General features: G+C 40.5%; 234 protein-coding genes, 6 pseudogenes, 3 riboswitches and 1 other annotated feature. Of the genes and pseudogenes, 80 read left to right on the top strand and 160 right to left on the bottom strand.

The window, feature by feature from the left end; genetic code table 11:
- Positions 1–248: 248 nt before the first annotated feature.
- The 5 genes from ileS to KFZ56_RS17575 all read right to left on the bottom strand — a co-directional run bounded on the left by ileS (position 249) and on the right by KFZ56_RS17575 (position 10,559).
- A complete protein-coding gene (gene ileS, locus KFZ56_RS17555) occupies positions 249–3,347 on the bottom strand; it encodes an isoleucine--tRNA ligase (RefSeq protein ID WP_222643390.1) in 3,099 nt (1,032 codons plus the stop codon).
- A gap of 53 nt (positions 3,348–3,400) precedes the next feature.
- Positions 3,401–3,653, bottom strand: a binding site (T-box leader).
- 68 nt (positions 3,654–3,721) lie between these two features.
- Positions 3,722–4,723: a PDDEXK family nuclease gene (locus KFZ56_RS17560; protein ID WP_222643391.1), complete on the bottom strand. Its 1,002-nt coding sequence runs from the start codon at positions 4,721–4,723 to the stop codon at positions 3,722–3,724.
- Between the two features lie 455 nt (positions 4,724–5,178).
- Positions 5,179–6,588 carry an MDR family MFS transporter gene (locus tag KFZ56_RS17565; protein ID WP_222643392.1) on the bottom strand — a complete coding sequence of 470 codons (1,410 nt, stop codon included), beginning with the start codon at positions 6,586–6,588 and terminating at the stop codon, positions 5,179–5,181.
- Between the two features lie 410 nt (positions 6,589–6,998).
- Positions 6,999–8,411 (bottom strand): MDR family MFS transporter, encoded by a 1,413-nt coding sequence (locus KFZ56_RS17570; protein WP_222643393.1) that lies wholly within the window; start codon positions 8,409–8,411, stop codon positions 6,999–7,001.
- A gap of 909 nt (positions 8,412–9,320) precedes the next feature.
- Positions 9,321–10,559, bottom strand: a complete 1,239-nt coding sequence (locus KFZ56_RS17575; RefSeq protein WP_222643394.1) for an aminopeptidase — start codon at positions 10,557–10,559, stop codon at positions 9,321–9,323.
- Between the two features lie 237 nt (positions 10,560–10,796).
- Here KFZ56_RS17575 and KFZ56_RS17580 point away from each other — a divergent pair, with 237 nt between their 5' ends.
- A complete protein-coding gene (locus tag KFZ56_RS17580; protein WP_222643395.1) occupies positions 10,797–11,126 on the top strand; it encodes a winged helix-turn-helix transcriptional regulator in 330 nt (109 codons plus the stop codon).
- Between the two features lie 136 nt (positions 11,127–11,262).
- Here KFZ56_RS17580 and KFZ56_RS17585 read toward each other — a convergent pair whose 3' ends face one another.
- The 3 genes from KFZ56_RS17585 to KFZ56_RS17595 all read right to left on the bottom strand — a co-directional run bounded on the left by KFZ56_RS17585 (position 11,263) and on the right by KFZ56_RS17595 (position 15,114).
- A complete protein-coding gene (locus KFZ56_RS17585) occupies positions 11,263–11,487 on the bottom strand; it encodes a hypothetical protein (protein WP_222643396.1) in 225 nt (74 codons plus the stop codon).
- Positions 11,488–11,721: 234 nt separating this feature from the next.
- Positions 11,722–13,173 (bottom strand): 6-phospho-beta-glucosidase BglA, encoded by a 1,452-nt coding sequence (gene bglA / locus KFZ56_RS17590; RefSeq protein WP_222643397.1) that lies wholly within the window; start codon positions 13,171–13,173, stop codon positions 11,722–11,724.
- Positions 13,174–13,191: 18 nt separating this feature from the next.
- Positions 13,192–15,114 carry a beta-glucoside-specific PTS transporter subunit IIABC gene (locus tag KFZ56_RS17595; protein WP_222643398.1) on the bottom strand — a complete coding sequence of 641 codons (1,923 nt, stop codon included), beginning with the start codon at positions 15,112–15,114 and terminating at the stop codon, positions 13,192–13,194.
- Positions 15,115–15,407: 293 nt separating this feature from the next.
- Here KFZ56_RS17595 and KFZ56_RS17600 point away from each other — a divergent pair, with 293 nt between their 5' ends.
- On the top strand, positions 15,408–16,112 hold the full coding sequence (locus KFZ56_RS17600) for a GntR family transcriptional regulator (protein ID WP_222643400.1): 705 nt from the start codon (positions 15,408–15,410) through the stop codon (positions 16,110–16,112).
- A gap of 165 nt (positions 16,113–16,277) precedes the next feature.
- Here KFZ56_RS17600 and KFZ56_RS17605 read toward each other — a convergent pair whose 3' ends face one another.
- Positions 16,278–16,754, bottom strand: a complete 477-nt coding sequence (locus KFZ56_RS17605) for a DinB family protein (protein ID WP_222643402.1) — start codon at positions 16,752–16,754, stop codon at positions 16,278–16,280.
- An 89-nt stretch (positions 16,755–16,843) separates the two neighbouring features.
- Here KFZ56_RS17605 and KFZ56_RS17610 point away from each other — a divergent pair, with 89 nt between their 5' ends.
- The gene (locus KFZ56_RS17610) at positions 16,844–17,542 is read left to right on the top strand and encodes an ArsR/SmtB family transcription factor (RefSeq protein WP_222643404.1); all 699 of its coding nucleotides are present in this window, start codon (positions 16,844–16,846) and stop codon (positions 17,540–17,542) included.
- A gap of 155 nt (positions 17,543–17,697) precedes the next feature.
- Here KFZ56_RS17610 and KFZ56_RS17615 read toward each other — a convergent pair whose 3' ends face one another.
- From KFZ56_RS17615 to cls, 18 genes and pseudogenes are all read right to left on the bottom strand, one after another.
- Entirely contained in the window at positions 17,698–18,141 is a 444-nt protein-coding gene (locus tag KFZ56_RS17615) for a GNAT family N-acetyltransferase (RefSeq protein WP_222643405.1), read from the bottom strand.
- Between the two features lie 247 nt (positions 18,142–18,388).
- Positions 18,389–18,727 (bottom strand): hypothetical protein, encoded by a 339-nt coding sequence (locus KFZ56_RS17620; RefSeq protein ID WP_222643406.1) that lies wholly within the window; start codon positions 18,725–18,727, stop codon positions 18,389–18,391.
- 175 nt (positions 18,728–18,902) lie between these two features.
- Positions 18,903–19,370, bottom strand: coding sequence for a GNAT family N-acetyltransferase (locus KFZ56_RS17625; RefSeq protein WP_222643407.1), 468 nt, complete (start codon positions 19,368–19,370; stop codon positions 18,903–18,905).
- 44 nt (positions 19,371–19,414) lie between these two features.
- On the bottom strand, positions 19,415–19,672 hold the full coding sequence (locus KFZ56_RS17630) for a hypothetical protein (protein ID WP_255585203.1): 258 nt from the start codon (positions 19,670–19,672) through the stop codon (positions 19,415–19,417).
- A 121-nt stretch (positions 19,673–19,793) separates the two neighbouring features.
- On the bottom strand, positions 19,794–19,988 hold the full coding sequence (locus tag KFZ56_RS19920; RefSeq protein ID WP_309228358.1) for a hypothetical protein: 195 nt from the start codon (positions 19,986–19,988) through the stop codon (positions 19,794–19,796).
- A gap of 68 nt (positions 19,989–20,056) precedes the next feature.
- Complete coding sequence (locus KFZ56_RS17635) at positions 20,057–20,281, bottom strand: hypothetical protein (protein ID WP_222643408.1); 225 nt, start codon at positions 20,279–20,281, stop codon at positions 20,057–20,059.
- 130 nt (positions 20,282–20,411) lie between these two features.
- Positions 20,412–20,711: a hypothetical protein gene (locus KFZ56_RS17640; RefSeq protein ID WP_222643409.1), complete on the bottom strand. Its 300-nt coding sequence runs from the start codon at positions 20,709–20,711 to the stop codon at positions 20,412–20,414.
- Between the two features lie 97 nt (positions 20,712–20,808).
- Positions 20,809–21,405: a DJ-1/PfpI family protein gene (locus tag KFZ56_RS17645; RefSeq protein WP_222643410.1), complete on the bottom strand. Its 597-nt coding sequence runs from the start codon at positions 21,403–21,405 to the stop codon at positions 20,809–20,811.
- Positions 21,406–21,700: 295 nt separating this feature from the next.
- Positions 21,701–22,255, bottom strand: a complete 555-nt coding sequence (locus KFZ56_RS17650; RefSeq protein ID WP_222643411.1) for an MOSC domain-containing protein — start codon at positions 22,253–22,255, stop codon at positions 21,701–21,703.
- A 71-nt stretch (positions 22,256–22,326) separates the two neighbouring features.
- Positions 22,327–22,447: pseudogene (locus KFZ56_RS19740) on the bottom strand (GNAT family N-acetyltransferase); the annotation flags it as partial.
- A gap of 524 nt (positions 22,448–22,971) precedes the next feature.
- Positions 22,972–24,513, bottom strand: a complete 1,542-nt coding sequence (gene mqo / locus KFZ56_RS17655) for a malate dehydrogenase (quinone) (RefSeq protein ID WP_309228359.1) — start codon at positions 24,511–24,513, stop codon at positions 22,972–22,974.
- 210 nt (positions 24,514–24,723) lie between these two features.
- Positions 24,724–24,933 (bottom strand): hypothetical protein, encoded by a 210-nt coding sequence (locus KFZ56_RS17660; protein WP_222643414.1) that lies wholly within the window; start codon positions 24,931–24,933, stop codon positions 24,724–24,726.
- A 213-nt stretch (positions 24,934–25,146) separates the two neighbouring features.
- A complete protein-coding gene (locus tag KFZ56_RS17665) occupies positions 25,147–25,353 on the bottom strand; it encodes a hypothetical protein (RefSeq protein WP_222643416.1) in 207 nt (68 codons plus the stop codon).
- Positions 25,354–25,446: 93 nt separating this feature from the next.
- Positions 25,447–25,620, bottom strand: a complete 174-nt coding sequence (locus KFZ56_RS17670; RefSeq protein ID WP_222643418.1) for a hypothetical protein — start codon at positions 25,618–25,620, stop codon at positions 25,447–25,449.
- A complete protein-coding gene (locus KFZ56_RS17675; RefSeq protein WP_222643420.1) occupies positions 25,595–26,812 on the bottom strand; it encodes an MFS transporter in 1,218 nt (405 codons plus the stop codon). The genes KFZ56_RS17670 and KFZ56_RS17675 overlap by 26 nt, the downstream gene beginning before the upstream one ends.
- A 475-nt stretch (positions 26,813–27,287) precedes the next feature.
- Complete coding sequence (locus tag KFZ56_RS17680) at positions 27,288–27,509, bottom strand: hypothetical protein (protein WP_222643422.1); 222 nt, start codon at positions 27,507–27,509, stop codon at positions 27,288–27,290.
- A gap of 300 nt (positions 27,510–27,809) precedes the next feature.
- Positions 27,810–28,325, bottom strand: a complete 516-nt coding sequence (locus tag KFZ56_RS17685; protein WP_222643424.1) for an acyl-CoA thioesterase — start codon at positions 28,323–28,325, stop codon at positions 27,810–27,812.
- Between the two features lie 39 nt (positions 28,326–28,364).
- Positions 28,365–29,807, bottom strand: coding sequence for a cardiolipin synthase (gene cls, locus KFZ56_RS17690; protein WP_222643426.1), 1,443 nt, complete (start codon positions 29,805–29,807; stop codon positions 28,365–28,367).
- A 233-nt stretch (positions 29,808–30,040) separates the two neighbouring features.
- On the opposite strand from cls, the gene rarD reads away from it, so the two are divergent.
- The 4 genes from rarD to KFZ56_RS17710 all read left to right on the top strand — a co-directional run bounded on the left by rarD (position 30,041) and on the right by KFZ56_RS17710 (position 35,106).
- A complete protein-coding gene (gene rarD, locus KFZ56_RS17695; protein WP_222643428.1) occupies positions 30,041–30,949 on the top strand; it encodes an EamA family transporter RarD in 909 nt (302 codons plus the stop codon).
- A gap of 158 nt (positions 30,950–31,107) precedes the next feature.
- A riboswitch (SAM riboswitch) is annotated at positions 31,108–31,223 on the top strand.
- Positions 31,224–31,341: 118 nt separating this feature from the next.
- Positions 31,342–33,066, top strand: coding sequence for a PLP-dependent aspartate aminotransferase family protein (locus KFZ56_RS17700; RefSeq protein ID WP_222643430.1), 1,725 nt, complete (start codon positions 31,342–31,344; stop codon positions 33,064–33,066).
- Positions 33,067–33,556: 490 nt separating this feature from the next.
- Complete coding sequence (locus tag KFZ56_RS17705; RefSeq protein ID WP_222643431.1) at positions 33,557–34,462, top strand: SGNH/GDSL hydrolase family protein; 906 nt, start codon at positions 33,557–33,559, stop codon at positions 34,460–34,462.
- Between the two features lie 5 nt (positions 34,463–34,467).
- The gene (locus KFZ56_RS17710) at positions 34,468–35,106 is read left to right on the top strand and encodes a YpmS family protein (protein ID WP_222643432.1); all 639 of its coding nucleotides are present in this window, start codon (positions 34,468–34,470) and stop codon (positions 35,104–35,106) included.
- A gap of 104 nt (positions 35,107–35,210) precedes the next feature.
- Here KFZ56_RS17710 and KFZ56_RS17715 read toward each other — a convergent pair whose 3' ends face one another.
- Positions 35,211–35,831 (bottom strand): hypothetical protein, encoded by a 621-nt coding sequence (locus tag KFZ56_RS17715; protein ID WP_222643433.1) that lies wholly within the window; start codon positions 35,829–35,831, stop codon positions 35,211–35,213.
- Between the two features lie 421 nt (positions 35,832–36,252).
- Between KFZ56_RS17715 and KFZ56_RS17720 the strand changes: the two genes are divergently transcribed.
- Positions 36,253–37,872 carry an ABC-F family ATP-binding cassette domain-containing protein gene (locus KFZ56_RS17720; protein WP_222643434.1) on the top strand — a complete coding sequence of 540 codons (1,620 nt, stop codon included), beginning with the start codon at positions 36,253–36,255 and terminating at the stop codon, positions 37,870–37,872.
- Positions 37,873–38,126: 254 nt separating this feature from the next.
- Here KFZ56_RS17720 and KFZ56_RS17725 read toward each other — a convergent pair whose 3' ends face one another.
- Together KFZ56_RS17725 and KFZ56_RS17730 are read right to left on the bottom strand one after the other, a co-directional pair.
- On the bottom strand, positions 38,127–38,963 hold the full coding sequence (locus KFZ56_RS17725) for an alpha/beta fold hydrolase (RefSeq protein WP_222643435.1): 837 nt from the start codon (positions 38,961–38,963) through the stop codon (positions 38,127–38,129).
- Between the two features lie 267 nt (positions 38,964–39,230).
- A complete protein-coding gene (locus tag KFZ56_RS17730; protein WP_222643437.1) occupies positions 39,231–40,916 on the bottom strand; it encodes a 5'-nucleotidase, lipoprotein e(P4) family in 1,686 nt (561 codons plus the stop codon).
- A 749-nt stretch (positions 40,917–41,665) separates the two neighbouring features.
- Between KFZ56_RS17730 and KFZ56_RS17735 the strand changes: the two genes are divergently transcribed.
- A complete protein-coding gene (locus KFZ56_RS17735; RefSeq protein ID WP_309228325.1) occupies positions 41,666–42,877 on the top strand; it encodes an MFS transporter in 1,212 nt (403 codons plus the stop codon).
- 140 nt (positions 42,878–43,017) lie between these two features.
- A complete protein-coding gene (gene cax, locus KFZ56_RS17740; protein WP_222643439.1) occupies positions 43,018–44,085 on the top strand; it encodes a calcium/proton exchanger in 1,068 nt (355 codons plus the stop codon).
- A gap of 398 nt (positions 44,086–44,483) precedes the next feature.
- Here the strand turns inward: cax and KFZ56_RS17745 are convergent, their stop codons facing one another.
- Positions 44,484–45,428: an NAD-dependent epimerase/dehydratase family protein gene (locus KFZ56_RS17745; RefSeq protein ID WP_222643440.1), complete on the bottom strand. Its 945-nt coding sequence runs from the start codon at positions 45,426–45,428 to the stop codon at positions 44,484–44,486.
- Between the two features lie 31 nt (positions 45,429–45,459).
- Positions 45,460–46,650: a glycine C-acetyltransferase gene (locus tag KFZ56_RS17750; protein WP_222643441.1), complete on the bottom strand. Its 1,191-nt coding sequence runs from the start codon at positions 46,648–46,650 to the stop codon at positions 45,460–45,462.
- Between the two features lie 211 nt (positions 46,651–46,861).
- On the opposite strand from KFZ56_RS17750, the gene KFZ56_RS19745 reads away from it, so the two are divergent.
- The gene (locus tag KFZ56_RS19745) at positions 46,862–46,993 is read left to right on the top strand and encodes a hypothetical protein (RefSeq protein ID WP_255585206.1); all 132 of its coding nucleotides are present in this window, start codon (positions 46,862–46,864) and stop codon (positions 46,991–46,993) included.
- Between the two features lie 94 nt (positions 46,994–47,087).
- Here the strand turns inward: KFZ56_RS19745 and KFZ56_RS17755 are convergent, their stop codons facing one another.
- The 4 genes and pseudogenes from KFZ56_RS17755 to KFZ56_RS17770 form a co-directional block, all read right to left on the bottom strand.
- Complete coding sequence (locus KFZ56_RS17755) at positions 47,088–47,927, bottom strand: 3D domain-containing protein (protein WP_222643442.1); 840 nt, start codon at positions 47,925–47,927, stop codon at positions 47,088–47,090.
- Positions 47,928–48,385: 458 nt separating this feature from the next.
- Positions 48,386–49,519, bottom strand: a pseudogene (tnpB, locus tag KFZ56_RS17760) (IS200/IS605 family element RNA-guided endonuclease TnpB).
- Positions 49,520–49,529: 10 nt separating this feature from the next.
- Positions 49,530–49,718, bottom strand: a pseudogene (locus KFZ56_RS17765) (transposase); the annotation flags it as partial.
- A gap of 331 nt (positions 49,719–50,049) precedes the next feature.
- Positions 50,050–50,925 (bottom strand): DUF1002 domain-containing protein, encoded by an 876-nt coding sequence (locus tag KFZ56_RS17770; RefSeq protein ID WP_222643443.1) that lies wholly within the window; start codon positions 50,923–50,925, stop codon positions 50,050–50,052.
- 263 nt (positions 50,926–51,188) lie between these two features.
- On the opposite strand from KFZ56_RS17770, the pseudogene KFZ56_RS17775 reads away from it, so the two are divergent.
- Both KFZ56_RS17775 and KFZ56_RS17780 read left to right on the top strand, forming a co-directional pair.
- Positions 51,189–52,404 (top strand): annotated as a pseudogene (locus tag KFZ56_RS17775) (MFS transporter).
- Between the two features lie 120 nt (positions 52,405–52,524).
- Entirely contained in the window at positions 52,525–52,770 is a 246-nt protein-coding gene (locus tag KFZ56_RS17780; RefSeq protein ID WP_222643444.1) for a YuzB family protein, read from the top strand.
- Positions 52,771–52,857: 87 nt separating this feature from the next.
- Here KFZ56_RS17780 and KFZ56_RS17785 read toward each other — a convergent pair whose 3' ends face one another.
- From KFZ56_RS17785 to KFZ56_RS17805, 5 genes and pseudogenes are all read right to left on the bottom strand, one after another.
- On the bottom strand, positions 52,858–53,238 hold the full coding sequence (locus KFZ56_RS17785; protein WP_222643446.1) for a RidA family protein: 381 nt from the start codon (positions 53,236–53,238) through the stop codon (positions 52,858–52,860).
- A gap of 39 nt (positions 53,239–53,277) precedes the next feature.
- Positions 53,278–53,886, bottom strand: coding sequence for a lysozyme family protein (locus KFZ56_RS17790; protein WP_222643448.1), 609 nt, complete (start codon positions 53,884–53,886; stop codon positions 53,278–53,280).
- Positions 53,887–54,000: 114 nt separating this feature from the next.
- Positions 54,001–55,352 (bottom strand): annotated as a pseudogene (locus KFZ56_RS17795) (MATE family efflux transporter).
- A gap of 42 nt (positions 55,353–55,394) precedes the next feature.
- Positions 55,395–55,670 (bottom strand): nitronate monooxygenase, encoded by a 276-nt coding sequence (locus KFZ56_RS17800; protein WP_222643449.1) that lies wholly within the window; start codon positions 55,668–55,670, stop codon positions 55,395–55,397.
- A 94-nt stretch (positions 55,671–55,764) separates the two neighbouring features.
- Positions 55,765–57,396, bottom strand: coding sequence for a glutathione ABC transporter substrate-binding protein (locus KFZ56_RS17805; RefSeq protein ID WP_222643451.1), 1,632 nt, complete (start codon positions 57,394–57,396; stop codon positions 55,765–55,767).
- A 292-nt stretch (positions 57,397–57,688) separates the two neighbouring features.
- Between KFZ56_RS17805 and KFZ56_RS17810 the strand changes: the two genes are divergently transcribed.
- From KFZ56_RS17810 to KFZ56_RS17825, 4 genes are read left to right on the top strand one after another with little or no spacing between them, the layout of a single operon-like run.
- Positions 57,689–58,594, top strand: coding sequence for an ABC transporter permease (locus KFZ56_RS17810; protein ID WP_222643453.1), 906 nt, complete (start codon positions 57,689–57,691; stop codon positions 58,592–58,594).
- Positions 58,595–58,607: 13 nt separating this feature from the next.
- Positions 58,608–59,564 carry an ABC transporter permease gene (locus tag KFZ56_RS17815; protein WP_222643456.1) on the top strand — a complete coding sequence of 319 codons (957 nt, stop codon included), beginning with the start codon at positions 58,608–58,610 and terminating at the stop codon, positions 59,562–59,564.
- 40 nt (positions 59,565–59,604) lie between these two features.
- Positions 59,605–60,651: an ABC transporter ATP-binding protein gene (locus tag KFZ56_RS17820; RefSeq protein ID WP_222643458.1), complete on the top strand. Its 1,047-nt coding sequence runs from the start codon at positions 59,605–59,607 to the stop codon at positions 60,649–60,651.
- On the top strand, positions 60,617–61,627 hold the full coding sequence (locus KFZ56_RS17825) for an ABC transporter ATP-binding protein (protein WP_222643460.1): 1,011 nt from the start codon (positions 60,617–60,619) through the stop codon (positions 61,625–61,627). Before KFZ56_RS17820 ends, KFZ56_RS17825 begins: the two co-directional genes overlap by 35 nt.
- An 82-nt stretch (positions 61,628–61,709) precedes the next feature.
- On the opposite strand, the gene KFZ56_RS17830 is transcribed toward KFZ56_RS17825, so the two are convergent.
- The 3 genes from KFZ56_RS17830 to KFZ56_RS17840 all read right to left on the bottom strand — a co-directional run bounded on the left by KFZ56_RS17830 (position 61,710) and on the right by KFZ56_RS17840 (position 65,383).
- Entirely contained in the window at positions 61,710–63,713 is a 2,004-nt protein-coding gene (locus tag KFZ56_RS17830; protein WP_222643462.1) for a TRAP transporter permease, read from the bottom strand.
- Entirely contained in the window at positions 63,697–64,251 is a 555-nt protein-coding gene (locus KFZ56_RS17835) for a DUF1850 domain-containing protein (protein WP_222643464.1), read from the bottom strand. The genes KFZ56_RS17830 and KFZ56_RS17835 overlap by 17 nt, the downstream gene beginning before the upstream one ends.
- A 139-nt stretch (positions 64,252–64,390) precedes the next feature.
- Positions 64,391–65,383 carry a TAXI family TRAP transporter solute-binding subunit gene (locus KFZ56_RS17840; RefSeq protein ID WP_222643465.1) on the bottom strand — a complete coding sequence of 331 codons (993 nt, stop codon included), beginning with the start codon at positions 65,381–65,383 and terminating at the stop codon, positions 64,391–64,393.
- A gap of 290 nt (positions 65,384–65,673) precedes the next feature.
- On the opposite strand from KFZ56_RS17840, the gene KFZ56_RS17845 reads away from it, so the two are divergent.
- Positions 65,674–66,951 carry a hypothetical protein gene (locus tag KFZ56_RS17845; RefSeq protein ID WP_222643466.1) on the top strand — a complete coding sequence of 426 codons (1,278 nt, stop codon included), beginning with the start codon at positions 65,674–65,676 and terminating at the stop codon, positions 66,949–66,951.
- Between the two features lie 89 nt (positions 66,952–67,040).
- Here the strand turns inward: KFZ56_RS17845 and KFZ56_RS17850 are convergent, their stop codons facing one another.
- From KFZ56_RS17850 to KFZ56_RS17870, 5 genes are all read right to left on the bottom strand, one after another.
- Positions 67,041–70,214, bottom strand: a complete 3,174-nt coding sequence (locus KFZ56_RS17850; protein WP_222643468.1) for a DEAD/DEAH box helicase — start codon at positions 70,212–70,214, stop codon at positions 67,041–67,043.
- 134 nt (positions 70,215–70,348) lie between these two features.
- Positions 70,349–71,542, bottom strand: a complete 1,194-nt coding sequence (locus tag KFZ56_RS17855) for an MFS transporter (protein WP_222643470.1) — start codon at positions 71,540–71,542, stop codon at positions 70,349–70,351.
- Positions 71,543–71,678: 136 nt separating this feature from the next.
- The gene (locus KFZ56_RS17860; protein WP_222643471.1) at positions 71,679–71,861 is read right to left on the bottom strand and encodes a hypothetical protein; all 183 of its coding nucleotides are present in this window, start codon (positions 71,859–71,861) and stop codon (positions 71,679–71,681) included.
- Between the two features lie 95 nt (positions 71,862–71,956).
- Complete coding sequence (locus KFZ56_RS17865) at positions 71,957–72,652, bottom strand: sulfite exporter TauE/SafE family protein (protein ID WP_222644046.1); 696 nt, start codon at positions 72,650–72,652, stop codon at positions 71,957–71,959.
- A 98-nt stretch (positions 72,653–72,750) separates the two neighbouring features.
- Positions 72,751–73,359 carry a superoxide dismutase family protein gene (locus KFZ56_RS17870; RefSeq protein WP_222643472.1) on the bottom strand — a complete coding sequence of 203 codons (609 nt, stop codon included), beginning with the start codon at positions 73,357–73,359 and terminating at the stop codon, positions 72,751–72,753.
- Between the two features lie 267 nt (positions 73,360–73,626).
- On the opposite strand from KFZ56_RS17870, the gene KFZ56_RS17875 reads away from it, so the two are divergent.
- Positions 73,627–74,142, top strand: a complete 516-nt coding sequence (locus KFZ56_RS17875; RefSeq protein WP_222643473.1) for a ClbS/DfsB family four-helix bundle protein — start codon at positions 73,627–73,629, stop codon at positions 74,140–74,142.
- A gap of 454 nt (positions 74,143–74,596) precedes the next feature.
- Positions 74,597–75,280: a hypothetical protein gene (locus KFZ56_RS17880; RefSeq protein ID WP_222643474.1), complete on the top strand. Its 684-nt coding sequence runs from the start codon at positions 74,597–74,599 to the stop codon at positions 75,278–75,280.
- Positions 75,281–75,513: 233 nt separating this feature from the next.
- On the opposite strand, the gene KFZ56_RS17885 is transcribed toward KFZ56_RS17880, so the two are convergent.
- From KFZ56_RS17885 to KFZ56_RS17910, 6 genes are all read right to left on the bottom strand, one after another.
- The gene (locus tag KFZ56_RS17885; RefSeq protein ID WP_222643475.1) at positions 75,514–76,080 is read right to left on the bottom strand and encodes a DUF4256 domain-containing protein; all 567 of its coding nucleotides are present in this window, start codon (positions 76,078–76,080) and stop codon (positions 75,514–75,516) included.
- 241 nt (positions 76,081–76,321) lie between these two features.
- Positions 76,322–76,858 carry a GNAT family N-acetyltransferase gene (locus KFZ56_RS17890; protein WP_222643476.1) on the bottom strand — a complete coding sequence of 179 codons (537 nt, stop codon included), beginning with the start codon at positions 76,856–76,858 and terminating at the stop codon, positions 76,322–76,324.
- An 81-nt stretch (positions 76,859–76,939) separates the two neighbouring features.
- Positions 76,940–77,605: a class I SAM-dependent methyltransferase gene (locus tag KFZ56_RS17895; protein ID WP_222643478.1), complete on the bottom strand. Its 666-nt coding sequence runs from the start codon at positions 77,603–77,605 to the stop codon at positions 76,940–76,942.
- Positions 77,606–77,686: 81 nt separating this feature from the next.
- Complete coding sequence (locus KFZ56_RS17900; RefSeq protein WP_222643486.1) at positions 77,687–78,187, bottom strand: GNAT family N-acetyltransferase; 501 nt, start codon at positions 78,185–78,187, stop codon at positions 77,687–77,689.
- A 23-nt stretch (positions 78,188–78,210) separates the two neighbouring features.
- A complete protein-coding gene (locus KFZ56_RS17905; RefSeq protein ID WP_222643488.1) occupies positions 78,211–78,732 on the bottom strand; it encodes a GrpB family protein in 522 nt (173 codons plus the stop codon).
- A 117-nt stretch (positions 78,733–78,849) separates the two neighbouring features.
- Entirely contained in the window at positions 78,850–79,500 is a 651-nt protein-coding gene (locus tag KFZ56_RS17910) for a uridine kinase family protein (protein WP_222643490.1), read from the bottom strand.
- 217 nt (positions 79,501–79,717) lie between these two features.
- Between KFZ56_RS17910 and KFZ56_RS17915 the strand changes: the two genes are divergently transcribed.
- The 3 genes from KFZ56_RS17915 (at position 79,718) to KFZ56_RS17925 (ending at position 82,388) form a co-directional block, all read left to right on the top strand.
- A complete protein-coding gene (locus tag KFZ56_RS17915) occupies positions 79,718–80,146 on the top strand; it encodes a MarR family winged helix-turn-helix transcriptional regulator (RefSeq protein ID WP_309228326.1) in 429 nt (142 codons plus the stop codon).
- An 11-nt stretch (positions 80,147–80,157) separates the two neighbouring features.
- On the top strand, positions 80,158–81,387 hold the full coding sequence (locus KFZ56_RS17920; protein WP_222643492.1) for an MFS transporter: 1,230 nt from the start codon (positions 80,158–80,160) through the stop codon (positions 81,385–81,387).
- 221 nt (positions 81,388–81,608) lie between these two features.
- Positions 81,609–82,388 (top strand): class I SAM-dependent methyltransferase, encoded by a 780-nt coding sequence (locus KFZ56_RS17925; protein ID WP_222643494.1) that lies wholly within the window; start codon positions 81,609–81,611, stop codon positions 82,386–82,388.
- Positions 82,389–82,437: 49 nt separating this feature from the next.
- Here KFZ56_RS17925 and KFZ56_RS17930 read toward each other — a convergent pair whose 3' ends face one another.
- Genes KFZ56_RS17930 through KFZ56_RS17935 form a run of 3 tightly spaced genes read right to left on the bottom strand, consistent with a single transcriptional unit; the run spans position 82,438 to position 83,689 of the window.
- Complete coding sequence (locus tag KFZ56_RS17930; RefSeq protein WP_222644048.1) at positions 82,438–82,896, bottom strand: hypothetical protein; 459 nt, start codon at positions 82,894–82,896, stop codon at positions 82,438–82,440.
- A gap of 5 nt (positions 82,897–82,901) precedes the next feature.
- The gene (locus tag KFZ56_RS19925; protein WP_309228327.1) at positions 82,902–83,096 is read right to left on the bottom strand and encodes a hypothetical protein; all 195 of its coding nucleotides are present in this window, start codon (positions 83,094–83,096) and stop codon (positions 82,902–82,904) included.
- Positions 83,097–83,104: 8 nt separating this feature from the next.
- Positions 83,105–83,689 (bottom strand): hypothetical protein, encoded by a 585-nt coding sequence (locus tag KFZ56_RS17935; RefSeq protein ID WP_309228328.1) that lies wholly within the window; start codon positions 83,687–83,689, stop codon positions 83,105–83,107.
- Positions 83,690–84,099: 410 nt separating this feature from the next.
- Here KFZ56_RS17935 and KFZ56_RS17940 point away from each other — a divergent pair, with 410 nt between their 5' ends.
- Positions 84,100–84,303 (top strand): helix-turn-helix transcriptional regulator, encoded by a 204-nt coding sequence (locus KFZ56_RS17940; RefSeq protein WP_222643495.1) that lies wholly within the window; start codon positions 84,100–84,102, stop codon positions 84,301–84,303.
- Positions 84,304–84,978 (top strand): DUF3169 family protein, encoded by a 675-nt coding sequence (locus KFZ56_RS17945; RefSeq protein WP_222643496.1) that lies wholly within the window; start codon positions 84,304–84,306, stop codon positions 84,976–84,978.
- Positions 84,979–85,088: 110 nt separating this feature from the next.
- Here the strand turns inward: KFZ56_RS17945 and KFZ56_RS17950 are convergent, their stop codons facing one another.
- Both KFZ56_RS17950 and KFZ56_RS17955 read right to left on the bottom strand, forming a co-directional pair.
- Positions 85,089–85,262, bottom strand: a complete 174-nt coding sequence (locus tag KFZ56_RS17950) for an asparagine synthase (protein WP_222643497.1) — start codon at positions 85,260–85,262, stop codon at positions 85,089–85,091.
- 77 nt (positions 85,263–85,339) lie between these two features.
- On the bottom strand, positions 85,340–85,750 hold the full coding sequence (locus KFZ56_RS17955; RefSeq protein ID WP_255585215.1) for a DUF378 domain-containing protein: 411 nt from the start codon (positions 85,748–85,750) through the stop codon (positions 85,340–85,342).
- A gap of 151 nt (positions 85,751–85,901) precedes the next feature.
- Between KFZ56_RS17955 and KFZ56_RS17960 the strand changes: the two genes are divergently transcribed.
- On the top strand, positions 85,902–86,828 hold the full coding sequence (locus tag KFZ56_RS17960; RefSeq protein ID WP_222643498.1) for an AEC family transporter: 927 nt from the start codon (positions 85,902–85,904) through the stop codon (positions 86,826–86,828).
- Positions 86,829–87,066: 238 nt separating this feature from the next.
- Here the strand turns inward: KFZ56_RS17960 and KFZ56_RS17965 are convergent, their stop codons facing one another.
- Complete coding sequence (locus KFZ56_RS17965) at positions 87,067–87,585, bottom strand: DoxX family protein (protein ID WP_222643499.1); 519 nt, start codon at positions 87,583–87,585, stop codon at positions 87,067–87,069.
- Positions 87,586–87,871: 286 nt separating this feature from the next.
- Between KFZ56_RS17965 and KFZ56_RS17970 the strand changes: the two genes are divergently transcribed.
- The 7 genes from KFZ56_RS17970 (at position 87,872) to KFZ56_RS18000 (ending at position 92,865) form a co-directional block, all read left to right on the top strand.
- Entirely contained in the window at positions 87,872–88,594 is a 723-nt protein-coding gene (locus KFZ56_RS17970) for a DUF485 domain-containing protein (protein WP_222643500.1), read from the top strand.
- A 77-nt stretch (positions 88,595–88,671) separates the two neighbouring features.
- Positions 88,672–88,851, top strand: coding sequence for a hypothetical protein (locus KFZ56_RS17975; RefSeq protein WP_222643502.1), 180 nt, complete (start codon positions 88,672–88,674; stop codon positions 88,849–88,851).
- Positions 88,852–88,996: 145 nt separating this feature from the next.
- Positions 88,997–89,389 carry a GntR family transcriptional regulator gene (locus KFZ56_RS17980; protein WP_222643504.1) on the top strand — a complete coding sequence of 131 codons (393 nt, stop codon included), beginning with the start codon at positions 88,997–88,999 and terminating at the stop codon, positions 89,387–89,389.
- A 3-nt stretch (positions 89,390–89,392) separates the two neighbouring features.
- Complete coding sequence (locus KFZ56_RS17985) at positions 89,393–90,247, top strand: ATP-binding cassette domain-containing protein (RefSeq protein ID WP_222643506.1); 855 nt, start codon at positions 89,393–89,395, stop codon at positions 90,245–90,247.
- Between the two features lie 19 nt (positions 90,248–90,266).
- The gene (locus tag KFZ56_RS17990; protein WP_222643507.1) at positions 90,267–91,199 is read left to right on the top strand and encodes an ABC transporter ATP-binding protein; all 933 of its coding nucleotides are present in this window, start codon (positions 90,267–90,269) and stop codon (positions 91,197–91,199) included.
- Complete coding sequence (locus KFZ56_RS17995) at positions 91,192–92,436, top strand: ABC transporter permease (RefSeq protein WP_222644050.1); 1,245 nt, start codon at positions 91,192–91,194, stop codon at positions 92,434–92,436. Before KFZ56_RS17990 ends, KFZ56_RS17995 begins: the two co-directional genes overlap by 8 nt.
- 162 nt (positions 92,437–92,598) lie before the next feature.
- Positions 92,599–92,865, top strand: coding sequence for a PepSY domain-containing protein (locus KFZ56_RS18000; protein WP_222643509.1), 267 nt, complete (start codon positions 92,599–92,601; stop codon positions 92,863–92,865).
- Between the two features lie 99 nt (positions 92,866–92,964).
- Here KFZ56_RS18000 and KFZ56_RS18005 read toward each other — a convergent pair whose 3' ends face one another.
- Entirely contained in the window at positions 92,965–93,150 is a 186-nt protein-coding gene (locus tag KFZ56_RS18005) for a hypothetical protein (protein ID WP_222643510.1), read from the bottom strand.
- Between the two features lie 348 nt (positions 93,151–93,498).
- A riboswitch (Lysine riboswitch) is annotated at positions 93,499–93,670 on the top strand.
- A 204-nt stretch (positions 93,671–93,874) separates the two neighbouring features.
- Here KFZ56_RS18005 and KFZ56_RS18010 point away from each other — a divergent pair.
- The 3 genes from KFZ56_RS18010 (at position 93,875) to KFZ56_RS18020 (ending at position 98,438) form a co-directional block, all read left to right on the top strand.
- Positions 93,875–95,464, top strand: a complete 1,590-nt coding sequence (locus KFZ56_RS18010; RefSeq protein ID WP_222643512.1) for an amidohydrolase — start codon at positions 93,875–93,877, stop codon at positions 95,462–95,464.
- A 67-nt stretch (positions 95,465–95,531) separates the two neighbouring features.
- Positions 95,532–97,001, top strand: a complete 1,470-nt coding sequence (locus KFZ56_RS18015; protein WP_222643514.1) for an alanine/glycine:cation symporter family protein — start codon at positions 95,532–95,534, stop codon at positions 96,999–97,001.
- 324 nt (positions 97,002–97,325) lie between these two features.
- Positions 97,326–98,438, top strand: a complete 1,113-nt coding sequence (locus tag KFZ56_RS18020) for an N-acetylmuramoyl-L-alanine amidase family protein (RefSeq protein ID WP_222643516.1) — start codon at positions 97,326–97,328, stop codon at positions 98,436–98,438.
- Positions 98,439–98,487: 49 nt separating this feature from the next.
- Here KFZ56_RS18020 and KFZ56_RS18025 read toward each other — a convergent pair whose 3' ends face one another.
- The 14 genes from KFZ56_RS18025 to KFZ56_RS18090 all read right to left on the bottom strand — a co-directional run bounded on the left by KFZ56_RS18025 (position 98,488) and on the right by KFZ56_RS18090 (position 109,147).
- A complete protein-coding gene (locus KFZ56_RS18025; RefSeq protein ID WP_222643519.1) occupies positions 98,488–98,670 on the bottom strand; it encodes a hypothetical protein in 183 nt (60 codons plus the stop codon).
- Positions 98,671–98,950: 280 nt separating this feature from the next.
- Positions 98,951–99,721 carry a class I SAM-dependent DNA methyltransferase gene (locus KFZ56_RS18030; protein WP_222643521.1) on the bottom strand — a complete coding sequence of 257 codons (771 nt, stop codon included), beginning with the start codon at positions 99,719–99,721 and terminating at the stop codon, positions 98,951–98,953.
- Between the two features lie 42 nt (positions 99,722–99,763).
- Positions 99,764–100,981 (bottom strand): MFS transporter, encoded by a 1,218-nt coding sequence (locus KFZ56_RS18035; RefSeq protein WP_222643523.1) that lies wholly within the window; start codon positions 100,979–100,981, stop codon positions 99,764–99,766.
- 176 nt (positions 100,982–101,157) lie between these two features.
- Positions 101,158–101,769, bottom strand: a complete 612-nt coding sequence (locus tag KFZ56_RS18040; RefSeq protein WP_222644051.1) for an alpha/beta hydrolase — start codon at positions 101,767–101,769, stop codon at positions 101,158–101,160.
- Positions 101,770–101,798: 29 nt separating this feature from the next.
- Positions 101,799–102,782 carry a ring-cleaving dioxygenase gene (locus KFZ56_RS18045; RefSeq protein ID WP_222643524.1) on the bottom strand — a complete coding sequence of 328 codons (984 nt, stop codon included), beginning with the start codon at positions 102,780–102,782 and terminating at the stop codon, positions 101,799–101,801.
- Positions 102,783–103,455: 673 nt separating this feature from the next.
- Positions 103,456–103,806, bottom strand: coding sequence for a hypothetical protein (locus KFZ56_RS18050; RefSeq protein ID WP_222644052.1), 351 nt, complete (start codon positions 103,804–103,806; stop codon positions 103,456–103,458).
- A gap of 307 nt (positions 103,807–104,113) precedes the next feature.
- Positions 104,114–104,395 carry a YesK family protein gene (locus KFZ56_RS18055; protein WP_222643525.1) on the bottom strand — a complete coding sequence of 94 codons (282 nt, stop codon included), beginning with the start codon at positions 104,393–104,395 and terminating at the stop codon, positions 104,114–104,116.
- Between the two features lie 15 nt (positions 104,396–104,410).
- Positions 104,411–105,430, bottom strand: coding sequence for a TolB family protein (locus KFZ56_RS18060; RefSeq protein WP_222643526.1), 1,020 nt, complete (start codon positions 105,428–105,430; stop codon positions 104,411–104,413).
- A gap of 2 nt (positions 105,431–105,432) precedes the next feature.
- Positions 105,433–106,308 (bottom strand): permease prefix domain 1-containing protein, encoded by an 876-nt coding sequence (locus tag KFZ56_RS18065; RefSeq protein ID WP_222643528.1) that lies wholly within the window; start codon positions 106,306–106,308, stop codon positions 105,433–105,435.
- The gene (locus KFZ56_RS18070; RefSeq protein ID WP_222643529.1) at positions 106,305–106,628 is read right to left on the bottom strand and encodes a PadR family transcriptional regulator; all 324 of its coding nucleotides are present in this window, start codon (positions 106,626–106,628) and stop codon (positions 106,305–106,307) included. The genes KFZ56_RS18065 and KFZ56_RS18070 overlap by 4 nt, the downstream gene beginning before the upstream one ends.
- 319 nt (positions 106,629–106,947) lie before the next feature.
- Complete coding sequence (locus KFZ56_RS18075) at positions 106,948–107,622, bottom strand: DUF1129 family protein (RefSeq protein ID WP_222643532.1); 675 nt, start codon at positions 107,620–107,622, stop codon at positions 106,948–106,950.
- Between the two features lies 1 nt (position 107,623).
- The gene (locus KFZ56_RS18080; RefSeq protein WP_222643534.1) at positions 107,624–107,947 is read right to left on the bottom strand and encodes a PadR family transcriptional regulator; all 324 of its coding nucleotides are present in this window, start codon (positions 107,945–107,947) and stop codon (positions 107,624–107,626) included.
- Between the two features lie 165 nt (positions 107,948–108,112).
- Positions 108,113–108,865, bottom strand: a complete 753-nt coding sequence (locus tag KFZ56_RS18085; protein WP_222643535.1) for a class I SAM-dependent methyltransferase — start codon at positions 108,863–108,865, stop codon at positions 108,113–108,115.
- A 9-nt stretch (positions 108,866–108,874) separates the two neighbouring features.
- The gene (locus tag KFZ56_RS18090; protein ID WP_222643537.1) at positions 108,875–109,147 is read right to left on the bottom strand and encodes a MerR family transcriptional regulator; all 273 of its coding nucleotides are present in this window, start codon (positions 109,145–109,147) and stop codon (positions 108,875–108,877) included.
- Between the two features lie 632 nt (positions 109,148–109,779).
- Here KFZ56_RS18090 and KFZ56_RS18095 point away from each other — a divergent pair.
- Entirely contained in the window at positions 109,780–110,916 is a 1,137-nt protein-coding gene (locus KFZ56_RS18095) for a M20 family metallopeptidase (protein ID WP_222643539.1), read from the top strand.
- Positions 110,917–111,457: 541 nt separating this feature from the next.
- On the opposite strand, the gene KFZ56_RS18100 is transcribed toward KFZ56_RS18095, so the two are convergent.
- From KFZ56_RS18100 to gltC, 4 genes are all read right to left on the bottom strand, one after another.
- The gene (locus KFZ56_RS18100) at positions 111,458–112,501 is read right to left on the bottom strand and encodes a ribonucleotide-diphosphate reductase subunit beta (protein WP_222643541.1); all 1,044 of its coding nucleotides are present in this window, start codon (positions 112,499–112,501) and stop codon (positions 111,458–111,460) included.
- Positions 112,482–112,916 (bottom strand): flavodoxin, encoded by a 435-nt coding sequence (locus KFZ56_RS18105; protein ID WP_222643543.1) that lies wholly within the window; start codon positions 112,914–112,916, stop codon positions 112,482–112,484. Before KFZ56_RS18105 ends, KFZ56_RS18100 begins: the two co-directional genes overlap by 20 nt.
- Positions 112,913–115,147 carry a ribonucleoside-diphosphate reductase subunit alpha gene (locus tag KFZ56_RS18110; protein WP_222643544.1) on the bottom strand — a complete coding sequence of 745 codons (2,235 nt, stop codon included), beginning with the start codon at positions 115,145–115,147 and terminating at the stop codon, positions 112,913–112,915. Before KFZ56_RS18110 ends, KFZ56_RS18105 begins: the two co-directional genes overlap by 4 nt.
- A 379-nt stretch (positions 115,148–115,526) precedes the next feature.
- Positions 115,527–116,432: a glutamate biosynthesis transcriptional regulator GltC gene (gltC, locus tag KFZ56_RS18115; protein ID WP_222643545.1), complete on the bottom strand. Its 906-nt coding sequence runs from the start codon at positions 116,430–116,432 to the stop codon at positions 115,527–115,529.
- A 163-nt stretch (positions 116,433–116,595) separates the two neighbouring features.
- Here gltC and gdhA point away from each other — a divergent pair, with 163 nt between their 5' ends.
- The gene (gdhA, locus tag KFZ56_RS18120) at positions 116,596–117,984 is read left to right on the top strand and encodes an NADP-specific glutamate dehydrogenase (RefSeq protein WP_222643546.1); all 1,389 of its coding nucleotides are present in this window, start codon (positions 116,596–116,598) and stop codon (positions 117,982–117,984) included.
- Between the two features lie 264 nt (positions 117,985–118,248).
- Positions 118,249–118,479, top strand: a complete 231-nt coding sequence (locus tag KFZ56_RS18125) for a hypothetical protein (RefSeq protein WP_222643547.1) — start codon at positions 118,249–118,251, stop codon at positions 118,477–118,479.
- Between the two features lie 43 nt (positions 118,480–118,522).
- On the opposite strand, the gene KFZ56_RS18130 is transcribed toward KFZ56_RS18125, so the two are convergent.
- The 3 genes from KFZ56_RS18130 to KFZ56_RS18140 are packed head-to-tail and all read right to left on the bottom strand — an operon-like array spanning position 118,523 to position 120,884.
- Positions 118,523–118,999 carry a thioesterase family protein gene (locus KFZ56_RS18130; protein WP_222643548.1) on the bottom strand — a complete coding sequence of 159 codons (477 nt, stop codon included), beginning with the start codon at positions 118,997–118,999 and terminating at the stop codon, positions 118,523–118,525.
- A gap of 15 nt (positions 119,000–119,014) precedes the next feature.
- The gene (locus KFZ56_RS18135) at positions 119,015–119,989 is read right to left on the bottom strand and encodes a 3-hydroxyacyl-CoA dehydrogenase NAD-binding domain-containing protein (RefSeq protein ID WP_222643553.1); all 975 of its coding nucleotides are present in this window, start codon (positions 119,987–119,989) and stop codon (positions 119,015–119,017) included.
- Position 119,990: 1 nt separating this feature from the next.
- Positions 119,991–120,884: a beta-keto acid cleavage family enzyme gene (locus KFZ56_RS18140; RefSeq protein WP_222643554.1), complete on the bottom strand. Its 894-nt coding sequence runs from the start codon at positions 120,882–120,884 to the stop codon at positions 119,991–119,993.
- A gap of 274 nt (positions 120,885–121,158) precedes the next feature.
- On the opposite strand from KFZ56_RS18140, the gene KFZ56_RS18145 reads away from it, so the two are divergent.
- Complete coding sequence (locus KFZ56_RS18145; RefSeq protein WP_222643555.1) at positions 121,159–122,748, top strand: BCCT family transporter; 1,590 nt, start codon at positions 121,159–121,161, stop codon at positions 122,746–122,748.
- Positions 122,749–123,419: 671 nt separating this feature from the next.
- On the opposite strand, the gene KFZ56_RS18150 is transcribed toward KFZ56_RS18145, so the two are convergent.
- The 4 genes from KFZ56_RS18150 to KFZ56_RS18165 form a co-directional block, all read right to left on the bottom strand.
- On the bottom strand, positions 123,420–124,061 hold the full coding sequence (locus KFZ56_RS18150; protein ID WP_222643556.1) for a DUF421 domain-containing protein: 642 nt from the start codon (positions 124,059–124,061) through the stop codon (positions 123,420–123,422).
- A gap of 123 nt (positions 124,062–124,184) precedes the next feature.
- Positions 124,185–125,678: a Mur ligase family protein gene (locus tag KFZ56_RS18155; RefSeq protein WP_222643557.1), complete on the bottom strand. Its 1,494-nt coding sequence runs from the start codon at positions 125,676–125,678 to the stop codon at positions 124,185–124,187.
- A 343-nt stretch (positions 125,679–126,021) separates the two neighbouring features.
- Positions 126,022–127,755 (bottom strand): serine hydrolase domain-containing protein, encoded by a 1,734-nt coding sequence (locus tag KFZ56_RS18160; RefSeq protein WP_222643559.1) that lies wholly within the window; start codon positions 127,753–127,755, stop codon positions 126,022–126,024.
- A gap of 99 nt (positions 127,756–127,854) precedes the next feature.
- Positions 127,855–128,730, bottom strand: a complete 876-nt coding sequence (locus KFZ56_RS18165) for a glycine betaine ABC transporter substrate-binding protein (protein WP_222643560.1) — start codon at positions 128,728–128,730, stop codon at positions 127,855–127,857.
- A gap of 408 nt (positions 128,731–129,138) precedes the next feature.
- Here KFZ56_RS18165 and KFZ56_RS18170 point away from each other — a divergent pair, with 408 nt between their 5' ends.
- The gene (locus tag KFZ56_RS18170; protein ID WP_222643561.1) at positions 129,139–129,735 is read left to right on the top strand and encodes a GbsR/MarR family transcriptional regulator; all 597 of its coding nucleotides are present in this window, start codon (positions 129,139–129,141) and stop codon (positions 129,733–129,735) included.
- Positions 129,736–129,966: 231 nt separating this feature from the next.
- On the opposite strand, the gene KFZ56_RS18175 is transcribed toward KFZ56_RS18170, so the two are convergent.
- From KFZ56_RS18175 to KFZ56_RS18195, 5 genes are all read right to left on the bottom strand, one after another.
- Complete coding sequence (locus KFZ56_RS18175) at positions 129,967–130,512, bottom strand: hypothetical protein (RefSeq protein WP_222643562.1); 546 nt, start codon at positions 130,510–130,512, stop codon at positions 129,967–129,969.
- A 9-nt stretch (positions 130,513–130,521) separates the two neighbouring features.
- The gene (locus KFZ56_RS18180) at positions 130,522–131,709 is read right to left on the bottom strand and encodes a ParM/StbA family protein (RefSeq protein WP_222643563.1); all 1,188 of its coding nucleotides are present in this window, start codon (positions 131,707–131,709) and stop codon (positions 130,522–130,524) included.
- Positions 131,710–131,993: 284 nt separating this feature from the next.
- On the bottom strand, positions 131,994–134,042 hold the full coding sequence (locus KFZ56_RS18185) for a catalase (protein ID WP_222643565.1): 2,049 nt from the start codon (positions 134,040–134,042) through the stop codon (positions 131,994–131,996).
- Positions 134,043–134,160: 118 nt separating this feature from the next.
- Positions 134,161–135,669, bottom strand: a complete 1,509-nt coding sequence (locus tag KFZ56_RS18190) for a PH domain-containing protein (protein ID WP_255585224.1) — start codon at positions 135,667–135,669, stop codon at positions 134,161–134,163.
- On the bottom strand, positions 135,666–136,160 hold the full coding sequence (locus KFZ56_RS18195; protein ID WP_222643567.1) for a PH domain-containing protein: 495 nt from the start codon (positions 136,158–136,160) through the stop codon (positions 135,666–135,668). The genes KFZ56_RS18190 and KFZ56_RS18195 overlap by 4 nt, the downstream gene beginning before the upstream one ends.
- Before the next feature lie 460 nt (positions 136,161–136,620).
- Between KFZ56_RS18195 and KFZ56_RS18200 the strand changes: the two genes are divergently transcribed.
- The 6 genes from KFZ56_RS18200 (at position 136,621) to KFZ56_RS18225 (ending at position 139,931) form a co-directional block, all read left to right on the top strand.
- Positions 136,621–137,193, top strand: a complete 573-nt coding sequence (locus tag KFZ56_RS18200; protein ID WP_222643568.1) for a DUF2975 domain-containing protein — start codon at positions 136,621–136,623, stop codon at positions 137,191–137,193.
- Positions 137,194–137,214: 21 nt separating this feature from the next.
- Positions 137,215–137,433: a helix-turn-helix domain-containing protein gene (locus tag KFZ56_RS18205; RefSeq protein WP_222643570.1), complete on the top strand. Its 219-nt coding sequence runs from the start codon at positions 137,215–137,217 to the stop codon at positions 137,431–137,433.
- Positions 137,434–137,609: 176 nt separating this feature from the next.
- Complete coding sequence (locus tag KFZ56_RS18210; protein ID WP_222643572.1) at positions 137,610–138,362, top strand: helix-turn-helix domain-containing protein; 753 nt, start codon at positions 137,610–137,612, stop codon at positions 138,360–138,362.
- On the top strand, positions 138,359–138,811 hold the full coding sequence (locus tag KFZ56_RS18215; RefSeq protein WP_222643574.1) for a hypothetical protein: 453 nt from the start codon (positions 138,359–138,361) through the stop codon (positions 138,809–138,811). Before KFZ56_RS18210 ends, KFZ56_RS18215 begins: the two co-directional genes overlap by 4 nt.
- 497 nt (positions 138,812–139,308) lie before the next feature.
- Positions 139,309–139,518: a helix-turn-helix transcriptional regulator gene (locus tag KFZ56_RS18220; protein ID WP_222643576.1), complete on the top strand. Its 210-nt coding sequence runs from the start codon at positions 139,309–139,311 to the stop codon at positions 139,516–139,518.
- Positions 139,515–139,931: a hypothetical protein gene (locus KFZ56_RS18225; protein WP_222643578.1), complete on the top strand. Its 417-nt coding sequence runs from the start codon at positions 139,515–139,517 to the stop codon at positions 139,929–139,931. Before KFZ56_RS18220 ends, KFZ56_RS18225 begins: the two co-directional genes overlap by 4 nt.
- A gap of 65 nt (positions 139,932–139,996) precedes the next feature.
- Here the strand turns inward: KFZ56_RS18225 and KFZ56_RS18230 are convergent, their stop codons facing one another.
- Complete coding sequence (locus KFZ56_RS18230) at positions 139,997–141,589, bottom strand: BCCT family transporter (protein ID WP_222643579.1); 1,593 nt, start codon at positions 141,587–141,589, stop codon at positions 139,997–139,999.
- A 254-nt stretch (positions 141,590–141,843) separates the two neighbouring features.
- Positions 141,844–142,911 (bottom strand): dual-specificity RNA methyltransferase RlmN, encoded by a 1,068-nt coding sequence (rlmN, locus tag KFZ56_RS18235; RefSeq protein ID WP_222643580.1) that lies wholly within the window; start codon positions 142,909–142,911, stop codon positions 141,844–141,846.
- Positions 142,912–143,362: 451 nt separating this feature from the next.
- Here rlmN and KFZ56_RS18240 point away from each other — a divergent pair, with 451 nt between their 5' ends.
- The gene (locus KFZ56_RS18240; protein WP_222643582.1) at positions 143,363–144,379 is read left to right on the top strand and encodes an LLM class flavin-dependent oxidoreductase; all 1,017 of its coding nucleotides are present in this window, start codon (positions 143,363–143,365) and stop codon (positions 144,377–144,379) included.
- Between the two features lie 57 nt (positions 144,380–144,436).
- On the opposite strand, the gene KFZ56_RS18245 is transcribed toward KFZ56_RS18240, so the two are convergent.
- The 3 genes from KFZ56_RS18245 to KFZ56_RS18255 form a co-directional block, all read right to left on the bottom strand.
- A complete protein-coding gene (locus tag KFZ56_RS18245) occupies positions 144,437–145,225 on the bottom strand; it encodes an ion transporter (protein ID WP_222643585.1) in 789 nt (262 codons plus the stop codon).
- Positions 145,226–145,506: 281 nt separating this feature from the next.
- Entirely contained in the window at positions 145,507–146,118 is a 612-nt protein-coding gene (wrbA, locus tag KFZ56_RS18250) for an NAD(P)H:quinone oxidoreductase (protein WP_222643588.1), read from the bottom strand.
- A gap of 222 nt (positions 146,119–146,340) precedes the next feature.
- Positions 146,341–146,781 (bottom strand): small multi-drug export protein, encoded by a 441-nt coding sequence (locus tag KFZ56_RS18255; protein ID WP_222643590.1) that lies wholly within the window; start codon positions 146,779–146,781, stop codon positions 146,341–146,343.
- Between the two features lie 194 nt (positions 146,782–146,975).
- Here KFZ56_RS18255 and KFZ56_RS18260 point away from each other — a divergent pair, with 194 nt between their 5' ends.
- Positions 146,976–147,887: a nuclease-related domain-containing protein gene (locus tag KFZ56_RS18260; RefSeq protein ID WP_222643591.1), complete on the top strand. Its 912-nt coding sequence runs from the start codon at positions 146,976–146,978 to the stop codon at positions 147,885–147,887.
- 70 nt (positions 147,888–147,957) lie between these two features.
- On the opposite strand, the gene KFZ56_RS18265 is transcribed toward KFZ56_RS18260, so the two are convergent.
- From KFZ56_RS18265 to KFZ56_RS18300, 8 genes are all read right to left on the bottom strand, one after another.
- The gene (locus tag KFZ56_RS18265) at positions 147,958–148,227 is read right to left on the bottom strand and encodes a hypothetical protein (RefSeq protein WP_222643592.1); all 270 of its coding nucleotides are present in this window, start codon (positions 148,225–148,227) and stop codon (positions 147,958–147,960) included.
- A 91-nt stretch (positions 148,228–148,318) separates the two neighbouring features.
- Positions 148,319–148,720 (bottom strand): Na+/H+ antiporter subunit G, encoded by a 402-nt coding sequence (locus tag KFZ56_RS18270; protein WP_304956698.1) that lies wholly within the window; start codon positions 148,718–148,720, stop codon positions 148,319–148,321.
- 55 nt (positions 148,721–148,775) lie between these two features.
- The gene (locus KFZ56_RS18275) at positions 148,776–149,060 is read right to left on the bottom strand and encodes a Na(+)/H(+) antiporter subunit F1 (RefSeq protein WP_222643593.1); all 285 of its coding nucleotides are present in this window, start codon (positions 149,058–149,060) and stop codon (positions 148,776–148,778) included.
- Complete coding sequence (locus tag KFZ56_RS18280) at positions 149,060–149,542, bottom strand: Na+/H+ antiporter subunit E (protein ID WP_222643594.1); 483 nt, start codon at positions 149,540–149,542, stop codon at positions 149,060–149,062. Before KFZ56_RS18280 ends, KFZ56_RS18275 begins: the two co-directional genes overlap by 1 nt.
- 22 nt (positions 149,543–149,564) lie before the next feature.
- Positions 149,565–151,043: a Na+/H+ antiporter subunit D gene (locus KFZ56_RS18285; RefSeq protein WP_222643595.1), complete on the bottom strand. Its 1,479-nt coding sequence runs from the start codon at positions 151,041–151,043 to the stop codon at positions 149,565–149,567.
- The gene (locus tag KFZ56_RS18290; RefSeq protein ID WP_222643596.1) at positions 151,036–151,374 is read right to left on the bottom strand and encodes a Na(+)/H(+) antiporter subunit C; all 339 of its coding nucleotides are present in this window, start codon (positions 151,372–151,374) and stop codon (positions 151,036–151,038) included. The genes KFZ56_RS18285 and KFZ56_RS18290 overlap by 8 nt, the downstream gene beginning before the upstream one ends.
- Before the next feature lie 3 nt (positions 151,375–151,377).
- On the bottom strand, positions 151,378–151,800 hold the full coding sequence (locus KFZ56_RS18295; RefSeq protein ID WP_222643599.1) for a Na(+)/H(+) antiporter subunit B: 423 nt from the start codon (positions 151,798–151,800) through the stop codon (positions 151,378–151,380).
- Entirely contained in the window at positions 151,787–154,192 is a 2,406-nt protein-coding gene (locus tag KFZ56_RS18300; protein ID WP_222643600.1) for a Na+/H+ antiporter subunit A, read from the bottom strand. Before KFZ56_RS18300 ends, KFZ56_RS18295 begins: the two co-directional genes overlap by 14 nt.
- 532 nt (positions 154,193–154,724) lie before the next feature.
- Here KFZ56_RS18300 and KFZ56_RS18305 point away from each other — a divergent pair.
- Positions 154,725–155,411 (top strand): universal stress protein, encoded by a 687-nt coding sequence (locus KFZ56_RS18305; protein ID WP_222643603.1) that lies wholly within the window; start codon positions 154,725–154,727, stop codon positions 155,409–155,411.
- Positions 155,412–155,455: 44 nt separating this feature from the next.
- On the opposite strand, the gene KFZ56_RS18310 is transcribed toward KFZ56_RS18305, so the two are convergent.
- From KFZ56_RS18310 to KFZ56_RS18330, 5 genes and pseudogenes are all read right to left on the bottom strand, one after another.
- Positions 155,456–156,244, bottom strand: coding sequence for a carbon-nitrogen family hydrolase (locus tag KFZ56_RS18310; RefSeq protein WP_222643609.1), 789 nt, complete (start codon positions 156,242–156,244; stop codon positions 155,456–155,458).
- 103 nt (positions 156,245–156,347) lie between these two features.
- Positions 156,348–157,567: pseudogene (locus tag KFZ56_RS18315) on the bottom strand (MFS transporter).
- A gap of 37 nt (positions 157,568–157,604) precedes the next feature.
- Positions 157,605–158,648 (bottom strand): ArsR/SmtB family transcription factor, encoded by a 1,044-nt coding sequence (locus KFZ56_RS18320; RefSeq protein ID WP_222643611.1) that lies wholly within the window; start codon positions 158,646–158,648, stop codon positions 157,605–157,607.
- A gap of 131 nt (positions 158,649–158,779) precedes the next feature.
- Complete coding sequence (locus KFZ56_RS18325; protein WP_222643612.1) at positions 158,780–159,223, bottom strand: YrvL family regulatory protein; 444 nt, start codon at positions 159,221–159,223, stop codon at positions 158,780–158,782.
- Between the two features lie 40 nt (positions 159,224–159,263).
- Positions 159,264–159,722, bottom strand: a complete 459-nt coding sequence (locus KFZ56_RS18330) for an ASCH domain-containing protein (RefSeq protein ID WP_222643614.1) — start codon at positions 159,720–159,722, stop codon at positions 159,264–159,266.
- Positions 159,723–159,977: 255 nt separating this feature from the next.
- Here KFZ56_RS18330 and KFZ56_RS18335 point away from each other — a divergent pair, with 255 nt between their 5' ends.
- Positions 159,978–160,376 (top strand): hypothetical protein, encoded by a 399-nt coding sequence (locus KFZ56_RS18335; protein WP_222643616.1) that lies wholly within the window; start codon positions 159,978–159,980, stop codon positions 160,374–160,376.
- A 123-nt stretch (positions 160,377–160,499) separates the two neighbouring features.
- On the top strand, positions 160,500–160,919 hold the full coding sequence (locus tag KFZ56_RS18340) for a hypothetical protein (RefSeq protein WP_222643618.1): 420 nt from the start codon (positions 160,500–160,502) through the stop codon (positions 160,917–160,919).
- 44 nt (positions 160,920–160,963) lie between these two features.
- On the opposite strand, the gene KFZ56_RS18345 is transcribed toward KFZ56_RS18340, so the two are convergent.
- On the bottom strand, positions 160,964–161,899 hold the full coding sequence (locus tag KFZ56_RS18345) for a substrate-binding domain-containing protein (protein WP_222643620.1): 936 nt from the start codon (positions 161,897–161,899) through the stop codon (positions 160,964–160,966).
- 332 nt (positions 161,900–162,231) lie between these two features.
- Between KFZ56_RS18345 and modA the strand changes: the two genes are divergently transcribed.
- Together modA and modB are read left to right on the top strand one after the other, a co-directional pair.
- The gene (modA, locus tag KFZ56_RS18350; protein ID WP_222643621.1) at positions 162,232–163,041 is read left to right on the top strand and encodes a molybdate ABC transporter substrate-binding protein; all 810 of its coding nucleotides are present in this window, start codon (positions 162,232–162,234) and stop codon (positions 163,039–163,041) included.
- On the top strand, positions 163,022–163,690 hold the full coding sequence (modB, locus tag KFZ56_RS18355) for a molybdate ABC transporter permease subunit (protein ID WP_222643623.1): 669 nt from the start codon (positions 163,022–163,024) through the stop codon (positions 163,688–163,690). The genes modA and modB overlap by 20 nt, the downstream gene beginning before the upstream one ends.
- A 568-nt stretch (positions 163,691–164,258) precedes the next feature.
- Here the strand turns inward: modB and KFZ56_RS18360 are convergent.
- The 3 genes from KFZ56_RS18360 to KFZ56_RS18370 form a co-directional block, all read right to left on the bottom strand.
- The gene (locus KFZ56_RS18360) at positions 164,259–164,411 is read right to left on the bottom strand and encodes a hypothetical protein (RefSeq protein WP_222643625.1); all 153 of its coding nucleotides are present in this window, start codon (positions 164,409–164,411) and stop codon (positions 164,259–164,261) included.
- 15 nt (positions 164,412–164,426) lie between these two features.
- Positions 164,427–164,765 carry a hypothetical protein gene (locus tag KFZ56_RS18365; protein WP_255585226.1) on the bottom strand — a complete coding sequence of 113 codons (339 nt, stop codon included), beginning with the start codon at positions 164,763–164,765 and terminating at the stop codon, positions 164,427–164,429.
- Between the two features lie 464 nt (positions 164,766–165,229).
- Positions 165,230–165,394, bottom strand: coding sequence for a hypothetical protein (locus tag KFZ56_RS18370; RefSeq protein WP_222643626.1), 165 nt, complete (start codon positions 165,392–165,394; stop codon positions 165,230–165,232).
- A gap of 258 nt (positions 165,395–165,652) precedes the next feature.
- Between KFZ56_RS18370 and KFZ56_RS18375 the strand changes: the two genes are divergently transcribed.
- Entirely contained in the window at positions 165,653–166,714 is a 1,062-nt protein-coding gene (locus KFZ56_RS18375; RefSeq protein ID WP_222643627.1) for an NAD(P)/FAD-dependent oxidoreductase, read from the top strand.
- A gap of 296 nt (positions 166,715–167,010) precedes the next feature.
- On the opposite strand, the gene KFZ56_RS18380 is transcribed toward KFZ56_RS18375, so the two are convergent.
- From KFZ56_RS18380 to KFZ56_RS18425, 10 genes are all read right to left on the bottom strand, one after another.
- Positions 167,011–167,703, bottom strand: coding sequence for a hypothetical protein (locus tag KFZ56_RS18380; RefSeq protein ID WP_222643628.1), 693 nt, complete (start codon positions 167,701–167,703; stop codon positions 167,011–167,013).
- Positions 167,704–167,856: 153 nt separating this feature from the next.
- On the bottom strand, positions 167,857–168,606 hold the full coding sequence (locus tag KFZ56_RS18385) for a class I SAM-dependent methyltransferase (protein ID WP_222643629.1): 750 nt from the start codon (positions 168,604–168,606) through the stop codon (positions 167,857–167,859).
- Between the two features lie 140 nt (positions 168,607–168,746).
- Positions 168,747–169,658, bottom strand: a complete 912-nt coding sequence (locus KFZ56_RS18390; RefSeq protein WP_222643630.1) for a CPBP family intramembrane glutamic endopeptidase — start codon at positions 169,656–169,658, stop codon at positions 168,747–168,749.
- Positions 169,659–169,893: 235 nt separating this feature from the next.
- The gene (prpF, locus tag KFZ56_RS18395; RefSeq protein ID WP_222643634.1) at positions 169,894–171,060 is read right to left on the bottom strand and encodes a 2-methylaconitate cis-trans isomerase PrpF; all 1,167 of its coding nucleotides are present in this window, start codon (positions 171,058–171,060) and stop codon (positions 169,894–169,896) included.
- Positions 171,061–171,146: 86 nt separating this feature from the next.
- On the bottom strand, positions 171,147–171,713 hold the full coding sequence (locus tag KFZ56_RS18400; protein WP_222643636.1) for a nucleotidyltransferase family protein: 567 nt from the start codon (positions 171,711–171,713) through the stop codon (positions 171,147–171,149).
- A 161-nt stretch (positions 171,714–171,874) separates the two neighbouring features.
- Positions 171,875–172,024 (bottom strand): hypothetical protein, encoded by a 150-nt coding sequence (locus KFZ56_RS18405; RefSeq protein ID WP_222643637.1) that lies wholly within the window; start codon positions 172,022–172,024, stop codon positions 171,875–171,877.
- Between the two features lie 180 nt (positions 172,025–172,204).
- Positions 172,205–172,804: a response regulator transcription factor gene (locus tag KFZ56_RS18410; RefSeq protein WP_222643638.1), complete on the bottom strand. Its 600-nt coding sequence runs from the start codon at positions 172,802–172,804 to the stop codon at positions 172,205–172,207.
- On the bottom strand, positions 172,801–173,940 hold the full coding sequence (locus KFZ56_RS18415; protein WP_222643639.1) for a sensor histidine kinase: 1,140 nt from the start codon (positions 173,938–173,940) through the stop codon (positions 172,801–172,803). Before KFZ56_RS18415 ends, KFZ56_RS18410 begins: the two co-directional genes overlap by 4 nt.
- A 133-nt stretch (positions 173,941–174,073) precedes the next feature.
- Complete coding sequence (gene desA / locus KFZ56_RS18420) at positions 174,074–175,126, bottom strand: Delta(5) desaturase DesA (RefSeq protein WP_222643640.1); 1,053 nt, start codon at positions 175,124–175,126, stop codon at positions 174,074–174,076.
- A 177-nt stretch (positions 175,127–175,303) separates the two neighbouring features.
- Complete coding sequence (locus KFZ56_RS18425; RefSeq protein ID WP_222643642.1) at positions 175,304–176,437, bottom strand: MFS transporter; 1,134 nt, start codon at positions 176,435–176,437, stop codon at positions 175,304–175,306.
- Between the two features lie 218 nt (positions 176,438–176,655).
- Here KFZ56_RS18425 and KFZ56_RS18430 point away from each other — a divergent pair, with 218 nt between their 5' ends.
- The 4 genes from KFZ56_RS18430 to pstB all read left to right on the top strand — a co-directional run bounded on the left by KFZ56_RS18430 (position 176,656) and on the right by pstB (position 180,383).
- On the top strand, positions 176,656–177,624 hold the full coding sequence (locus KFZ56_RS18430; RefSeq protein WP_222643643.1) for a PstS family phosphate ABC transporter substrate-binding protein: 969 nt from the start codon (positions 176,656–176,658) through the stop codon (positions 177,622–177,624).
- A gap of 73 nt (positions 177,625–177,697) precedes the next feature.
- Positions 177,698–178,645 carry a phosphate ABC transporter permease subunit PstC gene (pstC, locus tag KFZ56_RS18435; RefSeq protein WP_222643644.1) on the top strand — a complete coding sequence of 316 codons (948 nt, stop codon included), beginning with the start codon at positions 177,698–177,700 and terminating at the stop codon, positions 178,643–178,645.
- Position 178,646: 1 nt separating this feature from the next.
- Positions 178,647–179,531: a phosphate ABC transporter permease PstA gene (gene pstA, locus KFZ56_RS18440; RefSeq protein ID WP_222643645.1), complete on the top strand. Its 885-nt coding sequence runs from the start codon at positions 178,647–178,649 to the stop codon at positions 179,529–179,531.
- Between the two features lie 27 nt (positions 179,532–179,558).
- Positions 179,559–180,383 carry a phosphate ABC transporter ATP-binding protein PstB gene (pstB, locus tag KFZ56_RS18445; RefSeq protein WP_222643647.1) on the top strand — a complete coding sequence of 275 codons (825 nt, stop codon included), beginning with the start codon at positions 179,559–179,561 and terminating at the stop codon, positions 180,381–180,383.
- A gap of 102 nt (positions 180,384–180,485) precedes the next feature.
- Here pstB and aroD read toward each other — a convergent pair whose 3' ends face one another.
- The 3 genes from aroD to KFZ56_RS18460 all read right to left on the bottom strand — a co-directional run bounded on the left by aroD (position 180,486) and on the right by KFZ56_RS18460 (position 183,202).
- Positions 180,486–181,241: a type I 3-dehydroquinate dehydratase gene (aroD, locus tag KFZ56_RS18450; protein WP_222643649.1), complete on the bottom strand. Its 756-nt coding sequence runs from the start codon at positions 181,239–181,241 to the stop codon at positions 180,486–180,488.
- Between the two features lie 165 nt (positions 181,242–181,406).
- Positions 181,407–182,561 (bottom strand): toxic anion resistance protein, encoded by a 1,155-nt coding sequence (locus KFZ56_RS18455; protein WP_222643650.1) that lies wholly within the window; start codon positions 182,559–182,561, stop codon positions 181,407–181,409.
- On the bottom strand, positions 182,558–183,202 hold the full coding sequence (locus KFZ56_RS18460; protein ID WP_222643651.1) for a 5-bromo-4-chloroindolyl phosphate hydrolysis family protein: 645 nt from the start codon (positions 183,200–183,202) through the stop codon (positions 182,558–182,560). The genes KFZ56_RS18455 and KFZ56_RS18460 overlap by 4 nt, the downstream gene beginning before the upstream one ends.
- Before the next feature lie 291 nt (positions 183,203–183,493).
- On the opposite strand from KFZ56_RS18460, the gene KFZ56_RS18465 reads away from it, so the two are divergent.
- Together KFZ56_RS18465 and KFZ56_RS18470 are read left to right on the top strand one after the other, a co-directional pair.
- A complete protein-coding gene (locus tag KFZ56_RS18465; RefSeq protein ID WP_222643652.1) occupies positions 183,494–184,474 on the top strand; it encodes an NAD(P)H-quinone oxidoreductase in 981 nt (326 codons plus the stop codon).
- 59 nt (positions 184,475–184,533) lie between these two features.
- Positions 184,534–185,163 carry an NUDIX hydrolase gene (locus KFZ56_RS18470; RefSeq protein WP_222643653.1) on the top strand — a complete coding sequence of 210 codons (630 nt, stop codon included), beginning with the start codon at positions 184,534–184,536 and terminating at the stop codon, positions 185,161–185,163.
- 127 nt (positions 185,164–185,290) lie between these two features.
- Here KFZ56_RS18470 and KFZ56_RS18475 read toward each other — a convergent pair whose 3' ends face one another.
- Entirely contained in the window at positions 185,291–185,626 is a 336-nt protein-coding gene (locus KFZ56_RS18475; protein WP_222643654.1) for an MGMT family protein, read from the bottom strand.
- A gap of 230 nt (positions 185,627–185,856) precedes the next feature.
- Between KFZ56_RS18475 and KFZ56_RS18480 the strand changes: the two genes are divergently transcribed.
- Positions 185,857–187,305 (top strand): potassium/proton antiporter, encoded by a 1,449-nt coding sequence (locus KFZ56_RS18480; RefSeq protein WP_375540708.1) that lies wholly within the window; start codon positions 185,857–185,859, stop codon positions 187,303–187,305.
- Between the two features lie 22 nt (positions 187,306–187,327).
- On the opposite strand, the gene KFZ56_RS18485 is transcribed toward KFZ56_RS18480, so the two are convergent.
- The gene (locus tag KFZ56_RS18485) at positions 187,328–188,572 is read right to left on the bottom strand and encodes a winged helix-turn-helix domain-containing protein (RefSeq protein WP_222643657.1); all 1,245 of its coding nucleotides are present in this window, start codon (positions 188,570–188,572) and stop codon (positions 187,328–187,330) included.
- Positions 188,573–188,797: 225 nt separating this feature from the next.
- On the opposite strand from KFZ56_RS18485, the gene KFZ56_RS18490 reads away from it, so the two are divergent.
- From KFZ56_RS18490 to KFZ56_RS18500, 3 genes are all read left to right on the top strand, one after another.
- Positions 188,798–190,030, top strand: a complete 1,233-nt coding sequence (locus KFZ56_RS18490) for a DUF418 domain-containing protein (protein WP_222643658.1) — start codon at positions 188,798–188,800, stop codon at positions 190,028–190,030.
- Positions 190,031–190,497: 467 nt separating this feature from the next.
- A complete protein-coding gene (locus KFZ56_RS18495; RefSeq protein WP_222643659.1) occupies positions 190,498–190,941 on the top strand; it encodes an Hsp20/alpha crystallin family protein in 444 nt (147 codons plus the stop codon).
- 238 nt (positions 190,942–191,179) lie between these two features.
- Positions 191,180–191,740, top strand: coding sequence for a YusW family protein (locus KFZ56_RS18500; protein WP_222643661.1), 561 nt, complete (start codon positions 191,180–191,182; stop codon positions 191,738–191,740).
- Between the two features lie 105 nt (positions 191,741–191,845).
- On the opposite strand, the gene KFZ56_RS18505 is transcribed toward KFZ56_RS18500, so the two are convergent.
- The gene (locus tag KFZ56_RS18505) at positions 191,846–192,256 is read right to left on the bottom strand and encodes a GNAT family N-acetyltransferase (RefSeq protein WP_222643663.1); all 411 of its coding nucleotides are present in this window, start codon (positions 192,254–192,256) and stop codon (positions 191,846–191,848) included.
- Between the two features lie 317 nt (positions 192,257–192,573).
- On the opposite strand from KFZ56_RS18505, the gene KFZ56_RS18510 reads away from it, so the two are divergent.
- Positions 192,574–193,335 carry a transposase gene (locus tag KFZ56_RS18510; RefSeq protein WP_222643665.1) on the top strand — a complete coding sequence of 254 codons (762 nt, stop codon included), beginning with the start codon at positions 192,574–192,576 and terminating at the stop codon, positions 193,333–193,335.
- 89 nt (positions 193,336–193,424) lie between these two features.
- Here the strand turns inward: KFZ56_RS18510 and KFZ56_RS18515 are convergent, their stop codons facing one another.
- From KFZ56_RS18515 to KFZ56_RS18530, 4 genes are read right to left on the bottom strand one after another with little or no spacing between them, the layout of a single operon-like run.
- Positions 193,425–193,922 carry a PadR family transcriptional regulator gene (locus KFZ56_RS18515; protein ID WP_222643667.1) on the bottom strand — a complete coding sequence of 166 codons (498 nt, stop codon included), beginning with the start codon at positions 193,920–193,922 and terminating at the stop codon, positions 193,425–193,427.
- Positions 193,923–193,934: 12 nt separating this feature from the next.
- Entirely contained in the window at positions 193,935–196,400 is a 2,466-nt protein-coding gene (locus tag KFZ56_RS18520; protein WP_222643669.1) for an ABC transporter permease, read from the bottom strand.
- Positions 196,369–197,082 (bottom strand): ABC transporter ATP-binding protein, encoded by a 714-nt coding sequence (locus KFZ56_RS18525; RefSeq protein WP_222643671.1) that lies wholly within the window; start codon positions 197,080–197,082, stop codon positions 196,369–196,371. Before KFZ56_RS18525 ends, KFZ56_RS18520 begins: the two co-directional genes overlap by 32 nt.
- A 5-nt stretch (positions 197,083–197,087) precedes the next feature.
- A complete protein-coding gene (locus tag KFZ56_RS18530) occupies positions 197,088–197,744 on the bottom strand; it encodes a hypothetical protein (protein ID WP_309228331.1) in 657 nt (218 codons plus the stop codon).
- Between the two features lie 339 nt (positions 197,745–198,083).
- On the opposite strand from KFZ56_RS18530, the gene KFZ56_RS18535 reads away from it, so the two are divergent.
- Together KFZ56_RS18535 and KFZ56_RS18540 are read left to right on the top strand one after the other, a co-directional pair.
- The gene (locus KFZ56_RS18535; RefSeq protein WP_222643672.1) at positions 198,084–198,884 is read left to right on the top strand and encodes an N-acetylmuramoyl-L-alanine amidase; all 801 of its coding nucleotides are present in this window, start codon (positions 198,084–198,086) and stop codon (positions 198,882–198,884) included.
- A 105-nt stretch (positions 198,885–198,989) separates the two neighbouring features.
- Complete coding sequence (locus KFZ56_RS18540; RefSeq protein ID WP_222643673.1) at positions 198,990–199,430, top strand: DUF2512 family protein; 441 nt, start codon at positions 198,990–198,992, stop codon at positions 199,428–199,430.
- 56 nt (positions 199,431–199,486) lie between these two features.
- Here KFZ56_RS18540 and KFZ56_RS18545 read toward each other — a convergent pair whose 3' ends face one another.
- From KFZ56_RS18545 to KFZ56_RS18560, 4 genes are all read right to left on the bottom strand, one after another.
- Entirely contained in the window at positions 199,487–200,176 is a 690-nt protein-coding gene (locus tag KFZ56_RS18545) for an LrgB family protein (RefSeq protein WP_222643674.1), read from the bottom strand.
- Positions 200,169–200,564 carry a CidA/LrgA family protein gene (locus KFZ56_RS18550; RefSeq protein ID WP_222643675.1) on the bottom strand — a complete coding sequence of 132 codons (396 nt, stop codon included), beginning with the start codon at positions 200,562–200,564 and terminating at the stop codon, positions 200,169–200,171. The genes KFZ56_RS18545 and KFZ56_RS18550 overlap by 8 nt, the downstream gene beginning before the upstream one ends.
- Before the next feature lie 276 nt (positions 200,565–200,840).
- A complete protein-coding gene (locus KFZ56_RS18555) occupies positions 200,841–201,299 on the bottom strand; it encodes a hypothetical protein (RefSeq protein ID WP_222644057.1) in 459 nt (152 codons plus the stop codon).
- A 10-nt stretch (positions 201,300–201,309) separates the two neighbouring features.
- Positions 201,310–202,092, bottom strand: a complete 783-nt coding sequence (locus KFZ56_RS18560; RefSeq protein ID WP_222643676.1) for a DUF5683 domain-containing protein — start codon at positions 202,090–202,092, stop codon at positions 201,310–201,312.
- Positions 202,093–202,308: 216 nt separating this feature from the next.
- Here KFZ56_RS18560 and KFZ56_RS18565 point away from each other — a divergent pair, with 216 nt between their 5' ends.
- Positions 202,309–202,827: a CBO0543 family protein gene (locus KFZ56_RS18565; protein WP_222643677.1), complete on the top strand. Its 519-nt coding sequence runs from the start codon at positions 202,309–202,311 to the stop codon at positions 202,825–202,827.
- A gap of 65 nt (positions 202,828–202,892) precedes the next feature.
- Here the strand turns inward: KFZ56_RS18565 and metA are convergent, their stop codons facing one another.
- The 10 genes from metA to KFZ56_RS18615 form a co-directional block, all read right to left on the bottom strand.
- Positions 202,893–203,801 (bottom strand): homoserine O-acetyltransferase MetA, encoded by a 909-nt coding sequence (gene metA, locus KFZ56_RS18570; protein WP_222643678.1) that lies wholly within the window; start codon positions 203,799–203,801, stop codon positions 202,893–202,895.
- 73 nt (positions 203,802–203,874) lie between these two features.
- On the bottom strand, positions 203,875–204,987 hold the full coding sequence (locus KFZ56_RS18575; RefSeq protein ID WP_222643679.1) for a 5-methyltetrahydropteroyltriglutamate--homocysteine S-methyltransferase: 1,113 nt from the start codon (positions 204,985–204,987) through the stop codon (positions 203,875–203,877).
- A 65-nt stretch (positions 204,988–205,052) separates the two neighbouring features.
- A riboswitch (SAM riboswitch) is annotated at positions 205,053–205,158 on the bottom strand.
- 105 nt (positions 205,159–205,263) lie between these two features.
- Positions 205,264–205,785, bottom strand: a complete 522-nt coding sequence (locus tag KFZ56_RS18580; RefSeq protein WP_222643681.1) for a D-glycero-alpha-D-manno-heptose-1,7-bisphosphate 7-phosphatase — start codon at positions 205,783–205,785, stop codon at positions 205,264–205,266.
- A 68-nt stretch (positions 205,786–205,853) separates the two neighbouring features.
- Entirely contained in the window at positions 205,854–206,276 is a 423-nt protein-coding gene (locus KFZ56_RS18585; protein ID WP_222643683.1) for a pyridoxamine 5'-phosphate oxidase family protein, read from the bottom strand.
- 165 nt (positions 206,277–206,441) lie between these two features.
- The gene (locus KFZ56_RS18590; RefSeq protein WP_222643684.1) at positions 206,442–206,651 is read right to left on the bottom strand and encodes a hypothetical protein; all 210 of its coding nucleotides are present in this window, start codon (positions 206,649–206,651) and stop codon (positions 206,442–206,444) included.
- A gap of 81 nt (positions 206,652–206,732) precedes the next feature.
- Positions 206,733–207,074: a hypothetical protein gene (locus KFZ56_RS18595; RefSeq protein WP_222643685.1), complete on the bottom strand. Its 342-nt coding sequence runs from the start codon at positions 207,072–207,074 to the stop codon at positions 206,733–206,735.
- A 103-nt stretch (positions 207,075–207,177) separates the two neighbouring features.
- On the bottom strand, positions 207,178–207,528 hold the full coding sequence (locus KFZ56_RS18600) for a helix-turn-helix domain-containing protein (RefSeq protein WP_222643686.1): 351 nt from the start codon (positions 207,526–207,528) through the stop codon (positions 207,178–207,180).
- Between the two features lie 160 nt (positions 207,529–207,688).
- Entirely contained in the window at positions 207,689–208,243 is a 555-nt protein-coding gene (locus tag KFZ56_RS18605; protein ID WP_222643688.1) for an O-acetyl-ADP-ribose deacetylase, read from the bottom strand.
- A gap of 110 nt (positions 208,244–208,353) precedes the next feature.
- The gene (locus tag KFZ56_RS18610) at positions 208,354–210,606 is read right to left on the bottom strand and encodes a YhgE/Pip domain-containing protein (protein WP_222643699.1); all 2,253 of its coding nucleotides are present in this window, start codon (positions 210,604–210,606) and stop codon (positions 208,354–208,356) included.
- Positions 210,607–210,753: 147 nt separating this feature from the next.
- Positions 210,754–211,668, bottom strand: a complete 915-nt coding sequence (locus tag KFZ56_RS18615; RefSeq protein WP_222643700.1) for a ketopantoate reductase family protein — start codon at positions 211,666–211,668, stop codon at positions 210,754–210,756.
- Between the two features lie 352 nt (positions 211,669–212,020).
- Between KFZ56_RS18615 and KFZ56_RS18620 the strand changes: the two genes are divergently transcribed.
- Entirely contained in the window at positions 212,021–212,266 is a 246-nt protein-coding gene (locus KFZ56_RS18620) for a TM2 domain-containing protein (protein WP_222643701.1), read from the top strand.
- A 58-nt stretch (positions 212,267–212,324) separates the two neighbouring features.
- On the opposite strand, the gene KFZ56_RS18625 is transcribed toward KFZ56_RS18620, so the two are convergent.
- The 4 genes from KFZ56_RS18625 to KFZ56_RS18640 form a co-directional block, all read right to left on the bottom strand.
- On the bottom strand, positions 212,325–212,966 hold the full coding sequence (locus KFZ56_RS18625; protein WP_222643703.1) for an endonuclease III domain-containing protein: 642 nt from the start codon (positions 212,964–212,966) through the stop codon (positions 212,325–212,327).
- Complete coding sequence (locus KFZ56_RS18630) at positions 212,966–213,475, bottom strand: methylated-DNA--[protein]-cysteine S-methyltransferase (RefSeq protein WP_222643705.1); 510 nt, start codon at positions 213,473–213,475, stop codon at positions 212,966–212,968. Before KFZ56_RS18630 ends, KFZ56_RS18625 begins: the two co-directional genes overlap by 1 nt.
- A 196-nt stretch (positions 213,476–213,671) precedes the next feature.
- Complete coding sequence (locus KFZ56_RS18635; protein ID WP_222643706.1) at positions 213,672–214,538, bottom strand: Cof-type HAD-IIB family hydrolase; 867 nt, start codon at positions 214,536–214,538, stop codon at positions 213,672–213,674.
- A gap of 94 nt (positions 214,539–214,632) precedes the next feature.
- Positions 214,633–215,187 (bottom strand): NADPH-dependent FMN reductase, encoded by a 555-nt coding sequence (locus tag KFZ56_RS18640; protein ID WP_222643707.1) that lies wholly within the window; start codon positions 215,185–215,187, stop codon positions 214,633–214,635.
- A gap of 236 nt (positions 215,188–215,423) precedes the next feature.
- Between KFZ56_RS18640 and KFZ56_RS18645 the strand changes: the two genes are divergently transcribed.
- Genes KFZ56_RS18645 through KFZ56_RS18655 form a run of 3 tightly spaced genes read left to right on the top strand, consistent with a single transcriptional unit; the run spans position 215,424 to position 217,562 of the window.
- Positions 215,424–216,116 (top strand): DUF1538 domain-containing protein, encoded by a 693-nt coding sequence (locus tag KFZ56_RS18645; RefSeq protein ID WP_222643708.1) that lies wholly within the window; start codon positions 215,424–215,426, stop codon positions 216,114–216,116.
- On the top strand, positions 216,113–216,883 hold the full coding sequence (locus KFZ56_RS18650; RefSeq protein ID WP_222643710.1) for a DUF1538 domain-containing protein: 771 nt from the start codon (positions 216,113–216,115) through the stop codon (positions 216,881–216,883). The genes KFZ56_RS18645 and KFZ56_RS18650 overlap by 4 nt, the downstream gene beginning before the upstream one ends.
- Entirely contained in the window at positions 216,837–217,562 is a 726-nt protein-coding gene (locus KFZ56_RS18655; protein ID WP_222643712.1) for a P-II family nitrogen regulator, read from the top strand. The genes KFZ56_RS18650 and KFZ56_RS18655 overlap by 47 nt, the downstream gene beginning before the upstream one ends.
- 90 nt (positions 217,563–217,652) lie before the next feature.
- Here KFZ56_RS18655 and KFZ56_RS18660 read toward each other — a convergent pair whose 3' ends face one another.
- The 3 genes from KFZ56_RS18660 to KFZ56_RS18670 form a co-directional block, all read right to left on the bottom strand.
- Complete coding sequence (locus KFZ56_RS18660; RefSeq protein ID WP_222643714.1) at positions 217,653–217,940, bottom strand: hypothetical protein; 288 nt, start codon at positions 217,938–217,940, stop codon at positions 217,653–217,655.
- Positions 217,941–218,006: 66 nt separating this feature from the next.
- Positions 218,007–218,417, bottom strand: a complete 411-nt coding sequence (spx, locus tag KFZ56_RS18665; protein WP_222643716.1) for a transcriptional regulator Spx — start codon at positions 218,415–218,417, stop codon at positions 218,007–218,009.
- A gap of 40 nt (positions 218,418–218,457) precedes the next feature.
- Positions 218,458–219,069 carry a TetR/AcrR family transcriptional regulator gene (locus KFZ56_RS18670; RefSeq protein WP_222643717.1) on the bottom strand — a complete coding sequence of 204 codons (612 nt, stop codon included), beginning with the start codon at positions 219,067–219,069 and terminating at the stop codon, positions 218,458–218,460.
- A gap of 224 nt (positions 219,070–219,293) precedes the next feature.
- Here KFZ56_RS18670 and KFZ56_RS18675 point away from each other — a divergent pair, with 224 nt between their 5' ends.
- The gene (locus KFZ56_RS18675) at positions 219,294–219,998 is read left to right on the top strand and encodes an NAD-dependent protein deacylase (protein WP_222643719.1); all 705 of its coding nucleotides are present in this window, start codon (positions 219,294–219,296) and stop codon (positions 219,996–219,998) included.
- 4 nt (positions 219,999–220,002) lie between these two features.
- On the opposite strand, the gene KFZ56_RS18680 is transcribed toward KFZ56_RS18675, so the two are convergent.
- The 3 genes from KFZ56_RS18680 to KFZ56_RS18690 all read right to left on the bottom strand — a co-directional run bounded on the left by KFZ56_RS18680 (position 220,003) and on the right by KFZ56_RS18690 (position 223,642).
- Positions 220,003–220,812, bottom strand: a complete 810-nt coding sequence (locus KFZ56_RS18680) for a glycosyltransferase family 8 protein (protein ID WP_222643720.1) — start codon at positions 220,810–220,812, stop codon at positions 220,003–220,005.
- A 22-nt stretch (positions 220,813–220,834) separates the two neighbouring features.
- On the bottom strand, positions 220,835–222,067 hold the full coding sequence (locus KFZ56_RS18685; RefSeq protein ID WP_222643721.1) for a hemolysin family protein: 1,233 nt from the start codon (positions 222,065–222,067) through the stop codon (positions 220,835–220,837).
- A 276-nt stretch (positions 222,068–222,343) separates the two neighbouring features.
- Entirely contained in the window at positions 222,344–223,642 is a 1,299-nt protein-coding gene (locus tag KFZ56_RS18690; protein ID WP_375540685.1) for an arsenic transporter, read from the bottom strand.
- A gap of 286 nt (positions 223,643–223,928) precedes the next feature.
- Here KFZ56_RS18690 and KFZ56_RS18695 point away from each other — a divergent pair, with 286 nt between their 5' ends.
- Positions 223,929–224,126 (top strand): H-type small acid-soluble spore protein, encoded by a 198-nt coding sequence (locus KFZ56_RS18695; protein ID WP_222643723.1) that lies wholly within the window; start codon positions 223,929–223,931, stop codon positions 224,124–224,126.
- A gap of 91 nt (positions 224,127–224,217) precedes the next feature.
- Here the strand turns inward: KFZ56_RS18695 and KFZ56_RS18700 are convergent, their stop codons facing one another.
- Positions 224,218–225,180 carry an L-lactate dehydrogenase gene (locus KFZ56_RS18700; RefSeq protein WP_222643724.1) on the bottom strand — a complete coding sequence of 321 codons (963 nt, stop codon included), beginning with the start codon at positions 225,178–225,180 and terminating at the stop codon, positions 224,218–224,220.
- Between the two features lie 181 nt (positions 225,181–225,361).
- Positions 225,362–226,078 (bottom strand): hypothetical protein, encoded by a 717-nt coding sequence (locus KFZ56_RS18705; protein ID WP_222643725.1) that lies wholly within the window; start codon positions 226,076–226,078, stop codon positions 225,362–225,364.
- A gap of 176 nt (positions 226,079–226,254) precedes the next feature.
- On the opposite strand from KFZ56_RS18705, the gene KFZ56_RS18710 reads away from it, so the two are divergent.
- The 5 genes from KFZ56_RS18710 to KFZ56_RS18730 all read left to right on the top strand — a co-directional run bounded on the left by KFZ56_RS18710 (position 226,255) and on the right by KFZ56_RS18730 (position 230,049).
- On the top strand, positions 226,255–226,560 hold the full coding sequence (locus KFZ56_RS18710; RefSeq protein WP_222643726.1) for a YfzA family protein: 306 nt from the start codon (positions 226,255–226,257) through the stop codon (positions 226,558–226,560).
- A gap of 15 nt (positions 226,561–226,575) precedes the next feature.
- Positions 226,576–226,947, top strand: a complete 372-nt coding sequence (locus KFZ56_RS18715) for a GntR family transcriptional regulator (protein WP_222643727.1) — start codon at positions 226,576–226,578, stop codon at positions 226,945–226,947.
- Positions 226,948–226,952: 5 nt separating this feature from the next.
- Positions 226,953–227,819 (top strand): ABC transporter ATP-binding protein, encoded by an 867-nt coding sequence (locus tag KFZ56_RS18720; RefSeq protein ID WP_222643728.1) that lies wholly within the window; start codon positions 226,953–226,955, stop codon positions 227,817–227,819.
- Positions 227,812–228,417 (top strand): ABC-2 transporter permease, encoded by a 606-nt coding sequence (locus KFZ56_RS18725; RefSeq protein ID WP_222643729.1) that lies wholly within the window; start codon positions 227,812–227,814, stop codon positions 228,415–228,417. The genes KFZ56_RS18720 and KFZ56_RS18725 overlap by 8 nt, the downstream gene beginning before the upstream one ends.
- Before the next feature lie 405 nt (positions 228,418–228,822).
- Positions 228,823–230,049 carry a dicarboxylate/amino acid:cation symporter gene (locus tag KFZ56_RS18730; RefSeq protein ID WP_222643730.1) on the top strand — a complete coding sequence of 409 codons (1,227 nt, stop codon included), beginning with the start codon at positions 228,823–228,825 and terminating at the stop codon, positions 230,047–230,049.
- Positions 230,050–230,686 lie beyond the last annotated feature (637 nt).

The following is a 230,686-nucleotide window of genomic DNA, read 5'->3' on the forward strand; positions in this document are numbered from 1 at the left end:
TATTGAAGCAATATTCTCATCGATCCACTCCTATAAGTATTCGACAACAACCGAATATATCCTTCTTGCCACTACAACCTTATTCTTTATCTATGAAAAAAATCTGCAAATGTCCCTTCAACGATATGTACCCATCTTTATTTACATTCACTTCAAAAATGAATAGCAAGCAAATGGGCGCCCCCTTATGGAGAACGCCCACGTTAGCAAAGTCATATGGATAAAACCGGTTATCTTCCTAGGCTATATCATGTTAAAGCAGTAATCTCCATACCCACCGTCTCCTTATCCAACTTCACATATTTCATACCTTGCGTTTTGTTGAAGGTAATACTTTTAACCAGCAGGTTACTTTCTAAGAGCCCGTTATACTGTTCGATTACTGCTTTCAACGACCCACTCACATCAAAAGTTAGATTTACCCGAGATTCAACAGATAAATTTAATTCCTTACGATACTGTTGAACAGATCGAATGAGTTCCCGGGCAAGGCCCTCTTTGTAAAGTGCATCATTTATCTTTGTGTTTAAAAAGACAGCATAATATTCATTGGAAGCCATCTCTGTTTCCTTCCGGGTGATTTGGTTAATGCGTAAATCCTCCTTTTCGATACGCAATGAATCTCCGGTCTGCGTTTTTGTCTCGAAATAACCTTGTTCTACAACCTTTTTGGCCTCTTCCTCATTTAATTGTTGCAATTCTTTTTGAACGATCCCTACCTGCTTACCAAGCTTTGGTCCTGCTGTTGGGAAATTTAATGTAATCTCATACCGAACAGCTCCCCCGGCATTTTCTTTGAAATAAACCTGCTTTACATTAATCTCTTCCTCAATGATATAACGGTAGTTCGACAAAAAAGACGTATACCTCTCATCCCCAACCACTGTTAACTCAGAAAGTGGTTGTTTTGTTTTGATGTTGGATGCGTTACGAGCGTGACGAGCAAGTTCCACTACCTGTAGCACCCCATCCATTTCCTGCTCAAGCTCCTGATTCATTAGCTTTTCTACAGGTTTAGGAAAATCAGCCAAGTGTACACTTTCATCGGTCAAATTAGTATGAATATCCTCCGTTACAAATGGCATAAATGGAGCCAACAGTTTACTCGTTGTTCTTAATATCTCATATAAGGTATGGAAGGCAGCCAATTTATCATCATTCATTCCTTCGCTCCAAAAACGGGCACGGGAACGACGGATATACCAATTACTAACTTGTTCAACAAAATTGGAAAGTTCCCTTGCTGCAGCAGTGAAATCATAATGGTCAAGATCCTTCCTTACTCCTTTGGTAACGGTATGAAGGCGTGAGATCACCCACTTATCCAATAATGATTTTTCACCCTGAGGATGCTTATCCGGATTAAATTGATCAATTTCTGCATATAACGTGAAGAAAGCATGAATATTCACCAATGTGTCGACCATCTTGGACTTCGCCTGGCTAACAATATTCGCTGAAAAACGTTTATTGTTCCATGGAGCACTGTCGGCAAGAAGGGACCAACGCAGCGCATCTGCACCATACTTCTCCACAAGTTCCATTGGGTTTATAACGTTACCTTTACTCTTTGACATTTTACGCCCGTTCTCATCCAAAATATGTCCGAGTGATAAGACACGTTTATAGGCTGGTTTTCCGGTAAATAAAGAAGATACCATTAGCAGGCTATAGAACCAGCCACGGGTTTGATCTACCCCTTCAGCAATAACGTCAGCAGGAAATTGTTTTTCAAATAACGCTTGATTTTCAAATGGATAATGGTACTGTGCAAATGGCATAGAACCACTATCAAACCACACATCGATAACCTCTTTTGTACGTTCCATATCTCCTTGGCAAACAGGACATCTTAAGATAACTTCATCCACGTATGGTTTATGAAGTTCTAGATCTTTAGGAACATTACTTTTCGCATGATCCTTAAGGTCCTGAATACTCTCAGGTGCGTGTTGATGGTCACAATTGTTACAAATCCATACATTTAACGGTGTTCCCCAATAACGATTACGGCCTATATTCCAATCCACCATATTTTCAAGGAATTTCCCAAAACGGCCATGCTTCATGTGTTCCGGGTGCCAATGTATGGATTCATTATTAGCAATGACGCTTTCCTTCATGGCAGTTGCTTTAATAAACCAGCCCTCCATCGCATAATAAATGAGGGGAGAATCACACCGCCAGCAATGGGGATAACTGTGTTCGTATTTTTCTTTGGAAAATAATACATCTTGTTCTGCTAACATTTTTATTATTTTTACATCACAATCTTTCGCGAATTCCCCGGCTAGAGGTGGAATAGCATCCGTGTAGCAACCAGCTTCGTCGACGACATTTATAAAATCGAGACCCTTCGCTTTCATTGCTTGATAATCATCTTCCCCATGCGCAGGTGCTACATGAACGATCCCTGTACCACTTTCATCTGTGACAAAATCTGCATCTATTACTTCATAACCTCGATTTATATTGAAGAAGTTGAATGGCGGGACATAAGAAAGACCAACGAGCTCACTGCCTTTATGCTGACTAACAATTTCATATTCACCGTCCATGGTCTGATCTACAAGGTTTTTAGCAATAATATATACATTACCTTCTTGCTTTACCTTAAGATAATTTAATTCTTTATGGACGGCTAAAGCTACGTTAGCAGGCAGTGTCCATGGTGTTGTGGTCCATCCCAAAAAATACTCATTTTCTGTTCCATATACTTTAAACTTAGCTGTTGCAGATAAATCTTTTACGTCTTTATAACCTTGAGCAACTTCATGCGAGCTTAAAGAGGTTTGGCAACTTGGACAATAAGGCGTAACTCGATGTCCTCGGTCCAGCAGACCTTTTTTGTGAATCGTGGACAGGATATACCAAACACTTTCCATATATTCATTTTGAAGCGTTATATATGGATCATCCATATCAATCCAATAACCGATCGCCTCTGTAAACGTCCGCCACTCTCTTTCATAATCAAAAACACTCTTCTTACATTCTTCAATGAAATTTTCTACACCATAATTCTCAATTTCCTTTTTTCCGGAGATTCCAATCTTCTTCTCCACACCAAGTTCAACTGGGAGACCATGTGTATCCCATCCCGCTTTACGAATAACCTGATACCCTTGCATCGTTTTATAACGCGCAATAAAATCTTTCATCACACGCCCTAAAACATGCCCAGCATGCGGAAGTCCATTAGCGGTTGGCGGCCCTTCATAAAATACAAAAGTTTCATTTCCCTCCCGATTGGTGATAGACGTTTGGAACGTGCCTTCATTTTCCCAAAGATCCTTCAACCGATTTTCACGCTGTGAAGGTGCTTCACTTCCATTTGCCTTCTTCATTTCCTCACTCCTCATTTTTCTTGGTAAAAAAACACAAAAACTCGCCCCTATCAATTAGGGACGAGTTTCACCCGTGCTACCACCCTGATTCCGGATATCATTTGTTAAAAAGATTCTCCAGCACTCATGCAACGTACCATTATACGCGATCCTTGTAACGGTGGATTTCCGGAAAAGCTTAAAACAAACCTTCAGCTTTTCTTCTCGGAGAGGATTTTCAACACAAACTGAACATTGGCTTTCACCATGATGCCAACTCTCTATGGAACAGACCTTATGCCTACTCGTTCTCGTCAACGAATTTAAACGATTAATATTGAAATTAGGATATAGGATATGCAAAAGAATGTCAAGGTTGAAGCATGAGAACCTATTTAGATAATGGCTTCAACCTCAAACCCAATCTTTTTTGCATGAGCGATAAAAGTTTCGATACTTCCCTTCTCCCATTGGTTCGAAATCGCATACATAGAAGAACCAAAAACAAGAAGTTCATCCTCATTCAAAAAATGCCGGGCAATATTCTGTCTTTCATATATTTCCCGCGCCTTTTCTATTGGAACAAATAATCCTCCACTGTGTAGTTCCTGGGGGAATACCTCCAATAATGCATCTAGTTCTTGCGGTTGGTTTTCCTTTACCCAAGTATGAATGACAGCTAAAACCAATTTCCTTTTGTTTAGTTCTTCACCTCTGAATTCGTATCTGGTATAATCCCTTGATGATTGCGCCGCCTGTCTTTTTTCTTCTGATTTCTTTCGTAATTTGATTTGATATTCCTCAGCCTCCGGTAATGGCAATACTTGCTTCACATCAACGAAAATTTGGTCCTCATTCTTATATGGAACCATACTTACACAGCGAATATCCAGTCCATAATCATTTAGCCACATAATGGTGGTAGTCAGTTCCTTTGAAAAATCGGATGAAACAAGTATGATGCGGACATTTAAAGCAAATTCCTCCTCTTGAGGAAACTCCCAATTTAAAAACGCCAGCAGATTCGTTTCCGCATCTTCATCTATGTTGTTTGCGTACAGAAAGTTTTGATAGATATCAATAACTTTCTTGTACGTTAAAGCAGAAACCATAGCAGCGTATCGTAGTGCTTGTAATTCCATGTGCTTTCCAGTATCCGTTCGCTTCAGTTCTATCACAACAAGGTTGGCATTTTTGTCTATAGCAAGTAAGTCAAGACGCCGTCTGCTATCTTCCCATTCGGAAAATTCCTCAGCTATTACCAAACATTCGGGTGCAACAATTCCTATGTTCTTCTTTAAAGCGGATTGAATATGCTGCCTTTCCAGAATATCTTCGTCGATAAATGTGGTTTTTTGAATTGGTTGCATCTTAGCGTTTTGATAAGTGTAGATCATGCAGGAGCTCCTTCCCTTTTAATGAATCAATAGCCTGTTGAAAAATTTTTTATTTCATTTACAGTTTATTTCAGACCTTATAAGTACTCGTGTTTATCTATGTCTTGATTTTCACCTTATTTTCATGTAAGTAAAGACCTTGATAATTAAGAGCCAAACACATTAGATAACCTGCGTCTATGCGTGAAATATTCGTTGGTATGTCACGAACGGTAAGAGTATTTCAGAATTTATATACCGCTTTGTTTTATCAATACATGTTAATAAACCCCCACTTAATTATTTTTTTAGATAATTTATTTCCTTTTAACTATACTACTATCTTATCATAAAAGTAACGAATAAATTGAAATATTTATCCAATTAAATCTATAAAAAAGCCCCAGCTACCAAAACAATTATAAATTGCTTCAGTTCTGGGTACTTTTATAATTATCAATACTTTCCTATTCACGTTACATTTTACGATCTCCTGGTTTTACCTCTTCTTTTAATTTAAAGGAAAGGACGAACCCGAGGACAGCTGTGAATGCCGCTACGATAAAGGAAACATTCACACCATGAATAATACCACTTACATCCTCGCCAGGGATAGCGGCAGTAGACATGATGGTGACAAGAACAGCTGTACCGACGGAGCCGGCTACTTGGCGGAATGTGTTATTCATTGCTGTACCGTGCGGAATCAGATCGTTAGGCAACTGGTTCAATGCCAAAGTCGTCATCGGCATCATAACCATGGCAATCGAGATCATTCGAATAGCATTCATAGTTGCCAGATAGGCGAAGCTTGTATCCGCGGATAAATTCGTAAATGCAAAAGTTGTCAAGGATAGTAGCAACAAGCCACTTCGAGCAAGCCACTTACCTCCAAACCTATCAAAAAGGTAGCCGGTAATCGGATTGGAGAATCCCATAATAATGGCTCCGGGCAACAACACAAGTCCAGATTCGAGTGCCGAGAAGCCAATCATATTCTGCATGTATAATGGCAAAATAACGTTTGTCCCAATCATCGCTGCAAAGACAACCATGCCAAGAGCAGTTGCTAATGTGAATGTTCCATGTTTGAACACCCTGAATTCGAGCAGCGGCTCTTTCAATTTCAGTTGTCTTGTAATGAACCAGTAGAGAGAAATAATACCGACAGCCATTGTTAATACAACCTGAAGACTGAGCCATCCTGCATCACCAGCGACACTGAAGCCGTATAAAAGTGAGCCGAATCCAATCGTCGAAAGAATAACCGATAAAATATCCAATTTTGGTTTCTTCAGTTCTGTCACGTTTTTCAATAAGAAATAAGCTGCTATAATATCTAAAATAGCAATCGGCAGTACAACATAAAATACACTACGCCATGGGAACTGATCCACTAACCAACCCGAGAGACTCGGACCAATTGCCGGGGCGAACGCGATAACAAGTCCAAATAATCCCATCGCTGTACCTCTTCTGTGTACGGGGAAAGTAAGGAACAGAATGGTCTGCATCAGTGGCATCATAATTCCTGCTCCTGAAGCTTGTAAAATCCGGCCAACCATTAAAAATGAAAAGTTTGGCGAAATTGCTGCAATAAAGGTTCCTAGGGTAAATAGTCCCATTGCAGTCATAAATAACTTACGTGTGGTGAATTTGTCGATTAAAAAGGCTGTAACAGGAATCATAATCCCGTTAACGAGCATAAAAACAGACTGCAGCCATTGTGCTGTACTCTCACTTAAATTGAGATCTTGCATGATGGGTGGAAGTGCAGTCCCAAGCAGCGTCTGATTCAAAATAGTAACGAAAGCACCAGATAATAACACCGCGAAAAGCGGAATATATTTTTTCCAATCAAATGTTTGTTGTTGTGTGTTTTCCATAATATACCTACTTTCTTGCAAAAATTACCCTCGAGCGACATCTCTCAATAATAACACACATAAAATAAAAAGGCAACTATTTATGATAAACATTTATTTCGAGTTTCGAATTTTATTTCATTTGCAATCAATGAAGTAATCATGCATACACTTATTTCATCATAAAACGGCATCAAGGATATCCCCTGACGCCGTTCTAGATGCTGGTTTTGCTCATAAGCTTACATGGTAAAATAGGCAATTTCTCTCCATAACACCATTGACAAGCTTCTGACAGCCCTAAATTTTTATCCCGAAACTTAGAAATTGGATGACAATACAAAATTTCGAAGCAACTACACGCGCGTTCAAACGATTTCTGCGCACGCCAATTCCATTCCAGCTCAACATTTCCCAAATCATCTAATTCCTCATTCACGCAACTCATGGCCTTCCTCTTCGGTAGGTGGATTACCTCTCTTGATAAAAAAGCTAAGCACAACACCGATAACCGAAAGCAATGTAATAACCATAAAGGCAACATTGACACCATGAATCATCGGATAGGATATAGCAGGGTTATGTTGTCCAGATACTTCCGTTGTTGTCATTACCGTGATGACGATAGCCGTTCCGATCGATGCTGCAACCTGACGCATGGTATTAGTCATCGCCGTACCATGTGGAATCAGCTCTCTAGGAAGCTGGTTTAAACCAGCTGTTGTTACAGGCATCATGACCATAGATAAGCCGAACATTCGAATCGCGTACATAATCGTGATCATGAGCATCGATGTGGAAGGCCCCAAATTGGCAAAGACGAAAGTGGTAACCGTTATAATCGTAAGCCCGATAACCGAAAGCCATCTCGCACCGAAACGATCAAATATGCGACCTGTAATCGGCGACATCATCCCATTCATGAGCGCGCCGGGAAGAAGGGCAATTCCTGCTTCCATCGCTGTAAAACCACGCGTGTTTTGCATATAAAGTGGAATCAATGTCTCCGTACCAATTAGTCCCATAAACGCGATCATGGGAATAATCGTCGACAAGGTAAAGATAGGATTCTTAAATACCCTAAATTCTAACATAGGTGTCTTCATACGTAATTGCCTGATAATGAAAAATACTAAGGAAACAGCGCCAACAACCAGCGTCGTAATCGTGATAATACTTCCCCAACCATTGTTGCCCGCACTTGTAAATCCATATAAAAATCCACCAAAGCCGAAAGATGACAGGATGATCGATAACATATCCAGTTTCGGATACGTCAATTCCGTAACGTTCCTCAGCACTTTGGCAGCAAGTAGAATGACGATGATTGCAATAGGTAGGATAATAAAAAATACCGCACGCCATGAAAAATTGGTAATAATCCAGCCGGACAAAGCAGGACCAATCGCCGGAGCGAAGGAAATTACAAGCCCCACCAGTCCCATTGCCACTCCACGGTTTCTAACAGGAAAAAGCAATAAAAATACAGTCTGCATCAGCGGCATGATCACACCCGCTCCACTAGATTGAATGGTTCTGCCCAAGAGTAACATACCAAAATTCGGAGCAATGGCGGAAAAAGCTGTCCCAACCGCAAACACACTCATTGCAGTAATAAATAGCTGCCTTGTCGTGAATCGCTCCATTAAAAACGCCGTGACAGGAATCATCACGCCGTTGACGAGCATGAAAACAGTCGTCAGCCATTGCCCGGTATTGGCACTCACATCCATTTCCGTCATAATCGGCGGGATCGCAGTGATCATCGTTGTTTGGTTTAAAATTGAAATGAACCCACCTGTAAGAAGCACAATAATGATGGGTGTTTTATTAAATGATTGCACTTTCCAGTGAGCACCCTCTTTCGTATAGCATATTACAATAGAGCCTATATTACAGGATGCATTTATTTTTGTCGACGATTGTGCTTTTCATTTCATGTCTTTTTTCCGCCATAATAAAAGAGACACTAGTTTTCCTATCCAACAAGAAAGGCGTAAGTATGTTGGATTTTACACAATAATGGAGACTTGATTAATATGAGTGCCCGAAAGTAGTCTTTCGAAGCAGGGAACGGCCACTCATAAGGGCGATGAGTGACCAAAAGAAGCACTTTGAAGCCAGGACGGTCACTCATAAGGGCGATGAGCGACCGAAATAAGCATTTTGAAGCCAGGACGGTCACTCATAAGGGTGATGAATGACCAAAAGAAGCATTTTGAAGCCAGAACCGTCACTCATAAGAGAAGTGAGTCTTCGTGTCCATCGGCACACCAAATAGATGGGCCCAATCTTCAGCAGTTGATTATTTTATCGCAGTGTAACTGGCTGTAAAACTTCCGCTTGAGCAAAGGCGCAGGGCACTCGGGTTAGCAACGTACAAACTGGAACCCTTCGCAGTGAGATTAGATGAACTTGACTTATCGTAATGGAGAAGTGTGAAGTTTGGGACTGCGCTAAAGCTCGTCCCACCAAAAGACTTGGGACTGCGCTAAAGCTCGTCCCACCAAAAGACTTGGGACTGCGCTAAAGCTCGTCCCACCAAAAGACTTGGGACTGCGCTAAAGCTCGTCCCACCAAAAGACTTGGGACTGCGCTAAAGCTCGTCCCACCAAAAGACTTGCTATTGCTGGGTGCTGGAGCCGGATGTGGCTACTTTTGGAAATCAAGTTATGCCCAAGCAAATAATTTTATAATTTCCTATCCAAAGAAAAAGAAGCATGAGAACTTTCCTCACACTCCCTTCTTTGGTCTTATTTTACATCTAGTGCCCAAGTACCGTTACGAAACACAGCTTCAGTTGTACCGTCTGCTTTTACGCCGTCGATGTCTAATTCCGCGGATCCAATCATAAAGTCAACATGCGACAAGCTATCGTTAACACCGTGCTTATCCAATTGTTCATCATCCATGGACGCACCACCCTTTAGATTCGTTGGATATGCTTTGCCTAGCGCGATGTGACAGGATGCATTTTCATCAAATAACGTGTTATAAAAAATTAACCCGGATTGAGATACAGGAGATTCATCCGGCACAAGCGCTACCTCGCCGAGCCGACGTGCACCTTCATCAGAATCAAGTAAATGTTTTAGCGTGTCTTCTCCTTGCTCTGCCTGATAATCAACCACTTTTCCATCCTTGAAAGTCAGGCTAAAGTTATCGATTAAGCTACCACCATAGTTTAGTGGTTTTGTGCTCGAAACGGTACCATTCACTCCGTATTTATGAGGCATGGAAAATACCTCCTCTGTTGGCATGTTTGGATTAAAGGTGACACCATTTTCTGTTTGAGCAGATCCGCCTTTCCAGATATGTCCTTCAGGCAGCTCTATATCAAGTTCCGTACCAGGTGCTTTGAAGACTAACTTCTTATAGTTCTTATTATTTAAAATCTCGCGCGCTTTTCGCAGTGTCGCGTTATGCGTGTCCCAGGATGCGATTGGATCGTCATGATCAACTCGAACAATTTTCACAATCGCTTCCCACAGGCTTTCGATGGCATCTTCACGTGACTGATCCGGAAAAACCTTCTGTGCCCAATCTCCAGTGGGAATCGATATGATTGACCAAGCGATACGGTCATTCATCGTATAGCTACGGAAATTCTTCATCGCTTGTGCTGCTGCTTTATTTGCTTTAGCCACACGGGTTGGGTCGATATCCTTTAATAAATCCGGGTTTGTCGACCGTATGTTTAATACAGCTGCTCCGTCTTCTGCAAAGCTGTCATGCAACAACACTTTCCATTCTGGGTAATCCGTAATCACATCATCCGGTGCATTCTCATATTTCATCAGGGTTAAATCATCATCGCTCCAGTTAATATGTACGTTCTTTGCTCCTAATTCATATGCTTTTCGAGCGACAACTTTGGTGAAATCTGCTCCTTCGATTGGCGCATTAATCATCAATGCTTGATTTTTTTGCAAATTAACTCCTGTCTGTAATGCCAACGCTGCATACTTCTCTTTCGTCTTCTGACTAACCATATTTTTACCTCCAAAATGTTTTTCACTTATTATTTCACAAAACCGAACAAATTACCAAAATATTTTACTCAAAATGTGCAAATGCAGGAACATATTTTTTTGTCAAGCAATAAACACCCCTATTTACGTTGAACAGTGGATATGTTAAGCTATTATTAGGTTACTTTTGGTAATTGCTTAAATTATTTTTATCTAAGCTTATAAAACATCCAAATGAAGTAGAGTGAGGTGATGATCATGGAGAACTTATGTCCACGTTTTGAGAAAGCTATGGGACTTCTTAGTACACGCTGGGTTGGGCTAATTTTGTTTGATCTATTAAAAGGTACGAAACGTTTTTCCGAGATGGAAGCCGATTTGCCTATTAGCGGAAGATTGCTCTCTGATCGACTGAAACTACTCGAAAAAGAAGGTATCGTCAATCGAAATATATATTCCGAATTCCCTGTCCGTATTGAATACACCTTATCTGATAAAGGGAAAGATTTAGCACCTGTTATCAAGGAGATTCAATGCTGGGCAGATCAGTACGTGACTTTAGAAGAAACAACCGAACAAAATGTCTGATGAAATGCCGGGGTTGCTTACATGCAACCCTTTTTTTGGCTTCATAACTGCTTCATCCCATTTGCTACTATCCTGCTTGTCCTATTCAAAAATCAATGTTGGATCAAATGCCACAATACCCTTGGTTTTGGCTCTTTCATGTGTTGCCAATATGTAATTCCTTTATCCGTGTTTGACTTTCCATACCTCCAGGTCCAATCGCCGAACATCGAAACCGCTGCTTTTGATGGAAAAACATGTGGCCACCTCGCATACTTCCTTTGAATTCCGGTGAAAAAGTAGTTGTATCAGCCCTATTTGGTAGATTATCAACGGACGCCACAGCTTTATCAGCAGCGAGCGGCGTTTTATCAGTGATCATGTACCATTTATCAGCGCTTCAAATAATCACTAGTTGCTTATCTATCATTGTAAGCGTTTTCCTTTTAAAATTCAATTCTTTTTTTATCTATTGTTATTTCATCATTCAATTAGCGGTTCTGCTTCATCCAGGGCGATTTTACCGATTTTTGGTCCTATTTGGCTGCCACGTTAGGCCAGATTTTAAGGACCTTCTCAAACAAGTTTGTTCATTTGAGAAAGCCCTTCTTATTCTTTATCTAATGTAATCTAGATCTTCTCCATTTGTCCGGATGACTTTTTTATACCATTCAAAGGAATCTTTCTTCGATCGTTTCATGGTCCCATTCCCTTTATTATCACGATCTACATAGATCATGCCATAACGCTTTTTCATCTCTCCGGTTGTGAAAGATACAATGTCAATGATGCCCCAAGGTGTATAGCCCATCAAGTCTACGCCATCATAATTCACCGCTGTTTCTAACGCTTCGATATGGGAACGAAGGTATGCTATCCGAGCTGCGTCATGAATAGAACCGTCTTCTTCTACCGTATCGATTGCCCCGAAGCCATTCTCTACAATAAACATTGGTAATTGATAACGGTCATAGAAGCGGTTTAACGTATAACGCAAACCACTTGGGTCGATTGCCCAGCCCCAGTCGCTGGATTGAATATATGGATTCTCCACTCCATGCGGCAGTCCTCCATTGGTTTTTGCAGAAGATTCATCCGCATCTACCTCACTGCTTACCGTCGTTGACATGTAATAGCTAAAGCCAAGGTAATCAACTGTTCCATTCATCAGAATGTCGTCGTCGCCTTCTTCCATCACGATATGATAACCTTGTCTTTCAAATTCCTTCAACGCATAGCTTGGATAATAGCCGCGAACTTGTACATCCGGGAAGAAATAACGATCTCGCATGTATTCTTCCGCAAGCATTACATCTTCCGGGTTGGAAGTGTACGGATAAATAGGGACATGGGAAACCATCGCACCAATTTGGAAATTCGGGTTGATCTCTTTTCCCTTCGCTACGGCCAATGCACTGGCTACCAGCTCATGATGGGCCGTCTGGTACATGACTTCTTTTGCATTTTCCCCTTCTTTTAATAAGACGCCTGAGTTTGTCCAAAGGAATAATGGATTACGGACATCCATTTTGTTATTGATTTCATTGAAGGTCATCCAATAGGTCACTTTGTCTTTATAACGTTCAAAGACAACCTCAGCAAATTTTACAAAAGCATCGATCACTTTCCTGCTCCGGAAACCGCCGTATTCACGAGCCAGGTGCAGCGGCATTTCAAAATGAGACAACGTAATTACCGGCTCAATGCCATACTTCAATAATTCATCAAATACGTCATCGTAAAATTGCAGTCCTTCTTCATTCGGCTCTGTTTCATCCCCCTGCGGAAAAATCCGGGTCCAGCCGATAGATGTACGTAAGCATTTTAAGTCCATTTCCGCAAATAGAGCAATATCTTCTTTGTAATGATGATAGAAATCAATGGCTTCATGATTGGGATAAAATTCCTCCGGCTCCACGTTATCCGTTATTCTTCTAGGCACTCCATTGGCACCGGCGGTCAATACATCGATCACACTAGGTCCTTTCCCACCGGCATTCCAGCCGCCTTCAAATTGATGCGCAGCCAATGCCCCGCCCCATAAGAAATCATTTGGTAATTTACTCATTATTATTCCTCCTTCAAATTACTTAACAACACTAAATAGTCTATCGCCTGTTTTAATTTCCATGGTATCTTCCGTAATAATTTCCTCGAATTCCCCCATATTTGTAATAATAACAGGAGTAACTGTCTCTAACCCCTTTTCACGGATCATGTCTTGATCAAATGTGATGAGGTTATCCCCTTGATGGACTTTCTGGCCATCTTCTACGTGGATCGTAAAGGGTTCTCCGTTCAATTCAACGGTTTCTAAGCCGACATGCACCAACAATTCTACTCCACTCGTTGTTCGTATTCCTATTGCGTGCTTGGATGGAGCAATAAATACAACCTCTCCATCAGTCGGAGCAATGACTTCGTTCCCGTCCGGTTTAATCGCAACTCCCTGCCCCATGGCACCGGAACTGAATACTTCATCCGGAACCTCGGACAATGCCAGTAACTTTCCGCCAAGCGGGGAAGCAATTTCTTCCTCATTTTGCGTCGTATTCTCATTTGCACCGTTTTCTGCGGCTTCGTTACCTTTATTTGCACCTTCTTCGGCCGCAAGTTTTTCATCGGCTTGTTTTGCCGTATCTTCTCCAAAACCGAAGATTTGTATTAAGATAATTGGTAAAATAACTGCGATAACAGCCCCGATGACAATCCCCCAAATGGACATTGGGTATGCACTATCAATCGCATTTACCATCGTGATCGGGCTAGGCAATCCGGCGTAGGCAAAGTAGTTGGGATCAAAGAAACTTGCTACGATAGCACCAATCGCACCTGAAATACATCCGAAGATAAATGGCTTCTTAAATCTTAATGTTACACCATAAATAGCGGGTTCGGTAATCCCAAATATACCGGTGATTCCCGCGGATGTACTTACCGTTTTGGTTTGCTTATTTTTGGTTTTAAGCATAACACCAATGACAGCCCCAACCTGTGCTACTACAGCAATGGTTTGATATGCCTGGAAAGAGTCCATGCCGTACTGTTCAAAATTGGCCAGCACCATTGGCGTGATCCCCCAATGGATTCCAAAAATAACAATAATCTGCCAGAATCCCCCAATAATGGCTCCGGCAAGGGCAGGGAAGACATCAACCAGATAATTATAGCCATTGGCAATCATATGTGCACCACCAGTGGTCAATGGTCCAATAACTAAAAGAACAAGCGGAACCATAATGAGAATACTAAAGAATGGAACGAACAACGGACTAATGACATCCGGAATTTTTTTATTCAGGAATTTTTCTAAATAAGATAAAATCCAAACTAAAAATAGCGCCGGTAAAACAGAAGATGTATAGGTTGTCTGCGACAAGGCCACACCTAAAAATGTTACTGTTTCTCCGTCAGCAACCCTACCGGCGATGTCTGTCCATTCCGGTGTCACCAAAGCTGCTGTTGCAGCAACCGCAATATACATATTTACCTTAAAATGCTTCGCCGCTGTCATCGCTATAAAAATCGGTAAAAATGTAAAAGGTGCCCATGACATCATGTCCAGCACTTCATATGTTCCTGTATTTCCAAATGCAGGAAATATAAGGTTAATCAGAATCAAAGACCCTTGCAAAATACCTGCCGCTGCTAATATATATACAAAAGGGGCAAATACCGCCGACATAGTGGCAATTACACGATTTATTACCGTTCCTTTATTCTGATCCTCCTCATCTTCTTCGACAGTTTCACCAGTCAAATCTGCAAAAGCTTCATATACCTCTCCAACATGCTGCCCGATAACGATTTGAAACTGTCCATTGTTTTCCACTACAGTAATAACACCAGGCATGGAACCGACCTTTTCTTTGGCTTCAGGTTTGGAATGCCTTAATACAATACGGAGCCTGGTAGCACAACGTGTAGCACTGACAACGTTTTCTTTTCCGCCAATTGCTTCTAGGATATCGCCAGCTAATTTATTGTAATCCCTCACATTTTCAGCCATTTTTATACTCCTTATTTTTAATTTGATACTTACATTATAATTATACCGTTACAATTTTTCAAGATGGTTATAAAAACTTTATGCATTTATTATATTAATATACTGGAAATAATGTGGTATAATTGGCTTATATTATAATTAGAAAACTTAGTTTGAGAATGAAAGTCCGCACTTATGCAGTAAGACCGTATTTTATACTTTCTTATCTGCCAACGAAAATACTTCATCACCTACACATAACCAACAAAGTTTGAAGTAACTGGAAATACAGCGTCCAAATGAGGTGTGTATACATGTTAAAGTATCAGCAAATCGCCAATGAAATTGAATCGTATATTGAAAGGCATCACATACAACAGGGAGAAAAACTCCCCGTACTCGAATCCTTAATCAAAGAATTCGACACAAGTAAAAGCACAATTGTAAAAGCATTGGACGTACTAGAAAAAAAGGGATTGATCTTTCAAGTACGGGGTAGCGGTATTTTTGTAAGAAGAAAGAAAAGAAAGAATTATATTAACCTGTTATCCAACCAAGGCTTTCAAAAGGATTTGGAGAAATTCGATATTACATCGGAAGTGCTCCAGCTCGAAGTCCATAAACCATCAGAAATCGTTGCCCAACAATTACATATTGACAGGGATCAGGATGTTTACTATGTAAAGCGAATACGGTATATAGAAGGAGAGATACTTTGCTTGGAGGAATCGTATTATAATAAGGCCGTGGTACCCTATTTAAATAAAGAAATTGCCACAACCTCCATTTTCCAATATATCGAGGATGGGCTAAGTTTAAAAGTTGGTTTTTCGGATATGTACCTGCAAATTGGTAAACTGACAGATAAGGAAGCAAGTTATTTGAAACTGAACAGTGGGGATCCAAAGCTTACAATGGAAAGCATCTTCTACCTGACAAATGGAACACCATTTGACTATTCCACGGTTATATACAACTATAATCAAGCCCAATTTTATATTTTGGGAACGGGAATTTAAGGATGATTCATAAAGAGTGAACTCAAAAAGAACTCACTCTTTATAATTCGTTCATGGGTCTTCATTATTCTCAAACGCTTTACCAATGACTGATACATTTTTGCATCTACACCATGCTGCAATTCATTGTAGTTAGCGTTAATAATTCCTTCTCAAAGAAGAATATCAGTCCCATATATTTGGTCTTTGAACTCCTACTGTTCGTAAATAATCAAGAAGTTGTCCTGTATGGACAGATTCATGATAAGCGATTCTTAACAACATATCCCCCAGATAACGAGTATAACCGGCATCAGACCGATCTATTTTTATATTTGTTAGATCGTTACTATTTAATGACTCTATGAATTTAAGGAACTTATTCCGATATGGTTTTGCGAATTCTAATTCTTCGTTAATGGCGGTAAAGGTTTTTGATTCGTAAGGATTATGTGACTCTATTGTAGTCTCACCAACATGTTTTTCCAAAATTTGATGGTAAAGATATTCCCCTTCAAGTACGTGCCTTATCATTTCCTTGCAAGACATTGCTTCTGAATCTGGGCGCCAGTCCATCATTTCTACAGGGATAGCCGTCCATAATTTAATGCTCCGCCGACGAACCTCTTTAAAGTTCAACACAAGTAAATCATTTTTATTCATTTGAATCTCTCCTTCATTTTATTTCTGCTATTGTATCACAGGGAAACTTCGGTTATGATCGAAGTATAAATGTTTATGGAGGAATAATGATGGGAAGTAGACCTGATTTTTCGTTTATTGCAAAACTAATGGCTGATTCATCGCGGGCTTCCATGTTGGATGCTCTTCTTGGGCTTGATGGTCTTCCAGCGACCGAGTTAGCGAGGAAAGCGAACATCTCGTTGCAAACTGCTAGCGGTCATCTGACAAAGCTGGTAGAAGGAAATTTGGTTTCTGTAGAAAAACATGGTCGGCATCGTTACTTTCGACTGGCAAGTGCTGATGTTGCCCAAGCAATAGAAGCATTGACTGTTATTGCACCTCCTGCACGTATCAACTCATTGACGGATTCTTCGCGAGCAAAGAAAAATAAAATAGCCCGCACTTGTTATGATCACCTGGCTGGAAAACTTGGAGTATCTATAACAGAAGCCTTTGCGGAAAAAGGATATTTACTTGAGGATGCAGATGACTTTCTTGTAACGGATAATGGAGAGAAGTTTTTTTATCATTTTGGAATCGATATTGAAGTGTTACGAAAGAAAAGAAGGCATTTTGCTCGGAAATGTCTGGATTGGAGCGAAAGACGTTACCACCTTGCAGGGTCGTTGGGAAATGCCGTTTTAGTGCAATTGTTTGATCTAGGTTGGATTGAAAAGCTCCCTGATCGAGCTGTAAAGATTACAAAAAGGGGTGAATCTGGATTATATGAAACTTTAGGTATTTGTATTACTAACGACTGTCTGTAATGCAGGAAGGTTGGTTATGCTTGTATTTCCCCCAGGTTTATGGAACGCTGTTCAAAAACGTCAATCTGCATCCAGGGAATATGATTATTCCAACTTGTAGGCGTATTCAGAGGTAGCGGGCGCAACCATGACAATTTTGCGCCCGCTTGAAAAAATTAACATGAGTCCAAAGGCTTTTTAAACACATAACTTACCTTGTCATAATCCATTCTTTCTTCATAAAAACGGTGAGCGTCTATTCGTTTTATTCCTGATGATAAAGCAACACTCTCGTATCCATTTTCTTTAGCCCATTTATGTACATAAGAAAGAAGTTGTTCACCATATCCGTTTGAACGTTTACTGCTATCAGTAACTAAATCACATACCCACACGAAACGTCCGTAATAAAGGGTTATCATAGGTTTAAATCCAGTGACTGCAACAATTTCTCCTTGATCATACAAAGCAAATAATCTGTACATATCTTTTTCTTTGGATTCCGTCACCAAATTAAGATATGTAGATTCATCAAGATGGGTGCGTAATTGATTCATTAACGGAAATGCTGTAAGGATATCCTCCTGAGATTGAAGTGCGCTGATAGTTAAAGTACTCATTGCCAAGCTCCTTTTCTTCATTTTTTACAACTGTCTGATTCGACCCCAACTACTAGCTTGTATGGATAAGTCAATGGAGTCAAAGCTACCATTTACTACATTGGTCACATGGCATAAACCAATCCCTTTTTTAAATACCAAGGGCGTTTTTGTACAACGTTATTCATCATTATATCCCTATCACTTTTAATGATAGAGTATTCGATTGTTTAACGACTGTCTTCGGAAAAAAGTATATACTAGTTTTTTAGATACGACTTAAACGACGCTCGTATAAAAAATATGCTAACAGTCGAAATACTGCCGGGTAGATGAAGAGTAGACCAATCCACTTCGACCCTTCTACACTCCCGAATAAAATCAATAACAAACCAATCGGTCCACACAATACCGCATTAAGCGTCCACATATTTCCGTTAACCGGAACCGTAGGAAAACTCAAGCCTGGACCTATATATCCCTTCATTTCTTTCACATAACAATCCTCGTGAAACGATTGTAAAACGATAATGATTAAACATGCGACTAAATCATCACGATGTTCAATCTCTTCTTTACATTTCGCACAAGTAACATACTTTTTCATGACACAACCCTCTTACTTCATTTATTTTTAAGGCCACTTTAAACGTGGTACGCAGACTAGCTAGGCAAAAACAGATGATATGTATTATTCTCTTCGTTCCATCATCGCGTTTAATTGTTAACACTGTTAATGGTATGGATAAGAAATGACACACAGCAAAATGTACCTGCCCCATTTAATGTAAAAATTCCATCGGCTCTTGGCAATGTTGATACCCATTCCTTTTATAGAAATCTATACTTGTCTCACTCGGCCAAACGATAATAAATTCGTTTTTTTGCTCTTTGGACCATTCATTCACCTTGGCAATCAACTGACCTCCAATTCCCTTCCCTCGTACCTCAGGTATCGTATAAACATTCGTCATAAAGGCAAATGGATAAGTGACTCTGCCCGGTCTAGGTACTTTTTGTATCAATTCAATATATATGTGCGAAACAATTTTCCCATGATGCACCGCTACCCAGATAAACCAATCATTACTTTGAATTGCTTTCGATAGAAAATGATAACATTCGCCTCTAAATGCTTCATAATCTTCTTCTTTTACAAGACTACCATAATCCGCATCTTCCAACGTAAAATCCCATCTCATTTTGATAAGTTGATCAATATCGCTCAGTGTTGCAAGCCTAAACTCCATTCAAAAACCCCCTATTCTTTACACTCCTGCAATAACTGCCCCACTTAGCTTAATAAGAAAATTGATAGCAAAAACAAAAGTAAAATATAGATACTTTTTAATTTATTTTTCCTCCATGTATGAAGGAAGGAAACGATCCCGCCTATACCTAATAGGACAATACCAACTATGTTAATGATATGTACAGCTAACGCATTTCCCAAAGTAGCTAAAAAAGCACCAGCAGTCAAAAACCCCATTGTGAAAATAGAAGACGGTCTTTTAAAATCATCCATCGCTGATTTTCTATCTTCGCTGCTCATTTTTAAATATTCCCTAACAACCATAACAACGGGAAATCCCCACATAATAAAGAATGTTACCAGACCAATAAATACCACACCTCACTTAGAAAACTAGCTTCCACTTGTCTGTAAATAGTTTTTATAAATCTGTAGGTTGGTTCAATCCATACCTAAGAATCAGAAAGCTTGCTAACCATAGAAATATGGCACATTGCGTTATGATATACATCATAAATTCAAAAGAAGTAAGCTTTCTTTGCCGTTTCGTTTTTTTCAGGTATCTGGAAAAAATAAATGAACATAGGAGCAATACTGCTATAGATATTCCATAAATGTTTTGAGGCTAACCAAAACAATTCTCCTTCCTCGTTAACGATTTTAGCATTTTCATGATAAGTATACTTAAAGAAACTTTGTAGTAGTAACCTGTTTCAAAAACTTATCTAAGGTACCAAAACATTTTTCAACTTCTTCCAGATGATAAAATGTACTTGTCGTTTCAACATTGTTTATCTCCTCATTTGATGAATAAAGAAAAACCCTTTTTCCTCGGCCCAATGCAATACCTAATTCAATATGGGTACCTTTGCCACCAGGTAATAGAACTACAATGAAGGCAGCTTCCAATACCCCATTTTTCTCTTTTTTTCCAATATCCCTCAGGTCATCTAACGTAAAGATTTGTTCTTCTTTTCCTTATCATGATCCAATTTAATCATTACCGTAAAATAAATATACTATTTCGATAATTGTATCGTTAGCTTAACAGTGAACTTAGTATAAATGGTAAGATAACCAGGATGATAGAAATAGCGATAAGTGTAATGGAAACTTGTTTTGACAATTTCCTTTTGTCTTTCCCTTTATACCAGCCAGTAAATTGCCACTTATTCCTATATAGAACAAAAAGGAAAATTAATATGGCTAATGCACCGGTCCACGAATAGGCTTCAGATACTTCATTGGCTGTGTAAATAGGTTCTATAACGACCCAACCCAACGCGCCACATAACACAAATATAATCATAATACGAAGTAACTCCGCTACTGCTCCCATTCGTTCATCACCCGACTTGTCGTATTCTATTCATTAATTAATTTTTTCATATAAACCCAGTTATTTCAAAATCAATCAACCCTGTTTGTCAATGATATTAGATTACAAGGTCATATTCCATTCTCCTAGCAGTTTTTTGAGCTGTTTTCGAACCTAGAAGTCTTTGGACAATATGAAAAGACATATTAATACCTGCTGAAATTCCACCAGAGGTTACAATATTTCCTGCATCAACAAATTTAACGTCTTGTTGTACGTCAACTTCAGGAAATTCCCTTTCTAATCTATCAAGACTTGCCCAATGCGTCGTACATTTTTTTCCTTTTAATAAACCGGCTTTTGCTAGCAGTAAAGCACCCGTACATACCGAAGTCATTATTTCAACATTTGGCATTTGAGCTGCAATCCATTTTATAACATTGTCATTATGTATTTCTCGTTCTCTAGCCCCTAGCCCGCCGGGAATGATTAAAATGTCAAATGATGGCATATTATCAAAGCTATAATCCGGTTGAACCTTTAACCCATTTCTTGCATTTATCAAGTTTCCCTTTTCAGATACTGTTTCAACAAGAAAGGGCTTTTCGCCATCTTCTATTGTTGTTACTGAAAAGACTTCAAATGGTCCTGCAAAATCCAAAACCTCTACCTCATCAAATAAGAAAATTCCCACTCGCCACTGTTTTTTATTCATATAGGGCTCCCCCTTGAATTTTATGATTTTCATCCAAAATTAGGCCTAATTGTTGCGCCTTGTTATTGATTTATCGCGTCCGATCGTATTGCTGTCGAAACAAGGTTCTTAAGCTAGAACACGTTCGCTCAAGATCTTTCTCCATTCATTTTCCAAGATACTCATCTCCCATAAGCTCCAATATTCATCCCCCACTTTTCTAACATCCCTAAGCAGACCTTCTTTTGTAAAACCTACTTTTTCATAACTGCTTATAGCTGATCTATTAAAATTTTTCCATGCAAAAAAATATCAATTAAACATTATTCACAATTACTTTCGCTGTATCACCTGTCCTAATTTTTCCCGGACATTCAACAATACCAACAATGCCTCTTTGTCCTAACGATGCTTTGACGAAGCGTGTTGTTAAGTTGGCATTTGCCGGATATTTATGTTGGATCACTTCTCCGGGTTGGGTGCATGGAAGGTTTTCTCCCTCACACAGAATGCCTGCTCCACTCGGAAAGACAATCCGGCTTCCTGGGGCTAATTTCGTGAGATTTCCAAGGCCCTTTATAGCAATATTAGCCCCTAACCATTCAGGGAGTATCTGTTCAACTTCAAGTTTCTCCGCTATCCACGCACATTCCTCAACCGAAACGATAGAAATCTGCCTGCGATTAAAAATTTCTGTACCACGTTTATACATCGATTCTCTTGCACCTGCAAATTTGGTTAAACCAAAATGTAGATCACCTGGAATACCACCGTATTCTAAAACTGCCTCTTCCGTTTTCGTCGTTACAAAAGTATCATCCTGATTAGCAATAAAAACCGAAAAAATTTCAACCTCATGATGTTTGCCCATATAATCCTCCCTATTTAGGTGCGCTAAAACACGGATTGGATTAGCGCATTTCGATTTAATTATATAACAATCTATTTTTCAATGTATTCATTATGTATTTTGGTCATGATGAAGTTGATCTGTTCCTCATCTTCCATGTAAAACGAGTGAGCTCCTGTATGAACAAACCCCTTTTTTCTTATAGAAAGCTATAATTACTTAATGGATCATTTATTTTTACTTTTCCTTAAAAAAAGGAAGTCCCAAAGATAAAGCAAGATAATCATTATAATAGAAACCCCTAATATATCCAGACTGTTACATTCGTTCCTGTTTTTAAAAAGCTATAAAAAATGAATTGAAGTATAAAAAAGACAAGAAAAGTCGTTAAATATTTGGTTACTTTCATCTACTTATCCCTCATTCCTACAACATTAGTGCTAAGCTTTGCTAAGAAAATCACTTAATTGTTATGGATATGATCCTCCATATCAACTCCATTGCTTGGTATATTTTTTATTTTTACAATCAACCTATAAGCATTCAAATAGAATCATATAGTGATAAAACCGGCCGATTCATCTCAGCATTAAAATACCGAGAATTCTTGGCCATTATTCTAAAGTACCAGTTCATTGAATTTAATGCTCCATTTAATGAAAAAACATACCTTTATAAAAACTTTCGCAGCCCACCTATTTCAAGCTGCGAAAGTTGCGTTTTAAGAAAAAACAGCTTTACCCCTGTTTCGAATAGTTACCTTCTAATTGTAGATAATGGGAGCTTGCTTGCTTCACTTCTTTCAACAGCGCACTATCTTCTGCCAGTGATTCACCAAAAGACGGGACCATTTCTTTTATTTTTTGTTCCCATGTTTGAATATATTGTGGAAAGTTGTTACGTAAAAGTTCTAACATAATGGATACAGAAGTAGAAGCTCCTGGGGACTCTCCTAATAACGCTACCATAGAGTTATCTTCTGATTGAACAATTTCTGTACCAAATTGAATATAGCCTCTTCCGGAATGCTCGGTGTCTTTAATGATTTGTATACGTTTCCCTGCAATAAGTAAATCCCAATCCTCATCTTTCGCATCAGGGACAAATTTTCGTAATTCTCGCATTTGATCCTTTTTATCCATCATCACTTGCTCGATAGAATATTTAATCAATGGCATATTTTTAACACCTGCAGCTAGCATCGTTAGCATGTTATTGGGTTTAATAGAGTTGACAAAGTCTAAATTAGAGCCATTTTTTAAAAACTTAGGACCAATCGAAGCAAACGGACCAAATAATAAATTACTTTTATCCCCGAAGTATCTTCTATCGAGATGCGGAACAGTCATAGGTGGTTTTCCAGAAGGCTCTTTCCCATATACCTTCGCATCATGTTGTTCGACTACTTCCGGCTTGTTACTGACTAAAAATGCGCCACTGATTGGAAATCCACCAATCCGTTTGCTTTCGGGAATGTTTGTTTTTTGTAATAGAGGAATGGCATTTCCACCAGCACCAATAAATACAAAATCTGCTACATGGTATTCAAGGGTGTTGTCTTGATAGTTACGTACTTGCACTTCCCATTTGCCGTCTTCTAAACGATTAATATCTGTCACCGTATGTTGATAATGAACTTCTGCGTGGTCATGTTTTGCTAAGTTATCTGTTAGCTTACGAGTCAGTTTGCCAAAATTGATATCGGTACCTGCGTTCATTTTTGTTCCGGCAATCGGTGTTGTTGACGTACGCCCCTGCATCATCAAAGGAATCCATTTCGATAATTCCTCAGGATCATCGGTAAATTCCATGTCTGCAAACATCGGTAGGGAGGATAAAGCCTGGAAGCGCCTACGTAAAAAGTCCACATTTTGTTCCCCTTGTACAAAGCTAATATGGGGTAATGGGCGTATAAATTCTTGAGGGTCTTGAATTTCTTGATTTTTAACTAAATAAGACCAAAGCTGTTTGGAAATCTCGAATTGTTCGTTTATCTCAACAGCTTTGCTAGAATCAATGGAGCCATCTTCTTTTTCTACCGTATAATTTAATTCACATAATGCTGCATGGCCGGTTCCAGCATTATTCCACTCATTTGAGCTTTCTTTTCCAGCCATGTCCAATTTCTCAAACAGTTTCATATGCCAATTAGGCTCTAATTCTTTTAAAAATGTTCCTAACGTCGCACTCATGATGCCAGCACCTATTAGAATAACATCTTTCGTTTGATTATCAGTCATAGATTTGTTCCTCCTCGTATATTTGAATCTTGATTGTATGGAAATTTTCAGATAATAATTACGGACTAGGTTTTCATTATTTCGTTTTTCTTCCACATATTATAATTATAGATTAATTGAACGGAAACAGCTATACATAATAAGGCAATAAGCACAGGAATAACGAAGTCTGACATTCTTATCTCCCTCCACAAAAGGAACTGTTTAGGGAAATACATACTATTCAATTACTGCGCTCGTTAATAAAGCTCATGTACCTTTATCAGATTTTTCCTGTTTGGATAAAAAAGCCCATATGAACAACATAGAAATAGCCAAAATTAATGGTGTAAAATTCATTTCTACCTTAGTAACAAACTTCAAATACAATTGAAATAATAAAGGTATAGTCATTGCTATTGAGATAAAGTTAAAGATAAATTTTTCCGTAATGGTTATATTTTTGAATCTTATTTCCACGCAAAAGCCCCCCTATATATTTTTTTCTTTGTACTATAGCTGCAGTTTATTCCACTTCTCACCCGAACGGATGAACTCTCGAATTTTGAACATATACGTTAACTTAAAACTTAAGATATCCCCTAATTTAACACGATAAACTATGCCCATAAGTATTCCTTTTTCAATAGAGTCATAAAATTTAGGCAGTGTGTTAAAACAGAAAAATCCTATTCATTCATTTCTTCTCTCACCTGTTGATCGCAATAACAGGTACACAGCAGAAATGCCGAAGAAGAACAGAAATGTTTCCATCCAATCCATCGTACCATCCATCAAATATTTGATAAACATTGTTCCTAAATACACAACTACAAATACAACGGCATACAAACGTAGATCCATTGGGGGATATTCACTGCCTTTTTTAGCAGGCATCATATCAAACCCTTCTCATACATCTATTTTACCATCCTGGAACGTCTGACTGGTAACATTTGAAATGGGCGCCAAATCCTTTTCCGGAATGGCGCCTTATGAATCAAATGACATTAGCTTTTTACTTTCTTTCATCTTTCGTAAATAACTTACTTGTATCAAATAACCGACCAACGCTGCTAATGCACCAATAACTATGGATAAAAATGCGTTTATATCAGGAAAAAAGAATTCCTTAGCAACATCAAGCAGACTGTTTCGATTCAACATTATCTCCAACCTGTTTATGTTTTAATGTCAGCATAGCAATAAAGGATATACCGTATAAAACGGCTAAGTAGCTCATTGCCATTGTCATATCGTACGTTTGCAAAATATACCCAACCAGGATGGGCGATAAGCCTCCTAAAGCCCGACCAAAATTAAAAATGGCATTTGTTGCCGTACTTCGAATTTGAACTGGATAGAGACTGCTAATTAATGCCCCATACCCGGCAAACATACCATTTGCAAAGAATCCTACGATTGCTCCACCAACTAATATGCCTACACTGCCTTCTGCATACGCATATAAAAATACAGCTGCTGCAGAAGCAAGAAGAAATATGCCATAAGATCGTTTGGCACCAAATCGATCCATAAATTGACCAAACGTTAGCATACCAATAATCATGCCAACCGCAGTAGCAATGGTCCAAATCGCAGAGTTTGAAACCGATAAACCCTGTGACTGTTGCAACATGGATGGAAGCCAGATCATTAAACCATTATACCCTGCAATCTGAACGGTCGTCATGATCGCTAAAGCAATGGTCGTCGCTGTAGCTCTAGGCGTATCAAATAACTGGATCAATTTCCCTTTTTCTTTTCTATTGTCTAGCCTTTTTTCTTTTTGCGCAGCTACCCACTCCGGTGACTCATCTAAATTTTTTCGCACCATAAATGCAAAAATAACAGGGAGTAACCCAATGAAAAATAGCATTCTCCATCCAAAGAGCGGAAGGATGACTGCACTAAGTAGCGCCGCGAGAATGACGCCATATTGAGCACCTAAACTTACAAATGAAGACGCCCTGCCTTGTTTATTTTTGGGCCATGCCTCTGCAACTAACGCCATGCCAATCCCATATTCTCCACCCGCACCAAGACCTGCGATAAATCGATACACATAAACCTGTTCCATATTCGTCGCCAATCCGGTTAATCCAGTGCCGATGGCAAATAAGAAAATACTGTACGTAAAAATGCGGACCCGGCCAAATTTATCCGCTAAAATTCCAAAAATCACACCACCAGCAAGCATTCCCATATTTGTAATAGCTGAAATAAGCCCACCTACTGCTAAATCGATATTAAAATGCGCAACAATCATCGACATAGCAAATGAGATAAACATAATATCCATGCCTTCCAATGTTAACCCTGCTACAGACGCTACTACTGTTTTTCTCTGATAGTTCATACATTCCCCTCCGTTTTTCTGAAGTAAATTTGCGAACCTTGCTTTAAAAGGGAATGGGTTACTTTTTTACCATTCTCTATCAAGCCTCACCGGACTACGTTAATAAATAATAAACATGCTAACCAACATGCAGACATAACAAAGGCTCAGAGTGCCGGATGTGGTTACTTTCGAAATCAAATTATGCCCAAGCAAATCATTTTATAATTTCCTAGGCAATAAAAAAATACCCTTTGTCACAGGGGACATAAGGGCATCAGCATCCATTGATATATCAAAACAAACGTTTCCATGTTTCGTTTTAACCACCCTTTGCAGCCTCTCTGGACCGTATTAAAGGAAATATTTTATTAAAATAATAGTAGCATGATCGTTTCCATGTTTCAATGGAAAATACATAAACTAGCTTTATGTAGACTGTTTTTCCAAAAAGGTTGTAACCACTATAAAATCGTTATAATGAAACGCACACCAATCACCGTGTACCGACCTTCTTTACCGTCATTACAATTCCAACAATCAATTCAAGCATAGCTACTGCTAATACATAGAATCCGATTGATGGTAGTGATAAAAGACCCAATACAATGTGAAAGGCCGCGGCGATATATAAGCCGATCGATTTCTTTAAAAACACACTAAAAATCGCATAAAGCAACACAGCAATGATTAGTCCCACGCTTAGCCAAGGTGTCATTGGAATTCCCTCCTTCTAGCTAGTTTTATTTTAACATAAATACCCAGATGCGTTGTTCTATCATAAATGCAACAATTTACCTTATGCTTCTATATAACAATCTACATCCAACAAAATCCCCTGGATGTACCCAATCCACAGCCACGGCACAGTAATACATAAATATTATCCGCATGTTTACCTTGAAAATTGAAATTGCCACATATCACTAAAAAATGCAAACGAAAATAAATCTCATTTTCGTTTGCATTTTTTTACTCCAGGTGTGGATCAGACAACGACTCCCTCGCCCTATCTTTATCACCGATCCCACGGGAAATCCGTTCCAAACGTTTCAGCTAACCCCTTGGATTGCTTCCTTCGTTCCTTTCGCTGCTGTGCACGTTCAGGTGCCTGTTCGTGAAGCATCTTTTCCTGATTCGATTCCGGGTAAACAGCTGGAACAGGGGATGGCTTCCCTTCATCATCCACCGCAACAAATGTGGTAAACGCTGTTGTACATACTTTTCGGTCGCCTGTTACCAAATCTTCTGTAACAGCTTTAATAAACACTTCCATCGATGTGTTGTGGGTCCATGTTACAAATGCTTCCAAACAAATGGAGTCCCCTTCCTTCACAGGTGCAAGGAAATCAACAGAATCTGTCGAGGCTGTTACCACTGGCTTTCTGGCATGCCTCACAGCAGCTATTGCAGCCACATCATCTATATGTGCCATTAATGCACCACCGAACAGCGTCCCGTGCGCATTGGTATCCGGTGGCAACACATGCGATGTTTTTACTGCAAGTGACTTCCAACAAGGTTTTTCTTCCATGTCAAATCCCCCATCTATTCTATAAAGTTATATCACGTATTATAATACAGGTGAAATCAAGCGGGAAACAGATTCCTTGAAACGAATCCCTAATGAACGCTGCTGGTATAATTTTTTCGTGAGTTGCGTTGATAGCATAATATCACGGTTAAAAGCGTCATCCAATCGTTGTGTTAGATCCAGATCATATAAAAATGCGTTTACTTCAAAATTCAAGCGAAAACTTCGTACATCAATATTCGCTGTACCTACGGAAGATATTTTCCCGTCTACGACAATGGTCTTCGCATGCAAGAAGCCATTTTGATACATATAAACTTCAGCTCCCGCATTCAACAAATCGCCAACAGACGATAATGTTGCCCAGTAGACAAAAGGATGGTCCGGTTTATTCGGGATCATTACTTTCACATCTACCCCCGACATCGCCGCTATTCGAAGCACATCACGCAAGCTTTCATCCGGAATAAAATACGGTGTTTGTATATAAATATACTCCTTCGCTTCCATAATCATTTTGATGTAACCATTTTTAATTTGTTCCCAGTCTGAATCCGGGCCGCTTGATACAATTTGTACTCCAACGTCGCCGTAAGGGATGGAATCATAAAATCGATCTTCATACAAAATATCATTACGTGAAGCTTGGTTCCAGTCCAGGATAAATCTTGTTTGCATATTTTGAACTGCATGGCCATAGATGCGCAAATGCGTGTCACGCCAATAGCCAAATTTTTTCTTTTTTCCAAGGTATTCATCACCGATGTTAAACCCACCGATATAGCCAACTTTCCCGTCGATAATAGCTAGTTTACGATGGTTTCGGTAATTGATTTTAAAGTTTAATTTAGCAATTTTCGGTGGGAAAAATGCCCCTACAAGGACCCCTGCATTTTCCAAGCGTTTAATATATTTACGACTCAGGCTTCTTGATCCCATGTCATCGAATAGTACACGAACCTCTACACCTTCGTTTGCTTTCTTTATTAGCACATCTGCAACGCGGCGGCCCAGCTGATCGCTCCGAATTCGGTAATATAACAGATGAATATGATCCGTCGCCTTTTCCATATCCTCCATGAGCGCATCGAACTTTTCAGTACCGTCTGTATAAATATCAACTTTATTATCATGCGTGAAAATCGCATCATCGTTGCGCAGATGCAGCGAAACCAAATCCTCATGTTCCGCTATCCCTTCATGTTTAAAATAAAAATTTCTCTCTTCTAGTGCGCGCAATTGCGATTTTACCTCCGTCTGTACGCCCAGACGACTTTTGGTATCCCATGTAAAAATGCGTTTCTTGCTAATCGGCCTGCCAAAAATTAAATAAAGGACAAAACCTGCAATTGGGAAAAAAAGCAGCACCATCAACCATGCCCATGTGGAGCTGGCATCTTTTCTTTCCAGGAAGATAATAGAAAATCCTAATATGATATTAAAAATAATAATAAACCCTAATAATAATGTCCATATGACCATGTAGCAAATCTCCCACCTATTTGGAAAATGTGTTTACGTTTATCTATCTATAATATAGCATAAATTCAATATTACCAAAAAATCGGAAAAGAAAACACATTTTTATATTGGGGGCGAGAGGATGGAAGTTAAAGTACTATAAAACGGAATGCTGACTGCGTTTTATATCTTATTGACTTAATCTATATATTTCCTGTTGAAATTAGTTTAGTATAAATGAAGGAGGGCGCTATATGAAAAACAATATGGGAATTATATATACAGCATTGGCTTACGTACTTTGGGGATTCCTGCCCATCTATTGGAAATGGGTTGACGATGTCCCGGCCGGAGAGACATTGGCACATCGCGTTGTTTGGTCATTTATTTTCATGCTTGGCATTGTATTGATTTTACGAAAATGGACTCCTTTCATACAGGAATTGAACGTGATAATCAGAAACAGGAAAAGACTGCTTGGCATCACGCTTGCGTCTATTTTCATCAGTTTAAACTGGCTTACCTTTATATGGGCGGTCAATAGCGACCATGTTATTCAGGCAAGCTTGGGGTATTATATTAATCCACTTATCAGTATATTACTCGGGATCATCGTGCTGAAAGAGAAGGTTACGAAGAGACAGGCACTATCGTTTATTCTTGCTGGTATCGGTGTCACCTACCTAACATTTAGCTTCGGTGTGTTCCCATGGATTTCTATTATTCTAGCGCTGACTTTCGGATTCTATGGCTTATTGAAAAAGAAGGTGGATATTAGCGCCATGTTTGGTTTAACCATCGAAACAATGATCGTAACACCACTTGCCGCTCTTTATTTATTCGCCATTCCGGTGAATTCCTTTACCCTGGAAGATTTGGCTGCACCGGTGAATCTCCTATTAATTGGGGCAGGTATCGTTACCGCGATTCCATTACTTTTATTTGCAAGCGGAGCTAAGCTAATCCCACTTGCGATGGTCGGATTCCTGCAGTATATTGCGCCAACGATCATGCTAATTCTTGGTGTGTTTCTTTACGGAGAGCCCTTTACCAGTGGGCATGCTGTCGCATTCATATTCATTTGGTCTGCTTTGTTCATTTATATGGGGTCAGGGTATAAACGCAGGGATTCCCGGTTTAAGCGTGGAGTTCATGAAAAATAAGTTAGCTCTATGACCTAGTTACCAAAAGTAGCTTGATGAGCGCATAGGACGCCTCTGCGTGACCTATATCCCGAGGCAATAAAATAGTTATTTTCTAAAAACCGTTGACATTCCGTTCCATTTACCGTTATACTATTCTTTAATTTAGAAAAATGAATCTCTTATCAAGAGCGGCGGAGGGATAGGCCCTGTGATGCCCGGCAACCTGAAGGCTAGTAAACTACCTTTTACGGTGCTAAATCCTACAGATCAAGATTGGTCTGGAAGATAAGAGGAGGATCGTTTACATATACGCCCTCTTCTTAGGAAGGGGGTGATTTATTTATTCCCCCCTCTTCCTCCAGATACGTTAGAAGTGCAAACCAAAAGTAAACATTCAAGGAGGAATTTTCATGTCAAACTTTCCATTTCACAACCCGGAAACCATATTACTTCATGGAGGTCAGGAACCCGACCCTGCAACGGGATCAAGAGCTATGCCCATTCACCAAACAACGTCCTACGTTTTTCGTGATACCGAGCATGCCCAGAATGTATTCGGATTAGCAGAACCGGGAAATATCTATACCCGTATTACAAATCCGACTGTCGATGCTTTCGAACAACGCATGGCTTCACTTGAGGATGGAAGTGGAGCTGTTGCCACCTCATCCGGTATGGCAGCAATTACATTTTCTATTCTTAATCTCGCCGGCTCAGGTGATGAAATTGTTGCTGACAGTAACTTGTACGGTGGGACGTACAATCTTTTTGCACATACACTACCGCGTTACGGAATTGATGTGAAATTTGTTGATGGAACGGATCCTGAAGCGATTAGAAGTGCTATTACAACAAAAACAAAGGCCGTGTTTGCTGAAATTATTACAAATCCAAGTCTAAACATATTTGATGTAGAAACCGTTGGTGCGATTGCGCATGAAAACAACATTCCATTGATCATTGACAATACATTTGCCACTCCATACGGCACAAAACCGCTCACATGGGGAGCAGATATTGTTGTTCATTCTGCGACAAAATGGATCGGCGGCCATGGTACAACAATTGGCGGAGTTGTCATAGATGGCGGCCGCTTCGATTGGGGCAATGGTCACTTTCCAGGATTTACTGAACCGGACGAGAGTTACAATGGCCTCCGTTACGTAGATCTTGGTCCAGCAGCCTACGTGACAAAATTACGTGTGCAACTACTCCGAGATATTGGTGCTTCTCTGAGTCCACAGAGTGCCTTTTTATTTTTACAGGGACTGGAGACATTACATCTGCGCGTCGAGCGTCATAATAAAAATGCTGAAGAAGTCGCTGCTTATTTGCAAAAACACCCAGCTGTAGAATGGGTTAATTTCCCTGGCCTTGAAGATCATCCATCCCATCAGCTTGCGAAAAAATATCTCGCTAATGGATTCGGCTCGATTATCACGTTCGGCATCAAAGGCGGTCGGGATGCTGGTAGGAAACTAATCGATAATGTTACACTCTGGTCCCATGTTGCCAATGTGGGTGATGCAAAATCGCTGATTATTCATCCAGCATCAACCACACATCAACAATTAAGTGCTCAGGATCTGGAAAAAAGCGGAACAACAGAAGAACTAGTTCGCTTATCGATTGGCATTGAAAACCCGAAGGATATTTTAGTTGATCTCGATCAGGCCATTGCCAAAGCGGTTGATCAGCGTCCGCTTTTCGAGACTACAGAAGACGATGCTATTACGTGGCTACTGTCTTCGCCATTTGATCGAAAAGATGGAGCCATTCGGAAAAAGGTAATTGCAGCTGTTACTAGCGCTGACAATACACTTGATAAAGACGAAAAGCAATTGGCAGCACTAGGATTTAGCATTATCCCTATCAATGAAGAGGCGAAACTGGAAGACATTGCTGATGAAGTAGACGCTGTATGGGTGAACAATCAACAGCTACCGCAATCAACCATTGAACAATTAATTAATAAACAAGGTAAAATATTGTGGGTAGAAGAACCGGATAAGCATGATCAAACAGTAGAAAATGCACGTGCGGCAGGTATTACGGTCATTACGGGCAAAAATCCATATGAGGAAGCACTTCGCCTGAGGGATAATCATAGAATAGCGGATCCATGGAAAGTATAGAAGAATGGAAGTGTATGCGGGATGCGTTTTTTCTTCCGGGATTGACTCTTTCGCTACTGGCTGAGATTCAAAGCCCCGGACGATCCCTCATCTCCCGGAAGCACCGATAAATTATGTTTACCCTCTCTTCATAAAGGAAATAACCATGATAAGAGGCTGGGACAAAACAAAAGTGTTTAATAAAAAAGACGAACGTTATCAAACTTAGCGTAGGAAATATGCGGAGACTCCAGCGGGAGGAAAGGCATAGGTGAGACACCGTAGTGCGATAGCACAAGGGGGCTCACCAGCCGCCCTAAGGTGCGCGAAGTATATTTTTAGAAGCGATGTATGTTCGGAATTTATTTGTTAAAAACACTTTTGTCCCAGCCTCTTTTTAGTATGATAACATCGAAACAAACCTATATTAAAAATACTTTCGAATTTATTTATGACATGAGACAATATATCCTATATCTTACGTATAATATAACAACCGGGTGTGGTATGCATGAAGAAGAAAAATTTTATGATTGCAATTATCGTTTTTATTGTTGGGGCAGGCATTTTTGCTTTAATAAATCAACCTACTGCAACGTTTAATAATAAAACAATTTCTCAACATGATGATACAGGGACGAAAACAAAAGAAAACGAGGAAAACGAAGATGTTGGCGAAGAGTCGCAAGATGAAACAGAAGAAGATGAACCATCAACCGAACAGAGGCAACTCTCCACTGTAGCTATCGAGGCTTTTCAGGAAGCGGTCGATTTCTTTACCAATCAAAACACCCATATCGTTGCGGTTGGTGACTCCCTAACACAAGGTGTCGGAAGCAGTAATGGAGGAGGTTATGTAGGCATATTAGACTCTGCCCTTAATGCTGAGGGACAAATTGTTTCCTTTGATAATTTTGGGATACGTGGAAACCGATCGGATCAGCTGTTGGAGCGCCTGGATAATCCTGAAGTTTCCACCGCACTAGAAGATGCTGATATTGTTTTAATAACGATCGGAGCAAATGATATCATGAAAGTAGTGAGAGAAAATTTCACGAACTTAAAGATCGAGGAGTTTAGGCAAGAACGGATCGATTATGAAGAAAGGCTACAGCAAATATTTACCAAACTTAAACATATAAATCCGAACACAGACATTTATTTATTAGGGTTTTATAATCCCTTCGAACAATACTTTCAGGATATTGAAGAACTTGATATGATTGTAGAGTCTTGGAATAAAACAGGAAATGATATCGCACAAGAAGATGCGTCTATCACGTTCATTCCTACCGTCGATTTATTCGATGATCCGGATGCAAATTTATTCGCAGAGGATAATTTCCATCCAAATGATAGAGGCTATCAACGAATGGCAAGAAGAGTTTTGGATTATTTAACTAACGAAGAAGGATGAGCGCGATGCCCCAACGAAAAGAAGACCATCAGTCAAAAACAATAAAATGGAAAGCCTTATTTTTTGGTTTATTAAGCGTAAATATCCTCTTTTTTCTGGTCATTGTTGCACTCATTTTTTGGCCGGTTTCTGAGAACATATTTCCCTCCAATGATGAGCAGGAAAGTAGAGAGAGCTCTGAATTTACAGTTCGAACCACTAAAGATAATTTGAACGAATTGGTCAATGCTTATATTGATCAGGCTTTATCAAACACAGGACACGAGTATCGTATCTCCCTGGAGGAGGATATCCATCTAATTGGCGAGTTACCGGTATTCTCCAGCACCGTACCACTTTCCGTCCATCTAGAGCCAATCGTACAGGAAAACGGGGATCTCGTTTTAGAACAGCGATCCATCTCGCTTGGACTATTGGATTTACCAAATCAAAAAATTATGGAATACATGGAACGTTACTTATCGATGCCTGAATGGGTTACGATCAATCCAAAAGATGAGGAGATTTACGTTGGCGTTACAGAAATGGATTTACAGAGTAATTTCGAGGTTAGTGTAGAACATATTGATCTGGAAGCAAATAATCTCGCATTTAATATTCGAATTCCATACCGGACATTAGGCATCGAACATATAGAACCATAATGAAATGAGCTAAAACCATCATCTCCGGGGTTTAGCTCATTTCATTGTAAACTATACCTCCTGTTACCCAAAAGAGAACCACTACAGCTCGTGTGTGGTTCTTCTCACCTGATGACAAATTGTTTCACTTTTGCAGATAATAATAAAATGAATGATTGCTTTTGTAATGCCTGCTCTCCTTGAGTCAGCTTTCTCTCTGTATCTACAAAATAATGGCTAAGTTTCCCTTGATAAATTAGTTGCATCCCCTCGTGTGCTCGAATATCAGCAGGCGTCGTAAAGCAAGCAGGATTCGGTAGCTGAAAATGCTCCAAATCCCGTAGCACGGTCGCTACAAACTGGGAACAAAACAAGGCATTTCTGCGGCTAATTTTAATTTGGAATAAGACACCAAGGAGTCCAATGAAATTAAATTTATACGCTTCTTTTTCAGCTTCGATTTCTTTAATATGATGATTAATGATGGCACAGTCGCTCTCTGAAACCGTATAGCTATAAATAGCGCAATTAGCATTTCTCATGAAGTCACTTTGAGGGTCCTCCTGTATAAAACCCCCAACAAACGGGTTCCTTGGTCGTTTCCGGCCAAAACTGTATACTTCCTTTAATTCCGGGTCAAAGCTTATCGATACATGGTTTAATGATTGATTTGTACAGAAATTAATCATCCTAGATAAACAGGTTCCCGTATCCGTAAAAAGAAAGTAGATCGTTTTTTCTTCCATCAAATCACCCCTCATCGACTTTTCATTTATAGTATGTCAGGTTTTCGATAGTCACTTACTTCATGCGCGGGTGTACTACTTGTGTGATGATAACTTATTGTTGCATATTTCCACGTAAAAATACACCCCCACTTTTACTTTTATTCATAAAATAGTCCACTTGTCACGTGCTGGCGGCCGTACTGTGGGTGCTTCTCTCCCGTTTTGGACTGGGGCTTTCCCGTTTCGTAGTCGCTGTCTCCCGTTCTGAATTGACTTTCTCCCGGTTTGAAAGGTCTCTCTCCCGTTTTGGACTAATCGCCTCCCGTTTCAGTGCATCGCTCTCCCAGCTCTAATTTCAACCGTCAAACATTGACTAAATCATTGAAATACCGTAAGCTTACTATGTGTACTATTTTTTATTGGAGGAATATCATAATCGATGATTAATGTTTCGAATGTAAGTTTACAATATGGTGACAAGAAGTTATTTGAAGATGTTAATTTAAAATTCACCCCTGGTAACTGTTATGGATTAATTGGGGCAAATGGTGCCGGTAAATCCACATTTCTTAAAGTATTATCAGGTGAGATAGAACCGCAATCCGGTGGTATCTCCTTATCTCCCGGAGAACGAATTGCCGTGTTAAAACAGGACCACTTCGCCTATGAAGATACGCAGGTGCTGGAAGTTGTTTTAATGGGGCATGAAAAATTATATGACGTGAAACAAGAAAAAGACGCGATTTATATGAAGCCCGACTTTTCCGAAGAAGATGGTATGCGTGCTGCTGAACTAGAAGGCGAATTTGCTGAAATGAATGGTTGGGAGGCGGAATCCGATGCTGCTGTTCTACTAAAGGGACTTGGCATTGATGAATCCCTCCATATGAAACAAATGAGCGAATTATCGGAGGATCAAAAAGTAAAAATATTGCTCGCTCAAGCTCTTTTCGGCAATCCTGACATTTTACTACTGGATGAGCCAACAAACGGACTTGATATCCATGCGATTCAATGGTTGGAAGAATTTCTGATCAACTTTGAAAATACGGTAATTGTTGTGTCCCATGATAGACACTTTTTAAATAAAGTATGCACCCATATCGCCGATGTTGACTATGGAAAAATTCAAATTTATATCGGAAACTATGACTTCTGGTATGAATCCAGCCAACTTGCAAACAGGATGGCCCAGGAAGCAAATAAGAAAAAAGAAGAAAAAATCAAAGAGCTGCAAACCTTTATTGCCAGATTCAGTGCCAATGCATCGAAATCCAAGCAGGCAACATCACGGAAGAAATTACTGGACAACATCACACTGGATGATATTAAACCATCATCCCGTAAATATCCGTATATCGCCTTTACACCGGATCGTGAAATCGGTAATGACCTGCTACGTGTTGATGGATTAACAAAAACCATTAACGGGGAAAAAGTACTTGATAATGTGAGTTTTACCATGAACAAGGATGATAAAATCGCCTTGGTCGGAAAGAATGATATTGCCAAAACGACGCTATTCAAAATTATCATGGGAGAAATGGAACCAGACGCAGGCACATATAAATGGGGTGTAACGACATCGCAATCCTATTTTCCAAAAGATAACACCGCATTTTTTGAAAACGATCTGCCATTAGTCGAGTGGCTTCGCCAATATTCCCCAGAAGATCAGACGGAGACATTCCTGCGCGGTTTCCTAGGAAGAATGTTGTTTTCCGGCGAAGAAGCATTGAAAAAGGCAAATGTGCTCTCCGGTGGTGAAAAGGTTCGTTGCATGTTATCCAAAATGATGCTATCCGGGGCGAATGTGCTCATCTTGGACGAACCGACCAATCACTTGGATCTGGAATCCATTCAATCCTTGAATAATGGCTTAATCCGATTTAAAGGTTCGATCCTATTTACGTCCCATGACCATCAATTCGTTCAAAGTATCGCAAACCGTCTTATCGAAATTACACCTAACGGCATTATCGATAAGGAAATGAGCTATGATGAGTATGTGCAAGATCACCAACTACAAGAAAAGATTGAACAAATGTATGCTAGTTAAGAAATGAGAGCGTGCTCCTGGTGGGAGGACGCTCTTTTTGACATGGATAAGTTGGAGCTTAGGCTTAGCATTCATGGCTGATTACAAGGAATGAAGGATGCCCTTGGCTACGATTACACTAGTAACTAACCCTATAGGATTTCTCATTTTAACTTTTTCTTACAATAAAGGAACCCATTTTGTAAAAGGTTAATCAAAATGGATTCCTTTGGAGGCTTCGCTAATAAAAATACATTGTGCTTATGTTTTCGTCATCAATCCTGCAAAAATGTTAAAAGTGCCTCATTAAATTCTTTGGGATGCGTTGCATTTAAACCATGTGAACCGCCTTTTATTAAGGCTAATTTACTTCCCGGAATCGTTTCATGCGTCCGCTGTCCGCTGGCTTCAAATGGTACAATTCCATCTGAGTCGCCATGAATAACAAGCGCAGGTATCGTACATTTAGCTAGATCTTCTCTAAAATCTGTCTTACCAAAAGCAGAAATACAATCCAACGTTCCTTTAGGCGAAGCCCACTCTGCGATAGCTCTATTGTATAATCGGAACGGTTCACTTACGAAGTCAGTTTGATCCCCACCAGCGAAAAAGGTTTTTGTAAACCCATCAAGAAATGCAAGGCGATCCTGCTTCACCCCGTTTTCAAATTCCTCAATTGTTGCATCATCCATCGGACCATCAGGGTTATCCTCTGACTGATATAAATAAGGTGGGACAGCGCCGGCAAATACAGCCTTCGTCACTCTACTTGTTCCATAGGTAGCGATATAACGTGCCACTTCACCACCACCCATGGAAAAACCAACAAGCGTTACATCTTGAAGATCTAATTGTTCCAATAACTGATGTAAATCCGCAGCCAACGTATCATACTCGTATCCATGCCATGGTTGAGAAGAGTTCCCAAATCCTCGGCGATCATACGTAATGACTCTGTATCCTGCTTCTACGAGCGCTGGAACTTGATATTCCCAGGAGCGACTACTTAATGGCCAACCGTGAATGAATACAACTGGTTTCCCGGTGCCATGGTCCTCATAATAAAGTTCGATTGCTGCTTGATTTTCTTTTCCTACAGTGATTTTTGCCAATGTTATTCCCTCCTTAACTATTTTAGGAGTGTTGCCAAGTCAGCTGCAATGCTTCCCATAAATAGTGAAGAACCATCAATATAGTAGAATATTACCCGTTGCATCTGTTTTACAAACATCATGCGTTTATTTCAACTACATACGAACCCAAGTCATTGCTGTTTATTCAGTATGAAGCAACAACTTGGAGAAAAATCTATACTGCGTTGTCTAAATATCGCTATAGATCTCAGTCTTTTTTCATGATTAATGAACGAAACGTTTCGGTTAAGAACTAGCCTTTCTCCGAATGACAAACAAAATAATGCCAGAAGCCATGAGGAAGAATCCAGCTAATATAGGCAGTGGATAATCACTTGCTGTATCTGGGATTTCACCACCTTGGAAGTATTCTAAATGGCCTAGGCGAGACATGATTTTATCTGCAGCAGTTAAATCGCCATCTGGGTATAAAGCGCCCTCCCAATCAGCGTACATCGGGTTTGGGAACACGATGAATTGATTGCCGAACTCATCTTGCTCATCATACACCTGCTGATTTCTTGCTTCTAACGCTTGGTCTTTCGGAAAGCCTGTGAAGTCTGATAAATTATCACCGAAAAATAACAAAATATCATGGTTCTCGTTAATGTCATCAAAGCGATCTTGTTTCCCTGTTTCATCTTCTTTTGTCAGCAATACATGGTCGTTGTCCACTTGGGGTGCGTCTAGTTTTTCTAGATTTTCTACTGTTACATCTTGCAGCCTATCGGAGCGTCCTGTTACATAATAAATCTCCACCCCTTGGTCATCCACATATTCAAGAAAATCCAAAGCACCGGGGAGTGCTTCTGCCTCTGCACTTTCCTGCCACTCATCGAGTGACGCTTGTCCGCCCGTTTTGGTCATTAAGGCGTTGTATGGACCGCCATTCAATACAGTTTCATCTAAATCAAGCACAATTGCAGGATCTTGTTTGTCTCCCTCTTCTAACGCAGCATCTATTTTTTCAGCTCCTATATTGTATCCTTGATGATATAACGCTTCCGCTTCACCTGAAGTTTGATACCAAGCAATGGACATCACATTCTGATCTTGGAGTCTCTCGTCAAGCAATGTTGCAGCCTCAGATGAGTCATCTTTTGGACTGAAATAGGTTAAATGATCTTTGCGCACTTTCATTTTCTCTTCAGCTGTTAAATCACCATCCGGATATAAAGCATCTTCCCAATCACCATACATTGGATTAGGAAATACGATGAATTTATCTCCAAATTTATCCTGTTCATCGTTTACTTGGTTGTTGCGATCATCTAGCGCCTGATTCTTAGGAAAACCGGAAAAATCCGAGAGATTGTCTCCGAAAAATAAGAGAATATCATGATTTTCATCAACATAATCGAAGCGGTCTTGCTTTCCCGTTTCATCTTCTTCTGTTAGCAATACATGATCATCGTTCGCTTGTGGTGCACCGATTTCTTTTAAATTTTCAACAGTTGCTTCCTGAAGTGTATCAGCTCGTCCAGTAATATAAAAAATCTCGACACCTTTTTCATCAGCATGATTAAGAAAATCCAAAGCGCCGGGTAGTGCTTCTGCCTCTGCACTTTCCTGCCAAGTATCCAATGAGGCTTCTCCAGCTGTTTGGATATCTAAAGCATCAAAGGGGCTGCCATCTAAAACGGTCTCATCTAAATCCAGCACAACTGCAGGAGTCTTGTCAGTGCCTTCTTCAAGCTTCATGTCTAGCTTCTCTTTCCCAATATTATACCCTTGGTGAAATAAAGCGCTTGCTTCTCCAGCTGTTTGGAACCATGCCGTGGACATCACGTTTTGATCCGTTAACTGCTCCTCCGGTGTTTGATTTTCAAGCCCATCCTGATTTTCCTCAGCTAACACATGACCATTGCCAATGAATAATGTAAAGGACAGTATAAAAGCGGTGAAAATACTCATGTTTCGTTTGGTATACATTCATTCTCCTCCTTTATATAGATTCTTTGATTAAATAAGTAATTCTACCATGAAATATAAATGCTAAACCCTTTTGGCGCAACCGTTTTCCAAAAAGAAACCGAGGTAGGAAAAACACCTCCATAATCGTTGCTAAAATTAGATGATTGGTCATTCCACATTGGCGTAATCATCTGAAGGTAAACATCTTTTAATCTACGTTTACATTCATAGAATAAAAGATATTTTACAATTTGTTCGACTTAAGTATACCCTAATTGAATATAATTTTAAAGGTAATAATAACCAAATAGCTTGGAGAAGTAAAAAAGAGACTCACAAGGGCGAAATTCGTACATCGTTTATTATCTGGATCTATTCTAAAATTACTTCAATGATGATAAAATATTTCATAATCAAATAGCGATGAAAAGAAGAGTATATGTGCTTGAGGCATAACAGAGAACTCCGTAAGCTGTGATGGAGGGTGTAAGAGCGCATAGAACCAAGTCTTGGAGCTGTACATAGGATATTGTTCTTCTGACGATTGATGATGTACCGGTTTCTCCCGTTAGCGAGATAGAGTATATCCTGCAATATATGCAATATATGTTGTCGGCGTACTTGAAAAGGTTTATTGTGGCGACACAAGAACAAACAGAGGTGGCACCGCGAACTTCTAAATTCAGGGAGTCTCGTCCTCAAGTCTAATCACTTGGGGGTGGGATTCTTTTTTGTTTTTAAACCTTGAATTTAGGAGCTGATGATACATGAATATGATGAAGTTGAAAAATCCCTTATTACTTCTGCTTGGTATTGGAATATCGAATTTGGATGCCTGGATTTATTTAATTGCCCTGAACTTGATTGTTTTGGATTTGACTGGATCACCATTAGCAGTATCCGTTCTTTACATCCTTATACCGATTGCCACCTTATGCACGAATTTTTGGTCGGGAAGTTTTATCGACAGGTTAAATAAAAGAAATTTGATGTTTTTCATAGACGTAATCAGAGCATTATTCATATTTTTACTTTCATTTATAGACTCGCTTGTTTTCATCTATGTAATAGTTTTTATCATTAATATGGCGAGTTCCATTTTTGAGCCCGTATCTATAGTTTATATGACGAAGCTTATACCTAAGTCGGGGCGGCATCGATTTAATGCTTTACGAAATTTCATTAATTCGAGTGGTTTTATTTTAGGTCCGTCGGTTGCAGGTTTTCTGTTTATGATTGGGTCACCCTATCTAGCTATCCAATTAAATGCTTTAGCATTATGCCTATCAGCAATAATAATTCTGATGCTTCCTAATTTAGAATTAAGAAAAGAAAACGTCGTTGCTGATAAAGTTAGCATTAAAATGATCAGAAAAGATTTGAAGGAAATTCTTCGTTTTAGTAAGTCGAATATCCATATGACATTCATTTATATCCTTTTTAGTGGAATTACTGTTTTTATGACAGCGTTAGACTCTTTAGAAACTGCATTTGCAACAGAGGTTCTTTCTTTATCTGAAAGTGCTTATGGATTTCTTGTGAGCGTTGCTGGAATAGGAATTATAACAGGGTCATTAACAAATGCTTTATTCACCGGTCGTCTAAAACTTAATGTTCTTATTGGTTTTGGTGCACTATTTACGCCGTTAGGATATTTGGCCTTTGCGTTTTCACAGAATTTCATTTGGGCATCCATTGGTTTTTTCACATTAACATTTGCCTTATCATTCGCAAATACTGGCTTTTTGACTTTTTATCAGAATAATGTGCCAGTAGCTATTATGGGGAGGTTTTCAAGTGTTTTAGGCATGTTGGAAGCTTTGTTAATAACTCTATTCACTGCTGCTGTTGGGCTATTTGCTGAATTATTAGAGATTCGGCCAATCTATATTATAGGCTCGTTTGCATTTTTAATCTTAGGTTTTTGCCTTAACTTGGTTGTTTTCGATAAATCAAAAAGTGATTATTATAATGCTTAATGGAGAAATTCCCTTCAGCCGGTAAGTAGGCCCTTTATTCGTTACGCCGAATCTCAAATCACCCGAAGCGCCAGCCTATAAATAAAATTTGGATTGTTGGGCAGTTTATGACCATCATACGTTTAAAGGGGAAATATACAATGGTTAATAAACTATTTTTCATTCTGCTTATTATCGGATTACCATTATCGGTGATTGGGTCTTTGCTGGACTGGCCATCTGTTGTTATGTTCATTATTTACTGTCTAACCATTATTACGTTGGCTGGCTATATAGGGAGGGCAACAGAAAGTTTAGCGATTGTATTAGGACCACGAATCGGTGGGCTATTAAATGCGACATTCGGAAATGCTGTAGAACTCATTATATCGATTTTTTCTCTTAAAGCAGGGCTTATTGGCATTGTGCTAGCGTCTTTGACTGGTTCTGTCCTAGGAAACTTACTTCTTGTTGCGGGATTGTCTTTTTTTATAGGTGGTCTGAAATTCAAACGGCAATCTTTTAATGTACATGACGCAAGACACAATGCAGCATTACTGATTTTCGCAGTAGTTGTCGCATTCGTCATACCAGAAGTCTTTACTCAAACGATGGATGACCAAACTACTATGATACTGAGCATTGGAACATCTATTATCCTTATTGCTTTATACTTCGCCACGTTGTTCTTTAAGTTAGTAACACATCGTGGTATTTACCAAAACAATAAAGATAGGGAAAACAAAGCAGCAAATCAGCAGGAAGAACCAGAATGGGGAAAAATGAAATCAATTATATATTTGGGTTTAGCCACTATGGCTGTTGCTTATGTATCTGAAAACCTGGTCCACACCTTTGAGGCAGTAGGAGAAGCATTTGGTTGGACAGAATTATTCATTGGCGTTATTATAGTCGCAATTGTTGGAAATGCTGCAGAACATGCGTCTGCGGTCATCATGGCATTTAAAAATAAAATGGATGTTGCTGTCGAAATTGCGGTTGGATCCACCCTTCAGGTAGCAATGTTTGTCGCTCCATTACTCGTACTGATTTCCCTATTCTTTAACACATTCATGCCCCTTGTCTTTACATGGCAGGAGCTGATTAGTATGATAACCGCTGTACTCCTTATGATCATGATCTCTATTGACGGGGAATCCAATTGGTTTGACGGTCTAGCCCTACTTGCTGCGTATTTCATTATGGGTATTGGCTTTTATTTACTTTAGTGCCAGACGAGTCCATTTATTACTTAAATTACGCTATTTTCCTTGTAAGTAGAGTTAAAACAGTGTCTAAAGAGTGCTTGCATACAGGTAGGATGCACACTCTTTTTTGCGTTTGGGTAGATGGGGCGATACGGAAGCTAGAGTTTATACTCCCCCCCCAATTATCAATTATCAGCAGGAACGCTTGGTTTATCAACGGTTAAAACTCAGTTATCAGCACTTCTATCACATCTTTCAGTATTAACACCAATGGCTTCAGCACTCACATCACGTTCATCAGCGTCAACAACAAAGATATCAGCACTCCCCTTCTATTCTTCAGCACTAACACCAAATTCATTGCCCGCCGCTTCACCCAAAAAAACGCCCCCTTCATCAAAAGAGAGCGTCCTTTCACATCATACAAGCTTTCCTGCCACTTTTTCCAGCATTTCTCTCGTCATCGTATCCATATCGTACACTGCCTGAAATCCCCACTCGTCTCTCGCCGCGGAAGCATCAATGCTATTTGGCCAACTATCTGCAATTTCCTGTCTGATGGGATCAACGTTATAGGACAATGTAAATTCCGGAATATGCTTCTGGATGGCGGCTGCAAAATCCTCCGGTGCTGCGGATATTGCGGTAATATTAAATGCATTACGAGAAATGAGCTTGCCTGGGTCCGCTTCCATCAATTGAATAATGGCATCCAAAGCATCCGGCATATACATCATATCCATATACGTACCTTCACTAATATAGGAAGTATATGTTTTGTTTATCATCGCTTCATAGTAAATCTCAACAGCATAATCTGTTGTTCCACCACCTGGAGGCGTAACATGCGAAATTAACCCAGGATAACGAACACCACGGGTATCTACGCCAAAACGACTATAATAATAGTCACAAAGTAATTCACCTGCGACTTTATTGACACCATACATCGTTGTAGGCCGTTGCAATGTATCCTGTGGCGTATTATCTCTTGGAGTGGATGGTCCGAATGCACCGATAGAACTCGGAGTAAAAAACTGCAGCTCAAGTTCCCGTGCTACTTCTAATGCATTAAAAAGACCACCTAAATTCAGATCCCATGCCACTCTGGGGAAAGCTTCCGCCTTTGCTGATAATAGTGCAGCTAAATGCATCATTGTATCTACATTATATTTCTTAGCAACGGAAAATAATTGGTCCGCATCCATTACATCTACTACTTCAAAAGGACCTTCTCCTTCTTTTTCTTCCAATTCTCGTATATCCGTTCCAATCACATGTGACGTTCCATAGATTTCTCGTAATTTCCCCACAAGCTCTGAACCAATTTGTCCAAGCGCTCCTGTAACAAGAATCTTTTTCATTTCCCAAACCCTTTCTCATCTGTTTGTAAATTTAAATCAAGCCCATTTCCTTTCCAATCTTTTCATACATTGCAATAGCTTCATCAAGCATTTCTCTCGTATGTGCTGCGGTTGGCATATTACGCAGGCGCCCAGTCCCTCTTGGTACCGTGGGGAATACAATGGATTTCGCATACACACCTTCTTCAATTAAGCGTTTGCTGAAGTCCTGAGCTTTCTTTTCATCCCCAATCATACATGGTGTAATGGGGGTTTCACTTTTCCCAATATCGAAGCCTAATTCCTTTAATCCAGCTTTTAAATAACGGCTGTTATCCCATAATTGCTCATTTAAATCGGTACTTTCCATGAGTATGTCAATCGCTTTTGTACTAGCAGCTGCATCTGCAGGAGAAACAGCTGTGGAAAACAAGAACGGACGGGATCGTACTTTCAACCAGTCGATCAAGTTTTCTTTTCCTGCAACATACCCGCCGACAACCCCAATCGCTTTGGACAATGTGCCCATTTGAACATCTACTTTATCTTGAAGGTTGAAATGTTTCACCGTTCCGGCGCCTTTTCCCAGTACTCCTGATCCATGGGCATCATCCACATAAGTAATCAGATCAAATTCTTCGGCGATAGCAACAATTTCAGGTAGTTTTGCAATATCACCATCCATGGAAAATACACCATCTGTAATGACCATCACTTTATTGTACGCGCCGGATTCTACTGCTTCCTTCGCTTTTTGACGCAGGTCATCCATATCCGAGTGATTAACACGAATGATGTTCGCCTTAGATAGGCGACAGCCATCAATGATGGAGGCATGATTTAATTCATCGGAAAGAATCGCATCATTCTTATCCATCACTGCAGAAATGGCTGCCATATTACAATTAAATCCTGATTGATAAGAAATTGCAGATTCGGTCCCTTTAAAATCCGCAAGCTTTTTCTCCAGTTCAAGATGGAGATCCAGTGTTCCATTTATCGTACGGACTGCGCCTGCCCCTACACCATATGAAACTACTGCTTCTTTGGCTACCTCCCTTAAGCGTTCATCTGTAGCAAGACCTAAATAATTGTTGGATGAAAGATTAATTAGTACTTTGTCATTGATTGTGATCTTTGGTCCATTCGCTCCCTGAATCGAATCAATTTCATTATAGAGACCGCGTTCTTTTAGATCAGTGATATGTTCATGTATAAACATATCCAATTTATTACTGGACATACGAGCATACCCCCTTATTATGTAAGCGCTTTACAATTAAAGTTTAACATAATTTCCTGAAAATGTTTACATGAATAATAGTGAAAATACCCACCAACTTAAACCTTACAAAATTGTAAGGTTAAAACCGAAATATGTCACCTAAATCTATGGTGAATTTCTATTTTCTTTATTATACTGTTCTATAGATAAGAATTTTGGAGGAATTAGAATGAAAAAACTATTAGTTGCATTATTTATAGCAATGATTCTGGGGGTTGGGATTGTAGGCTATGTACAGTCTGCAGATCAGCCAGGTGAAAGTATAGAGGATACCAGTAATTCCACTAGAATAATCTCTTAAGATGTAAATATATACGTTTGAAAATGGATAAAAAAAGGGAAGTATCCTACTAACAGATACTTTTTAACAGATACTTCCCTTTTATATGAGACTATTATTCTACAATTGTAACATCGACGGTACGTACGCCCCAGTCGCTAGCTTCTTCATCTGAGGAAACATGTACGTCAATTTTATTACCGTTAATTGCACCACCAACATCACCTGCTACTGCATGGCCATAGCCTTCAACATATACTTCTGAACCGAGTGGGATAACACTTGGATCAACAGCAATTACTTTTTTGTCCGGGTTTGCGTTTAAGTCAATTCCTGTTGACGTAAGACCGGAACACCCGTCACAATTAGCCGTATACGCGGTAGCGGAGACAGATATTGTTTCACCATCTGCTTTTTGCCCTGAGTCATTTTCTTGTTCGTTTGAATCAGATTCTGCTGCAGTATTTTCTGCCTTCGGTTCACTTGACTCAGCACTTTCTGATTGATTGCTTTCGTTTGAGTTTTGTGTAGTTGTTGCTTCTGTTGTTTCTTTTTCGTCTGTTGCTTCAGGAGCTTCTTCCTGTTCAACATTCGCACCATCGATGCTTAACTCTTGTCCAATTCCAATGATGTCGGAAGAAAGGTCATTCCATTCTTTCAAATTATCTACCGTCACATCAAATTCATTGCTGATACCATTTAATGTATCGCCTTTTTCTACTACATATGTTTCATTATCGTTATTGTCCGTAGTAGATATTGTTTGTTTTGGTTGAATGACGGTTGATTTTAACTCATTTATATCTACCAATTCTTCGATAGTTGTATTGTGTTCATTTGCTATATCCCAGAGGCTGTCTCCTTTTTGAACCTCAATTTCTTCTGCTGATGTGGTTGTTGCAATTGTACCAGCAATGATGACACTCGTTGCTAGTGTGGCTACTAATTTTTTCACTTTAAGTAGTCCCTCCCTTTAATTTCTGACAAGCTTCATACTAACACATGTTTATAAACAATACAGTTACAGGAATTTTAAAAGTCTATTACAAGAATTACCCAAAAGGAGATCTATATTACAAATTGTAATAGTTTTGATATAAAAGTTCTTATATGAGCGTTTTGTTTTATTGTCGTAATAGAATGCGAGATTTTGTAATCAAAAAAGGGCATCCATTCATGTGGATGCCCTTTTTTGATTACAAATAAAATTTACTACACCACATTTTATTCACCGCGAAGATTTACAAACAGCCATACTTTTGAACTACTCGCCACTTAACACCCTTTCGGTTTGTTTGAAGTGGGAGATTCTTGGGAATAGAGCATACTTGTTAGCGTATTTCTTTACCAACAGAGGTTTCTCTTAATAGACCAAGCTATCCCCGTAGATTCCTACGGTTCTATGTTTTTTGTTTAAGCCAAAGCTAAAGTTCTTAAACCTTCGGCTAGGATATTTTTACTTGCATTTATATCTCTATCGTGATGTTCGTGGCAAACAGGGCAAGTCCAATCTCTTATTTCAAGAGATTTCTTGCCATCTTGATGCCCACAATCGGAACATACTTGACTAGACGGAAACCATCTGCTTATTTTCACGATGGTTTTACCATACCACTTCGCTTTGTATTCTAACTTAGTTACAAAGGCAGACCATGATACATCAGATATTGATTTTGCTACCTTATGATTACGTAACATTCCTTTGGTGTTCAAGTCTACGATACAGACAATATCGTGGTTTTTGATTATTTCTGTACTTAACTTGTTAAGAAAATCGTCACGTTGGTTCATTACTCTTTCGTGTAATCTAGCAACGCTACGCTTTTGTTTCTGATAGTTTTTTGCATCTAGAAGGTTAACACCATTATTTTTTGCATGTCATGCACGTCTTGAAAGTTTTCGCTGTTCACGTTTTAATTTCTTTTCCATTTTTGATGTGAATTTATTATTGTCAATCTTGCGACCATCAGAAATAATGGCAAAGTCAGTGATGCCTAAGTCTATACCAATAGATGATTCCGTTTTCTCCCATGGCTGTACTACTGTTTCTGCAAGAATAGATACAAAGTATTTACCACTAGGATATTGTCTAATAGTAGCATTAAGAATGCGACCATCTACTTCACGACTTTTGGCAAAGCGAACAAGACCAAGTTTCGGCAATTTGATGTTGCTGTCTACAATCACAATGTTATTGTTTGTTTCTTTCGTCGTGTAGGATTGTACTTTATTATTTTTAGATTTGAAGCGTGGTGCTTTATTTTGTTTCTTGAAGAACCGAGTATAAGAATCAGCAAGATTTTTCAGCGAAGATTGAAGGGCAACACTATCAACTTCTTTTAGCCATACGAATTCCTTTTTTAGTTGTGTTAATTCTGTAGAACATGAATGGTAAGTTAATCCTTTGCCAGTATCTTTGTATGTATCGTTCCATTGATCTAAAAAATGATTAAATACAAAACGACTACACCCTATTGTTTTAGCAATTAAGATTTCCTGCTCTTTGGTTGGATAGATACGGAATTTGTACGCTTTGTTGACTAGCATTGTTTCCACCTCACTTTAGACCTTGATTTTCAATGTACTTTTTAATGACGTTGATTGGAGATCCACCAGTAGTTAGTAAGCAAAAACTTCTTGACCAAAACATTTCTTTCCATAGTTTTTTTCTTATTTGTGGGAAGTCACGTTTTATCAGACGAGAACTTGCACTTTTATAAGCATTTACATTCATCTCCCCCTTATCGTTGGGCTTCGCCCTTCACACGATTGAAGAGGGAGTCTTCTGTCGGAAAATGATAAAAAGGGATCATGAAACACATCTGCTACCCAACGTAGAGGGTTTCTCCCTTTTTATGTGCCAAGCATAAGAAGGAGAAAGGTGGCTGCCCAAACAACATAGGCAACTTGGGTCATGATATACATAATATATTCGAAAGCAGAAAGTTTTCGTTCACGCTTGATATTTTTTAGATGACGCCAATAAAAAAACGAACATATTACTAGTAATAGGATGCTTAGCTGATGTAGATTCTCTAGGACGATCTCACCATTCAAAAGAAATACCTCCTCATCAACTATTTAAAAAGATTACGTATCGACTCAAATAACTCTGCAAAAAAGTTGCCGACCTTTTCCCAAAATCCTGCGTCCAATCCTAATTCATCCATTTTATCGCTAACGGTAGAAGCAATATCTTCCAATTGGCTTTTCACCTGGTCAAAGTCAATATCCAAATCACGCATTTTATCAAAAAGATCGACAAGCATTTGCCTATCTTCTTCACTGAGTGATACTTCCAGATTATCCAGTTTCTCTTGGACGATTTGCTCGACATCTTCTCTTGTCGCCGGGTCTTGATCAGCAATCATTTGTTTAATTTCTGTCAACAGCTCACTTACTTCTTCCTGAGACATATCTTCATCTTCTGCCAGGTCTGTTGCTACATTCAGTTCATCATTCGCCAGTTCCATTCGCTCCTTATCGAGCTCCTCGCCTTCTACATCATACGCCTTGTAAATACCTGTCAACGCAGAATGTCCAGTTACTGCAGCTGGGGAGGCAACATCTATGGTTGCATTTTCAACTCCAGCTGTCAGGAGCGCATTTGCATACATTTCATTGGTAACCTCTGTAATATTATCCGGTGTCACAATATTCACTGTTAATCCTGCGCCGCTTCCTTCTAAGGTAATTTTTGCAGATGAATACATATTCGAATTCGGATTCCCATTAATATAGTTCGCGTAGTCTTGTCCATTGACATCATATTCTTGAATGGCATCAGAGTCGCTCACTTCCAAGATGTTACGTATCTCATTACGCTGCTGATCCGTTAGTTGCTCCCCATATATGACAACCTCCCCGGAAGTTGCATGAACAGGGGCAGCTATCCCTATAACCAACATTACCATTAGAAACAAAGCGCCAATTGTTTTACATTTATGCGTCATGTTTTATTTCTCCTTTATTTTTACTTATAACTCACCCTATGCTAGTACACTCCAAAAGGCAACCCTATATTCAATCATATTATACCTTTTTTCGTATCATGTGAACATCTTTTCCTTTGAATTTTTTCGAATTCATGATATGAGCATTAATCTTTCTTTCTGCCGTGAAATACGATATATTTAGGGTAACGAAATAAATTGTAAGAAAGAAGGGCATCACAATCATCAATCAAGAACAAATTGCAAAGCGTAATTTAGCAATCATGTGGTTTGCTAATTTTTTGTTGGTGGAAGTATGACCATGGTTGTTCCATTTATTTCCTTGTACATCGAATCATTTGGAAATTTCTCGGATAGCTATGTACAGACATGGTCTGGTTTTACGTTTGCGATTACCTTCGTCACAGCTTTTATCGTTTCACCAATCTGGGGGCGAATTGGAGATAAGTATGGTAGGAAGAAGATTTTAATTTTTTCCGCCTTTGGCATTGGTCTATCCGTATTATTAATGGGATTTGCCACATCCGTATGGGAATTATTTATACTTCGCCTCCTGATGGGTATCGCAACCGGATTTGTTCCGATGTCTCAAGCATTTATTTCCACGCAAACCCCAAAGCATATTGCTGGAAGGGTACTCGGGACATTGCAAACAGGAAGCATCACCGGGACATTAATGGGTCCTATGCTTGGAGGTGTTTTAGCTGACACATTCGGCTACGGAGACACGTTTAAATGGGTTTCTATTACCGTATTTCTTTCCGCATTCATTGTTTTATTTGGTATAAAAGAATTTAAACTAACATCTACGGACGACGAAAGTGATTATAGGTCCTATTCCAGTAAAGAAGTAATCGGATATATTACAAAAAGGCCTGTTTTACTTGTTGTCATGCTCATTTCGGCGCTTGTTCAAATTGCTCATTTCAGCATTCAGCCGATTTTATCTTTGTTTGTGGCTGAAATACATGGACCTGTCAACATTGCCTTTTTCTCCGGTTTGGCTTTTTCCGCAGCAGGACTTGGGAATTTATTAATGACTCGAAGCTGGGGGAAATTAGGTGATCGAGTCGGCTACATTCGAATATTAATCATTTTGCTTTTCATGGCAGGGGTTGTTTACTTCCCTGGAGCATTTGTTACCAACATTTGGCAGCTAACTATTCTACGATTTTTACTTGGGGTAGCTATTGGAGGTATTATACCTGTTCGGATTGCATATATCCGCCAAGAGGCTCCATTATCAATGCAAGGTGAAGTGCTTGGATATAACACCAGCTTGCGTTTCTTTGGAAATATGATTGGCCCGGCAATGGGGGAATGATCGCAGGATTCTTCGGGTTCTCAGCCGTATTCCTTGTAACAAGCGCCTTGCTCCTATTAAGCGGATTACTCATGTTGACTACCTGGTACAGAAGCGAATACGCACCAAAATCAAAATATTCCTCGAGGCTTTCACCCCACTCCCATCGAGGATAAGGACTTTGAAAAAAGCATCTATCGAGCAGAACGATTGATTTGGCCGCGTCAATATGTTACAAATAAATAAGCCATTACAAAGGCATTCAAACCTTATGCTCTAGAAAGAAAGTGATCGTAGTGGGAATAGTCGTTGTTGAGGTTTGTGACGGAAATGCAATCACTACCATTAATATAGAAGAAATCATCGAAAAAGAATTTCCGGAAGTAGCCGTATTGATGAATGAATGTTTATCCTTTTGCGGCCTGTGCCGAGTGAAACCATACGCACTAGTTAATAACAGACGCATTTTCGGTAACACACCTGAAGCATGTTTAGATAAAATAAGAGAAGCAATAAAAGAAGAACTGGCTGTTTATCAATAAGCCAGTTCTTCTTTTATGGTCGTTCTATTTCCCGGGAAATATTTTGTCGAAACTTGATTTGAAAATTTCTTCGTAAGTGCTTCCAACTTATTTCGTATATACAACAGCGTCCATTTCCACAAGTACATTCTTCGGCAAGCGACTTACTTCAACCGTTGCCCGAGATGGGTATGGCTCGCTTAAATAGGCCCCATAAATATCATTTACTGTTGCAAAGTCATCCATCGAACTTAAATAAATCGTAAATTTAACCACTTGGGAAAAATCCACATCGGCTTCTGTAAAAATAGCTTGCAGATTTTTCAACACCTGCTCGGTTTGCTTTTCAATCCCACCTTCTACCACTTCTGAAGTAGCTGGGTCCATTCCAATTTGTCCGGAAACATAAACGAAATCACCCGCCTGAATCGCTTGTGAATATGGGCCTAATGCTGCTGGAGCATTATCTGTATGAATTCCTTTTACCATTACATATTCCTCCCTTGCTTGTTTTCTCTGATTATATCATTATTTTGCGGCAAATACATCTGTATATTCCATCACAGCTTGAACATAGTAGATATCGCCGTAGCACGCGTCTAGTTCCTCTGCTTCTTCACGCAAACAGCGAAAATCCGATTGATCATCCATATTTTCATACATTTCCTGCGAAAAGGCAATCGCTGTTTCTTGTGAATAACTGCCTGACTCCCCGAGGGCATAGTCAATAAAACCACTGCCAAAATTGTAGGACTGAATCGCCAAACTAAGATCGCCATTTGCATCATTTAGATTTTCCGCAAAATAGGAAACACCTTGCTTAATGGAAGTTTCCGGATCCTCGATACAACCCCGCTGTCCACAATAGCTCTCCGAGGATTGCATTGGATCATCCCCTCTTCCACCGGACTCCTGCATCATCATGCCTAAAAGCACATCAACATACTCGGAAACTTCGTATTCATCCGCATAATCCTCTACAAGCGGACGGTAATGTTCTACTTCTTCGTTAATCTCAGGATGTGTCTGTCTATCCGGCTTTTCATAAGAAAATACGGAAATGAGAATAAATAAACTGCACAGAAAAATGGCAATCACAGCTGTCTTACTTATTGCTTTTTTCGTTTTTTGCTTCATTTCTATCTATCCTTTTAACTACCAACATATCAATAACTATATCATAATTATGATGGTCTATCATCCAATATCCAATCCGGAAACAACTCTATCACTACTCGTTTTACAAGATTGTCATTGACTTCCCCCTGCTGTTGCAAATAGTTCCTTCTCCCGCCATTTACCGAATCGATAATAGAGATAAGCAGCCAAACTGCTGACAATGAAACTGGCGCCCATTCCAATTGCAATGCCCATATCACCAAACCAGCTAGAAAATAACGCTGCTAACGGATAACGCAATACCCAGAATGAGATAATATTTAACGCCAGTACCTGGTACATTGCTCCCGCCGCACGAACGATTCCATTCAAGATAAAATTAATACCCAAAAATGGATAACATAAGGCAATAATTTGCAGGTACCTTGTTCCAAATCGGACAGCATCTTCTTCCTGGATAAAGAGCCTGATTCCATGTTCGGCAAAAATGACCACCATTATTCCAACAGCCAGCATTACAGACAAATTGTACAACACGCCATACGTTGTAATGCCTTTCACCCGTGACCAGTCCCGCACGCCAATATTTTGCCCTGCCATACTACTAACAGCAACGCCAAGTGATTGAGCCGGCAACATCACGAGACTATCCAAACGTTGTGCGGCACTAAAACCTGCTACTACAGACCCCCAAATGTTGTCACAACACTCATGATAGCCGCAGATCCTGCAGAAATGACGCCCATTTGCAGACCGGAGGGAATCCCTAGATTTAAAATCAGTCCAACTTCCTGCCTGGAAGGTAATGTTGGGAGACTGAATGGTGCTAGTTTACGGTACAGTACATAAATGATGCCATATAAAAACGCAGTTCCCTGGGAAACAACCGTTGCATATGCTGCCCCTTCTACGCCGAGATTAAATCCTGCAATAAACAATGGATTAATGATGATATTCATCGCAACCGCAATTGCAACAAAACGCAGCGGCGTTTTACTGTCTCCCAATGAACGGAGCACCGTACTAATAAAATTATATCCAAATAAAAATAATATTCCGAGAAAATTAATCTGCAAATACGCCTTTGCCTCTGCCATCATGGTCTCCGGTGTACCCATTAAACCAAGGAGACCTTCCGCAAATACGAATCCAGCCGTCCCCAGTATCACTGCCATAATGGTTAAAATCACCACAAAAGCATTAAGATAACGCCTTAGTCCGAATTCATTATTCTTTCCTTTTTGCTGTGAAAGTATCGCTAGCGCCGCATTATTTAAGCCAATCACGAACGACAGGACAGTAAAAATAATCACACCGGATATGGATACAGCTCCTAATGCATCCGATCCAAGCAAGTTTCCAACCCATAAACTATCCGCAAATTGATAAGATGTCTGCAGGAGATTCGTTAGCATAATGGGCCCTGAGAAAATAATTAATTGTTTTAATATATTACCTTCTGTGAAATCATGCTGTTTCTCCACTTGTATCTACCCTTTCACGCGATACTCATGCTTACCACTTACCTAATCCACAAAACCTACATCTTTCCCAACAAAATCATTAATAATCTCCTCAGCTGTTTCCTCTTTTTGAACCGCACCTACTCCTTGTCCGGCCCACAATGATTGAAAATCTTCAATCCCCTGTTTCTTACCAGCTGCTCTTATATCTTTCGTTAACTCATTCTCGATTGGAAATAGTAGTAATTCAACGTGACTAGCTTCTACTTCCCTAACAAATGCCATCCCGGCTTGAATAATTGGGACCTCCACATCAACCATATCCAAAAACGTATTCACAAGTCATTCCTCCATGTTTATCCTGAACATCAAATAGCAATACGAAAAACGGAAAAACAGCCCCATTAATAGGGACTGTTTTCTATCATCCATTCTACTCTTCAATATAAACATCTTTTAACTGCATAATTTGTGTTGGCAGTACTTCAAATCCTTTTACTTCATCACGTATACTATATAAATATTCCTGGTGATGGATGTAAGACATTGGCGCAATATCTACAAGCAGCTCTTGCGCTTCACTATAGATCTCTTCACGCGCTTCCGGATCCCCTTCCTGACGCCCTTCTTCTAAGAGCGCATCCAGTTCATCATTTTCCGTGAATGTGCGGTTTCCTGGCTCTCCCAGGTTATCGGAGTGGAATAGTGGATGCAGCGCGTAATCGGCATCACCTGTTGCTACGGACCAGCCAAGAACGAACATATCCTGTTCGCCGTTTGCTGTTTGCTCCAAATAAGCACCAAACTCCATAACTTCCACCTCTGCATCAATTCCAATTTCTTCAAGTTGTGCTTGAACGTTTGTCGCTGCATCGATACGTTCGCGGTTATCATTTGTCCAAATGGTTGTAGAAAAGCCATCTTCATAACCTGCCTCAGCCAACAGTTCTTTTGCTTGTTCTACATCATAGTCAAGTCCGGATACATTTTCATCATAACCGAATACATCCGGTGGTATTGGACCAATAGCAGGGATACCAACACCGTCATAAATACCGTCAATAATTTGATCTTTATCAATAGCCATGGAAATGGCCTGACGGACACGTTCATCATCAAACGGTTCCTTTTGCATGTTGAATCCTATATAAGACAAGCTTACACTTGCTTGATCATGTACATGCACACCATCCGTCGTTTCTATTTGCTCTACATCGGATGGGCTAAGTGGATCCCCGATATGCGAATCACCGGTAGTAACCTCTGCCACACGTGTTAAATCTTCATCTACTACTTTAAATGTTACCGAATCCAGTAAAGCAGGGTCATCCCAATAATCTTCATTTTTGGTTAAGCGTACAAGCTCACCAGGAGACCATTCGTCAAACTCAAAGTAACCTGTGCCAATCGGGTTTTCATTAATAACACTTCCCGGCTCTTCCCCATCTTCCATGGCAGCATAATCTTCCTCAATTTGATCTAAGCCCACCATTGATCCACCAGTATGCGCCAAATGGGCAGGAAGTGGAGCAAATGGGTATTCTGTTGTGAATCGAACCGTATAATCATCGACTACTTCAATATCTGTAACCATCTCATACAAGAACGCACGAGGTGATGCTACGTCTTCATCCATAATACGTTCAATATTTGCCTTCACAACATCTGCGTTAAACTCCGAACCGTCATGGAACGTTACATCTTCACGAAGATTAAATTCCCATACATCATCTTCCACGGCTTCCCAGCTTTCAGCAAGACCTGGTTGCAGCTCCATGTCCATATCTTGTTTCACTAATGTTTCAAAAATATTTTCTTGGACATCGCTGGAAGGAACATCATTGGAACCTGCAGGATCCAGCCCAGTGACGTCAGAAAGCCTTGCGATTTCCAAATCGCCACCTTCCTGGCCTTCGCCGCCTTCTACTTCCCCGTCTTCTGCTGTTTCTCCATCGCCACCGTCATCTGAACCACTATCGTCCGGTTCACTAGCACATGCTGCGAGGACGAGACTGAGCACGAATGCCAAAACCAATAATAACAATGAATTTTTTGATATTTTCATATGTTATTTACCCCCTGTTTCTAATATGTAATAATTCTGTTACTAACCTTTAATATAACCCATATACTTTGAAAACACAAGAAGATTTCTTAATTTTTTTCAATGTTAAAATTGAATCACGTTCATTATTCATAGTTGTGAAAAAACCATGCCAATCGTAATCTACTAGGTGAGTTTAAGCTATATTGTTAAATTTTCATATTGTCAAAAGCACTATTCATGGTATAATCTATCAATATAGCATTTATAATAAATGTTTGAATAATTTGTCGAGAAAGGGAGTAAACAAGCTATGAGTGTAGAAAGACAGACAACTACAGACAATCCCAACACCGCTGTTAAACCACCTAGCCCTCGCCTGAAAAATTGGAAGATTGCCTTTAACAAACTCAAGCGAAATAAACCGGCTATGGTAGGTGGTATTCTAATACTTTTTTTCATTATTGTCGCAATAGTTGGGCCGTTCATGGCACCTTACAGTCCGTATGCACAGGATCTTGTAAATAAACTTGATCCACCGTCTGCTGACCATTGGTTTGGCACAGACAGTTTTGGACGTGACATTTTCAGTCGAATTCTACATGGGATGTCCATCACATTATATATTGGCTTTTTCTCAGTAGCATTAGGCGGGACTGTTGGTGTACTACTTGGAATTGTATCCGGTTATTACGGCAAACGTACAGACTCCATCATCATGAGATGTATGGATGTATTATTGGCTTTTCCTGGTATCCTATTAGCACTGGCAATTGTAAGTGTACTTGGTGGTAATTTAATCAACGTTATTATTGCAGTAGCGATTTCCTCCCTCCCTATTTTTGCCAGGATTACGCGAGGATCAACCTTGTCTGTTAAAAACCTGGAATACATAGATGCGATGAGAGCATTAGGCGCCAGTGATTTACGTATTATATTTAAACATATATTTCCGAATATTACTTCACCAATTATTGTACAAGCGACCATGTATATTGCGACAGCTGTTATATCAGCAAGTGGTCTGTCCTTCCTTGGACTTGGCGCACAGCCACCAATGCCGGAATGGGGCGCTATGCTGTCAGATGGACGTAATTATCTATATAACGCCTGGCATGTTGCATTCTTCCCGGGAGTTATGATTGTTGCTGTTGTACTTGCATTTAATGTTCTTGGTGATGGATTAAGGGATGCACTTGATCCGAAGATGAAAGAGTAGAGGAGGGAGTAATATGTTTAAATTTATAATCAGACGTCTCATTCAAACTATTCCTGTACTAATAGGAGTTTCTATAATCGTATTTAGCTTAATGCACTTGATTCCCGGTAACCCTGCTCAAATCATGGCAGGTGAAAGTGCGCCAAAAGAAACCGTTGAAGCCATGGAAGAGAGATTAGGCTTAAATGACCCCTTACCGGTACAATATTTCCATTATGTTTCAAATGCTGTTCAGGGGGATCTCGGAAGTTCCATTCGAAGTGGCCGGGATGTCACTGATGAAATTGGAGGCAGGTTTTGGGTAACCGTCGAACTTGCCATCTATAGTACGATTTTGAGTGTATTTATGGGGTTAATAGCAGGGATTGTTTCTGCCACAAAAAGGAATACATTCGCAGATACTTCCCTTATGATCATTGCACTATTCGGTCTTTCTATGCCTAATTTCTGGCTGGGGCTAATGTTAATCCAATGGTTTGCCATCGGAATTGACTTACCAAGCTGGATTCCCATATTAAACAACACCGCATGGTTCTCTCCATCGGGTTGGGGAGGATTAGATCAACTTGTATTGCCCGTTATTACACTAGGAACAGCAGGTGCGGCAGTTATTGCTCGTATGACACGTTCCAGTATGCTTGATGTTATCGATCAGGATTATATCCGTACAGCAAGGGCAAAAGGTGTAAAAGAACGCATTGTTATCTATCGCCATGCCTTAAAGAACGCATTAATTCCTGTTGTTACGGTCGTCGGGCTTCAGTTCGGCACGCTTCTCGGAGGTACCGTATTAACAGAAACCGTTTTTGCGATTAACGGAATGGGGAAATTAATTATCGACTCCATCACAGCGCGGGATTTCCCAATTGTGCAGGGCGGTATACTTGTCGTAGCTCTCTTGTTCGTCTTGGTAAACTTGCTTGTTGATATAGCCTATCGCTTGCTTAATAAACGAATCGAACTGGATTGATAGATGACTAGAATAAACGAAAGACTGAGGTGATATGCGAATGGAGAATAATGCTTCTGAAAATATATTAGAAATAAACCAATTGCAAACCTCTTTTTTTACGAAAGATTTAGAGGTAAAAGCAGTTGATGGGGTAACGTTTTCCCTCCCAAAAGGGAAAACACTCGGGGTTGTTGGAGAGTCCGGTTCCGGAAAAAGTATTACCGCACTTTCTGTTCTCCGCCTAATTGATGACCCAGGGAAAGTCGTTGGTGGAGAGATTAAATTTAAAGGCGAGAACCTACTCGATAAGAAAGATGCTCAAATGAGAAACATCCGTGGAAACGAAATTTCCATGATTTTTCAGGAACCAATGACTTCCTTAAACCCTACGTATACGGTAGGACAGCAAATTAGTGAGGCATATATCACACATGAAGGTTTAGGGAAAAAGGAAGCAAAGCAACGTTCCATTGAGATGCTTAAACTTGTAGGGATCCCTTCCCCTCAAAAAAGAATCAATCAATATCCGCATGAACTTTCCGGCGGAATGAGACAACGAATTATGATTGCAATTGCACTTGCATGTAATCCGGATCTTTTGATTGCAGATGAACCAACAACGGCACTCGATGTAACGATACAAGCTCAAATCCTGGAATTGATCAATGATTTGCAAGAACGGCTGGGAATGGGAATGCTTTTAATTACCCACGATTTGGGAGTCGTTGCGGAAACTTGTGATTATGTTGCTGTTATGTATGGTGGGCAAATCGTAGAATATGAAGACGTAAATACACTTTTTCGCAATCCAAAACACCCATATACCGTTGGACTGCTTAACTCTATACCTCCAAATGACCAAGATATCGAAGGGGACTTGCCTGTCATTAAAGGAACCGTGCCAAGCCCGGCAGAAATGCCAACAGGCTGTCGCTTTGCACCACGCTGTCCGTTTGCAACAGAGCTTTGTAGAAATAAACTGCCAGAATTAGAAACAGACGAAAAAGGAAATCAAATTCGCTGTTGGATTTACACAGACGAATGGGATGGCGATCCGGAGGTGAATGTTAATGACGAAAGAACTTCTAAAAGTTACGGACCTTGAGCAACATTTCCCGATTAAAGGCGGAATTCTTGGTCGCACAGTAAACCATGTAAAAGCAGTTGATGGTGTATCCTTTTCTATATATGAGGGAGAAACGCTAAGTATTGTAGGCGAATCCGGTTGTGGCAAATCCACTACCGGCCGTGCGATACTTCGCCTTGACGAACCAACAGGCGGTGAAGTGGAATTCGACGGAGAAGACCTGCTCTCCTTCAACAAAAAGAAAATGAACAAAACGCGCAAAAATATGCAAGTCATTTTCCAGGATCCATATGCATCGATCAATCCGCGGCAAACCGTTCGTCAAATATTGAACGAAGCCATGGAAATACAGAATGTTGTTCCAAAAAATGAACGTAATGATAAAATTATCGAGCTTATGAAAACAGTCGGCCTTGGTGAACATCAGGCAGATCGTATGCCACATGAATTCAGTGGTGGTCAGCGGCAAAGAATCGGTATTGCCCGCGCGCTATCTGTGAATCCACAACTTATTGTTGCTGATGAAGCCGTATCCGCGTTAGATGTATCAATCCAGGCACAAGTTATCAATTTGCTGAAACAATTGCAACGCGACTTTGATTTAACGTATCTGTTTATTTCCCATGACCTTGGGGTTGTGCGTCATATATCAGATCGCATCATCGTCATGTATCTTGGGAAAATTGTAGAAATCGCAGATAAGAAGTCACTGTTCTCAAATGCACAACATCCATATACGAAAGCACTACTTTCTGCAATCCCAAGCACAAAAACGGATGTCAAAAAGGAGCGGATTGTCCTAAAAGGGGATGTACCCTCACCAATAGATCCACCAACAGGATGCAGGTTCCACACCCGTTGTCCGTTCGCTACAGAAAAATGTGTCAATGAGGTGCCGGAACTTCGCCGTTCGGATGATATGGAAGACGGCCACCAAGCTGCTTGCCATTATATGGAGGAAATTAAGTCAGGTGAACACCAGCCAACTAGATAAGGAAATATCAAAAAAGTGCCTCCAAGCCATGTGCTTGGAGCACTTTTTTTGTTTTATTTAGCTCCGAACTCCTGCCTTCCTACTATCCTTCACTACCTGTTTTTTGAACTTCTTCTATCTTTTGATCCTGTCTTGTAAACAGTTGAATGATGAACAGTACAATAAATGCCGCAAACCCAATGATATCTGAATGCCCTTCCGGATACATTAACATCAAACCTGTCACTGCTACAATAATTCTTTCGGTCCAATGCAGCTTTCGATACCAGAATCCAATAATTGCCGCTCCAATAGCTATCATCCCAATAAATGCCGTTATGAGCGACCAAGTAATTTCCATGGAAGTTGCGTCAATCATTAACAACTGTGGATTCAGTACAAACATGTACGGGATGATAAACGCAGCAATAGCCAATTTTGAGGCGTTAAACCCAGTACGAATCGGCGCCCCTCCGGAAATACCTGTCGCCGCAAAAGCTGCCAGCGCAACGGGTGGGGTGATATCTGCCACAATACCAAAGTAAAACACGAACATATGGCCAGCTAACACCGGAATAGCTACTTCCAACTGATCATTCAACGCCAGAATTGCAGGTAGCGCAATGGTTGATGTGATAATATAATTGGCTGTTGTTGGTGATCCCATTCCCAATATAATAGAAGCAATCATGGTGAACATGAGTGTCAACAGCAATTGAATTTCTGGAGAACTTGCAATGGTACCTGCTATGCTTACGAGACCATTCCCCATTTTCAGCCCTAAGCCGGTTTTCGTCACAACACCAACGATAATACCAGCACAGGCAGTGGCTGCTGCAACTCCCAATGCCGTTTTTGCACCGGATTGCAGGGCTACAATAAACCTGCTGAAATTGATTCTTGTATCTTTCCTGAATAAACTAACAAGTATTGTTGCACCAATTCCAAAGAGAGCTGTCCGCTCAATGCTAAACCCGGCAAATAATAAATATATAATGATCAGGATCGGTAATAACAAATGTATTTTTTTCAGTACCGTACTTTTTTTGGGGATCTGTTCTTCCGGCAAACCATGAAGCCCGGTACGCTTTGCTTCAAGATGTGTCATGATCCATATGCCGGAAAAATATAATATTGCTGGTATTGTCGCTGCCTTGGCGATATCCCAGTAACTTTCACCAGCAAATTCAATCATCAAAAACGCTGCAGCCCCCATTATTGGCGGCATAATTTGTCCACCAGTAGATGCCGCTGCTTCTACCGCACCAGCGAAGTTCTTTCGATAACCTAGTCTTTTCATCATCGGGATTGTATAGGAACCAGTCGTTACCGTGTTTGCAACCGAGCTACCGGAAATCGTTCCATTCAACGCACTGGAGAAAATCGCAACCTTCGCAGGCCCACCTGTACGCTTACCTGCCAATGAAATAGCCAAATCATTAAAGTAAGTTCCGACACCTGTCTGTACAAGAAATGCCCCAAATAGCAAGAATAGAAAAATATAGGTGGACGATACCTGTAACGGTGTACCAAGAATCCCTTCCGTTGTAAAGTACATAGAATCTATTAATTGCTCCAAACTAAGGCCTCGGTGTGCTAGCATACCCGGCATTTTTTGCCCGAAATAGGCATAAAGCAAGAAGGCTGAGGCAATAATCGTAATCGGAAGCCCGACAGCTCTCCTGGAAGCCTCCAAAACGAGTAAAATAGCAACACCGCCTATCATCATTTGGGTCATGTCTATCCCACCGATCTGTTGTACCAATGTATCATAATACAACGGCCAATAAACGGTGACAATGATCGACAGTAGTACCAGTATGTAATCATACCACGGTATGGATGATCGCTTCGTTTTACGCCTTGCCGGAAATAAAAGAAATACAAGTGATAAAGCAAAACCCAAGTGAACCGTTCGCTGAATATACGCTGTAAATTGACCAAATACCCCGGTATAAATATGAAATAGGGAAAAAGCTATTAATCCAAAAAAGACAACATAACCAATCCAGCCTTTTGATGTCCTCGTATTCGCTTCCGCATCATATTTCTGCATGATTTCTTCTTGTTGTTCTTCTGTCATTTGATTACTATTGTTTTCCTTCATGAATTTTCACTCCTTTTAAGCGTTTCCAAAGAGGCAAGCGCTCCACCTTGACAGTGAACCACGCACCAGGTTCAAAATACGTATTAAACCAAGCCATGTGTTCTTTCTTTGAAGAACTGTCATCATCATTTCCCCATACAAGTCGATGTTCGGAAACCGTTTTTCCATTTCGTATATTCATAGACGAAAAGTAATTATCCAAATCCTTTAAATAATATTTCCCATCCTCATGTACAAACGTTTCCCCCGGGCCTGCATTGGATGGCATCCCGATTCCAAATTCCTCATAAACCATCTCATATTGTTTTATGTCGTAATCCGCAGTCACTTCGTATTTTTCCACAACATCTGTTAAGTGAATAGAATGCTTAAAAATAATTTGAAATGTTTCCCCAGGCTTTATGGGAAGGTAAGCTTCGATGTGATCCGTATTTTCTTCATAAAATATCAAAGCTGTCTGAAAAGGTATGAATAAAACAATGGCTATTGCAATAATGGAGAAACTGACAAATAATATAAATTTTAATCGATGCTTCATTGGCGGTTCACCCAGTACGAAAATTCTCTTATCCTATCAAAATTGCAAAATGAATCCAAAGCTAAGGTAAAATGAAAATAACCGACAGCCATTCCCTTCAGAAGAATGGTCGTCGGCCATTCCATTTATATGATCGCTTTTAATCTGCGCTTACTCCCTCTTCATCCAAGTAACGCTCAGCGCCAGGATGTAAATCAATACCTACACCTTCAAGCGCATTTTCAGGCGCAATTAGTTCAGCTTTATCATGCGCCATATCACCTGCATTTTCATAAATAGATTTGGTAATGTCATAGACGGTATCCTCAGGAATATCGTCGGTTACAACCATCATTGCCATCACCGCAGCGGTCGTTACATCTTCCTCCACCGGCCCATAGGTTCCTGCTTCAATTGTATCTTCTGCATAATACGGATACATTTCAATCAATTCATCTATTTTATCTTCTTCCATAGAAACGATATTAATATCTACAGTAGCTCCCAAACCTTCTACCGCTCCGGTAGGCGTACCGGATGTAATAAATGCCGCATCAATATTGCCGTCTTGTATTCCTGATGTTGATTCATCAAAATCAAGATTCTGTGCATTAATATCGTCCATGGAAAGTCCGTGTACTTCCAGGATCTGCTCTGCATTCACATAAGTCCCCGAACCAGGGGCCCCTACAGACACTGCTGCCCCTTCCAAGTCTTCCACTGTTTCTATACCTGAATCAGCATTGCTTACAATTTGAATGGTTTCCGGAAAGAGGGAACCGACTGCTAAAACGTTATCTACCGGCTCTCCTTCAAAGGAGTTGACCCCATCCACCGCATTGGACATGACATCCGTTTGTACCATGGCAAGCTCTGCTTCTCCGTTTTGAAGCGCGATCACATTATCGGCTGAAGCATTTGATGACAATGCATCTGCTTGTATTCCGGTATCATCACTGATGTTTTGCGCCATCTCTCCACCCAGTGGATAATATGTACCGCTAGTACCACCAGTCAGGATACTCAAAAAGTCAGGTGCATCTTCACCCTCGGCTTCTCCACCAGTTTCTTCACTTTCTTCACCACATGCTGCTAAAAGCATTATTAGTGTAAATAGCAGCACCCCAAATAACAACAGCTTATTCTGTTTCATTAAAATTCCCCCTTTTAATTTATCAATCTATAATACCGTATTTAAATTTTAACCGTTTTCATAAATATGTCAAGTATTTTTGAATAGTACTATTTAACCAATGCCTTATGCGTCTTGACAATTTTAAGAAAATTCAATACCATGATAGTAATACATAAATATAGGTAAAAATAAATTGCCTACAGTGGTTTGAGAAAGGCTATAAAGGATAGTCTCCAATTAATAGGTAGCCTTTTTTTACCAAAGCTTTACGTTCTTGACGTTGAAATAAACATATAGGAGTGTATTGAATGAAAGTGAAAATAGCAGTATTTGGCAGAAAAGAAATAATGAATAGAATAAAACAATTAGTCGTTAAACGGGATGATTTGGAAATTATACCATTCCCGTATACCAATGCTAAAAATGTGAACACATTAATTGATAAAGCTTTGATGTGTGACATCTATTTATTTGCTGGCGCCCTTCCCTATTTATATGCATATGAAAAAATAAATAAAAAAAGACTACCTTTTGTTCAAGTAGCTATTGACGAATACACCATCCTTACTTCTCTCTATCGCCTTCAAAGGGACCTTAAGCGGCTTTCCATTGATGTATCCGATCGCGTTCATGTAGATAAAGTGATTGGGGAATTGGAAATGGACGATAAAGACATTTATACGATTGAATTTGAAAAAGAAAGGGACATAACGATTGATCACATTGTAAAACATCATCACGATCTGTGGAATGAAGGAAAAATTGATCATGTCCTGACCTCCATGAATGAAGTGGAACAGCGGATGAACGAGCTGGAAATACCAACAACCTGTATGACCATTCCAACATTAAACCTAGAGCATACAATCGAGCAGGCAACATCCATCGTACGACTGAATCAACGTAAGAGCCCACAAATTGTTTCAGGGCATGTACGCATTCCACATTTAGAATCCATAACCAAGGAGCAGGGAGAAGCTGCAGCAAATGAATATTTACTTAAACTACATCACATTTTGTTAAAATTTGCCCGAAAAACAGATGCATCTGTTTTATCCAGTGAAAATCAATTTATCTTATTCGGTACCAGTAGCGTGCTGGATTATATCACGAATCATTATCGCGACTTCCCGCTGCTTCGGGAAATAGAAGCTGATCTGAAAACACCGGTGGACATTGGGTTCGGGCTTGGATTAACCGCGAAACAAGCGGAGGAGCATGCAAAATTAGCTTTGGACCAGGGGGGACAGACAGAAATTAGCAATTGTTATATTGTTAACGATAGACAGGATACGATTGGCCCGCTTGGAGTCAAAAAGCAATTTGATACAACGCGTTTATATCATTCGCTCATTCATCGAGCACAACTTAATAATGAATTATCCTATAACTTCCTTGATTTTATTAAAGTCCGCAATAACGAACCATTCTCGTCCAATGACATTGCTACATACTATAATGTAACCAAACGCAGTGCCGAGCGGACAATAAATAAGCTTTTAAGTGGCGAGGTAATTGTAGCAGTTGGAGAAGAGAAACCATATACCAGAGGACGACCGAGAAAGCTGTTTACATTGAATCAATAGGGGCATTTTGGGACAGGGGGGACAGGTCCGCTGTCCCTCTTTTGGCCTGATTCTGGGACAAGGAACCTGCCCCCCTGTCCCGCAAGCAATCAAATACTCAGCAGCTCTCGCACGTCTTCTTCACTCAAGCTGGAAAGCATGGTTTCTCCAGGTTGAATGACTTGATCGATGAGTTCACGTTTTTTCTGCTGCAGGTCGTATATTTTTTCTTCAATCGTTCCTTCTGTAACAAGGCGAATCACCTGAACGACGTTTTTCTGACCGAACCGGTGGGCGCGTCCCGTTGCCTGATCCTCAACTGCCGGGTTCCACCATAGATCATACAGGATGACTGTATCTGCACCCGTTAGATTCAGACCAGTTCCACCTGCTTTTAGCGAAATTAAAAAGACATTGTTCTCTCCGTTATTAAAGCGTTCGCTCATTTCCACACGCTCCTCGGAACTTGTTGCCCCATGGAGATAGAAATAGCCAATGCCCTCTTGATTTAACTTTTCAATGATGATTTCATGCATGCTGGTGAACTGTGAAAAAACAAGCATGCGTTTGCCATTTTCAATTGCGTTTCTTATCGTGTCCATCAATTGTTCCAACTTACCGGAATATCCCTGGTAATTTTCAATAAACAATGATGGATGACAACAAATTTGGCGCAGGCGCGTCAGCCCGGCCAGGATTTTCATGCGGTTCTGATTGAAGCCACTTTCTGCCATCGATTGCGATGCTTCCTGTTGCAGCTGACGTAAATAACCGAGATATAAATCTTTTTGGTCCCTTGTTAGCTCCGAAACGCTGACAGATTCAATTTTATCAGGCAACTCTTTCAACACTTCGCCTTTCAATCGGCGCAGAACAAACGGCTTGGTCATGGATGCAACCTTTTCATTAGAAAGCTGTTTAAACTTGCGCTGATTTGGCATTAGCCCAGGTAAAATCACTTGAAAAATAGCCCATAGTTCGTCAATGGAATTTTCAATTGGTGTCCCACTTAACGCAAATCGTCTTCCTGCTTTAATTCCACGAATGGCCTGTGATGTTTTTGTCGCGTAATTTTTAATAAATTGTGCCTCATCCAGGATCAATGTCCGGAAATTCAATTCACGGTAAAGCTCGATGTCTTGGCGCAATGTTGCATAGGATGTTATCCATACATCCATCGTAGTTAATGACGCAATCTTTTGTTTGCGTTCTGCCGGTGTTCCTGTCAAGATTGCAACTTCTAAATCCGGCGCAAATTTCTCGAATTCATTTTTCCAGTTATACACGACAGAGGATGGTGTCACTATCAAATGTGGATGATCGCTTGGCTCGGAAGCGACATAAGCAATACTTTGCAATGTTTTCCCAAGACCCATATCATCGGCTAAAATGCCTCCTAGATGATAATTACTCAATGATTTAAACCATTGAAATCCCGTTTCCTGATAGTTTCGCAATGTGCCTTGTAAATTTTCCGGTAGTTCATAAATCTGGTCCTCCGGCGATTTTAAGTGATTCAATAATTTGCGAAAGGAGGGGTCATAATTCTTGTTCGTCTGCATTAACTCATCAATTTGCGTCCCGCGATACACAGGCATATGAACATTCCCATCCTGCACATCATCTTTTTTTATCTCAAAATCATCGAAGAATTGCTTCATAGAGGAAAACTCTTCGCCCTCAAGCGAAAGTAGCGCACCGCTTTGCATACGATAATAGCGTTTTTTCTCGATCACGGCATCAATGATTTGATTGATCTCGGAATCATCAACACCATCGATATCAAAACCGATTTCCAATAAATTAGAAGAGGATTCCAGACTCACGTTCGTACTGGGCATTGGTTCATTTTCGACGATTAAATTACGAATATCCGACGTTAGGAATAACTCTACATGCCCATCAAGCAATGGTAGAACTTTATAAAGGAAGGTATAAATCTCCTCTTCATCCGCTTCGATATACAACTCCCGTCCATTATAATGAAAATTCGCATGCTCGATTAAACGCATAATCTGTTGTTCTTTTTCGACATCACGAATGATAATAACATCGCTTTCCTTGCGACCACTAAACGGATCGACCAAATGATCCCCGTAGTGGTATTCCAATTTCCCAGTAATCCAATCTGCCTTCATTTCCAGGTATAATTTCGCTCTTAGCGGAACTTGAATGATTTCCGCTGCCACCTTGTCAGCTATTTCCACATCCCCGATTCGCTTCAGAGAAGGCAGCACTTCGGATAAAAACGTATCTGCCTGATTTTGGTTGATCGGCAGTTCCAAGTCACCCATGCCAAAATGATTAATTTCCTCCAATACTGGAATTTGTTCCTTTCTTGGAAAATAAAACGTTCCCTGGTAGAACAACATTTCATAAGCCTTAAAATAGATCGCATCATCAATTTCATCCATCTTGAGCATTAAGTCATTACGTTCATTTTTCGTCAATGCAAATTGAAACGGCAGTGTATCTGTCTCCAGTGTGACCGGATTATAGCTTCTGTTTCGTGTCTCAGCAGTGAAATCCCGTTCAACAACCTTTTCAAATAGCTCTCGAATCACAAGTGGTGGAATAACAATCGACCTTCTATCACTAACATTTCCCCGATAATGATAAAACGTATAACCATTATAGATTTGTTCATTTTTCAAAATGGAGTAGAGTAATTCAAAGATAGTCAGGTCCGCTTGCTGGAAATAGTGGGTATCTGGATGATAGGTGAATGTTTTCGTGAAATAGTGCTCATTTCCATGCAGAACATTTTCCAAAAAATCATACGCATCTTTGACAACAAAGCACCGTTTTTCCCCGGTTTTTAATTCGATAACCAGATTCTTATCAAACGACCATTTGCAATAATACTCTACATGCATGGGTTTCTTTTCAGGTAAAACTTCAGCTGTTGTACTAGGCTGCTCGATGGAAGCCAGGGCATTGATAAAGCGATTGGACATTTGATAATCATAATTGGCAAATGCCGGGGTCCCCCGCTCAGATTCCTTATTTGCTATACTAATCAATGTTGCCGCAATATGTTTACAGGAACCATACGTTTCAAACGCCGGACAGTCACAGTACGTATCGACTGATCCATTGGCAAAGTCCTCCATATTAATTTCGGTGAAGTAATCTTGCGTGCCTTGAACGGTAGCAGTCCATCGTTGATTTTTCGTATCATATAAAAGATCACGCACCAGATCTCGTTTATAATAGTCTAATCCGCGCTTATAAATAATGGTTGGAAATAATTTTTGGATGTTAATATCACTAATACGTCTCAAAGTTCTGGAAACCTACTTTCTACAGTCTCGTTACAACTATTATAAACGAGAAATGGGAGATTTTAAACCATGGGAGCTTTTACTAGGATTGGAAAACTAGCAATATATTATACATTGCATTTTTAGGAAAGAACTTATACACTAGCATCCCTTCGCGCTTTCACTAACAGGTAGATATACAAGAAAATGGAAAGCATCACAAACGCTGCAGATGTCACATAAATAGATCTGTAGCCAAAGATAGAAGCAAGCTGTCCAAATACCATCGCGCCAAGGCCTATCCCTAAGTCAAAGAATGAGAAAAAGGTGGCATTCGCCATTCCTTTTCTATTATTCGGTGCTTTTTCAACAGACCATGCTTGAAGTGCCGGCTGAACACTGCCAAACCCCAACCCATAAAATCCGGCTGCCACAAGCATTACCGTCGTACTCGGGAGCCATGATAATAGAAGCATTGCAATAACAATCAGTGATGCCCCCGGGAGAAATACATAAAGATGTCCCTTCTGGTCATAAATTCTCCCTGCGAAGGTTCTGGAAATCATGAGAAAGATTGCATATACAAGAAAATACAATTGAATACCCGCCACATTCTGCTCCATCGCATGCAGTGGCAAGAATGTAGCGATCCCGCCAAATGTCGTTGTAATAAAGAATAATAATACCGATGGCTGCAAGGCGGTTTTTTCAAAAATATCGAATTTAACTGTCGTCGTTTTATGCTCGGATTTCTCTACTTTTTTATAGCGAATTTGTGAAGAGAAAAGGAGTGCAATGAATCCAAATGCTGCGCATATTAAGAACAACTGCGTAAAGGAAATCATTCCAACCAACGTCAGCCCAAGTGCCGGTCCAAAGGCAAGTGCAATATTTCCGGACAGACCGAAATAGCCCATACCTTCACCGCGCCGCTTAGGCGGTATTAAGTCAGTAGCTATCGTCCCACCCGCTGTTGTGGAGAATCCCCAGCCAATTCCTTGTAAGATTCGTATTGTAAATAGAAGTCCAATACTTGCGATAAACGCATAGGAACCTATAGAAAGCACAAAGATTGCCAGACCTGTCATGTAGACGAATGCCCTTCCCTTGGACTCAAGCGCATGACCGGCATAAGGCCGGAACAATAAGGCAGAGAATGTGAAGATACCAACAACAACACCGACTAATTGATCACTTCCACCCAAATCCTTCAAGAATAAGGGAATCGTCGGCAACGTCATCTGAAATCCCAGAAATACAAAAAAGTTAGCAAGACAAATAAACACAAAATCACGTGTCCAAATTTTAGCTGCTTTCGGCGCACCTTGCGCGTTCGGTTGTGAACCCATGTCATACTTCCTTTCTTTCGTTACTCGAAATATATTATACATGAGTAGGGATGATTATGGAAGACAGTTGGCGGATTTGACTATGTTATTCAGCAGGGCGTCCCACGATGGGGATGCTAGTCTAAAGAGCAGCGGTTTATTCGGTGTTCATGTAACCCGGTTCAGCTTTCGTACCACTCTGTTCGGCTTTCACCATTCTTGCTTCAGCTTTCGTACCACTCTGTTCAGCTTTCACCGCTCTTACTTCAGCTTTCGCTCCACTCTGTTCAGCTTTCACCACTCTTGCTTCAGCCTTCGAGCCACTCCGTTCGGCTTTCACCGCTCTTGCTTCGGCATAGCGGAAATTTGCACGGCTTTTTGGACTTTTTTCCAGCGGCCAGGCACCAGGATCCAGCGCTCAGCACTGCGGAACTCTTAAATCTGCTGAAGCAACAAATACACACCACTAAATAACAGCAACACATAGGTCAACCATTGAAACAGCCGCTGATTAATCCACGTAAACATGAGCTGCCCCAATATCAATCCAATTACGACAAGTGGTAGCCCAGCCAAACTCGACATCCAAATCTCCCTCGATGTCCCAGCAAAAACGACTTGGAAACCTAAGCTCACAAAATAAACGAATAAATAAAATGCCAATGTTGTCCCGCGTAATTTTTCCTTTGTCGTATTTGTTCCGGAAAAATAGAGTAAAAGGGGAGGCCCGGGCATACCTATACTGGTTGTTAGTGCACCGGAAAATCCCCCCACAGCAAAATCCCGCTTCCCTGTTTGGTTGATGCGAAAGCGAAGGATAAGCAGTAACGTAAGCACTAAAATAAGAATACTTATGCCAAATTTCAACAGTGTCATATCCAAGAACAAAAATATGGAAATACCTAGAGGAAGCCCTGCTATGCTTCCAAATACAAATCTTTTCAGCACACCCATATCAACATCTTTTCTAATTTTCATGATTAGGGCGATTGAAATAACAAGCGATAAAATTAAATTAATTTGCACTGCTTCACGAGGTTCAAATAGCATTAATAAAAATGGAGTAGCCACAATCGAAAAGCCAAATCCAGTACTAGTTTGGAGAATGGATGCAAATAAAATAATGAACATAAATAAAATGAATGAATTCAATGCGCACACCTTCTTATGCAGCCAATCATAACATAAAAAGACATGCCCGAGAATGGAATCTCGGACATTCTTAAAACCTATTCTTCAATAACCCCACAAGCAATACGGTCGCCAGCGTCACCGGATGGCTGGGAGGTATAATCATCTGCGTCGGAATGGATCATGAGCGCAGTTCCCCCGTTAGCATATAAGGAGTGATCCTGATCTTTTTCCAATGTGACCATGTCTGCTGTTACTTCTTCCTCAACGGTTCCATCTTCACGCACTTCCATATTTGGTAAGTCACCCGCATGCGGACCATCCGGATCGTCAAAACCATGATTAGCCTCTGTGGGATTAAAATGTTCTCCCGCTGATTCAAAATCTTCAGATGGGTCACAAGATGGATTTTCATGAATATGGAATCCATGTGTCCCTGCTGGTAAATCTGTTCCTTCAAACTCAATCGTAACACCCGATTCACCTTCTGTTAGAGTGGCAGTTCCTACGACATCACCATCTTGATCACTTAGTGAGACCAGTTTTTCCTCTTCGTCCATGGCATTGGTTTGCTCGGATTCCTCGTCCGTGTTTTCCTCGGGTTGCGTTTCTTGATCCTGGTCCTCCTGTTCTTCTGCATTTCCGCCGCAAGCAGGCAGGATAACAGCCAATACCAAGATAAATATAATCATGATCCAACGTCTCATTGAACAACGTCTCCCTTCAAGGTTGTTATGGACAGTTTTTACGTAATGGGAAACGTTTAAACATTGTAGTAACTATACGTGCAAGCAACAGTAAAAAGAAAAAGCAGGAATTTTAAACATGCTTGTTGAAGTAGTACCTATACCATTACAGGAACGCTGGCTTTTGAAATCGTAAAAAGATAATCCATTTTATGGAAAAATCGCAAAAAAGTGTACCACTTAATACGGAATTTAGATATCACTATTTTTAGGAAAGGGTGATTATAATTGCAAGCATATGCTAGTAAGCAAGCCCTCATTGATGAAATTACAAAAAGGGCAAGGCTCTTTATCGATGAATTTCGTTCTGTCGACAACCTTAATAAAGACAGTTTCGTAGATGAAGTCGATAGAACACCCTCCCAAATGATTGCTTACCAATTGGGGTGGATGAATTTGATATTATCATGGGAACAAGATAACAAAGATGGAAAAGAAGTCATAACACCAACACCAGATTATAAGTGGAATAACCTTGGTGGGCTTTATCAGCATTTTTACGATCAGTATGCAGATCATTCACTTGATGCGTTAATAGACAGATTTGAGCGCGATGTTACGAAAATCATTCAACTCATAGAAAGCTATCAAGATAACGAATTATTCGAACAAGGCGGTCGGCAATGGGCAACTACTACTCCGTCTAGTTGGCCAATATGGAAATGGCTTCATATCAATACAGTTGCACCATTCAAATCATTTAGAGCGAAAATAAGAAAATGGAAAAAGCTAAGCGGAATATAAGGTTGAGTTGATTAGCAGTGTCCATATATATTACTGTAACGTAAACCACAGCGTAAAAATATTCTTCAACACTCGGGCGCGTCGCGATAGATTAACGCGCCCGATCTTTTTGATAAGGTTCCATTTTTGCAGAATAAAAATCACACACTTCCAAAGCCAAAATGGAAGGTGGTTACATCGGAAAATTGCTTGTGGTACATGATGCATGAAAGACAATCCCCCCTTAGGAGTACGATTCTTTAGTGCCACTCACCCCTCAAGTGTCAAAAGCCAACTGTACGTACTAACGGCTAATACGATACGGAGAGCTCGTTGATAGCACTTTGCCATCTGACATCATAATAAAGCAACCAATAATCCAATTTTTTCTAATCTAATTTTAATCTTGTTCACAATGCGTTTTAATTTGGTGACTATATGATAAAAGTAACATACAACAAAGGAGGGAAGACAGATGAAAACATTCGTACTTACAACGGCAAGCGCACTACTTCTAACGAGCGGAGGTATTGGCTATGCGGCGCACGCAAATCCAGACACAGCACCAGTAGCAGAGAACAACGCTGCAATGAATAACCATACCCACGCAGAAGATGTTGACGATCTCGTTGAATACGACATACTTGATGATGTAGCTGATGCCGATAACTTTAATGCTCAAATCGTGGAAAACAACAATAACAAACGTATTATTTTATTAAAAGATGACAATGACCAGCCACGATTCAAAAGTATCTATGGTAAAGATACAAGCAGATTAAAAGTGATCGATTTCAATGGCGGGTTAGTGTTTAATCAAATGATCGATGATACAGAAGAAGAAGTTGATGTAGATGAAGATATAGCTGAAAACGAAGGTAACGCCAATGAAGCTGTTGAAGAAAATGATCGAGATAGTGATGCTGCCGAATCAAAAACGGAGCTTGAAGGATTGGAAGAGTACGCCACACTTTCCAATTACGTTGATGTAGATGACGGTAACGCACAAGTTGTGGAGGACAACCCACACAAACGCATCCTTTTATTAAAAGATGGCAATGATCAGCCACAGTTCAAAAGTATTTACATGAAACATCCACACCGATTGAAGGTCATTGAACTTGATAGAGGCCCTATCTATAACGGAAGCATCCAGTAAATCACTTCCCCTGAAAATGACATAAATGTTTTTTCAGGGGAAGTGATGTATATTTCAAGGGAGAGACAGCGAGCCAGATGCGATGCTACATATAATCGAACCAATCAATATTTTAAATGAGGACGAAGTGTTTGTTGCCTTATGGGCGTGCCGTACAAAATACAACTGAGTCAACAATCCCCTCTCCCCCCTATTCTTTTAAAGTGATTCCCTTTGCATTTGGCCCCACAGTCTCACACCCTTAACGAGCCACGAAAACCCCTGGCACCATAGTAAGAGGACGCACCATTGTGATATACGAAGACATGTCCGTAACGATAATCGCAAAAAAGTGCACCACCGCGTTCTCTAATAGCCGAAGGGGTTTGCACCCAGCTCGATGTTTTCATATCAAAATTACCAAGCTTTTGCAAATCCCGATATTGTTCTTCGGTTAAAAGTTCAATACCCATGGCAGCTGCCATATCCATAGCATTATTTTCCGGTTTATGTTTTTTCCTAGCCTCTAGCCCTTCGCGGTCGTAACAAACACTTCTGCGGCCCTTAGGACTTTCTACTGAACAATCATAAAAAATGTACTCGCCCTTCCTTTCATCAAACCCGACAACATCCGGTTCACCGCCAGTTTCCTCCATTTCATAAAGCGACCACAGTTTCTTTGGATTAGCATCCAGATTAGCTTGAACATTAGCCCATTCAAGACCTTTATGGCGGTTTTTATTTTCCTCAAAACGGGCTTTCAATGTGCTATATAATTCTTCACGTTGTTCAAACGATAATTCATTCTTTGTCATATGCATTTCCCCCTCATTCTGGGACAGTAGGGACAGGTCCCTTGTCCCACCTAGTCCCAAGATTTATTAAATCCTCACCCCTGGCCAACAACAGCCTCAAACGTAATCGTCTGATTTGATCCAACAGGATATTGTCCGTATTTATAATCCGCTGAAATGACAATATCTCCAAAGCCAACCTGCTCAAGCAGCATTTTAAACTCTTCAATGCCATACTAACGTAGCGGAAACATGAACCATAATAAAGCTAAACAAACCGATACATCAATATATCATCAATATATTGTCCATCTGCGTTTTTGATTTCCCTTTTTCTACGACCTTCTTCTTCAAACCCGAATTTTTTGTATAGCTGAATCGCACGGTTATTATCTGCAAATACGCTTAACCCTACTTTTTCGATCAATGTACTATCTTGAGCCCATTCAAGAAGCGCTTTTATCAGCGCCTTGCCAATTCCCGATTCTCGTGAATCCTTCTCAACTGACATCCCAAAACTTCCCCTATGCTCCAGACTTTTTCTCCATCCATTTTGGAAGTTAATGAGACCGACGATTTTCATATCGACTTCGGCAACAAATAGTACAGATCCAGGATTTTCAATGTGTTTTCCTATGAATTTCTCCTCATCATCAATGGTGAAGTTTAACTCTCCTGGACGCGTTACCATATAACGACCTTCGTCCATAACTGAGTTACTTAAATTTAGAAGCTGCTCAGCATCTTCTAATTTTGCCTCACGAATTGCTGCCTTACTTCCATTTTTTAATTCAATTATATTCACTATTGATTCCCCCACTTTTTCCTTACAGGGACAGGTTCATTGCCCCAGCACCAGACGAACGGGACAATGAACCTGTCCCTGTTATTGGTTGGCAGTAAGTATATATCGCTCAAACTCTGGTATTTCATCCCAATATAAAGGATCATGTAAGTAGAAAAGTTCGACATGTCGAAAGAAATTCTTTTCTATGACAGATTTGAGTCTTTCTCCAGCGCTTCCTTTGTAATACGGGATCGAATCGCCTATCTCCCTAAATTCATCTTGATATAATCGTTTCTTCCATTCACCTTCGATGATAGCCAGTTTCCCATCTGCTTTTAAAACTCTTTTCCATTCGCTTAATGCGCTATTTGGGTTAGATATATTTGAAATGAGAAAACGGTTGATGACAAGATCAAATGAGGCATCTTTAAATGAAAGGGATTCAGCGTCTTCCATGTGAAAATCAATGGAGTGTCCTCGCTCCTTCGCCTTTTGCCTTGCCTTTTCCAACATACTGGATGCTACATCAACACCGATTACTTGATGTCCTTGTTTGGCCAATAACATACTAAGAAATCCCGTTCCGCACCCAACATCTAAGACATCCAGTTTTTTATCGCCAGTGATGCTTTTCATACGTTTTAACCATAATTCTTCTTGTTCAACACTGCGAATATCATGATGCCCTGTAAAATCGTACAGTTCTGCTCTCCTATTCCAATGGTTTGTTATGCGTTCCTTGATACTCTCATGTTTTGCAACCATGAATACCCTCCGTTTTCAAAAAGTCTGCATATCACGTAGTGCTATCCTTTTGCCGGACGGACACACATCATTTTTTAAAAATCATAACAACTTTGACATGTAGTATTCATCAACAAATTCACCATTGATGAATAAAGAATGTCTTTTTGTCCCTTCGATTTCAAATCCCATTCTCTTATATAATGATAAACCGACTTCGTTCCGAGTGACGACTGTTAACGCTAAACGATGTATACTTTGCCTCTGCGCCCATTGTTCCATCTCTTCAAATAGTCTTGTTCCTACTCCTCGGCCTCTGTAACCCTTGGAAACACCAACAACAATATAAACTGCATGCTTATTTCTATTTGCATCGCCTCCAATTGCCATCAGGTAACCCACTAATTCATTATCATCATTTTCAGCCACAAATATAGTGGAGTTCGCTTTTTTTCCAATACTCGCTATCATCTTTTCTTGTTGCTCAAGTGAAATGTTTCTCTCTCCTGCTTCCCAAAGCATATATTCGGAACTTGCCTCAACTTGCTGGATAAGTCGGGCAGACGTTTCCGCATCAGAAGTGTCTATTTCTCTAATCAGCAAATCATTTCTCCCCCCCCCACAGTTTACGATTTGAAGCCTTGATACCAAACCAAAGCTTTGCTCTCAATCTCTGATACCATCTGCGCCTTTCCTTTTATATATGATTCTATATCATTCGGAAAAAGATTGGACAATTCTTCTTTCAAATCACCATAATTTTTTAATATATCGGGGTGTTTCCGTAAATAGTCCCGGAAAGCTAGATGCCGTTTAATTTCAGGGTCACCTCGTTCATAAACATGGACATGATGCGTTCGATCATCTCCTCCCTTTTGGAAAAATCGCCGATCAGATATGCCATTTTCTCCTTTTGGTTCATAACCAATGTTGATCATCTCAGCGTCAAACTTATCAATCCAACTAATATTTTTTACCACAGGCATTATATCGATAATCGGCTTTGCTTTTAGCCCTTTTACGGAGGTACTGCCAATGTGATGAATTTCAATCATTTCCGAACCAAAAATATGATGTAGCTGTTTAGACTCTTCCTCAAATTTCATTGGCCAATCCCCGTCATATGAGGTTACTTCAACCTTTCTCATTTTACTCTCATCCTTTTTTAATCCTGCTGTTGCTCAATAATATATTCACATGCGTATAAGCTGATTATCGTGCTCTATCGCTGAAATATGATTGCTTAATCACACTCTAAATCTCAATCAACATTTAAAATCACCGCCTTTTTCCAGGAAAAACGCTTCATTAGCGTTTTTTAATATAATATCAAAATTGCAATGATAAGGATGCATAAATAAATCATATTGAATTCTACGCTCTTCATGCGATTGTCTTATAGCGTGAATATCTGCTCCTCTTTCAGAAGCATCTCGAATACCTCTTCTTATTAATTCCGTTTCACTGTCAGTATATAAGTAAATCCTCAAATCAAACAAATGTGGATTTATAAAAGCAACACTCATACCTTCTACAATATTCACTTTGCTTTGTGAATGGATTAAAGTGCTACGCATATAGGGCGTACCTATTGTATAAAAATCTAATTCATCTCTAATCATATGGATGTCTCTTTCCAAACCTAGTACGTTATGGGCAGCAGGATGGCATGCGGTCATTTTATAATGATGATTTTTATTGTTATATTGATAATTTAGAATAGTGTACTTCCTAAGATTAGAACCAATAATATAAGGATCCGTATTAATATAATTTACATCTTTTTGTCCTAAAAGTTTTCCACGTTTATTTGCAAATGTTGTCTTCCCGGAAGCACCATGACCTGAAATTCCAATGATTACTTTTTGATCTGTATTATGTATCAAATTGACTATCCCGTGAAATATCTTGTCCATCACTCTCCCCCTTTTAATAGCAAAGCCCTTTCATTATTTTCATTATAACAATCACCTTATTATATCACGCAGTGGGACGTGGGGACAGGTTCATTGTCCCAATATGCTGGGACAATGAACCTGTCCCCACGTCCCACCCCTAGACATTACGTCAAAGAACTGCTAAACTATAAAGGTTACTCTAGCTAACTGTTACTGAAGGTAACTATCCAAAGAGGTGATTTCCATTAAGACTACACAAAAGTTCTTCCACCAGCTAATCATGTTATACCGCCCGTTTGAAAATCAGCTAAATATAGAGCTGAACAAGCACAATTTGCACCGCGCACAATGGACGATTTTATATTATTTATATCATTTTGGGGAAGCGACAAATATCGAAATTTCCCATTACCAAGGTGTCGAAAAGCCTACTATCACCAGAACCCTGGCAAGCTTGGAAAAATTGGGTTATGTGCAGCAAGCGAGGGGTAAAGATAAGCGTGAAAAACGAATGCAGCTGACAGATTCTGGCAGGAATATGTATGAGCATGTACGTATTACCATTGATGAATTGGAAGCGGACATTTTACAAGGCATATCCGAAACAGAACAGCGTGAAGCCATTCGTATTATGGAAACAATTAGAAGCAATATTCGAAAGTGAGGAATTCATTCGTGGAACAAGCAAAATCAAAATTATGGACGAAGGATTTTACCATTGTATCCGTGGCAAATTTCTTCTTATATTTAGTGTTTTATTTATTATTAGTGACGATGTCGGTCTATGCTGTTGAACAGTTTCGTGTTTCGGAAAGCCAGGCAGGTCTTGTCACTGGTATTTTTGTTATTGGAACATTAATTGGGAGACTGGTCATTGGCCGGTTAATCACAACCATCGGTAACAAGAAAATGTTATATTTCGGACTGATTTTCTTTATTTTGATGTCCTTATTCTATTTTGTTGATGCGGGCATCACCTTTTTTCTAATTACCCGCCTATTACATGGAATCGCCTTAGGCGCAGCAAGTACAGCAACAGGAACCATTGTCGCAGAAGTCATACCTGAGCATCGAAAGGGAGAAGGAATTGGCTATTACAGCATGAGCATTACCCTGGCAACGGCAATCGGTCCATTCATTGGACTTTATATGAGCTCCCATATGGATTACCAGGTGATTTTCATCTTTTGTTTGGCATTGGCAATCATTAGTTTTATTATATCCTTATTTGCTAAAATACCCGTTGTGAAAAATCCTATAAAAACGGCATCTGCGCCACGTAAGAAGAAAATAAAGCTTTCCGATTTTATGGAACCAAAGGCATTACCAATTGGACTCGTACTCATCATCCTATCTGTTGGCTATGCCAGTGTTCTGTCCTTTATTAATTTCTATGCGATTGAAATTAACCAGGTCCAAGCGGCGAGCCTATTCTTTATTGTCTACGCCGTAGCGATCCTGATATCACGGCCATTTACCGGACGTTTACTCGACCTAAAAGGTGCCAACTGGGTGATGTATCCGGCTTTCATTCTATTTGGGGCAGGATTATTGCTGTTAAGCACCGCACAAAGCAGTATATCACTATTAGTAGCTGGTGTATTGATGGGCCTCGGATATGGGAATATGCAATCCACCACGCAAGCCATCGCTGTAAAAATGGCTGCCCCACATCGGGTCGGTCTTGCCACATCAACTTACTATATAGCGATGGACGCGGGAATTGGATTCGGACCATACGTGCTGGGGATCATCATTCCATCAACCGGATACAGCAATTTATATCTCATTATGGGAATCATGGTCCTAGCTACGACGATGCTTTATTACTTCCTTCATGGTAAAAAAGAACATGCCATTTCAGAACCGATGGAGGCTGTAGAAATAAAGTCCCATTCACATTAATTTTAACAACAAGATGGATCATCCATCACGTTCAATGATGTCCCGGGAAAAGCCCGGGATATCTTATAGTTCATAGGGCTTTTTGCTTCCTCAGCTATCCTTTTTATTTAGGATAAGTATACGTTATCACTTTTGATCCAAAACAAACATTATTATATTCGGCGGATTTTGTATACACTAAAAGCAGTTCCCAATCCGGAAGCGAAAGGAGACTGATTCCATTGACTATTAATTTCCATGACCCAGATAACAAAGACAGTTATGCCACCCGCAAACCAGATATGAGCTGGTATGATACGATCAAGAAAATGGTCGATTTGCAGAATATTCATGATGCAGCGGATGTGGGTTGTGGAGGTGGTATCTATGCAAGAGCTCTAGCTGATATGGGAATTGCTGCTATTACCGGTATTGATTCTTCTAAGGTGATGATTGAGGAGGCCAAAAAGCGGTCCAGTGATTACAAGCAAATAGACTTTCAAGTTGGCAGTGCATATGATACAAAGCTACCAAACCGTTCGGTTGATTTTCTATTGGAGCGTGCACTCATTCATCATTTGGAAGATCTATCTTCATGTTTTACAGAGGCATTTCGGATATTAAAACATCGGGGATCCATCCTTATCCAAGATAGAACCCCTTCTGATTGCCTATTAGAAGGAAGTCATGAGCACATTAGAGGATACTTCTTTTCCAAATTTCCGCATTTTGTTACACTTGAAATGAAAAGAAGATATACAAGTGACATTGTTGTAAAAGCGTTAAAGGCGGCTGGATTCACAGCCATTCAGCAAGCAACATTATGGGAGACTAGAAAAAAGTATCCCTCCAAAGACGGATTACTAGCAGACATACGTGCAAGACAAGGGCGGTCTATCCTGCATGAATTAACCGATAAGGAAATAGAACAACTCATTCATTTTATGGACGTTAAGCTGAATAAAAACGGCCCTATCGTTGATAAAGACCGCTGGACGATATGGATGGCTACAAAGTGCTAGAAATGGCTCACTGACATTCGCAAGAAATGCTAACCAGCTTATCCATCTGCTATTTCACTTTTGCAACCCCTAACGCTAGATGTTCCCACAAAATTTTTTCCACTAATTCCATCCACTCTTCCTTACAATCAATAATCAGAATGACCTCCGGATGTTTCCCTTTTAACATTCTTTTTCGCTTTTTAAAAACGTTTTCGGTAAACAGTCTGATGACAACACCTATAATAAATCCCAAAAATGCAAATAGTAGCCCCCACACTATTGGACCCCACGCCATTTTGAAGCCAATACTTGTCCCAACAACCGCAAAGGCCGTAGCAAGTGCAGTCCCTATATCAATCAGTGACGTACCATCGGAAGTATCCAAGCTATCAAACAACCTGCGCGCTTCCACTCGATTATCAAGAGGAACTGCATAAATACTTTCTCTTTTAATCCCCCTTTTTTCCAGTGTGGAAATAGCCATCTCTAAAAAAATATCGTTATCAAATATGGAATATAACTGCATGCTTATCACTTCACTTTTCTCCCTTTTAGAAGTTGAAAATCAGGGTGTTGATAATGTTGCTTTAAAAACCGTCGTTGTTCTTTTTCAAACAGTTTATTATTCTCCACGGTATTTACATACGCATCATACATAGAAAAGCCATATATAGAAGGCAACATGATCAAATATTCACCTTGTAAGACAGCGGTTGCTTGTGCCACCTCTCCTACTAACAAAAGCTGAATAGCTTCGAGCGCATGGGAGAAGTAAAAAAAGAGAACAGCCCAGAAGATAACAAAGAAAGCTGTCGCAATTCGATGGATATAGAGTTGGCCCAAACCTGGTACAACAGCCGACCAAAATGCTGCCATAACAGGGCTTCTCTTATCCAAATAATTAATTTCCAATGCCCCATGCTAAATATATTGAAGCGATGTTCCTCATGCTCGGTCAATACATAGACTTTATTCATATCTACAGTTGTTCGATGACTATCCCAAATTCCAAAAAAGTACACGGGCAAATAGACTAAAAGCCACCTGGTATCCAGGACATTAGTAGCCATATCAAAATTACCCTGAAATGTATATATAATTGCTGAATTAACATTTGCCTGCACATTAACAATCACCTCCCAAATAAATAAGACAAAGCCCCGAATATATTTCGATAAAAGTAAGTGACCAAATCCGGGAAAAGCTGCGCTCCACCATGCAATAACAGAGGGGCTTCTTAAATGAATCTGTGTGGTACCAAGCACACTGACATGTGCGATGTAACGTCTAGCAGTATTGTCCGGTACATAATTATCCATTTAAAAAACCTCCTTTTTCTACTTTTGCTAGTTTTTCCTTTTTAGAAGATTTTTATACTTGTAATCTACCTTGTGAACGAAAGGTAATAGAATCCAGGGAAATGAAAGAAATAAATCCTTTTTAACTATTAAATTCCTTGGATCTCGTAGGGATTGCCTCCCGTTTTGATGATGCGCCTTCCCGTTTTGAGAACGCTCTCTCCCACTTTGATGGGCTGCTCTCCCGATTTTTCATTCTTTCTCCCGTTCAAGAGATTTCTTGCTTGATGTTGCATCCCGCTTGAAAGCATGGATACGGCCGATTACCCTATTTGACAATGATAGTATTTTTTATGACAATTATCATTGTCAAATTGATCATTATCGTGTACAATACCATTATTCATTTAAAAAATGGCAGGTGATCTAGTTTGAAAAGCCGCTTAAAGGAACTTCGTGCACGTGAAGGTTATAATCAAACACAGCTCGCGAGACACGCAAGAATATCCAGGCAGACCATAAGCTTAATCGAACGTGGGGAGTATATGCCCTCCCTATTAATTGCCGTGCGTATTGCGCGTATTTTTAAGGAGCCTGTTGAAAATGTATTTAGCTTTGAGGAGGAGGAGTTGTAAATGAATTTAATCGTACGATTTATCGCAGCGGGATTCGTTGGATTTGTTTCTTATTATGTGTTGATGAATTTTTCAGAGCTTCATTATGCCGGGGAGATTGCTGTCATTAGCCTCATGGCTATCTCCATTATCTTAATCGTTAGGAGTATTTTCCGGTTTCGAAAGGTTAAATCATTAAACAGCCAGCACTTTACAGGTGATGAAGAAGATGAAGTGGAAAACAAAAAGTATAAGCTATTTTCTGATTATGCTCTGTGTGCCAATGTCAGTTTCGTTCTTTCTATACTAGCACTTAGCTTAAGTCTTCTTGCAACCCAAAACGTAATCATGACAGTAGGATCCATTATTGTACTTCTCATCACGATTGTCTTAAACCGGTACATGACGCATATCATGCAACACGTGTATTCCGATCGTAACATGGCACCAACCGCTTCCCATGCAGATTACCCTGAATCGGTACTCGATATTGCAGATAATGGAGAAAAGCATGTCATTCTGGATGGACTGTTTCAATCACAAGGATTATTGAACGTTACACTCATCCTTGCTATTGTACTATCGACCGTCTACTCCATTAATTCTGACAACGCAGAGATTTTTTCGATTATCCTTATGGCCGTTGTATTGCTGGTAGTTAATGTGAAATATCAGCTGGTGATTCGTAATAGATAACAAAACGTGTAGCTCATAACCAGATTCCCTCTACTTAAAAGCAAAAATGGGGATTAAAAATGAGGCTGTCGCCAAAGTGAAGACAGGGGTGACAGCCTCGTTTGATATTTTTAATTACGGTGTTGAATGAGGTCGATGGTACCTAGTACAACATGTGCTAATCCAAAGCCAAATAGGGTATTGGCAATCATTTGATTGGAACTACGTTTTTGCTTTAATCCATAGCCTGTAGCTGTTACAACCGAACCTAACGCAGTTGGTATCATTCCTTCACGAATATTCATCGTCATATCCCTCCCGAATGTTTTAAACATCTCTTAATTATTCGCTCGCAATTTACAACGATACAATTGGAAGAGCCTTAATCCTTTTTATTTGTAAAATTTCGATCCTGTTCCGGGAAGTTTCCAGAAAGATCGTTATGATTCAGATCGGTTTCATCACTAAATTCTGTACCATAACTTAAATTTCTAGGTTCATTTTCATGATCATTGCCATGATCCGCTTCATCCATTGGCTCAAAAAATAATGTCAGGCAGTACAAAGCACTGATTCCAACAAGGGTGTACACTACTCTGGCCAATGCAGCATCTTGTCCACCAAAAAGTGATGCTACTAAATCCCATTGAAACAATCCAATTAGTCCCCAATTCACACCACCGATTATTAATAATACTAACGCAATACGTTGAACGGTTCGCACATTTTCACCTCCTATTCCTTTCGCATTTATAGAATGAATGGCATCTGTTACGCGCATTCTTGCTTCCATTTTTCTGCTCTTTCGCAAAAAATGCGGAGCATGCACTTATTATTTGAGATACAGCTCTTTTCATACAATTTTTCGTTATAACCTTGGAAGTGGGTTAGAAACTTTATGGGGCATTTATACATATACTATCCGGTAAATGGGAGGTTATCGGATGGGGAACTTTGCACTTGAGATGCTCCAGCTCTACTTTATTGCGATACTGGGATTTACGGTAAGGAAAACCAATATACTTCAAGAAGAAGGAAATGATGTGCTGACACAGCTTATCTTATATATAACATTACCTGCTCTCATTTTATTTTCCTTGGATATATCATTTTCCTTTGAATTGTTGAGGGATTTTGGATGGTTGTTGTTGATGTCCGCCTATATCCTTCTATTATCCATTTTTTTAGCTATGTGGATGCGGAAGCGATCACAACTTCCAAAAGGCAAAAAGCATGTTTATGAAGGGCTTATTATTTTTGGCAACCAAGGGTATATTGGCTATGCCGTCATTTTTGTTATTTTTGGAGAGCAAGGAATCGTTTATTTAACGATGTTTAATATCATATATTTCATTCTCATCTGGACCTATGGGATTTACTTATTTACCAGAAATACAGTTGCCATGGAGTGGAAAAAGATCTTCCTGAATCCGGGAGTGCTTTCTACATCAATTGGATTAATTGTTTTAGTTCTCCCCATAAGCTGGCCAGCTATGATTGCAAATACCCTGGAGAGTGTTGGAAAAATGACAATTCCGCTTTCTATGATTTTAATTGGCAGTTTAATCGCGAATGTACACTATAAAAACATCCCTTTTTTATTAAAAAATAGATATTTATGGAAATCCGCCGTGGCGAAGTTAGTCATCATACCGTTATTCCTGCTTCCTTTTGCTATTTCCTCTGTATCATTGACACTAGTTGCGGTTGCTTTCCTTGCTGCTGGTATGCCATCAGCTCCAACAATGTCGCTTTATGCGCAGAAATACGGAGGAGATACCATTTTTGCTTCCTTGGGCGTATTAATATCCAGCCTGTTATGTGCTCTGACTATTCCATTGCTTTATTTGATTTTGCATTTCTTATACTGATTTGGGGTGTTCCTTGTAAACTGCAGCACTCGCTCTCCCGTTTTATCGATTGCGCCTCCCGTTTGAAGGGATCGCTCTCCCGATTCACCGATTGCGCCTCCCGTTTGAAAGGGAGTGAGTCCCGTTTTGACGAAGTACTCTCCCGATTTCCATATTTCTCTCCCGATATTGAATGTAAACAGCCTGATACCGATGGAATATCGGTATCAGGCTGTCGCACTTGCAGTTCCCTTTTCTTTTACGCTGCAACCGTATCTTTTTCTTTTTGACCTTTTGTTTGATTTGTCATGTGACTCTTCAAGAAAGGAATTACCCATCTATCCAGGCCATATCTACCTGCATTATAACCTGCAATCAATAGGAATACAGTGATGACCACCATTTGTGCGTTTGTGCTTACGGTACCACTGAATAGGAAAGCGAAATTCATGGTGATGCCCATTAGTGCTGCAAAATTAGTGAATATACCCAGAATTAGTGCGATACCTACCAGTAATTCGCCCCACATAACTAGGTATGTGAAAAGTTCTGCATTCGGCAGTGCTACTGTTTCCAGAAATGTTCCCCACCATGCTTGAACCGTTGCACCTTCACCAGTTGAATTGGCAATGGCACCTTGAATAAATCCACTAGCATCAAACTCTCCCCCAACAATTTTCCCGTATCCGCCTGTCATCCATTGGTATCCGATATAAATCCGTAAAAAAGCTAAAATCCCAGCCATAACTTTATTATTGCGAATAAAATTCATGATCATCATTTCCATCTCCTTTTACATTTTATTCAATGTTTCACAATATATTGTGTGGTTTGTTTCTTTATTACAATTATATTGTAACATGACACCGCCATCATAAAAGTAAATATGTTCACTATTTCACATTTTGTTAATAAAGTTATGGCAAAAAAGTGAACATCGAATATAGCCCCCCCATCCATTATCATTCTGAGCAATTTGTAAAATAGCCTTGACTTCCAGCAAAAGTGTTTTATACTGTTTATATACACATACACAGTATTACAGTTTGAAGGGAGGATGTATCATGCAAGACTGGAGGCAAGCGTATTGGCTAGCTACATTTGAATGGAAAACTTCCTTAAAGACATTCATCGGGCTTTTTCTATTCTATGCTTTCATGACACTATTTTTCTTACCGTCATTTAGTGCTTATTTAGAAAATGATTTTGCGGGATTTGATCTTTTTTTTATGATCCTGTTTGCCCTTGCCCCCGCCTGGTTAAGAACGAAAGAATTTAAATACCAGAAAATCAGTGGAGAAATATGGGCATCGCCTGCTTTAATCATGTTCGCACAATTACCTGTTTCCAAAAATATAATCATCAAAAACAGATTCATCGTTTATGCTGCCTATTCCGTTCCTTATAGTCTTTTAATGCTTATTGCACTATATATTGTAAACCCTGAGTTTCAAGTTATGATGTCACCACTCTCGCACGTTGCCTTTATAATCATTTGGATTGCGTTCGGCATCTACGCAGGTTTCATCATGCCTGCAAGTGATGCGGGGGATAAAGTGAACACGAAAATTATGACATTTTATACCATCGGTCTGATCATAGGGGGATTGATGCTCCTTACCTTTTTTCACCTGCTTTTCGGCAATGGTCCTGTTTATTTAACCATCATTGCAGCCCGACATTGGCCATTATTATCATCCATCATTTCGATTGTACTTGTGTTCCTTGGATTTCATTACTGGCAGCGTTATATGAATAAGCAAATGGATAAATTAGATTATCTCTAATGGAGCATTTCAGAACAAAGGCGGAAGCGCCCGGTTAGCAACGTACAAACTGCGCTTAGCGCTGCGGGTGGTCAGGCGTGCTTAGCAAAGTGGCGAATTTAGTTGAAGCTCCTTTTCCGCAGGTGAGATTAGATGAACTTGACTTGTCGCCAATTAATGGCGAAAGTCAAAGTGAATCTTATGCTTGGAAAGCGAAAAGGAAACACGGTGAGCTGACAAGCGAACCGATGCCCGCTTATCGCAATGGAGGAATATGAAGTTTGGGACTGCGCTAACGCTCGTCCCACCAAAAAGACCTGCTAGTTGCTGGGCGCTGGAGCCGGATGAGGCTTATCTGGCTACTAAATTATCCACAATCCTGAAATTTTATAATTTCAAAGACACAAAAAAGGGGTGCATACCGTGGAGCTGCCAATTCGTCTTTCCAAGGATTCACGTGAACCAATTTATCATCAAATCGAAAACCAGTTGAAGGCATTGATTGCTGGCGGGCATCTTCCTGCAGATACCCCGCTGCCTTCCGTTCGAGCGCTTTCCAAGGACCTGGAAATCAGTGTGATCACCATTAGGCGCGCTTATCAAAACCTAGAATATCAGGGGTTTATTCGAACAACCCAAGGAAAAGGCACCTTTGTTGCAGAAATAGGCGACTCCCTAAAACAGCAAATGAAAATATCTTCCGTCTATGAAACTATCGAAAAGGCAGTGGAAACAGCGATTAATTATGATTACACCGTTGCGCAAATTGAAGAAATTTTCCACGAAGTATTAATGCGACATAAGAAAGGAGACTAAGCAATGGCTTCCGTTCTACACATGAAAGATGTAGAGAAACAGATAGATGATTTCCAACTGGGCCCGATTGATTTAAACCTTGAACCCGGCACGATCACCGCCTTAGTCGGCAACAACGGCTCCGGGAAAAGTACATTACTGAAGCTAATCATGCATCTGGCAATGTCGGATAAGGGCAATATCGAGATCTATGATACGTTTGTTTATGGGCAGGACGAAAGCTGGAAGGCTAACATTGCCTACCAGCCTCAGACTGTCATTGGCTGGGATGCCTATACAGCGAAAACGTTAAGAGATATCATTTCGCCATTGCATTCGAATTGGGACGATGCCTTATTCGATAAAATGATAAAACTTTTCGATATCCCATTAAATAAGCGATTCGGTAAATTATCACAGGGCGTCAAGCAGAAGCTGAGCTTGGCATTAACGATTCCAAGAAATACACCCATATTACTACTAGATGAACCAACATCTTTCATGGATATTCCATCTAAAAAGTATCTGATGGACATACTCGTAGACTGGATGGATGAGGGAGAGCGCGCCATTCTCATGGCAAGCCATCAATCTGCAGATATGATGAAACTTGTAGATTATTTATCCATCCTAAAGAGTGGAGAAATGATAGGAACTTTTGAAAAGGAAGCATTAACGGAAAGCTTTAAACGCTACTGGGTAACGAGTCCTCTGCCAACAGCACATATATCAGGCGAAGTTTCCCGGGAGAATCAGCAAATCATTTCGAATCAGCCTGCGGCAACGGAGCATTATTTCCTGGAAAATAATTTGGAATGGACGAACCGTACAGCGCTGGATTTGGAGGAAATTATTACGCTCCTGCTGGAACGAAAATAGGAAGAAAGGGGAAAAACGTGTGGAAACAATGCTATCCGTAGAAAAGTTAGGAAAGTCCTTTAAAGGCAAACAGGTTATCTCAAACATCTCCTTTGATGTACGAAAGGGGGAAATTATGGCAATCTTAGGCCCCAATGGTGCAGGAAAATCAACGACCATTCGAAGCATCATGGGGATCATGTACCCGGACGGGGGAACGATCAGCTTTCAAAATAATGCAGCACAGGAAATTCCGCGTCATAAAATCGGCTATTTACCGGAGGAACGCGGGCTGTACAAGAATGTAAAAGTCATGGATATCCTACTCTATTTAGCGGAACTCAAAGACTATCCGCTTGATAAGGCGAAAGAGCGTGCACTAGCTTATTTGAAAAAATTTGATTTGGAAGGAAAAGAGAAAGTTTCCGTGGAGGAACTGTCCAAAGGAATGGGGCAAAAAATTCAATTTATTGCATCGGTTATTCATGAGCCGGAACTGTTGATTTTGGATGAACCCTTTTCCGGACTTGACCCGGTCAGTCAGGAATTGTTCAAGACAGAGATTCAGAGCCTTGCAAATAAAGGTACAGCAATTCTTCTGTCCTCCCATCAAATGAACCTTGTTGAAGAAATGGCTGATAGATTATTTATGATGCATCAAGGACAAAAGGTGATCTATGGGACCATGGATAACGTGAAGACACAATATGCGAATTTCAAATGTACCATCCGCGGGGAAAATAAGCCCGTTGAACTTGAACGCATACCGCAAGTACAGCGGGTGGACCAACAGGAAGAAACATCGATTCTTTATTTGGAAAGCGATGTGCAACCATCTATTTGGCTGAAGCATTTGCCGGATCACATCGCCATCCAGGAATTAACGATCGATCGTATTTCGCTTCATGAAATATTTATCGATATCGCCACAGACGGAAATTTTGTAGAGGAAGCTGGTGAAGCATATGCGTAACACCATGAAGGTCGCTAAATGGGAAATTAAACGCAATATGAAGAGCAAATCCTATCTTATCGGGTTATTTTTAACACCTGCCATTTTCCTGTTTTTCTTTATGATGCCCTCAATTTTCGGTGGATCAGATGATGATGCAACCTCAACAACTGTTTTAGTAAATGATCAACTCGGTGTGTATGAGCAAATGGAACAAACCGTCGAACAATCCGGTTTCGATTGGGAGCTTGAGCAAACCGATGTGGAAGAGGCGAACATAAGGGAAGCGCTGGAAGACGAGGAAAACACGGCTTACGTATTTGTAGATGAGCATGCCTTGGAAGATGGCGTGGTACCGGTCTATACAAGCGAGGAAATGGATCAATTTTTTACCAATCAAGTACAGGTTTTAGAAGCACCCATTCAGGCAATAAAGCTGGAACAGTTAGGATTAAGCGATGAAGAAATGGCGGTCGTCTCCAGTGGTGTTGAATTTGATGAGACAACTGCAGGAGACATGGAGGCTAATGAAACCGAAGGAAGCGCAAAGTCCGATGGCATAGGAGATAATCCGATGGAGCGAATGGTTCCTGGCGCTTTTGCCTTGGCTATCATGCTTTCGATTGTTTTCACAGGTATGGCGATATTCCAAAGTGCTTCCCAAGAAAAGAAAGACAAAATTGCTGAAATCATTCTATCATCATTGACACCTGGAGAATTAATGCAAGGAAAAATTTTCGGCTACTTTGTGCTGGGACTTATTCAGGTGGCCGTATTGCTTGTATTTGTCCTACCGGTTCTCGTATGGCGATTAGATATCCCGATTCTAGAGTATTTATTTGTTCCGGAACTGCTCTTGTTAATGGCTATCGCTATTTTAGGCTATCTGTTGTTCGCATCTATTTTCGTTGGTGTCGGTGCAACCATGGCCGATATGTCAACAGCAGGAAACTTCCAGGGGATGGTTATGATGCTGCCATTCTTGCCGTTTATCTTTATCGGACCAGTATTCAATGATCCGAGCGGCTTTGTAGCACAACTCGGCACCTATATTCCCTTCACTTCCCCGGGCGTGTTACTCCTCCGCCTCTCACTAATGGAGGAATGGCCATGGATGGAGATCCTTATTGCTGTAGCTATTCTAGTTGTAAGTGTCTGGTTCTTTATGAAACTGGCGGGGAAAATATTTAAAACTGGAATTCTGATGTACGGGAAAAACGCGACACCGGGTGAGATTTGGAAGTGGATTCGGGCTTAAGCGTTAGGTATTGGCGGAGTGCCTTGTGGGGTACTTCGCTTTTTTGATGAAATAGAACGCGGAAATTATTTATACATATCCCATGTGGCGGATAACACCGAATCTGGGTAAATGCATAACATACTAAAGAGTCATCATTAACACAGAGGAGGAGTTTTTGTTATGTATCATTATTGGGGACCAACTGGATATCCCAACTGGCAACATCAAGGATATGGATATAGAGAAAATTGGAATCGCCAAATAAACATGATAGAGGGAATAAATATAGCCCTGCAGCAGGTTCCTGGGGAAGTGGTTAGTGCTGAATTGGATACAAAGAACAATACACAAATCTATGAAGTGGAAATTGTAACTCAACAAGGAGCGAAGTATGAAGTAGATGTAGATCGAAGTACAGGTAATATTCTCAGTATCGATCTTGACTAGCACCCAATATGAAAAAACCGCTGTAAGTCTATAGCGGTTTTTTCATTTGATTCCATACGGTTTTTATTTTCATGGGGAAAATCCCCTGTTAAAAACACCTTATTCCAATGGTTCTATTTCTGTGGAAGTTGAATCGGTAAGACTTTTATAAGCTATATAAACAGAAATGCTCGAACCGATGAAAAATAAGATGGAGCCGATAAAATCCAGTTCTTCCAAGGATAAGGATGATCCTACTGTTGTATTTTTAGGATTGTTTGCTCCCGTTCTTGGCATAGTCGACATGCTAACACCTCCAAATTTTATTCCTTCTTATTTAAAATATTCAATAACGAAATATATGATTATGTATTCGTCAAACGAAACGCATATTATCCAACTCATTTTTATGCTCGTTCTTCACCAATCTGCTTCACTGATAAACCAATGCGAAACGCGCCATGATTTTTTTCATGTAAATTGGTCAACCATGTAGCTCTGGCTTACAGGAGGATAGAAGAATTATTTTCATCATTCATGGAAGAAAAGCCGCCCTTTGGTGGACAGCTTTTTTCATCATTCAAAAAAATCCCTTGAACCAGACACAATAATCTGATAGTATATTACATAATTTCATACTATACCTTATCAGATCGGTGAGGTAGAGGCGCGGATGATAAAAGTAATCAATTGGAGTATGACATCGATGAAGATTGATGAAAGGATTATTCGCCGAAGCATAATAAGAGTCAATCTTATTATTGCTGGGATGTCTTTCAATAAAGGGCATACTGTCATGTGACGTGCATGGAGAACTGCTGATCGAGATGGAGGATAACATCTTTTGTAAAACAAGGATAGCTTATTTTCTATCGTTGTTTTTTATTTTAAACAACTATCATAACAATCCCCTCAGCTCAGGCTCTAGCTATATACGAAATAAAACAGGATCACATCAGTCCCTTCTCAGCATCGCTTCAGCCATTTCTACAAATGATCGATCCAGGCAATAACGAAGGAGAGAGCCATCATGAAAAAAATCTACACCAATGGAAATATTTATACATTTGACCAAACAAAACCAACTGTTCAATCTGTCGTGGTTGATCATGGCCGATTTATCGATATGGGAACAACAGGGGACATGCTGCTTCATTGGAATGGACCAGATAGCAAAGTAATCAATTTGGAGGGCAAAACCGTTACCCCTGGTTTGGTCGACAGTCATCTCCATCTTTCCCAGATTGCGCATACTTTTTTACATTTAGATTTGACAGGCGTCACTTCTAAACAGGAAATGTTAAAGCAAATTCAGTTAAGAGCAACCAAACTACAACCCGGAGAATGGCTTGTAGGAGGTGGCTGGGATGAAAATCTTTTTACCGATGGACCCGCCATACCCACCATTTGCGAACTGAACCATGTCGCTCCACATAATCCAGTATATTTATCCAGGATTTGCATGCATGCCTCGATAGTTAACACAAAGGCGTTAGAGATGATTAACTATCATCCAAATATGAGCCTCCCTGTAGGCGGTGAGATTGTTTTAAATGGACATACGAAAGAACCGACCGGGCTCGTGCTTGAATCGGCTTCTGAGCTATTTAATCAACAAATTCCCGAAAAATCCTACGAGGCGCTAAAGGGTGCGATGAGGCAGGCGATCCAATTCGCGCTGAAAAAGGGATTGACGAGTGTGCATTCGAACGACCCGCTTTATTTAGGGGGACTAGCGCAAACATATCAAATTTATGATGAATTATTGAATCAAGAAGAACTCGGCTTACGCGCAAATCTATTAATCAACCATGATTTTCTGGATGAGTTAAGAGATATGGGTATGTACGCAGGATACGGAAATGATACATTGCAAATCGGTGCTGTAAAATTATTTGCTGACGGTGCATTCGGAAGAAGAACTGCTCTTTTATCGAAAAGCTATGAAGATGACCCGGGAAACAATGGGGAAGCCATGTATGATCAGGAAGCAATGTTTAATATTGTCAAACGAGCTCGGGATTTGTCCATGCCGGTTGCTGTGCATACGATCGGTGATCAGGCTTTGGAAAACGTATTGAATATTTTGGATCAGTTTCCTTCTGCTTCCTACCGTGACAGACTGATTCATACACAGGTATTGAGACAAGATCTGATAAAGCGGCTGGCCCAACCTAGTCGAATCGCAGATATCCAGCCACGATTTTTGGCCTCCGACTTTCCGTGGGTTGAGGATCGACTTGGCAAAAGGCGAATCGAGCTTGCTTATGCATGGAAAACACTAATATCTGCGGGCGTCCAATGCGCAGGAGGCTCGGATTCGCCTGTAGAGCCTGTTGATCCATTGCTCGGCATTCATGCCGCTGTAACAAGGAAAGCACCTGGAGAAAACCATGCCGGTTGGAATCCGAAAGAAAAATTAACCATGCATGAAGCATTTCGCCTGTTCACGGAAATGGGTGCCTATCCGACCAATGAAGAAACGAAAAAAGGAACAATTTCTAGAGGAAAGTTAGCAGATATGACCGTTTATTCCATGGATCCATTCCAATTGGAAGATGCGGATAATTTATTACATACAACCATTGAAATGACCATTATCAGTGGAGAAATTAAATAGCCGTAAGAAAGGATATATCCTTTCTTACGGCTCAGAAAAATTCGACGACTAGAAAGGAGTACGGTCGATGGAAGCTCTATTGGAAAATGTATCCGCCTTTTTATGGGGATTGCCGCTAATCCTTACCATTGTTTTTGTTGGAATATTTTTTACCTTTCGAAGTAAATTTTTTCAATTCCTCTACTTGCCGCATATTTTAAAGGAAACATTTGGAAATCTCTTTAACAAAAAGGAAGCAGGTGCAGGGAAAGGGATCTTGTCCTCTTTTGAAGCAGTAAGTACTGCAATTGGCGGATCCGTTGGTGTGGCAAACATTGGTGGTGTCGCCACCGCAATTGCAGTTGGCGGTCCTGGCGCTGTATTCTGGATGTGGCTATGTGCGTTGGTCGGAATGATTATCAAAACAGCCGAGGTAACATTATCTGTTTACTACCGAAATACAGACGAAAACGGCGATCCATATGGTGGACCGACGTATTATATGGAAAAAGGGCTTGGTGAGGAGCGGAATTTTAAATACTGGATGATCCCTGCATTTATTTTCGGTATGGGTATCTTTTCCACTTTCTTTATTACGATGCAAAACTATACGATATCCGAGGCAATCAGTTCAACCTTTGATATCGGCATGATCCCTGCTTCGATTCTATTTATTATCTTTCTTTATTTCATTATTTACGGTGGCATCAAGCATATTGGAAAGGTAGCATCTAAATTAGTGCCTTTTATGGTTATGTTTTACATTCTTTGTGGCATCTACATCATTATCAGTAACGTTGGAGAGATCGGTGACGTTTTTTCCCTCATATTCACGAGTGCATTTGGAGGTACCGCCGCTGTTGGTGGTTTTACAGGAGCCGCAGTTGCGCAAGTGATTCAAATGGGAGTAGCCAGGTCGGTATATAGTAATGAGGCAGGATGGGGGACTTCTGCAATGGTCCATTCTACTGCTAAAGTCAACCATCCTGTAAAACAAGGAATATGGGGAGCCTTTGAGGTATTTGTAGACACGATTATTGTGTGTACCATTACGTCGTTTACAATCATCATTACCGGTGCATGGGCTTCTGGTTTGTCAGGAGCGGATTTGACGCTGTCTGCGTTTGAAATTGGGATAGGTGAGGCAGGGCGAATCATTATCACCCTATCCATTTTCTTATTTGGGTTAACCACCCTGAGCGGCTGGTTTCTCTATTATGAAATCCTACTTCGGCATTTACTTAAAAATAGAGAACATAAATTAAAAAATGGACTACTCGCCTTTTTCAAATGGTTTTATCCCATACCGGGAATGCTAATGGTCGTCTATGCTGCCAGCTTCGGAATCCCGGGCCAAACCGTCTGGTATTTTGCGGATATTACTTCTGCAATACCAACATTCATCAACGTCGTCGTGATCTTAATTCTAAGCAAAAAATTCTTTGAGCTTCTTAACGATTATAAAGCAAGATATCTCGGAGTTGGGCAAGTGGATCCTGACTTTGTATTATTTTATGAGGATAAGGAAAAGCAAGAAGCAAAAAAGAAATGGATGTGAGTGATAGAGAATGAAGGCCTGGCGAATGAAGCTGGGCTGCTGCCTTTTACGTTGGTACAGTTGGTTGGTACAGCTTTTAGAGTGCTCCATACCATATTCGAGTTTGTTTATTCGTCGTTCTATTACGCTAAGCCTTCCTTCATTCGACATCCTCCACGAACATCTCTGCTACTAGTCCTCAGAAAGTACTATTCTACCTATCTCTTCTAGTATATCTGGATTATTTTGGAAAAATGTGGTTTACTTATTACTTGTTAAGGTTATAATTAAATTATAGCATATAATTTAATAGATTTTATGCTTCATCACAAAAAGGAGGTTTATATGAGATTAATTCGTTATTTTACAGTTGGGATGGCTTTTTTGCTATTTTTATATCTATTTCTCCCAACAACAAGTCAAGCAGAAAGCGGAGATACGTATGAGGTAAGTACTACGGTGCTCAATGTTCGAAGTGCACCCGCAGATGGGGCAGAAATCGTTGATGTCTTAACTAAAGGGGACACCATTGTTGCTTTTCAAGAGCGATATGGTTGGGTGCAAACCTATTATGGTGGTAATGAGGCATGGGTCGCTAAACACCATTTAATTCCGGCTAACAGTTCCGTAGAAAGCGAGACGTCAGCTTCAGAAAATACAGCCGACACAATTACAGTCATTGCAAATAATGTTCAAGTTCGTTCAGGGCCGGGTACGAACCATTCCGTTATCGCCTCAGCATCATCCGGAGATACATACAACACCATAGAAACAGCTGGAGATTGGCATAAAGTATCTTTAGCCAATGGGGCTACAGGATGGATTGCTGCATGGTTAACGGATGCTGCAACTTCCTCTAATGAGAGTGAGGCTGCGGTGCCAGCGAATCATGAATCAGCTGAGAAGTCTTCCGGATCGCTGGAAGGCTATACGATCGTCCTTGATCCAGGTCACGGAGGAAAAGATCCAGGAACAATCGGGCTTAATAATATATATGAAAAAGACTTAGCCATGTCCACAGCCGAAACAGTCGAGGCGCAATTGGCTGATGCTGGTGCAAATGTAACGATGACAAGAACGGATGATAATTTCATTCCCCTTGAAAAACGAGCCCAGATCAGCAACGAATCGCAAGCAGATGCATTCATTAGTTTACATTATGATTCTTTCCCGATTCAATCGGTAAATGGAGTAACTACTTATTTCCATTCCAATGGAGCAGATCGTCACTTTGCAGAGGAAATTCAGGCTTCCCTGGCTTCTACCGTTAATTTGCAAGGTAGGGGAGCTATGCAGGCCAATTATAGTGTGTTACGTAATAATAATGCTCCATCCGTTGTGACAGAGTTAGGATTTCTTACAAATCAAAGCGACCTTGCAACGGTACAAACAGCTGATTATCAAAACAATGTGGCTCAGGCTATTGAGAATGGATTAAAGAACTATTTTGGTGAATGATTAAAAAAAAGGGAATCTACCCTCCCAATGCTGAGGGCAGATTCCCTTTTTAATGCAACCACTTTCCGGATCTCATCTTCGGCGTTTTATGAGCTTCTATTTTTCCTTCGCTTAGGTCCTGCACACCTTTTTCCATATTAATTCGAACATATAATTCATGCATTATTTCTTCCATTGTCACATTATCCGGTAGCTCTTTAATCAATTTAATCACTTCTTCTTTGGTGTTCATGGTGCTACCTCCTTCAAGACTTATTTGTTGTACCCGCTCAGATTCGATAAATTATTGGATCATGGAGTGAAACGTTTCCCTGATTCTTCATCTTACCTTTCGAGAATAATTCTACCTGAAAAAAGATTAAGGGACAATACTGTTCATTACTTTCCGTATTCACCCGGTGATCTCACACAAAAATATAATCAGTATTTCTTTACTGTACTGACAAGGCCTATTTTTATGGTTGAATTCAAGTTCTTAATGCTCGAAAAAGGACTATTTAAAAGCCATTTCGTTAACGCTTCCGACAAATACACACCATCAGCGGACTTTCAGCTTGAAGCGGGCTTCTGTCAAAATTTCCATAAACATTATCCAATACAAATCCGTTATAATACAGCAACATTTCAAGCTCTTGTGGGAATACATATCGGATGGCAATTCGAGTGTGTATGGTTTCCTCTACCTCGTGTTCGTTTGCCCAAATTTGATATGTTTGCTTATAATGTTCAAGTTGTTTGATGGAATCATAATGGTGCTTCCAAGTATGGGTGATACGTTTTCCACCTTCATTAACCTTATTTTCTCGTTGCTCTTCAATATTTTGGTTATTTAATAGTCGGGAGAGCACAGGATTTCTAGTCTCAAAGGCAAAAACACCATCTGAATCTAGATGATTGTGTACAAATTGTAATAATCCTTCTTGTGATTCGCGCGTTGTAAAACCTTGAAAGGCATTCCCAGTCGTGAAAATGATTTGATACTTACGTTCTAACTTAAGTTGCTTAACATCAGCTTCAATCCAGTTGATTCGTAGGCCGAGACGTTCACTTTTTTTCTTTGCTGTTTTAAGCATTTCAGGTGTGATATCAACACCCGTAATATCATAGCCCTGTTCTGCCAGCGGAATAGTCAGCCTACCTGTCCCACAGGCAACATCGAGTATAGGCCCTCCATATTGGAAAGCAAGGTCACTAAAAAATTCAGCTTCCACATCCTTCAACGCATTTGTTGCATCATACAGTTCACCATTACGAAATTCCTCCAGATTATTGTGTTCCATCATTTTATCTCCTCCCGGGACACGGGGACAGGTTCATTGTCCCTTTTATGTTTCCTGAAAATACAGTTTCTTCTCAGGCAAAAATAGCAAAACAACCATCAAACCACCGACTATCAACATCCCAAATGCCAAAGCTATAATTGTAATCCGCAATGGTATGATATCCGAGATCACACCAACACCTAAGACAAATATGATTTGAAAAAGGCTTTGCAGCAATTGGAATATACTTGTCACTCTTCCCATTAACGCTGTAGGGACACTATTTTGGTAAAAGGTCATGATGCCTGCATTTAGAAAGACATTAAAGAAACCTAGAATCGTAAACCCAAATGCAATGGATAGAAACGACCATGAAAAGGCATATAAAATATAGCCGGTAGCTTGCATTAGAATTCCAAGGGCAATCAGATAACGCAGTGAAAATTTCTGTGAAAACACCGAGATTATAAGCGCGCCCGCAATGGAACCAATCCCTGTTATGCTGACTAGCATACTATAATCCACCTCAGTCAAACCAACCACCTGCTGAGCGAAAACGACCTCCTGGGCATCCATCGCAAAGGTGAAAATGGTCGTAGCCAAAAACGCTAAATAGAGAAGCACAACATACGTATGCTTATTTACAAAAGATAGAACAACCTTAACATCCGTCACTATCTGGACAAACGATAATTTTGGAATCGCATTTTTATCATAGCTGTCTTTTTCCGGCAATACATACAGCAAACAAGCTGCAAGCACAAACAGGGAAGCATTCATCAAAAGCGTTGGCTTCACAGAACTTATCAGTATAAGCGTTCCACCAATAGCCGGGCCAATGATAAAAGCGCCGGATGTTGTGAAGGACTGCATGGAATTATAGCGTTTTCGCATATGTCTTGGAATTAACTGTGTGATGTATGTCGTGGATGAAGGTGTAAAGAACGCCTTAGCGATACTCAAGAAAATCAAAATCAAGTAAACAAATACAATGTTAGGGACAAAAGGAATGAAAAATATGAAAAATGCTCTTGCTAGATAAGTAAGGATCATAATTTTTCGTTTGCTTCGATAATCGATGAAGCTCCCCGTCCAAAACTTCGTCAGGATATTGACGATAGGCCCGATAATCCACAAACCAGCCACCGCCGCTGCAGAGCCAGTCATCTGAAACACCAAAATATTAATGGCAACCAAATAGATAAAGTCACCTATACTTGCAATCCCGACAGAAGTTAATAGAAAAATAGGCTCCTTCCAATGAGCTAATTGACTCTTCATGTAGTTGCATTTCCTTTCTCCCTATGGTTACCGATGTTTATTATATTCATTAATATACTTATTCGATGCAGAAGCAGTGAATTCCTTTCAAATTGCAGAATTATTTGGGACACAGGGACAGGTTCATTGTCCCAGCATCGGCAAAACGAGGGGACAATGAACCTGTCCCCTCGTCCCTATACTTCCTTCTTTTCATACCATTCTCTTGCTGCTTTTACTTCTTTCATGGTTAATTGATGTCCGCTGCTTTCCCAATGAAGTTTGACATTGGCGTTTGCGCCTTCCAGCAATGATTTCAATTCTTCGGATTCTTGTGGTGAACAGATCGGATCATTGGTGCCGGCCGCTATAAATACATTTTTCCCTGCTAAATCCGGTAACTGCATTCCTTTTCTTGGAACCATTGGATGGTGGAGGATTGCCCCTTTTAGAGCATTATTATAGTGAAACAGTAAGCTTGCTGCAATATTTGCCCCATTTGAATACCCGATGGCCAGTATATGATTACGGTTGAATTCATACTTTTTGGCTGCTTCATCTAGAAACGTATTCAATTCTTTGGTGCGGGAAATCAAATCTTCCTCATCAAATACACCTTCTGCTAACCTTCTAAAAAAACGTGGCATTCCATTTTCCGTTACATTCCCTCTCACGCTTAGTATATTTGCATCCGGATCGATCTTATCTGCAAGAGACAGAAGGTCATGCTCCGTGCCTCCAGTTCCGTGCAGTAGTAGCAATGTCGGTTTGGATGGGTTATTCCCCTTTTGAAAGATGTGCTTCATGATTTATTCCTCCCTTTCCATTGATCAAGACCTTACTCCTGTTCCTTTTCAAATACTTTGGTACTTCTTACTGTATCAATAGAACGAACGGCATTTTCAATCTGCTCTCGTTTGGGTTCCAAAAATGGAGGTAGCGCCAATTTTTCTCCCAGCGTTTCATAGGGTTCATCACCCATAAATCCGGGGCCATCTGTCGCAATTTCAAACAGTATTTGTGGCGAAACTTTCGTATACAAGGAGCCAAAGTAATAGCGTTCCACATACCCGGAATTCGGCAGACGGAAGGATTGCATCCGTTTCATCCAGTCATCCAGTCCAGCCCGATCCTCTACACGGAATGCGGAATGGTGAACAGTCCCATACCCTTGGCGCGCCTGTGGTAGTACGGTGTTATGTTCCACAATAACTTGTGCCCCGTTTCCACCTTCACCCACTTCAAAGAGATGATAAGCACCTTCTTGATCCATTTCGGTAAATAAGAGAACCTTTTCCATGATTTCCTTAAAGTAATCGAAATGATCAACACGTACAAAGATTGGTCCCAGTCCTGTAATGGCGTACTCTAGTGGAATAGGACCTTTTTGCCATGGTGTTCCGGCTGCAACACCATTGTTATTTTCATCAGAGATCAGTTGATAGTGTTGATCATCAAAATCGACAAATGAGAGTGTCTTTTTCCCAAATTGCGCTTTTATCCCCGTATGCTTGACATCCAGACGGTCAAAGCGTTTCACCCAATAATCGAGTGCTTCATCATCCGGCACACGGAATGAGGTTTTTGCAATCTCATTTGTCCCGTGAACACCTTTTGGAATACCGGGAAAATCAAAGAATGTCATATCGGTCCCTGCGCTCCCTTTATCATCTGCGAAAAATAAATGATACGTTTGAATATCATCTTGATTCACTGTTTTTTTAACTAAACGCATGCCTAATACATAGGTGAAAAATTCATATATCTTCTCTGCGCTGCTCGTAATTGTTGTAACATGATGCATCCCTTTTAATGCGTTCATTGTTATACCCTCCATATTTCTATTTATGATCTATTCAACGAAAACCACTATAAAAAACCACATTTTCCTGAAATGCTTGTTTTCTTTTTTACATTGAATTAAATTATCTTTAATTACGTTTAATTTTATAGAAAAACGGGAGAAACGTCAATTATTTTGTTTGATTCATTCAAGAAGGAAAAAAGCCAAAGAACAGTAGAGAAAACCTTACCTCTATCGTTCTTTAGCTTTTTCCTTGGCTACTATTTGCTTTTCTTAAAGGGGCAAATCCATACGCTAACCATTAGTCACAGAGCACCGCGCCAATTGCTTAAGATGCCTCAGTTAGACCATTCATTTCTTATATTATGCGGGCGCCTACTTTTATTCCAAAGAGACACCCGTTCTTTACGATGTTTATAAATCAACATAGAAACATGAAAGGCGGTAGCTAAATAACTACCAGCCAAATGTAATCATAACAACAAATTTCTCAACGTTATATAATAAGCATGCAAGTAATAGGTTCCTTTATCAACATTCGTACGCCATGCTTTTAACATATACATCCATGCGAAAAATAACTGATATAGGCCAAATATGCTTGCAATCACAATCCCAACATGAAATAAATCGGTACTATCTTTATCTTACTAAAGCGTTCTTATTTTTGCTTTATACCCCATCGCTCTGCCTATTTACGCAAGGTCTCCATGAAATTAACGGTATTTAATCCGAAAAATTTCAGTGCACTTTTTGACCCTTTTAGCCCGTGGCCGGCTTTGAGGTGCTTAAATATGGCTACACCGAGAATAATATTAATCATAACGGTCCCAATTCGTACAAACTTTTTTCCAAAGACGGACATGAGTAAAAATATCGAGCCAATTAATTCAAAAAAGCCTGCAACCCGCATGGCATTACGCGATAAATTGAAGCCATTCTTAAATTGCTGTGCCGCTTGCTCGTCATTTTTCACTTTTGGTAAGCTGCTATTGATCATTTCCTTTGCAACATAACCATTTGATAAATGTTTTAACATGATGATATTCACTCCTGGTTGGTTGATTTTCTAAATGGTATTTTTTAGCTAATTTACATATTGTTGGTTATTGCATTTATTACTGATATTTTGCTCTTTCCCAGTCATGTCATGGTTACGTCGCTACATGGTCGTACGAAATTTGGATCTTTCGCTCATTCCATTTCGATATGATCACAGCACTAAGCCTATCGTAAAAGCTCGTTTTTCGAAAGGATTGTGCTTTTTTCCATTTTATAGTGTCTCTAACTAGTCCTTTTTTTATTCTATATAAAAAAGGACTAGATCGTATGAAATGATATATGTTTCATCAAAATAAATCTCTTTTACTCTTAATAAACGGGCAAATCAATACACCAACTGTTAATCCCAGAAAAGCGGACACAGCAAATAACCCGAGCCCCATTCCTTCCCAGCCTCCTATTCCAACGAGACTGAAGACAATGAGGGAAATACATACTAAACTTAAAATGGTCGTAATTATATATAATACCGCTTTTTTGATGGAAAACGCTAGCGTAACAATTATTACAGCTACAAGTACACCTGTTAAAATAATAGGGAGCCATTCACTCAAAAGTAATCTATCCATACCGTAAACCTCCATTTAGGGAAAATTAATCTCAATACGTTCTCGCGCTGTTCCATCTGCACGAATCACCCAATAGCTGTAATCCGGTTCAGATGTAGCAAATCCTTTATCCACCGTAACAACCAGTTTATCCTGATGATGAAAAAAGACTGGACTAGTTACATGTTCGCCAAATGACGTGACCTGCGCTGCCTGCTTCGTCTCCACATCCATTCGGAATCCTTCATAAATAAAGGTGCCGTCTTCATCTGTCCTAGCTACATCAGAGAAAGCAATATATTCCCCGTCCGGTGACAACGCCGGTGAAGAAATTAGCGGTGGATCGGCAGCGAAATCTCCTATAGGGGTAACAGTTGTTTCGCTTCCCCCTTCTAAGGACTGAAACACTAACTGATCGCTTTCATCATAATAGCGATACAGCAACGCCTTGCCATTAGGCGTAACGTTCACATCGGACATATCGTAGGCCTCTTTGTTCGTGATCTGTTCAATTTCTTCTGTGTCTAAATGAACACGGTACATATCGAAATCATGAGCACGCTCGGATGCAATGGGAGAATAATTTGTGTGCACACCAGCTTGAAGGAAAAATAAAGACTGGCCATCCGGCGAAAAGGTAGCCTCGGTCACTAAACCTTCCTCATCTGTCATTTCCTTTTTCTCTCCATTTGTGCGATCAATGAGTACAAGCTTTCCAAGCGGCTGTGCATCATCCTCTTCACCTTCTTCCCATTGTTCAACATAGGCAATTTTTTCGCCATCAGGAGAAAACGTTGGATGCAGGAGGGTATTTCCTTCGGTGGCTTCCACTACTAATTCCGCATTTCCACCGCTAACAGGTGCCGTGTAAATTGCAGACTCCCCCTCATGTTCATAGGTAAAAACGATTTCTTCATCATTCGGCGAAATATCCGTAGGCTCCCCGAATCCAGAATAGCCGGTAGGGCCTCCAGCTAAGTAACCCATACCCCACAAGATGAGGAATAACAGTATCATTCCGGTGATGAAGCTTATATTTTTCATGATTAATGACATTTTTAATACCCCCCGGAAACCAAACGAATCAAAACAAAGGAAAGGACGATAGCTAATAGGCAAGCCAATAAACCTGTTACCAGAGATAAAGCCGGCTTTCTCGCGATGAATGTCATTTGGTATTTATAAAATAGCAACCAGATCAAAATCGGCATCAATGTCAAAAAGTTATATATACTTGTTTCGGAGAACGCAAGAAGGGCCCACAAGAAAAACAAACTTAAAATGACAGTCGCCATTCCATACAGTAAATTCATGATATAGCTAAATTTTACAAAGCCTTGTTTTCCCTGTGTCATTCCCGTTTGATTGGTAGAATAGTAGGAATTCCGAAAAACAAATAGAAGACCCAGCCCAATCAGAATCAGTAAATAGATACTAAAAAGGATAGCCTGCCACTGGGATAAACCTTGCACCACTACCAAATTGATCCCATTCCAAATCACGTTGACCATAAGCAGGACATTAAGCAAATAAAAATAACGGCCTGCAAAGGAAATATTCATCGCTGCTAACGTGACGATGCTGCCTGATAGCAGTTGAACAATTAACCAAACAGGGGTCGGTTCCCGGATAACAAAAGTAAGATTCAAATAAAAGATAACCCCGAATAGAATAGTAGCGATACCAATCAGATACAATAATCCCCGTTGAAACGGATACATCGATTCCTGTAACTCCCATCCAACCCTATGCGGATCCCCAAACGCTGCGATTACTTTTTTCTCTGCTTGCTTTTCAGAGAAACCATCACTGATATAACTGCTTTTGGCCTCATGTAAATGACTGAGCAGCTCCTCTCTCATCTCTTCACGTTCGTGATCCGGACTCTGCGTTTGTTTGAGTACATATTCGACATGTTTTTCGAACCGGTTCATGATAAATCTCCAGACGTTTTCGTTATTAAGTTATGAATACTATTCCACTCTTCCAACTTCTTTTCTAAAATGGCACTGCCTTCATCTGTTATCTGATAGTACTTCCTTCTGCCATGCTCCGTTTGGGACCAATAAGAATGAAGCCACTGCTTTTTCTCCATTCGCTTTAAGGCAGGATAAAGTGTCCCTTCTCCCATATTGTACAACTGATCACTTTTAGCTTTCAGTTCCTTTACCATCTCATAGCCGTACATATCTTTTCCGGATAGTAGATTCAGTAATAAAATATCAATACTACCCTTCATGATTTCCCGATCCATTTTTTATATCACCTCTTTGTTCCATTGTATTACGATGTACATCGTATTACAAGGTATAGGAGTGAGAGGTGACTCTATTCAGTTTCAACGGGCTCCTTCCTGGTTTTATGGTGCCTTGTCGATCGGTTGGGAGTGGCGCTCGATCGGGTTACGCTCGCACTCGATCGAGGTGAGGCGGTACTCGATCGAGTTGGAGGGGCTCTCCCGTTTCAGGACCACTCTCTCCCGTTTTAACGCGTACCTCTCCCAACTTCACGATATTCTCTCCCGATTTAGCTTCGCACTCTCCCGTTTTCATTATGTTCTCCATATACCTCACTCATATAGCCTTTCTCACCCTCCGTCCTACCAAATACAGTACAACTCCAAGCAACAAGGTCACATAGAACGGAATTTGCACCGATGGCCCAAAATCTGGTACGACAAAGATAACCAGCATAAATAAACCAATCGCAACAATCCCCAATAGTGCAGACAAGAAAAATTCCACTACTTTGTTGATTTTCTTAAAGCAGGACCAACGAATATACTGAAGAGCTGCATACAAAATCACAAATGCCACCGGAATATTGATCAGCGTTTTAAGAGCTAGCGTTCCCGTGTAATACGTTTTTGTTAACGGTTCTATACCAAGCACATAATGACTAAAAAGCGTAGCAATTCCTGAGTAAAAGGCAATGGCAGCCAGAAAATACAGCACACCCATGATGAAATACTGCATGCGTTTTTTCGTTACCATTTTAGGGAGTTCGCCAATAATTTCGTCCGTATATTTCTTCGGCTCCCGCCCAAATACATCCTCCGCTGTTTTCCCTTCTGCTTGTGCCTCTAGTAAATGATCCAGTAATTCAGCTAAAATCTCCTCCGTTTCCTGATCGGATTTATCATAGGAGAGACGCACATAGACCAGCATTTCCTCATAATACTCCTTATTTTCCTTTGACAGCTGTTTTCGTTTTTCATTATTCATTTGAATTAATTCTTCTGCATTCATGCTATTCCTCCTTATGTAGTAAACGGTCGACTGGAGATTTAAGCCCTTCCCAGTTTACTTTAAATTCCTCTAAGGCCTCCGCTCCCTCATCCGTCAGATAATAATACTTCCGATTTGGGCCGGTTGGTGATTTTTGCATTTCTCCCCTAATCAGCTTTTCCTTTTGCAGTCTTAGTAGGATGGGGTAAATGGAGCCCTCACTAACGGAAAGTCCGTAATCCTGAAGCTTTAATGATAATTCATAACCGTATACAGTCTGACGGTCGACTACCGCAAGAATGCATCCCTCCAATATTCCTTTTAATAATTGACTTCGTATCGACAACTAGTTCACCTACCTTGTATTACAATATAGATATGCAAAAAAATATGTACAACTTTAATTTTGCCTACCTTGTTATACCATATAGTTTAGCAGAAAAACAACTAACTTGCAATACAAAATAGCTGTTTTTCCTTAAACTTTAGGTGTGATCCAATAAAGTCCTTCTTATTTCTTTGCATAAATCATACTTAAGATATCATTAAATTGGTGTGTTTCAACGATAAAATTATTTGCATCCAACCATTCCATTAAAAGGGATTGATCTGCATAATATTCATCTTCTATGGCATTGATCGCCTCGTTATTTCCTGCCGCTTGAAAACTATCCATCACGCTTGTTCGATGCTGATCATTGACAAACATCAAATCAGCGATACAAATCTGCCCATGTGGTTTTAGCACCCGGTTCATCTCTTCTAAAGCGATCACCTTTTCCTCATCTGGTACATGATGCAATGCATAACTCGACACAATCACGTCCACCTGGTCATTTAGCAATGGGAGGGCAAGAAAATGTCCTTTTCTCGTTTCAATTGTAGGATGCTTTTCGTTACAAACTTCAAGCATGTTAGCTGACTGATCAACACCAATCACGTTAATACCCGAAGATAAAAGTTTGGAACCGAGATTTCCTGTGCCAACTCCAATATCAAGACAAATATCCCCAGGTTGCAGTTTTATCGTATCTACTACTTTGTCTAAAGCCTCATTGTAATCCTGATGAACATTAAAGGCATATCCCTCTCTCTTTATGTGGTAATCAAAGTCTTCCGCCCAGCTATCAAAATTCCATTTATCCTGCCAACGTGTACGAATGTGCTTTAAGTTTTTCAGATGTTGGGCCAATTCATGGATATCGTTAATGGAGTAATCTTCATTTCCTGTACGCGCCACCATTTGATCGATAGTTCGAATCATGTCTTTCATCTACATCCATTTTTCAAACATTGCAGCGCGTTGGATATCAAGATACTGTTTCATGCTCATATCCAAGCCTACGAATATTTTTTTAATATCTGCCACTCCTACATCGATCTCCCGTAAGGCTAAAATGGTACTTAAACGGAGAAGATCCTTTTCCGTAAAATACCTGTAATCATTGAATATATCCTTTTGTGGAGAAATTAATCCCTTTTCTTCATAAAAGCGAATGGCTCTTGAAGTCGTGTTCATTAAGTTTGCTACGTCTTTGATATACATGCTATCCTCTCCCTTATCCTTACTATAAACGTTAACCCAACGGAAAGGTAAAGGATTTTATCAAAAAAGTGACATAAGGAACATTCCATACAAAATAAATAATGAGTACCTATGCTAACAGATTGCACCTTCTCCCGATTCGGTGCGCGGCTCTCCCTATTTCATGGCGTCCTCTCCCGATTCGGTGCGCGGCTCTCCCTATTTCAAGGTGTCCTCTCCCGGTTCGGTGCTCGGCTCTCCCTATTTCAAGGTGTCCTCTCCCGGTTCGGTGCTCGGCTCTCCCTATTTCATGGCGTCCTCTCCCGGTTCGGTGCGCGGCTCTCCCTATTTCAAGGTGTTCTCTCCCGGTTCGGTGCGCGGCTCTCCCTATTTCATGGCGTCCTCTCCCGGTTCAGCTCGGTGCCATCCCAGATCAAGCGACTTGACAACGTTCCCCTAAGAGTAATATTCTTTTGATTATCGTTCAAAATTTTTCCAAAAAGGAAGGAAATATTATTTTCTTCTTATTTACAATAGGTGTCACTGTAACTATTTTAGAATCCACAGGCGCCAAACGCAGGAGTTAGCTTACTAATTAAGTATTATCAATTGAAAAAGCAAGAAATTGCATAAAAATCAAGGAGGCAGCAATCATGCAAGAATTTGAAGAAAAACATGTTAACGAGATGCTAGAAATGCTTGAGAAATTAGTAAATACCGATAGTGGATCAACCGATAAAGCAGGTGTAGACCGCGTTGGTGAAATCCTTTGCCAAAACTATGAACAAATTGGTTTCGTTCCAAAAGTGCACAAAAGCGAACAATATGGAAATTCCATCACTTTACGTCACCAAGACGCAACAAATCCGGATATTTTAATTGTGGCACATATGGATACCGTTTTTCCAGCGGGAACAGCAAGCGAACGTCCGTTTACCATTCGTGACGGGAAAGCATATGGTCCTGGCGTCATCGACATGCAAGCGAGTCAGGTGATGGTTTTTTACACAATGAAAGCCTTGGTTGAACAACAGATTTCCGCCTATAAGCATGTTGAAATTGTGCTCAATAGTGACGAAGAACTTGGAACCATTTCGTCCCGATCATTGATTGAAGAAAAGGCGAAAGGAAAGAAAGCAGCCCTCGTGGTAGAACCGGCAAGGGAAGATGGATCGGTTGTGAGTTCGCGACGTGGCAGTGGCGTGTATGAGTTGCATATAAAGGGACGTGCGGCACATTCCGGTATGAATCCAGAAAACGGGATCAACGCCATCGAGGAATTAGCACATAAAATCCTTGCATTCCAAAGCCTTTCTGATCCGGACAATGGCTTACATGTTAATGTAGGACTCATCGAGGGAGGAACATCAGTGAACACCATTGCTCCCTCTGCAAAAGCTTCGGTCGATGTGCGGATCAGCACCGCATCACAAGGAAAAACCATCGACGAACAAATTCAGGCGATTGGTCAGCAAAACGTACTCGACGGAATCGAATTAACGCTGACAGGCGGAATCAACCGGCCACCTATGGAGTTAACCGACGGGGTGCAAAAACTCGTTGATATTGTCCAAACCAAAGCTCAAGCACTTGGACTAAACGTCGGACATACGGCAACCGGCGGCGGATCAGACGCATCCTTTACAGCGGCAATGAATGTCCCGACCATTGATGGCCTTGGTCCCGTAGGTGGGAAACAGCACAGTAGCGAAGAATACCTCATCGTGGATAGTCTCCAAGAACGAATGATGTTATTTTGCAATGTTTTACAGCAGTTAAGCGAGGAATAAGACTGCACTGGCATGCTTGTATAAAGTAGAAGCAATGCTTTCAAAGAACTACTAAAGGGTAAACGTAACGTACGCTTTATCGGCGGATGAGGGCTCGGTTCTCAGGGGGACGGCTCAGCATGGGACTTCATTTTACCCATGAGTGCCCGTTCTCAGGATTTCCAGCTCAATATGGGATTTCACTTCGCCCATGAGTGCCCGTTCTCAGGATTTCCAGCTCAATATGGGACTTCATTTTACCCATGAGTGCCCGTTCTCAGGATTTCCAGCTCAATATGGGACTTCACTTCAGTAGCAACGAAGCGATGATGACTTTCGCCCGCTGGGGCATACGTGCGACTTTAGCTCTGTCTGCGCCTGAGGCCTGCAGCCGCTAAGTCTTCTAGGTTACTCCTGTGTTGGCTCCTAGTTTTTGGCGCTTGGGGCTGAATACGGCCGTTTATCTATCAATAGTTATGCGCAAGCCAACAATTTTATAAATCCCAAACATAAAAAACGGAGACGATCAGCACTACGCCAATCATCTCCGCCTAAACTTTATCTACAGATCATCAAATCCATTCAAATCACTTGTCTTCGTATATTGCCTGGACTTCTGTTCAAAGAAGTCGGTCTTCGTGCCATCAAAGTTATCCACATACGCGCGGATCCACTTCATTGGATTATCCACATGTTGGGGATAAATCTCCTCAAGTCCCATCATGCGAAGCATTTTATTGGCCCGATACTTGACATAGCCTGCCATTTCCTCAAGGTCGATACCTTCCACATCTGCCAATACATAGTTGGACCACTCGATTTCCAACTCAACCGATTCCTGAAAATGGGCATAAATCCAATCCGTAAACTCACTTGTATTGTACTGGGGATTTTCAGCAAGTGTTGCACGAAACAATTCTGCGATAAAGCGCCCATGTTCGAGTTCGTCACGGTTAATATAGCTGATCATGGTCGATGTACCGACCATCTTGTTATGCCGGGCCAAGTTATAGAAAAACGCGAAGCCGGAATAGAAGAACATGCCCTCTAACAAGGATGTGTACACAAGCGTCTTTAGAATATTTTCGATGGTTGGTTCTTCTACAAACGCATTATATTGCTTGATGATATTCTCATTTCGCCGCAGTAGTACAGGATCCTTCCTGCCAAGATCGAAGGATTCATTTTGCTCATCCAACGATACGACAGAGGAAAGTACATAAGAGTAGCTTTCATTATGCACCGCTTCCTGCTGGGAAATGACCGCCATAATCGATTGCACCGACGTATCGGTGGAATATAGGGACAGAAGCAATGCCGTTCTTGTTTGTGGACCATCCAATGTGGATAACAGGCCAATGATTTTCAAATATGCCTCTTGCTCTGATTCCGTCAACATTGGAAACTGCTTCACATCACTGGACATATTGATTTCATCTGCTTGCCAGTAGTTACCCACAAGCCGCTTATACATTTTATACCAATGTGGATAAGCAATGTCATTCCAGTTTAAAATTCCACTTGATTTCCCGCCGAATAATCCTGTTGATTTATTCGGATTACGCGGTTCCAACGTTTTCGCTTTCTCAAGCATAGCTCTTGGCAAGATGCAACACTCCTTCTACCCATTCATCTATAATTGCTTCTTGACTACCTCTCGGGGATTGTTCAATCTTCAACCCATTCCACCGGCTGTGATAAAAAGTAGCCAATTTATCCACAGCCCTGCAGAATAAATCGTCACCACCAAATTGCGTATCTCCTGTTCCAAATACCGCAATATTATCCGGCTTATAGCCAACTTCCAACACGAAATCCTTCACCTCATCCGGCGTGCTTCCCTGTTCCCATGTGAATGTTCCAAGAAAAATATAATCATACATGGCGGGATCTATCGGGGCATCAATTCCGATCTGATGCCGATCCACAGTTAGGTTTTCATGCGCTAATTTCGTTTCAATAGAATCCGCTACTTCTTCTGTATTTCCACTATAGGATAAATATGCAATTAGGATTTTCAACTTTCACACCACTCACATTCTTCGACTTCATTCGCTGTTGAACGAACATAATAGGTCGTCTTTAATCCTTCCCTCCAGGCCTGCAAATGTACATCCAAAAGCACGGATGCGCGAATGGTATTTGGCACATAGATATTGAATGAAATACTTTGATCAATATGCTTCTGACGTGCGGCATTTTGCTTGACTGACCAGCGTTGATCCACAATATAAGCAGAGCGTCGATAGACTTCATACGTATGATGATTTAAATCCGGTGCCGTTGTCGGGATCTTAAAATCCTTCTTTTCCTCATTATAAAATGGCTTAAAAATCGGATCAATACTTGCGGTTGAGCCTGCAATCATCGAGGTGCTCGAGTTAGGCGCTACCGCCATTAAGTAGCCATTACGCATTCCATTTGTTTCTACTTCTGCTTTTAATGACATCCATTTATCATCGGTGTAGCCTTTTTGTGTAAAATACGTTCCATCGCTCCATTTACTACCTTCAAACGCTGGATAGCTTCCTTTTTCCTTACTTAATTCCATGCTGTTTTTAATCGTTAAATAGGCAATTTTTTCATATAATTCATCGGCAAATTCTACCGACTCTTCAGATTCCCATTTCATATTTTTCAAGGCTAATAGATGATGCCAACCGAATGTACCGAGGCCAATCGCACGATATTTCTGATTGGTTAACTGCGCATTTTTTATCGGTAGGGTGTTAATATCGATCACATTATCAAGCATCCGTACTTGAATTTTAATTAACGGCTCCAACACATCATCCGGGACAGCTCTTCCAAGATTAATAGAGCTCAAGTTACAAACAACATAGTCACCCGTCTTGTATTTTTGTACTATGGTGTCTTCATTTTCAATGAATTCTTCTATAAATTCACTTGGTGACTGGTTCTGCGTAATTTCGGTGCATAGATTGGAACAATAGATCATACCGTTATGCGGATTGCTATTCTGTCGGTTCACCTCATCACGGTAAAACATGAAAGGCGTGCCTGATTCGAGCTGAGACTTCATCACCCGTTTCATGATATCAATGGCAGGGACGCGGCTTTTCGAAAGCTGCTCGGATTGTACACATTCCTCATATTTCCTGCGCCATGTTCCATCTCCTCTTTCCTCATCATAGAAGTCTTCCAGGGAATAGCCCATGACCTGACGTACTTCATGCGGATCAAATAGATACCAATCCTCTCGTTTTTCCACTTTTTCCATAAAGTAGTCCGGCAGCGTAACCCCTGTAAAAATATCATGGGCACGCATTCGATCGTCCCCGTTATTTAATTTCAAATCAAGGAACGGTTCGATATCTTTATGCCACACATCTAAATAAATCGCAATGGCACCTTTTCTTGTCCCAAGCTGATCGACACTCACTGCTGTATTATTCAGCTGTTTAATCCATGGGACAACACCACTGGACATCCCTTGAAAACCTTTGATCGCACTGCCGCGACTGCGGATTTTACCCATGTAAACGCCAATGCCGCCACCATTTTTGGAGAGTTTCGCAATATTGGTATTACTGTCATAGATGGATTGTAAACTATCATCAACCGTATCGATGAAGCAGCTGGATAATTGACCATGCGTTTTTCCGGCGTTCGTTAATGTTGGTGTCGCAACTGTCATATACAGATTGCTAAGCGCCCAGTAGCTTTCCGTAACAAGCTGAATGCGTTGCGCCTTGGGTTCGTCCTGCATGAGATACATCGCAATAATCATCCAACGTTCTTGCGGCAATTCATATGTATTTTTTGCGTGATCGGTTGCCAGATATCTTGTTGCAATAGAATATAATCCTAAATAATGAAAAAGCAGGTCACGTTCCGGCTGCATATATGCTGCGACCGTATCGATTTCTTCTTTCGTATATTTCTCTAATAAATGACTTGCGTAAATCCCTTCCTGGGTAAGTGTCTGAATAAGCTCATAAAAATTCCCATAACGCAGAGCAGGATCATAATTCCTATTTTTTCCTGCTTGACGGTAAAGTTCTTGTAAGTAAATTCGACTTGCCACATAGGTCCATTCCGTATTTGCCTCGTCGATATTTTCGAGTGCATTTTTGATTAAGATTTCTGCCGTTTTTTCTGGTGTGGCATCTGGTTGAATAGCTCTTAAGGATTTTTCCTTGTATTTCGCTGTGTCGATTGATAGATTTTCCGCCGCTCGATCAATCATTTGAATGATGTGCTCCTCATTAACTGCTGCTACTGTTATCATGCGTAATTCTCCTTTTTATAAAATAAAAACCCGTTCATTCGTGAATGAACGATAAATAGCAACACAAACGTGCGCTCACCTTCTCTCCCCAAGGAGAAACGATACTTCAGCTATGGGAAGTATCTCAACTTGAGCTTCTCTCTACTAAAGTCTCTCTCATATGTTATAATATAATAGGTAGCTCATCGTCCACACGAACCGTTGCTGGATTCAGGTCCAAGTTAAGACCGGATTTCCTTTACAGGCAGCAATTGCTGTCACCGTAGCGAAACACTATATATAGTTTAACTTGACTAAAATGATCTCAATATGTTGTATACAACTCTATCATATATGCTTATAGAATGCAATGGATTTTTCTGTTCATTTCTTCTTTCCATTAGCTCTGAAATTGCTCCAATCGAGTAAAGAAATCTTTGAGAAATTGATAGAATAATTTTTCTGTCGGAAGCAATTGGCGATCAGATGGAACAATAACCCCTACCGTTCTGGTGACATTTGGTTGCGTAATTGGCAACTTCACTGTTGCACGTGGTAAATTATCAACAAGCGTTATCTCCGGTACAAGAGATACGCCAAGCCCCGCAGAAACCAATCCCTTTATGGCATCAATATCCTTTCCTTCAAAGGAAACATTCGGTTCAAACCCCAGTTGCCTGCATGCATCGATCGTAATATTGCGCAGGATAAAGTTTTCCGGAAACAGTACAAAGGAGTCCTCCCTTAATTCATTTAAATGCAGTGATTCAGATGTGGCAAGGGGATGAGTTACCGGCAATAACGCAGTCATACTTTCCGAAAAAAGAATGGTACCTTTTAATTTCTTTTCCTTCATCGGAACAGGCCCCAGTAACGCCATATTAATTTCACCCTTGATGACGGCCTGTTTTAATTCATAATAAGATCCCTGATTTAATTGAAACTTCACATGTGGATAGCGCTCCCGAAATGCAGAAATCGCTGTCGGCAAAATATAACTCGCTATACTACTGGGAAAGCCAATATGAATCGTCCCCAACTCCGGATCGGTGTACTCTTCAATGATTTGCGCAACATCATCAATCACGTGGATGGCATTTTCCATCCGGTCCAAGAATACTTTCCCAATCGATGTTAAACGGACACTCCTTCCCTCACGTATAAATAAATCAACACCAAGTTCCGCCTCCAGGTTAAAGATTTGTCGGCTAATCGCGGATTGGGCTACATGCAAAGTGTCAGCCGCCTTCGTCACATGTTCTTGCTTTGCCACCTCAATGAAATATTTAATCTGTTTCAGTTCCATAACACTCACCTCTTTGTCCATTATCGCATATTGGCATTGATTTCATCTATAATTGATATTGTTTCGATGAATTATTTTTAGTAAAATTAAAGATACTTACTCATTTCCGATTCGAATTTTTACTTCCGTATATGCCGATAAACAAAAAGTAAGGAGGAATAGAATGATAAATGCCGTTGGAAAAAAAAATAGGACAGAAACCAAGCAAAACGTCCACGACTATTTAGAAAAAGTGTACGAAACTGTTGTAACGCGCGACCCAAACGAAACCGAATTCCACCAAACTGTAGCCTTAATCTTCAAATCCCTTATCCCTGTCCTAGAAAAGTACCCCATCTATATGGAAAAAGGAATCTTAGAACAAATGATAGAACCCGAGCGTGTGATTACATTCCGTGTACCATGGGTTGACGACAAAGGCAACCCACATGTAAACCGCGGATTCCGTGTACAATTTAATAGTGCATTAGGACCATATAAGGGTGGCCTAAGGTTCCATCCGTCCGTTAATTTAAGCATCGTGAAGTTTCTTGGTCTGGAGCAAATCATTAAAAACTCCCTTACCGGACAGCCTATTGGTGGTGGAAAAGGTGGAGCCGACTTTGATCCTAAAGGTAAATCAGATAATGAGATTATGCGCTTTTGCCGAAGTTTCATGACAGAACTGGCAAAATACATCGGGCCAAATACCGATATACCAGCTGGTGATATCGGCGTGGGAGCTAGAGAAATCGGCTATATGTTCGGCCAATACAAGAAAATTCGTTCCAGTTTCGATGCTGGCGTTTTAACCGGAAAAGGATTAGAATACGGCGGCAGTTTAGCACGTAAAGAAGCTACCGGTTATGGAACCATCTACTTTGTAGAAGAAATGTTGAAGGATAAAGGTCAGTCCATTCATGGATCGACAGTAATTGTATCAGGCTCCGGAAATGTATCCATTTATGCCATCGAAAAGGCGATAGAACTTGGTGCAACTGTTGTTGCATGCAGTGATTCAGGCGGCTATATTTATCATGCCAATGGGATCGACCTTGATGTTGTAAAAGAGATTAAAGAAGGAAATAATGGGCGAATCCGCGAATATACCGAAAAGTATCCGGAAGCCGTTTATGTAGAAGGATGCACAAGCATCTGGGAAATCCCCTGTGATGTTGCACTCCCATGTGCTACGCAAAATGAGCTTGATGAAGATGCAGCTCATCTACTTGTTCAAAATGGAGTTAAAGCAGTAGGGGAAGGCGCTAATATGCCTTGCAACGCCGAAGCTATCGATGTATTTTTAGACAACGATGTATTATACGGCCCTGCAAAAGCTGTAAATGCCGGTGGTGTAGCCGTGTCTGCCCTGGAAATGTCCCAAAACAGTATGCGCATGTCTTGGACGTTTGAAGAAGTGGACGGGCAATTAAAAGAAATCATGAAAAACATCTACCAGAATTGCGTCTCCGCCTCTGAAGAATTTGATCTTCCAGGCAATCTAGAAGCCGGAGCAAATATCGCAGGCTTCCGAAAAGTAGCGGATGCAATGCTGGCGCAAGGTGTTGTATAATTATGAAAGAAGCTGTCTGCAAATGCAAAATTGCATCTGCAGGCAGCTTTTTTAATAAGCTGATTCATGAAATGGATAAACACGTCACTTCTTTTTATCAAATGAGATCCATTATTTATACGGATTTGAAATAATTGGAAAAAACAGCATGGATAGAATATGGAAGTTTGCTATTTCCTGTTTTGGGAATACATTCTACATAAGAAGATAATAACATGTATGTTGAAAAAGTGTATGCGTTTCATTACTTTAAGGAGAGGTTATATGTCATACGTAAGTTTTGGCAAAAAGAAATCTCAATATTTAAGTGTACTTACAGGAGTTTTTACCATGCCTATAATTGCTATTCTTACCTTTTTAGGTGTAGTTCCACTAGAACCTGCTGTTGGATGGCTAGCTGCCGCAGTATTTGTTGTCAGTCTTTTTCTTTTATTTACAAAATTTAAGAATGCAAAATTTGGGATGAAAAAAGGAGACGAAAAAAATTTTCCATAATATGGAACAAGCAAGCAGTGTTGCCCGCTGTATGCTTGCTTGTTCATTTCTTCTTTCGTATCCCAATCACACGACCGACTTCCTTAGGCTTTTCATCGGGTGTATGGGCTTCTGCTAGTTTTTTTACCGCAGCAAAAATCGTCTCCGGAAACGGGGCCGGTTTTCCAGTTGCCTGGTCCATCCCCATGAGCATTTGTTCACTTGTTGCAGCACGCTTGCCATCTTTTCCGTACAGTTCATAAAATACATGTACACGCTTCTCATCATAATCAATGACTTGCACATGCACCTTGAATGGCTCGTGACGTTTCATTTCATCTAAATAGCAGACATGGCTTTCCAATGTAAACATCGTGTACTGTTTGTCGTCTCGAAAACGTTCGTCCAGACCGATTATGTCCATAAATGCATCGACACCCCAGCTGAATACACGCACATACTCCGCATCATTCATATGCCCATTATAATCGATCCATTCATCCCTTACATTATCTTGAAGTATTACGTTTGCTGTTCCCACCTTACATTCCCTCCATTACGAGCCGTTGACTGTAGCTGCCGGCCAATATTTTTCTAATAATTCCTGGAGCTCGATCAGAAATTGATCTCGTCGTTCTTCCAGTTCATCCATTGAGGTATTTGCTGTTTGCCTTTCTGTGCCTGTAATTACTTTCGCAGCAAGTTCATCCGTTAACTCCGGCGCTACTAATTTCGTCCATGGCAGTTTTAAAGCCGGGCCAAATTGTTCCAGCAAATGCGTCATGCCTTGTTTTCCACCACCCATATGCAAGGTTAGAAATGGACCCATTAATGCCCAGCGCAAGCCTGGCCCATAGACAATAGACGCATCTACTTCTTCTGTTGTTGCCACACCATCATTGACGATGTGGAGCGATTCCCGCCAGATTGCCTCCATCAGCCGATCTGCCACATGTCCTTCTATTTCTCGCTGCACGACAAGCGGCTTCATGCCAATGCGGTCATAAAAGGATGTTGCCTTTTCAATACATTTATTCTCCGTTTGCTTTCCACCAACCACTTCGACCAATGGCATTAAATATACTGGATGAAAGGGGTGTGCCACGATAACGCGCCCCGGATCATGTACACAATCCGCCTGTAATGTACTCGGTAAAATTCCCGATGTGCTTGAAGCAATCACGGTCTCTTTAGGTGCGTATTGGTCAATTTCAGCAATCACCTTCTGTTTTAGCCCTTCTCGCTCTGGTACATTTTCCTGAATGAAATCTGCATGCGAAACAGCTGTTTGTAGATCTTTTTCGAAATATAGACGATCGATGGAAGCTCCTTTGGCTAAACCTACTTTTTCCATGGCTGGCCATGCTCGTTCTACTGCCGCGCGACTACGTTCCTCTGCTGTTGGATCAGGGTCGCTCGCTGTTACCTGATAGCCATTTGCCAAAAACCGTGTAATCCAGCCATTTCCGATAACACCGGTTCCTACTACGGTGATGTTTTTCATCTGTGCTGTTGATTCTTCTACATTCATATTAATTCGCCTTTCCATTTGGGTTCTGTAAATTTAAATGCGTACGTGCATCTGCTGGTGACATAATATCTGAACCAAGGCTTTGCACAATACCTACTGCCTTATCAACCAATTGCTCATTGGTAGCAAGTTGGCCTTTCTTCAAATAAAGATTATCTTCTAAACCGACACGCGCATTACCACCTTGAAGCACAGATTCTGCCACCATCGGCATTTGCATCCGCCCAATTCCAAACGCAGCCCAATTCGCGTTTTCCGGGATACGTGTCCGCATATAGCTCAAGGTTTCGGCATCAGCATCCGCTCCCCACGGGATTCCTAAGCAGAATTGAAAGAGTGGGTCTCCGTCAATAAGACCTTCTGCAGCCAATTGATTGGCAAAACGGATATGCCCGGTGTCAAAGCATTCCAGCTCTGGTTTGACACCACTTTCTTGAATAAGACTGGCTTGTTCACGTAACCAATTGCTCGGGCTTACATACAATTGATCGCCAAAATTCACACTACCACAATCCAATGTGCACATTTCCGGAAGTAGTAATCCGACAGGCTCATGTCTCTCTTTTGGTGTTTGTATATCTGTACCTGCACCACCCGCTGTCGGATCCACATCGCTTGGCACCCAATCACCGCCACCGCCGGCTGTAATATTTATAATAACATCCGTATCTGCCTCCCGGATACGCTCCACTACTTCTTTAAATAGGTTCACGTCATGACTTAATTTTCCTGTTTTTGGATCGCGTACATGCACATGAGCAATCGTTGCACCTGCTCGCGCTGCTTTAATTGCTGCATCTGCAATTTCCTTCGGGGTTATCGGAACATGCGAACTCTTTTCTGTCGTATCTCCCGCACCTGTTACCGCACATGAAATAATCACATTTTTATTCATGATATTTTCCTCCTTTGATTGTATCTACATGTTTCCACAAAAAGGTAGTTTTATTAATTCCTCATACGTCCTGTAGCTGTGAACGCACGTTGAATGCTTCATTATTCTTATGAAACTGTAACATGCATCGAAAAAAATAAAAAATACAATTATACACCGTAATTTGGAGCATACTAAAGAAAAAGCAAGTATGTTAGTTGTAAACTTTATACAACTTAAATTTTACAAAGTTTATACTTAAAATAACCTTTTAAAGGTAGGAAGGAATTTCACTATGAATGCAAAATTAATTGATTGGCCTACATTTATCGGTGCGTTAGTTGTCTTGTTATGTGTGACGATTCCACTAATGCTTTTTCCGGAGGCCGGAGCTGAAGTTATCAATATGGCGAACCGTTTTATGACTGGTAACTTTGGTGTACTCTACATGATCCTTGGTTTATTAGTTTTCCTTTTTCTGTTGTTTGTTGCGTTTAGCAAAAACGGCAAAATTAAACTCGGTGATAAGGGAGATGAGAAAGAATTTGGCGATCTCTCCTGGGCAGCCATGCTATTTGCCGCCGGTATTGGTTCAAGTATTCTGTATTGGGCAATGATCGAGTGGGCTTACTATTATCAAGGGCCGCCATTTGGTGAAACACCTGAATCAAATGAGGCCGTGCAGTGGGCAACTACTTATGGTATTTTTCATTGGGGGCCAATTGCCTGGGCCATTTATACGTTACCCGCACTACCCATTGCTTACTTCTATTATGTTCGGAAAAACCCGGTACTTAAAATTAGTAAAGCAGTACGACCTGTACTCGGTAAGTTAGCGGATGGCCCGCTTGGTGTCATTATTGATATCTTGTTCATATTTGGGTTAATGGGCGGGGCTGGAACGACCTTAGCGCTGGGAACACCCATGATCGCAGAAGGAATTAACGACTTGACAGGAATCCCGGTTACACTGGGCCTCCAAACCGTGATATTGCTTTTATGTACAATTATCTTTGCCATTAGCGCGTATTCGGGGTTAAAACGAGGAATTAAAGTGTTAAGTGATGTTAATTTATGGTTGGCCATTTTCATTCTTTTATTTATTTTTGTGTTTGGACCAACGGTTTTTATCAGTGAAGCAACCTTTTCCAGTTTTGGAATCCTTGCTGATAACTTTTTTCGGATGGCTACATGGTTAGAGCCGTTCGGTGACTTAGCCGGATTCACGGATACGGAATTCCCAGAATCGTGGACCGTGTTTTACTGGGCGTGGTGGGTTGTTTACGCCCCATTTGTTGGACTTTTCGTTGCACGTATCTCCCGTGGACGGACCATTCAACAAATGATTATTGGCACCATGGTATATGGTACCATTGGCAGTGTCCTGTTCTTTGGCGTTATGGGTAATTTCGGATTATATCTCCAATTATCCGGAGAGTTTGACGTGATCGGCCATATGAATGAATTTGGCGCAGCCTCCGCTATTATTGCTATTGTGAGCCAATTACCAATGGCAGGGATCATGGTAGCATTATTCACCATCCTTGCGATCATATTTTTAGCAACAACATTTGATTCCTCATCCTTTATTCTTGCAGCCGTCGTACAAAAGGAAGTACAAAGTGAGCCGATGCGTTGGAATCGGTTGTTCTGGGCATTCACCTTGTGTATATTGCCACTTGTCATGATGTATATTGGAGGGTTGGAAACACTGCAAACCGCAAGTATTGTCGCAGGATTCCCGGTTATATTTATCATGTTCTTACTTGCTTGGTCCTTTATGAAAGCATCCAGCAGTGATATTAAAGCATCCAAAGATTACACATCCCCAACGATTTATATTGATCCTAGCGAAACGGTAAAGCAAAAACGTAATCAAGAGTAACAACCAAGTGAGGGGGCGTAGAGGGCGTTGTGGAGAGTTAGAAGGCAGCAGTGTTTTCGAAACGGATGACCAGGAGCTTCTTGGTGTTTAAAACCTCGGACCGTGCTGGCTATAAAAAAGGGGAAGCATAATCCTGTGTTGCTTGTGCTTGAGAACGTCTCTCTCATACATGGTTAAGCTCTGTTTACGGGGTTCATGTGCTTGAGAGCACCTCTCTCATACATGGTTAAGCTCTTTTTCCAATTTCATATACTTGAGAGCTCCTCTCTCGTACATGGTTAAGTGCTGTTTCCAGCTTTCATGTACTTGAGAGCTCCTCTCTCGTACATGGTTAAGCTCTTTTTCCAGCTTTCATGTACTTGAGAGCCCCTCTCTCGTACATGGTTAAGCTCTTTTTCCAATTTCATATACTTGAGAGCCCCTCTCTCGTACATGGTTCAGCGCTTTTTCCGATTTCATGTGCTTGAGAGCTCCTCTCCGGTACATGGAGTAGCACAATTCCTTCACACTAGAGAGTTCAGGAGTGCTTATAGGCATCCGGAAACTAAAAAAAGCACCCAAAACGGGCGCCTGGCTTAATCATTAACTACTATCGATACGTTGGAGAGACTATTCCTCTTGAATCCGAGCTAATCCAATAATATGATGTATACCAACTAGCCCTACACCCATCACTGCAAATAATTTGGTGGTGAATTTTTATGTTGCTTCCGTTTAACTTCAGCAAATAAATCCTCTTGCTGATCTGGAGGAAGAGGTTGATTGTTCGCTTGATTATTGGTATTTATCATTCCTAAATGCTGCATGATTTGGTCTAGGGTTTGCTGTATCGTTTCCAGCTGTTGCAAATCTTTTTTCGTTGCGGCCTGTGCCTCTGGCTTTAACGCATATCCTATTTGACCATTTGGCTCGAGTGTCGCCCATTGCACGTCACTTATCCGCGCTATATTTTCCTGGCGTAAATTCATCTCTAGCTGGTCTACTGTTAACCGCAGCTTCCTTAAGTTTTTCTCATGCAATGTCCCATTTTCGATTAACACTTTTGATTTACCGGTGATTATGTTTTCGAAAAAGTCCCATTTGATTTGCAAGAACTCCATGACAATCAATGTCAGCACGAGAATAGCACCTACTCCGAGCGTTACCCAAATGTTTTCCCCGGCAACTGGTTGAATTAATAGAGAGCCAATCCCAACCATGATCGCCGTTTGTGCAAGCGTCATTTGTGAAATTGATTTTCTTCCGGCAAATCGCAAAAGAAGTGTTCCACCGAGGATAATGATGACAGCTTTCCAAATCCAAGCAAATTCCATAACGATACGAGCTCCTTTTTTAAGGTTGATATATATAGTTTGACTTATAGACTTGGTATTATGCGCCTGCCAGCAAAAACAAAAAGACACCCACCTTCACAGGAAGGGAGTGCCTAAGGAAGTTTATTTCATTTTCACATCTGTTTGAGCAAGCTGGTCCAATACAACGCCTGCTCCATAATCCATACCCTGGCAGCCAGCTAATAGAACAAGATCGTCTTCGCCAGCTTTCGTTAGCGATTCTGTGATCGCATCCGGAAGTTCATCATACAGATGAACCTTTATATTTGCTTCTTCCATCACATGCATAAATGCATCTAGTTCCTCATCTGTGACTTTATCTTTTTCCGTTGTATGAGCCACACTCTTGGTTGCCGTTACTTCATTAATGCCAAGCTCCCCGGCCCAATCAGCGAGAACTTCCGCGTTGTCTCTATTAATTTTTGCTCCGCGCCCGCCTCGGATCGCATAGACGACATGCAGATTATGGTAATCCATGAAATGGATGGTTTGCAACGTTACTTTGATATTTCCCGGATTGGCAAAGTGGTCGTCCACAACTTTGAATTTGTCTTCATAAATAAATTCAAATCTTCGAGGGACGCCGGTAAATTCTTTTAGTGATTGTTGAATCGTCGAAATAGGCACGCCATTGAGCAATCCAATGATAATCGCAGTCATGGAATTATACACGGAATGCAGTCCCGGTACAGCAAGCTCTACATTAAATTGACTAGGCTTGTACGTGATATCATCCACTGTAAAAGGTTGTAAAATCGCAAAGGTAAACTTTGCTCGACCTGTAGATAGATCCAAATCCTTACATTGCACGATACCCTTGTTACTGTTAACTCCAAATGCGATAACAGTCGCATCTGTCTGATCAACAAGGGATGCCGAATACGTGTCATCGAGGTTAAGCACAGCAAAACTATGGGCAGATGCATCGCGAATCAGACTTGATTTCACTTCAAAATATCTTTCAAAAGAACCATGCGTATCCACATGCTCCTGGCTGATGTTATGAAGGGACACAATATCATAATCGACTGCCTCCACACGGTACATTTCAAGCGCTGCAGAGGAAACTTCCATGCTCACATGAGAAACGTCATTACGAACCATTTCATTTAAAAAATACTGCAAGTCCAATGACTCCGGCGTTGTAAGTTCTGAAGGAATGGAAGATTCCCCATTTTTAACATTGACCGTTCCAATTAATCCGGTTTTAAAAGCATGATTTTCCAAAATAGCATTTGCCATATACGAGGTTGTTGTTTTCCCATTCGTTGCCGTAATACCGATCATTTTCAATTTTTCGGAAGGATGATGATAATAAGCTGCTCCTATTTGCGCTAATGCTACGCGACTATTTTCAACAAGAACTTGGGGAATTTCCACATCTTCCTGTATTTCTTCTACGACAGCCACTTTTGCTCCTCGTTTTGCGGCATCAGCAAGATATTTATGCCCATCCGTTTTATAGCCTCTGATGCAAACAAAAAGATGGCCTTCTGCGACTTTTTGCGAATGATAGGAAACACCGGAAATATCCATATCCGCTAACGTTGGGTTGTTTTCTATCCTTATTGCGTTCATCAAATGATTCAATTTCATATTGGTTACCTCCACTAAACCTTGTTCGCCTTGCTTTCCTCTATATGTACATAAACAAATCGTTTTTGAATATCTTTAATCCATTAAGTATAGCATATTTTTTAGGTAGTTAACAGAAAAACCTCATCTGCATGAAAGCAACATGCACAACACGAGTATGCCTTCTCGCATCAGTTCGACATTCCCCTTCAGGCTAATGGAAAGCTGCATTTATTGATTAAAATCATACTCTAAATAAAACAGCAAATGAGCTGTCTCAAATTCATGGCATACATTTTGCGACAGCTCATTTCCCTTTTCTTTTTAATGTTCTATCCAGCATTGCGGGCTCAACAGCAACAACCTATTCAAACGTGCTTGTCGCTTTATCCCTGCAAAAGGAGACAAGTTGATTGCCTACTTCTGCCTGAGGCACCGTAGAATCAAAGTCATCCTCGGATGTTAATGCATTTGCCATTCGCAATCCGACTACGCCCCCGGGCATCAGCGTAACAATATTACCACCATATCCCTTCATATTCGGCAGATAAAGTTCATCTCCTTCTGACGAGCGATAAGACTCAATGTGCCAATTCATCGCATAGTATTGAGGTCCAAACGCATTCTTATCTCCCTTTGGAATGGCTAAAGTAGGGAGATCTTGTTTGGGTAATATACTTTCCACCAACTCGCGATGTAGTATCTGGTTACCATTCCAGTAACCGCGCTTTTCATAGAGCAAAGCGATTTTAGTTAAGTCATCTAATGTGGCGTGGTAACCGAAATCCATTCTGGGATGACCGGATGAGCCATCACCCTCAATGCTGTGATTTACTGGTGCATAGTAGATACCAATGGGTTCGTACACTTCTTGCTTAAGCAATTGATCCAACGTAGCCCCTTCCCCCTCCTTATGCTGGAGATACGCTTCCAGAGCAACACCAAGAAGGAAGGCATCTTGATCACGATAGTTATACTTCGTCCCGGGCTCCCAAACCCGAGGATAGTCTAATGCTTCCCTCATCTTTTCATCCTTCGATGGAGCTAAATACCACCGGTGATAATCACACAAATAGCATGTTGGATCGTCAGTAGTGGCACCGCGTCCCGAAGCCATATTAGCCATATCCAAGTAAGTGACATCATTCCATGCTTTTTGGGATGCTGGTATTTGGATATAAGTGGCAATTTTTTCATCAAGCAGACTACATCCATACTTCTGAGCTAAGCGTAACATGGCAACGTTCATCATCGCTGTTTTTGTCACAGACCAAACACCATAACGAATGTCATCACCATATGGAAATGGGCCAGCAGCGAAATAACATGGCGATCGATATAGCACGCCCTCATAGAAGAGGCCGGTTTGGAGGACGTGTTTTTCCTCTTCGGCGTTTCTCGCCCCATGAAATGCCGCTAGATGACGGCCCCCAACCTTTTGTTTTAATGCATCGAATGGGGCGGTTGGAAAGCGACTTTCGAGATGTCGTCGATAAACATTTTTATGCTCCTCTACGTTATCTATTCCACCAGGCTCATAGGTTGCCTTCATAACTCCCCAGGCATTGAAATAACTCGATACGTCGAAGGGACCTGTCTGGGCAACGATCTGAAATCGAACATGGGAAACATTCGCTTCTTTATAAAGAAACATGGCGATTCCTATATGGGTCTCTCCTTCTAAGCGATTAACGAGCGAAAACGGAAATGAAGCACGGTTCCAACCGTTATCTTGGTCAACCTCTCTCCAAACGCGCCCCGGTTGGACAATGATATCCCAGTAGCTTCTTGTGTGCTCCAACGTACCATTGGGGATGACATCTTGTGTCACGGGAACGAGATACTTATCATCCACCGTCATAAATGCGAGAGATACGTCCGGGAAAAACGTAATATCTTTGCCATGTACGTTTTTCGTACTGAACTTCGGGCTCATTCCCATTTGTGTACCTTCAAGCTTTAACGTACCCTCAAATTCCATCGAAGGCTCTTGCGCGTTATCGGGGGCGGCGAATTGATCATTCTTCGTTAATCCCTTAACTTCCGTCCCCTCGATGAGTTCATTCCAGGTAATTGGATCATTCGCTATTTTCATCATTGCATGGTCCTCTCTTATCTATATCTAATCGTAAATGCTCACTTGTCCGTCGTGTCATGATTGAATGGTGCATCGGATGAAACAACAGGAGCCTATTTTTTAATTTCCATTTTTCATGTCATCAATCTTATCTTGATTGTTATCAATCCATTCCTCTGTTACTTTATCAGGATCCTCTCCACTATCAATTTCGGCTATCATTTGTTCCATATCTTCCATAGATATGCTCCAGTTGCTTAAAAACTGAAATGCTTCAGGTGCTTTCTCTTCTAATTCTTTATTCGCAATAACATGAATCTCACTCGAATCAAACAACCCTTCCTGTTCGGTTGCTTCTTCATTCGTTAGTATTTTTAAATCGAATTTATCAAACATCGAATGCGGACGCCATCCATAAAATAAAACAGGATTCCCCTCATCCATTTCTCCTTCTGCAGCGGCAAGCATAGCTGCTTCTGATGAATTGATCATTTCAATATCCAGGTCATAAAAATCGATAACTTTTTCCATATCCTGCATTGCTGGGTCGCCTTCGCCAATGGCCATCATTTCATTATTGACTATATCCTCATTCCCTTTTAAATCTTCAACGTCATTGATATCCTCCATATACGCAGGAACCACCATTCCGGAATTAGCATCATCATAACTGACAGAGATACTTTCAATGGAATCAGAATACCTTTCAATATATTGTCTTTGTGCTGGAAACCACGAATCCATAAATATATCAACATCGCCTTCTGACATGCCGGTATATACACTACCAGTATCGGCATCGATTTCTTCTATGTCATAACCCATGTCTTCTAAAATTTTGCCAGCTATTTTCGTTGGTGGAACGGTACTTGTCCAGTCCGTGACGCCAAACGTTAACGTGTTCTCATCACCTTCATCAGAATCACCACTTGATGAGCAGCCGTATATGACTGTTGATACTAAAATTGCTAGTAGAATAAATCGTATTTTCTTCATTTTACACCTCTCCTAAACATATTAAATATCGCTCATTGTAAGCTCTTATATTACTGTTATGACATGGTTCAAGAACATTTTATAACCGCTTTTCACCCCTCGCTTATTACCAGCTGGTTTACTATATTTATCGTTCTTCGTCATATGTTTAAACTCCAGCAAGGTAAAAACACCTCCGTATTGTCTTTTCTTCATTGACGCTTTGTTTAGTATAGAAAAATACCTCTCATATGAAAAGAAGCATTTAAGCCTGTAAACTTTTAAAAATCTATACAATTTATATTGTATAAACTTTAAAAACTATTTTCTTAGATTTCCTTTGATTTCCTCATTCTTAGAAATGCCTTAGATTTTTTCTTTTCTTTTGGATGTATGTTAATGTAACAGAGAAAGTGAAGGGGGGATTTTGTGACAAACACGCGGGAAAATGTTCTGGATCAACTCAAAGAAGCCGAAGATCAAATATCGGATCGAATTGCAGACAATATGAGCACATTTGGTGTTTCTTCGACAATTGGAAGATTGCTTGGCATTATTTATTTAAATCGGGAACCAATGACACTGGATGAGCTTGCAGTCAAAACAGGCATGAGTAAAACAAGAATGAGTCAAGTCATGCGTCAAATGATGGCACTGAACATTGCTGATAAAAAGTTTGTGAAAGGAAGCCGTAAGGAGCATTACACGGTAGAAGATAATTATGTGCAAACATTCATATCATTATTTACGACGAATTGGAAAGATGTAGTGAGTAAAAATTCCTTACTAGCTAAACGCCTTCAAGACAAAATTGCACACATTGAACAACAGAATGATGGAACTTCTGATAAGCAAGTAGAAAAGAAAATAAGTGAGTTAAAGCAAGAATTGGATGATTGGGTGGCATATTATGATTGGATCGACCGACTTGTAGACTTTTTTGAAAGTGGAAAAGTTTTCGATGTTGTTCCTGTAACGCAAGAAAATACTACTTCTGATGATCAGGGAGATGCCAAACATAAGTAGTGAAGGATAGGTATGATCCTATTGCTTGTTACTTACAAACACAGTAGGATTAACGTTTTAGAAAAGCACTAACCCGCCTTTCAAAAAGACAAGAAACCAGACGATGTTCCTAATTATGAATGTGCATCGCATCAACACAATAGGCTGGTTAGCTCAAGACATATATTGGTGATGTAAAATCGGTAAAAAAAAGCTGGTTCAAAAGGCTTAAAACCTCTCAAACCAGCTTTCCTACTTATTCATATTCGAGAAGAAGTCACCCAAAGGATCGTCATCTTCTTCATCATCTGCTTCCTCTTCTTGTTGTGCGTGGAGGTCGTTCTGCAATGCACCCAGATCCACATCATCCAATGAAACATCTGAATTCGACGCTGTCTCCTTCTTGTCTCCTTCATCGGCTGCAGCACTTTCCTGCAAATACAACGCCTCATCGATATTACTTGTGTTACTATTTAATGAGGCCAGCAGCGTCGTCGCACGCATGGGATCATTTAATAATTGATAGAGAATCGTTCCAATGAGCGCCTCCGAGTGCTCATGTTTTAACCAGCTTTTCTGCTCCTTTGTAAGCTGTTTCGGCATGGGAATCGTGATCGTTTCCCGTTCTTTCGAATAGGTTTCGTTCACACCCTTTAAGACATACTGAGCAATTTTGCTGGAAAAGTTTCGTCGCTCTGTTTCTTTTAACTTCTGCAATTGTTTTAAAAGGTAATCCGGCGTATCAGAGGGGACACGAAATGTAATAGACTGTCCCCGTTCTATACTATTCTTAGACATCCTCTCACCCTATTTAGCTTCCGTCGTTGCTTGCTCTTCCTTCACGTTTTCCTTATTGTCATCTTTACTTGATTTTCGGACAAAATCTGTAATTAACTTATAATACGCATTTGCCATCATCCAGATACTTTCATTTTCATCTTCAAAGAATTCAATATTAAAACCATCCATCTTATTGTTTAGCGCTTTGATATAATCCTTCAATACGGTAGATCCCCCACCGACAAAATAGCAAATCTCCGATTGTGAATTTTTCTGCCAAACATTTCTCAAGAAGCGATATTCCTTTTTCGCAAGTTCCAATAAAATATGATCAGTGATGTCATGGACATTCGTTCTGCTTCCTTTTACCATGATATGATTTCGATCATTTTTCCGGGTGATGATGTCAACAACGTCCCGGCGACTGTCCAATTCCACACCGTGTTTGGAGCGAATTTCTTCCCGGATATCCTCCAGAGACTCAGAAACTCCCAGGTTAAACCCTTGTGCCTTATCATCATCCACATTACGATTTCGAATGACTGCAATATCTGTTGACAAGCCACCAATATCCTGGATTAAAATTTGCTTATCAATCAGATCCTTATTTATCACTTTCAGGTCATTATCCATAATTAAGTTCACGTAAGCCGCAAAGCCTTCCGGGTAAACCTTGACTTCATCAAATTTAATATTTACCTTCTTGCCTTGATATTTTGGTGTTACTAAAAATTCTACTTGATGTACAGAACCCAACAACTGAGAACGATACCCTACATCTTTTCCTTCCTTCACTTCACGTAAAGGTAGTCCGGTTCCAAGTGTATAATTCGCATCAATGATGTCTTTTTTTGTTGACTTAAATGCGTCACTTGTAACAGCATCTAGTGCAATCGATGCGAAAAGCATGACCAGGGTCTGATCCTCTTCCGATTTACTACCACCGGGATCAAGCTCAGTTGAATTACTGCTCTTGGTTGCTAAATTACCTACACGATAAACTGCATTATTTTCCTCCAGTGCTGGGGAGTGCACTCGAATATGGATATTATCCAGCACATCTTTCTCATCTAAATCCTCTATTCCAATTACCGGACGATCCTCCAAATCTGGTGCGATAACGTTAGGTATGTACACTGTATTTTCCATTTTGCCAAAGTTTGCCTTTAGCGCATCATTTCCAACATCTACTGCTGCAGTTCTTGGTTTTGTCATTGTAACATTACTCCTCTCGAAAAATAGTACTATTACTAGGTTAATAGTTTTTCATAAAATAATCAATAAAACTTTTTCTGCATTCATTTTTGTTTACATGATTACAATTTGCAAACACCTTTAAAACAGCATGTACACATATTTGAACACAAGAAAACTTTTTTGTATTCTTTTGTAAACATTTTGCATACATGTTTACATTTATGTTTGCAAGCATAAAATTGCCATTATTAACCATATAAAAAAGAGACAAGAGTATCCACTCTTATCTCCATTCCCCATTTTCAAATAACTTCTCGTTCCCAATGTCTGTGTTGGGCAATTGCCTCGGAAAACATAGTCACGAATTTCTGATGATTATCATTCATCACAATACCGGCGCTTTTTTGCATATTATTTTCCTTCAGCCATTTCTCCCCATCATGTGTGGCGCCAATTGGTTTATAATGCTTGAAAGCTTCATTCAAAAATTCAGTCGTATCGTTATGAAATACACTACTTTCGCCACTTCCTCCGACAATATAGAGGGCATCATACAATACCGCGTGCGTCGTTATAAACGTGTAATCGACCTTCAAATCCTCCCCATTATCCCCTGTTACAACACCGAGTTTTTCACTTACAACCTCATACACAATGCCTTTTGCCTGCAATCCGTGCAGAATATCCTTCACTTCCTTGCAACTAAAACCATGATTTAATATAACCCCCACTTTACGGGTTGCCGGTATTTTTGTTGTATTGGCCTGACTAAGAGCTGGTGATGACTTGGTCACATTGGATCCACCCTTACTTGGCGGCGTTGCTCCAATATTTTTTGCAAATGCAGTAGCTAATTCTAAATCTACATTGCTAAACATTTCCACGACCTGCTGCCTAATATTCATGCTTTTCACCTTACCAACTTCAAAGCTAAAGGCATTAATAATATGCTGCTTTTCCGTCTCACTCATGCTATTCCAAAATAGCTTCGCTTGAGAAAAATGATCCTTAAAACTGGAACTGCGTGCTTGAACCTTTTTGCCCTCCAGTTTTTCCTGGTAATGAACAAATCCGCCCTCGGCTGCAGTTGATGTGGCTGGTGTATTATTGGCAAGTGAATTATTATGATAAGCAACATTCCCCCTGTTAATCGTCTGCCTACCATAGCCATCACGCTGATTATTATGGAACGGACAGATCGGTCGGTTCGTCGGTAATTCATGAAAATTCGGTCCACCCAATCGAATTAGTTGGGTATCCGTATAGGAAAATAGACGCCCCTGCAGCAAAGGATCGTTGGTAAAATCAATGCCCGGAACAACATTTCCCGGGTGAAACGCTACCTGTTCCGTTTCCGTAAAGAAATTATCCGTATTTCGATTCAAGGTAAGCTTACCGACAATTTTCAGAGGGACATCTTCCTCTGGCCAAAGTTTCGTAGCATCCAGTATATCGAAGTCAAAAGCAAATTCATCCTTTTCATCAATGATTTGCACCCCGAGTTCATATTCCGGAAAGTCACCTCGCTCTATCGCATCATACAAATCGCGTCGATTAAAGTCCGGATCTTTGCCAGCCACCTTCTGCGCCTCATCCCAGACAAATGAATGAACACCAAGCACTGGAAGCCAATGGAATTTGACAAAATGCGCTTTTCCTTTCTCATTTACAAAACGAAATGTATTAATGCCAAATCCTTGCATCATCCGAAAACTGCGCGGTATAGCTCGATCGGACATAAGCCACATGATCTGGTGGGCTGATTCCTGATTGTTGGCAACCCAATCCCACAGCGTATCATGTGCTGCTGTTGCCTGTGGAATTTCATTATGGGGTTCTGGTTTAATCGCATGAACAACATCCGGGAATTTCATGGCATCCTGAATGAAAAAAACAGGCATATTGTTGGCAACTAAATCGTAATTTCCTTCTTCTGTGTAAAACTTTGTCGCAAATCCGCGTACGTCCCTAACAATGTCCGAAGACCCCTTGGAGCCTACCACGGTAGAAAAACGGGTGAACACAGGGGTTTTTGTCCCTGGTGTTTGCAAAAAGTTAGCTTTCGTATAGGGCTTCATGGATTCGTAAAGCTCAAACTCTCCATGTGCCGCAAAACCGCGCGCATGCACAACCCGCTCAGGTATACGTTCATGATCAAAATGCGTCATTTTTTCACGAAAATGAAAATCCTCCATCAGGCTCGGGCCGCGTTCACCGGCAGTCAAGGAAAACTCATCCTCCGAAATCTTAAGCCCCTGATCCATTGTCATTTTTTTATTCAAATCATCAACCTTATACTGTTCCAATTGTGCTTGTTTCTTGTTTTCGCTTCCTTTGTTCGTATCACTCATAAGTGTTCCCCTTTCCATTGGTAAAAGCTACATTTCTTAGCCTTTCCCAAAGGGGGGTTCTTATAAGATGTCATTCCCTTTTTTTATACATTATTTCCCTTCGGATCATCTTTCTACATTAATGCTCCATCTCCACTTCCTTATTCCGTGCCATATACCATTTATAAAATGCACTGGCCCATCCCACTGGTACATCCTTCATTTCTGTGTGCTCAACGGGCTTAGCGCGATTAACCGTAACTAGAGAGGCTAAGCCTAATTTCTTCTGCAGGATATTTCGTGTTGCTTGAACCTCTATGATCTTGTTCCGTTTGGAAAGAAATAACGATGTCGTAAATCCACCGGTTTTGAATTGGACAAATTGATCATTCAATACATAACGCGAATGAACGTAATTTAATATTCGAGAGACCATAATCAGAACTAGAAGGATAATGGAAATGATCCACCACGACTGCTCCACTCCAAAAAAGTCTGCCTTCGTAAAATATAGAACAGCTGTTACAATGATCCAGAACCAACTTGGCATAAGCATGCGTAACCAGAACGTCCTTCTAGGCAGGCGTTCCATCGTTTGGCACACCTGATACGCCGGTAATAACTCCGTAATCATGGCATACGCACGTTTGACAGGCAGAAAGGGATATAGCGTATTGATTTCTAAGTCATCTTCGCCCATTCCACCAGCACTGGTCAACTTTACCTCTGCCAGCCCGAGCATCCGCTTCATGAATGATTGCTCCACACTCACTGCCTGAACATTGTCTTTGGTAATCGAAAAATAGCTCTCTTCCAACATACCTTTTGTGATATAAATTTTCTCGCTATCCGAAGCAATCTCATACTTGCCGTATCTCAACATCGTCCAAATAACTCCTGCACCAATAGCAAGAAGTACTACGACAAGCAGGAAAAGGCTAATCATCCACCAAGAACCTAATATCGAGGAAAAGAACCCTTCTACTTCCCCATCCACACGAAACATTTGCTCTGTTTGAGAAATAAAGGATCCTGCGATTGGAATAACAGCGATAAAACTAAACGATGTAAAAGAAGCTTTAAGCGTATCCCTTTTCGTTGGTGTGAAATGGACAGTAACACCTGCTTCGCGTTGCTGTTCGGGATTGGCCTCTACGCTATCTGATAACACTATCCCAGCGCTATCATTCCCTTCCTCCCCCTGTACTTTTCCTTGAATTCGCTCCTCGATCTGCGTTGCTTCCTTAGGTGTAAGCACGTCGAAGTTCACCGTACCACCATCACCCTGAATACTCGTTTCAACAGTAAGGGAGGTCATATTGAATAATCGATGAAACACCTTCGTTTTCCGCTTCACATGTTGAATTTTCGTATAAGGAATGGTCTGCTTTGTCGTCGTAAAAAACTTCCGCTGCAATTGAAGCGATGTCTCATCAAATATATACGTACGCGTCAACCATTTAATCGGTATGTACAGAAGCACAAGTCCAAAAATAACAATAAATGCCATTCGTCCGTACGTAATCAGCCAAAAATCCGAATCTCCCTGAATCACAAATAGGAGAATGATAAAGAAAAAGGAATTCTTGATTAATTCCCAAATGTCATACAGAATCGTAAGCGGATGATGCCGCTTTTCTTCGATCATTCGTCTGCCTCCTTCACCTTCGCATAGCGGGCAATTTGACCCCTTAGTTCCATGGCAATTGGCTTGGGCAATGCCGGAATCACATGCTCACTCCCCATCGTGTTCACGGTAATGGCGTATAGGTTGTACCTGCGCAACAATGGACCCTGATTGGTAGATACAGATTGGATTTTCGTCATCGGTACCAGCTCATGCTTTTCTTTCAATGCACCTGATTTTAATTGTAAAAATTCCTCGCTTATCCCATAGCGCCAATGTTTGTAAAGTAAAAAGGCCTTAAAAAAAGACCAAATTGTTCCTATAATAGCTAACACGGTTAATCCGATAAAGATCCAGCCTATCCATTCCCTCCAAGACAAATAATAGTCAAGGTAAAATAGGACCCCCAGTATGATAAATCCAACCATATTCTCTGCTGTTTCCCTGATTAACCAGACCTTAATACTATCTTTCGATAATCGATTCTGTGGTGCTGGAATATCTGTGTACAAAAGATCACCCTTTTAGTTTTAACCCAGTCATTTATCTACAATACCTGCTGCAACAATCGTCGTATAAAAGTAATTCGTTTTCCATCACAAATTATCATGCCCCATATTTAAGTAGGCTGAATATCATTTCCCAGGTAATAATTATTTTTTCATTACTTCTCCTCTATGAATCGTAAAAGATAACACTTTAACAATTTCCTTCCTACCAATCTTCTTTTTAGCATTCCTTATTGCTATAGTGCTTCCGACATGTACCCGACCTCCAGATTTGTTATATATGGTTGGGATAAATATAACTAAACATATTATCTATTGCAATATTTTTTTATTGATATTCAATAATATTATATTGCTTAACGTTATTATATCATTAACAATAGAAAAGAGATATGTTACCATTGCTATACAGTTCAATTATACCGATAAACAAATGTGAGCTTAATCAGTAAGGAGTGTACATATGAAATCAAACATTATATTCAAAATAACATCGATACTTTGTTTAGTCCTTTTCTACCTTGTCCTTTTAACTGGTGTTGTTACAATAATTGAATATGCCTCACGAATTTGGATGCCCGGTAGTGGATTAGCTAGATCTTTTGGAACCTATGAACCAATATTCGGCTATATGGATCTCCATTTTTACCAACAACCAGATCTTTACGCGGATAAATCCTTTATATTCCTAGATTTTATTTCCTATGCGGGCTTATTTTTGTTTGCCCTCCTATTTTTATGGTTTATGTATAAATTATTAAAAAACATCTATGGAAATAGTATTTTTATGTATGAAAATGTCTCTATTCTTTTCAAACTAGGGATAACCTTTCTTGTGTTGGGGGCTGCTACAACTTTTATGGACGGACTATTATTATCAAAAGCTATCACTGCACTGGATATTTCCAATGCTTCCATTGCCTTTTCAAATATCGCCTATGTTGATTTTATTATTGTTGGCATTGTCCTTCTCATTATTTCCTCGGCAATGAAAATGGCCGTTAATGCAGTGGAAGAAAATGAAAAAACAATATAAATACGAAGTAGGGATGACAAAATGATACGAATAAAACTTGATGTCATGATGGCTGAACGTAAAATGTCACTGAACAGGCTCTCCGAAATCGTTGACATCACCCCGGCCAATTTATCCATATTGAAAAATGAGAAAGGAAAAGCAATCCGCTTCACAACACTTGATGCACTGTGTAAAGCCTTAGACTGTCAACCAGGTGACTTGATTGAGTACATAGAGGATGAGAGTGAGGATAAATAACATTAATTTACCCTCACTCGTTTTATAGGTAAATTTTTTACAAAAAGCTTTTAAATTACTAGTTGCAAAGGAAGAAAACACTGGTTGCAACAGAAAATTGCGAAATGGCAACTAGATGTTGGTGGCAAATGCAATCGTTTTATTATAACCTGAATCGAGAAAGGAGGCAGACTACATTGACTTTTGGAGAAAAAATTCAACAGGCAAGAAAGGAAGCCGGCATTTCCCAAGAAGAGCTATCATTTCAATTACACGTATCTCGTCAAGCTATTAGTAAGTGGGAGAATGACAATGGCTATCCTGAAATCGAAAAGATCATCAAAATGAGTGAAATGTTCCATGTGACGCTCGATTATCTGTTACATGATGCAGAGGAGCCGAAAGAAACCATTTCAACAAACGAAAAGGGGTTTTATGTGAGTCAGGAAATGGCAAGTGGCTACCTGTTACACCAAACGTTGAAATATAGGAAGATGGCATGGGCCATTGCGCTGTTACTGGCAGGAGCTGCTTTTGTATTTCTATTCAACGAAATTGGCGCCCTTCTTTATCTAATGGCGATGATCATTTCCGCCGCCCTTTTTATTTCCATCTTATTGACCGGGAACCCATACCCGCAACTACAAAGAGAACCTTTATTGTTTGATGAAGGGGTTAAAGAAGAGCTTGTAAACATCTATATGGCGAAGAAGAAAAAATATAACGTTCTCATTCTTGTTAGTATTATTCTTTTTGGTATCAGCTTTTTAGTCCTGCCTTTGATTGGTATAGAATTGGTTGAGGATTGGGTATCTATGATGTTAGCAATGAGTATGATATTGTCTGGCACATCCGTTTATCTTTTTATCTACTTCCTAGGTATCCTTCAATCCTATCGATTTCTGGCTTACAAAACGGTAGAAAACAACGAAAGGAAGGAATTAAAATGAAGAATATGCTGATATGTTGTATGTTTACACTCATTGCCACAGCCATTTTCACTGGGTGTAGCAACGAGCAAGCGCAACCACTCGATCCAGCTGAATGGAAGGAGAATATGAGGAAAAGTCAACAAGTTGAGGTCAAGGAATGGGATGATACGATGCCTACTTTCACGATGACGGAAGATGAGGAAATCCAAACGTTTGTTGATATCCTCGACGTTGATACATGGGAACCTGCCCAAGTCCCGGACAAGGCAGAAAAAGAGAAACAATTCATCTTGTATCAAGAACCCACGAGACGTTTAGGGGAGGCAAAAGCGAATCAAAGCGAATTGCAAGCGATCGCTTCTATTGTTACCTATAGAGACGCCCCTTATATCGAGTTACAAATAAGTGATTGGACCACCGGATTTACCGTTTCCGAAAGCGCTGCTGAATCGCTCAATGGATTTTAGAAATCAAATGTTAAATTTCACTATACCCCAGGACCATCTTAAATAAGATGGTTCATTTTTAATGGAAATTAAGAGCATTCGAACAATACAACAACGATTAAGTGTAAATTATATATTGATTTATGCAATTTATATGTTACAATAAATTTTAGAGTGGGATAAACATTTCAGAACATAATCTGAAATTTATATGTAGGTAGTGATTTTTAATGATGCCTAAAAAGCAACGGATCATTGGGGGTGTTTCTATTTAATCTTAATTCCCATTCCCTTACTTTACTTTTATTGGGATCATATACTTGATTACTTGGCGGCATTTTCTTTCTGTATTTAGCTTATTACATCTTTTTAAAGGTCATTCAACCAACATATCAAGACATAGCATAGACCGTAAATAAAAGTTGATAATGGCTTGTTAAAAATATAACATAAATGTAATATATATATGGAAATATGTAACTTATATATTACCATACACGCAAGGTGGTTATGCAAAATTGAAGAACAACGTAAAAATTGCTCGTGTGCAGATGGATTTAACACAACAGCAACTGGCAGAGAAAACGGGAATAACAAGGCAGACCATTAGCCTCATTGAAAAAGGGAAATACAATCCAACTTTAAAGCTGTGTTTGGATATATGCTATGCCGTTAATAAAACATTGGATGAAGTATTTTGGGTAGAAAAGGAGAATGATAATACATGAAAAAAATTAGGGATGAACGGTTGATATTAAAGAATTTGAAATACATGCAGATTGCATTGATTATTCAAACCATCGGAATTACAAGTATCTTAGTCTACAATGCAATAACAATTGATTTAAGTAGCGCCATCAAAAGCCCCTTCATGTTCGTACTGATATTAAGTTGTATTCCGTTGATATATGGAAATATAGATATCGGTATAGATAACAACAAAAGGCCGGATAGACAATCGAATCTGGGGCCATTGTTGGTCGTACTCGGAATAGGCATAGCAGCTATCCTTCTTTTCATTTTCACTTCTGATCCAATGATTAAAAGTACAGCAATCGTTGTAGTCATCTTTTCAATCTGTTTTACAGTCATATATCCATTAATTCGATATTTAGAAAAGATACGTGATAACAGACTATAATTTTTATATATCGATAGTAATTTAAATGGGGAGCGCATCTAACCACTAGATGCGCTCCCCATATTTCATCCATCTCGTTCACCAGCTTTTTCCATCTTCTTTCTCATCATTGACTTTTCCATATACTCTTTCATTCTCTTTTTATTCGGCGTAAGTGTTAAACCTAAGTATTTTCTTTCCCGGTTGGCATCTTTATAAAATGCGACAGCCATCAATATGACCACTACACTAAACGGCAATGCCGATATAATGGCTGCTGATTGTAGGGCGTCTAAGCCGGTTTCTCCACCTGCTAAGAGCAATACATATGCGATTGCCGATAACCCTAATCCCCATACGACTTTAACAAAATTTGCAGGACTTAAATTACCGAAAGCAGTCTGCATACCTAAAACAAACGTTGCAGAATCGGCTGAAGTAATAAAAAAAGATGCGATAAGCGCCAACGTAAGGAACGATAAAATGATACCTATAGGCAATTCATTAAAAATACCAAACAACTGCGTTTCAGGTGGCATGTCAAATATAGCTGGTGTATTTTGTCCAACGTCAATGCCTGTCAGACCGAATGTACTAAACCATATGATACTCACAACAATTGGAACCGTTAATATCGCAATGACAAATTCCCGGATTGATCGACCACGTGAAATTCTTGCAATAAATATTCCTACAAATGGGCTCCAACTCATCCACCAACCCCAATAATACAGGGTCCAAGACTGCATCCACTCATTTTTTTGATCGTTTAATGGAGCGACATCTAAACTATTGAATAATAATGTATTTAAATAATCACCTGTCGCACTTGGTATCATATTGAGAATAAGTAGCGTTGGACCTAGAATTAAGATAGCAACAAACAATAGACCTGCTAATATCATATTTAAATTACTTAAATACTGAATACCCTTGCTTAAGCCACTCCAAGCACTATACAAGAACAGCACTGTAACTACAGCGATGATAATGCCTTGAACCAGCTGATTATTAGGGATATTGAAAAGATAGTTCAATCCCCCATTGATCTGCATGGCTCCTACCCCTAAAGAAACAGCCACACCAATAATGGTTGCAAATACGGATAACACATCAACAACAGAACCAATAGGGCCATCTACTCTATCTCCCAGAATAGGTCGTAATGTTTTAGACAGTAAACCAACTTCGTCCTTTCGAAACTGCGAATAAGCCAACGCAAGTGCTACAATACCGTATACAGCCCATGGATGGAATCCATAATGCAGAAACGTTGATCGCATTGCTTCAGCCAAGGCAGCTTTTGTTTCAGGATCAGCAGTAGGCGGAGCCAGATAATGGGAGATTGGTTCAGATGTACCATAGAACACTAAGCCAATCCCCATACCAGCACTAAACAACATGGCTAACCATGATATTGTTTTAAATTCAGGTTTGTCTTTTGGTTTACCCAGTTTGAGTTTACCAATGGGGCTAAAACCTAAAAATATACAAAAGAATAAAATTAAAGTAAACACCGTCATATAGTACCAACCAAAGGTATCTGTGACCCATGTGCCAATAGCACCTGAAGTTTGACCAAATTGATCAGGGAATACGGCGCCTAGAAGGACTAGTGCCCCAACAATGATTGTGGCGTAAGTGAATACATTGGAAAAATGTTTTTTCTTTGTTTTCATAATGAAGTTTCATCCTATCGTATTTGTTTGATTATATATGTTTTCCATAATAACACAACAAAAGACTTCGTAAACATTCTTATTGTCTCTCGGTTGGAAAAATAAGCCTGTGTTTAATCGAAAAGGCCTGTATGTAAAGCACTTGAGAACGAATGTCGAATGTTTGGAATTCTATGAGGAATAGATAATCATCTATATATGAAAAATAGATAGAGAAACACATCTAATACTATTAGATGTGCTCCTTCCCTCTATTACACTGCTTTTGTCTTTTTAATTTGCTTACTTCGCAACTGACCACATGCGGCGTCAATGTCGGCGCCATTTTCCCAGCGTACGCCAGAATTAATCCCGTGTGTCTTAAGTGTTTCAAAGAAAGCCTGAATTGCTGTGGATTCACTTCTTGCGTACTGATCATGTTCGGAAACAGCATTATATGGAATAAGATTTACGTAAGCCAAGTGACGATGATTATATAATAATGTTGCCAATTGTTTCGCTTCTTCCTCATGATCATTCACATCACGCAACATAATATACTCATAGGTAATACGTCGGTTTGTTTTCTCCAGATAATAATCAACAGCTTTCATCAGCTTCTCAATCGGAAACGCCTTGTTAATCTTCATAATCCGTGAACGCAGCTCATTATTTGGCGCATGGATGGAAATTGCTAAATTCACTTGAATGCCTGTATCAGCAAATTCATATATTTTATGGGCAAGTCCGCTTGTAGAGACGGTGATATGCCTTGCTCCGATATTCAATCCTTTATCATCATTGACAACATAGAGGAAGTCCATCAGATTGTTAAAGTTATCAAATGGTTCACCAATTCCCATCACGACAATATGGCTCACACGCTCATCCTCGCCTTGTGCGTCCAAATGTCTTTGCACATTCATGATTTGCTCAACAATCTCGCCACCTGAAAGATCACGATTCTTTTTCAGCAACCCGCTTGCACAAAATGTACAGCCGATATTACAGCCAACTTGGGTGGTTACACATACAGACAGACCATAATTAAAGCGCATGAGAACCGTCTCGATTAAGTTACCGTCCGCTAATTTCAGTAAGAATTTAATTGTGCCATCCTCAGATTCCTGCTTAATCTCTTCTTCCAGTGTGTGGATGGCAAAGTTTTCCTCCAGTAGCTCGATGGTTTCGCTGTTTACATTTTTCATAGCCGCGAAGCTCCTGACCCGCTTCTTATACAGCCAATTCCAGACCTGCTGCGCGCGGAAACGCTTTTGCCCATGCTCCACGAGCCAATCCGTCAATTTGTCATATGTCAGTCCATATATAGATGTTTTGTTCATTTTGAACCCTCATTTCAAAACGCTTTTATTACTATTTTATATCATACTTGATTTTGAGGGGTGAAGGCAAATGATGATGAATTCCATGAAAAAATTTCTACGGTATATGGAAGGTTCGAATTGATTGAAGCATATACCTGAGGGCAACGCTCTGGTACATGGAGGAGCTTGATTTGGTTGAGGCATGTACATGAAAACCGTTCTCTGATACATGGATAGACTTTTTCAGCGGAAAAAGGTGCATGAGAGTGGTTCTCTGGTACATGCTAGACTTAGAACTAACGCAACCATGTACCAGAGAGAAGCGATCCACCCCTTTTCCACGTAATCCATCCTTGCATATACGTTGAAAAAGCATGACACAACCTGCATAAAGCTGATAATTGGACGCAACCTGTTAAAAAACGTATCATTTTCATATAAAGCAAGTATTACAAAGGAGTGAAGAAATTTGACATCCACCAATTCAAAAACATTTAATAATATCCCACTATCCGTTCTGGATCTTGCGCCTATTGTTGAGGGCAGCAATCCAAGTGAATCTTTTAAAAATAGCGTGGACTTAGCACAGCATGTGGAACAATTCGGTTTCCATCGTTATTGGTTAGCAGAGCATCATAATATGCCCGGTATTGCCAGCTCGGCAACATCGGTGATTATCGGCCATATTGCGGGTGCTACCAATCATATGCGTGTTGGTGCTGGTGGAATTATGCTGCCAAATCACGCAACACTTGTCATTGCAGAACAGTTCGGTACACTGGAGTCTATTTATCCTGGGCGCATTGATCTTGGCCTTGGTCGCGCACCGGGAAGTGACCAGGCAACCGCATACGCATTGCGTCGTACATTGAATACAGGACCAGAGGACTTCCCAATGCAGGTCAATGAATTACAGGATTATTTTGCTGATGAACCGATATCTCGTGTAAAAGCTGTGCCTGGGCAAGGGCTTGATATTCCTATTTGGCTGCTTGGCTCCAGCGATTTTAGCGCCAGACTTGCCGCGCAAAAAGGATTATATTTTTCATTCGCCAGTCACTTTGCACCAGCATATACCATACCAGCGCTAAAACTGTATCGCGATAATTTTCAGCCTTCCGACACGTTGGAAAAACCATACGCCATGGTTGGTGTCAATGTGATCGCAGCGGATACGAATGAAAGAGCGGAATGGTTGGCAACAAGTCTCAAGCAACAATTTTTAACCATGCAAAAAGGACAGCCAACGAAACTACTGCCACCGGTGGAGAATATTGAAGAGATGTATTCACCAATGGAGCTGTCAGCGATTGAGCAAAGCCTTGACCCACGTACAACTATTATTGGAGATGCAGAAACCGTCCGACGCGGCCTGGAAAGGTTCCAGGAAGAAACACAAGCAGATGAAATCATCATCAACTCCCAAATTTATAATATAGAAGATAGAAAGCGATCCTATGAAATTGTTGGCGGGCTGATGGATTAAATCACATAAAAAGAGCCACGATTTGTTGAGGATGGACCATCGTGGCTCTTTTTAGATCTATGTTGAGTCCTTTTCAAGCAAACGTTTAATCTCCTGCATTTCTTTCTGCATTTCAGCAAGCTTCAAATCTGTAGGGGAAGGGGTATCCTCCCGATGAGCCTCTTCTACATTGTTTACAATTACACCGACAAGCAAGTTTATAATAACAAAAGCACCTATCATAATGAATGTTACAAAGTACCACCAGGATGTGGGGTCTTCAACTAAAATTGGACGCATAACAGCACTTGCCCAGGATTCTAACGTCACAACCTGGAAAAGGGTTAACAGAGATGCGTGCAAGCTCCCAAAGTATTCCGGAGCGATGGATTGATACAGCATGGTACCAATAACCGCATAGATGTAAAAGAAAATACCCAGTAATAGTAGCACCGTTCCCATTGATGGGATTGTTTTTAAAAGGGCATTCACCATTAACTTAAGGGACGGGATAATCGAAATAGCTCGCAACACACGAAGGACCCGTAATATCCGTAAAACGGTCACAAAATGGGATCCCACTAAAAAATGGCCACTAGCAACAATCACAAAGTCAAACAAACTCCACGGATCTTTAAAAAACGCCCCGAGCGATCTACTTCCTAGTAATCTAATAATAATTTCCACCGTAAAAATCCAGAGTAACGCCTGATTAGCTATATCCAACCAACCCGAATAATTCTCAGCAAAAAAGGGATATGTCTCTAACCCAACTAAAACAGCATTGATAATAATAAAGCCAATAATCGTATTCATAAAATGCGGATGTGCCGCTATTTGAGCGCATCTTTCTCGTAACCTTTTCATGAAATAACGTATCCCCCTTCCTCGGTTATTTTACCTGTTTTATCGACATCTGTCACGCCATGGTGAACAGTGCCTGGAACCACCCACATTTTGTCATATTTTGTCGATTAGCTAAAAATCCGCGATCCATTTTAGATTGCGGATTTTCAGTTCTAATCCTGTTTTCTTCCCCGGCTTCGGCTTGGCAAACAACACTATTTCATCCCAACGGTCCAAAGACAGTCCATTAAAGAAAAAAGCCGACTGGGAAGAACCCAATCAGCTTGTACTAGATAAACTAATTAATTTCCGGCTTTAACACGTGCTGCAATATCCAGCGTATGTTTAGCTTGATACTTCACTGCTTCTTCCACATCTTCTACCATTTTTCCATCATCATCCTGCGTAACACTGGTACCATACGGGTTACCACCGGCTACAACTAGTGACTCGTCAGAATAACCTGGTGCTGCGATAATCGCTCCCCAGTGCATCATCGACGTGTACAACGAAAGAATTGTTGCTTCTTGACCGCCATGCTGGTTATGTGCGGATGACATTGCGCTGACTACTTTATTCACTGTTTTCCCTGCTCCCCATATGCCTCCTTGTAGATCCAAGAATTGTTTCATTTGTGAAGGAACATTACCAAATCGTGTTGGCACACTAAAAATGACTGCATCTGCCCATGCGATATCATCAGATGTTGCTTCTGGAACGATGTCTTTTGTGGCATCATAATGCTCTTTCCAAGCCGGATTTGCTGCTCTTGCTGCTTCTGGTGCAAGCTCAGGTGCACGTACAACTTTTACCTCTGCACCATTTTCCTTTGCTGCCTCTTCAGCCCATTTAGCCATTTGATAATTTATCCCGGTTGAACTATAATAAATGACTGCCAATTTTACATTTTCCATGTTACTATCTCCTTTCGACATAAGTATCAATTTTTCTTGCTTCCCGCAATTTAGTACATGAAAAAACACATACTATCCTTTAAGAAGTAAGTTACTTTATATAAGTATAATAATGGTTCATCGTCATTATGTCAAGTAACCTAATTATAAAAAATAACTACAAGGGTATCATTTCCTTACAAAAATATAGCCAAACCGAATATACAAGGGATTAGTTCCGCTTTATAAAAAGATATCCAATCCCATCATGGTACCAATCCCTAAAATAAGCGTCCATATTCCGAGGCTGATCGTAATCCAAATCGTTGCGTTTGTTTTCTGTGCTCCTAATGTCATAGCTATTAAAGCAGCTAGATGGATGCCGGTTAAAATCGGGCCGAGTAAAGCGAGTCCAGGAAGGCCATATTTATTCCATATCCGCTTGCCACGTTCATTGCGAGAAGAAGGCGCCTTTCCTTTTTCCCTCCGCCGCTTTGTATACCATTCCATTACTTTATCAGCTCCGATAACAACCGGAAGAACAGTGATTACATTTCCTACAAACGCAAGCAGCATAACCCAAAACGAAGATAAGCCTCTAATAATACCAAGCGGAATAACCACCGCAATTTCAAACCATGGGATAGCAGCCGCAACAAACACCAATGCATATTCAAAAAGCATACTTCCCCTCCTCTCCAATAAAATTCATCCACCCATTATATACGGTTGCCTAGCATGCTGTGAATGAAAATGGTATCGTAGTCAGAATCCTCCTATGAATGAACCTTTTAAACAAATATTGATAAAATAATGGCATTATTTTATTATTTTTTGTAAAATAGAATAGACATCTTAAAATAGAAAGGAATTGTACAATGCTATATAAACCCCGAACGATTTCTGCTGAATTACAAACCTTGAAACGCCTCCACCTTCGCATGAAATTATCCCCCAAAGACAAGCAGTATTTTCTACATTTACACAAAGGTTTCGAAGGAGAATTGAATTTTGATGCATGGACGGAAACACTTCAATGTGACTGCCTCATACTAAATGATTTGCTACTGAAAATGAATAACACTATCTTTCAAATTGATTCATTAATCATAACCGCGGATAAAATATATTTTTATGAAGTGAAGAATTACGAGGGAGACTTTGTGTATGATGCTCCATCTGAGAAATTTCACAAAACACCTCAGCAGGAAATTGTTAACCCCTTGCACCAGTTGGCAAGAAGTACATCTTTATTAAGTCAACTGCTGACCAAGTATCGATATACCATCCCAATTGAAGGCTTAGTTGTTTTTATTAATAGCGAATTCACTTTATACCAGGCACCTCTCCATAAGCCCTTTATTTACCCCAACCAGATCAAGCGATATATGAAACAATGCAACATGATAGCGTCAAAATTAAATAGAAACCATTTTCGACTGGCAGATCAATTACTATCTCTCCATATTCATGATTCTCCCTATAAGCAATTACCAATTTACAGCTATGACCAACTTCAAAAGGGGGTGACCTGTCTGAAATGTAATTCTTTTGCCATTTCCATTAAAGGATCGACATGTATATGTGAACACTGCAAAAGTAAGGAAGCTATTTCAACCGCAGTCATGCGAGCAGTCAAAGAATTCCAGCTTCTCTTTCCAGAGCAAAAAGTTACAACCAACATCATTCATGACTGGTGTCGTGTGGTGAAATCAAAAAGGACGATCATTCGGATATTGTCTCAGCATTTACATGTAGTACGTAACCATCGGTGGACTTACTATTACTAGTTTATAGATATTGTGAAGTTGCTACCCCACTGTTCCTATATTTCACCTTGAACATATCGAGTCAGGCTTTCTATCGTACATGGTTTGGTCGATTTACCCCTTTCCATGTACCTGACTTCTTCTCTCTCGTACATGGATTCTCGTTTTGCTCCCTTTCCATGTACCTGACTTCTTCCCTCTCGTACATGGATTCTCGTTTTGCTCCCTTTACATGTACTTGACTTCTTCCCTCTCGTACATGGATTCTCGTTTTGCTCCCTTCCATGTACCTGACTTCTTCTCTCTCGTACATGGATTCTCGTTTTGCTCCCTTCCATGTACTTGACTTCTTCCCTCTCATACATGACAATCCATATACCTTGATAACTTACCTTTCTACAACTTCCGACCCCATCTAAAAGCCATTAAAAAAGGCAAGCAACTCTCATCAGTTACTCCCCTTTATCGCCTTTTGCTTCCTTGTCACTATCATCGTTATCTTCTTCATATGCTCGGATAGCGTCGCCTAACTCATCCTCGACCGTTAAATCAGACATCTTTACTCTAGCCCGGTATGCAGCTCGACTAATGAGATGTCCCGATACAGGAGCCGTTAGGAATACAAACACAATTCCTAAAATGAGACGTACACTAAACGAGTCACGTACCCAAAAGAAGATCAGTGCTCCTAATAGTGTCAAAAGTACAGCTAGTGTAGAACTTTTGGTACCAGCATGAGAGCGTGTATATACATCCGGAAAGCGTATGATGCCAATCGCACTAATGACAGCCATAATACTACCGATTAAAATAAGTAGTACACCTAGGAATTCAACTATATCACTTACGCTCAATGGCATATTCACAAAAGACAGAAACATCCCCCTGTTCGCACTCGTACTTCCCACGTCAACTATCGCGTTTACGTTCAATGATAACACCCCTCTCAATGTATTTCGAGAAGGCAATCGTACTAATAAATGCCAGAATTGCCAGTATTAATATAACTTCAAGAAACGACTTCGTCCCAAGCAAAACAGATATAATAGCGATCCCTGATACAAGATTGACCCCAATCATATCAAGCGCTACGACCCGATCTGGCAAACTGGGACCAATGACAATGCGAAACAAGGCAATCGCTATCGCTATACCGAATAAAGTAAGCGCAGTAAAGAGCATCGTTTCTATCATCAGCGAGTCACCTCCATAATAGCTTTTTCAAATGTATATAGCGATCGTATTAAATTATCTTTCGATTGTTCAACATCCATCGCATGAATGTAGAATGCATCCCCATCAGGCGTTACCTCAAGCACCACGGATCCCGGCGTTAACGTCAGAAGCAGCGCGAGTGCAGCAATTTCCCATTCCCCTCTCAGCTCTGTTTCATATTTGAAGATTCCCGGTCTGATGTGTATTTTTGGACTTAGTATATGCTTAATCACATGCACACTCGACTGGATGATTTCCACGTTAAAAATAAACAACAATTTAATGACTGCAAAGAATCGAGCTAGGTAAAACCGTTCCCCAAAAAGACGATGCATTAAGAATACAATAGCAGCACCGACTAGATACCCGGTTAAAAATGTAATAAAACGTAATTCATCTTCATCATTCAAAAGCATCCATAGGAGTGCAATAAAAATATTTATTAAAAACTGGGCAGGCATTCACATTCACCTCTTTTCACATTTAGTCATTAAAAACGGCATCAATATATATATCAGGATTTAATAGTGTATTTGCTGCATCTGCTACATAAACAGCGACTGTTTCTGCGCCAAGTCCCAAGCCGATCGTCACTACAGTAAGAAGAACACATGGGATCAACCAACCTTTTTTCATTGGTTCTTCATCGTCCTCACTAATAAGCGTCTCCCCCCAAAAGCTGGTCAGGAAAACACGTAAGAGTGAATATAACACAAATATACTGGAGATAAACACAAGTGTTAAAAGCAAATAAGACTCTACTTCCACTGCTCCTTGTCCGATCAACAACTTCCCGATAAATCCACTAAGTGGTGGAACCCCGGCAAGGGAGAGCATTACTATAAAGAACATCCAGCCAAGTAGCGGATAATTTTTAATAAGTCCACTCATATGATCAATTCTCACATAACCCGTTAAAGAAATCATCGTACCTGCAAGTAAGAATAATAATGCCTTCACAATCATATCGTGCATGAGATAATAAATAGACCCTTCGATTGCCTCAGGTGTCATCACAGCAAGCCCTACTAAAATAAACCCAACAGCAATGACAACATTATACGAAACAATTTGTCTGATATCTTTATACGCAATTGCTCCAATACTCCCCCCAACTAGGGTTACCCCAGCTAAAAAGCCTATAATCGTATGCGTAATGGCAGGTTCATGATAAAAGAGAAGCGTGAACACACGAAACATTGCGTATATGCCAACCTTCGTCAACAAGGCGCCAAACAGTGCAGCAACAGCAGTAGGAGGCGCACTATAGGAACCCGGAAGCCAATAATAAAGGAAAAGTCCCGCTTTTAAACTGAAAACAGTGAGAAAGATAACACTAATCACTGTTAACAAAGGCGTCTGGCCTGATTCAGCAATTCGCTCTGACAAATGTGCAAAATTAAGTGTCCCCATCGCGCCATATAAATAAGCAATAGAAACAAGGAAAATCCAGGAAGACACCACATTAATGGCGACATACTTGATCGATTCCCGCAGTTGAACTTTTTTCCCACCTAATGTAATAAGTACATAAGAAGCCAGCAACATTACCTCAAAGCAAACATAGAGATTAAATAAATCGCCTGTTAGAAAAGAACCATTTACACCTGCTACCAGGAAGTTCACAAAAGAATAAAAGAACATATTTTCATATGATTTCCCAATCGAGGAAAAAGCATATAACAGACAGACAACCGTAACGATACTTGTTGTCAAAACAAGAATGACAGAAAAGGAGTCCGCTACAAACATGATGCCAAATGGTGGTTCCCATCCTCCAAAATCAAGCCGCAACGGCCCTTGTTCCTGAATTTGATTTAAAAGAATGATACTTATAATAAAATTAATAATCATGACACTAAAACTGATCCAACGTTGCAACCGGACATACCGGCGGAGAAAGATTAGTACGATCCCCACAAGCACAGGGAGTGCCATTAGCAGCACAAGCAGGTTATTCATCTTTAAAACCTCTCAATTCATGGAGTTTATCCGCCCCGGTTTCTTGGTATGTCCGATAAGCCAATACAAGGAAAAGTGCCGTCACAGCAAAGCTTATTACAATAGATGTTAAAATAAGTGCCTGTGGGACCGCATCAACAAAAGTCTCCGAATCTTCCCCAAGCAGAGGAACACTCCCTGTCTTCAATCCACCCATCGTCATAATAAGCAAATGGGAAGCATGGGAAAGAATAGCCGTCCCCAAAATAACCCGGATCAGATTCCTGGAAAGAATCAGATAGGTAGCAACAGTTACCAAAACCCCTGCTAGGATAGTGATTAACGTTTCCATGTATTACACATCCTCACTAATACTTAAAATAATCGTTACAACAACACCTACGACCGCCAGCGCAACACCAGCCTCAAAAATAGTAACTGTAGCCAGCTCCATTTCGCCGTAAATAGGAATATCAAAATAGCCAAAAGTCTGGCTCAAGAAGGGTTCACCAAATAGAAGTGAGCCGAACCCGGTCGCTACTGCAATAAATGCACCTAATGCAGCAATTTTTTTAAAATCAAATGGAATCGCATGCTGAATGGTTTCAATATCAAAAACAATAAAGAGTAAAACGAAAGCAGAAGCTAGGACAAGCCCTCCTACAAATCCGCCTCCCGGGCTATTATGCCCGGCTAAGAATAAAAACACAGCCAAGGTCAATATAATAAATACAACAATTTTCGTAACCGCGCGAAGGATAACATTATTGATCTTCAACGTTCTTGTCCTCCTTTCCAGGTTTCAACTTGATCAGTGTGTAAACACCGATCCCTGCTATAACAAGGACAACTACTTCAAGCATCGTATCGAATGCACGGAAATCACCTAAAATAGCATTTACAATATTTTCCCCGCCGGCAAGTTCATATGCATTTTCAAAGTAGCCTGATATGGTCTCAAATAATTTGCCATTCTGTACAGCAAGCGCAACCGTCGTGAACACAGTTCCAACACCAATCGAAATGATGGCGTTACTCGTTTTTGACCGCCTTGGAGCATCTTCCTTTTTCCATTCCGGTAAGAAATAATAACATACCAAGAACAGTACCGTGGTGACTGTTTCGATCACAAGCTGCGTGAGTGCCAGATCCGGCGCACGGAATAAAACAAATAGCACCGCAATGGAGTATCCAAGCACGCCATTAAGAATAATGGCAGTTAAACGAGACTTTGCAAAAAGAATAGAGACTGCAGCCACCATCATGACCATCACAATAATCCATTCATACCTCGAAATCGGAACGTTATCCGATATATCGAAGGAAAAGGCACCCGTATAAGATAAAGTTCCTCCAATGACCACGACAAAGAAAAGATAGATGTATACAAGGTAATCATGAAGAAATCCTGTCATATAGAAACGGGTCACAGGATATGACTTCTCCTCCAATTGATGAAGCGCAAAATTATATAGCGTATTAAACGTCCACGTTTCCGGAAACAGATTGTAAATACCTTTCCAGTAACGAAGCGTTACAAATAACAATGTTCCAAGGACTACGATAGCGATCGTCATAAATAATTCTAACTCAAACCCATGCCACGCATGAATCTCTACACCTAGACCCTCGACAAATTCGGGGAAAATGCCGTTCATCGCAGGTCTGAGCAAATAATCACCGAGTATATTCGGGAAAAAGAAAATACCAACGACAAAAAGCGAAAGGACACCAGGGCCGGTTAACATCCCGACAGGCGCCTCATGTGCGGGGCGCTCCAATTTTTCTTCTTGATAAGGGCCAAGAAATGTTTTAAATACGATGATTAAACAGTAGACAAAGGTCAACACACTTGCTACCCAACCTAAAATTGGGATAAGAGATCCCCATGTTTCCAAGTTGAAAATGTTTAATTCCATTATGTTTAATGCAACAGTAAAGAACATCTCCTTACTTAGGAAACCATTAAAAGGCGGTATACCAGCCATAGAGAAACTCCCGATGGCAGCCATTGTAAATGTAGCAGGCATTAAGGTAACCAACCCGCCAAGCTTACGAATGTCCCTTGTCCCCACTTCATGGTCAACAATCCCGACAACCATGAAAAGTGCTCCTTTAAAGGTAGAATGGTTTACAAGATGAAAAAGCGCTGCAAACGTAGCCTGTGTATAAATAACAGAATCCGTCGAATAGCCGTTGTGAAGAGCGGCAGATCCCATACCAAACATACTCATAATCATACCCAGTTGACTGATAGTCGAATAGGCCAAAAGTGCTTTAAGATCCATCTGCTTCACAGCATTAAAAGCACCCCAGAACATTGTTAGAATCCCTACACCTGTAACAAGCCAGAACCAAATCGCGTCCCCACCGAATACCGGGGTAAAACGAGCAACCAAATAAATCCCCGCTTTTACCATTGTGGCTGAGTGTAAGTACGCACTGACAGGCGTTGGTGCTTCCATCGCATCAGGCAACCAGATGTGAAACGGAAATTGTGCCGATTTGGTAAAAGCAGCAAGTAAAAGCAGCAGCATCGCAGGTATGAAGAGTACGTGATCCGTATGATCCGGAATTACTCCAATAATTTCCCGTACACTGAGTGTACCTGTAATCACGTAAAGCATGATAAAGGAAATCAGCATTGCAAAACCCCCGGTGACCGTAATCAGTAACGATTTCTGCGCACCCTCTCTTGACCTTTTGCGGTGATACCAAAAAGCAATTAATAAGAAAGATGAAATGCTTGTTAATTCCCAGAACACATATAAAACCATGATGTTATCTGAAAAGATAACCCCAAGCATAGCCCCCATAAATAGTAGTAAATAGATATAAAAATTATTCAATGATTCTTTTGAGGATAAATAGTAGATGGAATAGTGAACAACGAGTGCACCTACTCCAGTGATTAAAAGTCCAAATATTAAGCTGAGTCCATCAAGATAGGTGGTAAAGTTCACACCAAAGGTTGGGATCCACTGGATGGTATGGGCAAACGTTTGTCCACTTGCGATAGATGGAATATAACTTGCCAAGGCAATAAATAATCCAGCAGGCACAAGAAGAACGATCCAACCGATATGGACGCGTGTTAATTTTTTATTGATAAACGGAATAATAATGGCAATCAGAAATGGAATGATGATTACCAAATTCACAGACAACAAATTCTAACCTCCATTTCAAACTAAGGGCTCATGAGGACAGCCTAATGATAATTGATGTAACTCCCTATTATGGTTTCTCGTTAACAATGGATAATCGGTGGCATATACTGGAAAAATATGATTAAATAATCACATGCAACCAGTCCTATGTGGAAAAATGCATGATGGGTCCCAATTTTATAGAGATGATTTGGGAGTTCATTATACAAGACAGCATGTTCATGTATCGTGGGAAATACACTTCAATCTCACATGTAACATAAGATGAATGATAGCCTAACAAGTTAATTATACACGAAATCCATTTTCAATGCATTTGTAAAGCCATTTCATTCCAATTTAACCTTTTCTATAGTAAATTTGGTAAACATCGACTATGATAGATGAAAGTGAATCCATGACCCCTTGAAAAAATTCTTAAGATAAGGGATTGACAACCATTATTATCGTGTTACAATATCTAGGTTTGATACACACACTCGGTAATCTTAGCGAGTGAATTACATGAACAATTAAAGAGGTGATTGCCGTCATGAAAAAAATAAAAGGTCGGATGGATGAAAGCATTCTGGTTTGTGTGTATTACGGTCCAAATGGTGAGAGACTCATTAAACGTGGTCACAAGTTGGCTCAAATCGTCGGATGTCCATTATATGTGTTAACCGTCGACCCACTTCCATATGATGAATTCGATGCAGAAAAGTCCGGCTATGTCGACCGCTGGAGAGAATTATGCGAAGAACTGGATGTGGATGAATTTATTATTCGTGACAATGAAAAGCGATCATCTGTCAAAACTATCAAAGAAGTAGCCCATAACCACAATATAACGCAAATTGTAATCGGACAAAGCCCACAAAATAGATGGGAAGAAATAACAAAAGGCTCATTTGTCAATGTTCTCCTGCGCCATTTGACGTTCATTGACATCCATATCGTATCCACGGATCGGACATTGAAAGGCGCGAATGAAAATGGCATCACCTATGAGAAAGGCGTGCGCGGCTTCCTGAGACAAGATGAAGACGGCTATAGCCTTAGCTTTACGAGATCGAAAAACAACCTCTATGAAGGTATCTTCTATAAAGAAATTGGAACAGACTTTAACAACGGCGTATTTAAATTTGTAAACAATGAAGGAAGAACCTGTCAGGTTCATGTAACAGAGGATAAAGTAACAGGGGTCATGAAAGAACCCCCAAATTTAAAAACAAATTAAAGAATGAGGCTACCTCCAGTATCCAACTGAGGTAGCCTCTATTTTCAATCATACAATTCAGGAATTCTACTTGAAAATACCGGCACATCCTTCCTAATTTGAGGAACGGATTCCAAGGAGAGTACCTCTATGATTGTCTCTTCCGCTACTTCATTGCCAGTCTTCAACGCATTTCCCCATGGATCAATCACCATAGACGCCCCGGCGAAGTCAGACTCCTGATAGCTACCGGTACGATTACTGGAAACCACATACATTTGATTTTCAATAGCTCTGGCAACTTGTAATGCCTTCCAATGCTCCTTTCTCGCTGATGGCCATTCTGCCACTACATATAAAATTTGCACGTCTTTTAGCGCTAAACTTCTCGCTAATTCAGGAAAGCGAAGATCATAGCAAATAATCAGCCCCATTTTCACTCCATCCAACTCGAAAACCTGCACCTTCTCTTTGCCACCTGTTAAATACCGAGGCTCATCCAACATGGGGACGAGATGGATCTTGTCATATTCATGGATCACGTTACCATGCGCATCAATAACAATACCAGAATTATAGATTCCATCCGGTTTCTTATTAGCAAAAGATCCACCGATAATATTGATACTGTAAGTAGCGGCCATATCCTTTAAAAAGGAAGTCGTCGGCTCCCCGTCCACATCTGCTATTGTCTCAAGTTGTGCCAACGTATAGCTTGTCGTCCACATTTCCGGAAGTACAATGATGTCAGGTTGTTCTTCCTGCATCGTCTGACGTATCCATCTTTCAACCTTCTGCCGATTCGCCTCCGGGTCCCCCGCGATGATATCCATTTGGTAAATCGCATGTTTCATGTGCTTCCCTCCCCGTTTGTGTTGTCTTATTATATTGTATCCTTTGTTTTGATAATTGTAAAAGTTTAGTGAGGCATTGCTGTATTACAGTTTAGTGCATAGATTAGGATGCAATATCTCCATCATCTTGGACATCACGATCTATAAACCTAAAATAAGGAAGTAGGATGCCTAGTAAGGAAATCATACAAATCATGGTCCCAATGAATATATACAAAGGCCTTACCCCCATACTTCACTCCATATTCCACCCACTAATACACCAAGTGGCAAGGCTCCCCTAATAATGAATAAACGTACAGAAAACACTTTTCCCATTACGTGGTTGGGGGTAACCTTTTGGCAAATGGTTAGGTTATGAATGTTAAAAAATGCCATAGCCACACCAGCCACAATCTCTGTAACAATCGCAAAGACAATGGATGGTGTAACACCTAAATTAATATAGGTAAGTCCTCCAACTACTAAGGCGCCTAACATCGGAATTCTCCGGCGATGGAACGTCACTTTTCCCACAAGCAGGGAACCAATCATATACCCTAAAGGAAAGCCTGCCATGAAATAGCCATACATCGCATAATCTCTGTTTAATTCATCTGTGACATAAGGCAGGTTGATCACCATCGTAACGCCAACCCCAAACTGCACAAACACCAGGAAAATTCCAAGCCAAACAACTACCCGATGTTTGAAAAAAAGGCGCATTCCATAAACAAATTGCTCTACCCATGTTTTACGGACGTCCTGCATTATTCTTTCTTCCCGTGTCCCCAACAATAAACTGCCGCTTAGTAGGAGTAATACGCAAACGAAAGTCAGGGTGCTATTGACGCCAATATACTCAATGACCACACCTGCTACAACAGGAGCCATGAACGTCATAAGACGAACCATTCCATCAACATAGGCATTTGCCGTGCTCAATTGATCTTTCGTCACAATTGTTGGGAGAATTGCTTGATTTGCAGGGACATACAACGGCGTAATGAATCCGACCATCAACTGGACAGCGTATATATGCCATGGCACTAGTAACCCCATCGTATATGCAATCAGTGGGATAAGGAAAATGAATCCTCTACTCCAAAGGCAGGCTATCATTATCCATTTCCGGCTCCATCTATCAATAAATGGACCAATAACTAATTGCAACACAAGAGAAGGCAGTAAATACAATAGCCACATACTCCCTAAAGCCATTGTAGAACCAGTAAGTTCATAAATGAGAAGTGAATTGCAAAATGTTCCAAATGCGCCTCCCAATTCAGATGCAGCATTTCCGAACCAGAGAAGCGTAAATGATCTATTTTTCAATATATTCAATGCACACACCAGCTTTTATCTAAGATTCTCGTCTCTCTTATTGATGGAAATATAAATCTAATTCTTTCGCTAATGACTCAACTGCTTTCCTCTTTAATACATACGTTGCATCGTTTATTTCAACTAACTGCGCAGAACGTAATAATTTCAAATGATGATGAATGGTTGACTTTCCCATTCCTAATTTATCTGTAATATCCTGCAACGAATGATTTCGCTCAAACAGTAACTTAACTATTCGCAGTCTAACCTCGTCCGCTAATGCTTTATGCTTTAGGACTAAAAAGTTACTTGGCAAATAGGGATCATTCGGTGAAATGCTCGTATTGGCAACCGGGTAGTAAAATACCTTTGTCCCTTCAATATCTGCCTCAATATTCCAAGGCCGATAAATAAAATGGGGAATTAATAACACATTATGCACACTAGGCTCAGGAGCATAATGAATACCGCCGGTCGCCCACTGAACCAGTTCTTCACTATCCATTTTTGTTTTCATACGTGCTTTTGCTTCATAGTCTGTTTGCAGTATAGCCGTAAGCTGATCTATCTCCGGCTTGATTACCTTTTCATACCATCCTGTCATTACAGCAATCAGATGCGTCTTCAGTGCTTGGACTTCAGCACTGCAAATAAATGTTATATACGCTGGGAAAAACATATTATCAACGGTTAACGCTTTCAATTCATGAATGGAGGCGGGGTCTCCACTTGCCGCTCTTTTCCTTGTTGCTTGGTGCTCCATTCCAACAAAAGGCAAACATATACATTTAAAATCTGTAGAAGAGAGCTGCTGTATGAAGGTTGTAAACTCCGGTAACGTTGAAAAATCCCTGTGATGCAATAATTGAAGCAATGCTTTCCATGTATTATTTTCCTCCACATAATCCAAATGCTCACGTACTTCCACTGACAATGACTGCTTGATTTCATGCCAATACCTTTGAGGCCTTTCTAAGGAATCTAGTAACGGTTTGTTTGTAATAGCCGCAATTCCTAAAGCACACTCCCAGAATGGTGAGTATTTTATTTTCACATGATACTTTTCTCTTTTTCTGCCTGTCGTATTTATAATTTCCATGATCCACGCCCTCCTGTCTTTTTCTTAATTCTATATTAATCGAATATATAATTCAATAAATATAGAATTACAGGGTATAAAAATTGGGTCACCAATTAAATCCGGAATATTTCATTTCAGAATGTTATGATCTAATCCGTCTCTTTATCAAAAATAATCTCTACAGCGGCAATGAGCAACGCAACGATAATCTCTGTTTCCAAGGAAAGGGTAATGCTTTGCATAAATTCGTCCACTGTGAACAGGACGATCCAGTTCGATACAGCTTCGATCGTGAATATTGTCCAAAGCACTTCCATTTTACCGGTTAGATGTTGGACGAGCACTTTGAATACAGGTTTGGAAAACAGTTCGACAATCGTGCCCAGGATAAAGAAGCTGATCGTAAAAAGAACCAAGGACCAAATGGATTCATACTCGACGCCGAGCAAATTAAAAATCCCTGTCAGACCAACAAAATAAATCCCCAATACAAGACCGATCACTAAAATAATGAGAAGTGCTATGCCAATGATTGTTGCTATTTTTCCTTTTCGATTCATATTGTAAAAAGAGTCATGATCATGTTCTGGCACCGTATGTTTCTCCTTTTGCCAGCACTTCAGGCAGCGCCGTTTATTTTTTATATACCAATTGAAACGTTTCACAAACAACTGGAATTTTATCATTAAATTCCTGATTAATGTGACTAAATTCCTTTTCGAAGAAGGCTTCGTGCACTTCCCGCCAGTAATCCAAGGTACGATCACCTTCCCCTTCTAAATACGCATGTTCTGCTGAAACCTCATCAAAAGGTCGTACTTCCACTGCTGTCGTCTCTATGATTGCCACAGCCTTGCCATCACCATCCAGGATAATATTGTGAAGACCTGCATACGGCAATTCTTCATTATCCCGTTCATATAATGTATAATTAGACGAGGTTGCTGTTTTCGTTCCTGCTAATACTAATTTTGCAAGTTCATCAGCCATTTCTTTGGAATCACCAAATGCCCACGCATCATAGCCTCTCGGTGCATTTGGATTCATTTTTCGATAATCTTCCCACATGTTAACGATCGAATCGTTACTCATATCAATCGATCTCCTTTCGCTTTTTCCGATCTTAGACAAAGTAACAGTATCCTACTGCCAAGCCATTACGTTTAACTTTTGGTGATGATTTTACATGCCTATTGGAAAAAACTCAAATTAGATCGACATATGAAATAAATGGAAATATTATGTTAATCTATAAAGAAGGAGAAAGAACATATCATCTACTAAAGAATTGGTAATAAAAATTAACTGAACATCGTTTAATAATAAACGTTAGAATGGAGTAGATAAATGAGTTTTGATGAAGAGTTAGAAAAGGAAATAGAACGTACGAAAGGAAGAACAACATGGGGATGTTTTATTATTGTGATAGTATCTACAGTTTTGATATTGTTATTTCTATTAGGCCCATTAATATGGAATGATTATGGTACGACACTTGAGACAAGTGATTCACCAGGAAATATAAATACAATTGAGATAGTTGAAAAAGGAGAAGCGTTTCGAAAGGGGCCATCTTCAGTAAGAATTAAATATGGAAGAGATCATAAAGACATTAGACTTAGTAATGGAGGGGAACCTCTTGGACCTAGTAATGTATCTGTAAGTTGGAATGATGATTATGAAGCAATCGTAACTCTAAAAGGAAATTATCAAGATGATGAAGAAGTTAAGATAAACTTTGAATGACTTAATATTATTAAACACCGTTTTTAATGTACATAATTTTGGCTTAGTTAATAGAACCATCTATAATGATCGAATTTAGAATATAAGACTGTGGTATAAATTTTACAAAGGGACGGCATATAAATGAGTTTTGATGAAGGATTTGAAGAAAAAATACAACGTAATAAAGAAAAAACATCATGGGGCTTCCTCATCATTTTGTTAAGTTCTATTATTATACTTGCATTATTAATATTATGGCCAGTTATTTCACATCTTTATGACATGAGATATAAAGAAAAAACACTTGAAATCAGTGAATCGCCAAGTAGTATAAATACAATTGAGATATACGAAATAGGAAGACCTTTTTTACACGGAGTATCCACCGTAAGAATGAAATATGGGGAAAAAGAGAAAGAAGTTCAGATTGATAATAATGGGCGTCCCCTTAAAAATTCAGATGTATCTGTGAAATGGAACAATGATTCTGAAGCACTTATAACCTTATCTGATACATCTGAATATCTAGAAGAAAAATTAGTCTCGATACAATTTAAATAATTAACTATTGGGAAGAGCAGAAATTAAAAATCAGGACATCCGCTTCACAACGTTTCGTATATAACTTTGCCGGTAAGACTGAGATCATAGCCACGTAATTGGTCTAATTGAGAGCGGTATTCTGTAGAACTAACGGCTGCCTTAATGATTTTGATTAACTCCTCGTTTTCCTTCGTTTTTAAAATAACTAAATCATATTGCTCCTTAATTAGAGGGATAAAGTCTACATTAATCATGTTGGATGCGTTTTCGATCCCAACACCTGCATCAGCTTGTCCACTAGCCACAGCTGAAGCCACGGAAAAATGGCTGTTCAACTCATTTTCATATCCTTTTAGTGAACGGGCAGAGATACCATTCATTCGTAGCTGTTCATCAAGTAAGGCTCTGGCTCCCGAGCCCTTTTCACGATTAGCAATCGTGATCTGCGACTTAGCTAAATCACTCCACCCTTTTATGTTTTGCGGGTTTCCTTGTTTAACATAAATCCCTGCATTTCTACAAACTAGATTAATGAGTATGAAGGGATGGTTCACCAATAGCGATTTGACATAGGGCAGATTATATTTCCCTGTATCCCCGTCATACAGATGGACACTAACAACATCACATCCTCCCTGATACATAGAAACCAGACTGTTTAAGCTGCCATTATACAATCGTAAAGGGGCAAGAGATGTATGTGTTTCAATATATTTACTTAACATATCTAAAACGACATCTTGACCACTAATGACTACCTGTTTATTGTGATTATTACTAGACCCCATATTTTCCCCTGAGGCATAGTTTTCTTCTTGCACGATACCTGTTTTATTTCTCGATTTATATCTTTCAAGCTCTTGTTGCTCCACCCTCATTTGCCTTCCAACTCGAATAGCGACAAGCTCTTCTTTTTTGATTAGATCATAAACAGTCAATTTTGATATCTTTAGAAATTGAGAAACCTCTTCAATGGTATAGTATGTATTAGTATCCATTCAATCACTCCCCTCTTTTATTATAACTTGAACAGGTTATATTGGTGAATTATTTTGTTAAATTGTATTATATTATAATAAGATATAAATAGTTATAAATGATATTTTTTTAACGTGTCTTTCTATTGTACATGAGTTCAATTCTAGACGACATTCCTTCTAAAATCTATTATATGGTTAGATACGCAGAATACTACAAATCTACTATAGGAAAAATACGCCAATTTCTATTTCACATGGATGAATTTTCTAAAGAAGCGTGATGAAAGTCATTTCTTTTTATAACTAGTTATAGTAAGATATAATCAATTATATCTACAGAGGTGGAAAGCATGCAAAAACAGTTTACGTTCATCGGCATTCTATTATGTTTACTTTTGATTGTCACGGCATGTGCAAATGATCAGAGCACAGACCAATCCTCTGATAATACGGAGACGGAAACAGAGGAGGAGGTTGAACTGACCATTTCAGCGGCGGCAAGTTTGAATGATGCCATGGACGAGATACAGGCAATTTACCAAGAGGAGCATCCCGAAGTAGATCTGAAATTTAATTTTGGAAGTTCTGGTTCACTCCAGCAGCAAATCTCCCAAGGCGCACCGGCTGATCTATTTTTTTCAGCGGCAGAAGATAAATTTGATATATTGGTTAGTAACGGAGATATTGCAGAAGAAGATGGTAAAGCTCTACTCGGGAATGAACTCGTAATGATTGTCCCAGAGGAGGAAGAGGCGGTTACAGACTTTGCGGATCTTGCAACATCAGAGGCAGAAAGTATTGCCATTGGGACTCCTGAATCGGTACCCGCAGGAGAGTATGCCAAGGAATCCCTTGAAAATATGGACTTATGGGAAGAAATCGAGCCAAAAATCGTGTACGCGAAAGATGTCAGACAGGTATTATCCTATGTAGAAACTAAAAATGTTGATGCAGGAATGGTATATAAGACAGATGCTTTGATTTCTGATGAGGTCAATATCGTTTCAACGGCGGCTTCCGATACACATGCACCAATTACATATCCAGTCGGCATTCTCAAGGACTCCGAACATTACGAGGCAGCTGAGGATTTTTATAACTTCCTGCAGAGCGATACGGCATTGAAGGTGTTTGAGGAATATGGATTTACTACTGACTGAGGAATTTTTACGCCCGATATGGCTGTCCTTAAAAGTTGCTTTGTTAGCCGGCATCATCGTAATTATATTGGGAACCTTGGCTGGCCGGATTTTAGCTCGAAAAAAATTCAGGGGAGAAGCTGTTTTGGAGACGATCCTTATGCTCCCTATGGTGCTTCCGCCTACGGTAGTTGGATTCTTGCTTATTGTTATCTTTGGAAGGAATAGCATAGCGGGACAGGCTATCGAATGGCTTTTTCATCAGCCTGTTATTTTTACTTGGGTAGCTGCCGTGATTGCATCTGCTGTTGTCGCATTCCCGCTTATGTACCAATCAGCGAAATCGGGATTTAGAGGAGTAGATCCGAGCATTGAAGAAGCAGCAAGGGTAGACGGCGCAACAGAGAGGAAAATAGTACTTTTGATTTCGATTCCTCTAGCCTCAACGTCACTTATCTCCGGAAGTATTTTAAGTTTCACGCGCGCTTTAGGGGAATTTGGTGCTACTTTAATGTTTGCAGGCAATATTCCAGGAGAAACGCAGACCATTCCTACAGCCATTTATATAGCCCTGAATTCCGGGAATATGGAAATGGCTTGGGCCTGGGTCATTTCTATGATCATCATCTCCTTTGTGATGCTCCTAATTGTCCAGAAAAAACAAGGATAACATTTATAAAATCTCCCTGTCAGAGATCATTATCGATAATGTATGATAAATAAAAAAAGCCAAAAACCAGTATTTATAGTGATTTTGGCTTTTTTGTTATCTGCAAAATTAGGGATAGGCGTTCTTTTTTATACCATTTCCCGAACTTTTCCCGATAAATAACGTACAGATCAGGTCCCCCGGTTCTGATGAAGTAATGCCTCATTACTCGGATGAATGACGATGCCCAGGGCGTTCTGCTCTGAATGGGGCTTCATTACCCGAATGAGTGACCTTTCTTTTGGATTTCCGCTCTGAATGGGGCTTCATTACCCGAATGAGTGACCTTTCTTTTGGATTTCCGCTCTGTACGGGACTTCATTACCCGAATGAGTGACCTTTCTTTTGGATTTCCGCTCTGTACGGGACTTCATCAACCCGATGAGTGACCTTTCTTTTGGATTTCCGCTCTGAATGGGGCTTCATTACCCGAATGAGTGACCTTTCTTTTGGATTTCCGCTCTGTACGGGACTTCATCAACCCGATGAGTGACCTTTCTTTTGGATTTCCGCTCTGAATGGGGCTTCATTACCCGAATGAGTGACCTTTCTTTTGGATTTCTGCTCTGAACGGGACTTCATTACCCGGATGAGTCTTCTTTTCAGCAACTTTCGTGTTCATAAACCTAGCCAACTCAAAATCATCTTTTTGCAACGTTAGATACACCTTCTCTGCTCCCAACGTGTCGCCCTTCTTCTAATACTCCAATTGACGCAGGGATAAATGAATTTCTTGTTCGTCCTCTTTTTTTACGTTGTATTTGCGTATCCTGCTGTCAATTTTCTTTTGTTGTTTGCTGCCCGATTTCCATCTATTGATAAATTGGAAAACAAATTCTCCCCAAATGGAAATCATACCGCGTGACCCAAGGTGAAATCCCATTTGCTCCTTCTCCGAAAGCGGCAGTTGCGTGTTTTCTTCAAATTCTTTTTTATAATCGCCTTGAATGATAATATGCCACTCCTTATTCGTCAATGCGGTAAGCAGCTCCTCAGCGTTATTGGCTTTAACATAAGCATCCTTATCCAATTCCAACAAACTCACCCCCTACAATAAGAATAACCTGACTTAATTTTAACATAATTCATTCAATAATTTGAACCAATTAAGGGGCAAATCCATAGAAAGTCAGTATAAAAATAAAGAAGGATATATAACCGAAGCCCATCAATACAACAAGCCAAAATAGGTACATCATAACTCTTGCCCACGACCTATCAAACCAATTTTGGGTTAAGCGAAATAATCTGTATGCCATTATCAAAAATAAGGGGACAATGTATAAATATGAAAAAGCACTTACCCAAGTAAAAAGTTTTCCGAAGCCTCCATCTACGGGCCCATCGTATAAGTGATAATTAATAGAAATATACCTAATTCCAACCGTAAATAGGATAGATAATAACGTAAAATAAGAGAGAATGGTAATTTTTATACCTCTTTTTTCTCCTTTTAATACCACATATAGAAGAACTAAAAAGAGAATCAAAACCATTATTTTAAACATGATTCACCTCTGATAATACAAGATTTAGATATAAAGTGTTTTTATAAATAGTATAATTGTTTACTAATCTAGCAACATCCACTGCATCTGACGTCTGAAACAGTCTTAATACTAGTCTATTCGTAGTAAGCGTTTTATTCGCACGATCGTATAGCAATAAAATCCCCCTTCATTCCTTCAGTACATTTTCAATCTCCACCCATTTTAACATAACCTTCGAACTATTTTTAAATTCATTTTCAAATTCTGAATTCATGAAGAATGGATGGATGAAGCATTATACCAAGGGGCAAAAGAACGCGTCCCTTTACTTGTTGAAATTATTCAACTCCGGGTAGTTAAACACGCGTTTTTTTGTTACGCTTAGAAAGGGAAAGCGTTTTATATGGATCATTCGTATGGGGGAGATTTTGTTATGAAAAGACTAGTCATTTTAGGGGGCGGCTATGGTGGACTTAAAGTCTTGACAGGCTTATTGGAACATCAGTTGCCTGAAGATATACATATTACAATGATGGATAGAAATCCATATCATTCCGTAAAAACAGAATTTTATACAATTGCGGCGGGAACCTCAGCAGAGAGGGATGTACGCATGGATTTCCCCGATGATAAACGAGTGAATTACGTTTATGGAGAAATCACGAAAATTGATACTGGCAACAGGCAAATTTGGATCAGAGAAAACGACAACCCGATTTCTTATGATTACTTAGTGATTGGGTTAGGTTGTGAGGATGATTATCATGGCGTTAAAGGGGCAGCGGAGTTCACACATAGTGTCCAAACATTCGCCAAGGCCAGACGGACAGGACTGGCAGTCGGTAATCTGGATGCTTATGGAAAAGTCACCATCGTTGGTGCAGGTCTGAGCGGTATCGAAGTCGCTTCTGAAATTAGGGAAAGTAGAAAAGATCTAAATATCCGATTACTAGACAGGGGAGAGTCTGTATTAAAGGCATTTGATACAAAAGTTCAGGAGTACGTACAAGAATGGTTTGTAAAAAATGATGTTGACGTTTTTCACCACTCCAGGGTGGAATATGTAGAGGAACAAGGCGTGTGCAACAAAGGCGTATGTTATGTGGATGACGTCACGATTTGGACAGCAGGCGTACGGCCGAATTATTTAGTAAGGGAATTACCGCTTGAAAAAGATGAACAAGAAAAAATTGTGGTGAATGATTATTTCCAAGTTCCAGGGCAGGAACATATTTATGTCGTTGGCGACTGTGCGTCATCTTATCATTCACCAAGCGCACAACTAGCAGGACAGCAGGGAGAACAAATCGCTGAGGTGTTACTGGCTGTATTGCAGGATAAAGAACCAGTCAAGCCAAAAGAAATAAAACTGAAAGGCACGCTCGGATCCTTAGGAAAATCAGATGGATTTGGCAATATGATGCAAAAATCCGTAACCGGATACCTGCCACGATTGGCTAAGTCTGGCGTACTTTGGTTGAACAAGCGCCATTAATGGAAAGAGCCATAATTTCAGATGAGATTATGGCTCTTCCCATTTACATAAACTTAACCTGTATTTAGCACCGGCTTAAACAAAATATTGTACATTTGCATTAGCAATGACACAGCTTATCCGGAGGTGTACAATGCGATTGCTTGCTAAAGTAAGTGTCTGTCTTGGAGCTGTCCTACTATGTATGCTGTAACTAGAATAATCACATTACTTCATCTATCCGTAGGGCTCTTGAATAACATCCAAGAGCCCTACCCCTAATTTGACAAATTACGACAAAACCTGGGGCGTTCCTGTCACTGTTCGCCCCGATCAAATGGGAATAATTTTTGATTTTTGGCTTCGTCTGCATGTTTTGTGATGATTTCATCAAAGAGTTGCTGCGTGTCTTTATCTTTTGTATTGATGCGAAGTTGCTCGGCACTTTGGATTACTTTTACTTCTTGCACTTCTTTATGAATGTCGACCCAGTCTTTTCCTTCTGTATCAATGCCCAAAATGGTTGCCTCGTGGTTGACTGTGGTTTCAAATACTTCCTTTTGTAATGCCTCCATATCCTTTCCTTCTGTAGCAATATCTAATTCATTTGCTCTTTTTTTCAACCGCTCTTCCTGAACTTCTTTCGCTAACGCTTCTGGTTCTTTCCCTTCTGCTTCAATGCCCATTTCTTCTGCCTTTTCCATCACTTTCTGATGATGGACTTCTTTTGCAAGCGACTTGAAATCTTTCCCTTCTGTTTCCACGCCCATTTCTTGTGCTGCTCGTTTTATTTTAGTTTCTTTCACTTCTTTTCTTAACGTTTCCGCATCTTTTCCTTCCTCGTCAATACCTAGTTCCTCTGCTTGGTACTTTACAAATGCCTCACTTTTGAAAAAGCCGGCTTTTTCGTGCCCTTCCTCATCATGAGGATCTGCCGAAACCGACGAAATCGGACCAACAAACGCCAGTGACAGCAACATTGCAGTAAGTATCCATAAACCTTTTTTCATCTTATCATCCTTCCTCGCTTGGAATTTCCTTCGTTTTATAGCATTTCCCAAGTATGGCTGATCAATGAGGAAAACAAGCAAAAGTTTATTTATCATAAAATACGAAAAGACACGTCCCTCCTTTTTGCAGGGACGTGTCTTTTCGTATTTCATTCATTCCGTTGATAAAAATTCCTTTTCTGCTGCTATCATTAAAAACATGGGTCTTCGATTTTCATCTTGCATTTCAGGTACAGACCTCACCATTTCATCAGAAGGCATTGGTTCCTTGACTGCCCTGATATGAAAACCAGTATGAATTAGATCGTTGATGTAGGTTGAAATCGTGCGATGGTATTTTATAACACGCTCTGATAAGAATGTTGTGTCACGTTTCCCTTCTGATTGGTAGTTGTCAACCGGCCAATGCAGGCGACTCCCTTGATCATCAACATACCAATCTTGTTCGTTCCTAGACGTAAAGATTGGATGTTCCACAGAGAATAAAAAAGTACCACCTGGCTTTAGAGAATTAGAAACGCTTTGACAGATTGCCTCAAATGATTTCGTATAATGAAAAGCTAGCGAACTGATCACCACATCGAAAGGATCGTTTGCAAAATCAACGTCCTCCATTGGCATTTGTATATACGAAATAGAGGGATCATCCGTTTTTTCACGTGCCTTTTGAAGCATTTTTGCGGAAATGTCTACACCAACGACAGCCCGTGCCTGTTGCTCTCGAGCATAGCGGCAATGCCAACCAAAACCGCATCCCAGATCAAGCACACGCTTATTTCGCAGACGGGGCATTAAGGTTTTTAACACATGCCATTCCCCCGCTCCTTCCAGTCCGTTAACGGATCGAGGCATTTGCGCATATGCAGAAAAGAAATCTGGATCATCATATTTATTCTGTTTCACAAGCTATACATCTCCCTTATTGCTTGTCCATCATGTACGATAGGCATGTCAATATAAGTCTTGCGCCCATTTGCTTAATGGCTAAAGGCATTTATTCTAGGAACGTACTCTATGTCATGCAATCTCTTAGGTGAAAATGGTTATTTAAGACGATGCTCCGACTGTGCAAAGGCTGCTTTGTAATCGTGGTTAATCGTGCTTCGTGTACAAATAAAAATGATCACGTTCACAGCCAATAAAACGATGAAACCAGCAAGCCCTGTCAACCCGTTGAGCAATTCCGGATTTCCGCCAGCTACGATTATAATGCCTAGGGAAGTACCACCATTGATGACACCATGAAAAAATGCAGCCGGAAAAATGGAACGCGATTTAATCGTAATAAAAGACAAAATCGGTGATACAAGCATGCAAAACACCGTCATCATGAAGACACCAAAGATAGGGGTACTGGGGTAATTATGACCTGCAAAGAGCGTCAGCGGCGCATGCCACGGCCCCCAGATGACTCCTATGAGCAAAGAGGCTTTCCAGAAACCAAGCTCGCGGAACTCCCTCAATAAAAATCCACGCCAGCCCACCTCTTCTCCAAAAGCGAAAATTGCATTAATGGTAACTCCGCCAATAATAGCTTGACCTAGGAGTAACCATAGCGGATGGAAAGGCAACATCTCAAATAAATCATTCATAGCTGCCGCAGTTCCCGTATCAAGCATGTCTATATAACCTTCCATGCCCAAATCAAGTGTTACACCTGGGAATAAAACAGCAACCAACGCGGTTAGCCCAACAAGCAACAGTGGAAAAATCGCAGCGGCCGGCCACCACCAATTTAGGCGTCCCGTGAACAATAACGGACGGGCGACTGCTTCTTTGTAGATCCATTTTTGGACGATAAAGACGGTAACAAGCGGAAAAAACATATATACGGTCATGAATATGCTTAAGAGAGGCATGTTACTTCCGAGACCACTAAGAAAAAACAAGGAAGCACTACCGAAGGTCAATACGTAGAGCCATAAAACATAAGTCAGGATCTTTCTTTTATTCATTCGCAATTACATTCACCTGCGTTATGTAATGTCAACATTTGATAAGCCATAAAACCAACCTCTCCCTTTTCTCATTATACTTAACATACGTAAATAAGCTTATGAAGTTTCAAAAATTAAGAAGCCAATATCTTTTGAATTCTCATCATATTTTTTATATAATTTCATTCCATTAACGCTACATTACCCCAAAACCCATTCATTAAAAACGCTGTTATTCCTACTGATGTTACTTCTATTGATAACAGCTATCCAAATCAGGTATCAGAACAGAACCCTCCATCAATCTTCTTGCGCTACGGCTCATTACCACTTTTCCTACATTCCAGCCAGATGCCTCCTTTGTTGCTTCGGCACCGACAGTCAACGTACCTGATGGATGACCAAGGCGAAGTTCGGACCTAACATCACCTAAAATTCTGCTCACAGTAGTTCCTGGTATCGAAGCTGCGGCTGCAATGGCTACTGCCCCTGTACCAGTCATAGCGTGATGTAGTTTGCCCATTGAAAGAATCCGTGCCAACATATCAATAGTTCCACCCTCCACGTCTTTTCCAGCAGAAGTGGTGTAATTCGTTGCTTCTTCAAAAAAAGCAATCTTTGGTGTGTGCTGACGCTTCTTAGCATCTTCCACGCTTTTCTCCAGCCCCATGATAACAGCACTATGCGTTCTTATTGATTCAAACTGTTCCAGCAAGGCTGTATTACTGTTTATATCTGCCTGCAGCTCCGTCCCTTTAAGCCCCAACGATGAAGCTACCACAAAGACGGCAGGGTTCCCCGCATTGATTAAAGTAGCCTCTATTTCACCTATACCTGGGACATGCATGATATCTAGCGGATTCCCTGTAGGAAACACCCCACCACCAGCAGCAGCGGGATCAAGAAATTCCAACTTTACTTCCGCTGCTGGAAACGTTACCCCAGCAAGCTCAAAATTCCCTAGTTCCTGTACTTTCCCATTCTTTATTGGAACATGAGCTATAATTTTTTTGCCGATATTTTCCTGCCAAATATTAACGGTGGCCATTCCGTGCTTTGGAGCTTCTACCAATCCTTGATGTATGGCAAATGGGCCAACAGCCGAAGTAAGATTTCCACAATTGCCACTCCAATCTATCAAAGGCTGATCAATAGCTACTTGCCCAAATAAATAATCCACATCACATCCCGGACGATCACTTTTGCTTATAATCACCACTTTACTCGTACTTGACGTTGCACCGCCCATTCCATCGATCTGCTGTCCATAAGGGTCTGGACTTCCCATGATACGCAATAACACCTTATCCCGTGTTGTTGGATCAGCGGGTAAATCATCTTGTAGCATAAAGACTCCCTTGCTTGTTCCACCCCGCATATAAACAGCCGGAATCTCTATTTGTTCTCCCCCATTCTCCATGTTCCTCATTACCTCCTTCAACAAATTATGTAACGTACCTACAATTTAGCATAGAATAGGATTCGCTTTGTTTCGCCATTGTTTATTTAGTCAAAGGCATGAAACACTTTTAAATTATTCCAGGTTGATTTCCAATTCTTTTTTGTTATACGTTCTTCATATATTTTCAGACGCTGCCTGTCCTCTATGAAAAATGGAGTTGGCTTTACCTCTAAATGGACAACATCGCTAATTCCACAAGGCGCTATTAATATCACATTATCCTTCTCATCTAACTTCACACCCAAAGCTGTCGCTGTTTCTGGAAACTTTGAAATAGCATCCATTGAGGAAGAATAAGGCGGTACATTGTTATTAATATGCATTCTTGCTTCATTTTTCACCGACCAAGGAATGTTCGGCATAAGATTTTGAAGCATTTCTTCAAGTGTTTTTTCTGCGGATTCTTTGCGATTTGTAACATCATAATATATCACATCAATATCCGGAATAGGCGTTCTTTCATCGAAATGATGGAGGGTATCCCATATTTTTGAACGAACAAATCCAGCACATATCCACCAATCAAGTAAATTCAATGATTTTGCTGATCGTAATATATCCATCATCCATTCATCTTCTTTTATTAGTGAAATAATTTTACCTTTATCCATTACGATGAAAAATCCCCCTAGAAAATCTTATCTACACGTATTTTAACACAAATATTCTGAACTACTTACGAAATAATCTATTCCCTTAGTTAAAAAAAGCGATGTGATCGCATGGTATCACACCGTTACTAAGCCTTAAAAAGTGCCATTAAGTAGGCGCCTTATTCATCATTCTTATTGATATACTGATTCGGTTCCTCTTCTCCCCCGGTATTACTATTTTTATATTGACTTTTCCGCCCATTACGGTGTTCCCCGCTTTGTTGATTTTTCTTAAACATATTGTTGAATTCTTTTCCTTTGTTAACCATATTTATCAAAACCCCCTCTGTATAAGATTAAGGCTAGTTTTTGATTTTATAAGGTTTTTATTCGTAGGAGGAAAGAACGTTATGTTTATACAGGGAATACCGTCCGCAATAATCCAACCTGACTAGCGGAAACCCCAGGTAGAACTTGACAAAACGCAATTAAATATTTTCCCGTACCACTTACATAAACCACCCTTCTTCCTTAAACTTCGAGATGGCCTCAATCCGGTTGCTCACATTCAGCTTATCCAAAATCACGGAAACATAATTACGAACCGTGCCATTCGTAATAAACAGCTCATTTGCAATTTCCTTTGTCGTTTTGCCCTCAGCAATAAGCTTAATAACTTGCTCTTCCCGACTAGTCAACGGACTTCCATTATCAAGTGCCATATCAACCAATTCCGGAGCGTAAATTCTTCTGCCATCCATAATCGTACGTATCGAAGTTGCCAATTCCTCACTTGGGCTGTCTTTGAGCAAGTAGCCGCTCACCCCGGCACTTCTTGCACGTTCAAAATATCCGGTACGTGCAAATGTAGTCAGCACAATCACTTTACAAGCATCATCTTTGAGTTCCTCTGCCGCATCCAATCCACTTTTTAGCGGCATTTCAATATCCATAATACAGATGTCCGGTTCCTCCCGCTTCACGACAGCTAGCGCTTCTTGCCCGTTCCTGGCTTGTCCGACAACCTCCATATCTTCCTCCAAATCAAGTATAGACCCAAGCGCGCCAAGCAGCATGCGCTGGTCCTCAGCAATTACGATACGAATCACGACAACCCCTCCTCCTCCATTTGTTGAATAACTTGCGGCACTTGAATGATTAGTGTTGTACCATTTGAAGCATCAATTCCTAAGCTCCCATTCACAAACTCCAAACGCTCTCTCATGCCCTGAATACCATTTTCCTTAAAAGGCAATTGATCCGGGACACCTATTCCATCATCCTTGACTTGAAGTATTACTGCAGTAGAAGATTGTACAATGGATATCTGACAACTCGAGGCTTGACTGTGCTTAACTACATTGGTCACAGCCTCTTTTAAACACATACTGAGCACATTTTCAATTAGTAATGGTGTATGGCTAAGATTCGGATTTCCTTCCAAATAAAATTTAATTTGGGCAGCTTGCAAAATTTGCTGGATACGAACCATTTCATCTTTCAATTTCTTGCCTTTCATATCTGAAACCATTTCACGCACTTCTTTTAAAGCCGTCCTTGCTGTCTGATGAATATCACGAAGCTCCGATTTCGTTGTTTCCGGTTTTGCTTCTACTAATTTCCCGGCCAAATCACTTTTGAGGCCAATGAGGGAGAGCTTTTGCCCCAAGGTGTCATGTAGGTCGCGCGCAATTCGGTGCCGTTCCTCCACAACAACTAATTGGGAAATCTTTTCATTTGCGTCCTGTAACTGATCCTCCAACCTTTCCCGCTTATTCCGATTATATAATGTAAATGGCAGCAGAATAACACCAATTACAGCAATGAGGATAAACGGCAGCTGGGAGAAGAAATATTCATTCGTTGTAAAAAATCCAATACCCACAGCACCAATTGTGGTGACAAGATGAACCACATACAAGGTGATGAACCCACCTTTATGCTGAATGTTTCCAATGTAAAAAGCTAAAAACAAGGCGAAATAAACATAGCCCAGAAACACTGTCATCACAACACTTATCACCATATTTAAGCTCACCGATACATATACCGTCCATGTCCATGTCGGCGAAAGAAAGGAGACCCGGTATATCGCGAAAAACAGCAAAATCATGACGATACCAAAAATAATTTCCCACATGCCCGAGGAACGAAAGACAAAATAGAATGGTAAAACACAAAATATAATCCAAGCGTAGGCACTCAGTCCGGTGTTCTTCGGAATAATATGGTACCAGCTTTGCATCATGAGGCCCCCTTTTTGACAAGTATAATTAGAAATCTAACAATTGCCAAGCCTTTAGGCAATTGCGTCGTTGCACCTATACGGTTTACCTGAAAAAAAGCGACCCACTGACGGCCGCTATTTTACATCGTATTTATTTTTCTTGAATGCTTGTTTTCGGGTGATTGAGATGCAGGTTCAACTTTCTTCGTTTCAATACAGCTTTCACCTCCGAAAAACTTACAAACGTTTTATTTGCTTCATCATAAAGCCTGAAACGAATCGACTTTAAGCTGGAAGCAAGCGTGATTGTTGTCGCCTTCTGCAGGGGTGGTGTGGATTCATGTGCCTTCTCCAAATTATAATTCGGAACCCTTGGACTTAAGTGATGCACATGATGGTAGCCAATACTTCCTGTCAGCCATTCCATTACTTTCGGCAGCTTATAATAGGAGCTTCCATCAACAGCAGCTTTTACAAAATCCCATTCATCTTCATTTTCAAAGTAGGAATCTTCAAACTGATGCTGTACATAGAACAGCCATATCCCTGCCGCACCCGCTACGAATAGAATCGGAAGCTGAATGATCAGGAATGCCTGCCAGCCAATTGCCCAAATGATTAACCCATAAATGACAGCAATAGAACTATTGATCAAATACGTATTCATGCGTTCCTTCCGTTTTGCCCCTTTTCGATTAAAACGGTTGGATACAAGGAAAAGGTAGATCGGGCCTAATCCGAACATAACAATCGGTGTCCGGTACAGACGGTACGTGAGTCTGCTCCAAAAGTTTGCAGCAACATATTCATCCACCGTCATCACCCACACATCTCCCGTGCCACGCTTATCTAAATTACTGCTCGTTGCATGATGGATTGCATGACTTCGTTTCCATTTATCAAAAGCAAATAACGTAATAATCCCCGTGATTGTACCGACAATCCGGTTCGTCTTACTGCTTTTGAAAAAAGATCCATGCGTACAATCATGGAATATAATAAATGTCCGAACGACAAACCCAGAGGCTACCACCGCTAAGGCCACAGTTAGCCAAACGGAAATGGACAAACTTTGGTATGCAAGGAACCAAATCAGGAAAAACGGGATGATTGTGTTAATCAGCTGTATAATGCTCGCCTTGTGATCCGAACTTGCAAAAGGAATGACACTTTTTCTTAATTCTGCCTGTTTTTGTTTACTCATAGCATACATCCTCCAAAGATAGGTTTTTTCATAATACGCAATCTCTATCTTTATTGTAAATAGAAGCCATGTGCTAAAAAAGGCATAAACGTCAAGGCTGTGACATGACAAGTGTCATATATATTACAGCTCGATCCATTTGAAAAAATATGACAATTCCCGGGTGGTACCAGGCGCCTAGTTTCTCCGCACGGACATGACTAACAGGAGAACGCCAATGCCCAGCATGATTGTTGCGCTAGAGGTAAAGGGCAGATCAAATACTTGTGAAGTTGCTCCCGACAGGGTGGATCCCGCTACAGAACCCAGGGAGAAAAAGGCATAGAAAATACCATATGCTTTGCCTCGATCAACCATTGATGACACCTCGGAGACAATCTGATTCATCGAAGGGAACACTAGCGCAAATCCCACACCGTAAATCATCATTAACAGAAAACTGAGCCAATGAATCGCAGTAAAGTTTAAAGACAGATGTACGAGTCCAATAATCGTCAACCCTATGATGACTAAGTAAATGGGAGAAAACTTTTCATAAATAGCGTTCATTGGGCTGACAAAGATAATGATCGCAACAATCCCAAATGTTGTTAGCAGCATCCCTGTTGCTGCGGAGTCAAGTCCCATTTCATCTACCTTTAATGGCAGGGCAAACGCTAATGTTCCATTACTTACCATAAGTCCAAAAGCAGCTAAGGACGCTTGTATAAGCAATGGTTGTTTTAAAAGGGGAATAAAATCCCCAATGGCAACTTTATTTCTTTCCTTGGAAGAAAAGGACTCCTCCACAAAGTAAACGATTAATAGGGAGCTGATAAGGAATAATGCAGCAACCAGCCAGAATACATAATCAATTTGCGCTCTTGCAGCCATGATACCTCCCACCGCAGGGCCCACAATGGCAGCAATACCAATACATGCGCCGGTGAGCGCCATTGATTTTCCTCTTGACCCTTCCTTTGTCTTATCTCCCACATAAGCAAAGGCTGCCGGTATCAGTAATCCGCCTGCAACCCCATGAAGAAACCGTATCATGAAAAGCTGTCCCCCTGTTTGGGCAAATGGATAGAAGAAAAGAATAACTGCTCCTCCAAGCATACCAATTAACAGGATTTTTTTACGGCCAAATAAGTCAATCCAATGCCCACCAAATATATTACCAATCATATTCGTCAGTGAGTAAACAGCGACAATAGCCCCTGCCAAAAAATGCGATGCCCCTAAATCCAACGCATATGGTGTAATAATCGGCAGTTGGATAAATGTATCTAAAAATGAAACAACAATAATAAAATATAAAACCTTCGTCATCCTAAATTCCTCACTTTCTCTCCCCCATTATAAACCACACACGAAGAAAAATCCTATCATAAAAGCAATAAAAAACGACAAATTTCGGGTGTCCCGGGCACTATCTTAACAAAAGCTTTACATTAGCAACATACCTTCTTTACATTCACCTATTATACTAGCAATTGAGGGGCGGGATACGCTCTAAAATTCATAGCTATCTAAGGGAGGGCAATTATATGAGGTTTGAGAAGGTTTCATTTTTTGTAGGATCAGCTGCACTTGCTGTTGTGCTTGCAGCCTGTGGGGGAACGAACGCGGAAGAAGGCGAAGTACAGGACAACAATGAATCGGAGGAATTAGAAGGTAATATTGTTATTGACGGATCAGGAACGGTTTATCCCTTAATGTCGCGATTGGCTGAAGAATACATGGCAACCCAAGAGCAAGGTGTATCTGTTGAAGTAAGCCGTGCAGGTACAAGCGCTGGATTTGAACGGTTTTTAGCGGAAGATGGAACAGACTTTAATGATGCTTCACGCCAAATAAAAGAAGAAGAACAGGGAAAAGCAGATGAACTTGGCATCGATGTACAAGAACTGAAATTAGCCTTAGATGGTTTAACGATGGTCATTCATCCAGATAATGACTGGGCAACCGAAATGACGGAACAAGAAGTCAAAGACATTTTCCTTGCTGAAAGCGGGATTACGACATGGGCTGACATCAATGAGGAATGGCCTGATGAGGAAATCAATAAAATGGGACCAAATGAAAACCATGGTACGTATGAGTTTTTCTATGAAACGATTCTCGAGGAACAAGATTTAGACCCCAATACGAATCTTCAACAAGAATATTCAACACTTGTTAATCTTGTCTCCGAAGATGTAAATGGCATTGCATTCTTTGGTTTTGGTTATTATGTCAACAACCAGGATGACCTTCAGGCCGTGAGCGTTGATTTCGGCGACGGCCCGGTTGAGCCAAACCTTGATACCATCGCTGAAGATGGGGACTACGCAAACTTTACGCGACCGGTGTTCACGTATTTAAACGTAAATCAGGCTCAGGAGAACCCTCAAGTAATGGACTATGCGCTCTACATGATGGAGAATACCAACGATTTCGCGGGTGAAGCTGGATTCGCCCCAATTCCGGAAGAAGAAGCTCAAGGATATGTTGAAGACCTAGAATCACTTCAATAAGTTTCTATAAGGTAGGAGCTTGATAAGGGGCGCCTGTCTTATTGTCTATAAAGCATGAAAGGAGCTTCGGGAAATGGCAGCTAGCAGGGAGAATAACCGTATCAATGTTCGCGAATTAATCAATAAAAACAAAAATGGTAAGAACATGTCCCGCTTGACGGAAAACATCATTCCAACGATCCTGTTCATGATTGCATCCATTTCCATTCTGACAACCGTTGGCATTATTTACACGCTTTTATCCGAGGCGATTGAATTTTTCAGGCGAGTACCTATTTGGGACTTCTTTACAGGCACTGTCTTGCGACCATTAAGCCAAGACCCGGCATTTGGTATTTTACCACTCATCAACGGCACCATCATCTCCTCTTTGATTGCAATACTTGTTGCAGGACCGATTGGAATGATGACAGCTGTTTATTTGAGTGAATATGCTTCTGAAAAACGTAGAAGAACATGGAAACCAATGCTTGAAATACTTGCCGGTATACCTACCATCGTTTATGGGTTTTTTGCTTTTACATTTGTAACACCGGTAATAAGAACTATTTTTCCAGCAGTAGAAGCAACGAACATCCTTAGTCCCGGGCTTATTATGGGAGTAATGATTATTCCTATGATCGCTTCCCTCTCGGAGGATGCGATGACTTCTGTTCCGAATTCGATGCGTGAGGGTGCGCTTGCTTTAGGTGCCACCAAACTTGAAATGACATTCAAAGTGGTCGTTCCAGCTGCCCTATCGGGAATTATCTCTTCCTTTGTGCTGGGTATTTCCCGGGCAATCGGGGAAACGATGATTGTGACTATTGCCAGTGGGAGCTCGAAGCATTTCACATTTGACATCACGCAATCGATGCAAACCATGACCGCCTATATCGTTGAAGTAGCCGGTGGCGATGCGCCTGCCGGAGAGACGATCTATTACAGCTTATACGCCGTTGCGCTGACGCTATTTGTTTTCACACTTATGATGAATCTACTTGCAAGATACATCGCTCGTAAGTTTAGGGAGGAATACTAAGATGCAATATGTTGACACGGGAAACGTTCAGAAGCGATTAAACAGCCGGCTGTTAAAAAACAATCTATTCAAGGGCATTTTTTTCCTTGCTACGATTTTTGGATTAGTGGTACTGGCGGTCCTGCTCATTCGTGTTGGAACACAAGGGATTAGCTGGATGGACTGGAATTTTCTCACAGGTAGATTGTCGACAGATGCCGATCGTGCCGGAATTATGGGAGCCATTCTTGGAACATCGTGGTTAATGCTTGTGGTTATTCCGGTTACGCTATTTTTAGGCGTTGGTACAGCCATTTACCTGGAATTATATGCGAAAAAAGGAAAACTGCAAACCATCATAGCAACGAATATCTCAAACCTAGCGGGTGTTCCTTCTATTGTGTATGGGCTATTAGGTCTAACCGTTTTTGTCCGGGCCATGAGCGTTGGAAATGTAGTACTGGCCGGAGGGCTAACCCTATCCTTGCTGGTACTTCCGATTGTGATTGTTTCAGCGCAAGAAGCTATTCGTGCCGTACCTCAGCATTTAAGTGAGGCATCTTACGGAATGGGTGCGACGAAATGGCAAACCGTGAAGAACATCATTTTACCAGCAGCAATACCAGGAATTTTGACAGGGTCCATATTGGCACTATCCCGCGCGATTGGGGAAACAGCGCCACTAACTGTACTGGGAATTCCAGCATTATTAATCCCATTCCCTGAAGGGTTTTTTGACCCATTTACAGCACTGCCCATGCAAATTTACTACTGGACACTCGATTCCTCCCTCGTTGATGAATATGCATACTTGGCCGCTGCAACCATTGTCGTATTGCTTATGTTGTTGTTCTTATTGAATGCTGTCGCAATACACATTAGAAATAAATTTGGGCAAAGGTATTAATATTAGAATAAAGGAGAACTGATTATCATGACAACTGCTTTAGAGAGGAAAACGGAGTTAACATTAGTCGGTACAGCCGAATCCAAAGATTGGAATAAGAAAAGCGTCTACAATACCCATGATTTAAATCTATGGTATGGGAAAACACACGCATTAAAAAATATAAATTTGTCTATCTATGAAAAAGAAGTAACTGCCATCATCGGCCCTTCAGGCTGTGGTAAATCCACATTTATCAAGACATTAAACCGCATGGTCGAACTTGTTCCGAACGTAAGTACAACCGGTACGATCACATATAAGGATAAAAATATTTTAGATAAATCTTTTAACGTCGAGGACTTACGGACACGCGTTGGAATGGTCTTTCAAAAACCAAACCCATTTCCAAAATCCATTTATGACAATATCACTTATGGTCCAAAGATCCATGGTATTCGTAACAAAAAAATATTAAATGAAATCGTGGAAAAAAGCCTTCGTGGCGCTTCCCTCTGGGATGAGGTTAAAGATCGATTGAACGAAAATGCATACGGACTTTCCGGCGGACAGCAGCAACGTCTTTGTATCGCTCGTTGCTTAGCTATTGAACCAGAAGTTATTTTAATGGATGAACCAACATCATCGCTTGATCCGAAATCTACATGGCGGGTTGAAGAACTGATTCAAGCGCTTAAAAAGGAATATTCCATTATCATTGTTACACACAACATGCAACAGGCCACCCGCATCTCCAATAGAACAGCTTTCTTCTTACATGGGGAAGTGATTGAATGTGATCAAACGGATTCTATTTTTAATAATCCGGTTGACGATCGGACGGCAGATTATATTTCAGGAAGATTTGGATGAGAGAGTAGGGCTCGCGTGGCTATAGGGCAACATGCAATGCTACAAGACTATCAATTTGATGGTCTTTTTTGTTGATACGAAATGAATGTTGTTAGGACTGTTTTAGCGCCACTCGCCCACCGTATCCTGCGTCATTTCAATCAGTTTTCTCAGCTTGTCTATCGGTACTTGCCCCGGAGCTGAGCCTTGCACGCTTAAGCCGAATGTAATGATGGATCCGTATGCCCAGCCTACGATTCTGCTCAAACTACCCATCGCGCCCATCGACATGGTGACAATGGGAATGGTTAGCGCTTCATCTGTTTCTTTTGTTATTTCCAGTAAGCGTAATACATCCTCTTTCGTCTTAGGCATGACTGCTATCTTCGCAATATCAGCCTCGTAAAACTCTGCCTTGAAGGCGTGTTTCATAATATCTGACGTTTGAGGTGTGCAATCAAAATTATGATAGGATAGGATCATTTTTTTGTTGTATTGTTTGGATATTTTTCGTAGTTTTTTTATATAATCAGGATTGTTGGATACTTCAAAATCAATGATTGCAACAGCTGAATGTTTACATATTTCGCACAGTAAATGAATTTTTTCTTCCTCAGACAGGGAGATCTTTTCCCCCCCTTCTTTTTCCGATCGAATAGTAAAAAGCACGGGTTTTCCGCTAGAGGAAATTTCCTCAGCTACAGCTAAAACAGATTCGGCATCATGAAGCGCTTGAAAGCAATCTGCGCGCCATTCGATCATATCCGGGCTTTTCGCAATAATCGATTTTAGCTCAGCTCGAATTTCTTCTTTATTTTTCCCGGTTAGTGGTGTACAAATATAGGGCGGTTTTTTGTTAGGAAATAGCGCTGCTGTCATCAGAAATTTCACTCCTTCATTGTTTCACTTATCATAACTTACTTTTGAAAATTTCGCCATAAAACTGGCAAAATATGAGACAAAACAAAGAATATCGTGTACAAACCCGGATCAACTTAAAAATGAAAAAGCTTGGACAATAGAACATCGCCCAAACTTATTCGCTCACTTTTTCAATTCAAGCAGTTTCTCTTTTAATTCATTTTCCATACTGGCTATTTCTCTTTCTGCCTGTTGGCGTTTCTCCCTGCCTTCTGTTTGAATGTTCATGGTTTCCTCGATGGTGGTGATCAGGCTTTCTTGTGTTTTCTTTAATGTTTCAATGTCCACAAGGCCGCGTTCATTTTCTTTCGCCGTTTCAATGGAATTGGTTTTCAGCATTTCTGCGTTTCTTTCGAGTAGTTCATTCGTTGTGTTGGACACTTGTTTCTGTGCTTCCACAGCATGGCGCTGACGGATCAGGGTAAGCGCAATTGCGATTTGGTTCTTCCAAAGTGGGATTGCGGTCAAAATGGATGATTGTATTTTTTCGACCAATGCCTGGTTCGTATTTTGAATGAGACGTATTTGTGGTGCACTTTGTGTGGTGATTTGCCGACTTAGTTTCAAATCATGCATGCGCTTATCAAGTCGTTCGACAAATTGCAGTTTATCATTGACCTCCTGCACATCCATTTGGTTCTGACTCTGTTCCGCTTTACGCTTCAGCTCAGGTATGACGTTCTTTCCCAGTTCTTCCAACTTCACTTCACCAGCAGCAATATAAATATTCAATGCCTCGAAATAGTCTTTATTTTTATCAAACACCTCTTGAAGCATATCATTATCTTTCGTTAATGCCGTTTTATAGTGGTCTAACTTGACACTGATGCGGTCAATCTGTGCACCGGTTTTTTGATACCTTGAAAGGATTTCATTAACGGATCCTTGGATTTTTCCAAATATCCGGGAAAATAAGCCACGTTTCTCCGGCTTAAGTTCATCCGGATTTACTTGCTCGAGTTTCTTCATTAAGTCTTCCAGAATCCCGCCAATTTCTGAAGCATCATTCGTCTGGACGTGTTCAAGCATCGAATGGGAAAAATTCAGCAGCTTATTCTGAGCCTCTGTTCCAAACTGGGTAATGGCCTGATAATTATTCGAATCGATCTGTTCTGCCAACCGGATTGCCTGCTCTTGGCCTTCTTCATCTAACATATCGAATTGTCGCTGCGGCTTTTCCTCATTCGTGGTTTGTGCGACGTTTCCCTGATTACCAAACGGATTTGCCAATAAATCTTCTACTTCCTTTGGTCGTCTCGGTTCATGTTGTTCATTCATTTCAAGGCCCTCCTGTTTGAACTCGCCCGTTTATCTATGGATTGCTTGGCCACATCCAGCTCAAAATCCAAGATGTCCAAATCATCATCAAGCATGGTATGCAAATCCTTCTTAACGGTTTCGTTCATAATCGCTAACGTGTGACGAGTATCTCGCAAAGATTGGTTCATCTCTTTTGTCCTAGCTGGTTGCCCAGACAGGTATGCATATTTTTCGGTTAATGCAACGAGGGAGTCCAAATGTTCGTAGTAAAAGCGTTCAGCTTTATAGAAACGCTTCGGCTCCTTTTTCGTGTTTGTATAAATTTTCCGTACGGTTATCATGATTTCAAAATTTTGTTTAGCCTGCGCGAAATTGCGGACACTTCGCAAGGATCGGTTCAGGCGTGTTATTTTTTCTTTCGCTTCTTTCAGGTTTTTTTCGATAAATTTATATTCTCTACGACTCAGGCCATTCTGCTTCCGCCTGCGAAAATCCGTCATCTGCTTTATGGAAATATAAACGATCCCTCCACCGAAGATAGCGTACAGACCAGCTAGCCAAATCGTTTGCTCAAAGGCGAAAAAGCTAATCAGCCATGTCAGTATCGCCGCTGAAGAAGCGGACATGGATCGTATGATAAATTGAAGAAATGCTTTCATCATTCCAACTCCTATTTGGAATCTGACGTAATGGTAGATAAGTTCAGATAAGACAATACCTTGTATACGATAAAAGTCGTCAAAAGGTTTCACTTCTATTTTACGTTATTATAGTACCCGATGCCAAGTGGGAGGAACTATCGTATTGACAGCGCATCGTTCTACCACCTGAATGTAGAGAAGAACAACCTCTTCGATGACATTATTCGACAAAATGTGGGGCGTGACAGGCACTTCAATGAACTGCTATCATAGATGTAAGACAAATAGGATAAGAAAAGAGGATAAGCTATGAAAGCCATCATTGTAAAGCATCCTGGCGGGGCGGAACAATTACAAGTAGCAGAACAGCCCAAGCCGGAGATTAAATCCGATGAACTATTGATTAACGTGAAGGCGGCCGCTGTGAACCGTACTGATATTCTAAGCCGGGAGGGACAGTCCGCTTACATGACTAATCCCATTTTAGGGATTGAAGTCGCCGGTGTCGTAGAGGCATCTGGAAACGGTACGGAGGATAAAAACGGCATGCGTGTGACAGGGCTTGTTAACAGCGGGGGCTATGCTGAATATGCAGTAATGCCAGCTGACAGGGCGATGGAGATACCGGAACATTTATCTTTTGAGGAAGCGGTCGCCATTCCAGAGGTGTTTCTAACCGCCTATCAGACCTTATTTTGGCTAGGCAATTTAAGTAAAGATGAGACCGTATTGATCCATGCAGGCGGAAGCGGCGTTGGAACCGCAGCCATACAGCTCGCTAAACAGCTAACCAACGCCAAAGTGATTACAACAGCCGGATCAGAGGAAAAACTCCAATTTTGCCGTTCATTAGGTGCAGATGTGGGCATAAACTATAAAGAACAGCACTTTGACGTGGAAGTCATGAAGGCTACCAACAATCAGGGCGTTGATTTGGTACTTGACTTTATTGGCGCTTCCTATTGGGAAAAGAACTTAAACAGCATAAACGTGGACGGGCGCTGGATTCTGATTGGAGTATTAGGCGGCGCTGTGATTGAGAACGTAAATTTAATGGATATCATGAGCAAGCGTATTAAGCTGATAGGCACCTTGCTTACCCCTAGAAGCGATGATTATAAAGCAGCTCTATCGAAAGACTTCGAAACAAAGGCCATGCCTCTATTTGAGCGTGAACAACTAAAACCCGTCATTGATCATGTATTCAGTCCTGGCGAAGCACAACAGGCGCATGAGCACATGGAAAGCAATAAAAATATCGGCAAGATTGTATTGAAAATGGATGATTAAACGTTCCATTCAGCAAATTTCGAGGCGTGCCTGTCACTTGTATTATGGAGGTTTTTAATATGAAACTGGAAAACATCATTACAAAATTGCAGAATCGAGAGCCGCGAATACTTGGACAGGAGGAATTTCGAAAATCGGCGGTATTGCTGCCGCTCATCGAGGTAGAAAATGAGATTCATATTTTATTTGAAGTCCGATCGATGCAAATGCGTAGTCAGCCTGGTGATGTCTGTTTTCCAGGTGGGAAAATCGATAAGGAGGACAAAGATCCAAAAAGCTGTGCAATTCGAGAGACGACGGAGGAACTTGGGATAAGAGCAACTACTATTAAAGACATGGTTCCACTTGATTACATCGTGGCTGATTCAGGCAGAATGATTTACCCGTTTATTGGCAGTATTACCAATCCGGATCACATTCAGCCAAGTGAAGCAGAGGTCGAGGAAGTTTTCACTGTACCATTGAATTTTTTCCTCCAAACGAGGCCGGACGTGTATAAAGTAAACGTTCAAGTCGTGCCGGAAGAAGATTTTCCTTATGACCTTATTGTTGGCGGGGAAAATTATAACTGGAATACGCGTTCCATTGATGAACTTTTTTATACCTACAACGGCAAGGCAATTTGGGGACTAACAGCAAAGATATTGACACATTTTTTGACTTTGCTGGATAGCAACAGCTACTATTAGGAGAAATGTGCGTGCATGAAGGGGACATACACAAAACCGTTCGTGCACCCTATTTTTAGGAAACTTGGCTTTTTGTACGTATGTTATATAAGAAAGGTTCCTTATCGATTAAGTAAAGGTTGTCAAATTAAGGTTTATCGTCTTCCTCCAAAAGTCCATCCGTATGAAATTGGTATGTAGCCAAGTCCACGTTCCCAGTCTTGCTAACCTCAACACCTTCATCCTCCAGCATCGACTTCTGATTCATCACGCCTTCCTCACTTCTTAACGCAATTTGCCCCTTCACATTAATAACTCGATGCCAAGGCAAGTTATGTTTGCGGCTCATGGAATGTAAAATGCGCACAACCTGTCGTGCCGCACGTGGGCTACCCGCAACACGGGCCACTTGCCCATATGTCATCACCCGCCCCTCAGGAATTTGCTGTAGTACGGTTATGACGTTTTCTGTGAATGGTTTCATGTTTTCACTCCTCCTAAAGCGACGAAAAAGTTGGGGGATCGACATCGCTCGTTGACTTCTATATGTAGTTTACATGTAAAAATCCTGTTCGTATACCGAACACTACTATTATCGTTTCGTTCTGCCAAGCATGATATCTTTCCCCTACAGTTACTTCCTAATGGATGTCTATATTTTTATATTTTGGTAACATAATAAAAGAAGTAATGTATTTGGAAGGATTGTTTAACTTGGATATTACTACTGGATCACTCATATTTATATTTTCTCTCATGCTGATCATCGGTGTGCTTGCTACCAAATTTTCCACCCGATTGGGGCTGCCGGCACTTGTGTTATTTCTATTAGCTGGTATGCTGCTCAATAATTATTTATTTTTTGAGAATGTGGAATTAGCTCAATTAATTGGGCTTATGGCACTGATCATTATCTTGTTCAATGGTGGCACACAAACGAAATGGAGAAATATTCGCCCCGTTATCGGTGCTGCAGGAACATTGGCAACGCTTGGCGTATTAATCACTTCTGTCATAACAGGCTTAGCGGCTATGTATATCTTGAATTTCACATTGTTAGAAGGCATGCTGCTTGGTGCTATTATAGGCTCAACAGATGCTGCTGCCGTTTTTTCGGTATTAACAAATAAAAACTTTGATAAGCGTTTAACGGCTACACTCGAGGCAGAATCCGGTTCCAATGATCCGATGGCCGTTTTTCTAACTCTTGCTTTGATTGAAATGATTCAAATGCCGGATGCTTCTTTCTGGGCAGCAGTTGGCAGCTTCTTTCTTCAAATGGGACTTGGCGTTCTTCTTGGGTTATTGCTTGGGAAAATTGCAGTACGTATTATCAATAATATAAAGCTGGATACTTCAAGTCTATACCCGGTTCTCGCCATGGGCGCTGCTATATTTACATATGCCGTCACCGATTACGTTGGAGGAAGTGGTCTCTTAGCAGTATATGTCATGGCCATTTTTGTAGGCAATAGTGACCTGACCTACCGCTTTACTATTTTACGTTTCAACGAAGGATTTGCTTGGATGATGCAAATTGTCATGTTTACCTTGTTAGGACTGTTGGTGTTCCCAAGTCAATTGCTCGACGTGTTTTGGCAAGGCATCCTGCTGGCGGCCATTTTAATGTTTATCGCACGGCCTGTGGCTATATTTATCAGCATGATATTTATGAAATACAATGTTCATGAAAAACTGTTTATTTCCTGGGCAGGACTTAAAGGTGCAGTTCCGATCGTTTTAGCGACTTATCCGATATTAGCAGACGTAGAAAACCATCACATTATCTTTAATGCTGTCTTTTTCGTTGTATTGATCTCGGCTTTGGTGCAAGGAAGTACACTACCATGGCTTGCAACTAAGCTTGGATTAACCGGCAAGGATGATGATACAACCCCTGACCTGGAATTAATCAATCTTGGAAATACAGAGTCAGAAATCATGAAAATGACAGTAACCAAAAGCTCACCTGGCGTTGGAAGTTCATTAAATGACCTGGATTTGCCAAACGACACATTGATTATCGGCATTACCCGCAATAAAGAACTGCAGACACCGACAGGAAATACGATTATCGAAAGTGGTGACACTCTTTTTGTTCTATGTGACAAAGAGAGCAGAAAAGCAGCGAAAAGAGTACTACTCGGTCAGCGAAAAGAATGAGAAGATCCTATGACTCCCTACGCTACAATGATGACGCAGAGAGGGACAAATCTCGTGGCTCCGTTCGTTCGATAACGATATCACTTGCATGGTGAAATGCTGCAAAATCCTTCAGTGCTTGCCTTATATTTTCGCGAAGTTGGAATGTTATCTTAACCTCAGGTTCCAGCTGAAGCAAACGAATATGCAGTCGCCTGTTCTTTCTATCAAGGCCGGGGTCTATCCGCCCTATCAAGCGGTCTCCGGCTAGTATTGGCATGGCGTAATACCCATAGCAGCGCTTGGTCTTTGGTGTGTAAACCTCCCATTTATAGGAGAAGTCAAAAAGATCGACTAGTCGCTCCCGGCGCCAAAGTAAGTTATCGAGTGGTGGGAGAAATCGGATTGGCGATGCTTCTTCCTGTAAAAATACTTGAATCGTCCGTTCATGTTCTTTTAACCTATCAAGGTCTGTGGCCAGAATAAAGTAAGATCTGCGAACACCTTCGATATCCAATGGGATTACCTCACCTGAATCAACACGTTTCGTAATAGCCTCGCGGCGTTCTTTCGCGTTTAACTTTTGCCAACCAAAGCGAGCGTCTCCGGAATCAAACACACGATACGCTCGCAAATATTTTTCCAAAAGTGCTTCGCGAGATTTCGCTTCATCCGTATTTTTTGCTTCTTTCAGCAATTTTGATGGTATGGTCCGCGATGTAAGATCAAAGTATCGCTCACTTCCCTGCCTTCTGACGACACGAATTTCCCCTATATCCTGAAGCAGATTTAAGGCATGGGACGTTGCCTTCGTTTTGGGGATTTTGTTATCCCATCCTCCGTGAACGCGCTCTCTAGAACGAAAATCCCGGGAAGGAAGCGACCCTTCTACTTCCAATCGTTCCAGCACATCACTCGCAGCAGGTTCAAGCTTATCCAGTTCCATTTGTAATCGCGTTCGGAATCGATTTCGAGTTGCTTCAAATAATGGATAGTCCTCCATTGGGATTGTACAAGCAGCATTCGCCCAGTATTCAAATAATTTCCCTTGATTTAACAGCTCATTTAACATTTCAGGCTCGTAGCCGGGAATTCGCGCTGCCAGTACAAGATGCTGATTACGTTCAACAGAAGCAATGGGATCGAGTTGCACACATTCAAGCTGTCGAATTAGCTGTTCCGTGGATTCCAAAACAGAACGATCTCCAATATCACTATGGAAAAGAAGATGTTGCGTATCAAGTAAAAAACGACGGACAGCACATCGACTTGCTTCAAACGGTTTCATAGGCATTCCACCTTGTATGAATAGTAGGTTGTCTCTATCGTCTATTATACCGTAAAGCGCCTGTCCCTTGCTAGGGTGATATGGTAAAACGGAAGGAATAGACCCTTTTTAATGGTTTCACAAACAGTCAATTGGGATACGTTGAATGAGTGACTAATTTTTTCATCAATGCTACTCGACGGGTCATTCAAGATAAGGTATACTTGCTATTGGAAAAAATATGCTATGAAGGTGGGGACTGTTATTAGACTAAATACCATTGCACCAAATGAACGTATTCATTCGCTTGATATCATACGAGGTTTTGCGTTATTTGGCATTCTATTGGCCAATATGGTAGCTTTTAAAACACTTACGTTTACGGATGTCGGAGTTTTCCTTCAAGGGGCAACATTACCTGAGGGGCCTTTAAACGCGGGCGTGACCTTGTTTACAGAGTTTTTTATCGTCGGAAAATTCTATCCCATGTTTTCCTTGCTGTTTGGTCTTGGATTCTATATTTTCTACCAACGATTGAAGGATAAAGCAATTCCCCCCAGAGCGGTTTTCTATCGAAGATTAGTCTTCCTGCTCTTGCTCGGGCTTTTCCATCTCTTTTTTATTTGGAGTGGCGATATTTTACATGTCTATGCGATTACAGGATTCTTATTGCCTTTCTTCTTTCATCGCGCCGGAAAAACGATTATTTTCTGGATTGTCGGTCTATTGCTGGCTGCTTCTCTCGTAACAGGAGCCTTTATGATGCTCAGTGGCTTCGGACTGCAATTCAGTATGGATGAAGGAATGATGAGTGCAGCAGACATAAAACAGGAAAACGACGAAACCGCCGCAATCATGAGCAACGGCAGTCTAGGTGAAATCCTGTCTTACCGAATAACAAACGAGGCTTTACCTGTCCTCATGCAAGTTTTATTTATTCTCCCATCCATTTTGCCGCTTTTTCTGATCGGCTTATATATGGGGAAAAAGCGGATGTTTCAAGACGTTGAAACACACCTGAAGACATGGAAGCTACTTTGCGGGCTTGGCTTCCTCGTCGGCATTCCGTTGACATTGCTTGGCGTAACAGTTGCTTATCATGGACTTGGATTACCTGCTTATCTGACGCAAGGACTCTATCAGGGTATCAATATGCTGTCAGGTCCATTCCTGATGCTCTTCTATGTAGCTGCAGTAGTCCTACTTTTGCGCAAAGGGAACATACAACAACTGCTCATGCCCTTTGCTTCCGTAGGTCGGATGGCACTGAGTAATTATTTACTCCAGTCTCTTATCGCGGTCGGTCTATTCTATGGCTACGGCGCAGGCCTCTTTGGTCAAGTATCCAGCAGCTTAGGATTTCTCATCGCACTAATTATCTATATTCTTCAAGTCACCGCAAGCCACTTTTATTTAAAGCGATTTAAGCAAGGACCAATGGAATCGCTATGGCGCAAGTGGACGTATCGCGGGACATAGGGACAGGTTCATTGTCCCACTTGAACGATTATAGCCATGGACTAAAATTGCTTAGACATTCATGAACAGTTCATGAATGTCTAAGCAAAATATGGATAAATGGAAACTTGCATCCTATGTCCTCAAGCCAATTTTCATCTTTATTGGGTGCTCTTTTTCCTTATTGGTCTGTTTGATCAACCTTTATTCCACGTAAGCATTTGGAACAGTGTATCAAGTCAAAATGATTAGTGAAATAATGCTACACAGCGACCATTTAACCTCCCTAAATCTAGTTTTTTTGCCATTTTACTAATGCGTATATTAGACCTATTAACGTAGATGTCATTTCTTAGACTTTTATATTCATTACAGTTTTCTCCTGCCTTCATCCTATCACTTCGGTATTCATTCAGCCAGATTATATTGACTATTACCTAATAATATATTATAATTAAGGTGTAGAAAAAATAAAGGAGGAAGATATGATGTTTGATTTATTACCTTCTCGCAGAAGAAATGAAGACACATTTAAAAGTATGTTAAAATCATTTGATGATGTGTTCAATCGTGATGTCTTTTCTCCGTTAAATGAAAACTTTCGATCGTTCCAGACCGACATAACGGAAAAAGAAAATGCTTATTATGTAGAAGCTGATTTACCAGGATTTAATAAGGAAGATATACGTATCGACATGGAAAACAATCAGCTCACGATTCACGCTAAACGCGACAATAAGAATGAAGAAAAAGATAACAATGACAAAATAATTCGCCAGGAAAGACATTATGGTGAATTTGTCCGCAGCTTCTATGTGGACAATGTGAAAGAAGATGACATCACAGCAAAATTGGAAGAGGGCACGTTGAAAATCGAAATTCCAAAACAAGCCCCAACCAAACCAACGAAGAAAAAAATTGATGTTGAATAAAACGTTAAAATGAATATAACAATCCTAACTCCCTCTAACAGAGCATTAGAGGGAGTTTTATATGTTTAATGGTAACATTGTAATTCAATTATTTACCATATATATGCAAGAATCCGATGATGCCCCATGCTTAGATGATCGTATATGGGGATGGCTAATCGTGAAGTACAGAAGTATTTATGTAGTATGTTTTATCCACTCGAAAGGTGGCAATATAAATAACAGGGAGGAATGTGAAATGAAACGATCCATACAATTGCTCATGGTGCTCTTGTTAACCCTTTTTCTAGCAGCATGTGGCAATCAAGATAATACCAATAATGCTTCGAACGGTAATGACAATACCGGTGAAGAGGATCAGGTTCAGGGTGATGCAACTACTGATACTGACGACGATAATAATGCTAATGATGGAGCGGACGATGCTGCTGATAATAACCAAAGCAGTACCAATCAAGACATGATCGACCAAATGAATGAATTGGATTATGCCGAAATTGAAATTGAGATCGACTATGGCAAGGACAACGAATACGAAGCTGAAATTGAGCAGGATAATGGTGAAATCGAAGCAGAACTGGAAGACGAGGTGAAAGACAAAATTGATATAGAGGGCAAAGAAGCGTTTGATAACATCTATCCAAATGTCAAAAACCTAACTATAGATCAAGATACATCCAAAGAAGATGTGATTGACCAAACATTACAAGCATTTGACCTCGATGCAGACTACCAGGAATTTGAAATCGAAATCACATTCCACGATGGCACAGAACTTGAATTTGAGGATGAAAATTAGGGGACAAGAAGGGACGAGGGGACAGGTTCCTTGTCCCCCTCATTTCGCAACATAAATGACTCAAGGATTACTGCAAGATTTGAACCCTGTCCAGGAAAACTACATCTAATACATTCTATACATCCCGTGTGACCTGGGATAGGTATACATGAATCCAAACTGTTCATAAAGTTTATTAGCCGGATCATCGGCAATTAGGCTTACATAGGAACCGGGATACGTGTTGTGGTCTAAATAGCCCGTTATTTCTTTCATAACCATTTTTCCTAATCCTTGGCCTTGATAACTTGGCTTTACAACAATATCCACTACTTGAAAAAAAGCCCCGCCATCACCAATAACACGACCCATTCCAATTAATGTCTTATTATCGTAGATACATACTGCAAACAATGAATTTTTCAACCCAACTGCTGCAGCTTCTTCCGACTTCCCACTTATTCCACCCTCCAAGCGCAAATCAATATATGCAATAGGATTTGGTGGCTCATTGATAATAGTGAAACGATCATTCATTTTTACTTCCCCCGTTTCATCTGGGACGAGGGGACAGGTTCCTCGTCCCGTTTCTTTTAGTTTAACATATGATCTGTTCCCAATATTATATTTCCTATCCCGGTTTTAAAATACGACAAAATTAAATTTCATTCCTCAGGCGAAAAAAATTTTCCATTTTTATCTGCAAATAAGACAGATGAAATTGTGTTTTCAAAATAGGGAGCATCTTAAAATTCCATTTTAGCGTGAACAGGCGTTCTTGACCTTCAAACCTAAATAGCTTATCTTATATTGTAACTAAGAGTTGAAAATGTCGATATTGAGGTGATTCATAGATGCCGAGGAAAGCAAGAAGACCTAGTCGTAACGGAATCTATCATATTATGTTGAGAGGCATAAATAGACAAACTATATTTGAAGATGATGAAGACAAGCTTAGACTATTAGAAACGATAAAAAGGTTTAAAAGGATAAGCAAAATTAAAATTTACGCTTACTGCCTGATGGATAACCATGTTCACTTATTAATAAAAGAGACTGATGAGACAGTATCAAAGGCTATTCAAAGGATTAGCTCCAGTTATGTATATTGGTACAACAACAAATATGAACGTTCTGGGCATTTATTTCAAGGAAGATTTAAAAGTGAAAATGTAGAGACACTTCCTTACTTTCTTACGGTTTTACGATACATCCACCATAACCCTATCAAAGCCGGTCTAGCAAATCAGATTTTCGACTGCAAATGGACAAGTATAAATGAATATTTAGCTCATGCACACATAGTTGATGTTGATTTCTCCCTCAACTTATTTTCCCCAAACAGAAATACAGCCATCCAATTATTCACTGATTATATGCAAAAATCCAATGATGACCAATGCTTAGATGACCACGTAAAGTTTAGAATATCTGATGATGAACTAAGAAATCGATTGTACAAATTAGGAATAGCCAATCACAGTATCTTGCAGCAAATGGAAAAGAACAAGAGAAATGCCATCATTTTCAAACTAAAGGCGTCACATGGTGTGTCCGTTAGGCAATTATCGAGACTAACTGGATTATCTAAAAGCGTTATTGATCGTATTCGCTAATTTATTAGGAAAGACCTACACCTCCGTTCACCTGGGACGAGGAACCTGTCCCTATGTCCCGTCGGCGAACTGGGACGAGGAACCTGTCCCTATGTCCCTTCAATCATATCCAACCATTTAATATCTGCTTCTAAATGAAGCAATGCACCTTCTACAAGCATTTTCATCGTTTGATTTTCGGATTGATTCATTTGTTTTTTCATTTGTGTTAGGTGCAGGACATCTTTGATCATCGTCTGCTTCTGAACCTGAATCATATGCTTTTTATCTTCATAATTTACATGACTGGCACAAAGGTATTTGAAATAGAATTCGTCTTTAAGTAAAGAACGCTCGACAGGCTCCTTCAGCCAGGCCCAAAGCGTTTCCTTTCCTTGTTCGGTGATTGTGTAAAGCTTTCGGTCCTTTTGATCATGACCAGGTGATTCGACGAGGTTATCCCTCTCCAGCCTATCGAGCGTCGTATACACTTGACCTGCATTCAGCGGCCACATGCTTTGGACAAGCTCGTCAAATCCCGTTTTAAGCTCATAGCCGTGTCTTGGCTTTTCATATAACAGTGCAAGTAATGAGTGTTTTACAGACATAAAGATCCCCGCTTATTCATAAGTTATTGCTTCCTTTACTGGGACGCGCGATGCTGTGATGCTTGGAAGCCATGAAGCGAAAAGAGTGAATAGTATACCTCCCGCAATTGCCAAAAATAGACTGACCCATGGAACTGCAAAGCTTAACCATTCCTGTGCCTGCTCCGATTGTGCATTTAAGTAAATAACCAGAATACCATATGCAATTCCAACGATCACACCTGCAACACCAATAATTAGTCCCTCTGCAATGATCATAAGCCTGACTTGCCCTTTTGTAAAACCGATAGCCCTCATCGTACCGATTTCCTTTATCCGCTCAAGTGTATTCATGAATAACGTGTTGCTAATTCCGATAGCAGACAAAACGATAACGAGTAAAAGCAGTCCTTGCATAAGTTCGTTCATTCCAGTTAAGGCGCTATTTGATCGTTCCACATCCTGCGTAGCACTGGATACATCTGATAGTTCATCCCCATAACTTTCCCATAATTGGTCATAAACAAGCGGAAGACTCTCTTCATCATCAGTATCAATGGCTACATGAAATTGCTGGGGCCAGTTGAGAACCTGACCCAGCACCGACGCCTCCACAAACGCCGCGTAGCCTGTATAATGAGAAGTTTGCACAGTCCCTTTCACATGGAATTCAGTCGCACCAGCTGGCGTATTCAGTGTCAAAATATCACCAACTTCTCCTCCCCACTCAGCTAAAGCCCGTTCTCCCAGATAAAGGTTTGGAAATTGCTCCGATTCAGCTACTTCCTCCGTAACCTGAAAAATTTCCGCATCCTCAGAATCCCCGGAAAAGCTCATGATCGAAAATTCCCTTTCATCCCTTTGTTTTGTTTGCCACGTAACATTAGGGATATCCGCAAATAGAGAAGCACCTGCAGTTCCCTTCATCTCTTGAATGGCTTCCAACTCCGTCTCTTGCCATGGTGTTTCTTTAACAGCATGGATATCGCCACCGTACGTGCTGCGAATTTCAGATTCCATTCCATCTGGAACTGACTCAAGTGCTGCACTCATAAACAACGTTAATGTAACACCAATCGCTAACATTGCAGATGTATTCGCATTACGACTTTCAAATTGCTGAACCGCCCTCATTGCTTGTTTCCCAGCGTAATTGACCTTAAATAGTGGACCAATCATGACTTGAATTGCTCGCATAAAAAATGGGTACAACAGTACAAGTCCAATAAATAGGAATAAAAATGCCCAAACGTTATCGATCATGCCAATTCCAGTACATAAAATCCCTGCTATTATCCGTATGGAATTGGACCTCCTACTGACATATTTATGCACTGCATTATCAGCCATTGCTTTCATCACAGGTGTATTTCCCGCTTGATAAACAGGAAAAATAGCGGCTATAAATGGAAACAGAATACCAACGATTGCGGAGACAATAAGCGGAAAAGTCAATTCTAATTCATAGGTAATATTTTGTGTGGCGATTGTGGACATTAGCAACTCTTGAAACAAATCGCCAAACCATATTCCAATTGGAAGAGCGATTGCTGTACCTATGAAGGAAAGCAGTCCAATCTCCTGCAAAACTAGACGATAGATATCTCCAGTTGTATAACCCAAGCTCTTCATAATTGCAAATTCTCTTCTTCGTTCCATAATGTTTGCATATATCATGTTAAATGCAATAAAGGCGCTGATAAAAACAGATAAAATTGCTATAATGTCAAACGTCCAGTATAACCCTTCCACATCATTATTTTGTCTATCATCAATGACCACTGGCTGCACAAACGCATCAGAAGATGAAAGTTCCGATTGGAAAGATGCAAGAAGCTTATCACTAGCCAATCCTTCCTCTGCTTCAAATCGATAATCAGTGATCTTTCCTTCCATTCCTGTCCATTCTTGTAGCACATCTAACGGAATCATGACCCTTGAATGTTGTGTATTAGCCTGCTCCATCGTCTCCGGACTGCTTAGCATTGATCCTTCATGAACAATGGCAGTAACTTCCATACTTCCCATATCCGTAAATGTTACCGAATCGCCTATTTCTTTATCCCAGAGATCCGCCGCATTCTCTGTGATAATAAGCCCTTCTTCACTAACATCCCCTTCTTTCTCCGGCAGTTCAAACAGGTCATTATCAAAACTGGATACACCTGTTAACCTTACCGAGCTTTGAGCAGGATTTACTCCAGTAAGTTCGACAAACCCTTGTTTGATTAAAGAAGCGTTTCCTTTTGTAATCACATCATGCTCATCTAACCATGCCAATTCATCTTCCCCAAAGGAAAAATCATTCGTTTGAATCCAATAATCCGCACTACCTGCATACAGCCGTTCGTAGTACTCAAGCGAACTTGCCGTCGTCTCTTTAGCAATAAGCATTCCAGTCATGACAACGACACCAAGTACAATGGCGATCAATGTAAAGAAAAAACGTTTTTTATATCTCGTTAAATTACGCCATGAAACGAGAAAGGAACGCTGCATAATCGTCATCCTCTCTTTGTACTTCTGTCTCGATGAACCCGTCTTTAAACAACACAATCCGATCTGCATAACCTGCTGCAAACATGTCATGTGTCACCATCACAATGGTCTGCTCCCTGTCCAGATGAAAGGAAGCCAATAAATCCAAAATGTCACTGGAACGTTCCCTGTCCAGATTACCTGTAGGTTCATCCGCAAGCAGAATGGCTGGCTTGTGAATCAATGCTCGTGCTATTGCGACTCGCTGTTGCTGTCCTCCACTCAATTCATGCGGAAAACGCTTATCATAGCCTTTCAAATCCACTTTTTCCAATAACTCATGAACAGCTTCCGGAACAACCTTCTTTCCATCCGCGTGCAGGGGAAATGCAATGTTTTCAAAAACTGATAAGGTTGGTAAGAGCTGATAGCTTTGAAACACAAATCCTATTTGTTTCCTTCTTATAACCGTTCGCTGTTTCTCTGTTTTTGAATGCAGCTCCATGCCATCTAAGTTTATCTGTCCACCTGTAGGAACATCCAGCCCGCCAAGTAGTTGAAGAAGTGTGCTTTTCCCGGATCCGCTCGGCCCCATAATTGCTGTAAATTCGCCTTTTTTGACGGAAAAGTCAATCCCCTTTAGAACAGAAGTTAATTCTCTTCCATTTTTAAATTCTTTGGTTACACCTATAGCATTAATCATTTATTTCACCCTTTCGAATGAGATGGAAAAATCGTATAAGACCATGAATAAATAAAATCGATAATAAAGATCAGCAACCATAATTGTGAAAATCCATAGATTATTTCGTTTGGATACGGCGTCTTAGCAACATTTTCAGTACCTTCCATGCTCATCCAAGACAAATCTGTTATGTAACGAAGAAATTGATCTATACTCCCTGACCCATATATCCATATTCCGATTTGAACAACAACAAAAACAATAAGATGTGCGATGGAACTCCAGCGATACTTCTTCGCCACATACCGTGGATCTTTCTGTCTGTTCATGATCGCTATATCCTTATCCGTTAAGAGCTGCACATCACGCCATTCACCAATTTTCCCCCGCATCCACCGGTCCAGTTTCATAAAGTCAAAAATTCCGAATGTACATGCATAAATTACAAAAACGGTAATGACAATTTGAAACGTTGAAATTTCTCCAGTTTCCTGGTAAATCAGGATAGCTAATATTGCTTCAAGCACTAGTAGTACGATAAAGAAAAGAATAAACAGGAGGCTAAGTCTACGTTTATCAAAGAAATAGCGTATAACACCGAAAAGAAGGAGAGAAACCGCCGAAAGCACTTCGACTATTACAAATATTTCCACCTGATAGGCGAACATTGTGTCCATCATAATATTGTTAACTCCCATCTATATACTGAGTATCTATTTACTGAGTATATAGATGCTACATAAAGAAGTCAATAGATGGTCTCAACAAACACACCCCCAAATCCTCACGCATTTCGATTCTAGTTACAAAGAAAGGGCGGTGACAAAAATGGAAATAGAAAAGAGTTAAGATGTTTGTCCAACTGTTTTTGCTTTATGAACAATATGATAGTAACGCAAGAAGGGACGGAGGGACAGGAACATTGTCCCACATTTGTAAAAAATACCTTTTCCCTTAAGGCCTGTTGGGACAAGGGACCTGTCCCCATGTCCCACAAAAAAAGATTGGAGGAAGTATAAATGAAACTTTATTTAGACCCTGGCCATGGTGGTTCGGATCCGGGAGCGCAAGGTAATGGAATGGAAGAAAAGGATGCGGTGTTAGATATTGCCCGTCATTTAAGGGATATTCTAACAAATGATTATGAAGATGTGAATGTGATGATGAGTCGTTCCAACGACACCACAAAAAGCTTACAGGAGCGTACCAATGAGGCTAATTCCTGGGGCGCGGATTACTTTTTGTCCATTCATTGTAATTCCTTTAATGGTTCAGCCCAAGGATATGAAGATTATATTTACAGCGACCTGTCTGATTCTTCTCAGACTGCGGCATATCAGGATATTATGCATGATGAAATTACCAACGTCAATCAATTAAGCAACCGGGGTAAGCAAAAAGCGAATTTCCACGTTTTACGGGAAACGTCTATGCCCGCGCTTTTAACAGAGAATGGGTTTATCGATAACGACCATGATGCAGCATTATTGCAGGAGCCATCATGGCGTCAGGAAGTTGCGCAAGGTCATGCGAATGGATTAGCGAGAGCATTTAATCTCAAGCGAAACGAAAATGAATCAGGGGCGGTTTTCAAGGTGATTGCCGGTTCCTTTCAGTCAAAAGAAAATGCAGAAGCCCAAGTAGATGTACTAAATTCAAATGGAATAGACGCCTTTGTTGATTCCATTACTATTTCGGGAAGTCAATGGTACAGAGTGCAAGCTGGGTCCTTCTCTAATCGTGAAAACGCGGAGAATCACTTAAATACAGTTAAAAATGCCGGAATCGAAGACGCCTATATTGTCAGTGAAAACCAATAAAAAGAGGAGCAGATACCCGAACGGGACAGGTAGCACCCGAAATTTGCCGTTTCCCTGAATAGATCCGAGAATTCTGCAAAGGATAGGGGAAAAGGAGGCGTATGGATGAATCATATTAAGTTATTTGCCGTTAAATTTGGCGGAATGTTACTGATGTTGTATCTAATCCTTGGTTTGGGCTATGGCATGTCATTCGGCAACGTTTTCCTGATTTCATTAGTCTTAGGAATGGTTGCATATTTGGGAGACAGGCTTATATTGCCCAATATGAATAATACAGTCGCGACCATTGCCGATTTTGCAACTGCGTTTCTGATCATTTATTTTATGAGTCTCGGCGTTACCATTGGCGAAGGATGGTTTATCGCTTCGTTTGTTGCAGCAGTAGGTATCTCTGTATTTGAGTACTTCTATCATAAATATTTCAAATCTGAATACAATGAAGTGTACCGCAACAAGCATAATGGACTACCCAAGGATACCATCATGCAAACAGAAGCATCGGAAGAAACGTCTCCTTATGATCCTAAAAATAAAAACAAATAAATGCGCTATGTATAACAGAAGAGACCTCGGCCACCGGCAGGGTCTCTTCTTCCTATTTACAAGAAAAACATAACCATCCAAGGTGCGATTACGGACACTACAATCGCACTCACCACCATAGCGATCGTACTGACCGATCCTTCCAATTGGCTGTGCTCCATTGCTGTAGCCGTTCCAATCGCATGACTGCCACTACCAATGCCAACGCCCCGCCCAATATAATGGTCCATCCGGGTATACTTAAAAACCAATGAGCTAAGTGTAACCCCGCCAATGCCTGCAATCATCACGAATACTGCTGCCAAGGATGCCTCGCCCTCCAGTGTCGTTGCAACTTCCATAGCAACAGGTGTTGTCACACTTTTTGGAGCAAGCGAATAAATAAGGAATTCCTCAAAGCCTACCCATTTTGCAAGCAGGATGCCAGACAAAATACCGACCATGGCTCCAACAACCGTTCCTGTCAACACCGGTAACATCAATTTTTTAAGTGTCACACGCTGTTGGTAAAGTGGATAAGCTAACGCCACTACCGCTGGCCCAAGCAACTCATTTATCCAGTCACCACCAATCATATATGTCTCATAGGAGATATTAAATAGAAATAAAATACTGACGATAGCGATTGTGGCTATAATAACTGGGGCCGTAAAGGTATAATTCCATCTCTGATGCACAGTCAGCCCAACCAAATAAAATATGAATGTACCAATAATAGCAGCGAGTGCAATGATAAAATTAACCATGGTTTCTTTCCTCTCCTTGCAGCTGATTTCTTTCTTTCCTGCGCATCAAGCTTTGGCTGATATGCCCTGCAGTTACAATCACCAGCACCGTACTTAGCAAAACAATAATGACGAGGAGGAAACCCTTCCCGGCAAAAAGGTCCACATAATTCATCACCCCTACCGTAGCAGGAATAAAAAATAAGGCTAAATGATTAATAATCGCCCTCGCACCTTCATCGATCCAGGGCGCCTTTATCACACCTGTCATAAGCAAGACAAACAACAGGAGCATCCCGATCACACTTCCGGGTATGAAAAGATTAAAATAGTGCGCAATCCCATTCCCTATCAAAAAAATACCATATAATATGGCAATATGAATAATTATTTTTAAACCAACACGCATATGAGTTCACTCCAGTTTTCTTTAGCAGGGACAGGGGGACAGGTTCCTTGTCCCAACATCAGCAGCAAAAGGGGGACAATGTTCCTGTCCCTGTGTCCCACTGTGTCCCAATAAAACCTAGTATAGCAAAAAACGGACTTGTCTGAGTAGAATGGAACTGAAAAAATTATGCTGCGAGTGAATGAAAAGGCCTCCTGAACAGACGCACGGAAAGAATTAGAAGTCATTGGATTTTCTTAAATTGCCTTTTCTTATATGTAATTCAAACGAGCCTTCTTACTTCACCTTTCCCACCCCCAACGCCAAATGCCTCCAAAGGATATTTTCGACCAACTCACCTTGCTCCTCTTCGCAATCAATTATTAAAATAACTTCAGGATTTTTATCTTTTAAAAGCCGATTTCTCTTTTTAATGACCTTTTCCGTGAACAAACGAATTAGGAAACCCAGCGCAAATCCAATACTTGCACTAAGCAGCCCCCAATAAATAGGTCCCCATGCCAATTCGAAACCGATACTTGTGCCTATAACGGCAAAAGCCGTTGCAAGTGCTACTCCAATATCGATAAGGGATGTACCATCAGAGGTATGAAGGCTATCAAATAACTTCCGTTCCTCCATTCGATTGTCAAGAGGAATCGCATAAATACTTTCCTGCTTTATCCCTCTTTTTTCCAGGGTAGAAATGGCCATTTCTAAATATACGTTATGATCAAAAATGGAAAATAGCTGCATCGTTATCACTTCACTCTTTCTCTTTTCGGATTTGGAAATTAGGATGTTGATAGTTATCTTTTAAAAATTGCCGTTGCTCCTTCTCAAAAATCTTATTATTTTCGACCGCATACACGTAGGAATCGTAAACTGCAAATCCAAATATGGAAGGCAACATCAGGAGCCACTCAGGTTGTAGGACGGTTGTAGCCTGTCTTACTTCACCCATAATTAGAAGAACAACTGCGTCGAGGTAATGGGATAAATAAAAGAACACGATTCCCCAAATAATCATAAAAAATGCCGTAATAATGCGATGATTATAGAGTTGCCCGAGTCCTGGAACAAATAGGGACCATATCACTGCCATCACTGGATTTCGCTTATCTAAGTAGTTAATTTCCAGTGCTCCTATACTAAATAATTTGAAACGATGTTCTTCACGGTCTGCCAGTATGTAAACGTTATTCATCTCCACCGTTGTTCGATGGCCATCCCAAATCCCGAAAAAGTAAACCGGCAAGTAAACCAAAAGCCATCTGGTGTCTACCACGTTAATGACCATATCAATATTCCCTTGAAACGAATACATAATGGCCAAATTAATGTTTGCATTCATATTAACAACAACTTCCCAAACAAATAGAACAAACCCTCGTATATATTTTCCTAAAAACAAATGTCCAAATCCTGGGAAAGCAGCGCTCCACCACGCTACGATCGAGGGGCTTCTTAAATGGAGCTGCGTTGTACCAAGTGCGGTCATGTGGGCAATATATCGCCTGGCAGTATTATCTTCGGTATATTTTTTCAATAAAATGACCCCTATTACGAAATTTATCTATCTTTTATAATCTTTCCTTTAAAAGAACGTTTATCCTAATACATGCAAATATGAAGGACAGGTTCCTTGTCCCATTCAACTGGTAACTGGGACAAGGAACCTGTCCCTGTGTCCCATGTATATCTTTTATGGAAAAACATACCCTAAGGATTAATTCACATCTGAGGAAAGGTGACATGCTCGGACATGCAAATTATTGAAAGTCAACAACAGTTCGTCCAAATTCAAAACCACTATTTTTTTGAGTATGTTCTATTCTCTTATCAGTGGTGGCTTCTGCTGCTTATTACTGTCGGTCTTTGGGTCTTTTGGGCAATCGTCGTGGATAAAAAAAGATGGAATGCTATATTGCTGGTCGGATTAATGGCGAGCATCATCGCGTTGCTGTTAGATGAACTAGGGCTTAACTTAACCTTATGGACATATGCCCACCAACTTGCGCCGTTTACAAATAAACTACTCACCGTCGATATCGCCATCATTCCAGTAAGCTATATGCTCCTGTATCAATATGCTAGAAAATGGAGGCCCTACCTTATCACACTTGCCGCATTATCGCTGTTTGCCGTAATCATAGCCGAGCCCGTTTTTGAGTTATTAGATATTTACATCTTGCTTGGATGGGAGCATTGGTATTCTACACCGTTTTACTTTCTGATTGGTATTTTTGTGAAATGGTTCGGAGATAAAGTGGCTGGAGATTAAGGGAATGAGCATATTCCATAACAAAAGCGAGTGGCAACATTCTTGCGCCACTCGCTTATCCTAAGCTAATCCCATTGAAAAGGAGTTTGCTGGTATACATAGTAATTAAGCCAATTATAGAAAAGCAAATGTGTATGCGACCGCCATGTGTTCGGCGGCTGTTCGTTTGGATCATTGTTAGGAAAATAGTGCTCTGGAATGCTGGTATCGAGCCCTTTCTGATGATCGCGTTCATATTCCTCGGCAAGCGTATTCGCATCATATTCCAAATGGCCGGTAATCATAATATGTTTTTCATCGTTGGAAATGATGATAAACGCACCAGCCTCACGTGATGAGGATAGCAACGTCAAGCGCGGATCCTTTTGAATGGCTTCTATTGAAATAGAGGTATACCTGGAATGCGGGGCACGAAAAACGTCGTCAAAACCACGCACCAGCTTTATTTTAGGACCAAACACATGATGCTCATAAATGCCGAATAATTTTTCCGGAAGCTCATATTTACCAATCCCATAATGATAATACAATGCAGCTTGGGCTCCCCAGCAAATATTCAAGACAGAGGTCACGTTTTCCTTCGTCCATTCCATGATCGCTGTTAATTCCCCCCAATAGTTTACATCTTCAAATGGCAAATGCTCAATGGGGGCTCCGGTAACAATCATCCCATCATACCGGCGACTTTTAACATTTTCAAAGGTTGTGTAGAATGTATCCAAATGGGATTTGCTAACATTTTTTGATTCATGAGTCCGCATTCTTAAGAAAGTAATATTAACCTGCAAGGGCGTATTGCCCAATAAACGCAAGAGCTGTAACTCTGTTCTTTCCTTTTCCGGCATTAAATTTAAAATGATAATGTTAAGTGGGCGAATGTCCTGCGTCTTTGCCCGGTCTTCATCCATAACAAATATTTTCTCTTGTTTTAATAATTCCGTCGCAGGTAACGCTCTCGGTATGTTTATAGGCACTGACATCTCCCCCTTCTGCGTTGGTATGCGATGAAAGAATATCCAACGTTTTCAATGAACCTCGGGCACTTGTTTAATGCCACACTTCTTCAGCAATTTTTACTATATGGCGAATCTTATCCCATTGCTGATCTTCTGTTAAATTGTTACCTTCTTCAGTCGATGCAAAGCCACATTGCGGACTGAGACAAAGGTTATCATAGGATAGGTAACTGGCCGCCTCAGCAATCCGCTCTTTGACTAAATCTTTACGTTCCAGCTTTGGAAATTTGGATGTAACTAAACCTAAAACAATATACAGATCGTCCCTGTTTATATGTTTCAGCGGTTCGAATCCACCGGAACGCGCGTCGTCAAATTCGAGAAAAAGTCCGTCAACATGAAGACCGCCGAATATCGTCTGTGATACCTTATCATACGGACCTGAACTGAAATAATGGGAACGGTAATTCCCCCGACAAATATGCATGGTAACCAGAAGATCATCCGGACGTTCGGCTATCGATTCATTAATCACACGTTGACAAATTTTTTGCAATTCGAAAGGCTCATACCCTTTCCTGCGAATCGATTGTTCTCCCTCTTCCGATAAAAAGGAAGCCCATGACGTATCATCAAGCTGTAAATAACGGCATCCAGCATTATAAAAGGCCTGAATCGCTTTTTTATAGGCATTGATCAAATCCCTCAACAGATCCTCCATATCACCGTACACTTCATCATCAATCACCGCTCGCATGAAGAGCATATTCGGACTTGGAATGGACTGCTTGGCAACATGATAGTCGCCTACCTTCCCTCGCAAAAATTTGAAATGATCCAGAAAAGGATGATCTTCATTAAAATCAACGTTTCCGATGACACGAATCCCGCGTGCTGTCGTTTCTATACCATCGAATTTCAAGCCTGTATCTGCTTCAAATCCTTCCACACCTGTTAGTTTTTCCAAGAAGTCAAAGTGCCACCAGGAACGACGAAATTCCCCATCCGTAATCGACGTCAGTCCTGCTGCCTTCTGCTTTTCAACAAGGTTGCTTATCTCTTCATCCTCGATGATACGCAACTGCTGGGCAGAAATCTCCCCTTTCGCTTTTTGGACTCTCGCCTGTTTAAGACGTTCCGGTCTTAGAAAACTACCTACATGGTCTGCTTTAAATGGCGCCTTGTGCTCTAATTTTGTTGTCATTATATCTGCTCCCTTTAAATTAAAAAAGCTTCTTCGATGAAGAAGAAGCATTGTTATGCGATATCTTCTTATCTCCCAAGTTTCCTCAACTTGCTAGAAGTAGCACCTTGTTAACATAACAGGTTGCTGAAGCGTCATTGGGCTTAGTCCCTCAGCCTCTCTTAATAAGAATCATTACTGAATTATTTGAAATTACTGTAGCAATCATAGCATTTCTACAGATAAAAAGCAAGGAAGCACGGATAACCCTCACCATATGAATAGCAAAGGGCAGCGTCACCCTAACCACTTCGCAACAGAAATAAGATCCGGAAAAAACATGTCTGCATCTGCTTTCGTCTCTTGCCGATTTCCAATAATCATTGTTTTTAATCCTGCTGCCTTCCCTGCTTGAATATCCGACGCGCGGTCGCCCACCATATAACTTTTCTCTAAATCAATATCATGTTTTTTCGCCAAATCCAAGATCATTTGCGGATTTGGTTTACGATATGCACAATTCGCGTGTGGTTTGTGGGGGCAATAAGCGATATCATCCAGTCTTGCACCGAATGTGGCTAGATCAGCTTCCATTTTTTTATGTATCGCATACAATTCTGATTGTGACATCAAGCCAAGTCCAATTCCTCCTTGATTCGTTACGACGAAAACTTTAAATCCACGCATATTAAAACACCTAATCGCCTCTCCAACCCCATCCAGCAAATAAAAATCCTCTGGTGTGTTCACATACTTCACCCGATTCGTGAGTACTTCATTGATGACACCATCACGATCTAGAAACATACCGATACTCATGACTTTACCTTCTTTCCATATAAACATACCCATTTCTTAAAAACCAATGCGTATGTTTATCAACTGAATCATAACTCCAATTCCTTCGGAGCCTCTCCCTTTTTATTCATGACCCGTATAGCGATTGGATTGATCTCCAACAATACAAGTTCCGGATCTTCCGGGCCTTCAAAATAAAGTTTCATCGTATCATTCCAGAGTTCCTTTTTCAGATCATCCGAATTCGTAAAGGAAATCTTTCCTTCATATTCCACATATTCATCCCCAAACCCTTCACCCTCATATCCAAGCAGAATATGGGTGTGAGGATTCGCTTTGATTTCCTCTGCCTTATCCGTTTCCTTACTTGTTAATGTGTAAAGTGTGAAACCTTCATTGAAAAACGTCATATACCTTGAATGGGGCTTATTATTCTTTACGGTTGCCATTGGTCCAACGTAGCTTCCTCTTAAAATTTTATCAATGGTTTCTTTGATCGCCTGTTGACTCATTTATATCCACTCCTTTCAATTGCAGATAAACATAGTATTTCATTCATCATCGAAAAATAAACATCTATCCGCCAGAAGCACATATCATTACGTAATGATGTGAGAAAAAAAGAAGTAACCACTCTCCTTAAGGTTAGCGATTACCTCTAAATAAATTATCCCTTCTTATTCATCCTCAACAAGTCTTGCTACATCTTCCCCGCACTTTTTGCATTTTCCCTTAAGCAATATTCCGTGTTCGTCATCATGCATGTCATAATCAATAATCGTGGTTTCTGTGCAATTGACACAAAACACATTGCTAAGTAGTCGCATTTGGATATCCTTCGGGATTTTAGACCATTTTTGCGCGGCTTTAAAATCAGTTACTGACATTTTAGTTGAAGCCTCCAGAAATTAAGCAGTTTAGTATTAGCAAGTTATAGACAATTCCGCAAAAAAAATGCCCATACCCGTTCATCGATTTGATACCTTAATCTTTGCCTCAAATCTAGCAATCAACGCAAAAATATATGCTGTATTTTTCGATACGTAGGATGCTTCTTTTCTTACACCCGGTTCTCCGACACTCCACCGATCATAAAAAACGTGGACGCGTTCAAATTCTTTGAAACTAATTTTTCTTTCTTTGGATATCTTGACACTAGGCTTTTGAAATGTGGCAGGTTTAATAATTAACGTGTCGCCTGCAGGAATCACAGCAAACCATAGCGGTTGTTGGTTATTTTTAGGTACGGTGTGTATCTCAAACTCATAATTCCGCTTTTGTATTGTATTCCATACCTCGAATGCGTTCATTGGCAGCCCTCCCGTAAACTGTTGTATCTATCATAATACATAAACCTGATCGTTTTCAATCATGAACGGGAGGAAGGGGATAAAGTATCCTTTCTCCTTCCCCTTATATAGCCATATTACCTTTCATCAGCCTTCTTGCCTTGATATAGGCTATCGCCTCATCTATCTCCTCGTCACTCAATTTAATATCATCCACGTATAAGTCATAATCCTTCAGGTCATTTGCATGCTGTAGGCTTATCCCTGATGATTTTGTCTCCTCACCTAACAAATAGTTTACGTCTACACCAAAATAATCGGCAATTTTATTAACATGACTTTGAATTGGTTCTTTTTTACCAAGTTCATAACTCCAAATAATGGTTTTTGCAAAATGTAATTCATTAGCCAGTTCTTCTGAAGACAATCCTTTTTCTTCCCTTAATTGTATTAATCTTGCTGCAATATTGCTCATCTGTTTCACTCCATTTATTTTTTCTAAATATTATATTTATTCCTAGTGTATCATAAATTGGCAGAAAGGTGTAGAATTACCCACTCGATATTTGAAAAAGTTACATGGATGGGGATATAAAAACCCCCCAGTCTCCATCTTGACTGGGGGTTTCCTTGTACTAATTCCTACGTTGTTTTTCCATCTCCTGTTTGTAAACCTTATAATCCGCTTCCGAAAACAAGGTCATTCTAACTAGGCCAAAAGAATGGCGGCTTAAAAAATCGATGATGGTACCTGTAGCAACTTTTGCCGCTAACTCCACCGGAAACCGATACACGCCTGTTGAAATCGAAGGGAAAGAAATGCTTTTCAGCTCCTTTTCCATTGCGAGATCAAGTGCATGGCGATAGCAATCTGCCAGCAGCTCCTCGTTATTTGTGGTATTGTTATTCCAGACAGGACCAACCGTATGAATGACATGCGCAGCGGGCAGGTTATATCCTTTGGTTAGCACTACGTCGCCCGTGGGCAAATATGCACCATCTAAATCATCGGCACGAACTTTCCTGCATGCCTCAAGCAATTCCTTTCCTGCTGCTTGATGTATCGCGCCATCTACCCCGCCGCCACCAAGAAGTGTGCCGTTTGCTGCATTGACAATAGCATCTGTATGCTGTTTGGTGATATCTCCCACGATTAGTTCAAACTCGTTTTCGTTGATTGTCATTTTCATACTGATTTCACCTCACGTGATAGAATCATTCGATTAGCTTCACAAAAGTGGAAGGTACTACTTTCGCACCAAGAATAAAGATGCAAGGGAGCATTCACGCTTTCTAACCATCAATGAAATAGCCCTGTTTCTTTCGATTTTTCCACTAACTTTTTGGTTTGCTTGTTAATGGGTTTCTTTAAGAAGGCACCAATAAGGATAAATCCTATACCAAACATCGATAATACTGCTAGGTCATATGCCACTTTGGTCCATATAATTCCACCCAAAGCTTCCCGCATCAAGTCAACAGCATACGTGAATGGAAGGAATGGGCTGATCATTTGGAAGAACTCAGGTAACAAGATAACCGGATACGTACCACCTGAACCGGCAATTTGTAAGACAAGTAACACAATAGCCATTGCTTTTCCTACATCACCAAACACAGATACTACCGTATAGATAATGGACATAAAGACAAGACTGATAAACAGTCCAAACACAATGAACCATCCAGGATGGGCAAACTCCACACCCAACAGGAAAATGTCCCCTGAAGTTACAACCAATGTCTGCAATAAACCAATACCGGCAAAGGTCATCAATCGACCAAAATAGTTTTCCCTCATGGTGAACGTTTCCGCATCATGCGGCTCTGTAGCCAATAGAGAAATAAGTAATAATCCACCAACCCATATCGCTAATATCGTATAGAAAGGTGTCATCCCTGTACCATAATTCGTAACGGGGAAAACCTTATTCTCACTCAGTTCAACTGGTTCCTCAAAAAATCCGCTTTCCGCTTCCGGATCATTTTGCAATAATTGAATGATCTCATTAATGTCTGTTTCATCCTGAAGGTTGCGTATTCTATCCGCTAGCTCTGTCACCTTACTATACACATATGGGTACTCTCCAAGCACGGACTCTAACGTCCCCTTACCTTCTGCCAGATTATCATCTGTACTGTCCAGAATCCCTTCCACTTCCGGAATGGTGTCCTGAATTTCCACCAAAATTCCTCTCGCATCAGCTAAGGTTGTTTTAGCCTGAGCCACTTCCTCCATGACCGTTGGTTCAATGGTTTCCTTGTACTCTTTTACAAAGGCATCAATATTCTCCGACGTTTCCTCTGCTCGCTCTTGAAGATCCCCAACTACTGTTTCAACTTCATCCCTTTTTTCATCAATAAACGCATCAACCGATTCGCTCTGGGCTTGCACATTTTCCAACTGTGTCTTTAAATCCGCTAATTGCTCAAGCGCCTGATCAATACGCTCTTCATTTAATTCGTTATCTTCATTCGAATCGTCTTTTCCATTTGATTCATTATCCTCGTTCGATTCATCTTCATCATTTGATTCGTTATCTTCATTTAATGGTTCTTGATTATTTTGTTCCTGAAGCTGCTGCAGGCCATCTTCCACTGTTTCAATCGTTTGAATAGCCTCATTTACATCTGTATTAATTTGGTCGGTAAGCTGCTCCCCGTTACTAAAATCAAACTCCGTTAATTGAATATCCTGAATAAAATTATTCGTATTCGTTGCAATACCTTGTACCCGTTCAAGGTCCTCTTCGATTTGAGGCGCCATTTCGTTCAAACGATCTTCCGCATCTGTCAAAAACGACGTCGTCTCATCAATGGTTCCCAGGCCCTCATCTGTAACGCGTTCGACTTCGGGAATTAAACCTTGGGCCCTATCAATGACATCCTCCGCATTCGTTGCATCTGTTAATGTGTCATTTAATAATTCATGGACCTGCGGCAATTGCTCTTCAGTTTCAAAAATATAATTCTCAAAGTTTTCGATATCCGGTAAATCATTTTCCAACTCTATTCCTATATTATTGAACAAATCAAAAATGACACCATTGACAGTGGCTATGAAATTACTGCTTACCTGGTCGACAATCACACTTGCCCCTTGATCCGTCATCTTTGGTGCGATGGCGTTTAATTTCTCATTTACATAATATTCTACGTTTGCCTTCTCCGGTTGACCACTGGCTACTGTAGAAAGATTTTCGGAAAAATTTTCAGGGATAATAATAACCGCAAAATAATCACCATACTCCAAATTTTCCATTGCCGTATCCCGATCAGTGAACTGCCAATCCATTGAATCGTTATCTTTTAATGTATCTACTAACTCATCACCGACATTTATATCTTCATCCCGAACGTTAGATCCCACATCTTCATCTACCACACCGATGGGTATTTGATCCGTTTGTCCGTAGGGATCCCACGCCGCCTTGATATTAAGCCATGCGTATAATGATGGTAATAAAATCAATCCGCCAATTAAAATAGCTGCCACCCAGTTGGTTCCTACGTTTTTTCCATCATTCTTAAATATATTCCAGCTATTTTTCATGTTGTACCTTCCTTACTTATGGTGATAGCTTGCTTACGTTAGTTAACCGACAAAAGGATTAGTTGCTTAGCACCGGTGACTTTTGAACAACCACAATATAGCATGATTATAGCAAATCGTTTTCCATCATTCCAAGATTTAATCAGATTATGCATTTTCAAAGGGCTTTATCACTCCTAATATAGCCCTTATGTAAGGAACGTCCAAATCAACGGCCTCCGCCAGCCGCACTGCTCCTGCGTGCAAATGATCTACTTCAAGTGTCAAGCCTTTTCGCCGATCTTTATGCATGGAAGATGTAGCGTCCGGGTCCAATTTGCTTATATTCTGTTTGGCTGCTTCCACTTCTGCATCCGTTAACCTCGCGTCATACCTATTGGCCAACAGCTTCATTTCATGTAAAAGCATCTCCACGATATGAAACGTTTCTTCGTTTTCACGAATCGGCCCGATGGTTAAGTTAGTCGCCGTTGTCACCCCTGATAATGCGTTGATAAACATATATTTTCTCCAAAGTTCCCATGAAATATCCATACTATTTCGGCTGTCCATCACAGCAGGTTCGGCGATTTCCTCGATTTGCCTACATAGATCCTTTTGAGAATCCTCCAGTGGACCAAAGATCAGTTGATGTGCATCACCGGAATGCACCACATGGCCCTGTTCATTTAAGGTTGCAAAAATGAACGACAAGCCGCCGATAACAGATGCCTTGCCTAGCGTATCCTGTAAAATTCGAATATGTTCCATACCATTTAATACCGGCAACACATAGGCCCCTTTAGCCGTTAATGCTTCTAAATGTTCAAGCGTGCCTTGCAGATGATAGCCTTTGACACTTACGAATACAAGATCGACAGCCTCAATCTCCCCAGGATCTGTTACGATCTTCGGGTTTTCCACGATATAATCGCCGTATGGACTATTGATCTTGATCCCATGTTCCCTAATTTGCGCTGCTCTTTTTTCCCTGACTAAAAATGTTACATCTTCCCCTGCTTCTATCCAGCGTGCCCCAAAATAAACCCCTAATGCACCTGCACCTATGACAACGATTCGCATAATACTCCTCCTCCGTCGTTATAGCAGTTATTATAACCATTACTTAAATCTGCCATTTCCATTTTTTTATATGTTACTATTATTGTATGCAAATTCACGGAAAAAGAAAAATAATTCCTGATAGAAGTTGCTAAAACCCATCTCATAAGCCAAAATGCAGCCTACAAACCGGCGAATGCAATTGGTTTATTTTTGTTTTACTCTTGCAGTTAATGGGTATATATAAATAATTTAATCTTTATTTCTATTTGCAATATCTTTTCGTTATACATACACTATTGATAAAGTGAAGAGGTTGCTTTACGTCTTCATCAATAAGACATTGGAATTGAGAAAGGGGGTATTTTCGGTAATGGCATCTGTAGATACAAACAGAAACCTTGCATTGGCATATATACTTTGGTTCTTCCTGGGTCAATTAGGCATTCACCGTTTTTATACCGGTCGTGTCGGATCGGGAATTGCTCAATTACTGCTCGGCCTAGTTGGATGGGGCACTACCTGGTTATTCATTGGTTGGATACCTCTTGTTATTCTTTGGATATGGCTATTCATAGATATTTTCCTCATACCAGGCATGTGTCGCAATCCACGTTAAGCCGTTTATTTAAAAATTTGGAGACTGTACAAGCGGTTAGCCTTGCCACAGTCTCTCCTCATTCCAGCCTCCGGTCACAAATAGCAACCAATGGGCAGCCTTCACATATCGGTGTATGCTTACAATGGGTTTTCGCATGTTCTACTATAAGTGCATGAAATTCATTATACAGCCTGAGGTCACCGGATACGTTTTCCTCTACCTTTTTCCGAAATGCATCATACGTTTTCGGCATATTAAACCCAATCCGGTAGAAAATCCGCCGTGCATAAGCATCCACAACGAAAATCGGCTTATCACATGCATATAAAAGCATCACATCTGCGGTCTCTCTACCAATGCCATTGATCGTTAATAATTCCCGGCGCAGTTTTGACTTGTCCACGCGTTTCATGCGATCCATCTCAAAATGATAGTCTTTGAACCATCCCAAAAATGCCTTGATTCGCTTTGCCTTTATATTAAAGAAACCGCTGGAGCGAATCAGCTCGGCAAGTTCCTCCACAGGCATGCGATACATTGTCTCAGGTTCCAGATAAGGCCGCAAATGATGAAGTGCTTTGTCCACATTTCGCCAATTTGTATTTTGCACAAGGATAGCGCCAATCATCATCTCAAACGTTGTCTCCGCAGGCCACCAGTTTTGCGGACCATAATAGTCGTACAGTTTTTCATACATCCGTTGATATGCATGTTCCATCAGCTATTTTCCAGCTCCAGCAAGCGCTCCTTCGTTGGAATACCCCCGCGAAACCCTGTCATTTCCCCGTTTTTTCCAACAACTCGGTGACATGGTACAACAATCATCACAGGATTGGCACCGATGGCCGCGCCAACAGCACGCACGGCATTTGGTTTGCCAATGTTTTCAGCTATATCGGTATATGTCCACTTTTCACCGTATGGAATATGTTGTAGCTCTGTCCATACGCTTTCCTGAAAAGTTGTGCCCATAAAATCTACCGAGACGTCAAAGGCTTGCCGTTCCCCATTAAAATATTCCACCAATTCTTCCGCATACGTTGCTACTTTATCCCAATCTTCAATTAGTGTTGCTTCTGGCCTTTTTTTCGTAAACCAGTTTTTCACTTCATCAAACGCTTCATTTGGCGAGCCGACAAAGCAAAGCCCATTTTCCGTTGCTACTAGATAAAGCGACCAGTCACGGGAATTGATCTTCCCATAATATGCTTCCCTTTTATATGACATGTTTGGCACCTCTTTTTGACGGTTTTTTTCGAATATCTGTCCAGTAAGAGCTTAGCTTAGTTAGAATTTTAAGTTGAGACCACTTACGGATCTCTACGTTTATTGTAACATGTGGGGGAAGATTCAGGCTTGATGAGCTCGAGTTCGGTTCTTTCGAGTTTTCGATCGCCTAAACAAGAGCTCAGGAGGATAGGAGTCAGCCATTAGCTTCTCCAAGCATCTTCTTGATAGCAACAGCCACACCGTGCTCCTTATTTGTTTTCGTCCGGTGCGTACATATTTCCTTGATTTCCTCTTCGGCGTTTTCCATCGCAACAGCACGTCCGGCGATATGCAACATGCTCGCGTCATTCAAATTATCACCTAGTGCCATGACATCTTTCATGTCGATTCCCATGCTACGCGCTAAGTTCTCAAGGGCGATACCTTTTTGCGCTTTTGGATGATTAAATTCAAGATTAATAGCACCTGAGGATGTAACCGTAACCGCGTCTTCCCTTAAAAATTGCCCCCGGACTATATCCAATCGTTCCTTTTCCAACGAAAAGCCCAGGATTTTAAAAATTTCAAGGTTTTCCATCGTATACAGATCATCATAATTATCAATGAAAGCGACACGTTCCTCTTGCATACGATTCTCTGCCCGCTTTCGTATTTCCGCTTCAGACATTTCCGGGTTGGCTGATTTCATGACATCCATCATAACTTCCACAAAATACTCCCTGCTGGTGGAATAGATACCATGATTGGTGAAAAATTCAAGGTACATATCCGCCTTCAGGCAAACGTCTTGAATGCTGCGTACCATTTCTATATCCAGCGGCACACTTCTTACCACTTGTTTATCAGAAGTATATGTTCTTGCTCCATTCATGGAAATAATTGGGCAGGTTATACCTACTTCCTGAAGCGGTTTGCTTGCAGCACCATGAGACCGGCCGGTGGCAACAACAAACGCCAAGCCTCCAGCTATGGCTTTTTTAATTGCTTGTGCATTCTCTTTACTAACCTCACCTTGTTCGTTTAATAGAGTACCATCTAAGTCTGTTGCAATCAGTTTCATATCTTTCTCCTATCTATTTTAACAGTAGCAGGTAACCGAAAACATGCTACCACTATTTTATACGGGAATACCTATCTATTTTAACGCCTTTATCCTAATAAGAATTCGTCTCTAATCTCCCAAGTCGCCCGCTCATATGCACCACGTCATCCGCTAATTTTTGAAGGCGGGACAGGATTTGTTCATCTTGTATCTCCTTTTTCGCATTAAAATACTTTTCCTCGATAAACACATACTGTGGTAACGTCATAGCTTTCATATAGGAAAGAATGGGTTTAAGCTGATGCTCCACCACTAAATGATGCTTGGCAGACCCAGCGGTAGAAACAATGCCGACTACTTTATTACTTATCGCATCAATTGGAAGTAAATCAAATAAATTCTTCAATGTGCCTGGGATAGATGCCTGAAAGATTGGTGTTCCAATGATAAAAGCATCTGCAGATAAGATTTTCTTTAGTACGAGCGCGGTGTCCCCTGCATAATCGATAAGGGCGCGCCCATCACAAAATTCCAATTGATAGTTTTTCAGATCCATTAGTTCAATGTCAATATCCGGCTGGATGTTTTTTATATTTGTTAAAACCTTCTCTACGGTTATTTTCGTCTTTGACCCAATAATAGAGCCGGAAATTCCGATAATCTTCATTTTTCCATTCACCCCAGTTTTTCTATTTATAGCTTACCATTTATTTAGCGTTTATTTGTCTATTTTAACTGATATGATTGTTTAATTCTTTTTTAATGCCTGTCTTAATAATTTTATGTCTATCGAAGCTCATTAAAATGCATAAATCTGAAAATAGTGATATGATTAAATTATTCATTTAATCCCTCCGTTATATTTACATTTTCACTATACTGCATTGTAAGGTGTTTTTTTCTATGGACAATATCAAAGATACCGTGTTGGAAGTTATCTATTCTATTTTACCCATCACACTTGTGATCACCATTCTGCAATTCACATTAATTTGGCTGCCTATGGAGACATTTCTCCAGTTTTTAATAGGGGTATTGATGGTCGGTGTCGGTCTGATTTTCTTCTTATTAGGAGTAAACGTTGGCCTCTTACCTGTTGGCGAGATGATTGGTTCCGCATTATCGAAAACCAAAAGGATTGGTCTCATCGTTTTCTTTGGACTTCTATTGGGAATTGTGGTGACAATCGCAGAGCCGGATGTACGTGTGCTTTCTTCACAGGTTGACAAGGTATCAAACGGGGCAATCCCGAGTAGTATCTTAATCTTAGCTGTCGCGCTTGGTGTGGGAATTTTTGTTGCACTAGCAATGCTGCGAATCATTTTTAATATTAGCATCGTCATTATATTGGCAATTGGTTACGGAATCATCTTTTTATTGGCAGCGTTTACGGATCCCGTTTTCGTGCCCTTATCTTTTGATTCCGGTGGAGTTACAACTGGCCCATTAACCGTCCCCTTTATCTTAGCACTGGGAGTTGGGGTTGCATCTGTTATAAGGGGAAAATCTTCTACAACTGATGGGTTTGGCCTTGTGGCACTTGCCTCCATCGGACCCATTTTGTCGGTGCTTCTTTTAGGAGTGATTTATGCATGAATATTCACTTATTTGAAGGCTTCGGCGAAACAATGGGGGATGTTGCTATAGCGCTGTTCCCATTATTCTTGCTGTTTGCTGTTTTTCAAATGTTTTTCCTGAAATTATCTGTGAAAAAAATGGCTGATATATGTATCGGCTTTCTGCTAACGTTTCTTGGTCTCTCCTTATTCCTGCAAGGTGTTCATATCGGATTTATGCCCATTGGTGAATTAATAGGACAAAATCTGGGCGCCGGTACGTCCTTATGGTTATTAATCCCTATTGGTTTTATTCTCGGCTTTTTTGCCATTTATGCGGAACCAGCCGTTAGTGTTTTGACACATCAGGTTGAAAAGGCATCCGGTGGGTATATCCCGGAGAAAATTTTACGTTATACATTATCAATCGGTGTTGGTCTGGCAATATCCGTTTCCATTATTCGAATTATTTTAGGCATTTCCCTATGGTATTTTATCCTTCCAGGTTATATACTGGCTATAATCTTAGTTAACTATTCATCCAAAACGTTTACTTCAATTGCATTTGATTCAGGTGGTGTAGCGACAGGCCCAATGACAGCAACGTTTATGCTGGCCATGTTTGTTGGAATAGCATCGGTTACAGAAGGGCGTGACCCGCTTCTGGACGGATTCGGCATGGTTGCACTTGTCGCTCTTGCCCCTATTCTATCCGTGTTAACACTGGGAATCTTATATGGCAGGAAGGAGAAAGCTCAAGATGACAAAGGGGAAACCAGGCAGAAAGCTACTCGTCACGATCGTTAAGAAGGAAAGGGCGAAGAAAGTCATTCAAGCTTCAAAAAAGGCTGGTGCCCAAGGTGGAACGACTTTTTTCGGAAAGGGCTTTCGATCGAATGATAAACATCGGTTCTTCGGAATTCCGGTTGAACGGGAAAGGGAAATCATTCTAACCATTGTACCAACAGACATTTTCCCGGATGTGATGAATGCGATTATTGACGCTGTTCACTTGAATAGGCCTTTTCAAGGAATTGGTTTTGTTATCGATATGAAGAAGGTTAGTGGCATCGCACATATGGTGGGACTGAATACAGAAACGGAAGAAACCGACAATAAGGGTGGGTATGACATAATGGATCAGCAGAAAGTGATGTATGACCTGATCATGACCATTGTAAATAAGGGGGACGCCGATAAGGTTGTGGATTCCTCCAAAGCAGCCGGGGCAGAAGGTGGAACGATCATGCACGGGCGAGGAACAGGTATTCATGAAAAGGCAAAGTTATTCCATATCCAAATAGAGCCGGAAAAGGAAGTCGTCCTAACATTGATCAGCCGAGACAAAACCAATGATGTATTAGCAGCTATTGAAAAGGGTGCTGAATTAAATGAACCGGGTAACGGTATTGCTTTCGTTGTGGAGGTAGAGAAAACCGTTGGCATCCATCATCTTCTAGATCACATGGCGCGATTTGATGAATAGCGTTTCTATGTAAGGCTGTTTAGGATTAAGGGGTTCATTCAGCTGGAAAAATAAAACCCCAGCTGGACTGAGGAATTGTATAGATGCAGATTACTGCCCCTTTATATGCTGTTTATAAGCTTTAACGAAGGCTTCCGGGGAAGACTTTACCGTGTAGGGATATACGCCTTTACCCGTGTGTATATATAAGATCCCTCTTTCTCTTCCGAAGAACCGGTAGGACATGTCAAACACATCGTTAACAGGAAACTCATTATACTCGGAGACAACTTTTTCGCTATACAAATAAATGGTGCGGTCTAGTTCAATATCCCGTTGCTCAAGACTGCTAACTTCACGTTGAATCTTAATATAGGGGTGCTTGGCTATTAAATACACGCGCGTACCTCCTACTAACTTTAGATAGTGCCTATACTACTAATCATGCATTTATTCGTCAATAACTTATCCTTCCGCCGGCCTAAGATAATTTTTCCGCCATTGCAACCATTGATGATCTCGTGTCTTCCTTGGGAGGAATTGACGAATATCTTCTTCGTGGTAGCCGACTTGAATTCTTTTTTCATCCATGATAATTGGACTTTTTAATAAGCCCGGATTTTCATTAATTAGTGCCAGTAATTCCTGTAGAGGAAGCGTATCAATCTCCACATTAAGTTCTTTAAACGCATTGGATCGTGTTGAGATAATTTCATCCGTCCCATCCAGTGTCATGCGAAGGACATGATGCAATTCTCTAACGGTAAGCGGTTCTTTTAATATATTTCTTTCCACATAGGAGATCCCATGTTTCTTTAACCATTCCTTCGCTTTTCTTGTTGATGAACATGGTGCTCCATAGACCATAACACTCATATATCATACTCCATTCTTTTTGATAATGTTGTTCAATCTTTCACTTATGCAACCCCTTTTTCAACAGATGTATTTCAATCGCATAATTTCTCATCGCCTCTTCATTTGATAATTCCCTGGCAAATTTTTCAATAAAGTTTCGAAAAGTTACGGATGTAAGGATTTGCATGACATAGTATAGCTCCTCATCCCCGGAGATATTCAACTGCTCTTTATCGATTAATCGACTTATCTCCTCATGCTTCCCATCGCTTTCGCTATCACTGAAAATTCTCGTGAATATCTCTTCTATTTTATGGGTCATGTTTAAAAATGCATTTCTCAAGAAGTTGATACTTTCTTCGTCGGCTGACTCCTGTAATGTAATACGAAATATTTCACACATTGCATCAAATATATCACCATCGTATTTCTGTAAAACGTGAGCAAAGATCGCTCGCCTTTTCTTTACTTGATCATTCAATAGATAGAAAAAGGCATCATCTTTATCTTCGAAGTATTGGTAAAAGCTTCCCCGTGGTATTTCCGCCGATTTTACAATATTGGAGATCGAAGCTTCAAATAAGGGCACTCTTGAAAATTCCTTCTCAGCTGCATGTATTAATGTTTGTCTTTTATCCTCAGGTAATTTATAAAACGTTGGTTTCGGCAAGTTCCATCCTCCGATTTCATTAAATGGTGACATGATGTCATTTGTTCTACTTCCATTATAAATGACACAGTGTCACCTGTCAAGTGGGATAGGGGGACAGGTCCATTGTCCCAGCGAGTATCGATAGTTGATACGAGGAGGCATTAGCTGGGACAGTGAACCTGTCCCCTCGTCCCATTTTCTAGTATAATGAGAATGAGAATACGGTTAAGGGGGCAATAATCATGCTGAAAAAATGGCTAAACGAATCAAATTATACTGTGATATATACGGGAGCAGGCATGTCAACAGAAAGTGGTTTGCCTGATTTTCGCTCAGCAGGTAACGGATTATGGAATAAAAAAGATCCTGGCAAAATCGCCAGTACAACTTCCTTAAACGACAATGTCTCTGAATTTATTGCTTTTTACCGCGAGCGTGTACTTGGGATGAGGGACTATAAGCCTCATAAGGGACATGAAATTTTGGCTGAATGGGAGAATCAAGGTGTAATCCAATCCATCATCACTCAAAATGTGGATGGGTTTCATCAGCGTGCAGGCAGTAGACGAGTGGCAGAGCTGCACGGGACACTTCAAAGCCTGCATTGTCAGACATGCGGTCGTGTGTACAGCAGCGAAGCGTATGTTGACCAGGAATATTACTGCAACTGCGGCGGTGTACTACGTCCGTCTATCACATTATTTGGTGAATCCCTGCCACAAGATGCCTTCCAATTGGCCTTAAGGGAAACCCAAAAATGCGATCTATTTATCGTATTGGGCTCCTCGTTAAGCGTAACGCCAGCAAACCAGTTTCCGATCATTGCAAAGGAAAATGGGGCAAAACTAGTTATTGTGAATAGAGACAAAACGGATTTTGATTCATTCGCTGATGAGGTCATAAACAACAGGGAAATTGGAGATGTCCTGATGGAAGTGGATCAATAAGGACTTATTCTTTTAGTGCCTGTTTTTCATAATGCTTATAAATGGAATGAAATTTCCCTGTATAATTTTTATGCCACGGTTTTTTCTTGCCACGGTAATGAATAAAGCATGTATTGTGAATGACATAATCAACATCCTTACGACCGCTGCTTACCGCTTTATAAAACCTGTAATATCTGGGGTCATAATTGTAGATGACCTCATCCAGGTTTTTTATATCCTGGGAGTACAGTGCATTAATGATGTCCTGATCAGGATACAGCAACCGCTTCTTATGTTCCTCTACATAATTGAAAATTTCCTGTTCTTTTATTTTCTCCCGCTGCAAATTCAGATTCATAACAAGTACGCCGGAATTGTAATAAGCATCCATATCATAGGGTTTTAACCTCAATTTGTTGATCTCTGTGGCAGAGGCAACCTCATGATAAGCCGCAGCATAAAGGTATCCGGATATATCTATATCATACAACGTTCTTATCTCGTTAATCACCAGAATATCCGGATCAAGATATACTATTTTATCCAGATCAGACGGCAGAAATTGGAATGCCAACAACCTGTAATACATTTCCTTTGTATAGTGCTTCACAACAGGGGCTGCTTGAAAATAGTCATTCGTTACGGTGATAACAACAAGACGATGCCCTCGTTCTACAATATATTGATTGATATCCGAAAGTTCCGCTTCCTTCATGCTGGTATGCATCAAGTAGACCGTAAATGCCTCTTCCTGATTATTCACAAACAAGGAATGAAGCATTACTTTGAGTGGCTTTATATAATTTGAATTTAGCGTAACAAGAATATTCATGTTCTCACTTCTCCAAGTCTTTTCATTCTACTCTATTTTTCACAATCTTAACCTGCTTCAATGTTCTTCCACCAACTTCTAATATAGTAAACGTCAAGTCCTCCCTCACGAGTGTTTCCCCTTCCTCCGGGAAATGCTCCAATTCTTTTAATAAATAACCAGCAAGCACATCTTCCTCTTCCGGTATCTCCGTATGAAAAAGAGAATTCAACCGGTGCAGTGGAATTTTACCATCACATATGATTTCTGTGTCTGTGACCTTTTCTACGAGTGCGTCACTTTTGGAATCGAGTTCATCTTCAATCTCTAGCCCGATCATCGCTTCTATTACATCTTCATGTGTGAGAATGCCTTCTGTTCCACCATATTCATCAAGAACAATCGCCATATGCTTTTTGTCCTGAATCATTTTACGAAATACCCACTCGATCGAATAAAATTCATAAACGACCATCGGGTCCATATCACTAAAGGCTTGGAGCGGCTTTTCCGGTTCGATTGACCAGGATAGCAGGTACTTGGAATGAAAAACCCCAACAAGACTATCTAAATTCCCTTTATAAATCGGATACCTTGTATACGGATTCTCGATCGCCAGTTTTCTGGCCTCTTCAAAACCAGCTGTATGTGGAAGTGCTACCAAATTGACCCGTGGCGTTTTCAGCACATCCTTTACATCTAAATTATAAAAATCAAGGACGCCTTTAATACGATAGGATTCCTCCTTTTTAAAAATCCCTTCCGTTCTGGCAATATCAACCATCGACCTGATTTCTGCCTTGGACACAGAGGCATTATCTTCCTCTCCCTTGGAGAGCTGCTTAATAATAACACCCGTTATTCCATTTAGTAACAGCGTCAGTGGCTTGAAAATAAACATGACTCCTCGAATCACAGGATAAACCATAAAGGCGATTCGTTCCGGGAATGTCGCAGCTACCGACTTTGGAATCACTTCCGAAAAGATGATAATCACAATGGTCAAAATCGCTGAACCAAGGGCCACATTAAATCCATACTCAACCGCAAGCATGGTAACCAAGGTTGGAAGAATAATGTTAGAAATATTATTACCGATTAAAATGGCTGTAATAAATTCCTCCGGTTTAGAAACCACATTTAATAACTTTCCTGCCTTTTTATCTTGATTTTCAACCCTTGTCTGCAGTTTCATTTTATTCGTTGCTGTTAACGCAGTCTCACTACCTGAAAAGAACAACGAAACGAACAATAGTACGATGATCGCTATGATCACGAGCGCGTTCCTCCTTACATACTCCACCAAAACTCCTAATCGTTTATACGTAATTTTATATTAAATGAATCTATAGAACAAGGGACACGGGGACAGGTCCCTTGTCCCAGTGAAGCGTGGACCAAAATATCGGGAATGCCGTAGCCCAGGCGCTATACGCCGAAACACAGTGCACAAGAGCCGAAGCTCATACCTTGAATGCTGAAACGCAGTACTCAAATGCCGTTGCTCATACCTTGAACCCCCGGATCAAGAGCGTTACCAACCTTATTCCGTTTACATAAATAATAATGTCAGATACAGCCCCAAGAGCGTAATTATCAAAATTGGCACCGTTAAAAGAATACCTATTTTCAAATACGTCCCCCATCGGATGCTAACACCTTTTTGCGATAAAACATGGAGCCATACCAAAGTAGCAAGCGAGCCGATTGGGGTGATTTTCGGGCCTAAGTCCGAGCCGACCACGTTCGCATAGATAAGTGCTTCACGAACAGCGCCGGATGTGCCCGTTTCTGCAATCGCCAAGGCATCGATCATAACGGTCGGCATATTATTCATGATGGATGATAAGCATGCTGCAATGAATCCCATCGCCATCGTAGCGATAAATAGCCCTTGATCCGCTGCTGCTTGAATAACAGTGGCTAATGCAGCTGTAAGCCCTGCATTGCCAAGCCCAAAGACAACGACATACATCCCTATCGAGAAAAACACAATGTTCCATGGCGCACCTTTTATAACCGCCTTCGTATCAACAACCTGACTTCTTCTTGCCATCAAGATAAAGAATATTGCTACCACGCCGGCAATCATCGAAACCGGCAGATAGATGAATTCACTAACAAAGTAACCAACCAGTAACACACCAAGCACATACCAAGAAAGGTGAAACAATTTCCGGTCCTTGACAGCTTCGGATGGCTCATTTAATTTTGTTAAATCATATGTTTTCGGGATAGATTTGCGAAAATAAATGAATAATACCAGAATCGTTGCTAGCAATGAAAAGAGGTTGGGGATAATCATGCGCGATGCATATTCCACAAAACCGATACCAAAGAAGTCTGCAGATACAATATTAACCAAGTTACTGACCACGAACGGCAGGGACGTGGTATCTGCAATGAACCCGCTTGCCATGATAAATGGAAAGACCATTTTTTCACTGAAATGTAAATGGCGGACCATCGCCAGCACGATCGGCGTAAGAATCAATGCTGCCCCATCATTCGCGAAAAAGGCAGCAACAATTGCTCCTAGAATACTTATGTAGACAAACATCTTTATACCATTGCCATTTGCAACCCTTGCCATATGAAGTGCCGCCCATTCGAATAATCCAATTTCATCCAGAATTAGTGAAATAAGGATAATGGCAACAAAGGCAAGTGTCGCATTCCACACCATTCCGGTCACTTCCATGACATCATTGAACGTCACCACACCTACAAGTAAGGCGACAACCGCTCCGCCAATTGCAGACCAGCCTATAGATAACCCTTTCGGCTGCCAGATAACAAGGATTAAGGTTACGAAAAAAATAATAATGGCTAATACTACCGATAAAGGCAAAACCATTCATCCCCCATTCAACAAAGACTAAACACACATGCATTTTTATAGTCACATAAAATGTAGCATGAATGCCAATCATTTGAATGTCGACCAAGCTAAAATAGCACATTTGAACAGTTTTGGCATTCAATGTAACGCTACTGCGGGAAACCCGCAATCAAAAGTTTCATGTACCATGTGAAGCTTTGGAAAAAGAACACTGAAATGGGTGCTGCTTCCTCGTATAGGTGGATTCATGCAAGCGAAAAATAAGATACATCCTTTAAAAGGAGGATACTATCTTATGGATAAAGCACAAGCACAGGAAATATTAAACGCGCATGCATTGATCAACGTCCATTATCATGGCTTCCCGGTTTATATACAGGAACTTCATCCCAACACGGAAACAGCAACTGTTTTTCCACTTGATGAAATGAATCATGAACAGGAAGTAGATTTGGATGGACTTCGTGAAGTCAAATTGAGGGATATCCTCTAAGTAGAAATAAGCCTCCTGTCAAGAGGCTTATTTCTATCCATGCTCAAATTTTCCATATCCCTTTCGCTCTATTATGATCTGTCACATCGTTTTATACACGCTTTATGGCGGGTTCATAAATATGCTTTAATGTTTGTACGCTGTGCGTAAATTTCTGCTGTTCTTCTTCGTTCATCGGTACTTCAATGATTTCTTGAATACCTGTACGGTTAATAATAGCTGGAACACCGATACATACATCATTGACACCATATTCGCCATGTAAATAATTGCTTGTTGTCAGTACAGTATATTCGTTTTTAAGAATGGATTCTGTAATTCGTACTAAGCTCATGGCAATTCCATAAAAGGTTGCCCCTTTTTTCTCAATGATATGATAAGCTGCATCACGCACATCTACAAATATATCTTCAAGATCCTTCGCGTTATATTTTTCATGGGTATCCAGAAAAGTTTGAAGCGGTACCGGGCCAATCGTTACCCTGCTCCATAGCGGAAGTTCGGTATCACCATGTTCACCAATTATATAAGCATGGACTGCTTTTGGAGAGATCTGGAAGTATTCCCCGAGTTTATAACGAAGTCGAGCTGAATCTAATGTCGTCCCACTTCCGATAACCTGATTTGCAGGAAGACCACAAAAAGCCAACACCGCCTGTGTCAATACATCAACCGGATTTGTTGCAACTAGGAATATGCCATCAAAGCCCGAAGCCATAACATCGCCCACAATATCTTTCAAGATTTTCATGTTTTTTTCAACCAGATCTAATCGTGTTTCACCTGGTTTTTGATTGGCACCAGCACAGATACAAACAATGTCGGCATCTTTACAGTCTTCAAAATCCCCCAGCCAAACGTTGGTTAAGGATGGGGCAAAGGCCTTTCCATGATTGAGATCCATGACATCGCCCATTGCTTTTTCTGTATTTAAACCAATGATTGCCAATTCTTCTGTAATTCCTTGGTTTACTAGCCCGAATGCATAACTGATTCCTACTGATCCTACTCCTATTAAAACCACTCGGTCTACTTTTCGATCATTTACTTTCATCTGGGGGCACGTCCTTTCATTGTTTATATGAATTATCTCACACTTATATTGTGAACTACTTCACATAATAGGTCAATCGGTTTGTTCAATATTTTGAAACCAAACCTGAAAATGAAAGCATCAACGGATGTAAATGAGGAAAAATCCAACCCAACCGATCCAGCGGTTGGGTTCTTCTCTTCTATTCAGGGTCCTTTTCCTGCTTCCCGTTGACCGTAAAAAATGCCATTGGCTGATCGGACTTACGCATGAGTTGGTTCACGTAAGAAGAAGTGAGGTGATAGCCATCTTCTATTTTTTCCGCCAAAAAATGGGTTCGCTCGAAAAGAATGGAGCGAAAGTGATCAAGCTGTCGCATGACTTTCTCCATTAACGCTTCCTGATTTTCCAGTCGATTTAGCACTTCATCATTGCTATTTTCCTGGTTCGTCATTTTTTCAGCTATCTGTTTTTGTAAGACAGTCTGTTCATCCATTTTCTTAACAAGCTGCTCGTTTGCCAGTCCATACGATTCCAGCCGGTTTTCAACGGTTTGCTGCGTGAGTCTCATCTGATTGATTTGCTCCATAAATTCCTGTTTCGGCACATGTTCGTTTTCTAATTTCTGCAGGCGTTCCAACACATGATGCTCTAGTTTCTCCTGCTGTTTATTCATTTCCTTCAGTTCGTTTAAGCGGCTGCCGATCTCCTGCCATCTCCCTGTCTGCACAATGTCCTGCTGCTGGTGCAGGTTTTTCAATCCATGAAACGAACGATAAAGGGATTTATTTACGTTTTGCTGCTCCTCTATCATTTCAGCCATATGATTTCGTATAAAAACACCCTGATTCGGTTCATGAATCGCGGTATTATTTTTAAAAATATCCGTATGATTATCCTGATTGATATACAGTCCCATTCTACATAACACTCCTTACGCATTACTGCTACTATTCTATGCGTTTTCACGTTATATGGGACAATTGCACAGGAATATTTCATAAAAAGCTTGCAAAAAAAGGATATATTTGTATATAATGTGCATATAGTATATATACATTATATAAAGATAAACATGGGAGGGGCAGTGCGTCGATGTCCGCCACAGAAAAAACCATTAACCGTAGTCCAGCCAAACGCTGGAGCATCACGATCGGTATATTTCTCATCGTCCAATTTATCTTCATCGCTATTGATGGTACTTTCTTGGAGCCAAACATAAACGATAGTGACCATTTTGTTGCCCAGCTGGGAAGATGGATTTTAGGCTCAACGCTTTTTACAGAATGGATTACCCCCTATTCGTATCCGCTTTTTAATTTATGGGTGACTATTCATGTGATTGCGATACTGGGGGAAGCCGTAGGAGAAATTGTTTCAAGAGGTTTTTCTAAAAAATAAAGAAGAGGGATTCGCATGAAAATTATCATTTCTAACAGTTCAAAGGAGCCAATTTATGAACAAATTACGAATCAAATGAAAGCTTCTATCTTAACAGGTGAACTACAAGAAGGAGCAGCGTTGCCCTCTATACGCCAACTCGCAAAAGATCTAAAAATTAGTGTGATAACGACGAAACGTGCCTATGAGGAATTGGAGAAAGCAGAATTTATCTACTCCATTGTTGGCAAAGGGTCTTTCGTTGCAGAGCAAAATTTAGAGGTCATGCGGGAGAAGAAACTGAAGGTTATTGAAGAACAGCTAAGTGCGGTCATAACGAATAGCAGAGAAATTGGGCTGTCTCTTGATGAGTTGCAACAATTATTGACGTTTTTATACGAGGAGTGACATGGATGGAAAATATAGTTGATTTAAAAAAGGTAACAAAAAATTTCAAAGGTTTTTCCGTTAAGAATATGGATTTACAAGTGAAGAGAGGCTTTGTCACGGGCTTCATTGGAGCAAATGGTGCTGGTAAATCGACAACGATAAAAATGATGATGAATCTATTAAAGCCAGATGCTGGGGAAATTAAGCTTTTTGGATTGGACTACAAGACGCATGAGAAGGCGATCAAGGAACGCATCGGCTTTGTATACGATAGCAATGTATTTTTTGAAGGGCTGAACTTAAAAGATATGAAGCATATTGTTGGACCAGCTTACAAAAACTGGGATGATACATTGTTTTATCAATACGCGGAACAATTCGAATTACCATTACATAAAGCAATGAAAACGTTCTCGAAAGGAATGCAAATGAAGGCATCATTGGCAATCGCCCTGTCCCATCATGCAGAGTTGATCATGATGGATGAGCCAACAGCAGGCTTAGATCCTATTTTTAGACGAGAACTGCTGGATCTTCTGCAGGAAATCATGCTTGATGGGAATCATACCATTTTCTTCTCCACGCATATTACAACTGATTTAGATCGTATCGCCGATTATATCGCTTTTATACAGAACGGGGAATTAGTATTTAATCAATCCATTCACGACGTGTTTGAAAACTATGCGCTCGTGAAAGGGGGAATGGATCTGTTGGAACGCGATACGGAAAGGGCTTTTGTTCAAGTTCATCGTGCGCCAACAGGATTTGAGGCATTAACGGACAATATCGGAGAAGTAAAAAATACTTTCGGGGATTCGGTTGTCATGGAACAAGCATCACTGGAAGATATTATGTATTATTTGAAAGGGGGTATGCATCATGTTTAATCTAATCAGGCGTGATATCATACTGCAGAAGTGGTTGCTATTAACCTTTATTCCTTTTGTCGCATTTTTTATCATCATGGACGTCCACCCAGCTTTGACTTTTCTCGTTGCCAGTATTTTTATTCCTTTTAATACTTTTGGTTACGACAACAAAGCGGAGACGAATATCTTGTTAAACTCCTTACCTTATACACGTAAAGAAATTATCGCATCACGCTATCTTGGTTCTATTGTTTATATGGCTTTAAGTATTGGAGTAACAAGTTTAGCATTAATTGTTTCAAATAAATCTTTTACGATGACTGACATTGCGATTGGCGGTGGCTTATTCTTAGCTTTTGCTGCATTTACCTTTCCGTTGTTTTATATTTTTAAAACGGACTATCTGCTTCACATCGTGATAATTAGCTTTATTCTTTTAGCAGGCATAGGGCCGCCTATTGTAACGTTTTTGACAGATAATGTAACAGTAATAACAGATTTGATTTATCGTTTTTCCACTCCGGTTATATATACGGGAGCAGCAGCGATTGTAATGTTTTTCTATGCTGTATCTTGGGGAGTTTCCACAATTATTTATCAGCGAAAAGCGTTTTGATGGTTGATACGTTATCGAAGATGAAACCCGACTACCGACAAGATATACAATGTAAGAACCAGCGATATTCTTTGCTATAAGAGGCTGATACAAGCAATGGCGCGCTTCCTCATGATGCCAGACGAATATGGGCCCCGCCGATTGTCACCTTTCAAGATACAAGCATGTACGAAGTAGGCGCAAACGTTTTAATAATGGTCATTAGATGGGGGCAATCTTTATCCTCCTTCTCTTGCTTGGTATCCCCTTTTTACGGAAAATAAATAAAAACAAGCAATCCTTTTGACCCTCCCCCTCCACTTACTGTATCTTAGAACATATTAATCCAAGTAATTTTCTATGAATAAAATGCTATTGTATGAATAATCTATTATGAAGCACACTACAGTAGAGGAGGGGCGTTTCATGAAGCGAATATGGAGGGGCTATATCAATGCGTCGCTTATTTTAAAAATTACAATTGCCTTGATTTTAGGTATTAGTGTCGGATTGATCTTTGGGGAAGATGCGGCGGTACTAGCGCCACTCGGCGATCTTTTACTTCGTTTGCTTACGTTTCTCATTATCCCGCTCATTTTATTCACATTAATCGTCGGGGTAAACCAAACAAATATTAGTAACCTGGGGCGCATGGGCGGAAAAGTTTTTCTCTATTACTTGCTAACTTCAGCATTGGCGATTGCCGTTGGATTAGCTGTTGCTAGTATCTTTTCCCCGGGGACTGGGATGACACTGGATACAGATCAGGAGCTCGATGTACCGGAGAATCCTGGTATCACAAGCGTTCTGTTAAATATTGTGCCTGAAAATATTGTCGCTGCTTTCAGCGATCTAAATCTTTTGGGAATCATTTTCACCGCGCTTGCATTCGGAATCGCAATCGCTGCTTTACGGTCTTCCGATACTAGTAGCGAGCTTGGAGAAGCTGTCTACAAAGTCATTGATGGACTAAACGAAGCAACGTTAAATATCATGAAGGCCATCTTACAATATATTCCTATCGGTATTTTCGCCATCATTGCAGAAACGGTCGGTAATCAAGGTGCAGATACCTTATTATCGCTAGGAAGTATGGTTGGTGTCCTCTATATCGCATTACTTGTACAGGTCGGTTTTTATATCATTTTCATGCTTTTATCAAACGTACCATTGAAAACATTTTTCACCCATGTACGTACGCCGATGATTACCGCTTTTGTTACACAAAGCAGTTCAGGAGCCTTGCCGCTGACATTAAATGCGGCAAGAGACATGGGGCTTTCCAAAAGTCTATATGGATTCAGCCTCCCGCTGGGTGCAACGGTAAATATGGATGGAGCGGCGATGCGCATTGCCGTATCCGCTGTTTTTGCCGCCAATATTATTGGGGATCCATTAACTTTTGCGGAGATGCTGCAGGTTGTGTTGATCGGAACATTGGCTTCTGTTGGAACAGCCGGCGTCCCGGGTGCGGGCATTGTTATGATTGCTACCGTATTCGTACAAGTAGGCCTGCCAATGGAAGCTGTTGCCCTACTTACCTCTGTCGATGCACTAATCGGAATGGGATGCACTGCCCTTAATATTACCGGTGACTTAGTCGGTACATCAATTATTGATAAATCAGAGAGGAAACGTATGAATGGAAGTTAAATGGAGGTGAGGTTGGGACAAAAGTGTTTTTAACAAATAAATTCTGAACATATAACGCTTCGGAAATATACTTCGCGAACCTTAGGGCGGCTGGTTAGCGCCCCTTGTGCGCTTCGTGTTGCAAATGACTTCGAGGGGCAGCACTCCCCGCAAAAAAGATTGCTATCCGCGTTTTTAGGTGTCTCACCTATGCCTTGCCTCCCGCTGGAATCTCCGCATATTTCCTACGTTAAGTTTGATAATGTTCGTCTTTTTAACGAAACACGTTTGTTTTGCCCCAGCCTCACCTTATTTTTGTTGCGAATTCCCTCTCGGATACGTTTCTTCTGCAACTAGTTTCGCACGTGATATACTTCTTCATGTACCAAAGAGGAATTCTCTAATACATGAATCCAGTGTAATCGAAGGAATCATGTACTTGAGGCACCCGCTCAGGTACATCGTTCGGGCGAAATCAAGGGAATCATGTACTTGAGGCACCCGCTCAGGTACATCGTTCGGCGAGATCAAGGGAATCATGTACTTGAGGCGCCCGCTCAGGTACATCGATCAGCGAATTCGAGGGAATCATATACTTGAAGCACCCGCTCAAGTACATCGTTCGGCGAAACCAGAGGAATCATGTACTAGAGGCGCC

Source organism: Virgibacillus sp. NKC19-3, assembly GCF_019837165.1.
GTDB lineage: Bacteria > Bacillota > Bacilli > Bacillales > Amphibacillaceae > Virgibacillus_L > Virgibacillus_L saliphilus.

What these genes read in the sequence shown, in the direction of transcription:
- ileS (WP_222643390.1), bottom strand. Translation starts at nt 3,347, where the DNA reads ATGAAGAAGGCAAATGGAAGTGAAGCACCTTCACAGCGTGAAAATCGG.
- KFZ56_RS17560 (WP_222643391.1), bottom strand. Translation starts at nt 4,723, where the DNA reads ATGATCTACACTTATCAAAACGCTAAGATGCAACCAATTCAAAAAACC.
- KFZ56_RS17565 (WP_222643392.1), bottom strand. Translation starts at nt 6,588, where the DNA reads ATGGAAAACACACAACAACAAACATTTGATTGGAAAAAATATATTCCG.
- KFZ56_RS17575 (WP_222643394.1), bottom strand. Translation starts at nt 10,559, where the DNA reads ATGGTTAGTCAGAAGACGAAAGAGAAGTATGCAGCGTTGGCATTACAG.
- KFZ56_RS17580 (WP_222643395.1), top strand. Translation starts at nt 10,797, where the DNA reads ATGGAGAACTTATGTCCACGTTTTGAGAAAGCTATGGGACTTCTTAGT.
- KFZ56_RS17585 (WP_222643396.1), bottom strand. Translation starts at nt 11,487, where the DNA reads ATGATCACTGATAAAACGCCGCTCGCTGCTGATAAAGCTGTGGCGTCC.
- bglA (WP_222643397.1), bottom strand. Translation starts at nt 13,173, where the DNA reads ATGAGTAAATTACCAAATGATTTCTTATGGGGCGGGGCATTGGCTGCG.
- KFZ56_RS17595 (WP_222643398.1), bottom strand. Translation starts at nt 15,114, where the DNA reads ATGGCTGAAAATGTGAGGGATTACAATAAATTAGCTGGCGATATCCTA.
- KFZ56_RS17600 (WP_222643400.1), top strand. Translation starts at nt 15,408, where the DNA reads ATGTTAAAGTATCAGCAAATCGCCAATGAAATTGAATCGTATATTGAA.
- KFZ56_RS17605 (WP_222643402.1), bottom strand. Translation starts at nt 16,754, where the DNA reads ATGAATAAAAATGATTTACTTGTGTTGAACTTTAAAGAGGTTCGTCGG.
- KFZ56_RS17610 (WP_222643404.1), top strand. Translation starts at nt 16,844, where the DNA reads ATGGGAAGTAGACCTGATTTTTCGTTTATTGCAAAACTAATGGCTGAT.
- KFZ56_RS17615 (WP_222643405.1), bottom strand. Translation starts at nt 18,141, where the DNA reads ATGAGTACTTTAACTATCAGCGCACTTCAATCTCAGGAGGATATCCTT.
- KFZ56_RS17620 (WP_222643406.1), bottom strand. Translation starts at nt 18,727, where the DNA reads ATGAAAAAGTATGTTACTTGTGCGAAATGTAAAGAAGAGATTGAACAT.
- KFZ56_RS17625 (WP_222643407.1), bottom strand. Translation starts at nt 19,370, where the DNA reads ATGGAGTTTAGGCTTGCAACACTGAGCGATATTGATCAACTTATCAAA.
- KFZ56_RS17630 (WP_255585203.1), bottom strand. Translation starts at nt 19,672, where the DNA reads ATGAGCAGCGAAGATAGAAAATCAGCGATGGATGATTTTAAAAGACCG.
- KFZ56_RS17640 (WP_222643409.1), bottom strand. Translation starts at nt 20,711, where the DNA reads ATGGGAGCAGTAGCGGAGTTACTTCGTATTATGATTATATTTGTGTTA.
- KFZ56_RS17645 (WP_222643410.1), bottom strand. Translation starts at nt 21,405, where the DNA reads ATGAATAAAAAACAGTGGCGAGTGGGAATTTTCTTATTTGATGAGGTA.
- KFZ56_RS17650 (WP_222643411.1), bottom strand. Translation starts at nt 22,255, where the DNA reads ATGGGCAAACATCATGAGGTTGAAATTTTTTCGGTTTTTATTGCTAAT.
- KFZ56_RS17665 (WP_222643416.1), bottom strand. Translation starts at nt 25,353, where the DNA reads ATGATGCCTGCTAAAAAAGGCAGTGAATATCCCCCAATGGATCTACGT.
- KFZ56_RS17670 (WP_222643418.1), bottom strand. Translation starts at nt 25,620, where the DNA reads ATGTTGAATCGAAACAGTCTGCTTGATGTTGCTAAGGAATTCTTTTTT.
- KFZ56_RS17675 (WP_222643420.1), bottom strand. Translation starts at nt 26,812, where the DNA reads ATGAACTATCAGAGAAAAACAGTAGTAGCGTCTGTAGCAGGGTTAACA.
- KFZ56_RS17680 (WP_222643422.1), bottom strand. Translation starts at nt 27,509, where the DNA reads ATGACACCTTGGCTAAGCGTGGGACTAATCATTGCTGTGTTGCTTTAT.
- KFZ56_RS17685 (WP_222643424.1), bottom strand. Translation starts at nt 28,325, where the DNA reads ATGGAAGAAAAACCTTGTTGGAAGTCACTTGCAGTAAAAACATCGCAT.
- cls (WP_222643426.1), bottom strand. Translation starts at nt 29,807, where the DNA reads ATGGTCATATGGACATTATTATTAGGGTTTATTATTATTTTTAATATC.
- rarD (WP_222643428.1), top strand. Translation starts at nt 30,041, where the DNA reads ATGAAAAACAATATGGGAATTATATATACAGCATTGGCTTACGTACTT.
- KFZ56_RS17700 (WP_222643430.1), top strand. Translation starts at nt 31,342, where the DNA reads ATGTCAAACTTTCCATTTCACAACCCGGAAACCATATTACTTCATGGA.
- KFZ56_RS17705 (WP_222643431.1), top strand. Translation starts at nt 33,557, where the DNA reads ATGAAGAAGAAAAATTTTATGATTGCAATTATCGTTTTTATTGTTGGG.
- KFZ56_RS17710 (WP_222643432.1), top strand. Translation starts at nt 34,468, where the DNA reads ATGCCCCAACGAAAAGAAGACCATCAGTCAAAAACAATAAAATGGAAA.
- KFZ56_RS17715 (WP_222643433.1), bottom strand. Translation starts at nt 35,831, where the DNA reads ATGGAAGAAAAAACGATCTACTTTCTTTTTACGGATACGGGAACCTGT.
- KFZ56_RS17720 (WP_222643434.1), top strand. Translation starts at nt 36,253, where the DNA reads ATGATTAATGTTTCGAATGTAAGTTTACAATATGGTGACAAGAAGTTA.
- KFZ56_RS17730 (WP_222643437.1), bottom strand. Translation starts at nt 40,916, where the DNA reads ATGTATACCAAACGAAACATGAGTATTTTCACCGCTTTTATACTGTCC.
- KFZ56_RS17735 (WP_309228325.1), top strand. Translation starts at nt 41,666, where the DNA reads ATGAATATGATGAAGTTGAAAAATCCCTTATTACTTCTGCTTGGTATT.
- cax (WP_222643439.1), top strand. Translation starts at nt 43,018, where the DNA reads ATGGTTAATAAACTATTTTTCATTCTGCTTATTATCGGATTACCATTA.
- KFZ56_RS17745 (WP_222643440.1), bottom strand. Translation starts at nt 45,428, where the DNA reads ATGAAAAAGATTCTTGTTACAGGAGCGCTTGGACAAATTGGTTCAGAG.
- KFZ56_RS17750 (WP_222643441.1), bottom strand. Translation starts at nt 46,650, where the DNA reads ATGTCCAGTAATAAATTGGATATGTTTATACATGAACATATCACTGAT.
- KFZ56_RS19745 (WP_255585206.1), top strand. Translation starts at nt 46,862, where the DNA reads ATGAAAAAACTATTAGTTGCATTATTTATAGCAATGATTCTGGGGGTT.
- KFZ56_RS17770 (WP_222643443.1), bottom strand. Translation starts at nt 50,925, where the DNA reads ATGACGCATAAATGTAAAACAATTGGCGCTTTGTTTCTAATGGTAATG.
- KFZ56_RS17785 (WP_222643446.1), bottom strand. Translation starts at nt 53,238, where the DNA reads ATGGTAAAAGGAATTCATACAGATAATGCTCCAGCAGCATTAGGCCCA.
- KFZ56_RS17790 (WP_222643448.1), bottom strand. Translation starts at nt 53,886, where the DNA reads ATGAAGCAAAAAACGAAAAAAGCAATAAGTAAGACAGCTGTGATTGCC.
- KFZ56_RS17805 (WP_222643451.1), bottom strand. Translation starts at nt 57,396, where the DNA reads ATGAAAATATCAAAAAATTCATTGTTATTATTGGTTTTGGCATTCGTG.
- KFZ56_RS17810 (WP_222643453.1), top strand. Translation starts at nt 57,689, where the DNA reads ATGAGTGTAGAAAGACAGACAACTACAGACAATCCCAACACCGCTGTT.
- KFZ56_RS17815 (WP_222643456.1), top strand. Translation starts at nt 58,608, where the DNA reads ATGTTTAAATTTATAATCAGACGTCTCATTCAAACTATTCCTGTACTA.
- KFZ56_RS17820 (WP_222643458.1), top strand. Translation starts at nt 59,605, where the DNA reads ATGGAGAATAATGCTTCTGAAAATATATTAGAAATAAACCAATTGCAA.
- KFZ56_RS17825 (WP_222643460.1), top strand. Translation starts at nt 60,617, where the DNA reads ATGACGAAAGAACTTCTAAAAGTTACGGACCTTGAGCAACATTTCCCG.
- KFZ56_RS17830 (WP_222643462.1), bottom strand. Translation starts at nt 63,713, where the DNA reads ATGAAGGAAAACAATAGTAATCAAATGACAGAAGAACAACAAGAAGAA.
- KFZ56_RS17835 (WP_222643464.1), bottom strand. Translation starts at nt 64,251, where the DNA reads ATGAAGCATCGATTAAAATTTATATTATTTGTCAGTTTCTCCATTATT.
- KFZ56_RS17840 (WP_222643465.1), bottom strand. Translation starts at nt 65,383, where the DNA reads ATGAAACAGAATAAGCTGTTGTTATTTGGGGTGCTGCTATTTACACTA.
- KFZ56_RS17845 (WP_222643466.1), top strand. Translation starts at nt 65,674, where the DNA reads ATGAAAGTGAAAATAGCAGTATTTGGCAGAAAAGAAATAATGAATAGA.
- KFZ56_RS17855 (WP_222643470.1), bottom strand. Translation starts at nt 71,542, where the DNA reads ATGGGTTCACAACCGAACGCGCAAGGTGCGCCGAAAGCAGCTAAAATT.
- KFZ56_RS17865 (WP_222644046.1), bottom strand. Translation starts at nt 72,652, where the DNA reads ATGTTCATTATTTTATTTGCATCCATTCTCCAAACTAGTACTGGATTT.
- KFZ56_RS17870 (WP_222643472.1), bottom strand. Translation starts at nt 73,359, where the DNA reads ATGAGACGTTGGATCATGATTATATTTATCTTGGTATTGGCTGTTATC.
- KFZ56_RS17880 (WP_222643474.1), top strand. Translation starts at nt 74,597, where the DNA reads ATGAAAACATTCGTACTTACAACGGCAAGCGCACTACTTCTAACGAGC.
- KFZ56_RS17885 (WP_222643475.1), bottom strand. Translation starts at nt 76,080, where the DNA reads ATGCATATGACAAAGAATGAATTATCGTTTGAACAACGTGAAGAATTA.
- KFZ56_RS17895 (WP_222643478.1), bottom strand. Translation starts at nt 77,605, where the DNA reads ATGGTTGCAAAACATGAGAGTATCAAGGAACGCATAACAAACCATTGG.
- KFZ56_RS17905 (WP_222643488.1), bottom strand. Translation starts at nt 78,732, where the DNA reads ATGAGAAAGGTTGAAGTAACCTCATATGACGGGGATTGGCCAATGAAA.
- KFZ56_RS17910 (WP_222643490.1), bottom strand. Translation starts at nt 79,500, where the DNA reads ATGGACAAGATATTTCACGGGATAGTCAATTTGATACATAATACAGAT.
- KFZ56_RS17930 (WP_222644048.1), bottom strand. Translation starts at nt 82,896, where the DNA reads ATGCAGTTATATTCCATATTTGATAACGATATTTTTTTAGAGATGGCT.
- KFZ56_RS17935 (WP_309228328.1), bottom strand. Translation starts at nt 83,689, where the DNA reads ATGGATAATTATGTACCGGACAATACTGCTAGACGTTACATCGCACAT.
- KFZ56_RS17945 (WP_222643496.1), top strand. Translation starts at nt 84,304, where the DNA reads ATGAATTTAATCGTACGATTTATCGCAGCGGGATTCGTTGGATTTGTT.
- KFZ56_RS17950 (WP_222643497.1), bottom strand. Translation starts at nt 85,262, where the DNA reads ATGAATATTCGTGAAGGAATGATACCAACTGCGTTAGGTTCGGTTGTA.
- KFZ56_RS17955 (WP_255585215.1), bottom strand. Translation starts at nt 85,750, where the DNA reads ATGGAAGCAAGAATGCGCGTAACAGATGCCATTCATTCTATAAATGCG.
- KFZ56_RS17960 (WP_222643498.1), top strand. Translation starts at nt 85,902, where the DNA reads ATGGGGAACTTTGCACTTGAGATGCTCCAGCTCTACTTTATTGCGATA.
- KFZ56_RS17965 (WP_222643499.1), bottom strand. Translation starts at nt 87,585, where the DNA reads ATGATCATGAATTTTATTCGCAATAATAAAGTTATGGCTGGGATTTTA.
- KFZ56_RS17970 (WP_222643500.1), top strand. Translation starts at nt 87,872, where the DNA reads ATGCAAGACTGGAGGCAAGCGTATTGGCTAGCTACATTTGAATGGAAA.
- KFZ56_RS17985 (WP_222643506.1), top strand. Translation starts at nt 89,393, where the DNA reads ATGGCTTCCGTTCTACACATGAAAGATGTAGAGAAACAGATAGATGAT.
- KFZ56_RS17995 (WP_222644050.1), top strand. Translation starts at nt 91,192, where the DNA reads ATGCGTAACACCATGAAGGTCGCTAAATGGGAAATTAAACGCAATATG.
- KFZ56_RS18000 (WP_222643509.1), top strand. Translation starts at nt 92,599, where the DNA reads ATGTATCATTATTGGGGACCAACTGGATATCCCAACTGGCAACATCAA.
- KFZ56_RS18005 (WP_222643510.1), bottom strand. Translation starts at nt 93,150, where the DNA reads ATGTCGACTATGCCAAGAACGGGAGCAAACAATCCTAAAAATACAACA.
- KFZ56_RS18010 (WP_222643512.1), top strand. Translation starts at nt 93,875, where the DNA reads ATGAAAAAAATCTACACCAATGGAAATATTTATACATTTGACCAAACA.
- KFZ56_RS18015 (WP_222643514.1), top strand. Translation starts at nt 95,532, where the DNA reads ATGGAAGCTCTATTGGAAAATGTATCCGCCTTTTTATGGGGATTGCCG.
- KFZ56_RS18020 (WP_222643516.1), top strand. Translation starts at nt 97,326, where the DNA reads ATGAGATTAATTCGTTATTTTACAGTTGGGATGGCTTTTTTGCTATTT.
- KFZ56_RS18025 (WP_222643519.1), bottom strand. Translation starts at nt 98,670, where the DNA reads ATGAACACCAAAGAAGAAGTGATTAAATTGATTAAAGAGCTACCGGAT.
- KFZ56_RS18030 (WP_222643521.1), bottom strand. Translation starts at nt 99,721, where the DNA reads ATGATGGAACACAATAATCTGGAGGAATTTCGTAATGGTGAACTGTAT.
- KFZ56_RS18035 (WP_222643523.1), bottom strand. Translation starts at nt 100,981, where the DNA reads ATGAAGAGTCAATTAGCTCATTGGAAGGAGCCTATTTTTCTATTAACT.
- KFZ56_RS18045 (WP_222643524.1), bottom strand. Translation starts at nt 102,782, where the DNA reads ATGAACGCATTAAAAGGGATGCATCATGTTACAACAATTACGAGCAGC.
- KFZ56_RS18055 (WP_222643525.1), bottom strand. Translation starts at nt 104,395, where the DNA reads ATGGATAGATTACTTTTGAGTGAATGGCTCCCTATTATTTTAACAGGT.
- KFZ56_RS18060 (WP_222643526.1), bottom strand. Translation starts at nt 105,430, where the DNA reads ATGTCATTAATCATGAAAAATATAAGCTTCATCACCGGAATGATACTG.
- KFZ56_RS18065 (WP_222643528.1), bottom strand. Translation starts at nt 106,308, where the DNA reads ATGAACCGGTTCGAAAAACATGTCGAATATGTACTCAAACAAACGCAG.
- KFZ56_RS18070 (WP_222643529.1), bottom strand. Translation starts at nt 106,628, where the DNA reads ATGGATCGGGAAATCATGAAGGGTAGTATTGATATTTTATTACTGAAT.
- KFZ56_RS18075 (WP_222643532.1), bottom strand. Translation starts at nt 107,622, where the DNA reads ATGAATGCAGAAGAATTAATTCAAATGAATAATGAAAAACGAAAACAG.
- KFZ56_RS18085 (WP_222643535.1), bottom strand. Translation starts at nt 108,865, where the DNA reads ATGATTCGAACTATCGATCAAATGGTGGCGCGTACAGGAAATGAAGAT.
- KFZ56_RS18090 (WP_222643537.1), bottom strand. Translation starts at nt 109,147, where the DNA reads ATGTATATCAAAGACGTAGCAAACTTAATGAACACGACTTCAAGAGCC.
- KFZ56_RS18095 (WP_222643539.1), top strand. Translation starts at nt 109,780, where the DNA reads ATGCAAGAATTTGAAGAAAAACATGTTAACGAGATGCTAGAAATGCTT.
- KFZ56_RS18110 (WP_222643544.1), bottom strand. Translation starts at nt 115,147, where the DNA reads ATGATAACAGTAGCAGCAGTTAATGAGGAGCACATCATTCAAATGATT.
- gltC (WP_222643545.1), bottom strand. Translation starts at nt 116,432, where the DNA reads ATGGAACTGAAACAGATTAAATATTTCATTGAGGTGGCAAAGCAAGAA.
- gdhA (WP_222643546.1), top strand. Translation starts at nt 116,596, where the DNA reads ATGATAAATGCCGTTGGAAAAAAAAATAGGACAGAAACCAAGCAAAAC.
- KFZ56_RS18125 (WP_222643547.1), top strand. Translation starts at nt 118,249, where the DNA reads ATGTCATACGTAAGTTTTGGCAAAAAGAAATCTCAATATTTAAGTGTA.
- KFZ56_RS18135 (WP_222643553.1), bottom strand. Translation starts at nt 119,989, where the DNA reads ATGAATGTAGAAGAATCAACAGCACAGATGAAAAACATCACCGTAGTA.
- KFZ56_RS18140 (WP_222643554.1), bottom strand. Translation starts at nt 120,884, where the DNA reads ATGAATAAAAATGTGATTATTTCATGTGCGGTAACAGGTGCGGGAGAT.
- KFZ56_RS18145 (WP_222643555.1), top strand. Translation starts at nt 121,159, where the DNA reads ATGAATGCAAAATTAATTGATTGGCCTACATTTATCGGTGCGTTAGTT.
- KFZ56_RS18150 (WP_222643556.1), bottom strand. Translation starts at nt 124,061, where the DNA reads ATGGAATTTGCTTGGATTTGGAAAGCTGTCATCATTATCCTCGGTGGA.
- KFZ56_RS18155 (WP_222643557.1), bottom strand. Translation starts at nt 125,678, where the DNA reads ATGAAATTGAATCATTTGATGAACGCAATAAGGATAGAAAACAACCCA.
- KFZ56_RS18160 (WP_222643559.1), bottom strand. Translation starts at nt 127,755, where the DNA reads ATGATGAAAATAGCGAATGATCCAATTACCTGGAATGAACTCATCGAG.
- KFZ56_RS18165 (WP_222643560.1), bottom strand. Translation starts at nt 128,730, where the DNA reads ATGAAGAAAATACGATTTATTCTACTAGCAATTTTAGTATCAACAGTC.
- KFZ56_RS18175 (WP_222643562.1), bottom strand. Translation starts at nt 130,512, where the DNA reads ATGTCTAAGAATAGTATAGAACGGGGACAGTCTATTACATTTCGTGTC.
- KFZ56_RS18180 (WP_222643563.1), bottom strand. Translation starts at nt 131,709, where the DNA reads ATGACAAAACCAAGAACTGCAGCAGTAGATGTTGGAAATGATGCGCTA.
- KFZ56_RS18185 (WP_222643565.1), bottom strand. Translation starts at nt 134,042, where the DNA reads ATGAGTGATACGAACAAAGGAAGCGAAAACAAGAAACAAGCACAATTG.
- KFZ56_RS18190 (WP_255585224.1), bottom strand. Translation starts at nt 135,669, where the DNA reads ATGATCGAAGAAAAGCGGCATCATCCGCTTACGATTCTGTATGACATT.
- KFZ56_RS18200 (WP_222643568.1), top strand. Translation starts at nt 136,621, where the DNA reads ATGAAATCAAACATTATATTCAAAATAACATCGATACTTTGTTTAGTC.
- KFZ56_RS18205 (WP_222643570.1), top strand. Translation starts at nt 137,215, where the DNA reads ATGATACGAATAAAACTTGATGTCATGATGGCTGAACGTAAAATGTCA.
- KFZ56_RS18215 (WP_222643574.1), top strand. Translation starts at nt 138,359, where the DNA reads ATGAAGAATATGCTGATATGTTGTATGTTTACACTCATTGCCACAGCC.
- KFZ56_RS18225 (WP_222643578.1), top strand. Translation starts at nt 139,515, where the DNA reads ATGAAAAAAATTAGGGATGAACGGTTGATATTAAAGAATTTGAAATAC.
- KFZ56_RS18230 (WP_222643579.1), bottom strand. Translation starts at nt 141,589, where the DNA reads ATGAAAACAAAGAAAAAACATTTTTCCAATGTATTCACTTACGCCACA.
- rlmN (WP_222643580.1), bottom strand. Translation starts at nt 142,911, where the DNA reads ATGAACAAAACATCTATATATGGACTGACATATGACAAATTGACGGAT.
- KFZ56_RS18245 (WP_222643585.1), bottom strand. Translation starts at nt 145,225, where the DNA reads ATGAAAAGGTTACGAGAAAGATGCGCTCAAATAGCGGCACATCCGCAT.
- wrbA (WP_222643588.1), bottom strand. Translation starts at nt 146,118, where the DNA reads ATGGAAAATGTAAAATTGGCAGTCATTTATTATAGTTCAACCGGGATA.
- KFZ56_RS18255 (WP_222643590.1), bottom strand. Translation starts at nt 146,781, where the DNA reads ATGCTTTTTGAATATGCATTGGTGTTTGTTGCGGCTGCTATCCCATGG.
- KFZ56_RS18260 (WP_222643591.1), top strand. Translation starts at nt 146,976, where the DNA reads ATGCTATATAAACCCCGAACGATTTCTGCTGAATTACAAACCTTGAAA.
- KFZ56_RS18265 (WP_222643592.1), bottom strand. Translation starts at nt 148,227, where the DNA reads ATGAGAGGGAAGAAGTCAAGTACATGGAAGGGAGCAAAACGAGAATCC.
- KFZ56_RS18275 (WP_222643593.1), bottom strand. Translation starts at nt 149,060, where the DNA reads ATGATAGAAACGATGCTCTTTACTGCGCTTACTTTATTCGGTATAGCG.
- KFZ56_RS18280 (WP_222643594.1), bottom strand. Translation starts at nt 149,542, where the DNA reads ATGCCTGCCCAGTTTTTAATAAATATTTTTATTGCACTCCTATGGATG.
- KFZ56_RS18285 (WP_222643595.1), bottom strand. Translation starts at nt 151,043, where the DNA reads ATGAATAACCTGCTTGTGCTGCTAATGGCACTCCCTGTGCTTGTGGGG.
- KFZ56_RS18290 (WP_222643596.1), bottom strand. Translation starts at nt 151,374, where the DNA reads ATGGAAACGTTAATCACTATCCTAGCAGGGGTTTTGGTAACTGTTGCT.
- KFZ56_RS18305 (WP_222643603.1), top strand. Translation starts at nt 154,725, where the DNA reads ATGAAAAAAATAAAAGGTCGGATGGATGAAAGCATTCTGGTTTGTGTG.
- KFZ56_RS18310 (WP_222643609.1), bottom strand. Translation starts at nt 156,244, where the DNA reads ATGAAACATGCGATTTACCAAATGGATATCATCGCGGGGGACCCGGAG.
- KFZ56_RS18320 (WP_222643611.1), bottom strand. Translation starts at nt 158,648, where the DNA reads ATGGAAATTATAAATACGACAGGCAGAAAAAGAGAAAAGTATCATGTG.
- KFZ56_RS18330 (WP_222643614.1), bottom strand. Translation starts at nt 159,722, where the DNA reads ATGAGTAACGATTCGATCGTTAACATGTGGGAAGATTATCGAAAAATG.
- KFZ56_RS18335 (WP_222643616.1), top strand. Translation starts at nt 159,978, where the DNA reads ATGAGTTTTGATGAAGAGTTAGAAAAGGAAATAGAACGTACGAAAGGA.
- KFZ56_RS18340 (WP_222643618.1), top strand. Translation starts at nt 160,500, where the DNA reads ATGAGTTTTGATGAAGGATTTGAAGAAAAAATACAACGTAATAAAGAA.
- KFZ56_RS18345 (WP_222643620.1), bottom strand. Translation starts at nt 161,899, where the DNA reads ATGGATACTAATACATACTATACCATTGAAGAGGTTTCTCAATTTCTA.
- modA (WP_222643621.1), top strand. Translation starts at nt 162,232, where the DNA reads ATGCAAAAACAGTTTACGTTCATCGGCATTCTATTATGTTTACTTTTG.
- modB (WP_222643623.1), top strand. Translation starts at nt 163,022, where the DNA reads ATGGATTTACTACTGACTGAGGAATTTTTACGCCCGATATGGCTGTCC.
- KFZ56_RS18375 (WP_222643627.1), top strand. Translation starts at nt 165,653, where the DNA reads ATGAAAAGACTAGTCATTTTAGGGGGCGGCTATGGTGGACTTAAAGTC.
- KFZ56_RS18380 (WP_222643628.1), bottom strand. Translation starts at nt 167,703, where the DNA reads ATGAAAAAAGGTTTATGGATACTTACTGCAATGTTGCTGTCACTGGCG.
- KFZ56_RS18390 (WP_222643630.1), bottom strand. Translation starts at nt 169,658, where the DNA reads ATGAATAAAAGAAAGATCCTGACTTATGTTTTATGGCTCTACGTATTG.
- prpF (WP_222643634.1), bottom strand. Translation starts at nt 171,060, where the DNA reads ATGGAGAATGGGGGAGAACAAATAGAGATTCCGGCTGTTTATATGCGG.
- KFZ56_RS18400 (WP_222643636.1), bottom strand. Translation starts at nt 171,713, where the DNA reads ATGGATAAAGGTAAAATTATTTCACTAATAAAAGAAGATGAATGGATG.
- KFZ56_RS18405 (WP_222643637.1), bottom strand. Translation starts at nt 172,024, where the DNA reads ATGGTTAACAAAGGAAAAGAATTCAACAATATGTTTAAGAAAAATCAA.
- KFZ56_RS18415 (WP_222643639.1), bottom strand. Translation starts at nt 173,940, where the DNA reads ATGCAAAGCTGGTACCATATTATTCCGAAGAACACCGGACTGAGTGCC.
- desA (WP_222643640.1), bottom strand. Translation starts at nt 175,126, where the DNA reads ATGAGTAAACAAAAACAGGCAGAATTAAGAAAAAGTGTCATTCCTTTT.
- KFZ56_RS18425 (WP_222643642.1), bottom strand. Translation starts at nt 176,437, where the DNA reads ATGACGAAGGTTTTATATTTTATTATTGTTGTTTCATTTTTAGATACA.
- KFZ56_RS18430 (WP_222643643.1), top strand. Translation starts at nt 176,656, where the DNA reads ATGAGGTTTGAGAAGGTTTCATTTTTTGTAGGATCAGCTGCACTTGCT.
- pstC (WP_222643644.1), top strand. Translation starts at nt 177,698, where the DNA reads ATGGCAGCTAGCAGGGAGAATAACCGTATCAATGTTCGCGAATTAATC.
- pstA (WP_222643645.1), top strand. Translation starts at nt 178,647, where the DNA reads ATGCAATATGTTGACACGGGAAACGTTCAGAAGCGATTAAACAGCCGG.
- pstB (WP_222643647.1), top strand. Translation starts at nt 179,559, where the DNA reads ATGACAACTGCTTTAGAGAGGAAAACGGAGTTAACATTAGTCGGTACA.
- aroD (WP_222643649.1), bottom strand. Translation starts at nt 181,241, where the DNA reads ATGACAGCAGCGCTATTTCCTAACAAAAAACCGCCCTATATTTGTACA.
- KFZ56_RS18455 (WP_222643650.1), bottom strand. Translation starts at nt 182,561, where the DNA reads ATGAATGAACAACATGAACCGAGACGACCAAAGGAAGTAGAAGATTTA.
- KFZ56_RS18460 (WP_222643651.1), bottom strand. Translation starts at nt 183,202, where the DNA reads ATGAAAGCATTTCTTCAATTTATCATACGATCCATGTCCGCTTCTTCA.
- KFZ56_RS18465 (WP_222643652.1), top strand. Translation starts at nt 183,494, where the DNA reads ATGAAAGCCATCATTGTAAAGCATCCTGGCGGGGCGGAACAATTACAA.
- KFZ56_RS18470 (WP_222643653.1), top strand. Translation starts at nt 184,534, where the DNA reads ATGAAACTGGAAAACATCATTACAAAATTGCAGAATCGAGAGCCGCGA.
- KFZ56_RS18475 (WP_222643654.1), bottom strand. Translation starts at nt 185,626, where the DNA reads ATGAAACCATTCACAGAAAACGTCATAACCGTACTACAGCAAATTCCT.
- KFZ56_RS18485 (WP_222643657.1), bottom strand. Translation starts at nt 188,572, where the DNA reads ATGAAACCGTTTGAAGCAAGTCGATGTGCTGTCCGTCGTTTTTTACTT.
- KFZ56_RS18490 (WP_222643658.1), top strand. Translation starts at nt 188,798, where the DNA reads ATGAAGGTGGGGACTGTTATTAGACTAAATACCATTGCACCAAATGAA.
- KFZ56_RS18495 (WP_222643659.1), top strand. Translation starts at nt 190,498, where the DNA reads ATGTTTGATTTATTACCTTCTCGCAGAAGAAATGAAGACACATTTAAA.
- KFZ56_RS18500 (WP_222643661.1), top strand. Translation starts at nt 191,180, where the DNA reads ATGAAACGATCCATACAATTGCTCATGGTGCTCTTGTTAACCCTTTTT.
- KFZ56_RS18505 (WP_222643663.1), bottom strand. Translation starts at nt 192,256, where the DNA reads ATGAATGATCGTTTCACTATTATCAATGAGCCACCAAATCCTATTGCA.
- KFZ56_RS18510 (WP_222643665.1), top strand. Translation starts at nt 192,574, where the DNA reads ATGCCGAGGAAAGCAAGAAGACCTAGTCGTAACGGAATCTATCATATT.
- KFZ56_RS18515 (WP_222643667.1), bottom strand. Translation starts at nt 193,922, where the DNA reads ATGTCTGTAAAACACTCATTACTTGCACTGTTATATGAAAAGCCAAGA.
- KFZ56_RS18520 (WP_222643669.1), bottom strand. Translation starts at nt 196,400, where the DNA reads ATGCAGCGTTCCTTTCTCGTTTCATGGCGTAATTTAACGAGATATAAA.
- KFZ56_RS18525 (WP_222643671.1), bottom strand. Translation starts at nt 197,082, where the DNA reads ATGATTAATGCTATAGGTGTAACCAAAGAATTTAAAAATGGAAGAGAA.
- KFZ56_RS18530 (WP_309228331.1), bottom strand. Translation starts at nt 197,744, where the DNA reads ATGATGGACACAATGTTCGCCTATCAGGTGGAAATATTTGTAATAGTC.
- KFZ56_RS18535 (WP_222643672.1), top strand. Translation starts at nt 198,084, where the DNA reads ATGAAACTTTATTTAGACCCTGGCCATGGTGGTTCGGATCCGGGAGCG.
- KFZ56_RS18540 (WP_222643673.1), top strand. Translation starts at nt 198,990, where the DNA reads ATGAATCATATTAAGTTATTTGCCGTTAAATTTGGCGGAATGTTACTG.
- KFZ56_RS18545 (WP_222643674.1), bottom strand. Translation starts at nt 200,176, where the DNA reads ATGGTTAATTTTATCATTGCACTCGCTGCTATTATTGGTACATTCATA.
- KFZ56_RS18550 (WP_222643675.1), bottom strand. Translation starts at nt 200,564, where the DNA reads ATGCGTGTTGGTTTAAAAATAATTATTCATATTGCCATATTATATGGT.
- KFZ56_RS18555 (WP_222644057.1), bottom strand. Translation starts at nt 201,299, where the DNA reads ATGCAGCTATTTTCCATTTTTGATCATAACGTATATTTAGAAATGGCC.
- KFZ56_RS18565 (WP_222643677.1), top strand. Translation starts at nt 202,309, where the DNA reads ATGCAAATTATTGAAAGTCAACAACAGTTCGTCCAAATTCAAAACCAC.
- KFZ56_RS18575 (WP_222643679.1), bottom strand. Translation starts at nt 204,987, where the DNA reads ATGACAACAAAATTAGAGCACAAGGCGCCATTTAAAGCAGACCATGTA.
- KFZ56_RS18580 (WP_222643681.1), bottom strand. Translation starts at nt 205,785, where the DNA reads ATGAGTATCGGTATGTTTCTAGATCGTGATGGTGTCATCAATGAAGTA.
- KFZ56_RS18585 (WP_222643683.1), bottom strand. Translation starts at nt 206,276, where the DNA reads ATGAGTCAACAGGCGATCAAAGAAACCATTGATAAAATTTTAAGAGGA.
- KFZ56_RS18590 (WP_222643684.1), bottom strand. Translation starts at nt 206,651, where the DNA reads ATGTCAGTAACTGATTTTAAAGCCGCGCAAAAATGGTCTAAAATCCCG.
- KFZ56_RS18595 (WP_222643685.1), bottom strand. Translation starts at nt 207,074, where the DNA reads ATGAACGCATTCGAGGTATGGAATACAATACAAAAGCGGAATTATGAG.
- KFZ56_RS18600 (WP_222643686.1), bottom strand. Translation starts at nt 207,528, where the DNA reads ATGAGCAATATTGCAGCAAGATTAATACAATTAAGGGAAGAAAAAGGA.
- KFZ56_RS18605 (WP_222643688.1), bottom strand. Translation starts at nt 208,243, where the DNA reads ATGAAAATGACAATCAACGAAAACGAGTTTGAACTAATCGTGGGAGAT.
- KFZ56_RS18610 (WP_222643699.1), bottom strand. Translation starts at nt 210,606, where the DNA reads ATGAAAAATAGCTGGAATATATTTAAGAATGATGGAAAAAACGTAGGA.
- KFZ56_RS18615 (WP_222643700.1), bottom strand. Translation starts at nt 211,668, where the DNA reads ATGCGAATCGTTGTCATAGGTGCAGGTGCATTAGGGGTTTATTTTGGG.
- KFZ56_RS18620 (WP_222643701.1), top strand. Translation starts at nt 212,021, where the DNA reads ATGGCATCTGTAGATACAAACAGAAACCTTGCATTGGCATATATACTT.
- KFZ56_RS18625 (WP_222643703.1), bottom strand. Translation starts at nt 212,966, where the DNA reads ATGGAACATGCATATCAACGGATGTATGAAAAACTGTACGACTATTAT.
- KFZ56_RS18630 (WP_222643705.1), bottom strand. Translation starts at nt 213,475, where the DNA reads ATGTCATATAAAAGGGAAGCATATTATGGGAAGATCAATTCCCGTGAC.
- KFZ56_RS18635 (WP_222643706.1), bottom strand. Translation starts at nt 214,538, where the DNA reads ATGAAACTGATTGCAACAGACTTAGATGGTACTCTATTAAACGAACAA.
- KFZ56_RS18640 (WP_222643707.1), bottom strand. Translation starts at nt 215,187, where the DNA reads ATGAAGATTATCGGAATTTCCGGCTCTATTATTGGGTCAAAGACGAAA.
- KFZ56_RS18645 (WP_222643708.1), top strand. Translation starts at nt 215,424, where the DNA reads ATGGACAATATCAAAGATACCGTGTTGGAAGTTATCTATTCTATTTTA.
- KFZ56_RS18650 (WP_222643710.1), top strand. Translation starts at nt 216,113, where the DNA reads ATGAATATTCACTTATTTGAAGGCTTCGGCGAAACAATGGGGGATGTT.
- KFZ56_RS18655 (WP_222643712.1), top strand. Translation starts at nt 216,837, where the DNA reads ATGACAAAGGGGAAACCAGGCAGAAAGCTACTCGTCACGATCGTTAAG.
- spx (WP_222643716.1), bottom strand. Translation starts at nt 218,417, where the DNA reads ATGAGTGTTATGGTCTATGGAGCACCATGTTCATCAACAAGAAAAGCG.
- KFZ56_RS18675 (WP_222643719.1), top strand. Translation starts at nt 219,294, where the DNA reads ATGCTGAAAAAATGGCTAAACGAATCAAATTATACTGTGATATATACG.
- KFZ56_RS18680 (WP_222643720.1), bottom strand. Translation starts at nt 220,812, where the DNA reads ATGAATATTCTTGTTACGCTAAATTCAAATTATATAAAGCCACTCAAA.
- KFZ56_RS18695 (WP_222643723.1), top strand. Translation starts at nt 223,929, where the DNA reads ATGGATAAAGCACAAGCACAGGAAATATTAAACGCGCATGCATTGATC.
- KFZ56_RS18700 (WP_222643724.1), bottom strand. Translation starts at nt 225,180, where the DNA reads ATGAAAGTAAATGATCGAAAAGTAGACCGAGTGGTTTTAATAGGAGTA.
- KFZ56_RS18705 (WP_222643725.1), bottom strand. Translation starts at nt 226,078, where the DNA reads ATGGGACTGTATATCAATCAGGATAATCATACGGATATTTTTAAAAAT.
- KFZ56_RS18710 (WP_222643726.1), top strand. Translation starts at nt 226,255, where the DNA reads ATGTCCGCCACAGAAAAAACCATTAACCGTAGTCCAGCCAAACGCTGG.
- KFZ56_RS18715 (WP_222643727.1), top strand. Translation starts at nt 226,576, where the DNA reads ATGAAAATTATCATTTCTAACAGTTCAAAGGAGCCAATTTATGAACAA.
- KFZ56_RS18720 (WP_222643728.1), top strand. Translation starts at nt 226,953, where the DNA reads ATGGAAAATATAGTTGATTTAAAAAAGGTAACAAAAAATTTCAAAGGT.
- KFZ56_RS18725 (WP_222643729.1), top strand. Translation starts at nt 227,812, where the DNA reads ATGTTTAATCTAATCAGGCGTGATATCATACTGCAGAAGTGGTTGCTA.
- KFZ56_RS18730 (WP_222643730.1), top strand. Translation starts at nt 228,823, where the DNA reads ATGAAGCGAATATGGAGGGGCTATATCAATGCGTCGCTTATTTTAAAA.